The sequence below is a fragment of the Bacillus daqingensis genome (assembly GCF_042654445.1).
Lineage (GTDB): Bacteria > Bacillota > Bacilli > Bacillales > Salisediminibacteriaceae > Alkalicoccus > Alkalicoccus luteus.
Genome location: NZ_JBHSGK010000003.1, coordinates 330365 through 561050 on the forward strand (window position 1 = coordinate 330365; position 230686 = coordinate 561050).

At 46.9% G+C, this 230686-nt stretch carries 228 protein-coding genes, 1 tRNA gene, 1 other RNA gene, 1 pseudogene and 1 riboswitch (2 of these 232 cut by a window edge); of the genes and pseudogenes, 199 read left to right on the forward strand and 32 right to left on the reverse strand.

Annotated features, from left to right (window positions below):
* From carB to ACFO4L_RS02980, 10 genes are all read left to right on the forward strand, one after another.
* Positions 1-144 carry the end of a carbamoyl-phosphate synthase large subunit gene (carB, locus tag ACFO4L_RS02935; RefSeq protein ID WP_377908155.1) on the forward strand. It extends 3048 nt beyond the left edge of the window, so 144 of the gene's 3192 nt are visible here — the last part of the coding sequence; its start codon lies beyond the left edge, outside the window; it ends in the stop codon at positions 142-144.
* A complete protein-coding gene (locus ACFO4L_RS02940; RefSeq protein ID WP_377908157.1) occupies positions 141-884 on the forward strand; it encodes a dihydroorotate dehydrogenase electron transfer subunit in 744 nt (247 codons plus the stop codon). The genes carB and ACFO4L_RS02940 overlap by 4 nt, the downstream gene beginning before the upstream one ends.
* Entirely contained in the window at positions 881-1813 is a 933-nt protein-coding gene (locus ACFO4L_RS02945; RefSeq protein ID WP_377908158.1) for a dihydroorotate dehydrogenase, read from the forward strand. The genes ACFO4L_RS02940 and ACFO4L_RS02945 overlap by 4 nt, the downstream gene beginning before the upstream one ends.
* Entirely contained in the window at positions 1792-2505 is a 714-nt protein-coding gene (pyrF, locus tag ACFO4L_RS02950; RefSeq protein ID WP_377908159.1) for an orotidine-5'-phosphate decarboxylase, read from the forward strand. Before ACFO4L_RS02945 ends, pyrF begins: the two co-directional genes overlap by 22 nt.
* Positions 2492-3127 (forward strand): orotate phosphoribosyltransferase, encoded by a 636-nt coding sequence (gene pyrE / locus ACFO4L_RS02955; protein WP_377908160.1) that lies wholly within the window; start codon positions 2492-2494, stop codon positions 3125-3127. The genes pyrF and pyrE overlap by 14 nt, the downstream gene beginning before the upstream one ends.
* Positions 3128-3132: 5 nt before the next feature.
* Entirely contained in the window at positions 3133-3762 is a 630-nt protein-coding gene (locus ACFO4L_RS02960) for a class I SAM-dependent methyltransferase (protein WP_377908161.1), read from the forward strand.
* 253 nt (positions 3763-4015) lie between these two features.
* On the forward strand, positions 4016-4327 hold the full coding sequence (locus ACFO4L_RS02965; protein ID WP_377908163.1) for a hypothetical protein: 312 nt from the start codon (positions 4016-4018) through the stop codon (positions 4325-4327).
* Positions 4328-4410: 83 nt separating this feature from the next.
* A complete protein-coding gene (locus ACFO4L_RS02970; protein ID WP_377908165.1) occupies positions 4411-5751 on the forward strand; it encodes a Na+/H+ antiporter family protein in 1341 nt (446 codons plus the stop codon).
* Between the two features lie 251 nt (positions 5752-6002).
* A complete protein-coding gene (locus ACFO4L_RS02975) occupies positions 6003-7754 on the forward strand; it encodes an ABC transporter ATP-binding protein (RefSeq protein ID WP_377908166.1) in 1752 nt (583 codons plus the stop codon).
* A gap of 15 nt (positions 7755-7769) precedes the next feature.
* Positions 7770-9587 carry an ABC transporter ATP-binding protein gene (locus ACFO4L_RS02980; RefSeq protein ID WP_377908167.1) on the forward strand — a complete coding sequence of 606 codons (1818 nt, stop codon included), beginning with the start codon at positions 7770-7772 and terminating at the stop codon, positions 9585-9587.
* 81 nt (positions 9588-9668) lie between these two features.
* On the opposite strand, the gene ACFO4L_RS02985 is transcribed toward ACFO4L_RS02980, so the two are convergent.
* Together ACFO4L_RS02985 and ACFO4L_RS02990 are read right to left on the reverse strand one after the other, a co-directional pair.
* Positions 9669-10397 (reverse strand): DUF3891 family protein, encoded by a 729-nt coding sequence (locus ACFO4L_RS02985; RefSeq protein WP_377908168.1) that lies wholly within the window; start codon positions 10395-10397, stop codon positions 9669-9671.
* 4 nt (positions 10398-10401) lie between these two features.
* Positions 10402-12120, reverse strand: coding sequence for an Rqc2 family fibronectin-binding protein (locus ACFO4L_RS02990; protein ID WP_377908170.1), 1719 nt, complete (start codon positions 12118-12120; stop codon positions 10402-10404).
* Between the two features lie 126 nt (positions 12121-12246).
* On the opposite strand from ACFO4L_RS02990, the gene ACFO4L_RS02995 reads away from it, so the two are divergent.
* The 14 genes from ACFO4L_RS02995 (at position 12247) to ACFO4L_RS03060 (ending at position 26043) form a co-directional block, all read left to right on the forward strand.
* Complete coding sequence (locus ACFO4L_RS02995; protein ID WP_377908171.1) at positions 12247-13122, forward strand: YicC/YloC family endoribonuclease; 876 nt, start codon at positions 12247-12249, stop codon at positions 13120-13122.
* 19 nt (positions 13123-13141) lie between these two features.
* Complete coding sequence (gene remA / locus ACFO4L_RS03000; RefSeq protein ID WP_168004695.1) at positions 13142-13405, forward strand: extracellular matrix/biofilm regulator RemA; 264 nt, start codon at positions 13142-13144, stop codon at positions 13403-13405.
* Positions 13406-13470: 65 nt separating this feature from the next.
* Positions 13471-14082: a guanylate kinase gene (gene gmk, locus ACFO4L_RS03005; protein WP_377908172.1), complete on the forward strand. Its 612-nt coding sequence runs from the start codon at positions 13471-13473 to the stop codon at positions 14080-14082.
* A gap of 9 nt (positions 14083-14091) precedes the next feature.
* Positions 14092-14316 (forward strand): DNA-directed RNA polymerase subunit omega, encoded by a 225-nt coding sequence (gene rpoZ / locus ACFO4L_RS03010; protein ID WP_168004693.1) that lies wholly within the window; start codon positions 14092-14094, stop codon positions 14314-14316.
* Between the two features lie 191 nt (positions 14317-14507).
* The gene (coaBC, locus tag ACFO4L_RS03015) at positions 14508-15722 is read left to right on the forward strand and encodes a bifunctional phosphopantothenoylcysteine decarboxylase/phosphopantothenate--cysteine ligase CoaBC (protein WP_377908173.1); all 1215 of its coding nucleotides are present in this window, start codon (positions 14508-14510) and stop codon (positions 15720-15722) included.
* Positions 15712-18105: a primosomal protein N' gene (gene priA, locus ACFO4L_RS03020; RefSeq protein WP_377908174.1), complete on the forward strand. Its 2394-nt coding sequence runs from the start codon at positions 15712-15714 to the stop codon at positions 18103-18105. The genes coaBC and priA overlap by 11 nt, the downstream gene beginning before the upstream one ends.
* A gap of 22 nt (positions 18106-18127) precedes the next feature.
* Positions 18128-19081: a methionyl-tRNA formyltransferase gene (gene fmt / locus ACFO4L_RS03025; protein WP_377908175.1), complete on the forward strand. Its 954-nt coding sequence runs from the start codon at positions 18128-18130 to the stop codon at positions 19079-19081.
* Positions 19074-20423 carry a 16S rRNA (cytosine(967)-C(5))-methyltransferase RsmB gene (rsmB, locus tag ACFO4L_RS03030; RefSeq protein WP_377908176.1) on the forward strand — a complete coding sequence of 450 codons (1350 nt, stop codon included), beginning with the start codon at positions 19074-19076 and terminating at the stop codon, positions 20421-20423. The genes fmt and rsmB overlap by 8 nt, the downstream gene beginning before the upstream one ends.
* A gap of 2 nt (positions 20424-20425) precedes the next feature.
* Complete coding sequence (locus tag ACFO4L_RS03035; RefSeq protein WP_377908177.1) at positions 20426-21175, forward strand: Stp1/IreP family PP2C-type Ser/Thr phosphatase; 750 nt, start codon at positions 20426-20428, stop codon at positions 21173-21175.
* Complete coding sequence (gene pknB / locus ACFO4L_RS03040; protein WP_377908178.1) at positions 21172-23127, forward strand: Stk1 family PASTA domain-containing Ser/Thr kinase; 1956 nt, start codon at positions 21172-21174, stop codon at positions 23125-23127. Before ACFO4L_RS03035 ends, pknB begins: the two co-directional genes overlap by 4 nt.
* Positions 23128-23147: 20 nt before the next feature.
* Positions 23148-24020 carry a ribosome small subunit-dependent GTPase A gene (rsgA, locus tag ACFO4L_RS03045; protein WP_377908179.1) on the forward strand — a complete coding sequence of 291 codons (873 nt, stop codon included), beginning with the start codon at positions 23148-23150 and terminating at the stop codon, positions 24018-24020.
* 2 nt (positions 24021-24022) lie between these two features.
* A complete protein-coding gene (gene rpe, locus ACFO4L_RS03050; protein WP_377908180.1) occupies positions 24023-24661 on the forward strand; it encodes a ribulose-phosphate 3-epimerase in 639 nt (212 codons plus the stop codon).
* A 22-nt stretch (positions 24662-24683) separates the two neighbouring features.
* Positions 24684-24788, forward strand: a riboswitch (TPP riboswitch).
* 74 nt (positions 24789-24862) lie between these two features.
* Positions 24863-25414, forward strand: a complete 552-nt coding sequence (thiT, locus tag ACFO4L_RS03055) for an energy-coupled thiamine transporter ThiT (protein WP_377908181.1) — start codon at positions 24863-24865, stop codon at positions 25412-25414.
* Positions 25411-26043 (forward strand): thiamine diphosphokinase, encoded by a 633-nt coding sequence (locus tag ACFO4L_RS03060; protein ID WP_377908182.1) that lies wholly within the window; start codon positions 25411-25413, stop codon positions 26041-26043. The genes thiT and ACFO4L_RS03060 overlap by 4 nt, the downstream gene beginning before the upstream one ends.
* Before the next feature lie 89 nt (positions 26044-26132).
* Here ACFO4L_RS03060 and rpmB read toward each other — a convergent pair whose 3' ends face one another.
* Positions 26133-26321 carry a 50S ribosomal protein L28 gene (rpmB, locus tag ACFO4L_RS03065; protein ID WP_168004682.1) on the reverse strand — a complete coding sequence of 63 codons (189 nt, stop codon included), beginning with the start codon at positions 26319-26321 and terminating at the stop codon, positions 26133-26135.
* 234 nt (positions 26322-26555) lie between these two features.
* On the opposite strand from rpmB, the gene ACFO4L_RS03070 reads away from it, so the two are divergent.
* The 13 genes from ACFO4L_RS03070 (at position 26556) to ACFO4L_RS03130 (ending at position 38091) form a co-directional block, all read left to right on the forward strand.
* Positions 26556-26915 carry an Asp23/Gls24 family envelope stress response protein gene (locus ACFO4L_RS03070; RefSeq protein WP_168004681.1) on the forward strand — a complete coding sequence of 120 codons (360 nt, stop codon included), beginning with the start codon at positions 26556-26558 and terminating at the stop codon, positions 26913-26915.
* A gap of 22 nt (positions 26916-26937) precedes the next feature.
* A complete protein-coding gene (locus ACFO4L_RS03075; protein WP_377908184.1) occupies positions 26938-28605 on the forward strand; it encodes a DAK2 domain-containing protein in 1668 nt (555 codons plus the stop codon).
* A 29-nt stretch (positions 28606-28634) separates the two neighbouring features.
* Positions 28635-29489, forward strand: coding sequence for a DegV family protein (locus tag ACFO4L_RS03080; RefSeq protein ID WP_377908185.1), 855 nt, complete (start codon positions 28635-28637; stop codon positions 29487-29489).
* Positions 29490-29648: 159 nt separating this feature from the next.
* Positions 29649-30311, forward strand: coding sequence for an L-serine ammonia-lyase, iron-sulfur-dependent subunit beta (sdaAB, locus tag ACFO4L_RS03085; protein WP_377908186.1), 663 nt, complete (start codon positions 29649-29651; stop codon positions 30309-30311).
* 11 nt (positions 30312-30322) lie between these two features.
* Positions 30323-31207, forward strand: a complete 885-nt coding sequence (gene sdaAA / locus ACFO4L_RS03090) for an L-serine ammonia-lyase, iron-sulfur-dependent, subunit alpha (protein ID WP_377908187.1) — start codon at positions 30323-30325, stop codon at positions 31205-31207.
* Complete coding sequence (gene recG, locus ACFO4L_RS03095) at positions 31204-33240, forward strand: ATP-dependent DNA helicase RecG (protein ID WP_377908188.1); 2037 nt, start codon at positions 31204-31206, stop codon at positions 33238-33240. The genes sdaAA and recG overlap by 4 nt, the downstream gene beginning before the upstream one ends.
* 81 nt (positions 33241-33321) lie before the next feature.
* Positions 33322-33897, forward strand: coding sequence for a transcription factor FapR (gene fapR, locus ACFO4L_RS03100; protein WP_377908189.1), 576 nt, complete (start codon positions 33322-33324; stop codon positions 33895-33897).
* Entirely contained in the window at positions 33894-34901 is a 1008-nt protein-coding gene (gene plsX / locus ACFO4L_RS03105) for a phosphate acyltransferase PlsX (RefSeq protein ID WP_377908190.1), read from the forward strand. The genes fapR and plsX overlap by 4 nt, the downstream gene beginning before the upstream one ends.
* The gene (gene fabD / locus ACFO4L_RS03110) at positions 34894-35841 is read left to right on the forward strand and encodes an ACP S-malonyltransferase (protein ID WP_377908191.1); all 948 of its coding nucleotides are present in this window, start codon (positions 34894-34896) and stop codon (positions 35839-35841) included. Before plsX ends, fabD begins: the two co-directional genes overlap by 8 nt.
* Positions 35838-36569: a 3-oxoacyl-[acyl-carrier-protein] reductase gene (gene fabG, locus ACFO4L_RS03115; RefSeq protein WP_377908192.1), complete on the forward strand. Its 732-nt coding sequence runs from the start codon at positions 35838-35840 to the stop codon at positions 36567-36569. The genes fabD and fabG overlap by 4 nt, the downstream gene beginning before the upstream one ends.
* 62 nt (positions 36570-36631) lie before the next feature.
* On the forward strand, positions 36632-36865 hold the full coding sequence (gene acpP, locus ACFO4L_RS03120) for an acyl carrier protein (protein WP_168004671.1): 234 nt from the start codon (positions 36632-36634) through the stop codon (positions 36863-36865).
* 84 nt (positions 36866-36949) lie between these two features.
* Complete coding sequence (gene rnc, locus ACFO4L_RS03125) at positions 36950-37726, forward strand: ribonuclease III (RefSeq protein WP_377908193.1); 777 nt, start codon at positions 36950-36952, stop codon at positions 37724-37726.
* Positions 37727-37824: 98 nt separating this feature from the next.
* Positions 37825-38091, forward strand: a complete 267-nt coding sequence (locus tag ACFO4L_RS03130) for a hypothetical protein (RefSeq protein WP_377908194.1) — start codon at positions 37825-37827, stop codon at positions 38089-38091.
* A gap of 69 nt (positions 38092-38160) precedes the next feature.
* Here the strand turns inward: ACFO4L_RS03130 and kapB are convergent, their stop codons facing one another.
* The gene (gene kapB, locus ACFO4L_RS03135; protein WP_377908195.1) at positions 38161-38544 is read right to left on the reverse strand and encodes a kinase-associated lipoprotein KapB; all 384 of its coding nucleotides are present in this window, start codon (positions 38542-38544) and stop codon (positions 38161-38163) included.
* A 15-nt stretch (positions 38545-38559) separates the two neighbouring features.
* Positions 38560-38787, reverse strand: a complete 228-nt coding sequence (locus tag ACFO4L_RS03140) for a DUF1128 domain-containing protein (protein WP_377908196.1) — start codon at positions 38785-38787, stop codon at positions 38560-38562.
* A gap of 153 nt (positions 38788-38940) precedes the next feature.
* Here ACFO4L_RS03140 and smc point away from each other — a divergent pair, with 153 nt between their 5' ends.
* From smc to glnA, 111 genes are all read left to right on the forward strand, one after another.
* Positions 38941-42531, forward strand: coding sequence for a chromosome segregation protein SMC (gene smc, locus ACFO4L_RS03145; protein WP_377908197.1), 3591 nt, complete (start codon positions 38941-38943; stop codon positions 42529-42531).
* Complete coding sequence (gene ftsY, locus ACFO4L_RS03150) at positions 42528-43523, forward strand: signal recognition particle-docking protein FtsY (protein ID WP_377908198.1); 996 nt, start codon at positions 42528-42530, stop codon at positions 43521-43523. Before smc ends, ftsY begins: the two co-directional genes overlap by 4 nt.
* Positions 43524-43592: 69 nt before the next feature.
* Positions 43593-43919 carry a putative DNA-binding protein gene (locus ACFO4L_RS03155; protein WP_377908199.1) on the forward strand — a complete coding sequence of 109 codons (327 nt, stop codon included), beginning with the start codon at positions 43593-43595 and terminating at the stop codon, positions 43917-43919.
* Between the two features lie 11 nt (positions 43920-43930).
* The gene (gene ffh, locus ACFO4L_RS03160; RefSeq protein WP_377908200.1) at positions 43931-45274 is read left to right on the forward strand and encodes a signal recognition particle protein; all 1344 of its coding nucleotides are present in this window, start codon (positions 43931-43933) and stop codon (positions 45272-45274) included.
* Positions 45275-45465: 191 nt separating this feature from the next.
* Entirely contained in the window at positions 45466-45738 is a 273-nt protein-coding gene (rpsP, locus tag ACFO4L_RS03165) for a 30S ribosomal protein S16 (RefSeq protein WP_377908201.1), read from the forward strand.
* Between the two features lie 22 nt (positions 45739-45760).
* Entirely contained in the window at positions 45761-45988 is a 228-nt protein-coding gene (locus ACFO4L_RS03170) for a KH domain-containing protein (RefSeq protein ID WP_377908202.1), read from the forward strand.
* Between the two features lie 77 nt (positions 45989-46065).
* Positions 46066-46488 (forward strand): YlqD family protein, encoded by a 423-nt coding sequence (locus tag ACFO4L_RS03175; RefSeq protein WP_377908203.1) that lies wholly within the window; start codon positions 46066-46068, stop codon positions 46486-46488.
* Positions 46481-46996 (forward strand): ribosome maturation factor RimM, encoded by a 516-nt coding sequence (gene rimM / locus ACFO4L_RS03180; protein WP_377908204.1) that lies wholly within the window; start codon positions 46481-46483, stop codon positions 46994-46996. The genes ACFO4L_RS03175 and rimM overlap by 8 nt, the downstream gene beginning before the upstream one ends.
* A 1-nt stretch (position 46997) precedes the next feature.
* Positions 46998-47726, forward strand: coding sequence for a tRNA (guanosine(37)-N1)-methyltransferase TrmD (trmD, locus tag ACFO4L_RS03185; RefSeq protein ID WP_377908205.1), 729 nt, complete (start codon positions 46998-47000; stop codon positions 47724-47726).
* A 127-nt stretch (positions 47727-47853) separates the two neighbouring features.
* A complete protein-coding gene (gene rplS, locus ACFO4L_RS03190; RefSeq protein ID WP_377908206.1) occupies positions 47854-48204 on the forward strand; it encodes a 50S ribosomal protein L19 in 351 nt (116 codons plus the stop codon).
* A gap of 223 nt (positions 48205-48427) precedes the next feature.
* Complete coding sequence (gene lepB, locus ACFO4L_RS03195) at positions 48428-48937, forward strand: signal peptidase I (RefSeq protein ID WP_377908207.1); 510 nt, start codon at positions 48428-48430, stop codon at positions 48935-48937.
* A 25-nt stretch (positions 48938-48962) separates the two neighbouring features.
* Positions 48963-49811 (forward strand): ribosome biogenesis GTPase YlqF, encoded by an 849-nt coding sequence (gene ylqF, locus ACFO4L_RS03200; protein ID WP_377908209.1) that lies wholly within the window; start codon positions 48963-48965, stop codon positions 49809-49811.
* A gap of 72 nt (positions 49812-49883) precedes the next feature.
* Positions 49884-50639 (forward strand): ribonuclease HII, encoded by a 756-nt coding sequence (locus ACFO4L_RS03205; RefSeq protein WP_377908210.1) that lies wholly within the window; start codon positions 49884-49886, stop codon positions 50637-50639.
* A 24-nt stretch (positions 50640-50663) separates the two neighbouring features.
* Positions 50664-52151 (forward strand): hypothetical protein, encoded by a 1488-nt coding sequence (locus tag ACFO4L_RS03210; protein ID WP_377908211.1) that lies wholly within the window; start codon positions 50664-50666, stop codon positions 52149-52151.
* Positions 52148-52450, forward strand: a complete 303-nt coding sequence (locus tag ACFO4L_RS03215) for an EscU/YscU/HrcU family type III secretion system export apparatus switch protein (protein ID WP_377908212.1) — start codon at positions 52148-52150, stop codon at positions 52448-52450. Before ACFO4L_RS03210 ends, ACFO4L_RS03215 begins: the two co-directional genes overlap by 4 nt.
* A gap of 137 nt (positions 52451-52587) precedes the next feature.
* Positions 52588-53757 carry an ADP-forming succinate--CoA ligase subunit beta gene (gene sucC / locus ACFO4L_RS03220; protein ID WP_377908213.1) on the forward strand — a complete coding sequence of 390 codons (1170 nt, stop codon included), beginning with the start codon at positions 52588-52590 and terminating at the stop codon, positions 53755-53757.
* Between the two features lie 3 nt (positions 53758-53760).
* On the forward strand, positions 53761-54672 hold the full coding sequence (sucD, locus tag ACFO4L_RS03225; RefSeq protein WP_377908214.1) for a succinate--CoA ligase subunit alpha: 912 nt from the start codon (positions 53761-53763) through the stop codon (positions 54670-54672).
* 103 nt (positions 54673-54775) lie between these two features.
* Positions 54776-55657 carry a DNA-processing protein DprA gene (gene dprA, locus ACFO4L_RS03230; RefSeq protein ID WP_377908215.1) on the forward strand — a complete coding sequence of 294 codons (882 nt, stop codon included), beginning with the start codon at positions 54776-54778 and terminating at the stop codon, positions 55655-55657.
* Between the two features lie 61 nt (positions 55658-55718).
* The gene (gene topA, locus ACFO4L_RS03235) at positions 55719-57788 is read left to right on the forward strand and encodes a type I DNA topoisomerase (protein ID WP_377908216.1); all 2070 of its coding nucleotides are present in this window, start codon (positions 55719-55721) and stop codon (positions 57786-57788) included.
* A 93-nt stretch (positions 57789-57881) separates the two neighbouring features.
* Positions 57882-59186 (forward strand): FADH(2)-oxidizing methylenetetrahydrofolate--tRNA-(uracil(54)-C(5))-methyltransferase TrmFO, encoded by a 1305-nt coding sequence (gene trmFO, locus ACFO4L_RS03240; protein ID WP_377908217.1) that lies wholly within the window; start codon positions 57882-57884, stop codon positions 59184-59186.
* An 82-nt stretch (positions 59187-59268) separates the two neighbouring features.
* On the forward strand, positions 59269-60150 hold the full coding sequence (gene xerC / locus ACFO4L_RS03245) for a tyrosine recombinase XerC (RefSeq protein ID WP_377908218.1): 882 nt from the start codon (positions 59269-59271) through the stop codon (positions 60148-60150).
* Positions 60151-60164: 14 nt separating this feature from the next.
* Positions 60165-60713: an ATP-dependent protease subunit HslV gene (hslV, locus tag ACFO4L_RS03250; RefSeq protein WP_377908220.1), complete on the forward strand. Its 549-nt coding sequence runs from the start codon at positions 60165-60167 to the stop codon at positions 60711-60713.
* 13 nt (positions 60714-60726) lie between these two features.
* Entirely contained in the window at positions 60727-62130 is a 1404-nt protein-coding gene (hslU, locus tag ACFO4L_RS03255; RefSeq protein ID WP_377908222.1) for an ATP-dependent protease ATPase subunit HslU, read from the forward strand.
* Between the two features lie 20 nt (positions 62131-62150).
* Positions 62151-62927: a GTP-sensing pleiotropic transcriptional regulator CodY gene (codY, locus tag ACFO4L_RS03260; RefSeq protein WP_377908223.1), complete on the forward strand. Its 777-nt coding sequence runs from the start codon at positions 62151-62153 to the stop codon at positions 62925-62927.
* A gap of 1051 nt (positions 62928-63978) precedes the next feature.
* Positions 63979-64341 carry a flagellar basal body rod protein FlgB gene (gene flgB, locus ACFO4L_RS03265; RefSeq protein ID WP_377908224.1) on the forward strand — a complete coding sequence of 121 codons (363 nt, stop codon included), beginning with the start codon at positions 63979-63981 and terminating at the stop codon, positions 64339-64341.
* A 7-nt stretch (positions 64342-64348) separates the two neighbouring features.
* Positions 64349-64792, forward strand: coding sequence for a flagellar basal body rod protein FlgC (gene flgC, locus ACFO4L_RS03270; RefSeq protein WP_377908225.1), 444 nt, complete (start codon positions 64349-64351; stop codon positions 64790-64792).
* Between the two features lie 20 nt (positions 64793-64812).
* Positions 64813-65121 (forward strand): flagellar hook-basal body complex protein FliE, encoded by a 309-nt coding sequence (fliE, locus tag ACFO4L_RS03275; protein ID WP_377908226.1) that lies wholly within the window; start codon positions 64813-64815, stop codon positions 65119-65121.
* A gap of 103 nt (positions 65122-65224) precedes the next feature.
* Positions 65225-66802: a flagellar basal-body MS-ring/collar protein FliF gene (gene fliF, locus ACFO4L_RS03280; RefSeq protein WP_377908227.1), complete on the forward strand. Its 1578-nt coding sequence runs from the start codon at positions 65225-65227 to the stop codon at positions 66800-66802.
* 15 nt (positions 66803-66817) lie between these two features.
* A complete protein-coding gene (fliG, locus tag ACFO4L_RS03285) occupies positions 66818-67828 on the forward strand; it encodes a flagellar motor switch protein FliG (protein WP_377908228.1) in 1011 nt (336 codons plus the stop codon).
* The gene (locus ACFO4L_RS03290) at positions 67821-68570 is read left to right on the forward strand and encodes a FliH/SctL family protein (protein WP_377908229.1); all 750 of its coding nucleotides are present in this window, start codon (positions 67821-67823) and stop codon (positions 68568-68570) included. Before fliG ends, ACFO4L_RS03290 begins: the two co-directional genes overlap by 8 nt.
* A complete protein-coding gene (gene fliI, locus ACFO4L_RS03295) occupies positions 68567-69892 on the forward strand; it encodes a flagellar protein export ATPase FliI (RefSeq protein WP_377908230.1) in 1326 nt (441 codons plus the stop codon). Before ACFO4L_RS03290 ends, fliI begins: the two co-directional genes overlap by 4 nt.
* Positions 69889-70332 carry a flagellar export protein FliJ gene (gene fliJ, locus ACFO4L_RS03300; protein ID WP_377908231.1) on the forward strand — a complete coding sequence of 148 codons (444 nt, stop codon included), beginning with the start codon at positions 69889-69891 and terminating at the stop codon, positions 70330-70332. Before fliI ends, fliJ begins: the two co-directional genes overlap by 4 nt.
* Positions 70333-70339: 7 nt before the next feature.
* Positions 70340-70876: a magnesium transporter MgtE N-terminal domain-containing protein gene (locus ACFO4L_RS03305; protein WP_377908232.1), complete on the forward strand. Its 537-nt coding sequence runs from the start codon at positions 70340-70342 to the stop codon at positions 70874-70876.
* A 32-nt stretch (positions 70877-70908) separates the two neighbouring features.
* Positions 70909-72147, forward strand: a complete 1239-nt coding sequence (locus ACFO4L_RS03310; protein ID WP_377908233.1) for a flagellar hook-length control protein FliK — start codon at positions 70909-70911, stop codon at positions 72145-72147.
* Entirely contained in the window at positions 72147-72593 is a 447-nt protein-coding gene (gene flgD, locus ACFO4L_RS03315; protein ID WP_377908234.1) for a flagellar hook assembly protein FlgD, read from the forward strand. The genes ACFO4L_RS03310 and flgD overlap by 1 nt, the downstream gene beginning before the upstream one ends.
* A gap of 12 nt (positions 72594-72605) precedes the next feature.
* Positions 72606-72968, forward strand: a complete 363-nt coding sequence (locus tag ACFO4L_RS03320) for a TIGR02530 family flagellar biosynthesis protein (RefSeq protein ID WP_377908235.1) — start codon at positions 72606-72608, stop codon at positions 72966-72968.
* A gap of 77 nt (positions 72969-73045) precedes the next feature.
* The gene (flgG, locus tag ACFO4L_RS03325) at positions 73046-73921 is read left to right on the forward strand and encodes a flagellar basal body rod protein FlgG (protein ID WP_377908236.1); all 876 of its coding nucleotides are present in this window, start codon (positions 73046-73048) and stop codon (positions 73919-73921) included.
* A 64-nt stretch (positions 73922-73985) separates the two neighbouring features.
* Complete coding sequence (locus tag ACFO4L_RS03330) at positions 73986-74219, forward strand: flagellar FlbD family protein (protein WP_377908237.1); 234 nt, start codon at positions 73986-73988, stop codon at positions 74217-74219.
* Positions 74206-74640: a flagellar basal body-associated protein FliL gene (gene fliL / locus ACFO4L_RS03335; protein WP_377908238.1), complete on the forward strand. Its 435-nt coding sequence runs from the start codon at positions 74206-74208 to the stop codon at positions 74638-74640. The genes ACFO4L_RS03330 and fliL overlap by 14 nt, the downstream gene beginning before the upstream one ends.
* A gap of 31 nt (positions 74641-74671) precedes the next feature.
* Entirely contained in the window at positions 74672-75664 is a 993-nt protein-coding gene (fliM, locus tag ACFO4L_RS03340) for a flagellar motor switch protein FliM (RefSeq protein ID WP_377908239.1), read from the forward strand.
* Positions 75657-76841 carry a flagellar motor switch phosphatase FliY gene (gene fliY, locus ACFO4L_RS03345; RefSeq protein ID WP_377908556.1) on the forward strand — a complete coding sequence of 395 codons (1185 nt, stop codon included), beginning with the start codon at positions 75657-75659 and terminating at the stop codon, positions 76839-76841. Before fliM ends, fliY begins: the two co-directional genes overlap by 8 nt.
* 19 nt (positions 76842-76860) lie before the next feature.
* Positions 76861-77223, forward strand: coding sequence for a response regulator (locus ACFO4L_RS03350; protein WP_377908240.1), 363 nt, complete (start codon positions 76861-76863; stop codon positions 77221-77223).
* A 17-nt stretch (positions 77224-77240) separates the two neighbouring features.
* A complete protein-coding gene (locus ACFO4L_RS03355; protein WP_377908241.1) occupies positions 77241-77894 on the forward strand; it encodes a flagellar biosynthetic protein FliO in 654 nt (217 codons plus the stop codon).
* A complete protein-coding gene (fliP, locus tag ACFO4L_RS03360) occupies positions 77891-78571 on the forward strand; it encodes a flagellar type III secretion system pore protein FliP (RefSeq protein WP_377908242.1) in 681 nt (226 codons plus the stop codon). The genes ACFO4L_RS03355 and fliP overlap by 4 nt, the downstream gene beginning before the upstream one ends.
* Before the next feature lie 11 nt (positions 78572-78582).
* Positions 78583-78852, forward strand: a complete 270-nt coding sequence (gene fliQ / locus ACFO4L_RS03365) for a flagellar biosynthesis protein FliQ (protein WP_168004625.1) — start codon at positions 78583-78585, stop codon at positions 78850-78852.
* 2 nt (positions 78853-78854) lie between these two features.
* Positions 78855-79628, forward strand: coding sequence for a flagellar biosynthetic protein FliR (gene fliR / locus ACFO4L_RS03370; RefSeq protein ID WP_377908243.1), 774 nt, complete (start codon positions 78855-78857; stop codon positions 79626-79628).
* A complete protein-coding gene (gene flhB / locus ACFO4L_RS03375; protein WP_377908244.1) occupies positions 79628-80707 on the forward strand; it encodes a flagellar biosynthesis protein FlhB in 1080 nt (359 codons plus the stop codon). Before fliR ends, flhB begins: the two co-directional genes overlap by 1 nt.
* Positions 80708-80731: 24 nt before the next feature.
* Positions 80732-82777, forward strand: a complete 2046-nt coding sequence (flhA, locus tag ACFO4L_RS03380) for a flagellar biosynthesis protein FlhA (RefSeq protein WP_377908245.1) — start codon at positions 80732-80734, stop codon at positions 82775-82777.
* Positions 82774-83844 carry a flagellar biosynthesis protein FlhF gene (locus ACFO4L_RS03385; RefSeq protein ID WP_377908246.1) on the forward strand — a complete coding sequence of 357 codons (1071 nt, stop codon included), beginning with the start codon at positions 82774-82776 and terminating at the stop codon, positions 83842-83844. Before flhA ends, ACFO4L_RS03385 begins: the two co-directional genes overlap by 4 nt.
* Complete coding sequence (locus ACFO4L_RS03390; RefSeq protein WP_377908247.1) at positions 83841-84707, forward strand: MinD/ParA family protein; 867 nt, start codon at positions 83841-83843, stop codon at positions 84705-84707. Before ACFO4L_RS03385 ends, ACFO4L_RS03390 begins: the two co-directional genes overlap by 4 nt.
* The gene (locus tag ACFO4L_RS03395; RefSeq protein ID WP_377908248.1) at positions 84704-85735 is read left to right on the forward strand and encodes a protein-glutamate methylesterase/protein-glutamine glutaminase; all 1032 of its coding nucleotides are present in this window, start codon (positions 84704-84706) and stop codon (positions 85733-85735) included. Before ACFO4L_RS03390 ends, ACFO4L_RS03395 begins: the two co-directional genes overlap by 4 nt.
* Positions 85736-85756: 21 nt before the next feature.
* Positions 85757-87718 (forward strand): chemotaxis protein CheW, encoded by a 1962-nt coding sequence (locus ACFO4L_RS03400; RefSeq protein WP_377908249.1) that lies wholly within the window; start codon positions 85757-85759, stop codon positions 87716-87718.
* A gap of 33 nt (positions 87719-87751) precedes the next feature.
* Entirely contained in the window at positions 87752-88234 is a 483-nt protein-coding gene (locus ACFO4L_RS03405) for a chemotaxis protein CheW (RefSeq protein ID WP_377908250.1), read from the forward strand.
* Positions 88224-88829 carry a chemotaxis protein CheC gene (locus ACFO4L_RS03410; protein ID WP_377908251.1) on the forward strand — a complete coding sequence of 202 codons (606 nt, stop codon included), beginning with the start codon at positions 88224-88226 and terminating at the stop codon, positions 88827-88829. The genes ACFO4L_RS03405 and ACFO4L_RS03410 overlap by 11 nt, the downstream gene beginning before the upstream one ends.
* A complete protein-coding gene (locus ACFO4L_RS03415; RefSeq protein ID WP_377908252.1) occupies positions 88822-89304 on the forward strand; it encodes a chemotaxis protein CheD in 483 nt (160 codons plus the stop codon). The genes ACFO4L_RS03410 and ACFO4L_RS03415 overlap by 8 nt, the downstream gene beginning before the upstream one ends.
* A complete protein-coding gene (locus ACFO4L_RS03420; protein WP_377908253.1) occupies positions 89301-89555 on the forward strand; it encodes a hypothetical protein in 255 nt (84 codons plus the stop codon). Before ACFO4L_RS03415 ends, ACFO4L_RS03420 begins: the two co-directional genes overlap by 4 nt.
* Positions 89552-90322, forward strand: a complete 771-nt coding sequence (locus tag ACFO4L_RS03425; RefSeq protein ID WP_377908254.1) for a FliA/WhiG family RNA polymerase sigma factor — start codon at positions 89552-89554, stop codon at positions 90320-90322. The genes ACFO4L_RS03420 and ACFO4L_RS03425 overlap by 4 nt, the downstream gene beginning before the upstream one ends.
* A 21-nt stretch (positions 90323-90343) precedes the next feature.
* On the forward strand, positions 90344-91678 hold the full coding sequence (locus tag ACFO4L_RS03430; protein ID WP_377908255.1) for a DUF342 domain-containing protein: 1335 nt from the start codon (positions 90344-90346) through the stop codon (positions 91676-91678).
* A gap of 17 nt (positions 91679-91695) precedes the next feature.
* The gene (locus ACFO4L_RS03435; RefSeq protein WP_377908256.1) at positions 91696-92127 is read left to right on the forward strand and encodes a DUF6115 domain-containing protein; all 432 of its coding nucleotides are present in this window, start codon (positions 91696-91698) and stop codon (positions 92125-92127) included.
* Between the two features lie 147 nt (positions 92128-92274).
* Positions 92275-92973: a 30S ribosomal protein S2 gene (rpsB, locus tag ACFO4L_RS03440; protein WP_168004611.1), complete on the forward strand. Its 699-nt coding sequence runs from the start codon at positions 92275-92277 to the stop codon at positions 92971-92973.
* Positions 92974-93059: 86 nt separating this feature from the next.
* Positions 93060-93941, forward strand: coding sequence for a translation elongation factor Ts (gene tsf, locus ACFO4L_RS03445; protein ID WP_377908257.1), 882 nt, complete (start codon positions 93060-93062; stop codon positions 93939-93941).
* A gap of 74 nt (positions 93942-94015) precedes the next feature.
* On the forward strand, positions 94016-94741 hold the full coding sequence (gene pyrH / locus ACFO4L_RS03450) for a UMP kinase (protein ID WP_377908258.1): 726 nt from the start codon (positions 94016-94018) through the stop codon (positions 94739-94741).
* Between the two features lies 1 nt (position 94742).
* Entirely contained in the window at positions 94743-95300 is a 558-nt protein-coding gene (gene frr / locus ACFO4L_RS03455) for a ribosome recycling factor (protein ID WP_377908259.1), read from the forward strand.
* A 398-nt stretch (positions 95301-95698) separates the two neighbouring features.
* Positions 95699-96463, forward strand: coding sequence for an isoprenyl transferase (locus tag ACFO4L_RS03460; protein ID WP_377908260.1), 765 nt, complete (start codon positions 95699-95701; stop codon positions 96461-96463).
* Between the two features lie 11 nt (positions 96464-96474).
* On the forward strand, positions 96475-97269 hold the full coding sequence (locus ACFO4L_RS03465; protein ID WP_377908261.1) for a phosphatidate cytidylyltransferase: 795 nt from the start codon (positions 96475-96477) through the stop codon (positions 97267-97269).
* A 95-nt stretch (positions 97270-97364) separates the two neighbouring features.
* Positions 97365-98516 (forward strand): 1-deoxy-D-xylulose-5-phosphate reductoisomerase, encoded by a 1152-nt coding sequence (dxr, locus tag ACFO4L_RS03470; RefSeq protein WP_377908262.1) that lies wholly within the window; start codon positions 97365-97367, stop codon positions 98514-98516.
* A 15-nt stretch (positions 98517-98531) separates the two neighbouring features.
* Positions 98532-99791: an RIP metalloprotease RseP gene (gene rseP / locus ACFO4L_RS03475; RefSeq protein ID WP_377908263.1), complete on the forward strand. Its 1260-nt coding sequence runs from the start codon at positions 98532-98534 to the stop codon at positions 99789-99791.
* A gap of 120 nt (positions 99792-99911) precedes the next feature.
* Positions 99912-101615, forward strand: a complete 1704-nt coding sequence (locus ACFO4L_RS03480; protein WP_377908264.1) for a proline--tRNA ligase — start codon at positions 99912-99914, stop codon at positions 101613-101615.
* A gap of 98 nt (positions 101616-101713) precedes the next feature.
* Positions 101714-106009 (forward strand): PolC-type DNA polymerase III, encoded by a 4296-nt coding sequence (locus ACFO4L_RS03485; RefSeq protein WP_377908558.1) that lies wholly within the window; start codon positions 101714-101716, stop codon positions 106007-106009.
* 189 nt (positions 106010-106198) lie between these two features.
* Positions 106199-106669, forward strand: coding sequence for a ribosome maturation factor RimP (gene rimP, locus ACFO4L_RS03490; RefSeq protein WP_377908265.1), 471 nt, complete (start codon positions 106199-106201; stop codon positions 106667-106669).
* 52 nt (positions 106670-106721) lie between these two features.
* Positions 106722-107852, forward strand: a complete 1131-nt coding sequence (gene nusA / locus ACFO4L_RS03495; protein ID WP_377908266.1) for a transcription termination factor NusA — start codon at positions 106722-106724, stop codon at positions 107850-107852.
* Positions 107853-107870: 18 nt separating this feature from the next.
* Positions 107871-108146: an RNase P modulator RnpM gene (gene rnpM / locus ACFO4L_RS03500; RefSeq protein WP_377908267.1), complete on the forward strand. Its 276-nt coding sequence runs from the start codon at positions 107871-107873 to the stop codon at positions 108144-108146.
* Entirely contained in the window at positions 108143-108460 is a 318-nt protein-coding gene (locus tag ACFO4L_RS03505) for a L7Ae/L30e/S12e/Gadd45 family ribosomal protein (RefSeq protein WP_377908268.1), read from the forward strand. The genes rnpM and ACFO4L_RS03505 overlap by 4 nt, the downstream gene beginning before the upstream one ends.
* An 18-nt stretch (positions 108461-108478) precedes the next feature.
* Positions 108479-110560 (forward strand): translation initiation factor IF-2, encoded by a 2082-nt coding sequence (gene infB, locus ACFO4L_RS03510; RefSeq protein ID WP_377908269.1) that lies wholly within the window; start codon positions 108479-108481, stop codon positions 110558-110560.
* Positions 110557-110835 carry a DUF503 domain-containing protein gene (locus ACFO4L_RS03515; RefSeq protein WP_377908270.1) on the forward strand — a complete coding sequence of 93 codons (279 nt, stop codon included), beginning with the start codon at positions 110557-110559 and terminating at the stop codon, positions 110833-110835. Before infB ends, ACFO4L_RS03515 begins: the two co-directional genes overlap by 4 nt.
* 25 nt (positions 110836-110860) lie before the next feature.
* Positions 110861-111208, forward strand: a complete 348-nt coding sequence (gene rbfA, locus ACFO4L_RS03520; RefSeq protein ID WP_377908271.1) for a 30S ribosome-binding factor RbfA — start codon at positions 110861-110863, stop codon at positions 111206-111208.
* A gap of 92 nt (positions 111209-111300) precedes the next feature.
* Complete coding sequence (gene truB, locus ACFO4L_RS03525; protein WP_377908272.1) at positions 111301-112224, forward strand: tRNA pseudouridine(55) synthase TruB; 924 nt, start codon at positions 111301-111303, stop codon at positions 112222-112224.
* Between the two features lie 5 nt (positions 112225-112229).
* Positions 112230-113171 (forward strand): bifunctional riboflavin kinase/FAD synthetase, encoded by a 942-nt coding sequence (locus tag ACFO4L_RS03530; RefSeq protein WP_377908273.1) that lies wholly within the window; start codon positions 112230-112232, stop codon positions 113169-113171.
* Positions 113172-113305: 134 nt separating this feature from the next.
* Complete coding sequence (gene rpsO, locus ACFO4L_RS03535) at positions 113306-113575, forward strand: 30S ribosomal protein S15 (protein WP_168004595.1); 270 nt, start codon at positions 113306-113308, stop codon at positions 113573-113575.
* Positions 113576-113753: 178 nt separating this feature from the next.
* Complete coding sequence (gene pnp, locus ACFO4L_RS03540; RefSeq protein ID WP_377908276.1) at positions 113754-115844, forward strand: polyribonucleotide nucleotidyltransferase; 2091 nt, start codon at positions 113754-113756, stop codon at positions 115842-115844.
* An 81-nt stretch (positions 115845-115925) separates the two neighbouring features.
* Entirely contained in the window at positions 115926-117182 is a 1257-nt protein-coding gene (locus tag ACFO4L_RS03545) for a M16 family metallopeptidase (protein WP_377908277.1), read from the forward strand.
* A gap of 112 nt (positions 117183-117294) precedes the next feature.
* Complete coding sequence (locus ACFO4L_RS03550) at positions 117295-118341, forward strand: aspartate-semialdehyde dehydrogenase (protein ID WP_377908279.1); 1047 nt, start codon at positions 117295-117297, stop codon at positions 118339-118341.
* A gap of 139 nt (positions 118342-118480) precedes the next feature.
* Complete coding sequence (dapG, locus tag ACFO4L_RS03555; protein WP_377908280.1) at positions 118481-119689, forward strand: aspartate kinase; 1209 nt, start codon at positions 118481-118483, stop codon at positions 119687-119689.
* A gap of 26 nt (positions 119690-119715) precedes the next feature.
* Positions 119716-120609, forward strand: a complete 894-nt coding sequence (gene dapA, locus ACFO4L_RS03560; RefSeq protein ID WP_377908281.1) for a 4-hydroxy-tetrahydrodipicolinate synthase — start codon at positions 119716-119718, stop codon at positions 120607-120609.
* A 425-nt stretch (positions 120610-121034) separates the two neighbouring features.
* Positions 121035-122705, forward strand: a complete 1671-nt coding sequence (locus ACFO4L_RS03565; RefSeq protein ID WP_377908282.1) for a ribonuclease J — start codon at positions 121035-121037, stop codon at positions 122703-122705.
* An 88-nt stretch (positions 122706-122793) separates the two neighbouring features.
* Positions 122794-125100: a DNA translocase FtsK gene (locus ACFO4L_RS03570; protein ID WP_377908283.1), complete on the forward strand. Its 2307-nt coding sequence runs from the start codon at positions 122794-122796 to the stop codon at positions 125098-125100.
* Positions 125101-125141: 41 nt separating this feature from the next.
* On the forward strand, positions 125142-125864 hold the full coding sequence (locus ACFO4L_RS03575) for a GntR family transcriptional regulator (RefSeq protein ID WP_377908284.1): 723 nt from the start codon (positions 125142-125144) through the stop codon (positions 125862-125864).
* A gap of 13 nt (positions 125865-125877) precedes the next feature.
* On the forward strand, positions 125878-127137 hold the full coding sequence (gene yfmF / locus ACFO4L_RS03580) for an EF-P 5-aminopentanol modification-associated protein YfmF (protein ID WP_377908285.1): 1260 nt from the start codon (positions 125878-125880) through the stop codon (positions 127135-127137).
* Positions 127138-127141: 4 nt separating this feature from the next.
* Positions 127142-128443 carry an EF-P 5-aminopentanol modification-associated protein YfmH gene (gene yfmH, locus ACFO4L_RS03585; protein WP_377908286.1) on the forward strand — a complete coding sequence of 434 codons (1302 nt, stop codon included), beginning with the start codon at positions 127142-127144 and terminating at the stop codon, positions 128441-128443.
* A complete protein-coding gene (gene ymfI, locus ACFO4L_RS03590; RefSeq protein ID WP_377908287.1) occupies positions 128440-129153 on the forward strand; it encodes an elongation factor P 5-aminopentanone reductase in 714 nt (237 codons plus the stop codon). Before yfmH ends, ymfI begins: the two co-directional genes overlap by 4 nt.
* 108 nt (positions 129154-129261) lie before the next feature.
* Complete coding sequence (locus tag ACFO4L_RS03595; RefSeq protein ID WP_168004584.1) at positions 129262-130026, forward strand: DUF3388 domain-containing protein; 765 nt, start codon at positions 129262-129264, stop codon at positions 130024-130026.
* A gap of 44 nt (positions 130027-130070) precedes the next feature.
* Complete coding sequence (locus ACFO4L_RS03600; protein ID WP_377908288.1) at positions 130071-130994, forward strand: helix-turn-helix domain-containing protein; 924 nt, start codon at positions 130071-130073, stop codon at positions 130992-130994.
* Positions 130995-131126: 132 nt separating this feature from the next.
* Positions 131127-131705, forward strand: a complete 579-nt coding sequence (pgsA, locus tag ACFO4L_RS03605; RefSeq protein WP_377908289.1) for a CDP-diacylglycerol--glycerol-3-phosphate 3-phosphatidyltransferase — start codon at positions 131127-131129, stop codon at positions 131703-131705.
* A 12-nt stretch (positions 131706-131717) separates the two neighbouring features.
* Positions 131718-132962 carry a competence/damage-inducible protein A gene (locus ACFO4L_RS03610; protein WP_377908290.1) on the forward strand — a complete coding sequence of 415 codons (1245 nt, stop codon included), beginning with the start codon at positions 131718-131720 and terminating at the stop codon, positions 132960-132962.
* Positions 132963-132965: 3 nt separating this feature from the next.
* Positions 132966-134558 carry a DEAD/DEAH box helicase gene (locus ACFO4L_RS03615; RefSeq protein ID WP_377908291.1) on the forward strand — a complete coding sequence of 531 codons (1593 nt, stop codon included), beginning with the start codon at positions 132966-132968 and terminating at the stop codon, positions 134556-134558.
* Positions 134559-134704: 146 nt separating this feature from the next.
* The gene (recA, locus tag ACFO4L_RS03620; protein WP_377908292.1) at positions 134705-135754 is read left to right on the forward strand and encodes a recombinase RecA; all 1050 of its coding nucleotides are present in this window, start codon (positions 134705-134707) and stop codon (positions 135752-135754) included.
* A 639-nt stretch (positions 135755-136393) separates the two neighbouring features.
* Positions 136394-137953: a ribonuclease Y gene (gene rny / locus ACFO4L_RS03625; RefSeq protein ID WP_377908293.1), complete on the forward strand. Its 1560-nt coding sequence runs from the start codon at positions 136394-136396 to the stop codon at positions 137951-137953.
* A 101-nt stretch (positions 137954-138054) separates the two neighbouring features.
* Entirely contained in the window at positions 138055-138849 is a 795-nt protein-coding gene (locus tag ACFO4L_RS03630; RefSeq protein ID WP_377908294.1) for a TIGR00282 family metallophosphoesterase, read from the forward strand.
* A 199-nt stretch (positions 138850-139048) separates the two neighbouring features.
* Positions 139049-139309, forward strand: coding sequence for a stage V sporulation protein S (locus ACFO4L_RS03635; RefSeq protein ID WP_168004577.1), 261 nt, complete (start codon positions 139049-139051; stop codon positions 139307-139309).
* A gap of 270 nt (positions 139310-139579) precedes the next feature.
* On the forward strand, positions 139580-140620 hold the full coding sequence (tdh, locus tag ACFO4L_RS03640; RefSeq protein ID WP_377908295.1) for an L-threonine 3-dehydrogenase: 1041 nt from the start codon (positions 139580-139582) through the stop codon (positions 140618-140620).
* A 23-nt stretch (positions 140621-140643) separates the two neighbouring features.
* Positions 140644-141822: a glycine C-acetyltransferase gene (locus ACFO4L_RS03645; RefSeq protein ID WP_377908296.1), complete on the forward strand. Its 1179-nt coding sequence runs from the start codon at positions 140644-140646 to the stop codon at positions 141820-141822.
* A 359-nt stretch (positions 141823-142181) separates the two neighbouring features.
* Complete coding sequence (gene miaB, locus ACFO4L_RS03650) at positions 142182-143690, forward strand: tRNA (N6-isopentenyl adenosine(37)-C2)-methylthiotransferase MiaB (protein ID WP_377908297.1); 1509 nt, start codon at positions 142182-142184, stop codon at positions 143688-143690.
* Complete coding sequence (locus ACFO4L_RS03655) at positions 143690-144109, forward strand: YlbF/YmcA family competence regulator (RefSeq protein WP_377908299.1); 420 nt, start codon at positions 143690-143692, stop codon at positions 144107-144109. Before miaB ends, ACFO4L_RS03655 begins: the two co-directional genes overlap by 1 nt.
* A gap of 81 nt (positions 144110-144190) precedes the next feature.
* Complete coding sequence (gene mutS / locus ACFO4L_RS03660; RefSeq protein ID WP_377908300.1) at positions 144191-146755, forward strand: DNA mismatch repair protein MutS; 2565 nt, start codon at positions 144191-144193, stop codon at positions 146753-146755.
* Complete coding sequence (gene mutL / locus ACFO4L_RS03665; protein WP_377908301.1) at positions 146715-148559, forward strand: DNA mismatch repair endonuclease MutL; 1845 nt, start codon at positions 146715-146717, stop codon at positions 148557-148559. Before mutS ends, mutL begins: the two co-directional genes overlap by 41 nt.
* A complete protein-coding gene (locus ACFO4L_RS03670) occupies positions 148559-149338 on the forward strand; it encodes a class I SAM-dependent methyltransferase (RefSeq protein WP_377908302.1) in 780 nt (259 codons plus the stop codon). The genes mutL and ACFO4L_RS03670 overlap by 1 nt, the downstream gene beginning before the upstream one ends.
* Positions 149335-150279 carry a tRNA (adenosine(37)-N6)-dimethylallyltransferase MiaA gene (gene miaA / locus ACFO4L_RS03675; protein WP_377908303.1) on the forward strand — a complete coding sequence of 315 codons (945 nt, stop codon included), beginning with the start codon at positions 149335-149337 and terminating at the stop codon, positions 150277-150279. The genes ACFO4L_RS03670 and miaA overlap by 4 nt, the downstream gene beginning before the upstream one ends.
* Positions 150280-150304: 25 nt before the next feature.
* Positions 150305-150550 carry an RNA chaperone Hfq gene (hfq, locus tag ACFO4L_RS03680; protein ID WP_377908304.1) on the forward strand — a complete coding sequence of 82 codons (246 nt, stop codon included), beginning with the start codon at positions 150305-150307 and terminating at the stop codon, positions 150548-150550.
* Positions 150551-150619: 69 nt separating this feature from the next.
* Entirely contained in the window at positions 150620-151891 is a 1272-nt protein-coding gene (gene hflX, locus ACFO4L_RS03685; protein WP_377908305.1) for a GTPase HflX, read from the forward strand.
* A 39-nt stretch (positions 151892-151930) separates the two neighbouring features.
* Positions 151931-153175 carry a methionine gamma-lyase family protein gene (locus tag ACFO4L_RS03690; RefSeq protein ID WP_377908559.1) on the forward strand — a complete coding sequence of 415 codons (1245 nt, stop codon included), beginning with the start codon at positions 151931-151933 and terminating at the stop codon, positions 153173-153175.
* Between the two features lie 199 nt (positions 153176-153374).
* The gene (gene glnA, locus ACFO4L_RS03695) at positions 153375-154718 is read left to right on the forward strand and encodes a type I glutamate--ammonia ligase (RefSeq protein WP_377908306.1); all 1344 of its coding nucleotides are present in this window, start codon (positions 153375-153377) and stop codon (positions 154716-154718) included.
* 119 nt (positions 154719-154837) lie between these two features.
* Here the strand turns inward: glnA and lexA are convergent, their stop codons facing one another.
* Positions 154838-155458: a transcriptional repressor LexA gene (lexA, locus tag ACFO4L_RS03700; protein ID WP_377908307.1), complete on the reverse strand. Its 621-nt coding sequence runs from the start codon at positions 155456-155458 to the stop codon at positions 154838-154840.
* Positions 155459-155644: 186 nt separating this feature from the next.
* Here lexA and yneA point away from each other — a divergent pair, with 186 nt between their 5' ends.
* The 7 genes from yneA (at position 155645) to ACFO4L_RS03735 (ending at position 161268) form a co-directional block, all read left to right on the forward strand.
* On the forward strand, positions 155645-155944 hold the full coding sequence (gene yneA / locus ACFO4L_RS03705) for a cell division suppressor protein YneA (RefSeq protein ID WP_377908308.1): 300 nt from the start codon (positions 155645-155647) through the stop codon (positions 155942-155944).
* Positions 155941-156609 (forward strand): YneB family resolvase-like protein, encoded by a 669-nt coding sequence (locus ACFO4L_RS03710; RefSeq protein WP_377908309.1) that lies wholly within the window; start codon positions 155941-155943, stop codon positions 156607-156609. The genes yneA and ACFO4L_RS03710 overlap by 4 nt, the downstream gene beginning before the upstream one ends.
* Before the next feature lie 37 nt (positions 156610-156646).
* Positions 156647-156883 (forward strand): DUF896 domain-containing protein, encoded by a 237-nt coding sequence (locus ACFO4L_RS03715; protein WP_377908310.1) that lies wholly within the window; start codon positions 156647-156649, stop codon positions 156881-156883.
* Between the two features lie 222 nt (positions 156884-157105).
* A complete protein-coding gene (gene tkt, locus ACFO4L_RS03720) occupies positions 157106-159103 on the forward strand; it encodes a transketolase (RefSeq protein WP_377908561.1) in 1998 nt (665 codons plus the stop codon).
* A gap of 150 nt (positions 159104-159253) precedes the next feature.
* Complete coding sequence (locus ACFO4L_RS03725; protein ID WP_147802274.1) at positions 159254-159475, forward strand: YneF family protein; 222 nt, start codon at positions 159254-159256, stop codon at positions 159473-159475.
* Between the two features lie 113 nt (positions 159476-159588).
* Positions 159589-160662, forward strand: coding sequence for a tRNA 2-selenouridine(34) synthase MnmH (gene mnmH, locus ACFO4L_RS03730; RefSeq protein WP_377908311.1), 1074 nt, complete (start codon positions 159589-159591; stop codon positions 160660-160662).
* 96 nt (positions 160663-160758) lie between these two features.
* Complete coding sequence (locus ACFO4L_RS03735) at positions 160759-161268, forward strand: CcdC family protein (RefSeq protein WP_377908313.1); 510 nt, start codon at positions 160759-160761, stop codon at positions 161266-161268.
* Positions 161269-161329: 61 nt separating this feature from the next.
* Here ACFO4L_RS03735 and ACFO4L_RS03740 read toward each other — a convergent pair whose 3' ends face one another.
* Both ACFO4L_RS03740 and ACFO4L_RS03745 read right to left on the reverse strand, forming a co-directional pair.
* Complete coding sequence (locus ACFO4L_RS03740; RefSeq protein WP_377908562.1) at positions 161330-161773, reverse strand: DUF2621 domain-containing protein; 444 nt, start codon at positions 161771-161773, stop codon at positions 161330-161332.
* A gap of 55 nt (positions 161774-161828) precedes the next feature.
* Positions 161829-161925: transfer RNA gene (locus tag ACFO4L_RS03745), tRNA-Sec, on the reverse strand.
* Positions 161926-162031: 106 nt separating this feature from the next.
* Between ACFO4L_RS03745 and selB the strand changes: the two genes are divergently transcribed.
* The gene (selB, locus tag ACFO4L_RS03750) at positions 162032-163918 is read left to right on the forward strand and encodes a selenocysteine-specific translation elongation factor (RefSeq protein WP_377908314.1); all 1887 of its coding nucleotides are present in this window, start codon (positions 162032-162034) and stop codon (positions 163916-163918) included.
* A gap of 98 nt (positions 163919-164016) precedes the next feature.
* Here selB and selD read toward each other — a convergent pair whose 3' ends face one another.
* Positions 164017-165072, reverse strand: coding sequence for a selenide, water dikinase SelD (selD, locus tag ACFO4L_RS03755; protein WP_377908315.1), 1056 nt, complete (start codon positions 165070-165072; stop codon positions 164017-164019).
* A gap of 155 nt (positions 165073-165227) precedes the next feature.
* Here selD and ACFO4L_RS03760 point away from each other — a divergent pair.
* The 4 genes and pseudogenes from ACFO4L_RS03760 to ACFO4L_RS03775 form a co-directional block, all read left to right on the forward strand.
* Positions 165228-165419 (forward strand): annotated as a pseudogene (locus ACFO4L_RS03760) (Rdx family protein); the annotation flags it as partial.
* Between the two features lie 106 nt (positions 165420-165525).
* Positions 165526-166923 carry an L-seryl-tRNA(Sec) selenium transferase gene (gene selA, locus ACFO4L_RS03765; protein ID WP_377908316.1) on the forward strand — a complete coding sequence of 466 codons (1398 nt, stop codon included), beginning with the start codon at positions 165526-165528 and terminating at the stop codon, positions 166921-166923.
* A gap of 127 nt (positions 166924-167050) precedes the next feature.
* Entirely contained in the window at positions 167051-169771 is a 2721-nt protein-coding gene (gene acnA, locus ACFO4L_RS03770) for an aconitate hydratase AcnA (protein ID WP_377908317.1), read from the forward strand.
* A gap of 716 nt (positions 169772-170487) precedes the next feature.
* Positions 170488-170994, forward strand: coding sequence for a VanZ family protein (locus tag ACFO4L_RS03775; RefSeq protein ID WP_377908318.1), 507 nt, complete (start codon positions 170488-170490; stop codon positions 170992-170994).
* Here ACFO4L_RS03775 and ACFO4L_RS03780 read toward each other — a convergent pair.
* Positions 170890-171564, reverse strand: coding sequence for a TVP38/TMEM64 family protein (locus ACFO4L_RS03780; protein WP_377908319.1), 675 nt, complete (start codon positions 171562-171564; stop codon positions 170890-170892). The genes ACFO4L_RS03775 and ACFO4L_RS03780 overlap by 105 nt on opposite strands.
* Before the next feature lie 91 nt (positions 171565-171655).
* Between ACFO4L_RS03780 and ACFO4L_RS03785 the strand changes: the two genes are divergently transcribed.
* From ACFO4L_RS03785 to ACFO4L_RS03825, 9 genes are all read left to right on the forward strand, one after another.
* Positions 171656-173917 (forward strand): AAA family ATPase, encoded by a 2262-nt coding sequence (locus tag ACFO4L_RS03785; protein ID WP_377908563.1) that lies wholly within the window; start codon positions 171656-171658, stop codon positions 173915-173917.
* Positions 173914-174342, forward strand: a complete 429-nt coding sequence (locus ACFO4L_RS03790) for an acyl-CoA thioesterase (protein WP_377908320.1) — start codon at positions 173914-173916, stop codon at positions 174340-174342. The genes ACFO4L_RS03785 and ACFO4L_RS03790 overlap by 4 nt, the downstream gene beginning before the upstream one ends.
* 57 nt (positions 174343-174399) lie before the next feature.
* Positions 174400-174729, forward strand: coding sequence for a hypothetical protein (locus ACFO4L_RS03795; protein ID WP_377908321.1), 330 nt, complete (start codon positions 174400-174402; stop codon positions 174727-174729).
* A gap of 1 nt (position 174730) precedes the next feature.
* The gene (nadE, locus tag ACFO4L_RS03800; RefSeq protein WP_377908322.1) at positions 174731-175561 is read left to right on the forward strand and encodes an ammonia-dependent NAD(+) synthetase; all 831 of its coding nucleotides are present in this window, start codon (positions 174731-174733) and stop codon (positions 175559-175561) included.
* The gene (locus ACFO4L_RS03805) at positions 175558-176418 is read left to right on the forward strand and encodes a PHP domain-containing protein (protein WP_377908323.1); all 861 of its coding nucleotides are present in this window, start codon (positions 175558-175560) and stop codon (positions 176416-176418) included. The genes nadE and ACFO4L_RS03805 overlap by 4 nt, the downstream gene beginning before the upstream one ends.
* The gene (locus ACFO4L_RS03810) at positions 176415-177620 is read left to right on the forward strand and encodes an EAL-associated domain-containing protein (protein WP_377908324.1); all 1206 of its coding nucleotides are present in this window, start codon (positions 176415-176417) and stop codon (positions 177618-177620) included. Before ACFO4L_RS03805 ends, ACFO4L_RS03810 begins: the two co-directional genes overlap by 4 nt.
* Before the next feature lie 228 nt (positions 177621-177848).
* Entirely contained in the window at positions 177849-178997 is a 1149-nt protein-coding gene (locus tag ACFO4L_RS03815) for an MFS transporter (RefSeq protein ID WP_377908326.1), read from the forward strand.
* A 75-nt stretch (positions 178998-179072) separates the two neighbouring features.
* Positions 179073-179741 carry a TVP38/TMEM64 family protein gene (locus ACFO4L_RS03820; RefSeq protein ID WP_377908327.1) on the forward strand — a complete coding sequence of 223 codons (669 nt, stop codon included), beginning with the start codon at positions 179073-179075 and terminating at the stop codon, positions 179739-179741.
* On the forward strand, positions 179738-180562 hold the full coding sequence (locus tag ACFO4L_RS03825) for a hypothetical protein (protein ID WP_377908328.1): 825 nt from the start codon (positions 179738-179740) through the stop codon (positions 180560-180562). Before ACFO4L_RS03820 ends, ACFO4L_RS03825 begins: the two co-directional genes overlap by 4 nt.
* Here the strand turns inward: ACFO4L_RS03825 and ACFO4L_RS03830 are convergent.
* Positions 180513-181286, reverse strand: a complete 774-nt coding sequence (locus ACFO4L_RS03830) for a hypothetical protein (RefSeq protein ID WP_377908329.1) — start codon at positions 181284-181286, stop codon at positions 180513-180515. The two genes, ACFO4L_RS03825 and ACFO4L_RS03830, sit on opposite strands and share 50 nt — an antisense overlap.
* Before the next feature lie 99 nt (positions 181287-181385).
* On the opposite strand from ACFO4L_RS03830, the gene ACFO4L_RS03835 reads away from it, so the two are divergent.
* From ACFO4L_RS03835 to ACFO4L_RS03845, 3 genes are read left to right on the forward strand one after another with little or no spacing between them, the layout of a single operon-like run.
* Complete coding sequence (locus ACFO4L_RS03835; RefSeq protein ID WP_377908330.1) at positions 181386-181898, forward strand: YwpF-like family protein; 513 nt, start codon at positions 181386-181388, stop codon at positions 181896-181898.
* A complete protein-coding gene (locus ACFO4L_RS03840) occupies positions 181895-182749 on the forward strand; it encodes an amidohydrolase family protein (protein ID WP_377908331.1) in 855 nt (284 codons plus the stop codon). Before ACFO4L_RS03835 ends, ACFO4L_RS03840 begins: the two co-directional genes overlap by 4 nt.
* A gap of 60 nt (positions 182750-182809) precedes the next feature.
* Positions 182810-183580 (forward strand): peptidylprolyl isomerase, encoded by a 771-nt coding sequence (locus ACFO4L_RS03845; protein ID WP_377908332.1) that lies wholly within the window; start codon positions 182810-182812, stop codon positions 183578-183580.
* Positions 183581-183634: 54 nt separating this feature from the next.
* Here the strand turns inward: ACFO4L_RS03845 and ACFO4L_RS03850 are convergent, their stop codons facing one another.
* The gene (locus ACFO4L_RS03850; protein ID WP_377908333.1) at positions 183635-183820 is read right to left on the reverse strand and encodes a hypothetical protein; all 186 of its coding nucleotides are present in this window, start codon (positions 183818-183820) and stop codon (positions 183635-183637) included.
* 180 nt (positions 183821-184000) lie between these two features.
* Between ACFO4L_RS03850 and ACFO4L_RS03855 the strand changes: the two genes are divergently transcribed.
* From ACFO4L_RS03855 to moaA, 18 genes are all read left to right on the forward strand, one after another.
* Positions 184001-184879: a chemotaxis protein gene (locus ACFO4L_RS03855; RefSeq protein WP_377908334.1), complete on the forward strand. Its 879-nt coding sequence runs from the start codon at positions 184001-184003 to the stop codon at positions 184877-184879.
* 282 nt (positions 184880-185161) lie between these two features.
* A complete protein-coding gene (gene yhfH, locus ACFO4L_RS03860) occupies positions 185162-185302 on the forward strand; it encodes a protein YhfH (RefSeq protein WP_377908564.1) in 141 nt (46 codons plus the stop codon).
* 199 nt (positions 185303-185501) lie between these two features.
* Positions 185502-186086: an HD domain-containing protein gene (locus tag ACFO4L_RS03865; protein WP_377908335.1), complete on the forward strand. Its 585-nt coding sequence runs from the start codon at positions 185502-185504 to the stop codon at positions 186084-186086.
* Between the two features lie 89 nt (positions 186087-186175).
* Positions 186176-186712, forward strand: a complete 537-nt coding sequence (locus tag ACFO4L_RS03870) for a type 1 glutamine amidotransferase domain-containing protein (RefSeq protein ID WP_377908336.1) — start codon at positions 186176-186178, stop codon at positions 186710-186712.
* 2 nt (positions 186713-186714) lie between these two features.
* A complete protein-coding gene (locus ACFO4L_RS03875; RefSeq protein WP_377908337.1) occupies positions 186715-187623 on the forward strand; it encodes an alpha/beta hydrolase in 909 nt (302 codons plus the stop codon).
* Positions 187624-187733: 110 nt separating this feature from the next.
* On the forward strand, positions 187734-188417 hold the full coding sequence (locus tag ACFO4L_RS03880; RefSeq protein ID WP_377908338.1) for a cobalamin B12-binding domain-containing protein: 684 nt from the start codon (positions 187734-187736) through the stop codon (positions 188415-188417).
* Positions 188386-189180 (forward strand): STAS domain-containing protein, encoded by a 795-nt coding sequence (locus ACFO4L_RS03885; protein ID WP_377908339.1) that lies wholly within the window; start codon positions 188386-188388, stop codon positions 189178-189180. The genes ACFO4L_RS03880 and ACFO4L_RS03885 overlap by 32 nt, the downstream gene beginning before the upstream one ends.
* A 64-nt stretch (positions 189181-189244) precedes the next feature.
* Positions 189245-189793, forward strand: coding sequence for a polysaccharide deacetylase family protein (locus ACFO4L_RS03890; RefSeq protein ID WP_377908565.1), 549 nt, complete (start codon positions 189245-189247; stop codon positions 189791-189793).
* A 139-nt stretch (positions 189794-189932) separates the two neighbouring features.
* Positions 189933-192209, forward strand: coding sequence for a DEAD/DEAH box helicase (locus ACFO4L_RS03895; protein WP_377908566.1), 2277 nt, complete (start codon positions 189933-189935; stop codon positions 192207-192209).
* Positions 192206-193384 carry a ribonuclease H-like domain-containing protein gene (locus ACFO4L_RS03900; protein ID WP_377908340.1) on the forward strand — a complete coding sequence of 393 codons (1179 nt, stop codon included), beginning with the start codon at positions 192206-192208 and terminating at the stop codon, positions 193382-193384. The genes ACFO4L_RS03895 and ACFO4L_RS03900 overlap by 4 nt, the downstream gene beginning before the upstream one ends.
* 12 nt (positions 193385-193396) lie before the next feature.
* Complete coding sequence (locus tag ACFO4L_RS03905; RefSeq protein WP_377908342.1) at positions 193397-195310, forward strand: DUF294 nucleotidyltransferase-like domain-containing protein; 1914 nt, start codon at positions 193397-193399, stop codon at positions 195308-195310.
* A 2-nt stretch (positions 195311-195312) separates the two neighbouring features.
* A complete protein-coding gene (locus ACFO4L_RS03910) occupies positions 195313-196047 on the forward strand; it encodes a 3'-5' exonuclease (protein ID WP_377908343.1) in 735 nt (244 codons plus the stop codon).
* Between the two features lie 220 nt (positions 196048-196267).
* Positions 196268-196825, forward strand: coding sequence for an SLOG family protein (locus ACFO4L_RS03915; RefSeq protein ID WP_377908345.1), 558 nt, complete (start codon positions 196268-196270; stop codon positions 196823-196825).
* Positions 196826-196879: 54 nt separating this feature from the next.
* A complete protein-coding gene (gpsB, locus tag ACFO4L_RS03920; protein ID WP_377908347.1) occupies positions 196880-197188 on the forward strand; it encodes a cell division regulator GpsB in 309 nt (102 codons plus the stop codon).
* A gap of 2 nt (positions 197189-197190) precedes the next feature.
* Entirely contained in the window at positions 197191-197574 is a 384-nt protein-coding gene (locus ACFO4L_RS03925; protein ID WP_377908348.1) for a reverse transcriptase-like protein, read from the forward strand.
* A 65-nt stretch (positions 197575-197639) separates the two neighbouring features.
* An RNA gene (gene rnpB, locus ACFO4L_RS03930) (RNase P RNA component class B) lies at positions 197640-198024 on the forward strand.
* 93 nt (positions 198025-198117) lie between these two features.
* Positions 198118-199251 (forward strand): THUMP domain-containing class I SAM-dependent RNA methyltransferase, encoded by a 1134-nt coding sequence (locus ACFO4L_RS03935; RefSeq protein ID WP_377908349.1) that lies wholly within the window; start codon positions 198118-198120, stop codon positions 199249-199251.
* 65 nt (positions 199252-199316) lie between these two features.
* Positions 199317-200315: a GTP 3',8-cyclase MoaA gene (moaA, locus tag ACFO4L_RS03940; RefSeq protein ID WP_377908350.1), complete on the forward strand. Its 999-nt coding sequence runs from the start codon at positions 199317-199319 to the stop codon at positions 200313-200315.
* Between the two features lie 47 nt (positions 200316-200362).
* Here the strand turns inward: moaA and ACFO4L_RS03945 are convergent, their stop codons facing one another.
* Positions 200363-200680: a hypothetical protein gene (locus ACFO4L_RS03945; RefSeq protein ID WP_377908351.1), complete on the reverse strand. Its 318-nt coding sequence runs from the start codon at positions 200678-200680 to the stop codon at positions 200363-200365.
* Between the two features lie 159 nt (positions 200681-200839).
* Between ACFO4L_RS03945 and ACFO4L_RS03950 the strand changes: the two genes are divergently transcribed.
* The 7 genes from ACFO4L_RS03950 (at position 200840) to ACFO4L_RS03980 (ending at position 209875) form a co-directional block, all read left to right on the forward strand.
* Positions 200840-201784 carry an ABC transporter ATP-binding protein gene (locus ACFO4L_RS03950; protein WP_377908353.1) on the forward strand — a complete coding sequence of 315 codons (945 nt, stop codon included), beginning with the start codon at positions 200840-200842 and terminating at the stop codon, positions 201782-201784.
* Positions 201781-203340: an ABC transporter permease/substrate-binding protein gene (locus tag ACFO4L_RS03955; protein ID WP_377908355.1), complete on the forward strand. Its 1560-nt coding sequence runs from the start codon at positions 201781-201783 to the stop codon at positions 203338-203340. Before ACFO4L_RS03950 ends, ACFO4L_RS03955 begins: the two co-directional genes overlap by 4 nt.
* 56 nt (positions 203341-203396) lie before the next feature.
* Complete coding sequence (locus ACFO4L_RS03960) at positions 203397-203819, forward strand: universal stress protein (protein ID WP_377908357.1); 423 nt, start codon at positions 203397-203399, stop codon at positions 203817-203819.
* Positions 203820-203830: 11 nt separating this feature from the next.
* Entirely contained in the window at positions 203831-204238 is a 408-nt protein-coding gene (locus ACFO4L_RS03965) for a CoA-binding protein (protein ID WP_377908359.1), read from the forward strand.
* Between the two features lie 301 nt (positions 204239-204539).
* On the forward strand, positions 204540-206504 hold the full coding sequence (gene parE / locus ACFO4L_RS03970) for a DNA topoisomerase IV subunit B (protein WP_377908361.1): 1965 nt from the start codon (positions 204540-204542) through the stop codon (positions 206502-206504).
* 2 nt (positions 206505-206506) lie between these two features.
* Positions 206507-208924 carry a DNA topoisomerase IV subunit A gene (gene parC, locus ACFO4L_RS03975; RefSeq protein ID WP_377908363.1) on the forward strand — a complete coding sequence of 806 codons (2418 nt, stop codon included), beginning with the start codon at positions 206507-206509 and terminating at the stop codon, positions 208922-208924.
* Positions 208925-209068: 144 nt separating this feature from the next.
* Entirely contained in the window at positions 209069-209875 is an 807-nt protein-coding gene (locus ACFO4L_RS03980; protein WP_377908365.1) for a tyrosine-type recombinase/integrase, read from the forward strand.
* 144 nt (positions 209876-210019) lie between these two features.
* On the opposite strand, the gene ACFO4L_RS03985 is transcribed toward ACFO4L_RS03980, so the two are convergent.
* The 9 genes from ACFO4L_RS03985 to ACFO4L_RS04025 all read right to left on the reverse strand — a co-directional run bounded on the left by ACFO4L_RS03985 (position 210020) and on the right by ACFO4L_RS04025 (position 218309).
* Positions 210020-210508 carry a flavin reductase family protein gene (locus tag ACFO4L_RS03985; RefSeq protein ID WP_377908367.1) on the reverse strand — a complete coding sequence of 163 codons (489 nt, stop codon included), beginning with the start codon at positions 210506-210508 and terminating at the stop codon, positions 210020-210022.
* 78 nt (positions 210509-210586) lie between these two features.
* Positions 210587-211558 carry a glycosyltransferase family 4 protein gene (locus tag ACFO4L_RS03990; protein ID WP_377908369.1) on the reverse strand — a complete coding sequence of 324 codons (972 nt, stop codon included), beginning with the start codon at positions 211556-211558 and terminating at the stop codon, positions 210587-210589.
* A 56-nt stretch (positions 211559-211614) separates the two neighbouring features.
* Complete coding sequence (locus ACFO4L_RS03995) at positions 211615-212010, reverse strand: DUF2203 domain-containing protein (protein WP_377908371.1); 396 nt, start codon at positions 212008-212010, stop codon at positions 211615-211617.
* An 18-nt stretch (positions 212011-212028) separates the two neighbouring features.
* A complete protein-coding gene (locus ACFO4L_RS04000; RefSeq protein WP_377908373.1) occupies positions 212029-212451 on the reverse strand; it encodes a DUF2231 domain-containing protein in 423 nt (140 codons plus the stop codon).
* 79 nt (positions 212452-212530) lie between these two features.
* Entirely contained in the window at positions 212531-212953 is a 423-nt protein-coding gene (locus ACFO4L_RS04005; protein WP_377908375.1) for a DUF4395 family protein, read from the reverse strand.
* A complete protein-coding gene (locus ACFO4L_RS04010; protein WP_377908377.1) occupies positions 212950-213690 on the reverse strand; it encodes a Cof-type HAD-IIB family hydrolase in 741 nt (246 codons plus the stop codon). Before ACFO4L_RS04010 ends, ACFO4L_RS04005 begins: the two co-directional genes overlap by 4 nt.
* A 20-nt stretch (positions 213691-213710) precedes the next feature.
* Entirely contained in the window at positions 213711-213929 is a 219-nt protein-coding gene (locus tag ACFO4L_RS04015; RefSeq protein ID WP_377908379.1) for a hypothetical protein, read from the reverse strand.
* The gene (locus ACFO4L_RS04020; protein WP_377908567.1) at positions 213926-217471 is read right to left on the reverse strand and encodes a dynamin family protein; all 3546 of its coding nucleotides are present in this window, start codon (positions 217469-217471) and stop codon (positions 213926-213928) included. Before ACFO4L_RS04020 ends, ACFO4L_RS04015 begins: the two co-directional genes overlap by 4 nt.
* 34 nt (positions 217472-217505) lie before the next feature.
* Positions 217506-218309 (reverse strand): SDR family NAD(P)-dependent oxidoreductase, encoded by an 804-nt coding sequence (locus ACFO4L_RS04025; RefSeq protein WP_377908380.1) that lies wholly within the window; start codon positions 218307-218309, stop codon positions 217506-217508.
* A gap of 62 nt (positions 218310-218371) precedes the next feature.
* Between ACFO4L_RS04025 and ACFO4L_RS04030 the strand changes: the two genes are divergently transcribed.
* A complete protein-coding gene (locus ACFO4L_RS04030; protein WP_377908382.1) occupies positions 218372-219730 on the forward strand; it encodes a hypothetical protein in 1359 nt (452 codons plus the stop codon).
* 48 nt (positions 219731-219778) lie between these two features.
* Here ACFO4L_RS04030 and ACFO4L_RS04035 read toward each other — a convergent pair whose 3' ends face one another.
* The 9 genes from ACFO4L_RS04035 to ACFO4L_RS04075 all read right to left on the reverse strand — a co-directional run bounded on the left by ACFO4L_RS04035 (position 219779) and on the right by ACFO4L_RS04075 (position 229189).
* Positions 219779-219982, reverse strand: coding sequence for a KOW motif-containing protein (locus ACFO4L_RS04035; protein WP_377908383.1), 204 nt, complete (start codon positions 219980-219982; stop codon positions 219779-219781).
* 72 nt (positions 219983-220054) lie between these two features.
* On the reverse strand, positions 220055-220354 hold the full coding sequence (locus tag ACFO4L_RS04040) for a pepsin/retropepsin-like aspartic protease family protein (RefSeq protein ID WP_377908384.1): 300 nt from the start codon (positions 220352-220354) through the stop codon (positions 220055-220057).
* 104 nt (positions 220355-220458) lie between these two features.
* Entirely contained in the window at positions 220459-222603 is a 2145-nt protein-coding gene (locus ACFO4L_RS04045; RefSeq protein WP_377908385.1) for a type IA DNA topoisomerase, read from the reverse strand.
* Positions 222604-222663: 60 nt separating this feature from the next.
* A complete protein-coding gene (locus ACFO4L_RS04050; RefSeq protein WP_377908386.1) occupies positions 222664-223521 on the reverse strand; it encodes a CvfB family protein in 858 nt (285 codons plus the stop codon).
* Between the two features lie 105 nt (positions 223522-223626).
* Complete coding sequence (gene ilvA, locus ACFO4L_RS04055) at positions 223627-224886, reverse strand: threonine ammonia-lyase IlvA (RefSeq protein WP_377908388.1); 1260 nt, start codon at positions 224884-224886, stop codon at positions 223627-223629.
* Positions 224887-225152: 266 nt separating this feature from the next.
* Positions 225153-225866: an exonuclease domain-containing protein gene (locus ACFO4L_RS04060; protein WP_377908390.1), complete on the reverse strand. Its 714-nt coding sequence runs from the start codon at positions 225864-225866 to the stop codon at positions 225153-225155.
* Positions 225863-226813 carry a DUF294 nucleotidyltransferase-like domain-containing protein gene (locus tag ACFO4L_RS04065; RefSeq protein ID WP_377908391.1) on the reverse strand — a complete coding sequence of 317 codons (951 nt, stop codon included), beginning with the start codon at positions 226811-226813 and terminating at the stop codon, positions 225863-225865. Before ACFO4L_RS04065 ends, ACFO4L_RS04060 begins: the two co-directional genes overlap by 4 nt.
* Entirely contained in the window at positions 226813-228090 is a 1278-nt protein-coding gene (locus ACFO4L_RS04070) for an ammonium transporter (protein ID WP_377908392.1), read from the reverse strand. The genes ACFO4L_RS04065 and ACFO4L_RS04070 overlap by 1 nt, the downstream gene beginning before the upstream one ends.
* A gap of 193 nt (positions 228091-228283) precedes the next feature.
* Complete coding sequence (locus ACFO4L_RS04075) at positions 228284-229189, reverse strand: DMT family transporter (protein ID WP_377908394.1); 906 nt, start codon at positions 229187-229189, stop codon at positions 228284-228286.
* Positions 229190-229295: 106 nt separating this feature from the next.
* Between ACFO4L_RS04075 and ACFO4L_RS04080 the strand changes: the two genes are divergently transcribed.
* Positions 229296-230354 (forward strand): acyltransferase family protein, encoded by a 1059-nt coding sequence (locus ACFO4L_RS04080; RefSeq protein ID WP_377908395.1) that lies wholly within the window; start codon positions 229296-229298, stop codon positions 230352-230354.
* 59 nt (positions 230355-230413) lie between these two features.
* Here ACFO4L_RS04080 and ACFO4L_RS04085 read toward each other — a convergent pair whose 3' ends face one another.
* Positions 230414-230686, reverse strand: partial view of a serine hydrolase domain-containing protein gene (locus ACFO4L_RS04085; protein ID WP_377908396.1) — the end only. It continues 732 nt past the right edge of the window; 273 of the gene's 1005 nt are visible here — the last part of the coding sequence; its start codon lies off the right edge, out of view; the stop codon is at positions 230414-230416.

Below are 230686 nucleotides of genomic sequence, written 5' to 3' on the forward strand. Positions count from 1 at the left end.
GGTTTCCGGATCCGTCGGGAGGCAGTGGAACGAGGCATTGTCTGTAATACGTCGCTCGATACGACAAAAGCAGTACTGCAAGTGATTGAGTCGATGCACTTCAGTACCATTCCGGTAAGGGAGAAGCAGGCGGTGACTGTATGATCAAAGAAAAACTGAAGTTAGTGGAGAAGGAAGAAGTCGCAAAAAATGTCTACAAATTCACCATGGAAGGTTCTCAGATTCCGTCTCAATGCACACCAGGCCGATTTCTGCACGTGCAGGCAGGGGATGGGAGAGCGATGCTGCTAAGAAGACCTATCAGCATAAGCGCTGCTGATGAACGAACGGTTGTCATTATCTTTCGAGCGTCCGGGGCAGGGACAGAAGCAATTGCCTCCGTAAGGATCGGGGATACGATTGATGTGTTTGGCCCTCTCGGCCAGGGATTTCCCATGCTTGAGGATGGTACAGCTCTGCTGATAGGCGGCGGGGTAGGAGTACCGCCGCTCTATTTCCTTGCGGAAGAGCTGGTAAAAAACGGTGTCAGCGTAAAAGCAGTTATTGGCTTCCGGTCAGCTGAAGATGTGTTTCTTGAAAAAGAGCTTCGCCACCTGGGCGAAGTAGAAGTAACAACGGAAAACGGCTCATACGGCACAAAAGGATACGTCACTGATGCTGCACTACTCAAATCAGCGTTTACCACCTTTTATGCGTGCGGCCCGAAAGCAATGCTGCGTCCGCTTCAAGATACGATGGATGCTCCTGGCTACGTCTCTCTTGAAGAACGAATGGGATGCGGAATCGGGGCCTGCTTTGCCTGCGTATGCGATAAAAAGGAAGGCGGCTACGTGAAAATATGCAGCGATGGCCCTGTGTTTGAGAAAGGAGTGGTTCAGCTGTGAGCAGATTAAAAACGGTGCTGCCGGGTTTGGATATGAAAAATCCAGTGATGCCGGCTTCAGGTTGTTTTGCGTTCGGCGCGGAATTTGCTGATTTGTACGATCTGTCACTGCTTGGAGCCGCTGCGGTAAAAGCAGCAACACCAGAGCCCAGGCGCGGCAATCCGGTTCCAAGAGTAGCTGAGACAGACAGCGGGATGCTCAATGCAATCGGGCTTCAGAATCCAGGTGCCAAAGCGATCAAGGCGGATCATCTCAACCATTGCGGACAAGCCGGGATTCCCGTACTGGCTAACATTGCAGGCACCTCCATCGACGATTACTGCGAAGCAGCAAGTGTGATGGCGGATGCCCCGGAAGTTGGGGCGCTGGAGCTTAATATTTCCTGTCCAAATGTGAAAGAAGGCGGCATTCAATTTGGTAATGATCCGGAGCTCGCTGCCGAAGTAACGCGGGCTGTCTGCAACATCTCCAACAAGCCCGTTTATGTAAAGCTTTCTCCGAATACCGGGGACATCTCAGCGATTGCGAAATCCGTCGAGAAAGCTGGCGCTTCAGGTCTCAGTATGATCAACACATTGATAGGCATGCGCCTGGATACGGAAACGGGAAAGCCAATATTAGCAAATAAAACCGGAGGACTTTCCGGACCGGCAGTCAAGCCTGTAGCAATTCGAATGATTTATGAAGTAAGCCAGCAAACGGACCTCCCAATTATCGGGATGGGCGGAATTTCATCGGTTGAAGATATTATTGACTTTTTCAGTGCGGGGGCATCTGCTGTCGCTGTGGGAACAGCTAATTTTCAAAACCCGTTCATCTGTCCGGAGTTGATTGAGCAATTGGATGAATGGCTTGCAAGACGGCAAATAGCGCATGTTTCTGATTTAACAGGAAGGAGTTGGAAATCTTGCGGCGTCCCATCATTGTAGCACTGGATGTTGAAAATAAAGCAAAAGCATCGATGCTCCTGGAGCAGCTCGGGGGCGATGTCTATGTCAAAATCGGCATGGAGTTGTTTTATAAGGAAGGCCTTTCTTTTGTTGAATCTGTTAAACAGCGCGGACATGGAGTATTTCTGGATGTCAAAATGCATGACATTCCCGAAACTGTCAAGCGGGCGATGACGATTGTCGCTGCTTCCGGAATTGATCTTGTTAATGTCCATGCACTCGGCGGAAGACGCATGATGGAAGCAGCCCGGGAAGGCATCGAAATTGGTTCAGGCTCTCCCGGCCGTCCTGCACTGATTGCTGTGACCCAGCTGACGAGTACTTCTGATGCGCAAGTTGTTGCGGAACAAGGCGTGACGTCCGGATTAGCGCATTCGGTTGAACAGCTTGCTCTCCTTACGAAGCAGAGCGGGTTGGATGGGGTCGTGTGCTCCGTTCATGAAACAAAACAGATTAAACACGTTTGCGGCAGTGATTTTCTTTGTGTCACACCTGGAATCCGCTCGGCTCAAACAGCAGAGCACGATCAGGTGCGGACCGCGACTCCCGCTGATGCTGCAGCAGCAGGAGCAGATGCGATTGTGTGCGGCCGGCAAATTACGAGAAGCAGCAATCCTTATAAAGCGTATCAAGCAATTCAAAAGGAGTGGTTAAGCAATGAACCAGTATAAGGCAGCGGAATTGCTGCTTGATATAGAAGCTGTTGTCCTATCACCTGAGCACCCGTTTACATGGAGCTCCGGACTGCAATCCCCTATCTATTGTGATAACCGTTTACTGATGAGTTATCCGGATGCCCGTAAACAAGTAGCAGAATGGTTCTCCGCAAAAGCTCGTGAGCTCGGTGCGGATATAATTGCAGGCACTGCAACAGCAGGAATTCCACATGCTGCCTGGGCTGCTGATCTGGCCGGACTGCCCATGATTTATGTACGGAGTTCACCAAAATCACACGGGCGGAAAAATAAAATAGAAGGAAATCTTCCGCAGGGAGCGAAAGTATTGATTGTTGAAGATTTACTTTCAACAGGAGGATCTGCCTTTAAAGCAGCGGAGGCTGTTGAAGAAGAAGGCGGCATTCCGGTTGGCATTGCAGCCATTTTTACATACGAACTGCATATTCTTCAGCGGCAAATTGAAAAACGTTCTTTTCCCGTAGAGGCATTAACGTCTTTTCCGATTCTGCTTGATACCGCAAAAAGCCGGAAAGTTATCTCCGGCCAAGAGGCAGATCAGTTAGCGAACTGGAATACAGATCCTGCAGGATGGAGCGATGCTTTTACAAGGAGTTGAGCGGCGTGAGAAGATTTACTGCAGCAGATTTTGACAATAAAACCGATTTTTTTGATCAAATGGCAGCTTCATCCTGGTTTATTCAGCTTCAACATGAGGCCAGCCGGAATTTATCAGGAACGAACCTTCTCGATGCCGGCTGCGGAACAGGAAGACTTGCCGCAAGGCTTCAGCAGTTTGAAAACAGAGTGGGTGTTGATCTTTCCACAGAGATGGTCAGAGAAGCATCTGAGCTTCACAGCAAAGAAGCTGGACTGACATTTGTAACAGCAGACGTGGAGGCGCTCCCGTTTCCGGATTATCACTTTGATGCCGTCATCAGCACTTGCGTATTGTTTCTGCTCCCTGATCCAGAACGCGCTTTAGCAGAATTATACCGGGTACATACAAAAGGGGGAGAACTGCGCTTGTTAAACCCTTCTCCTGCATTTTCCTTCGCGCGGGCGGAAAAAGATGCTCATCATTTGCCTGCACAAGAACGAAACGGCCTGCTTCAGTGGGGGCGCATAGCTGAACGGCGGCATCGATTTACTGAGCTTGAACTGAAGCATCGACTTGCTGCTGCTGGCTACCGGGAAGCAGAGGTCTCTTTATCCACGTGCGGGCGTGCAACGATTGCTGCTGCCATTAAATAAAGCTGAGAGGAAGGTGACAAGTGCTGCCGTTTCTAGGTTTTCTCTTATGGCTTTATAATCCCTGGTCCATCTTATTCACGTATTCAAAGCAGACAGACCCAGCACCGGCTCTTCTAGTCAAAAGAAGGGCTGGTGCTGATTTTCTATCGTCATGCTGTCACAAGACAGCTTCCAAGGAAGGTGTTGAATCGGCGTTTTGATTCTCATGATCAGGGTACGGTCAGCATAGGAGATGAGGATAGGGGGAGATGAATTGTTTCACGAACCGCTTTCGACTGGCAGCTGGCTGTTAGTTGTTACTGTAACTGCTGCGGTGGTATGCTTTTCTATTTGGAAGGGTCTTCAGCTGAATCGATACGTTGCCGCCGGATCCGTTGTAATCGCAGCAGCGTTAATCCCACTGGTTTCTATATTGGAGCTGATGACATACAGCTATCCGGCGCCCGAGCTACCGCAGCTTGTTGAGAGGCTGATGCAGGCAGAACCACTTGCAGGGACGGTCCTGCTGCTGCATCTGTATGTGTTCTTAGTTCCGGTTTATCTTATTTTGAAGACAAAGCATTGATTTTCTGCGGCCTCCATGATATTCTCATGAAGGCTTTTTTACATTAGTGATTTATCACGATAAAGACAGGAGCGTACCGTTTTATGAATGCAGTTATCATTGCCGTATTAGTCATGATCGTTCTCAGCCTATCCCGTGTTCACGTAGTTGTGGCTCTTCTCCTCGGGGCGGCAGCCGGTGGAATCACAGCCGGAATGGGGATAAGTGAGACAATCCAAGTGTTCTCAGATGGACTGGGGACAAATGCGCAAATCGCGTTAAGCTACGGACTTCTTGGAGCATTTGCAGCAGGTATCACGTTTACGGGTATTCCTGATAAGCTCGTAGCTGGAGCAGTAAAGCTGCTGGGAAGGCGCGGTGAGGCAAGGAAAACGACACTTGTGAAAGTACTGCTTCTTTTCACTACAGCACTGATCGCCTGCTTTTCCCAGAATCTTGTACCGGTTCACATTGCGTTTATCCCGCTTCTCATCCCGCCTTTGCTGAAGGTATTTAATGAACTTTTGCTTGACCGGCGGGCAGCAGCCACTGCTTTAACGTTTGGATTAAAAGCTCCCTATATTCTGCTTCCGGCAGGATACGGCCTGATTTTCCACCAGACAATAGCAGAAAACATGGAAGCGAGCGGAATGGCGATTGACCTCGCTGACATTCCCGTCGCTATGGCACTCCCTGTAGCCGGAATGGTGGCAGGACTCGCAGTTGCCATCTTAGTGACGTACCGCAAAAATCGCTCCTATGAAAACAGAGATATTGCAGAAGTCGGCTCTGACAGGGAAGCACCGCCTTACGGAACAGCAGTGGGAACGCTCGCTGTGCTCGCCGTACTGGCTGCTCAAATCTGGTCAGATTCCATGATTTTTGGTGTCTTTGCAGGGTTGGCACTGTTGTATCTGTACTTTGGAGTGCTGCACGTTTTAAAAAAATTCACGCTTCAGGAAGCGGACGGCCTAATTACAAGCGGAATGAAAATGCTCGCCTTCATTGGGTTTGTTATGATCACAGCTGGAGGATTTGCAGAAGTGATACGGGAGAGCGGCCACGTAGAGCTTCTTGTTGCATCTGCAGAAGACTGGTTTGATGGCAGGCAGGCTCTGGCTGCGCTCGTTATGCTGCTGATTGGTCTTTTTATCACAATGGGAATCGGGTCCTCTTTTGCTACTGTGCCTATTTTGGCAGCCATTTTCGTGCCGCTTGCCGCATCACTCGGATTTTCACCGCTGGCAGTTATTGCCCTGATCGGAACCGCTGGTGCGCTTGGAGACGCAGGAAGTCCGGCCTCTGACAGTACGCTTGGGCCGACAGCCGGGCTGAATGCAGACGGCCAGCATAATCATATCTGGGATACCGTTGTTCCGACCTTCCTGCACTTCAATATTCCGCTGCTCCTGTTTGGCTGGGCGGCAGTGATGATGTTTATGTAAGAAGCAACTGTTCAGAGCTCGATGCTCTGGACAGTTTTTTCGATTTAAAGACTGGTAACAAGACGAAACACGAGGCAGATTCGTATTATTTCCGCGCATGTAAGAGTATAATCCAGTGAAAAGGTGAAAATATTCAGAAATCACCTGATCATTCCGGTTGAAAGCCATATCCGGCTGAAAACAGCGCTGGATTATTATTTCGGAAACCGATATATTAGAAGAACTGCCATTGATCGGAAGGAGGAATTGTTATGGATACATTTAAGAAATTAAAACAGTTTTACTGGCCGTTTAAACGTTATTTTTTCTGGTCGATCGTTCTGCTGCTTGCCGTAACGGGCTTTACCGTAGCCTATCCGGTCATTCTGCAAATCACAATAGACTATATTGTGCTTGATCAGAACTACGGCTGGATTCCATATGTAGCCGTAGGTTTTTTTGTGATTACACTTCTGAAAGGGATCGCTGTCTACTTCCATCAGTATCTCGGAGACTTGTTTGGAATCCGTGCGGTTTTTGAGCTGCGGAATGCACTGTATGAGAAGCTTCAATATTTGCCCTTCCGCTATTATGATAACGCCAGGACGGGTGACCTGATGTCGCGTCTGACAGCGGATGTTGAAGGTTTTCGCTTTTTTCTTTCCTTCGGATTTGCTCAGCTGATTAACCTGGTAATGCTCGTTGGACTAAGTTTGGGCATTATGTTTTTTTACAGCCCTTCGCTTGCAGTCGTTACGCTGGCGGCGATGCCGTTTTTGATCGTTACTGTCTATCGGTTTGATAAAAAGGTTCACCCTGCCTTTACAGATATTCGGAAATCCTTTGCTGGGCTGACAACAAAGGTTCAAGAAAACATCAGCGGGATGACGACTGTAAAATCCCTGTCTAAGGAAAATTATGAGATGGGCAGGTTCGAACATAAAAACACAGATTATAAGGATAAGTACATCTATACGTCAAATATCTGGGCCTCTTACTTTCCGTTTATGGAGTTAATTGGACATATATGTGTCGTCGTGCTCCTCGGCTATGGTGGTTTCCTCGTCATCAATGGGGATATCCAGCCGGGGGTTCTAGTTGCCTTTTTCAGCTTAATCTGGTTTATTATTAATCCGTTAATGAACCTCGGTTTTATTGTAAACACCTTTTCCCAGGCTAAAGCCTCCGGAGAGCGGCTGCTGCAGGTGCTTGAGCAGCCGGAGGAAATCATGGATAAACCGGGTGCTGTTTCAAAAGACCGTCTGGACGGAAGAGTAGAGTTTAAAAACGTGCGGCACCGCTATGATGAAGAGGAAGATCTGGCCCTCGAGGACGTCAGCTTTAAAGCCGAGCCTGGAATGACGATCGGACTTATAGGTGCGACAGGTTCAGGTAAAACGTCTATTACGCAGTTGATCACCCGGTTTTATGAACCAGATGAGGGAGAAGTGCTGATAGATGGCAGACCGCTCGCAGACTACACGCTGAGGACGATCCGGAGCAGCACGGGTGTTGTTCTTCAGGAGTCATTTTTGTTTTCTTCCTCTGTTAAAGACAATATCTCATACGGTAATCCAGGAGCTGGTATGGAGCAGATCATAGATGCTGCGAAACGTGCAGATGCACATGAATTTATCATGCAGCTGCCTGAAGGGTATGATACCGTGCTCGGCGAACGGGGCGGCGGATTATCAGGCGGTCAGAAGCAGCGTATCGCAATTGCCAGAGCCATTTGTGTCGACCCGAGCATCCTGATTTTGGACGATGCGACAAGTGCCGTTGACATGGAAACGGAAGCGAAGATTCAGAAGGCGTTTCAGGAAGTTATGAAGGGACGAACAACGTTCATCATTGCTCATCGAATTTCTTCTCTCATGCATGCCGACGAAATTCTTGTGTTGGACAACGGTCGAATAATGGAGCGCGGTAATCACGATGAACTGATGCAGCAGCATGGGGCATACCGCCGCATATTCGATCTGCAGTATAAAGACAAGCACACATTTATGCAGGAAGCCAAATAAACAGGGGGTGAGGCTATGAGTAACAAGCAGGAAAGCCGCACGCTGAAACGATTTCATTATTCGACGGATCAGGCGATTGAAAAGCCTTTTAATTGGAAGCAAATGACGAGACTGCTTCAATATATGAAACCATATGCTAAAACCATTCTTCCAATCGCTGTATTCGGGATGCTGCTGTCCACAGCTGTAAGGCTGCTGGCACCGGTTCTAATCGGGAGCTATGCACTTGATCACATCATCGAATTTGGTGATATGAACTTTCTTTTTATCATGGTTGGGGTGATCGCCGGACTGTATGTCATTTCCTGGATAGGAAACCTGCTCCGGATCAAATACATGAACAAGCTTGGCCAATACATCATCTTTGACCTGCGGACGGCGTTGTTTAACCATATCCAGCGGCTCTCGCATCGTTTTTTTGATCAGCGTTCCGCAGGCTCCATCCTCGTAAGGATCACAAACGATGTCAACAGTCTGCAGGATCTGTTTACGAATGGCGTTATTAATTTGCTGATGGACATTATCATGCTTGTAGGGATTATTGCGCTACTCTTTTATATCAGCCCGGAACTGACGCTTGCGATCATGATTGTTCTGCCGATCATGTTCTTTATTTCGACGAGGCTGCGCAGAAATATCCGGCGCTCCTGGCAGGATGTCCGTCTGAAGCAGTCGATGCTTAATTCACACTTAAATGAAAGTATTCAAGGAATTCGCGTGACACAATCTTATACACAAGAAAAGCCGAACATCGGTTTTTTCAACAAGATTAACGGTCAAAACTATGAATCCTGGAGAAATGCTACTCAAAAAAGTGCGATGTTCCGGCCGTTCGTGGAAATGAGCGGCGCAATTGGTACCGCAGTTCTGCTTTGGTACGGCGTTTATCTCATTCAAACAGGCGGTCTGACCATTGGAGAATTCTTTACCTTTTCTCTTTTCCTCGGTATGTTTTGGGAGCCGATTTCCAGACTTGGACAGGTGTATAACCAGCTGCTGGTCGGGATGGCTTCTTCAGAGCGTATTTTTGAATTTCTGGACGAACTTCCGTCCGTTCCTGAACAGGAGAATGCCGTTGAACTCGGGCAGGTTGAAGGACATATTGAGTTTGATAACGTTGAATTTGCTTACGACAGTAAGCGTAAGGCGCTGCAGTCCATTAACCTTGAGATGAGAGCCGGACAGACCATTGCTCTCGTTGGTCATACGGGAAGCGGGAAAACGACCATCGTCAACTTGATCAGCCGATTTTATGACCCGACATCCGGCTCAGTAAAAATAGATGGACACGATTTACGTGATGTGAGCCTGGACAGTCTTCGAAAACAGGTGAGTATCGTTCTGCAAGATACGTTTATTTTTTCCGGCACCATCATTGATAACATTCGATTCGGAAAACCGGATGCCACAGATGAGGAATGTAAACGCGCTGCTCAAACGGTTGGAGCGGATAAATTTATCCAGCAGCTTGCAAACGGCTATGAAACGGAAGTAGAAGAACGGGGCAACATTTTGTCGGTAGGCGAAAGGCAGCTGATTTCCTTTGCCCGTGCACTGCTTGCAGATCCACAAATATTAATTCTTGACGAAGCAACGGCTTCTATTGATACGGAAACCGAACAGATGATCCAGCGTGCACTTGAAAAACTGCTGCATGGAAGAACAGCTGTTATGATCGCGCACCGCTTATCAACCATTCGGGAAGCTGATCATATTTTCGTATTGGAACAAGGGCAAATATTAGAACAGGGCAGCCACGATGAGTTAATCGATCAGCGCGGCGAATATTATGCGCTGGTCAAATCGCAGTTTGCCGCACTTGATGCAGGCTGATCGGCCGGTATACACTGAAAAACCTCCGGAGCTTTTATAGCCCGGAGGTTTTGCATGTTTTTCATTTATTAAAATAAGAACCTAGGTTATAGTTATCTTCAACGGAATCGGTCTGGTGTTTTGGAACGTTTTGAGCAGGCCGTGACACTTGCAGTCCTCCACCTTCAGTCTGCGGGCCTCAAGCTGAAAGGCAATGTTCTTGTAAAACGGCGAAGGAGTGCACGACAGGTTCCCATCCTTCCACTCTGCTTGAAAAGGCAGACCGTTTGTAAAAGGAAGTTCTTCAGACGTGTGAAATCCGCTTTCTTCCTGACGGTACGTTCCCGATTGATTCGGCCGCATACATACGAACAAGGAGAGACTGTCGGTGAATTGGAGAAGTTTCAGCAGCACGTCTACTTCGGCTTCCGGTACCGTCTTTGCTAATCTGGCTTGCCGGACCTGCTCCTGTTTTAAGAAACGCTTTTCACCGCCAGTACGCCCTTTGACAAGGGAGCAGTAATGCAGACTTTGCAGCAAAGCAGAGGCAGGATCCTCTGTCTCTGATGCCTCAATACCCTGTTCATAAAATACCATCTTCATATCAGCTGGAAAATCGAGAAAGGAGTACGGCTTGTCCGCGCGGTCATTCCAAAGCGGTTCTGCATCTGGGAGCTTCCAGGAACGATCGTGGCCTCTCACAGCTGCTGTGAGAAGCTCCGGCATGGATGTCAATCCAGGTTGAAATGCTGCAGCCATGGCTGCTGACAAGCGGGCATGCTCATGCTGCTCGATCAGCCAGAAGTGGTCGAGCTGATGGGTGACAATCATCTCGCTACCCCCTTTGGTTTTGCTTTAAAGAGCGGATTTTATGTTCGTCCGGTGTCACGAACAGTGTTGTTTGCTGGTCGTAGGTGACAAAGCCAGGCTTCGCTCCATTGGGTTTTTTTACGTGCCGTATTTTAGTGAAGTCCACTGGTACATTGCCCGACATTCTGCTTTTACTGTGCCAGGCAGCAATTTCTGCTGCTTCCTGCAGCGTTGTTTCATCAGGAGCGGTGCTGCGAATCAGTACGTGTGACCCGGGGATGTCTTTCGTATGAAGCCAAATTTCATCCTGGCGCCCAAGCCGCATTGTCACGTACTCATTTTGTTTATTGTTCTTGCCGACAAAAATTTCCGTGCCTGCAGAAGACATATACCGGTCTGGAACCGGTTTAGCAGCTTTTTTCTTTTTCTTTTTCGACGGCTTTGCTTTTACGTATCCCTCATCCATAAGCTCTTCCCGAATATCTTCAATATCCTGTGTATCGGCTGTTTCAAGCTGCTGCAGAAGTCTTGAAAGGTACTCCATATCGACTTCCGCTTTCTTAATCTCCTGTTCGACATATACAGCAGAGTTTTTAAGCTTATGATATTGTTTAAAGTATTTTTGAGCGTTTTCAGACGGGGTGAGGCGCTCTGATAAAGGAATCGTTAGTTCAGATTGATTTTCATCATAATAATCAATGACTGTAGCCTCTTTATCTCCAGGTTTAACCGCATGCATATTCGCTGTCAGCAGTTCACCCAGCTTTTGCTTATGGTCTGCTTTATCTGCATCTTTCAGTGCTCTTTTCAATTTTTTAATTTTGGATGCGCTGCGCTCGTACTCGTTTTTCAGCAGCCTCTCTAGGTCGTGCGCCTGCTGCCGAACTCTGTCCCGCTCTGCTTTCCCTTCGTAAAAGCGGTCGAGCATGCTGTGAACATTATCAAACGTTTCAGCCTCGCCCTGCAGGTGGTGAAGGGCAATAACGTGAAAGTAGGCTTTGCCATTGACTTGAGTTATAGCAGGCGTATACGTGCCGGTTCTGACATCTCCCATGATCCCCTCAAACGATTCACTCAGCGAGCGGCTGTTAACGAATCCGGCACGGTGCAGTATTTCATCAATAATAAGCGGAGAGAGCCCGCTGAAAAGCTGCAGCAGCTGCTGATTCATTTTTCCTTGATTAAAATCAACCTGCCGGATAAGCTCTTCGGTGCTGATATCCAGCGGATTTCGTTTATCCATGTAAGGTGGATCCATGTACTCATGTCCGGGCAGGACGGTTCTGTATTGAGAGATCGATGGCGGAACATGCTTCATGCTTTCGATAATTTTTCCGGTATCCTCATCGATGAATATTAAGTTACTGTGGCGCCCCATAAGCTCGAGCACAAGCTTTTTTTTTGAAACATCTCCCAGCTCGTTTCTGCCGGTAAAAGAAAATGTGATGATCCGTTCCATACCCTGCTGTTCTGCAGAGTCCAGTACAGCCCCCTCTAAATGCTTACGAAGCACCATACAAAAGAGAGGCGGCTCCGCAGGGTTTTGAAATTTAACATTTGTCAGCTGAAAACGGGCAAAGCTCGGATTCACTGAAATAAACAACGGGTGGTTTTTCCCATTTGCTCGAATCGTGATGATTAAATCATGCGGGTGTGGCTGGTGTATTTTTACGACCCTGCCGCTGACTAACGTATCAGCGACAGACTGCGTTACGGCTCGGGTAACGATTCCGTCGAATGCCATGGCTGTTTCACTCCTCTAAGATAACTACGGCTCATTATAGCAGATGCGGTCCGGCGAGGGAATTTACGCGACAGACTTGTCCTGTTATTGGAAATTGTTTAGAATGTAGAAGTGGATGTGATAGCAATGCTAAGAAGTATGACAGGATTTGGCCGTTCGGAAGGATCAGTTCAAGAAAGCCGCCTTACAGTCGAAATTAAGACGGTAAATCACCGTTTCCGAGATGTATCGGCGAAGCTTCCCAAAGGCTGGGGAGTGCTTGAACCAGCATTTCGTGCGAAGCTGAAGGACATTATCATCCGCGGCCGCGTAGAAATACATGTGCACGTTACTTCACCGGAGCAGGGCGGCAAGCTGATCCTGGACCGAGAACGGCTGAAGCAGTATGCAGATGTATTATCTGAGATTAATCATATTCTCGATACCAGTCTGAGTGTGGAAGCTTCTGCTCTTCTGTTTCAGGCAGGTGTTATCAGCGAGTCGGAATCACTGCCTGAGGTTCACGTCATGACAGAAGCAGTATTACCGGTATTTCAAGAAGCACTGCAGCAAGCAGTGGAGATGAGAGTAACCGAAGGAACTGCATTGCAGAAGGATCTTCTCAACAGCCTGGGTGCTCTCGAACAACGGAGAACAGAGATGGAGCAAGCATTTCTGGAAAATCGTGAGGGCATCTACCATACGTTGAAGCACAAACTGCTGACATTTGCTGATGGAGCAGGTGTCGATGAGCAGCGCGTTATCCAAGAAGCAGCGATGCTGGCCGAAAAGGCTGACATTTCGGAAGAACTCTCGAGATTGACAAGTCACATCAGCCAATTTCGCGCGACTTGCAGCGGCGGCTCTCCGTCTGGCAGAAGGCTCGAGTTTATACTCCAGGAAATGAACCGGGAGACAAATACGATTGGATCTAAGTCAAGTTCGGAATTCGTCAGCCGGCAAGTAGTCGAAATGAAAGATCTTTTGGAAAAAATGCGGGAGCAGGTGCAGAACGCAGAATAAATCAGAAGGCGGTGCCAGAATGGATATTAAACTGATCAACATCGGATTTGGAAATATTGTATCGGCAAACAGAATTATTTCGATTGTAAGTCCGGAATCAGCCCCAATTAAACGGATTATTTCAGATGCCAGAGAACGGAATATGCTCGTAGATGCTACATACGGTCGACGCACAAGAGCAGTGATCATCGCGGACAGCGACCATGTGATCTTATCAGCTGTTCAGCCTGAGACGGTAGCGCAGCGAGTCATCACCAGCAAGGAAGACGCGACTGAAGAATAGGGCGTGGCATCAAGCTTGCGCACATGCTATACTAAAGAAATCATGGATTCAGTTGGAGGCGAAGAATGAAGCGAGAAAAAGGTCTGCTGATCGTACTGTCCGGCCCTTCCGGTGTTGGGAAAGGGACCGTCTGCGGTGCGCTGAGGCAGCATGACACGGATATAAAATACTCTGTTTCCGCCACTACACGCTCACCGCGTGAAGGGGAACAGGATGGAATTAATTATTTTTTTAAATCAAAAGAAGAATTTGAGCAGATGATCGAAGAAGGCGACATGCTTGAATATGCCAGATATGTTGATAACTACTATGGTACGCCCAGGGCATATGTGACGGAAATGATTGAAAAAGGTCACGACGTGATCCTTGAGATTGAAGTACAGGGCGCTCTTCAAGTAAAAGAAAGCTTCCCGGAAGGTGTTTTTATCTTCCTGATGCCGCCAAGCCTTAATGAGCTTCGCAGCCGGATCGAAGGCCGTGGAACAGAAACAGGCGATCTTATCGAAAGCCGGATGACAGTGGCGCGCGATGAAATCGAGCTTATGGATAAGTACGATTATGTCGTGGAAAATGATGAGGTAGAGCTTGCTGTCGAGCGAATCAAATCCATCGTGACGGCTGAAAATTGTAAAAAAGACCGGCTGATCCATCAGTACAAACAACTAGCGGAGGAGTGAATCAACAGTATGCTGCAGCCATCAATTGATTCGTTACAAACTAAAATTAATTCAAAATACACCCTTGTGACCGTTTCTGCGGCCCGGGCCCGCGAATTACGCGATTTTCCGGATAAGTTCAGCAGACCGCAAGGCTCAAAATCGGTAAACTTTGTCGGAAAGGCACTGGAAGAGATTGAAGCAGAAAGTTTAACGTATGAGCTGAATGATGACGATGTCCACGAAACGATCTGAGTTCCCAGATCGTTTCTTTTTTTGGTTGATGCCATACGAGCGTTCTGGTTTTTCACCTTACAGCAGGGGGCCTTGTCAGCACAGCCATCAGCGTGAATATACATCGGTTAATCATGCATGACTGATGCTTGATAAGGTATACTAAGAACAGAAAACACGAGGATGGATGAAAGAGAAGGGGGCTGCATGCGATGAATGATAAAAAGCGAGTACTACTGGCAGTTTCAGGTGGGATTGCAGCATTTAAAGCGGCTGCTTTGACATCACGGCTCGTCCAGGCAGATTATGAAGTGAAAGTCATGATGACAAAAAATGCGCTGAATTTTGTCGGGGAGGTAACGTTTCAGGCATTATCGCGTAATCCAGTTTATACGGACACGTTCATCGAGCCGGATCCGGAAAAGATTGCGCACATCGATGTAGCAGACTGGGCTGATGTGGTCTTCATCGCACCAGCTTCTGCTGATCTTATTGCACGGCTTGCCAACGGCATGGCAGATGACATGGTTTCTACCACGATTATGGCGTCTACTGCACCAGCCTACATCGCTCCCGCAATGAACGTACATATGTATGCCAACCCTGCGGTACAGCGTAATATGCAGCAGCTCGAGCAAGACGGCTATCAGTTTGTAGAGCCGGACGAAGGATATTTAGCATGCGGTTATACAGGAAAGGGAAGAATGGCAGAGCCAGAAGATCTGCATGCCATGATCGATCACCACTTCACTCGTGCTGCACATCCCGAATGGAATGGAAAACGAGTGCTTGTTACTGCAGGGCCAACTCAGGAAGTAATCGACCCAGTCAGATTTTTATCCAACCGGTCTTCCGGAAAAATGGGGTTTGCCTTGGCTGCTGAAGCTGCAGCTCGTGGAGCAGCCGTTACGCTCGTTGCCGGACCAGTGACACTAGCTACTCCTCATGGGGTTAACCGGATTGATGTACAGTCAGCAGAAGAAATGTATCGGGCTGTGATGAATCGGGCCGAGGCAATGGATGTTGTTATCAAAGCAGCCGCTGTATCTGACTATAAGCCTGCTGAAGCTCTGACAGAAAAAATGAAAAAATCAGTGGACGGTGAAGTGCTTCACATGGTACGAACGGTAGATATACTGGCTGAACTTGGCTCCTTAGAGAAGAAGCCGGTCCTGGTCGGTTTTGCTGCTGAATCGGAAAACATCGAAGCCTATGCGAGAGAAAAGCTGCAGAAGAAAAATATTGATGCGGTATGTGCAAATTCTGTTGTGGCAGAAGGCAGCGGTTTTCAGGTGGATACGAACTCACTGGATCTCTTTTTTCGTAACGGGCAAAAAGCACACATTCCGCTTATGTCTAAGTCAGATGCGGCCAAACATATTCTGAATCATATCCCTCAACTGTGGAAGAGCCGCTATGATCGCTGAAGTGATTGTCGATGTCCCGGCTCAGGCAGTTGATCGTACATTTGATTACGCTGTACCGGAAAATATGCGGCAGACGGCTGCTCCCGGCTGCAGGGTTCATGTGCCATTCGGTCCTAGGCCGGTCCAAGGATTTATTACGAAACTGAAAGAATCCTCTGACATACCGCCATCCAGGCTCCGCGACGTTCAAAAACTGATCGATTTGACGCCGGTTTTAACCGAAGAATTGATGAAGACAGCTGATCGGTTATGTCAGGAGACCCTCTCTTTAAAGGCTTCTGTACTGAAGGCGATGCTGCCTCAGGCTATGCGGGCAGTGTACCGCAAAAAAGTTATCGCGGTCACAGCCGCAGGGGAACGTCATTTTTCAAGCCTCCTGCCGATCGAGGACTGGGATACCTGGCAGCAGCATGCTCCGGCTGCCGAGCGCTCCCAGCTTTTGGCCGCAGTGAAAAAGGGGGACCTGACAGTTGAACCGCAGGTGAGCACAAAAGAAGCCTCAAAAAAACAGTTTGTTTATGAAGCAGCTGCCGGCGTGTCGCCTGCATTGATCGCCGAGATGGCCTCAAAGGCTCCTAAACAGGCGGACGTTCTCAGACAGCTGCTGAAAGCAGACAAAGCATTGCCGACGTCGATGCTGGGGTCTGATGGTGCAAGGGGGGCAGCAGAAGCGCTTGTCAAAAAGCAGCTTGTTTTGAAACGGCAGGAAATCGTAGAAAGGGACCCGTTTGCCGGAAGGGATGTGCAGCCGGATGAGGCGCTTCTCTTATTTGATGATCAGAAGCAGGCTCTCGATAAAATTGGCGCGTCTGTTCAAGAAGCCTTTCACCGGGTATTTATGATTCGTGGCGTAACTGGAAGCGGAAAAACAGAAGTGTACCTGCAGGCGATTGAACGTGTACTTCAAAAAGGAAAGGAAGCAGTCGTTCTTGTTCCGGAAATTTCCCTGACGCCGCAGATGGTGCACAGGTTCAGGGCAAGATTCGGTTCGCTCGTGGCAGTCATGCATTCGGCGCTTTCCAAAGGTGAAAAGTACGATGAGTGGCGGAAAATTCGCGAAGGCAGAGTGAAGGTCGTCGTAGGAGCCAGATCTGCTGTATTCGCCCCGTTTAAAAATATTGGAATTATTATTATAGATGAAGAACACGAAAGCAGCTACAAACAGGAAGAAGCTCCTCGTTATCATGCTCGTCAGGCTGCGATTATCCGCGCAGAGCATTTTTCGTGTCCGGTCGTGCTCGGTAGTGCGACACCTTCGTTGGAAAGCTATGCACGAGCTGAAAAAGGGGTATATGAGCTGCTCACGATGGAAAACCGCGTGAATGAACAAGTCATGCCTTTCGTACACGTAGTCGATATGCGAGCGCAGCTGAAGGAGGGCAATCGTTCCATGTTCTCCCGCCCACTGCTCGATGCTATTAAAAGCCGCATGGAAAAAGGGGAGCAGACGGTCCTTATGCTTAATCGCAGAGGCTATTCATCCTTTATTATGTGCCGCGACTGCGGGTATGTGCCGCAGTGCCGGCACTGCGATATATCGTTAACCTATCATCGGAGCTCCCATTCGCTTCAGTGTCATTACTGTGGTTATCTGGAGACACTTCCTTCAAGCTGTCCTGAGTGTGAAAGCGACCAAATTCGTTTTTTCGGAACCGGGACACAAAAGGTGGAGGAAGAGCTTTATCAGGTCCTGCCAGGAGTAAAGGTAATTCGGATGGACGTCGATACAACAACTCGCAAAGGATCTCATGAACGGCTGCTGGAGTCGTTTGGCAAGGGAGAGGCGGACATACTTCTTGGCACGCAGATGATTGCAAAAGGACTCGATTTTCCAAATATTACGCTCGCAGGCGTACTTGCAGCAGATTCCATGCTGCATTTACCTGACTTTCGCTCTGCAGAGCGGACCTTTCAGCTGTTAACTCAGCTTGCCGGGAGAGCAGGACGTCATGAAAAACTGGGAGAAGTTTTTATACAGACATATTCACCGGATCATTACAGTATCTCTGATGTAATTAAGCATGATTTTATCGGTTTTTATGAAAAAGAGATGTATTTAAGAAGAGTCGGCGGCTATCCGCCTTACTATTTTCTGACGATGGTACATGTTTCTCACACGGACTTAAATCAGGCAGTAGCGGCCACTGAAAAAATCGGGGCATTTTTGAGAAATTCCCTGTCGCAACAAGCAAAAATTCTGGGACCTGTGGCTTCACCCATTCCTCGTATTAAAGATCGTTACCGGTATCAGTGCATGATCAAATACAAGCGCGAGCCGGACCTTTCGAACGTGTTGAAAAGCATGCTTCGTGCATGGCAGAAAGAGACAGCCGGAACCGATCTGCAGCTGTCCATAGATACGAATCCATACATGATGATGTAAGAAAAAGAGCTAGGAGGCATTTATGAAACGAGCAGTGTTTATGGGAACCCCGGATTTCTCGGTGCCCGTACTGGAAAAGATTTTGGCAGAGGGCTACGATGTCCCGTTAGTCGTCACGCAGCCGGACCGGCCGCGCGGCAGAAAAAAAGAATTGATTCCTTCCCCTGTAAAGCAGGCAGCGCAAGCACATGGAATACCTGTCTGGCAGCCGGAAAAGCTGACCGATGGGATCGCTCCTATAGAAGAGGCAGAGCCTGATATCATTATTACAGCTGCATTCGGCCAGCTGCTTCCAGCGAATGTATTGGAGCTGCCTCCATTTGGATGCGTGAACGTTCATGCATCTCTGCTTCCGGACTACCGCGGGGGAGCGCCGATTCACCAGGCCGTTATCGATGGAAAAAAAGAGACTGGCATTACGATTATGTATATGGCTGAAAAGCTGGATGCCGGTGATATTATCGTGCAGGGAGCCATTCCGATCCACGCAGACGACACCGCAGGGACCATGCACGATAAGCTCAGCCTGGAAGGAGCAGATTTGTTGATAAAAGCGCTGCATCAGATTGAAAAAGGAGCTGCGGAGAGAATTCCGCAGGACCATGAAAGTGCAACGTTTGCTCCTAACATTACGAGAGAGATGGAAAAAATAAACTGGCATAAGCCGGCTGAAGCTGTTCGAAATCAAATTAGAGGACTTGTCCCCTGGCCTGTCGGTTATTCGGTCATTGAAGGAATCCGGTTGAAGCTGTGGGAAGCAGCAGTCACCGATCACCAGACTGACGCTGCTCCAGGAACCATATTGACGTGTGAAGATGGTGTATTAGAGACTGCGTGCGGAGAGGGAACGGTGATTCGTCTGATCCATGTGCAGCCTGCAGGCGGAAAGCCTATGACTGCCGACACCTTTTTAAACGGCAAAGGCAGGAAGCTAAAGCGCGGACATCGTTTTGAAAGCGGTGCTGCCAATGGCTGAGGCATCAGTACGTGAAGCTGCACTTGATGCACTGCTCCGGATAGAAAAAAATCAAGCGTACAGCAACCTGCTGCTGGATGAGGTTCTGAAAAAACATCAGCTTTCAAGCCGTGACAGCGGACTGCTTACTCAAATTGTATATGGAACACTTCAGCATCAGCGCCTGCTTGATCATACGCTGGCAGCCTATTCAAACCGGCCGCCGGATGAACTGGCAGGCTGGGTGCGCCAGCTGCTGCTGCTAAGCTTATTTCAATTGAAGTATTTAGACCGTGTGCCGGATCATGCGGTTGTGAACGAAGCCGTTAATCTGGCAGCTAAACGAGGTCATAAAGGAATTTCAGGAATGGTCAACGGAATATTGCGAGCAGTCATCCGGAAAGGATTTGCAGCGGTTGAAGCAGAAGATACTGTAACGAGAACCGCGATTGAAACGTCGCACCCGGATTGGATGATAAGCAGGTGGACAAGGCAGTACGGAGCAGAAACAGCTGCAGACATTGCGGTGCATAACAATGTTCCTCCCGTAACCTCTATCAGAGTAAACGCCATGCTGATATCTCCGGAGGAGGTCCGCTCTTTATTAGAGGAGGAAGGATTAACCGTGAGGGACAGTCCGATCTTTAAGACGGCCTTTCGGGTGAGCGGAGGAAGTGCTGCTGCCACAGAAGCTTTTAAAAAAGGGTTTATCAGCATTCAGGACGAAGGATCAATGATAGCGGTTCAGGCGCTTGATCCTGAAGCTGAAGATATCATTTTAGATGCGTGTGCTGCACCTGGTGGAAAAGCGTGTATGATTGCAGAACGATTAAACAACTCTGGACGCGTCACTGCCAGAGACCTTCACACTCATAAAGTGAAGCTGATTGAGTCGCAGGCAGCAAGACTGAAGCTCACCAATCTGCTGGCCGAAACAGGCGACGCCCGCAGCATGGAAGAGGAAGCTGTTTATGATAAAATTCTGGTGGATGCACCTTGCAGCGGGCTTGGAGTTATCCGCAGAAAGCCAGATATGAAATGGTCGAAGCAGGAGGCCGATATTGAAAGGCTGTCTCGTTTACAAAAGGACATTCTCGATAAAGCCTGGCGCGCTTTAAAACCTGGTGGGCGGATGGTTTACAGCACTTGTACCATTGATGAAGCAGAAAATGAAGCCCAGCTGCAGTCCTTTTTAGAAAAACATAGGGATGCAGAGCCGGACGAAACGATGAAGTCCAGGCTTCCCGAAAACGTGCAGCAGCTGATGACGACTGAATCTTCTCTGCAGCTGATTCCTGGAAAAATTGGAACAGACGGATTCTTTATTTGCAGTTTGACGAAATCGAAAAGGCAGGAGAGATGAACGTGATTTACAGCATTCACTCGGATACTGGAAGAGTACGGAGTCATAATGAAGATTCTGTATTGTTTCATGAACGTTCAGGCTGGTTTCTTACGGTAGTAGCAGATGGAATGGGAGGCCACCAGGCTGGTGATGTTGCCAGCCGCATGGCCTGCAACCGGATGCTTGATCAGTTTAAATTAGCCGCAGATGAACTGGATATAGAGACGATCGAGGAATGGCTTCGGAAAACAGTGAGCCGGATCAATTCCGATTTATTTACGTATCAGCAGGAACACCCTGACTGCAGAGGGATGGGAACGACGTTAACCGCTGCAGTAGGAAATGGAGAAGACGTTTTTTACATAAATGTCGGTGACTCAAGGCTGTACCTGCTAAAAGAACATGAGATAACCCAGATCACGAAGGACCAGTCCCTGGTCGGTGAACTCGTCCGTCAGGGAGAGCTGACAGAAGCAGAAGCGGAAGTACATCCTCGCAGAAATGTGCTGCTGCAGGCGCTAGGCACCGAGATCGATGTTTCCGGTGAAATTGGATCGGTACGGTGGAGACCTCAGGAGATCCTCTTGCTGTGTACGGACGGATTGACGAACAAGCTGGCTGATTCGGCGATTAAAGCTATTGTGTATGAAGCAGCAAGTATGGAAGATGCTGGCGAAAGGTTAATTGCATCGGCGAACGACAGAGGCGGCGAAGATAATATTACAGCTGCACTCATCCGTTTCTCTGATCAGGACGGCGGTGCCGTATGATCGGCCGCAGGATTAATGAAAGGTACAAGCTGATCCGTCCAATCGGCGGAGGTGGAATGGCAGATGTATATCTTGCAAAAGATTTAATCCTCGACCGCCACGTAGCAGTGAAAATGCTTAAAAGCCAATTCTCTAAAAACGAAGAATTTATTCGCAGGTTTCACCGCGAGGCTGAAGCCGCAACCAGCTTGTCACACGAGAATATCGTGTCGATCTACGATGTAGGGGAAGAGAATGATTTGTACTACATCGTCATGGAATATGTAGAGGGTCAGACGCTAAAAGAGTATATTCAATCCAGCGGCGTACTCTCGGTAGAAGAAACAGTGCGAATTTTAAAGCAAATCTCGGAAGCCGTGAAGCACGCTCATGATAATCACATTGTCCATCGGGATGTAAAACCGCAGAATATTTTAATGAGCGTAAACGGTCAGGCTAAAGTTACTGATTTTGGTATTGCAAGAGCAATCAGCGAGGCAACCATCACGCATACGAACTCGATCCTGGGCTCTGTTCACTATTTGTCGCCTGAACAAGCCAGGGGCGGACAGGTCACCTATAAATCAGATCTGTACTCACTCGGTATTATTGCGTACGAGATGCTTACCGGGAGCGTTCCGTTCAAAGGGGATACGGCAGTTACCATCGCGTTAAAGCATTTACAGGAACCACTTCCGGAGCTTCGCACAACTGCTGTTCCAAACAGCGTAAAAAATATGATCACCCGTCTTACAGCTAAAAAGCCGATCGACCGCTTTAACAGTGCCGGGGCGCTGCTGGAGGATTTAAGAACTGTTCTGGACAGCTCCAGACGCTCCGAGCGGCTGCTTGAATGGACGGCAGAGAATGATGAAGAAACAAAAAAAATGCCCGCTGTTTTCCCCGAGGGACGAGGCAGTGATCCGGAAACCATTGTTCATACTAAAACTAGTTCGGGAGGAGAAGGAGAAAAAGTTTCCTCAAAGCCGAACCGAAAGAAAAAGTGGATACTGCCAGTGCTAATAGCCGTGCTGCTGACGCTCAGCGCGTTTATATGGCTTCCCGGTTTGCTGCATGTTGATGAAATAGCCGTACCGGAGGTCTCCGGCCAGCATGCAGACGCGGCTGCTGAACAGCTCGAAAACCTTGATTTGGAAGTGGAGCGCGCGTACCGTGAAAGCACAGATACAGCTGATAATCACGTCATCAGTGTACAGCCGGATGAGGGAACGACTGTTAAAGTCGGCTCGACTGTGAGACTCGTAATCAGCGAAAATGACGCTTCCATGGAAGTTCCTGATGTTACAGGCCTCTCAGAGGAAGAAGCAGAGTCACAGCTTGAGGCATTTGACAACGTGTCTGTGTCGTATGAAACGGTCTCAGAGCAGGAAGGCGGCATTGTGTTGGATCAGGAGCCTTCCGCCGGACAAACCGTAATGCCTTCAGAAACGACGGTCATGCTTACGGTAGCAGAACGAGAAGTGGTTTCGATCGGTAATTTGTTCGGAATGACGGAAGAGGAAGTGGAAGAATCGTTCGAAGGAGTCCCTTATGTAACGGTCAGGTTTACCGAAGAGTATGACGAATCAATGAGTGAGGGACGAGTGATCGAACAGGATCCGCCGCGGGGGACAGAGATTTCGGAGTCAACTACTGTGATGGTTACACTTTCCGGAGGTCCGGAACCAGGCCCGGCAGTCGCTTCAGCAGAAGTCCCTTTTTCGGTTCAAGTGCCGGAAAATGATAACGGACGATCCTATCAGATTGAGATTCAGGTGATTGATGATGAGAACGAGACGCCTGTTGAAGTTATTAACGAAGAGATAACGGCCTCCACTGAATTTGACGTTCCCATGACCGTTGAAGAAGGCTCCACCGGATACTTGATCCTGTATGTGAATGGGGAAGAGTTTGATGCTTCGCCATATGAATATTCGTATGAGGAAGTGCAGTCCTACAGTCCGGATGAATAAAATCGATTTGTGAGGTGACTATGGCAAAAGGACGTATTATTAAAGCGCTCAGCGGATTTTATTACGTAGAGTCGGAGGGACAAACGGTACAATGCCGCGCACGAGGAAACTTTCGCAAGAAAAACATTACGCCGCTCGTAGGAGATATGGTTGAATTTGAAGCAGAAAACCCGACTGATGGATATATTCTAGCGGTCGAGGCACGAACGAGTGAACTGTTCAGGCCTCCAATCGCAAATATTGATCAGGCTATTCTCGTTTTTTCAGCTAAAGAGCCTGATTTTAGCCCGCTGCTGCTTGATAAGTTTTTGGTCCATACCGAAGCAGCAGAGCTGGAGTCAGTTATCTGCGTCTCAAAAGCAGATCTTGGGTTGGATAAAGCAGAGCCTTATCTGCCTGCATACGAGCAGGCCGGCTACCGTGTTATTATCACGTCCTCTGAACTTTCCGGCCAGGTAGAGGAGCTGCTGCCAGTTCTGTCAGGACGGCTTTCCGTTTTTGCCGGGCAGTCAGGGGTTGGAAAATCATCCATTCTTAACGCGCTTAAACCAGAATTGAATCTGGAAACTGCAGCTATTTCAAAGAGTCTGAACCGCGGCAAGCATACGACTCGTCATGTTGAACTGATTCATATGCCCAATCAGGGATTTGTTGCCGATACACCCGGGTTCAGTTCACTTGATTTCCGCCATGTCGAAACGGAGACGCTAAGTGCCATGTATCCAGAAATGGCAGCACGGATCAATGACTGCAAGTTCAGAGGATGCACCCATTTAAATGAACCCGGGTGTGCGGTAAAGCAGGCTGTTGATACGGGAGACATTGCAGCTTTCCGCTATCATAGTTATCAGCAGTTTTATGAAGAAATAGCCAATAGAAAACGGAGGTACTGACAATGACTGAGAAGATTGCGCCATCGATTCTGGCTGCAGACTTTGCTGCGCTTGGGTCCGAAATAAAGGAAGCCGAAGCAGCAGGAGCCGACTACATTCATATTGATGTAATGGACGGCCGTTTCGTTCCGAATATTACGATTGGACCGCTGATCGTTGAAGCGGTTCGTCCGCATACGAGTCTGCCGCTTGATGTGCATTTGATGATTGAAAACCCGGAAAGGTACGTTGATGCTTTTGCTGACGCGGGGGCGGATATTATCAGCGTGCATGCTGAAGCATGTCCACATTTACACCGGACGATTCAGCAAATTAAGGGACGAGGGGTAAAAGCGGGCGCTGTTTTAAATCCAGGCAGTCCGTTGAGTATGGTAGAGGAAGTCATGGACGAGCTCGATCTTCTGCTGTTGATGACCGTGAATCCAGGCTTTGGAGGTCAGACTTTCATACCATCTGTGCTGGATAAAATGAAGCGAGCAAGTGAGATAAAACCAGCGGCTATGGAAATAGAGGTAGACGGAGGGGTCAACGCAGATACTGCAAAGCTTTGCCGGGAAGCAGGTGCAGATGTATTAGTAGCAGGGTCTGCATTTTTTCAAGCGTCGGACAGAAAACAAGCGATGAAATCCCTTCGTTCCTGAACGGATTAGTTTAACTGAATGATAAAACCGCATGGGGAGCCTTGTAACGGCTGAGAGGGTGCAGAGCAGCACCGACCCAGTGAACCTGTAAGTTAATGCTTGCGCAGGGATGTGGGATCGATCAGAAGCCAGATGCTTCTGAGTTGGCCGTATCCTGAGGATGCGGCCTTTCTGCGCTGCAAAAATGAAAGGGTGACGCACGTGCGTTCAACTAAAATAGTTATAATGATTGAAACAGCTTTTATGGCTGCGCTAGCGCTGATTTTAAGCTTTATTACACTATTTACGATGCCGTTTGGAGGATCTGTGAACCTAGCTATGCTGCCAATAATTCTGTTGTCGTTCCGAAGAGGTCCGGCTGCAGGAATCGCGTGTGGCATTGTGTTCGGACTGCTGAACTTAATGACTGGACCTTATGTCGTCCATTGGTCTCAGGCGATCCTGGAGTATCCTGTAGCTTTTGGACTTGTTGGTACGGCTGCCTTTTTCAGTGCCTGGTTTGGAGGGAGGAGAGTGATTGGGGCAGTGATTGCTGGAATTGCTCTTGCAGTGGCTCTCCGATTTGCTGCTCATTTTAGTGCAGGTGTTATCTGGTTTGGAGAGTTTGCTCCTGAAGGTACCCCGGTCGCCTTGTATTCGTTTCTCTATAATTTAGGGTATTTAGGGCCATCTCTTCTTTTAATTTTGATCGTGACCATCTTTTTATTAAAAAAAGGCGGCAGAATTTTGCAGCCTGAGGGAAGATCAGTATGAATCCTGTTATCATTGCCGGGGGCAGCCCTGAGCTGACCGAAAGGCATCTGTCCCGGCTGGTTCGTTTTTATCCGGAAGCTGATGTTATTGGAGTTGACCGAGGGGCAGCGTGTGCAGCTGCCTGCGGCATCCGCATGGTACGAGCTGTTGGAGACTTTGACAGTGTGACGCCCGAACAAAAGATGCAGATTGCAGAACTGGCTGAACAGATCGAGGGTCATCCTCCAGCGAAAAACTGGACAGATCTGGAGCTTGCGCTGCAGCGAGCAGAGGGAATGCCGCTGATTATAACCGGAGTGGGCGGAGGAAGATTGGATCATACACTGTCTGCCTTGTTTTTGCTGGAAGCCTCGCCAGAGCAAACCGTAATCGAGGAAGAGCACTACTCGGTGCAGCTCCTTCGTCCGGGCACGCATCAGCTTCGAACACGCGGCCATAAGTTTGTATCGCTGATCCCGCTTGGGCAAAACGTAACGGGTGTAACGACGTCAGGGCTGCTGTATCCGCTCCAACAGGCTACGCTTTATCGGCATCGATCGCTCAGCGTCAGCAATGAATGGACGCACCGTGAAGCGAAGGTGTCGTTTAACGACGGGCTTCTTTACTTCATCGAATCAGGCGATGCATGAGGCCGGCAGTCAATTTTCCCGTTCAAGCATGAGCTGGACAAATGAAAAAAGCTTCCGTCCCATTTCGGGGCGGAAGCTTTTTTTAGCGATTATACGCGCTGTACTTTGCCTGATTTTAGAGCGCGGGCGGATACGTAAACGCGCTTTGGCTTGCCGTCCACCATGATGCGGACTTTTTGCACGTTAGCACCCCAGCGACGCTTTGTAGCGTTCAATGCGTGGGATCGTTTATTGCCTGTAGACGGCCCTCGGCCGGTAATAACACATCTGCGTGACATATGCATTCCCTCCTTCATTTCACTAGCATCGATCATACCTGAATATTGTAGCATTGTACATTTTTTAATTCAAGCAGTAATTTCAAGTAATGAACCTTGACAGATGATATCGCATTTTTGGAGCTTTTGTGCTATTCTCTTAGACGGGTGCACGAACTATGCAAGCTGTCATGCGTATAGTAAAATGACGATAGCTGAAAAGCCAAATACCCCCATTGAGGAGGACTACCTTCTATGACGATTGAAATGAATACGAAATACGGAAATATTGATGTTTCAAGAGAAGTTGTCGCTGTTATCGCAGGCGGTGCGGCAGTGGACTGCTACGGCATTGTCGGAATGGCTTCCCAGAAGCAGCTGAAAGATGGCATTACGGATCTTCTTGGTAAAGAAAATCTGGCGAGAGGTGTTGTCATCCGGGAAGAAGGCGAACAGATCCACATTGATATGTATATTATCGTCAGCTATGGAACGAAAATTTCCGAAGTAGCGCATAATGTTCAGCAAAAAGTAAAATACCAGCTGAGCCAGATGCTCGGGTTGAAAGTTAGTTCGGTCAATATTTTTGTTTCCGGAGTCAGAGTTACGAATTAGTTTTATGTCAGGAGGAACATACGTGGCAATGAATACAATTAACGGAAAAAAACTTGCTGCCATGATGCAGGAGGGTGCCGCCAATCTGTCTGCCAATTCGCAGCGGATTGACGCACTAAACGTATTCCCTGTTCCGGACGGCGATACAGGGACGAATATGAATCTAACCATCACATCCGGAATTCAGGAAGTGAAGAACAACGATCAGAACCATGCGGGAAGCGTCGCAGCCAGCTTTGCAAAAGGCCTCCTTATGGGGGCGAGAGGGAACTCGGGCGTTATTCTGTCCCAGCTTTTCAGAGGCTTTTCAAAAGCGGTCGAAAAGAAAGAAACACTGGCTCCTAAGGATCTTGCTGACGCATTTGATAAGGGCGTGGAAACGGCCTACAAAGCCGTCATGAAGCCGGTTGAAGGTACGATTTTAACTGTTGCGAAAGATGCAGCAGCAGCAGGAAGAGAAAGCGCCGGCCAAGATGATTGTCTCGAGCTGATGAAGCAGGTTCTTCAAAAAGCTGAAGAGTCTCTGGAGCGGACGCCCGACCTGCTTCCGGTGTTAAAGGAAGTTGGAGTCGTTGATTCCGGCGGCCAAGGATTGGTTACCATATACGAAGGCTTTGCAGCTGCAATGGAAGGCCGGTCGATTGCTCCAGCTGAGGAAACACCTTCACTGGAAGAATTGGTCAAATTTGAGCATCATCAGTCTGCTCAGAGTCATATGGCTACCGAAGATATTGAATTTGGCTACTGTACTGAGGTTATGGTTAAATTTGCAGATGAGCAATTGAAAGATCATCCGTATGATGAAGAAGCATTCAGAGAAAAGCTGAGCGAGTACGGCGATTCCCTGCTTGTCGTATCGGATGAGGATTTACTGAAAATACATATCCACGCGGAATACCCGGGGGATGTGATCACGGAAGCTCAGCGTTTTGGCTCGTTAGTGAATATTAAAGTCGAAAACATGCGGGAACAGCATTCATCCCTGCTGGAAGCAGATAAAGCTCCTGAACCTCCGAAAAAACAAGCTGGTCCTTCAAAGTATGCCGTCATTACCGTCGGGATGGGTTCAGGCATTACGGAACTGTTTGAGGGGCTCGGCTGCAGCAAAGTCATTGAAGGCGGACAAACGATGAATCCGTCTACTGAAGATTTTATTAAGGCAATTGAGGAAGTAAATGCCGAGAACGTGATTCTTCTGCCTAATAACAGCAATATCATCATGGCTGCAGAGCAGGCTGCGGACGTAGCTGAGATCGATGTGGCGGTTGTTCCTAGTAAATCAGTCCCGCAAGGTCTCGCAGCAATGCTCTCATTTAACGAAGAGCAAAGTCTTGACGACAATGTTTCTGGTATGAAAGAGTCTCTGCAGACCGTTAAAACCGGAGAAGTAACTTATGCAGTGCGTGATACGAGTCTGAATGGGGTATCCATTAAAAAAGGGGACTTCATGGGTATTACTGGCAAAGATATTATTTCTAACGGCGAAACAGTTTCCGATGTCTCTAAAGAGCTGCTGGCGAAGCTAATTGATGAGGAAAGCGAGATTGTAACCATTATCTTCGGGGAAGACCGGTCAGAAGAAGAGGCTGAAGAACTATCCGCTTATATTGAGGAGCAGTTTCCAGAAGTGGAAGTGGAGATACATGCGGGCAGACAGCCGCTTTATTCTTACATTATTTCAGTTGAATAACCATTCGTAATAAAGGGGGCGGCATGATCATGGCAGCAGTAAAAATTGTAACTGATTCTACAGCTGATATTCCGAAAGAATGGACGGATAAACTGAACATTGAAGTAGTACCGTTGAAAGTCCACTTCGGCGAAGATTCGTTTGAGGACGGGGTGACGCTTACGTCAGATGAATTCTATGAGAAACTGGCTGATGCGGATAAAATTCCGACTACCTCTCAGCCTACACCGGCTCAGTTTGAAGCGATTTACAACGACTTGCTGCAAAACGGTGATACAGTCATTTCGATTCATCTATCTGCAAAGCTGAGTGGTACATTTCAAGCTGCTTCCATTGCGAAAGATACGATAGAAGCGTCAGACCGGCTGCATGTAATTGATTCAAAGCGTGCTTCTTATGCGATCGGGCTGATCGTCGTTGAAGCTGCAGAGCTTGCAGCAGCAGGTGCAGATGAGAAGGAGATTCTCGCCAGAATCGACACACTTGTAGAAGAAACAACGGTGTTTTTTATGGTGGACACGCTCGAATACCTGCAAAAAAATGGCCGGATTGGAAAAGCTTCTGCGTTAATGGGCTCCCTTTTAAAGATAAAGCCGATCCTGTCGCTTACGGAAGAAGGAGAAGTATTCCCTTTCGAAAAAGTGCGCGGCTCTAAAAAGGCCGGCCAGCGAATCAGAGCGGAATTTTTGAGGCGATTTAACGGAAAGCCGCTCCATGTCGGTATCTCCCACGCGTTGGCTGAGGATGAGGCAAACGCATTCATGGATTCCATGAAAGAGCAGTTTGACGTTCAGCAGGAGGTCATCACCTCGATCGGTCCTGTAATCGGCACGCATGTTGGGCCGGGTACGATCTCCATCAGTGCTGCACCTGTGAAACGATAGTGATGGATGAAGCGCTTGATAAATCTTCACGGCATATGCTGTGAAGATTTCTTCTGTGTGAAGGGAACCGCCGTTTACGAATGACCTGGGATATGAGATGATATATTAGGAAAATAATAAGACGATAGCGCTTTCAATCGAAGCGGGAGGTAGATTAATATGAAATACCGGAGTGTGTTTGAAATCATCGGCCCTGTCATGATCGGGCCTTCCAGCTCTCATACTGCTGGGGCTGCGAGAATCGGACTCGTTGCAAGGCAGCTGTTCGGAAAAGCGCCTGAAGAGGCAGATTTTCATCTTTACGGATCATTTGCAAAAACGTATCAGGGGCACGGTACAGATGTAGCACTTCTCGGAGGCGTATTAGGATTTGATACAAGCGACGAACGAATAAAAGATGCCTACCGGGAAGCAGAAAAAGCAGGCATACGATCCCGTTTCATCGAAGAAGATGAGGTCAGCCACCATCCGAATACAGTTAAAGTCGTCCTTCGTTCCGGGGACTATGAAATGTCGCTTGCTGGCATTTCAATCGGGGGAGGAAAAGTGGAAATAAAAGAATTAAATGGATTTGAACTCCGCTTAAGCGGAAATCATCCGGCCATACTTGTCGTGCACGATGATCGGTTCGGTGTAGTGGCAGGTGTCGCCTCTATCCTGGCTGCCCGGCAGCTTAATATCGGCCACATGGAAGTGTCACGAAAAGAACAGGGGAAAGATGCACTTATGGTGATAGAAGTTGATCAAAATGTAACGGCACGCACTCTGGGTGAATTAAAGAAAGTTGAGCACGTGCGGCAGGTTACAAAGATTCACGAGTAGGAGGGAAGACCATGTTTCGAAATGCAGAAGAACTCGTTTCACTGGCTGATAAAGAACAAATTCAGATTTCAGAAGTAATGATTCGTCAGGAGATGCAAGTACACGATCGATCTCGGGAAGATATTTTTGCTCAGATGGAACGGAACCTGGATGTCATGGAGCGTGCGGTCAACCGGGGCATTACGGAAAGCGTACGATCCGTTTCTGGATTGACAGGAGGGGATGGAAAGAAGCTCCATGAATACATGATGCTTCATGATACACTGTCCGGTCATTTGACGCTGGATGCTGTTGCGAAAGCTATGTCAACAAATGAAGTAAATGCAGCAATGGGAACGATTTGTGCGACCCCGACTGCAGGAGCAGCAGGGGTGGTTCCCGGAACGCTGTTTGCTGTAAAGGATAAGTTGAATCCAACCCGAGAACAAATGGTCCGCTACTTATTCGTGAGCGGTGCATTCGGATTCGTGATTGCGAACAACGCTTCAATTTCAGGGGCTGCGGGAGGTTGCCAGGCTGAAGTCGGATCCGCGACAGGTATGGCTGCAGCTGCCATTGTGGAAATGGCCGGAGGCACTCCCCGCCAGTCTCAGCAGGCGATGGCAATTGCATTGAAGAACATGCTCGGGCTTGTGTGTGACCCGGTTGCAGGACTTGTAGAAGTTCCATGCGTAAAGCGTAATGCATTCGGGGCGTCACACGCCCTGGTAGCGGCAGATCTCGCTTTAGCGGGGATTGAGAGCAAAATCCCATGTGATGAAGTGATTGACGCCATGTATCGAATCGGGCAGAATATGCCTACTGCACTGAAGGAAACCGGTGAAGGCGGACTAGCGGGAACGCCGACCGGCCGTCGCCTGCGCGATGAGATTTTTGGAGAGAAACAAAAAGCGTGAATGTTCTGGAGCAGCCTGTAACATCTCTGAAAGGGATTGGAGGAAGAGCTGAAGAACAGCTTGCCCAGCTGAACATAGCTACAGTCGAGGATTTGTTATTTTACTTTCCGTTTCGCTATGATGATTTCTCAATTCGGCGGGCTGACGAGGTACAGCATGAAGAACGTGTGACGCTCCAAGGCACCGTTCACAGTGAGCCTGAGCTGCGCTTTTACGGTCGAAAAAAATCGAGGCTTACGCTGCGAATTTTATCAGACGGCGTGTTAGTGCAGGCTGTTTTCTTTAATCAGCCGTTTTTAAAGCGGCAGATTTCTCCAGGCGATCACGTTATCTACCATGGGAAATTTGATAAACACCGCCTTGCTGTGCAGGGGGCAATCATCAAAAGCGGGGCAGCGGAAGGGGCATTTGAGCCTGTTTATTCATTAAAAGGTGACATAAAGCTTGCATCCTTACGGAAATGGATTGCCGCCGCATATGAACTTTATCAGCAGGACATACCCGAAATTCTTCCGGAGCAGGCGATGGAAAAGTACCGGCTGATGCCGCGTCCGGAAGCGTGTAAATCGCTGCATTTTCCGGAAGATATGGATGAGTTTAAACAAGCTAAGCGCAGGATGGTATATGAGGAGCTGCTTCTATTTCAGTTAAAAATGCAGTTATTCCGCCGTAAAGCGCGCGAATCTTCTGAAGGAACAGCTAAGGAATGGCCGGAGGGAGCTGTTTCTGCATTTGTTGACTCCCTTCCATTTCCGCTGACGGGTGCACAGCAGCGCGTTCTGGATGAAATACTTACGGATATGCAGTCTCCTTTCAGAATGAACCGGCTTTTACAGGGGGATGTTGGCTCCGGTAAAACGATTGTAGCCGCAGCTGCGCTGCTTGCAGCGGTTCGTTCTGGCAGCCAGGGAGCTCTGATGGTCCCGACAGAAATCCTTGCTGAACAGCACTATGAATCGCTCACGAAGCTTTACGAGGGCACGGGGATTCGTGTGGGCCATTTATCCGGGTCATCCAGAACAGCGGAAAAACGTACGATTCTGGAGCAATTGAAAGATGGAACGATTGATGTCGTTACCGGGACTCATGCACTGATTCAGGAAACTGTTGATTTTAAACACCTCGGGCTCGTTATCACAGATGAACAGCACCGATTCGGCGTGCAGCAGCGACGGGTGCTTCGGGAAAAAGGATTGAATCCGGATGTGCTTTTTATGACAGCTACTCCGATTCCAAGAACCCTGGCTATTACTGCATTCGGTGATATGGATGTTTCGACAATTGATGAAATGCCGGCTGGCCGAAAGCAGATTGAAACATACTGGGCAAAGCCGGAGACACTGCCTAGAGTGATGCAGTTTATCCAAAAAGAAGTCGCTAAGGGGAGGCAGACGTACGTGATTTGTCCGTTGATTGAAGAATCAGAAGTGCTGGATGTGCAAAACGCCATTGATCTGCACGCCCGTTTTCAGGCGGCGCTTCCAGATTTGACAACGGGTCTGATGCACGGCAGACTGCCCTCGCAGGAAAAAGAAGAGGTAATGCAGGCGTTTGCTTCCGGAAAGATTGACATTCTGGTCTCCACCACCGTTGTCGAAGTCGGCGTAAACGTCCCGAATGCCTCGGTTATGGTCATCTACGATGCAAACCGTTTCGGGCTTGCCCAGCTTCATCAGCTTCGCGGCAGAGTAGGCAGAGGAAGCGAACAGTCTTATTGTATTCTGCTTGCAGACCCAAAGTCAGAGTCCGGCAGAGAGCGAATGGCGATAATGACAGAGACAACAGATGGTTTTGAACTGTCGAGACGTGATCTGGAAATGCGCGGACCTGGAGATTTTTTCGGTTATAAGCAAAGCGGTCTGCCGCAGCTGAAGGTAGCAGATATCGTAGAGGATTACCGTGCTCTTGAGGCAGCACGTGACGATGCGGCTAAGCTGGTGCAGTCAGAAGCATTTTGGAAGCGAGACGAGTATCTCCCGCTGCGGGAAGCTCTCGCCAGACAAGCTGGTGATCTTTCTCAACGGATAGACTGACACCTTCCTGTTGAAATGGGAAGGTGTTAGCTATATACTACAATTAGTACCTAGTCCTAGTAGTGCAGAGGAGATGGCCGAATGAAATGGACGAAAAAGCTGCGGCAGCCGAAGCTCCAGCAGTATATCGAAGAAGATCCGTTTATCACAGATGATGAGCTTGCTAAAAAATTTGAAGTAAGTGTCCAAACCATCCGTCTGGACAGACTGGAGCTTAGTATTCCTGAAGTTAGAGAGAGAATTAAGGGAGTAGCTAGAAAACAGTATGACCCGGTGAAGGCACTTGCCGAAGAAGAGATTATTGGTGAAATTGTGGATCTTGAACTGGACAGCTATGCCATTTCGATTCTCGATATTAAACAGGAGCATGTCTTTACAAGACAAAATATAGCGAGAGGCCACCATTTATTTGCGCAGGCTAATTCGCTTGCCGTTGCGGTCATCAACGATGAACTCGCGCTGACGGCAGATGCATCCGTATCGTTTACGAGACAGGTTCAAGCTGGAGAACGAGTAATTGCTAAAGCGAGGGTAGCAGATATCCGGGGCTCGCGAACGATCGTGAACGTCGAAAGCTTCGTTGGCCAGCATCCCGTATTTAAAGGAGAATTTCATATGTTCAGGAGTGACAGACCTGAAAAGGAGGAGCAGTTATGAGACTGGCAGTAGATGTCATGGGTGGTGATAACGCCCCGGACGCTGTACTGGAAGGGTGTCGTACGGCCCTGAATACATATGCTGATCTGCACGTTTTGCTGATCGGCGACGAAAAACGTATCAACGGTATGGAATCATTTGGCGACAGAGTGACCGTTCTTCACACAGATTCAGTCATTGATAATGATGACGCACCAGTGCGTGCAGTGAGAAGAAAAAAAGATTCATCTATGGTAACCGCAGTTCGAAAAGTGAAAGAAGGCGAAGCAGACGCATGTATTTCAGCAGGGAATACCGGCGCATTGATGACTGCGGGACTGCTGCACGTAGGGCGCATTAAAGGGATTGACCGGCCTGCCCTTTCGCCGATGCTGCCGACGATTGACGGCGGCGGATTTCTGCTGCTTGATGTAGGCGCAAATATGGAAGCAAAGCCTGAACATTTACTGCAGTATGCGGTAATGGGCGATATTTACATGAAGCAGGTGCGGGGGGTGAAACGTCCGCGAATTGGGCTTTTGAATGTCGGTTCTGAGGAAGGAAAAGGCACGGAGCTTGCAAAAGCAGCATTCACGATGATGCAGGATGCCCCGTTTGACTTTGTCGGAAATGTGGAATCCCGTGAACTCTTGGATGGTGCTGCAGACGTCGTAGTATGCGATGGCTTTTCGGGGAACCTCGTGCTCAAATCAATTGAAGGAACAGCGATCTCATTATTCTCAATCCTGAAACAGGAATTGACATCATCATTTAAAAATAAGCTTGCAGCAGCCGTCCTGAAGCCTGCATTTAAACGTGTGAAAAATAAGATGGATTATTCCGAGTATGGCGGTGCCGGCCTCTTCGGACTAAATGCACCTGTTGTTAAAGCGCACGGCTCTTCAGACGCCCGAGCGTTTTTCAGCGCTGTGAAACAAGCGAAACAAATGCATGATGAAAAGGTGACGAATCGGATTAAAGACGTCATGACCGACATTTCAGCAAAGGAGGAATACCATGACTAAAACAGCAGTATTGTTTCCAGGTCAAGGGTCACAGCAGACTGGAATGGGAAAAGAGCTGTTTGACACCTATAAAGAAGCGGAGGCAGTTTTTCGACTTGCAGATGAATCGCTGAATGAAGCATTTTCCGATTCCATCTTTACCGGATCGGAAGCGTTCTTAAAGCAGACAGAAAATACGCAGCCTGCCCTTTATGCTGTAGGTACGGCAGTGTGGGAAGTTCTGAAAAACCGCGGCGTTCAGGCGGATTATGCTGCAGGGCACAGTCTCGGAGAATATACTGCTTTAACGGCATCCGGCATGCTTTCCTTTTCTGAAGGGATTCAGGCTGTACGTCGACGAGGACAGCTGATGGAAGCAGCTGTGCCGTCAGGAGAAGGGGCGATGGCTGCGATTCTCGGTCTGGAGCGGGAACCGCTCTCTGCTGTACTGGAGCAGGCCTCTGAAGAAGCTGGTGTCGTAGAGGCGGCAAATTTTAATTCTCCTGGTCAAATCGTTATTTCAGGCCGGGCGGAAGGTGTCGCGCGCGCGGTTGAACTAGCGAAAGCGGCAGGAGCAAGGCGGGCGATTGAACTTCCTGTCAGCGGACCGTTTCATTCCAGCCTGATGAAGCCGGCAGCAGAAGAAATGAAAAAAGTGCTTGCTCATCTCCATCTTGGAGAAGCGGATATAACTGTGATTGCGAACGTAACGGCAGAGCCTGTCTCACGTGAAGCAGCAGGTCAGCTTCTCGAGCAGCAGATTTATTCGCCGGTAAAGTGGGAGGATACGATAAAGTATTTACTGAACGAAGGGGTAACAACTTTTATTGAAGCTGGTCCAGGCAAAGTGCTGTGCGGACTTGTGAAAAAGATGGATCGCCGGGCTGCGGCGATACCGGTGTACGATAAGGAAACGCTTGAGAAAGCTGTTTCACAGCTGGGAGGAGAGGATCAGTCATGAACGCACTCGTAACAGGAGGTTCCAGAGGCATCGGCCGTGCCGTTTGTCTGGAGCTGGCTGAAGCAGGTATGAACGTAGCCGTCAATTATTCAGGTAATCAAGAAAAAGCAGAACAGACGGCTGAAGAATGCCGTGCAAAAGGGGTCGAAGCACTAATCATTCAGGCGGATGTCGGGAACAGTGATTCTGCCCAAGAGATGGTAAAAACAGTTATAGACTCCTTCGGGTCGGTGGATGTACTCGTTAATAATGCAGGCATTACCCGGGATAATCTGTTAATGCGAATGAAAGAATCTGAATTTGATGAAGTCATCTCAACGAATTTAAAAGGTGTATTCAATTGTTCAAAAGCTGTAACACGCCCTATGATGAAGCAGCGGAGTGGAAGAATTATTAATATCTCCTCCGTTGTCGGAGCACTAGGGAATGCGGGGCAGGCCAATTATGCTGCATCGAAAGCCGGGGTCATTGGGTTCACTAAATCAATGGCGAGAGAGCTTGCTAATCGGAATATCCTGGTCAACGCTGTTGCACCTGGTTTTATTTCAACTGAAATGACAGATGAACTTACTGATGAACAAAAAGAAGCTCTTCAAGAGCAAATTCCGCTTGGAAGACTTGGGGCTGGCGCTGATATTGCAAAAGTGGTTCGTTTTTTAACTTCAGACAGTTCTGCGTATATGACAGGACAGACGCTGCACGTTGACGGCGGAATGTACATGCCTTGAGCTTGAAAACTGCTAGTATTTGAGACTGCTTTATCCTATAATAGCGGAAGGAGGTGAAACACATGGCAACAAAGCAGGAACGCATTGCAAAAATCGTCTCTGAGCGACTTGGAGTAGATGAATCCGAAGTAAAGCGGGAAGCTACGTTCAAGGATGATCTCGGTGCAGATTCTCTAGATGTAGTTGAACTGGTTATGGAACTAGAAGATGAATTTGATCTCGAAATCTCTGATGAAGATGCAGAGAAGATTGAGACAGTTGGAGATGTTGTAGACTACATAGAGAGTCACAAATAAGATATGCCGGGCGGCCGGTCCGGCCGTCCGGGTCATCTCTTCAGCATCTCTGTACCGACAATTGAGACTGGTGGAGGTTTTCTCATGCAGCAATCAAGAAAGATTTACAGGCGCGGCATGAAGCGTCACGGTAAAAAATTGCAAATGACAAAAGCACAAAAAGCCAAATACAAACAGTTTTTGGATGATATAGGTGCAACCTATCAGAAAGAAGATTTGTTTATTCAGGCATTCACTCATTCGTCCTATGTTAACGAGCATCGGATTCGTCCTCATGATGACAATGAGCGGCTTGAGTTCCTCGGCGATGCTGTTTTGGAATTGGCCATCTCCCAATATTTGTTCAAGCTCTTCGAACACATGAGCGAAGGCGAGATGACCAAACTCAGAGCTGCCATCGTATGCGAGCCATCCCTTGCGAAAAATGCGGAAGAATTGAAGTTCGGCGATTACGTGCTTCTCGGCAAGGGAGAGGAAATGACCGGTGGAAGAGAGCGGCCAGCTTTGCTTGCGGATGTCTTTGAAGCGTTCATCGGAGCGCTCTACCTAGATTCCGGAATGGATGCTGTCTATGCCTTTTTGGAGGATTATGTGTATCCAAAAATTCATGACGGCGAATTTTCACACATGATGGATTTTAAAAGTCAGCTGCAGGAACTGATTCAGCGAGAGAATCAGGGGCAGGTCGTATATCGCATCGTGCAAGAAAAAGGTCCGGCCCACTCGCGCGAGTTCGTTTCAGAGGTTTTATTGGATGAAGATCCGCTCGGACGAGGAAGCGGACGTTCAAAAAAAGAGGCAGAGCAAATGGCGGCGCAAAAAGCGCTTGAAAAATTAAATGAAGATGAAAAACAGGGTTAAAAAGTCTTTCAATTTACATGTTTAATCGTTTGATTTTCTCTCTACTTAAAGTAGCCTGCCGTGGCCTGGCCTTCAGCTATTTCTCAGGGTGACCCAGTATGAAGGGAAAAGAGGCACGGGAGGATGGTGCGGCTTCCACGGGCACGCTGGACACATCGGGAAGGTTCTATCCGTATGAAAGCCAATCGCGCAGGCATAACCAGGCACGTGAAACGCACTGCCAGCTGCCGGCATCGAAGGACTTCGGCTCAGAACGTGGCGAAGATCCAGCGCTTCCAATGGAAGATGGGAAAGCCGAGACCGTTGCTACCGGTAAGCGAGTCTCCGCAGATACAGGCAGATGCAACGTGATTCACCTGAAATGACGTTATCAACACTCTGAAAAGAGCTTCGCGGGCTTATCCGCGAAGCTCTTTTTCTGTACAGGTATGAAACTATGGTTTTAAGCGGTAGTCCCGCTGCAGGCTCCGCAGTGCTTGCAGCGAGGCATCTGCAAATGGACTGTGCTCGTTTACGAGCCCTTCCTCAAACAGTTCAACGGCACGAATAAGGGATTCGTTATAGTCTGGTACATCGCCGCTGTAAGGCTTGAGGTGGGTGTCCGGAATGTTTGCTTTTTCATTAAATGCAAGCGCCTTTCGTTCCTGAAACAAAGCAACGTCGGTTTGACCCGGCTGATGAAGATCACCTTGCACCGGATGGCGCAGAACAGCGAGGATCTGAACAACAGACGTTGGTTTAGCCGGAGTAGGATCGATCAGCTTGCCGATATACCGGCCTGTTTTATACGTGCACGTTACCAGCTCTCCCGTTTCCATTCCAGTCACCTCCTGCTATGCTTTGTTCCTCATTGCACCAAGTTCACTAACGATGGCATCCATTTCGTTCACGCTGAAAGACGGCTTCGCCATCACCATTTGATGAATCTCTTTAATTTCTTCATACTGGTCAGCTGCGTAAAATTCCGACTTCATCGCACCAGCATTAACAATTTGCAGCTTCGTTTTTATATCATCGATCATTTTCTCAATTTCTTGTTTTCGCGCTTCTTTTTCTTCCACTATTATCATCCTTTCCAATTCATATACTGTTTATGATAACATGCCCGCACGATGGATACACTCGTTTTTAAAGGGGTTGTTAATAATACAGCCGAACTGTGATAAAATAGGCTGGTTAGAACGATTATTTTACTAGAAACAGAGGTGAGTGGCATGTTCCTGAAGCGGCTTGAACTGTCGGGCTTTAAATCGTTTGCGAAGGCTGTATCAGTAGAGTTCGAAAACGGCGTGACCGCAGTTGTCGGACCTAACGGCAGCGGGAAAAGCAATATATCAGACAGTGTCAGGTGGGTGCTGGGTGAACAATCCGCCCGTAATCTGCGCGGTGCCAAAATGGAAGACATCATTTTTTCAGGCAGCGAGGGAAGAGCCGCCCAGAACATGGCGGAAGTCACGCTCGTATTAAATAATGAGAAAAAGCAGCTGTCCGTTGATTATACCGAAGTTGCCGTCACTAGAAGAGTTTTTCGCTCTGGAGACAGTGAATACTTAATGAACGGCCAGCCGTGCCGATTGAAGGATATTATTGAGCTTTTTATGGATTCCGGTATCGGCAGAGAATCATTTTCTATTATCGGCCAGGGACGGGTGGAAGAAATCTTAAGCTCAAAATCGGAAGACCGCCGCGCGATATTCGAAGAAGCTGCCGGCGTTCGTAAATATAAACAGCGCAAACAGCAGGCTGCTAAAAAGCTTCATGATACGGAGGACAATCTTAGCAGAGTCAGAGACATTCTGTATGAAATTGAATCCAGACTGGAACCATTAAAAGAACAGGCTTCCGTGGCAGAGGAATTTCTGGGGCTTAAGGATGATCTTCGCCAAGTGGAGACAGGCGTGCTTGTTGAAGAGATAAAAGAGCGGCACGAGAAATGGTCAATGGCCGGTGAAAAGCTGCAGGAGCTTGAGTCGCAGCATCAACGTGCTGCCAGTGCGCTGAAAGGGCAGCAAAAGGAAAAAGACCGGCGCCGCAAGCTGCTTGAAAATGCAGAAACAAAGCTGGACGACGTGCAGAACCAGCTGCTGCTTGCAAGTGAAGAAGCAGAAAAGCAGGAAGGTCTTCGTGAGCTGTGGAACGAACGAAAAAAGCACTATTCGGAAAATAGAACGCAATACCGTAAAGAGCTGGAACAGCTTCAGGCAGAGCGGGAAGCGCTCGAATCTGAACGAAGCCGTGCGCAGTCTGTTTTGGAAGAAGCGGTTAAAAAAGCAGAGGAGGCAGACGAAGAGCTGCAGCGTTTATTAACGCGTTTGTCAGCGGCAACCGGAGATAAAGAATCCGTGTTGGAAGATTGGAAAAGCGAGTATTTTGAGTTGTTAAATCATAAGACAAGTGCCGCCAACGATCTCAAATTTATACAGGACCAGCTGGAGCGGTCAGAACGTGTAGCAGCATCAAAAACGGAGGCTTATGAGAAGCGGCAGGCGGAGCTCGATGAACTGATTGACGCATTTCAGACAGCAGAAAATAATTGGAATCAGCAGGTCCAGCAAAAGAAAGACCTTCAGAAATCCTGGAAAGAAACGAATTTGCAGTACGATGAACTTCGCAAGTCGTATGAAAAAAAAGAGACCTTTTATTATGAAGCACTCCATCGGCTGCATCAGCTGGATGCTAAATTGGAATCCATGAAAACGATGCAGCAGGAATACAGCGGGTTCTTTCACGGTGTTAAAGAATTACTGAAGGACAAGGATCATCGTTTTCCAGGTATTGCGGGGGCCGTGGCCGAGCTCATTCACGTTCCGGAATCACATACTACAGCACTGGAAACAGCACTTGGCGCAGCTCAGCAGCATGTCGTGACGAACGATGAGTCTGCGGCTCAGAAAGCGATTGGCTATTTGAGAAAGCATAAGCTCGGCCGCGCCACATTTCTTCCGCTCACGACGATAAAGCCGCGAACAATTGGTGCAGCAGACCGCAAGAAACTAAATCAAGTAGAAGGCTGCCTCGGAACGGCTGCAGAAGCGGTAACTTCCGATAAGGCGCACGAACGTGTCGTAGAGCATCTTCTTGGAAATGTGATCCTGACGGAGACGCTGGACCAGGCAAAGCTTGCGGCAGCGGCTGTTCAGCACCGCTATCGAGTCGTCACGCTGGAAGGCGACATCGTTAATGCAGGTGGCTCAATGACAGGTGGAAGCCGTCAGACCAAGCAGGCTTCTCTATTAGGGCGCAGACAGGAGATCGATAAGCTGCAGGCTCAGAAGGATAAGCTGCAGCAGCAGACAGATAAAGCCGAAACACAGCTCGCTGAAACGAAACGTGCAGGGAGCAGGCTGAACGACCAATTGGCGGAAACTCGGAAAAAAGCAGAAGCAGTTACAGAAGCAGAAGCTGCGGCACGCAGCGCCTATGAAGAATTGACTTTGAAAAAGCAGCACGAAGAAGAACGTACAGAGCAGCTCCGCTTCGAGCTGGAGGAAATGAAGCGTGAGTTTGCCGCTGCTACTGCGAAAAAACAGGAAAAGCAGTCTTTATTGAATGAAGCAGAGCGGAAGCTTGCACAAGCAGATAAGCAAATCTCTGAATTAACCGAAGCCCGTGAAGAGGATCGGACCCGCGAAGAGGAGCTGCGTGAACGTATCTCCGAATTAAAAGCAGTGAAAGCTGCCGTCCAGGAGCAGGTTCGCAGTGCTCGGGAGAATAATGAGCGAATTCAGGCAGCAGTTCAGAAGCTGACGAGAGAAATTATAGAAAAAGATGAAGCGAACAGCCTGCTTGAAGCAGAACTCAGTGAATCGGCACTTGATTCGTCCAGTATAGAGGAGAATCTGAAAGAAAGCAGAGCCGAGCGGAAGCGTCTGCAGCGCGAGCTGGCAAATCTTAAAGAAACGAGAAAGCAGCTTGCTGACGAAGTTGAGGAGCTGGATGAAGCTTGTTCGAGAGCACGAAACCAGCTCACATACTGCAGCGAGCAAAAACATTCTGTAGAATTAGAGAAAGGGCGCCTGGATGTCGAGCTGGATACAAGGCTGGAAAAACTTCAGCAGGAGTATGAGCTGACGTTTGAGGCAGCGGAGGCCGAACTCCCTCTGCAGGAGCCGATTGAAGATGCTGTCCGTAAGGTGAAGCTGCTAAAAATGAGCATGGAAGAGCTTGGCCCTGTAAACATCGGAGCTATTGATGAATATGGGGAAGTGAAAGAACGCTTTGAATTCCTAAGCGGTCAGCAGATGGATTTGGAAGAAGCAAAAGCTTCTCTGGAAGCGATAATTAAGGAAATGGACACCGAAATGACAACGAGGTTTATGGATGCTTTCACAGAAATTCAAACCCATTTTAAAGATGTATTCCGGTCGTTATTCGGCGGCGGCAGGGCATCTTTGGAGCTCACAAACGGGGATGACCTGCTCCATACAGGCGTAGATATTACGGCTCAGCCCCCAGGTAAAAAGCTGCAGCATCTTGCGCTTCTTTCGGGAGGAGAGCGTGCACTTACAGCTATCGCGCTGCTGTTTGCCATTCTTCGCGCCAGACCAGTGCCGTTCTGCGTCCTGGATGAAGTAGAAGCAGCCCTTGATGAAGCTAATGTGCACCGATTTGCTTCTTACTTGAAAGAATTCAGTCGTGATACTCAGTTTATCGTGGTGACGCACCGGAAGGGCACGATGGAGGAAGCGGACGCTCTCTACGGCATCACCATGCAAGAGTCCGGCGTCTCTGATATCGTGTCGGTCCGCTTGGAGGAAAGCAGAGAGCTTGTCGAGGCGGGAGCATTGAAGGAGGAAAATAAATGAGTTTTTTTAAGAAGTTAAAGGATAAATTGTCAAACCAGACGGAACAAGTAACGGATAAGTTCCGGGACGGGCTGACGAAAACGCGTGAATCGTTCGTAGGCGCAATGAATGAGCTTATGATGGATTACAGAACCGTGGATGAAGAATTCTTCGAAGAGCTCGAGGATATTCTGATCGCTTCTGATGTCGGCGTGAACACAGTCATGGAGCTTGTAGACGAACTGCGGGATGAGGCATTAAGACAAAACATAAAAAAATCAATTGACCTGCAGCCGCTGATTTCCGAAAAGCTTTCGGAGCTGCTCGTCCGTGATGATCAGGAAACAAAGCTGAACATGCAGGACGACAGCCTGACCGTCATATTATTCGTCGGCGTAAACGGCGTTGGTAAAACGACTACGATCGGGAAAATGGCTCAAAAATTTAAAGACGAAGGCCGCCGTGTCATGCTTGCAGCCGGTGATACCTTTCGAGCAGGTGCGATTGAACAGCTGGAAGTTTGGGGAGAGCGTGCAGGTGTCGAGGTTGTGAAGCAGCAGGCAGGCTCTGATCCGGCAGCTGTCATGTATGATGCGATCCAGTCTGCTAAATCCAGAAAGGCAGATGTTCTTTTGTGTGATACAGCGGGCCGCCTGCAAAATAAAGTGAATCTCATGAAAGAGCTGGAGAAAGTAAAGCGTGTGTTGACGAGGGAAATTCCGGATGCTCCTCATGAGGTTCTCCTCGTTCTGGACGCTACGACCGGGCAAAATGCGATGACGCAGGCGAAGATGTTCGGAGAGGCGACGGATGTTTCTGGAATTGTTCTGACGAAGCTTGATGGAACAGCGAAAGGCGGAATCGTCCTCGCCATACGGAACGAGCTGGATATTCCGGTTAAATTCGTTGGACTGGGCGAAAAGGTAGAAGATTTGCACGAGTTTGATCCGGATCAATATGTTCACGGTTTGTTCGCAGATGTCATTGAACGTGAAGAGCAGGAGAGTTCCTGATTGACAGCGAAAGAAGTGTCAAGTAGCATTAATGTGTAAAGGTCCAGTCCTTAACAAGGTGGTGCAGACATGATTGATAAAACGATCCGCATGAATTATCTATATGATTTCTATCATGCACTGTTAACTGAAAAACAGAATCAGTATATGTCCATGTACTATCTGGATGACTGGTCTCTTGGTGAAATTGCAGAACATTTTTCCATCAGCAGACAGGCAGTCTACGATAATATCCGCCGGACAGAACTGCTGCTGGAAGAATATGAAGAGAAGCTGCAGCTTCTTGAAAAATATGAAGAACGGCGCTCGAAGCTGAACGAGCTGAGGGATCTGCTCGAGGACAGCAGCGATACGAAATTGAAGCAGCTGCTCGCAGGCCTTGAAAAAATTGAGTAGGAGGCGCTGAAATGGCATTTGAAGGATTAGCCGAACGTCTGCAGGGCTCCATGAAGAAGATTAAAGGCAAAGGAAAAGTGTCGGAGCAGGACGTTAAAGATATGATGCGGGAAGTCCGGCTTGCTCTTCTGGAGGCGGACGTTAACTTTAAAGTAGTAAAGCAATTTATTAAAGACGTCAAGGAACGTGCTGTCGGTCAGGAAGTAATGGACAGTTTGACGCCGGGTCAGCAGGTCATAAAAGTAGTAAATGAAGAGCTGACAGCGCTTATGGGCGGAGAGCAGAGCAAATTGAATACGTCCCAAAAGCCGCCGACAGTCGTGATGATGGTCGGTCTTCAAGGGGCGGGTAAAACGACGACAACCGGAAAGCTCGCGCTTCACCTGCGGAAAAAGCATAATCGCAAGCCGCTGATGGCAGCGGCCGATATCTACCGGCCGGCCGCTATTAAGCAGTTGGAAACACTAGGGAAGCAGCTCGATATGCCTGTTTTTTCAATGGGCGATCAGGTCAGTCCGGTTGAGATTGCTGAAAAGGCCGTGGAGCAGGCGAAAGAAGACCATCACGATTATGTGCTGATTGATACAGCAGGACGTCTGCACGTAGACGAAGATTTAATGGGAGAGCTTGATCAAATTAAAGCTGCCGTCAAGCCGGATGAAGTGCTGCTAGTCGTTGACTCCATGACTGGACAGGACGCGGTGAACGTTGCAGAAAGCTTTAACGAGCGCCTCGGAATTACCGGTATCGTTATGACGAAACTGGACGGGGATACACGAGGCGGGGCGGCTATATCAGTAAAAGCCGTAACAGGCAAGCCGATTAAATTTGCTGGTATGGGTGAAAAATCGGATGCGCTTGAACCATTCCACCCTGAACGGATGGCATCTCGTATTCTCGGTATGGGCGATATGCTCAGTCTTATTGAAAAAGCACAGACAAATGTGGATGAAGAAAAAGCAAAAGAGCTTGAACGCAAAATGCGGTCAAATGATTTAACTTTTGATGACTTTCTCGATCAGTTAGCCCAGGTAAAAGACATGGGGCCGATCGATGAGCTATTGCAAATGATGCCCGGAGCAGGAAAAATGAAGGGAATGAAAAACCTTCAGGTAGATGATAAGCAGATAGCGCATATTGAAGCGATTGTCAAAAGTATGACGAAAGAAGAGCGTGATAATCCGGCTGTGCTGAATGGAAGCCGCAAACGTCGTATTGCAAAAGGCAGCGGCCGCAACATCCAGGAAGTCAATCGTCTGATCAAGCAGTTTGATGAAATGAAGAAGATGATGAAACAGATGACAGGCATGTCTAAAGGGAAGAAAAAAGGCGGATTTAAAATGCCGTTTATGTAGGTGCCGTCTTTTCATTCGGGCTGCCGAATAATCGTGGAATAGCTCGATTTTATAGTCGGACAAAACAGGCTGAGCCCTGATTTTGCGGGAATGAAAGTACTGTAAAGATTTTTTCCTTTACTAGGGTTGCCACCCGGGCCTGAATATGCTAATATAATTAATCGTGTAAGACATTTTTGGAGGTGAAACACATGGCAGTTAAAATTCGTCTGAAACGAATGGGAGCAAAAAAATCTCCGTTCTACCGCGTAGTTGTTGCGGATTCCCGCGCACCACGTGATGGACGTTTTATTGAAGAAATCGGCGTATATAATCCGCTTAAGAACCCTGTGGAGTTCAGCGTGGATGAAGAAAAGGCTGTAAAATGGATGATGGACGGCGCTAAGCCATCCGACACTGTTCGCAACCTTTTCTCCAGCAAAGGCCTGATGCAGCGTCTTCACGAAGCAAAAAACAACAAATAAAAAAACAGGCGGTGGATGACTGTTGAAAGAACTGGTTGAAACAATCGCAAAAGCGCTGGTTGATCACCCTGATGACGTCCGTGTAACCGAAGAAGATAAAGGTCATTCCCTTTTTATCCGCCTGGAGGTTCACGCGGACGATATGGGAAAAGTGATCGGCAGACACGGCAGAATTGCCAAAGCTGTCCGTTCGGTTGTATTTGCAGCCGGAGCCGGAAGCAAAAAGCGTGTTCAGCTGGATATCGGTTAATGAGCGGGTGCTTCGGCATCTGCTCTTTTTTTCACTCTTAAAACCATGTATACTTAATTGGGAATGACTATGAGGAGGTGCTCCATTTGGAGATCATCAAAAAAGTGGTAGTAAAGCAGATTTTAACAGAGGACAGCAGAACAAAGCTGCAGGAACAGTTTCTGTCCCGACAGTACAAGCTGAACAATGAATTAAAGCAGCTGGAATTTGTTCTACATAAGAAAATGAAGGAAAACAACGATCCAAAGTATCAAAAGTCGCTTCAGGAAAGCTTTAATAAAGAAGTTGCTAAGCGTAAGGAACGAATCCGTCAGATTGAGCTGAAGCTCGGTCAGCTTGAAGAACTGGAAATTGGAGCGGAGCTTCGGGAAGGCACGATCCAGATGATTGAGGAAGTTGCAGAGGGTGACAACTGGGATGAAATCATGAAAGGCACAGAAATCGTCGTTAAAGACGGTGTTGTTCATGAACTCCGCCACGGAGGCATGGAAGATGACTGATTGGCTTAACGTCGGGAAAATCGTGAATACTCACGGTATCCGCGGCGAAGTGCGGGTTATCTCCCGCACTGATTTTCCGGAGCGGCGTTACCGGACCGGTGCAGTCTTAACTGCATTCGGTTCGTCTGGCGCTCCGGTTTCTCTCACCGTTACCAGCTGGAGGCAGCATAAAAATTTTGATCTGCTTACCTTCGAGGAAATCAGCGGAGTTACAGAAGCAGAGGCGTTAAAAGAAAGCCTGCTCAAGATTGAGAAAACAGCGCTTGAAGAAGATGAACTGGATGATGGTGAATTTTACTATCATGAGATCATCGGCATGGAGGCGGTTGATGAAGCAGGCCATTCCGTTGGCACAGTTAAAGAAATCCTTCAGCCCGGTGCAAATGATGTATGGGTTCTTGATACCGATAAAGGAGAGCTTCTGCTGCCTTATATAGAGGATGTCGTCTTACGTGTCAATCAGCGTGAGGGCGTCATTACCGTCCGGATCCCTGAAGGGCTGGAATAGCATGAAAATATCCATCTTAACATTGTTTCCGGAAATGTTCGAGGGATTGTTTCAGCACTCCATTTTGAAAAATGCTCAGGAAAAAGGAATCGTTTCCTATAACGTGGTTGATTTCCGGACGTTCAGCAAGGATAAGCATCAACGTGTAGACGACTATCCGTATGGAGGAGGAGGCGGTATGGTTCTTACTCCACAGCCCCTTTTTGATGCTGTTGAACATACCACAGACCGATCCAAAGCCAGAGTGATTCTGCTTTGTCCCCAAGGTGAGCGGTTTACGCAGGCGAAAGCTGAAGAGCTCGCTAAGGAAGAAGAGCTGGTCCTGCTGTGCGGCCACTATGAAGGGTACGATGAACGGATCAGACAGGAGCTTGTAACAGATGAGATTTCGATCGGGGATTATGTCCTGACCGGAGGTGAAATCGGTGCTATGGCGCTTGCAGACAGTGTAACCAGATTGCTTCCGGGAGCGCTTGGCAATGATACGTCTGCCGTGACGGATTCCTTCAGCACCGGTCTGCTTGAATACCCGCACTATACCCGTCCAGCTGATTTTAATGGCATGAAGGTTCCCGATGTGCTCCTGTCCGGCCATCATGCCAAGATCGAAGCGTGGAGAAGAGAACAATCGCTGCGACGAACATGGGAGCGCCGTCCGGATCTTTTGGAAAAAGCGTCGTTGTCAGAGGCAGAACGGAAACTCATTCATTCGTGGGAAGAAAATCAATGAATCAAGGAAACTGCCTTGTCATCATGAATCTGCTGTGATATGATGTTTTTTGTGGCTAAAAGGCCAGATCAAGATATTCCGCTGTTGCACCAGACAAGAGTATCTGTAGGGAAGGAGGCGGACAATAATGGAACAACTCATTCGTGATATTACGAAAGAACAGCTGAAATCCGACATCCCTGAATTTCGTGCAGGTGATACTGTGCGTGTTCACGCAAAGGTTGTCGAGGGTTCCCGTGAGCGAATCCAGGTATTCGAAGGTGTCGTCATCAAGCGCCGCGGTTCTGGAATCAGCTCTACGTTTACCGTTCGTAAAGTATCTTACAATGTTGGCGTTGAGCGTACTTTCCCAGTACACTCTCCACGTATCGACAAGCTCGAAGTGAAGCGCTACGGTAAGGTACGTCGTGCGAAGCTTTACTATCTGCGTTCTCTTCGCGGAAAAGCAGCTCGTATTCCAGAGCGTTCTATGCGTTAAAGTGGAAATGGAAGCCGTCCCGGTCTGCCGGGGCGGTTTTTTTATTGGATGTGCAACGTGAGGTGAGACGGAGGCGTAAAGGCCAGCGTATCTGTGATATCGCTTTCTGTTCAGGACGAGCGGCCGGTTGAAATACAGAAGAGATGTCATCCACACGATGCAATCTGCTGCGGCGTCCTGTACACTATAAGTACATTCGGAAAAGCAGAGGGAGGAGAGCGCAATGTATCCTGAAGAACAGTGGAGATGGTTCTCAGCAGTCATGTTGAGCATACTCATTTTAGTATCAGTACGGCTGTTTGTCTTCTCCCCCGCTGTTGTAGATGGTGACTCGATGGAACCCTCGCTGAGACACGAGAATAGAATGCTGATCAGTCATATCGGCTACGTGTTTGACGAACCGGAACGGTTTGATATTGTCGTGTTTACGTCGAACGACGAGAGACACTATGTGAAGCGCGTAATAGGGCTTCCGGGTGACACCCTGTGGTATGACGATGGCAGGCTGATGGTAAACGGCATACCGGTAGCTGAACCATTTTTGACAGGTGAAAAGCCTGCAGTACCTTCTGAAGAGCGGTTAACGGTCCCGGATGAACACGTATACGTGCTAGGAGATAATCGGCTGAACAGCTACGACAGCCGCCATATAGGACCAGTACCGGTTAACCAAATATCCGGAAAAGCAGAGTTGATTTTCTGGCCTCCAACAAATGCCGGTTTATTAAACTAAGTGTGATGCAAAGGAGAGGACACGTTTGAAAATACAATGGTATCCGGGACATATGGCGAAAGCGAAACGCCAGGTAACGGAAAAACTGAAAATGATCGATGTCGTGATGGAAATTGTGGACGCCCGTATTCCGATGTCTTCACGAAACCCGATGATTGAAGAAGTAACAGAAAATAAGCCGAGATTAATGCTGTTAAACAAAGCTGACTTGGCTGATCCCCAAATTACGAAAGAGTGGGAAGCCTATTTTGAAAAAGAGAACGTAAAGCCATTGACAATAGATGCCCAGCATGGCAAAGGAATGAAACAAATACCGGCCGAAGTGCAAAAGCTCGCAGCGCCTCTATATGAGCGGTGGGAGCGTAAAGGTATCAATCCTCGTCCGCTTCGCTCGCTGATTGTTGGTATACCGAATGTGGGTAAATCGACCGTTATTAATAAACTGGCTGGAAAGAAAATCGCTAATATTGGCGATAAACCAGGCGTAACGAAGAAACAACAGTGGATTAAAATGGGAAGTACGCTTGAGTTGTTGGATACACCAGGAATTCTTTGGCCAAAGTTCGAAGATGAAGCCGTCGGCTACAGACTGGCGCTGACTGGCGCGGTGAAAGAAGAGATATTTGACTTTCAGGATGCTGTATTATTCTTTTTAACGTTTATGGCTGCTGAATATCCGCAGCTGTTGAAAAGCCGCTACAACCTGGAGGAGATTCCAGACGATAAAGTTCAGCTTTTTGACGACATCGGCAGACGACGGGGCTGTCTGATATCGGGCGGGCACGTTGACTATGACCGGACAGCGGAAATTATCTTTCGTGATTTTCGACAAGGATTGTTTGGCCCAGTCACGCTTGAAAAACCTATATATTAACCATAATTTTATTATGTAAACATAAGGGCGATCAATGTATCGTCCTTTTCATGGTGAGAGGGAGGGTACCTGATGGCGACGATCAAAGCGATAAAACAGATCCTGCAGCAGTCAACGGATGAAAAAGCTGCAGCTCCATTCAGGCAGGACGGCCGCAGAGGTGTTCAGGCGGAGCTGAGAAAATTTGACAGAAAGCTTAGGCAGGAGCAGCAGTATCAGGAGTTATGGCAGGAAATGACCCGCTATGAGCGTGATTTGCGTGACTATTGTTCCATTGCAGGAATTGATGAAGTTGGCAGAGGTCCTCTAGCGGGAGGCGTGACAGCAGCAGCAGTCATATTGCCGAATGAAGCTTATTTGCCAGGGCTAAATGATTCCAAGAAAATACCGAAACTAAAAAGAGAGCAGCTCTTTGAAGACATTCTGGCTTGTGCATCAGTAGGTGTAGGCAGCTGTACGCCAAAAGAAATCGATACATACAATATCTACGAGGCGTCTAAAATAGCGATGGTTCGTGCGCTGGAACGACTGCCGGTTCAGCCTGACTACCTGTTAATAGATGCGATGGAGCTGCCGGTTTCTATCAATCAAAAAAACCTAACGAAAGGCGATACGAAATCCGTTTCGATTGCAGCTGCTTCTATTGTTGCTAAAGTAACGCGGGACAGAGAAATGGCCGAACTGGACCGGATTTACCCGGGTTACGGATTTCAAGCCAATGCAGGGTATGGCACGAGTGAACATTTACAGGCGCTCGACCGGCTTGGACCAACGCCGTATCATCGGCAGAGCTTTGCACCGGTACGGAACAGGAATCGCTTATCATAACGAGATAAACAGAGGGGTGTAGCCGTGGATATGCTTCATATACTGCAGAATCGAATCTCAGCAGAATCGGGATGGACGTCTGCTTTTCGCCTGGAGCCCGGCAGTATTATTGCTGGCAGGGTGACCGCGATTTATCCCGGGAATACAGCTAAGCTGCTTGTAAACGGTACGATGATGACTGCCGCACTGAAAACGGGGGTAGAAAAAAACCGTCACTATTGGTTTCGTGTTGAGACTTCTGATTCTATTCCCATTTTAAAAATCGTCCGCGAGAGCGGTACACAAGCGCAGCCGGAGAAAATGCTTCCACAGTTAAACATGGCAGCATCTAAACCTAATATCGAAACAGTACGGATGCTTCACAGGCAGGGATTTCCTTTGACAGGCAGTCACATTGAAGCTGTCACGAACATCAAAGCCCGAGAAACCATTCCGCCGGTGAAATTGGAAGAAGCACTGTCGCTCCTTCATGCGAGAGGCGCCGCTGTGAGGCAGGATACGATTCAATCAGCACTTGCGTTATCGGACACCGACAAGCTTGGTGCCATGCTTCGCACCTCCGCAGAAGCTGTTCCGCCCGGCAGAGAAGGCGAATTTCCCTTTTTGCGTGCTGCTGCTTCCCGGACCCTCGTATCTCATCCTGCGATGGTGGAGCGATTCGTTAATGAATCGCTCGTACAGGAGGGAAGAAACAGAGAGCTTCTGTTACATGTGCTGTTTGGAAAAGACAAGCCAAATGCTGCTGCATGGCCGGCTGCAGTCAGGGAGATCGTGCACGCGACCGCTCAAATGAAAGGGGTGGAACATGCATCAGGAGCAGTGCAGATTAAGCTGACAGAGCGCACGCTTCCGCTCTTCTCTGCCCGATCAGAAATTCCGCAGATCCGCAGTGATATGCAGGCAGCAGCGCTCATTCAGTCTTCTTTATCGAGAAGTCTTCTGCTCGAGCATGCGCTGTTATTCCCTAAAAAAGAGCCAGGAACTGGCGTGCAGCCCGGAAGTTCAATAGAGTTAGGAAGAATCAGACTGGAGCTTAGCCTGCTGCAAGCAGCTGTTCCACAAGCAGCTGGAACCGCAGAGGCAGCGGCCCGTATTCTTTCAGGATTACAGCTTGTTTCCCAGGAGCAGCTGCAGGTGCCAAGCATGATGAGTGCGATCCAATTTCCAATTGATCAAACAGGCCTTCACATTCAATGGTCCGGTAGACGAACACATGACGGCTCTCTTGATCAAAACCACTGCCGGATGCTGTTTTATTTACAGATGGAGCATTTTGGTGAAATAACCGTCGACGTGCAAATTCAAAACCGCATCGTATCTATTGCCGTTTACAGCCGTCATCCGGAGCCGGCTGATCTGAAAGAGCATTGGTATAAGAAGCTGGCAGCTGCTATGCAGGAAAAACAATACAGCCTTTCAGGTGTCGCATGGAGGCAGGAAACAGATCAACAGATAAAGACGCCATCCGCAAAAGCTGTGCTCCATACTGGAAAGGTGGACGTACGCATATGAAGCACCACGTTAGAAAAAAAGCAGCTGCACTCGCGTATGATCTGGCAAAAAGCCCCGCCCCTTCAGTTAAAGCAAAAGGGGCGGGGCTGCGTGCGGAGGAGATCATTCAGCGTGCAGAAGAGAGCGGTGTTCCGCTGTACCGGGATCCGTCGATGGCAGAAGTACTCTCACAGCTGGAATTAAATCAGGAGATACCGGGTGAACTATATGATGCTGCTGAGGAGATTTTTCTATATATATACAGGCTCGATCAGGAAGAAAAAGTCCGCAGACTCGCTGGTAAAAAGCCCGGTCCATAAAAATTTAGAGTTTTTTTATCGTTATCGGTGTATAAACCAGGCAATCTATTGTAAAATGATGATTGTGTGAAAAGCCTCTCATTCAGAAAAGGCTCACATTAATTCAAGCACCAACGACTCAATTGAGGAGGATGGCTATGAATATCCATGAGTATCAAGGTAAAGAAATTTTACGTGACTATGGTGTGGCTGTCCCTAACGGTAAAGTTGCTTATACGCGCCAGGAGGCCGTTGACGCAGCAAAATCTTTAGGAACAGATGTAACCGTTGTCAAAGCGCAGATTCACGCCGGAGGAAGAGGTAAAGCCGGTGGTGTAAAAGTAGCTAAGAACCTGGACGAAGTCCGTACATATGCTGAAGAGATTCTCGGCAAGGTTCTCGTTACCCATCAGACTGGACCGGAAGGAAAAGAAGTGAAACGGCTTCTGATCGAAGAGGGCTGCGATATTAAGGACGAGTACTACGTCGGGCTTGTTGTGGACCGCGACACGTCCCGTATCGTTATGATGGGATCTGAGGAAGGCGGAACAGAAATTGAAGAAGTAGCCGCTGAAACGCCGGAGAAGATTTTTAAAGAAGTAATTGACCCGGTTACTGGTCTCATGCCTTATCAGGCACGCAGACTTGCATTTAATATGAATATTCCGAAAGAGCTGGTCGGTAAGACGGTTAAGTTCATGCTTGGACTATATAAGGCATTTGAAGAAAAGGATTGCTCTATTGCAGAGATTAATCCGCTCGTGACAACCGGGGACGGCAATGTCATGGCGCTTGATGCAAAAATGAACTTCGATTCCAACGCCCTCTATCGTCAAAAAGACGTGTTGGAGCTTCGTGATCTGGATGAAGAGGACGAAAAAGAGATTGAAGCGTCCAAATATGACCTGAGTTATATCTCACTCGACGGCAACATCGGCTGCATGGTCAACGGTGCCGGACTCGCAATGGCAACGATGGATATCATTAAACATTACAGCGGCGATCCTGCCAACTTCCTTGATGTTGGGGGCGGAGCGACAGCTGAAAAAGTAACTGAAGCATTTAAGATTATTCTATCCGATAAAAGCGTAAAAGGCATTTATGTTAATATTTTCGGCGGAATCATGAAGTGTGACGTTATTGCAGAAGGCATTGTGGAAGCGACGAAACAGATGGGTCTCGAGCTGCCGCTTGTTGTGCGTCTTGAAGGAACAAATGTGGAACTCGGCAAAAAAATTCTGGACGAATCCGGTCTCAACATCACATCTGCTGACTCAATGGCAGACGGTGCACAAAAGATCGTCCAGGCAGTTGGAAAGGCGGGTTAATACATGAGTATTTTACTGAATAAAGATACCAAAGTTATCGTGCAGGGAATCACCGGTGCTACCGGCCTCTTCCATACAAAGCAGGCTATTGAGTATGGTACTCAGATCGTCGGCGGTGTTACACCGGGTAAAGGCGGCACAGAGATCGAAGGAGTTCCAGTATTCAATACGGTGGAAGAAGCGATCGCGGAGACGAAGGCAAATGCTTCCGTCATCTACGTTCCGCCTCCGTTTGCTGCTGATGCGATTATGGAAGCTGCAGATGCAGGAATCGAGCTTGTCATCACGATTACGGAAGGTATTCCTGTCGTTGATATGATAAAAGTAAAGCGGTTCCTTGAAGATAAAGAGACACGTCTGATCGGACCAAACTGCCCGGGGGTTATCACACCGGAAGAATGTAAAATCGGTATTATGCCAGGCTACATTCATAAAAAGGGCCACGTCGGAGTTGTTTCACGATCCGGTACTTTAACGTATGAAGCTGTACATCAGCTTTCTACAGAAGGAATCGGCCAGTCGACGGCAGTAGGAATCGGAGGCGATCCGGTAAACGGAACAAACTTTATTGATGTGCTGAAGCTCTTCAATGAAGATCCTGACACTTACGCTGTCATCATGATTGGTGAAATCGGCGGTACGGCAGAAGAAGAGGCAGCCGAGTGGATTAAAGAAAACATGACGAAGCCTGTAGTTGGGTTTATCGGCGGGAAAACAGCTCCTCCAGGAAAGCGTATGGGACATGCCGGCGCAATTATTTCCGGAGGAAAAGGAACGGCGGATGAAAAGATCAGCACATTAAACAATGCTGGTGTGAAAGTAGCGGAAACACCGGCTGTAATGGGTGAAACACTCATTGAAGTTCTGAAAGAAAATAACATTTATGATAAGTGTGTCACGCACGCGGTAAATTAAGCCGCATCCGATTTTTTTGAGGCGTGGAAAGGGATTTTTCCCTTTCCACGTCTTTTTTTTGCAGAGACAGCTGTTTCTGATATTAATAAGAGGAGATGAATATATGAAACGAAATCAGCTTATCGCCCTTCATGAGGCAGCCCGCGGCAACAGCAGATTGGTGCATGCTGTATTAGAGGCAGACAGCGAGCTGAAGTGCCTTCATAAGGCGTCTGGTCCATTAAGCTCTCAATGGTCGTTATCGGTGCAAAAAACCGTGTGGCAGGCCCGTAAGACACTTCTAAGAGGGATTGAGTATCCGGCAGCAGATGTTCAGGCGTTGACACTTGCAGATGATGATTATCCTGCTCAGCTCCGCACGATTAGCTGCCCGCCTGCTGTTCTTTACTACAGAGGAGACATTTCAATAGTACAAACCCGTCTTCAGCTTGCTGTAGTAGGCTCCAGAAAACCTGGTCACTATGCAGTCGCAGCATTAAATCGGCTGATCCCCAATGGTGTACCGGCTCAAACAGTAATCATAAGCGGACTGGCAGGTGGAATTGACGGACTCGCACACCGCCTCGCATTAAAAGAAGGGTTCCGTACCGCTGCCGTTTTGGGGCATGGCCACCGTACCTGCTACCCCGCTGAAAACCGACAGCTGAAAGAACGGTTGGAACAGGATGAGCTCGTCATCAGTGAGTATCCTCCAAATATAAAGCCTGAACGATGGATGTTTCCTGAACGAAATCGGATTATAAGCGGGCTGGCCGATGCGGTGCTTGTCGTCAGTGCAGCTGGCAGAAGCGGCTCCCTTATTACAGCGGAAACAGCGCTTGAACAAGGCAGAGAAGTACTGGCAGTGCCGGGTTCTCCTGGAGAAGCTGCAGTGGAAGGGTGTAATGAGCTGATTCGGGACGGGGCTGGTCTTATCAGCAAACCAATTCATTTGTCAGAAGAGCTCGAAGCCTGTCTCAGACGGAAAAGTTGTTTGACAAATTGAGATAGAGTGTTTAATAATAGGGGAGATTCTTCAAAGTTGTAACAAGGGAGGAAAACTGTATATGTCCGATTACCTCGTAATCGTCGAATCTCCCGCTAAAGCGAAAACAATTGGAAAATATTTAGGGAAAAAATATGTCGTTAAAGCATCGATGGGGCACGTCATCGATTTACCTAAAAGTCAAATGGGTGTAGACGTAGAAGATAACTACTCTCCTAAGTATATTACGATCCGCGGGAAAGGTCCGATTTTAAAAGAATTAAAACAAGCCGCTAAAAAAGCGAAGAAAATCTATCTTGCTGCCGACCCCGATAGAGAGGGCGAAGCAATAGCGTGGCATTTAGCGGACAGCTTAAACATCGATAAAGATTCGAAATGCCGTGTGGTCTTTAATGAGATAACCAAGCAGGCCATTAAGGACTCATTTAAGCATCCGCGTGAAATCAACTTGAATTTAGTAGATGCTCAGCAGGCTAGACGAGTTCTGGACCGTCTGGTCGGCTATAATATCAGTCCGCTTCTTTGGAAAAAAGTGAAGAAAGGACTTAGTGCCGGCAGGGTTCAGTCTGTAGCGGTTAAAATGATCATTGACCGGGAAAATGAAATTATCGCTTTTGAGCCTGAAGAGTATTGGTCTATAACGGCTGAACTGGAGAAAGACGGCCGCCAATTTGAAGCTAAATTTACTCATGTGGACGGTGAAAAAACAGAACTTACTAGTGAAGCAGAAGTAAATAAAGTGCTGGAGCAGATGGATGGAAATAAGCTGAAGGTGGAAAAAGTGACGAAGCGCGAGCGCAAGCGCAATCCAGTTGTGCCATTCACGACGTCTTCTCTTCAGCAGGAAGCAGCAAGGAAGCTGAATTTTCGTGCGAAAAAGACGATGATGCTTGCTCAGCAGCTTTATGAAGGGATCGATATAGGAAAAAGCGGGACAACCGGTCTAATCACATACATGCGAACGGATTCCACACGTATTTCGGATACGGCAAAAGCTGAAACGAAAGCCTATATCGAATCCCATTATGGTAACGAGTATTTAGGAAAAGAACGAGAACAAAAGCAGTCGTCCAATTCCCAGGATGCCCACGAAGCTGTGCGGCCTACTTCAGCCGATCTTGATCCAAAAGCAGTGAAGCAGTATTTGTCGAGAGATCAATACCGGCTTTACAAGCTGATCTGGGAGAGGCTCGTTGCCAGCCAGATGGCACCTGCTGTAATGGATACGATGGCAGTTGATCTGGAAAACAACGGTATCCGCTTTCGGGCAAACGGCTCAAAAATGAAGTTTCCTGGTTTTATGAAGGTGTATATTGAGGGAAACGATGATGGAAAAGAAGAAAAAGACAGGCTTCTTCCGGATCTTGAGGAAGGGGAAACGACCGAAGCGCAAGGAATAGTACCGAATCAGCACTTCACTCAGCCGCCGCCGAGATACACAGAAGCGAGGCTTGTCCGCACGCTTGAAGAGCTGGGAATCGGGCGTCCGTCAACGTATGCACCGACGCTTGATACGATTCAGCGGAGAGGATACGTAGCTCTGGAAGACAAACGGTTTGTTCCGACAGAGCTTGGTACGATCGTACTCGAATTAATTGAAGAGTTCTTCCCGGAGATTTTGAACGTAGAATTCACTGCTTCGATGGAATCAAACCTGGATGCGGTTGAAGAAGGCAAAAACTCCTGGGTAGGAATCATTGATGACTTTTATCAAGGTTTCGAAAAACGGTTGAAGACCGCTGAAGAAGAAATGAAGGAAGTTGAAATAAAAGATGAGCCTGCCGGTGAAGACTGTGAGAAGTGCGGAAATGAAATGGTTTATAAAATGGGACGCTACGGAAAATTCATGGCGTGCTCTAATTTTCCGGAATGCCGTAACACAAAGGCGATTGTGAAGGAAATCGGCGTAGACTGTCCAAAATGTGAAAAGGGACAGGTCGTAGAGCGAAAAAGTAAAAAAAGGCGTATTTTTTACGGCTGTGATCAGTATCCGGACTGCGACTTTATATCTTGGGACAAACCGATTGCAAGACCTTGTCCGAAGTGTGAAAGCATGCTCGTGGAAAAGAAATCGAAAAAAGGCACGCACGTCACTTGTTCATCGTGCGATTACGAAGAAGAACGAAACTGAGCGAGGCGGCTAATGCCGCGTGTTCTCACGGAAGCTGTCTGGGCATTCTCAGGCGGCTTTCTGCTGTGACGAACGGGAAAGGAGTAAATACCAATGAATCAATCAGTTAATGTAGTGGGAGCAGGTCTGGCCGGCAGCGAAGCGGCATGGCAGCTTGCTGAGAGAGGGATCCACGTTCATTTATTCGAAATGCGGCCTGTCAGGCAGACCGCGGCACATCATACGGATAAATTTGCTGAACTTGTTTGCAGTAACTCTCTGCGGGGAAACAGTTTGACAAACGCTGTAGGAGTTTTAAAGGAAGAAATGCGTCAGCTGAATTCCGTTATCATCCGAGCTGCAGACGAATGCGCTGTTCCTGCAGGCGGAGCACTGGCGGTAGACCGCCATGAATTTGCGGCTAAAGTGACGAGCTTAGTAAAAGAGCATAAAAATGTTACGGTGCACACAGAAGAGGTGGAAGATCTGCTGGAGGGGCCGACAATTGTAGCAACTGGTCCACTTACATCAGAAAGCCTCGCAGCTAAATTAAAAGAGCTGACCGGTGAAGAATATCTGTATTTTTATGACGCAGCAGCTCCAATTATTGAGGTGGACTCGATTGACCGGGATAAAGTATATCTGAAATCCCGATATGATAAAGGGGAAGCAGCTTACTTAAACTGTCCTATGACGGAAGAGGAATTTAACCAGTTTTATGATGCACTCATAGCAGCGGAAACGGTACCGTTAAAAGAATTTGAGAAAAAAATGTTCTTCGAAGGATGTATGCCGGTAGAAGTTATGGCAGGCAGAGGACGTAAAACACTGCTTTACGGGCCGATGAAACCAGTGGGACTGGAGCTGCCTGAAAGCGGCAAACGGCCATATGCAGTCGTCCAGCTGCGGCAGGATAACGCGTCCGGCACTCTCTATAACATCGTCGGGTTTCAAACGCATATGAAATGGGGGCCTCAAAAAGAGGTGATTCGTATGATTCCTGGACTGGAGAACGCGGACATCGTGCGCTACGGGGTCATGCACCGTAATACGTTTGTTAATTCTCCTAACCTTTTGCGTACGACGTACCAATATAAAGACCGCAGCGACTTATTTTTTGCGGGTCAGATGACTGGTGTGGAAGGCTATGTGGAATCTGCTGCTTCCGGCCTTACAGCTGGCATCAATGCCGCAAGACTCTTGCATGATCAGGAACCGGTAACATTCCCTGAAGAGACAATGATCGGAGCAATGGCTCATTATATTACAAGTGCTAATCCTGATAATTTTCAGCCGATAAACGTTAACTTCGGACTGGTCCCTCCTTTTGAAAAACGAATCAAAGGCAAGCAGGAGCGCTATGAAAAGTACGCTGAACGAGCACTGGACTCCATTCAGAATTTTGTGAAAAAAATGTAAACATAATTGAAAGAGCTACTAAGGTGTGATACTATTTAGTAGCTCTAATTGTGTGGATAAAGTCCGGACTGGAAGGGATATTATGGATATTGAAATGAGTTCCTTCATTGATTATTTAAAAATGGAAAAGCGGTCTTCGCCTCATACGGTTCATGCGTATCAGCGTGACTTGGAGGAGTACCGTTCGTTTTTACATGGCCGCTATATGAAAACGATAGAGGACGCAGGAACGACTGAACTCAGAGGATTTTTAACCGAGCTTTATGCACACGGCACCTCGAGAAGGACGGTATCGCGAAAGCTGTCTTCACTCAGGGCTTTTTACCGTTACCTGCACCGGGAAGACGTAAATGCTGAAAATCCGGCAGCGCTGCTGTCAGCTCCTAAACAAGGCCGGAAACTGCCGGTCTTTTTCTATGAGGAAGAACTGAAGGCGCTTTTTCATGCGCTTCCGGCTCACACAGCTCTCGATATGCGCAACTTTGCCCTGCTTGAACTACTGTATGCGACAGGTATTCGTGTAGGGGAATGTGTAAAAGCGGATATTGCCGATTACGATAGAGATCTTGGTACCCTCCTCGTTCACGGAAAAGGCGGCAAAGAGCGGTATGTTCCGGTTGGGAGCTATGCCCAGGATGCACTGGAAATCTATCTGAATCAGGGAAGAGCTGAGCTCTCCCCAACTTGCGAAGCGATTTTCTTAAATTACCGCGGGAGCAGGCTGAGTGCCAGGGGGATTCAAAAAATGCTGCTCAAGCTGTCAGAAGATGCTTCTGTAAGCAGCAGAATCAGTCCCCATGTAATCAGGCATTCATTTGCTACACATTTGCTTAATGCAGGAGCAGATCTGCGGACCGTGCAGGAACTGCTTGGGCATGAGGGTCTGGCTGCGACGCAAATTTATACGCACGTTTCAAAGGACAGGCTGCGAACCGTTTACAATCAAAGCCATCCGAGAGCATAGAAAAGAGGGTTCACATGGAAAAAATCAAAGGGACAACTATATTTGCTGTTAAGCATAACGGCGGCTGTGCGATGGCCGGGGATGGCCAGGTGACATTTGGCAATGCCGTCGTCATGAAGCATTCCGCAAAAAAAGTCCGCAGGCTTTACCGCGGTAAGGTGACAGCTGGATTTGCAGGCTCTGTAGCGGATGCATTTACCTTATATGAAAAATTTGAAACAAAGCTTGAAGAATTCGGCGGTAACCTGCAGCGGGCTGCAGTTGAGCTTGCCAAAGAGTGGCGCAGTGATCGCGTGCTGCGAAGGTTGGAAGCAATGCTCATCGTAATGGATAAAGAAAGTCTTTATCTTATTGCCGGGACGGGCGAAGTGATTGAGCCTGATGACGGAATCACTGCTATCGGTTCCGGCGGTAACTACGCGCTTGCTGCAGGCAGAGCACTGAAAATGCATGCTCCGCATCTGACCGCCGCTGAAATAGCAGAAGCTGCGCTTCGAACGGCAGCTGACTTGTGCGTATATACAAATGACCATATCATTGTTGAAGAAGTGAGCAGTCATTGAAGGAGGTAACCCAGTGGAACGTGATCTAACCCCTGCTGATATAGTTGAACAGCTCGATCAGACTATTGTTGGTCAAAAGGCAGCAAAACGATCGGTCGCAGTAGCTTTGCGCAATAGATACCGCCGCAGCAAGCTCCCTCAGGAAGTACGCGAGGAAGTAACACCGAAAAACATTTTAATGATCGGTCCGACTGGTGTCGGGAAAACCGAAATAGCCAGACGTTTGGCTAAGCTTGCGAATGCTCCTTTCATGAAAGTAGAAGCGACGAAATTTACGGAAGTTGGCTATGTCGGCCGAGATGTCGAATCGATGATACGTGATCTGGTCGAAGCATCAGTGCGTCTCGTGAAGGAAGAAAAAACAGCGGCAGTCGGCAGCAAGGCAGATAAAGCTGCTGAGCGAAAGCTTGTAGAACTTCTGCATCCTCACAAAAAAAAGAAGAAAGCGCCATCCTATCGGAATCCTCTTGAAATGTTTTTTCAGGGTAATGAGGAAGACGATGCTGAAGAAGATGAACAGCCTGCCGCAAAGGACGAGTCCTATCGAGAAATCCGCAGACGAATTCAGGATCAGCTCGCGCAGGGAAAGCTTGAAGACGAAGAAGTGACAGTTTTTGTGGAAGAGCAGAGCCGGGGTCCAGCCGATATGTTTCAAGGCGGAATGGATCAGATGGGAATGAACATGCAGGAAATGTTCAGCAGCATGATGCCAAAGCAAAAAAAAGAAGCCGTGATGACAGTCCGTGAAGCGAGACCGGTTTTGCGCGAACAGGAAGCCCAAAAAATGATCAACATGGAAGAAGTCACTCGTGAAGCTGTAATGCGTGCAGAACAGCTCGGGATCGTTTTTATAGACGAAATTGATAAAGTAGCAGGAAAAGGGCAGCAGTCAGCTGATGTCTCCAGAGAGGGCGTCCAGCGTGACATTCTTCCGGTCATCGAGGGATCCACAGTCATGACGAAATACGGGCCTGTTAAAACGGATCATATGCTCTTTATTGGTGCCGGTGCATTCCACTTCTCGAAACCGTCTGATTTAATTCCGGAGCTGCAGGGTAGACTTCCTATAAGAGTGGAACTGACATCGCTTGGAACGGAAGACTTTGTTCGTATATTAACGGAACCAAAACATGCTCTGCTGAAGCAGTATACCGCTATGCTTGAAGTAGAAGGAATTCAGCTCAGCTTTGATGATGCAGCAGTCCTCAAAATCGCAGAAGCTGCTGCCGAAGTGAATGCCAATACAGAAAACATTGGAGCACGCCGGCTGCACACGATTTTAGAGCGTTTATTAGAGGATCTTCTCTTCGAAGCTCCAGAAATCACGATGCAGGAAATACGCATCACAGCCGATTATGTAGATGATAAGCTTTCCGCAGTAGCGCGCAATACAGATGTCAGTCACTATATTTTATAATTTATTGGAGGCAGATACAGATGGATTTACTATCTAAAACGAGAAAACTAAACGACCTGCTGCAAAAAAGCGGCGGTCAGGCTGTAAATTTTAAAGATATGGCAGTAACACTTCGCGATGTGATTGAAGCAAACGTGTTTATCGTAAGCCGACGCGGTAAACTGCTAGGCTATGCCATTAAGCAGGAAATTGAAAACCAGCGGATGAAATCGATGCTTGAGGAGCGTCAGTTTCCAGAAGGCTATACTAGCGGCTTGTTCAATATTGAAGAAACGTCTTCTAATTTAGATATTGAATCGGATTATACAGCTTTTCCTGTCGAGAACAAAGACCTGTTTAAAAACGGGCTCACAACAATTGTTCCTATCCAGGGAGGCGGGCAGCGGCTTGGTACGCTGATTCTTGCGAGATTGGATGAATCTTTTGATAATGATGATCTGCTTCTTGCAGAGTACGCATCAACTGTTGTTGGGATGGAAATTCTGCATGAGAAACAGGAAGAAATAGAGCAGGAGGCACGCAGTAAAGCTGTCGTGCAGATGGCAATCAGCTCATTGTCTTACAGCGAGCTCGAGGCTGTCGATCACATTTTTCAGGAATTAGATGGAAATGAAGGCCTTCTCGTGGCTTCAAAAATCGCGGACCGCGTAGGCATCACTCGTTCAGTAATCGTAAATGCCCTGCGTAAGCTGGAAAGCGCTGGAGTTATAGAATCCAGATCACTTGGCATGAAAGGTACCTATATTAAAGTACTGAACGATAAGTTTCTCGTAGAACTGCAAAAGCACAAAAATTAATAATGCATAGACATACTGAGAACAGAAATGCACTTGCGCATTTCTGTTTTTTTGTGCATAACTACTATACTTCATAGGGCAGGTTGTGAAACAAAAGAATAAACAGCAGTGCCTGTGTAACTTTAATCGGAGGAAGAGCCGTTTAGACTGTAGCGGAGATTAAGCGTGCCTTGTTAGCTGCCTGCCGGTCTGTTAGAAAAGTCAAGCAGCTTATATATTTATTCAAATGATTTTATTTTCCCCCTGCTTACCGAGCCTGCCGTGAGCTGGCCTTCAGCTATTTCTCAAGAGGACCCTTTTCTGCAGGGAGAATGTCGCGGGAAGCAGGCGCGGCTTCGCTCGGACACAGGCTTCTCACGAGAAGCCTTCAAAAGCCAGTCCGGCTCCGCTCTTGCGTTGATGCCGTTCGCAGATCTGAACGGCACGGCATCTTCAGACTTCACGGACACGACGGACACCCCTGTTCAATTTGAAACGTCTCATTGGGAAGGTTCTATCCTGTTTGGAAGCTGATCGTGCCTTTATAACCAGGCACATGAAACGGACTGCCAGCTGCCGACATAGAAGGACCTCTTCATAGAACGAGGCGAAGATCCGGCGGACAGCAGGAGGGAAAGCTGATCACGTTCCCTCCGGAAAGTGAGTGTCCGCAGATACAGGCAATTTAACGATATTCACTCAAACAGACTTTATCCATAGTCTGACCCGCAAGAATGTATGTGTGCGAGCTATTCGTCATCAATTATACATGGCAGATGCATTAGTCCAATCGTCTCTCTTTTTACATGTTTTCATAGATTCACATAAAATTAACACCTGTTTTGCAAGTAATGTGCTATTGTTCGAAAAGAGAATAAAAAATTCGACAAAATATTTCTTGTCTTTTAGTCTTATTTTAATAGGGACTTTTGCATTTACTTGTTGCAAATTGATAATTACCTTGGACAAAAGGCTTACATTTTAATACTATTAGAGTAGTTTAATCTCGCATTAAGGTCATAAAGGAGGATATTAACGCATGAATCTCTTACATAATGACAGGATGACTTTGATGGAAAATGCATTAAATGCTTCAGTTCTTCGTCAGAAAACGACAGCTTCTAATATCGCGAATGCGGACACACCTGGATATAAAGCACAAAAAACGGTATTTCAGCATGCCCTGGATGAAGAGGAGACGAAACTGTCTGCAAGAAGAACGTCTGACTACCATGTTCACTTTAGTGAACATTCAAATGGTCAAGCATATGTATCGGAAAGCCGAGGCACCACTTACAACCATAATGGGAATAATGTGGATATCGACAAAGAAATGAGCAGCATGGCAGAAAATCAAATTTATTATCATTCCCTGATTGAGCGGATGAACAGTCAGTTTAATTCGATTCGAACGGCGATTGGGAAAGGGAGGTAGCTAATCCATGTTTAATGGGATGAATGTCAGTGCGTCAGCGTTAACAGCTCAGCGTTTAAGAATGGACGTCACGTCAGCCAATATGGCTAACGCTGATTCGACACGTGGAAGAATGGTCGACGGAGAGTGGGAGCCCTACAGACGGAAGCTTGTTCATATGCAGTCCCAGCAAAATCAGGACTTCAGGGCGCATATGCAGCGTGCCGGGGCCGGCAGTGAGCCTGCAGGAGTCACAATCAGCTCAATTGGCGAAGACATGACACCGTTTAAAGAAATGTATCAGCCGGATCATCCCGATGCTGATGAAGACGGGTATGTACAGCTGCCAAATGTGGATCCGTTAAAGGAAATGATTGATCTAATGGGGGCATCAAGATCGTACGAAGCGAATATTACAGCATTTGACGCGCATAAAAGCATGTTGATGCGTGCGCTGGAGATTGGAAGATAAATAAAAAGGGGATTGAAAGCATGGCTATTGAATCAATTGGTAATCAAACGTCAATTATGGCGAACCCGGGCTATCGAAACGCACTGGAAACAACGCCTGCTCAAGCAAGCAGTTCTTTTTCTGCATGGCTTAATGATGCTGTAGGAAGCCTTAATGAGACCCGTACAGCCTCAGAAAACATGACGACAGCGATGGCGCGCGGTGAAGATGTTGATCTTCATCAAGTAATGATTGCAGGCCAAAAAGCGTCTGTCGCACTGGAGACAACTGTTGAAGTTCGTAATAAAGCGATCGAGGCGTATCAGGAAATAATGCGAATGCAGGTTTAACTAACTTACTATGTATATCGTCTGGTTTCCCGGACTTTAAAGAGTTTAAACGTGGAAAGATTAATTGCACCAGTTGACGAGCGTCGGTGAAGTGGGAGGAAGCATGAAAGAGCAGCTATCACAGACCGGAACGCGATTCAAAGAGTTCTGGCAAACGCGAACAAAAAATCAAAAAAGCTTAATGATCGGTACACTGATTCTGATCGTTATAATAGCCGCTGCTATCTCATGGGCGGGCTCACGAACACACTATGTGCCGCTTTACACGAACATGACGATGCAGGAAGCAGGGGAAGTAAAGGCAACACTTGACGGCCGCGGAATTGCAAACGAAGTTTCAGCTGACGGGACAGTCGTATCAGTGCCTGACCGGATGGTAGATGATCTGAAAGTGTCCCTTGCAGCAGAAGGAATACCGCGAACCGGACGAATCGATTACAGCACCTTCAGTGAGAATATGGGTTTTGGAACGACAGAAAATGAATTTCAGCTGCTCGAACGTGCTGCTCTGCAAACGTCGCTAGAGGATTTGATTCGAAATATTGACGGGATAAGTCAGGCGCAGGTCATGATAACGATGCCAGAAGAAAGCCCTTGGCTGGCTGAAGAGGATGGTGCTTCTACAGCTTCCGTGATGGTCAATGTGCAGCCGGGTGCTTCACTTGATGAAGCCCAAATTCGCTCCCTCTATCACCTTGTGTCACAGAGTGTGCCCAATTTGGCTGTCGAAGATGTCGTTATTACCGATCAAATGTCCAGGCATTTGGAGTTTGATTCGCAGGATGGGAGCAGTACAGGTACAGCTTATGAGCAGAATCGGGCCGTACAGCGGGATATCGAACGTGACATACAGCGGGAACTGCAGCAGATGCTCGCGACCATTATGGGGCCGAATAAAGCGGTCGTATCGGTTTCTACCGATATTGATTTCACTCAGGAGAACAGGCAGGAAGAGCTTGTCGAGCCTGTTGATGAAGACCTGAACGAAGGAATTGCTATCAGTGTTGAACGAATCACAGATATTTATGAAGGACTCGACCCAGAGGACGGCGGGGTACCAGGTACAGATGAAGACGATGTGCCAGGCTTTCCCGGCTTTGCCGGGGGAGGCGCTTATGGTGATTCTGAACGGATAGAAGAAAGAATCAATAACGAGGTGAACCGGATCTCGAGAGATATTGTTGAAAGTCCTTATAAAATAAGGGATCTTGGCATCCAGGTTATGGTGGAACCACCGGACCCTGAAGACATGAACTCGCTGCCGCAGGCACAATTGAACGATATTCAGGCGCTCGTCAGTCAAATTATCCGCACGTCGGTGGACAGCGAGATGACTGCTGAATGGGATGAACTGGATATTGAAGAACGAGTTTTAGTATCGGCAATGCCGTTTCATGGAGCACCCGAAATGGAAGAGCCGGGCGGAGGCCTTTCGCTTTGGATGATCGTTTCGGTACTGCTTGTTCTGATTGTTGCACTGCTTATTTTTCTTCTTGTTCGTAAAAGCAGAGACACAGATGACGTGGAAGAAACAGGTTTTATTCAGGAGGAATATGAGCTTCCGCCTCTGGAAGAGCGTGAAGATGAATCGACGACTCGAAGAAAACAGCTGGAAAAACTGGCCAGAGAGAAACCGGATCAATTTTCGAAGCTGATCAGAAGCTGGCTGTCGGAAGATTAAAAGGAGGAGCGTATCATGGCAAAGCGAAAAGAATTGACCGGCCGTCAAAAAGCGGCCATCCTCCTCATCTCAATGGGTCCGGACGTTTCAGCTCAGGTGTATAAACATTTATCTGAAGAAGAGATTGAAAAATTAACGCTGGAAATCGCCGGTGTGAGACGAGTGGAGCAGGAGCAAAAAGATGAGATTCTGGATCAGTTCCATAAGCTGGCAGTCGCACAGGAATATATTTCGCAGGGCGGTATCGGGTATGCAAAGGATGTGCTGGAAAAAGCGCTCGGCGGTGAAGAAGCCGATGCTATAATCAGCAGGCTGACGTCTACTTTGCAAGTACGTCCGTTTGACTTTGCAAGAAAAACGGATTCGATGCAAATTTTCAACTTTATTCAAAATGAACATCCTCAGACAATCGCCCTGGTACTCTCATACTTGGACAGTGAGCAGTCTGGACAAATTCTGTCTGCGCTGCCGCAAGAGCTGCAGGCGGATGTTGCTAAACGAATTGCGATTATGGACAGCACATCACCTGAGATTATTCATGAGGTTGAATCCATTCTTGAGAAAAAGCTGTCTTCGACAGTCACACAGGACTTTACGGAAGCAGGCGGAATTGAATCTGTAGTAGAAGTGCTGAACAGCGTGGACCGAAGCACAGAACGGACTATTTTAGATGCGTTGGAAATACAGGATCCAGAGCTCGCAGAAGAAATTAAAAAGCGTATGTTTGTATTTGAAGATATTGTCACTCTCGATAATCGTTCGATTCAGCGCGTTATCAGGGACGTGGAAAACAACGATTTACAGCTTGCTCTGAAAGTGGCTAGCGAGGAAGTGAAGAACATTGTTTTTACAAACATGTCGCAGCGAATGTCCGAAACATTCCAGGAAGAAATGGAATTTATGGGACCCGTCAGACTGCGTGATGTGGAAGAAGCGCAGACACGAATTGTCGGTACAATCAGGAGACTGGAGGAATCTGGTGAAATAGTCATAGCCCGCGGCGGAGGAGATGATATCATTGTCTAGCATTATTCGGAAATCCGGACTTCCAAGCTCCTCTGTTAAAATCATTCGCCCCTTTGAAATGTCGGCAGCTGAAGAAGCTGCCGCTTCTCTGGAAGCTCCTGAAAAAGCCGAAAGAGAGATCGTTCAGGAACAGATGCAAGATATTTATTTACAGCAGGAAGAGCTCAACAGCCAAAAGCGCGAAGTCAATGAGCGTTTGTCGTATTTGGAATCCGAGATGAAGGAAAAGGCGCAGCAAATGTATGAAGAGGCAGAGAGAGAAGGCTTCCATGCAGGATTTGAGGAAGGCAGTGCGCAAGCAGCTCAGAATTGGAAAGAGCAGATCGCTGATGCTGCATCCATCGTAGAACTTGCTTTCACGGAACGAATGCATCAGCTGGAAGAATCGCAAACGGATGTCTTAAAACTTGCTTTTCATCTTGCAGAGAAAATAATCGGCTGTGAGCTGAAGGAACGTAGCTTTTATGTTGACATGACAAAGGCAGTGTTAAAAAGCAGAAGCTGGACAGAAACTGTTACCGTTTATGCTTCTCAAGCAGATTATGCGCTCATCTGTTCTCAGCGAAATGAACTGGAGGAAGCAGCCGGGCCTGCAGCGGAGCTTATATTGCTTCCGGATCCGGATCTGGATGCCGGTGGTCTCGCGATTGAAACAGAGACTTCCCGCATTGATGCAGGGGCAGACGTGCAGTTGAACGAACTGAAGAAAAAACTATTTGCAAGCAGAGCGGCCATCACATGAGCAGCCACATCGCCAGCCTGATGCAAATCGTCGATCGCAGCTCTTCGTTTGTCGAATACGGAAAAGTTCGCCAGGTAATCGGATTGATGATCGAGTCCGCCGGCCCCGTAGCTTCTATCGGTGATGTTTGCTTTATCTCTACTTCTGCAGGTCAGAAAATTCCAGCTGAAGTTGTGGGGTTCCGGAAAGGAAGTCTCCTGCTGATGCCATACGATAGAGTAACGTCCGTTGCACCAGGAAATCTAGTGAAAAATAGCGGCAGCCCGTGGAAGGTTCCTGTAGGAACAGGACTTATCGGCACCGTCCTGGACGGGCTGGGCAGACCGCTGGAAAAAGGAGATCCGATATTTGGATTAACAAATATTTCGACGGATAATAACCCCCCTTCTCCTTTATCAAGGCCGAGAATTGAACAGGTTCTCCCGATAGGTGTAAAAGTGATTGATTCACTTTTTACGATTGGAAAAGGTCAGCGGCTTGGTATTTTCGCTGGAAGCGGCGTTGGCAAAAGTACGCTGCTCTCCATGATAGCGAAACATTCAGATGCAGATATTAACGTAATTGCACTGATCGGGGAACGGGGGCGGGAAGTCAAGGATTTTATCGAACGGGATCTGGGACTGGAAGGTATGAGCAGGACGATCGTGGTAGCAGCAACCTCAGATCAGCCGGCGCTGATGCGTGTAAAGGGAGCTATGACCGCTACCGCAGTTGCTGAATACTTTCGAAACAGAGGCATGCACGTTAATTTAATGATGGATAGCGTAACGAGAGTAGCAATGGCGCAGCGGGAAATAGGCCTGGCAGCTGGTGAGCCACCGGCAACCAAGGGATATACACCGTCCGTATTTGCTATGTTACCTAGACTTCTTGAACGAAGCGGGACAAGTAAAAACGGCTCTATAACAGCCTTCTATACGGTTTTAGTTGATGGAGATGACTTCAACGAACCAATTGCAGACACGGTCCGCGGAATCTTGGATGGCCATATCGTTCTCGACAGAGAACTCGCAAACCGCGGACATTTTCCGGCTGTGAACGTTCTGCAAAGCATCAGCCGGGTGATGAACGAGTTATGTACTCCGGACCATTTGCGCACCGCAGAGGAATTCAGGCATCTGCTGGCTGTATATAAAGAGCATGAGGATCTCATCTCAATCGGAGCCTATAAAAAAGGTGCTAATTCGCATGTAGACCGGGCCCTCAAGCTTTACCCGGATTTGATGGAGGCTGTCAAACAGCAGGCGGATGAGCATTTGTCCTTTCCTGAAGCAGTTGAAGCCCTAACTGAAGTCGTTTACAAAGGAGCTGCACAAACTTGACGTTTACGTTCTCACTTCGAAAAGTGCAGGAAATAAAAGAAAACGAACGAGCTGATGCGGCGGCTGCATTTGCAAGAGCAGCTGATCACTTTGAGGAATGCGGCAGCCGTTTGTTTGAGTCACTAAAAAGAAAAGAAGTATTAACGGACAAACAAAATGTCTCTTTGACAGGGGGGATCAGGGCGGAAGACCTCGTTCAGTTTCGTCAGGAAATGGATTACCTGGAGAAAATGATAGCCACGCTGCAGCGCGAAACACAGCATGCGCGCCGCCACATGCAGGAAAAAGAAAAGGTTCTGCAGCAGCTGTCGCAGGACGTTCGAAAATTCGATGTGCTGTTTAAAAAAGAATTAGACCGGTTTCAATTGGAAGAAAAACGGCTTGAGCGGCTTAACATGGATGAAATATCAATGCGCCAGTTTTCACGAAAGATGAGTTGATCAAACGATGCCCGCTGTTAAAGAAAAAAAACAGAGCAAACTGCAGCTGATTTTTATGGTAGTGATTATTCCTGTCTTGTTTGCCGTTATGCTGGCAGGAGTAGTCATGTACTATCTCGGTTTTCAACCAGTTCAATATGCTGCTGATTTTACCGCTTCTTTGTTCAGTGAAGAAGAAGTCGATGAAGAAGAGGAAGCAGTGTTGCACCATGAGAATCAGGAACTGCAGCGACGTATTGAGGAATTGGAATTAGAGCTGGAAGAAGCGCTTGCTGCTGCTGAAGAGGAAGAGCCCGAATTCGAAGAAGAGGAAGATGAAGAGGAAGATGAAGATTCCAGTCAGGCCCTTGAAGAACTGGAGGATATGATTCGTACGCTTCAACTTATGACTGCTTCGAGAGCAGCGGCGATCATGGAAGAAATGACGCTTGAAGAGGCAGTAACGTATTTTAGGGGGATGCAGGTGACAAGCAGGGCCGAGATCCTCTCCAGAATGGAGGAAGATCAGGCGGCAGCGATCATCAATGCACTGTCGAGCGAATAATCAGTGATCTGATACCGAAAGGAGGTGAAAAAATGCTCATACAGCTTATGCGAACAGTAATGACAGAAACGCCGATTCATTCTAAAGACGATGCATCATCTGAGCACGCTTTTATGGACTTGCTTCAGCTTGCGGAAGAAAATACGGGCGAGCCAGTAGAGGAGCTGATGTCAGAAGAGTTACTGGATGAAGCTGATGTTCCACTCCTGATGCTGCCGAGAGAGGCGCAAACAGTAATCAGGGAATTGTTGGAGAGGCTGCAGGAGGAACAAGGTGTTTTTACCATTGATGCAATATCCGGAGAACTGATTTTAGAGCAGCCTGTTGATGGAGAACAAAGAAAACAGCCTGTCGACACGGAGAATCAAACGCTCCTGCACCAAATCGAACAGCTGATCAGCGGTGAAGTCGATTCGTTGGACCTGGTAAAGCTTGAACGAGTGGCAGCTGAAGTACTCTACAGTGCTATAAAGGACTCAGCAGCTCTGGAGCTGTTCGCAGAAGAAGTAACCAAGTGGATCGATATGCAGGATGCCACTGGTGAGCTGAAGGAAGTCAACCAGCTGCTGACAGTGAAAGAAGCTGAAGCTCTTTTAGTACTGATTCAATCAGAATTGAAACAACACGAACCTGTCAGAGCGCCCGAACAGGCATTTATTTTTAGACGGCCAGGAGAACAGACAGCAGCTCGACCTGTTCTTGAAGAACCGCTTCCGGTGATGAAACAAAAAGCCCCTGTGAAACCCGTCAAATCAGAGGCGTTCTTACATCATAAGCCGCTCCCGGATATCCGTGTTCAAACGTTTGTCCCGCTTTCCATGCAGGCAGCCGTTACGGAAAGCACCGGGAGGCAGGAGACGATGATCAAGCAATTTGAAACGCTGGTGAAACGACTGCAAGTACAGCAGATGCAAAACGGAGCGCAGCAACTTACAATCCGTTTGCATCCACAAAGCCTCGGCAGACTGGAAGTTACACTGCAGCAGGTAAATGGTGTCATGCAAGCCAGAATCATGACATTTACCTCGCAGGCCAGAGAAGTGATGGAGCAGACTGTGCATCAGCTTAAACAAGCCTTTCAACAGCAGAATTTACAGTTGGACCGCATTGATATTCAACAGTCTGTACAGCAATGGAAAGAACATCAGGAGTCTAAACGCCAACAGCAGGAGCCAAACCTTGAAGCTGCTCAGGAAGATGAAGAGGAGCAGGATACAGATTTGGATTTCAGCGAGCTGATGGCATCCTTATTAGAGGAGGTGAATGACTAATGCTTCAATCGGCAGGAACAAGTCCTCAACCTGTATTCTACGAAGATTTAGTTAAACAGAAAAAGAACCAGGCGCCGCAGCAGGATTTAGACCGAGATGCATTTCTTAAGATTCTTTTGACGCAGCTTCAAAATCAGGACCCAATGAATCCAATGGAAGATAAAGAGTTTATTGCTCAAATGGCCCAGTTTTCGACACTGGAGCAAATGACGAACTTGAACGAAACAATGAGAAAAATGTTTGAAAGCCAGCAGCAGAATGGTTTTGTTTCGCACAGCGATTTGATCGGTCGGGAAATTACGTATGAAATGGAAGACGAAGAAGGCCGCAAATCAGAAAAAACAGGAATAGTAGATTCCGTTTTATTTAAAGATGGGCGAGCGATGCTTGCAGTCGGAGAGGAAAAGATACCGACCTCCAGCCTTCGATCTGTTAATCAAATGTAAAGGAGAGGGACAATGACCAAGATCATGCCCCATCATCTCCAGTTTCCGCCGCCTGGAGCATTGAACAAACCGGAGCAAAACGGCAGAGCCGACTTCAAAGCAGCTCTACAGTCTGCAGAATCAGGTATTCAGCTGAGTAAACACGCAGCAAAACGAATGCAGGAAAGAGATATATCCATTTCTTCGGATACTTGGAGAACGATGGATCAGAAACTGTCCGAAGCAGAACAAAAAGGAGTAACCGACTCCGTTGTTATAACGGCTGACGCTGCACTGGTTGTTAATACGGCCAGTAAGACAGTCATCACTGCAGTCGAACGCGGCGAGAGCAACGGAAGTATTTTCAGTAATATTAACGGCACCATCATTTTATAGTCGGCTGGACCTTCGGGAAGCCGATGCGCTGCTGACTGACAGATGCAGCGCCTACATTCGAAAGGGGATAGCATACGATGCTTCGATCATTATATTCCGGTATTGGCGGGATGGGGAACTTCCAAAACAAGCTGGACGTTATCGGAAACAACATTTCAAACGTTAACACACACGGATTTAAAAAAGGACGGACGACTTTTAACGACCTCGTCAGTCAGCAGATGCAGGGGGCCGGTGCTGCCGGTGCTCAACGAGGCGGAACAAACCCGCAGCAGATTGGCCTTGGCGGCGGCATGTCAACAATCGATACGGTTAATACGCAAGGCTCCCTTCAAACCACCGGCCGCGATCTTGATCTGGCGATTTCCGGTGACGGCTACTTTGTCGTTCAGGACGGCGATCAGATGATGTACACCCGCGCCGGCAACTTTTACCTGGATTCAACCGGAACATTAGTGAACGGTGACGGGCTAAGCGTAATGGGTGTCGGTCCAGGAAATGACGCTGATGCCTTCGGGGAGGGAGCGCTTGGTCCACTGACTATTCAAGCAGGTGCAGCAGCTGGTGATATAGGAGCTGATATCGATGATGCGGAGGCAACGCTGCAAAGCTTCAGTATCGCACCGTCTGGAGAAATTAACGGAGTATTTTCAAATGGTCAGTCTGCTGTACTCGGGCGTATCTCCATGGCAAACTTTGCTAATCCGGGTGGACTGAATAAGGCAGGCAACAATACGTACGCCGTCACGGCGAACTCTGGTGATCCGCAGTTTGGCACGCCTGGTACTCAGGGGCGCGGCGAATTAGTCGGTGCTTCTCTTGAAATGTCGAACGTCGATCTTTCCGAGGAATTTGCCGAAATGATTATTGCTCAACGTGGATTTCAGGCGAATACACGAATGATTACAACATCAGATGAAATCCTTCAGGAGCTCGTTAATCTGAAGCGTTAAATATAACTAACGGCGAACCGGGCAGCAGTTCTGCTGCTCCGTCGTCTTAATTGGAGGTGGCTGAGTGATTGAACTGACCCGTTTAAACAGCCAGCCATTTATGCTGAACGCCCTGTTCATTGAACAAATTCAGTCTTTTCCAGATACAACGATCACCCTGATTAACGGAAAAAAACTGGTCGTTTTAGAAACAGAGCAGCAGATGGCTGAAAAAATAAAGAGATTTTATCAAGAAGTCGGACTGGCTGGAACAGCAGCCGGACTCGTGTTGGAAGGGGAAAAAAATGCTTCAGAATAGGCTGCTGAACGTGACGCTTATGGTGCTGGCTGCTATGACCCTGATCGGTATCATTACATTCTTTTTATACACACAATTTTTCGAAACGAGCGTCGAGGGAGAAGAAGAACCGAAAGTTGAGGAAATTGTAAGCAGGTCGCTTGAAACGGAAGAGATTACGACAAATCTGTACTCAAATCAGATTATTCGTTCATCGTTCGTTCTGCAGGCAGACAGTGAAGATGCAAAAGCAGAGCTCGAAATGAGACAGTTTCAAGTAGAAAACATTATTATCGGACAGCTTTCCGACAGGTCTGTAGATGATTTTCGCGGATCTGAAGGAATTCGTAACTTAGAAGCCAGCATTCGGGAAGAATTAAATCAATTGATGACAGAAGGCAATGTCGTAGAAGTTTATATGAATCAGAAAGTGATTCAATAAACCGGTTTTACAATAAGGCGAGGTGTTTGGCATGGCAGATGTGCTCTCACAAAGTGAGATCGACGCTCTTCTCTCTTCGTTATCTACTGGAGAAGTAGACGCAGACGAGCTGAAAAAAGAAGAAACAGAAAAGAAAATAAAAGTCTACGACTTTAAGCGGGCGCTCCGTTTTTCAAAAGACCAGGTCAGGTCGATAACGCGCATTCACGAAAATTTCGCCAGGCTGCTGACCACCCAGCTTTCCGCTCACCTAAGAACGTACGTTTCGATCTCGGTAGCTTCTGTCGATCAGCTCCCTTACGAAGAGTTTATCCGGTCGGTTCCGAAGATGACGATTTTAAACGTGTTTGAACCATTTCCGCTTGATGGACGCTTCGTAATGGAGATGAACCCAAACATTGCCTACGCAATGCTCGACCGCATGCTCGGCGGACGAGGAGAACCATATAACAAGGTTGAAAATCTGACGGAAATAGAAATTAAAATCATGACCCAGCTGTTTCAGCGTATGCTGGAGGTTTTCCGCGAGGCCTGGCTCTCAGTGGAAGAGTTCGATCCTGTGATGGAGGACGTGGAGGTCAATCCTCAATTTCTTCAACTGGTTTCTCCAAATGAAACGGTTGTCGTTATTTCATTTTCAACCGCAATTGGAGAAGCATCCGGGATGATCAATATTTGCCTTCCGCACGTAGTCATTGAATCAATCCTTCCGAGATTGTCGATTCATCTATGGATGCAGGAGAAGCAAAAGGAGCGTAATGAAGAAGAGCTGCAATCATTGGAGTGGCATGTGAAAGGCTCCCAGGTCCCCTTCATCGTCGAGCTGGGCAGGACCGATGTCACCATTGAGGAGTTTTTATCGCTCGGCGGCGGCGACATGATCGAACTAAATCAAAAATACGATAGACCGCTTACGGCCAGAGTTGGCGAAGAATCCAAATTTAAAGTGCAGCCAGGTAAAATGAAACAATCACTTGCTGTACAGGTCACGGAAGTACTGGAGGGACTGGATAATGATGAATGACGATATGCTTTCACAAGACGAAATAAATGAATTGTTGAACGGCCTGGATGAAGAGGAACCCGATCCGGCACCTGAGCCTGAAGCCGAAAAGAATCCACCAAAAGAAGCAGGGCTCGATGCGATAGAAGAGGATGCGCTGGGCGAAATCGGCAACATAGCATTTGGAAGTTCGGCTACTGCACTGTCTACGCTACTTAATCAGAAGGTCGACATTACAACTCCAAAAGTACAGATGGTTGCCCGTGAATCGCTGCAGCAGGAATTCCCAAAACCGCACGTTGCTGTATCTGTCGAGTACACGGAAGGGTTTGAAGGCGTGAACCTTCTCGTAATTAAAACGAAGGATGCTGCAATCATTGCAGACCTGATGATGGGCAATGATGGGATGAACGTAGAAGAACAGCTCGGCGAAATGGAAATGAGTGCCGTACAGGAAGCGATGAATCAGATGATGGGTTCAGCCTCCACCTCCATGTCGACGATATTCAATCAAAAAGTAGATATATCGCCACCGGGCATTTCTATCATGGATCTGCAGGAGGATCCGGATGGCGCGGAGCTTCCGGATGACGATCAGCTCGTACAAATATCATTTGATTTAAAAATCGGAACACTCATCGATTCGAAAATTATGCAGCTGTTTACCCTGTCGTTTGCAAAAAACATGGTGCAAAAGCTGATGAACCCTGCTGCACAGGATATCCCGGATGAGGTACTGGAAACGGTAACGGAGGATCAGCCGGCAGCTGCCGCTGAACCTGAAAAAGAAAGCAGGACGCCTGCGGAGAGCGCGCGCTTAAATGAACCCAACCATCAGCCTCAGCATGTCGGTACAAGGCATCCGCAGCGGGAAGCAGATATTCATGAAGCAGCCTTTACAGATTTTTCAGGTCCGCAGTTAAGCGATCAGGAAACAAGAAATCTGGAAATGCTGATGGAAATACCGCTTGAAGTTACGGTTGAGCTGGGCAGAACGAAGCGCTCCATCAAAGATATTTTGGAGTTCTCAAAAGGATCGATAGTTGAACTGGACAAGCTGGCCGGAGAACCGGTAGATATTTTAGTGAATCAGCGCCTGATTGCAAAAGGGGAAGTCGTCGTCATCGATGAAAACTTCGGTGTGCGCGTACTGGATATTGTCAGCAAAGAAGACCGAATGAAAAATTTACGCGGATAGCGGATGAGGAGAATGGACAATGGGAAAAAAAGTACTCGTAGTAGATGATGCGGCATTTATGCGGATGATGATTAAGGACATTTTAGAGAAGAATGGATTTGTGATAGCGGGTGAAGCAGCTGATGGGGCACAGGCTCTTGAATTGTACAAGGAGCTTTCGCCAGATCTCGTGACGATGGACATTACGATGCCGGAGATGGATGGAATTTCTTCATTGAAAGAAATAAAAAAGCATGACCCGGATGCGAATGTGATTATGTGCTCTGCGATGGGACAGCAGGCAATGGTAATCGATGCGATCCAGGCAGGTGCGAGAGATTTTATCGTAAAGCCGTTTCAGGCAGACCGGGTGCTCGAAGCCATTAATAAATCGGTTGGGTAATACAGGGGGCGTGTAACGTGCGGGTACTATTCTTAATCAGCATCATCCTGCTCTTTCCTGCTACCGCTTGGGCGGAGTCGGAATACGGTGAGCAAGAGCAAAGCGTGCTTGAAGGACTCCAAAACGGGAGTACGGAAAATGAAAGCGGAGATCCTCAGGGAGAGGAAAGCTGGGATGAGGTAGAAACGCCTCTTCCTGTTAACGGTGACAATCAAGGAAGCGGCATGTTTATGATGACGCTGCAGCTCTTTGGCGGATTGGCTGCAGTGCTGGCGCTGCTTTATTTTGTCTTAAAGCTGGTTAACAAAAAAGCGAAAAATTTCAGCAGCACACGCGGACTTGTCAATGCAGGAGGGGTCGGCATCGGGACAAATAAATCCGTACAGCTTGTAAAAGCAGGCGACCGGCTCCTTGTACTGGGAGTGGGAGACACCGTCACGCTGTTAAAAGAAATTACGGATGCGGAAGAAATCGAAAAACTGCTGGCTGATGAGCGTTCGGATTTTTCGGTTTCGAAGCAAGCAGTGGCAGGCTGGTTTTCGAGAAAAAAAGAGAATCCATATGCTGCGGACAGCGGAGAGCAGTTCCCTTCTTTTCTTTCCAAAGAGCTCGATCGCGTAAAGCAGTCTCACAGTAAAGTGAAAGAGGCGCTGGAGGCTCGTAAAAAATGATGACAGCATTTATTGAAATACCAGCTCTGGATATTTTCAGCCAGGACGGTGAGAATCTAACGTCCACCGTGCAGCTGCTTTTGTTACTGACGGTTCTGTCTATCGCACCGGCGATCTTAATATTAATGACGAGTTTTACGAGAATCGTTATTGTGCTGTCATTTGTCCGTTCCGGACTCGCAACACAGCAGATGCCGCCAAACCAAGTCATCGTCGGACTGGCTCTTTTTCTTACATTTTTTGTGATGGCTCCGGTCTTTTCGGAAGTAAATGAGAATGCCCTGCAGCCGATGTTTGATGGAGAGCTCACTCAGGAGGAAGCTTTCGAAGAGGCTGCAGCACCTATGAAGCAGTTCATGGCCGAACATACGCGAGAAAAGGATTTGGCGCTGTTTATGGGATATGCCGGGGAAGAGCGACCGGAAACGCTGGATGATATTCCGTTAACGGCTCTGGTACCTGCGTTTGCCATCAGCGAATTGAAAACGGCTTTTCAAATCGGGTTTATGATCTTTGTTCCCTTTCTCGTCATCGATATGGTCGTCGCAAGTGTACTCATGTCAATGGGGATGATGATGCTTCCGCCTGTGATGATCGCACTGCCGTTTAAAGTATTACTCTTTGTAATGGTCGACGGCTGGCATTTAATTGTACGATCGCTATTATACAGCTTTTAGGAGGTTTACGCATGAGTCAGGAAATGGTGCTCGGCTGGGCAGAACAAGGCGTGTTCGTCACGCTCCTTATAGCAGCACCGCTGCTGCTGACGGCGCTCGCGATAGGACTCGGGGTCAGTATTTTTCAGGCAACGACTCAAATACAGGAACAAACGCTGGCTTTCATTCCGAAAATTGCAGGGGTCATGATCGCACTGATTGTGTTTGGACCGTGGATGCTGACGCAGCTGCTTACATTTGCTGAATCAATTTTCAGCAACCTGCATCAGTTTATCGGATAGCCATGGAGTGGTTGGAATGGTTTCCGGCATTTCTGCTGATTCTTGTCAGAATGTCAGCCTTTATGATGACGCTTCCGTTTTTCTCCTATCAAACAGTCCCGGGTCAACTGAAAATAGGCGTCGCTGTATGTATGTCATGGATTATATTCTTTACAGAAGATTGGCCGGTTCTGGAAATAGACTACAGTTATTTTTTACTCGTCTTAAAGGAAGCGCTTGTCGGTCTCACAATCGGGCTAGTCGCAGTCATTTTGTTGTATGCAGTACAGATAGCTGGTGGATTAATTGACCTTAAACTCGGATTTTTAATTGCAAATGTGGTGGATCCTCAAACCGGAACCCAGTCGCCGCTGCTAGGAAGCTACTTGTATACATTTGCACTGCTGTTTATTTTAGCAGTAGACGGCCATCACCTGATGATTGACGGAGCCTACTTCAGCTATCAATATATTCCGCTTGATCAGCCATTTTTGCCGTTCGGAGATGAAAGACTTATCGATTTTATTATCGTCACATTCAGCACAATGTTTATTATCGCGTTTCAAATGTCGATGCCTGTTGTGGGATCCATTTTTCTAGTTGATGTCGCACTCGGCATGATTGCACGTACCGTGCCGCAGGTGAACGTTTTTGTTGTTGGGCTTCCACTTAAAATATTTCTGGGACTGATCGTGCTGATGCTGACGATGGCACCGTTTTTGATGCTCGTCCAGCATCTGGTTGATACGACGATAGAAACGATGCGTACACTTATGCAGATATACGGAGGCGTCTAATGCACCTGCAGCTGGATCTTCAACATTTTGCACAAGAAAAAACCGAGAAAGCGACGCCTAAGAAAAGGCTGGAATCAAGGAATAAAGGACAGGTTGCGAAAAGCACGGATGTGAATACGGCATTTATTCTTATGCTGGTATTTTTGCTTTTCTGGCTCATGGGAAGCTACATTACACAGGAACTCATGGCGATGCTCCGCTTTACGTTTACGGATTTCATGCTGATGGAGCTTACAGAAGAAAATCTGCATATGCTCATGCTCGAATTTTCTTTTCAGGCGTTTTTAATCACGGCACCGGTTATGCTGGCAGCCGGAGCAGCCGGTGTCGCGGCAAATCTCTTGCAGGTAGGCGTGCTGTTTGCGCCGGAAGCAATAAAAATGAAGCTTGAAAAAATTGATCCGATTAAAGGGTTTAAGCGAATTTTTTCAATCCGGGCACTCGTTGAATTTTTAAAATCCATGATGAAAATTCTGCTCGTTGGAATTGTTACTGGAGGTGTCATGTACTTTTTTATTGATGACCTGCTCCGGCTCGGATTGTATTCCATACGGGATGGCATGATGTTGATAGGCAGGCTGATCGTGATTATGGGCCTGGCGGTAGCGTTTCTGCTGATCTTTCTGGCGATCCTCGACTATATGTATCAGAAATACGATTTTGAAAAAAACATCCGCATGTCAAAGCAGGATGTCAAGGATGAGTATAAAAAAACAGAGGGTGATCCGCTCATCAAATCAAAAATTAAAGAGAAACAGCGTCAGATGGCGATGAGCCGAATGATGCAGGAGGTACCGAAAGCGGATGTTGTTATTACGAACCCGACGCACTATGCAATTGCGCTGAAATATGATGAGAACGCCATGGAGGCACCTGTCATAACCGCAAAAGGGGTTGACTATATCGCGCTGAAAATAAAGAACACGGCCAGACAGCATGAAGTTGTCATGGTGGAGAACAGACCGCTTGCGAGAGCTCTGTATGCAGAGGCTGAAATCGGAGATCAGGTACCGGAAGATCTTTTTAAAGCCGTAGCAGAGGTATTAGCCTATGTGTATCGCATTCAGCAGAAAATCTGAGCGGAGTGAAGGAGATTACACGTCATGCCATTAAAAGATCTAAGCATATTGTTGACTGTTATTTTAATAGTGATCATGCTGATCATTCCGCTTCCAACAGTCATTATTGATTTTCTGATTATTATCAATATCACCTTCGCTCTGCTGATTATTCTCGTATCGATGAATACAAGAGAGCCGCTGCAGTTTTCAATTTTTCCAACGCTGCTGCTGTTAGTCACGTTGTTCAGACTGGGGTTGAACGTTTCCACCACCCGGGCAATTCTCGGTAACCAGGGAGACGCCGGAAACGTGATCGAAACATTCGGACAGTTTGTTGTCGGCGGTAACGCCTTAGTCGGCTTTGTTGTATTCGTCATTCTTGTCGTCATTCAATTCATCGTTATCACAAAAGGAGCGGAGCGTGTCTCAGAAGTAGGGGCGCGATTCACCCTGGATGCGATGCCTGGAAAACAGATGAGTATCGATGCTGATTTGAATGCAGGTATGATTTCTGACATAGAAGCAAAGGAACGCAGGCAAAAAATTGAACGAGAAGCTGATTTTTACGGCTCGATGGATGGAGCCAGTAAATTTGTAAAAGGAGATGCGATCGCAGGAATCGTGATCGTCATCATTAACATTATTTTCGGACTGGTAATCGGCATGCTGCAGGAGGGGCTTGCCCTTGCAGAGGCTGCCAACAAATATACACTGCTGACAGTCGGAGACGGCCTTGTCAGTCAAATACCTGCGCTGCTTATTTCCACAGCTACCGGGATCGTCGTCACAAGAGCAGCTTCCGAAGGCAACCTCGGTCATGACGTAACGACGCAGCTGTTTGCTTATCCAAAAATGCTTTACGTAGCAGGTGCAACAATTGCGGCGCTAGGTATCTTCACACCGATTGACCTGCTCGTCACGACCTCTATTGCAGCTGTACTCGGGATAGGCGGCTTTATGCTCGTCCGGTCGCAGCTGGCAGAAGAAATGTGGAAGGATCCTGACGACAGTCCACCGCCGGAAACAGAGGAAGATCTTACCTCACCAGAAAGTGTCGTAAATTTATTGCAGGTAGATCCAGTGGAATTTGAATTTGGCTACGGCCTGATTCCGCTTGCAGATACAAACCAGGGCGGCGATCTTCTGGACAGAGTAGTCATGATAAGGCGTCAGCTGGCGGTAGAAATGGGAATGGTCGTTCCGGTGATCCGGATTCGAGATAACATTCAGCTTCAGCCTAACGAATATGTTATTAAGATTAAGGGCAGTGAACTGGCACGTGGAGAGCTGCTGCTTGACCATTATATGGCGATGAGTCCTGGAATAGATGATGAGCAAATTACAGGAATTGATACAATAGAACCTGCATTTGGACTACCGGCCCTGTGGATTTCTGAGGACATGAAAGAACCCGCTGAACTATCAGGCTACACGGTGGTTGACCCTCCTTCGGTTGTCTCCACTCATCTGACAGAAGTTATCAGAAAGCACGCCCATGAGCTGCTCGGCCGCCAGGAAACAAAGCAGTTGATAGACCATATGAATGAAAGCTATCCAACACTCGTAGAAGATGTGACGCCGACACCGCTTTCTACGGGAGAGGTACAAAAGGTGCTGAAAAAACTGCTGCAGGAAAAAGTGTCAATCCGAAACTTGCCTGTCATCTTTGAAGCTCTTGCAGACTACTGCAGAATGACGAAGGATACAGATGTTCTGACAGAGTATGTGAGGCAGGCCCTGTCCAGACAGCTTTCGGCTCAATACGCATCAGAAGGAGAGCCGCTATTTGTCATGACGGTTAGCGGCTCAGTTGAAAAAATGGTCGCAGATGCCGTGCAGCAGACGGAACACGGGGCTTTCTTAAACCTTGATCCGGAAAATGCGCAAAAGCTCGTAGAAGCCGTGATGCAAGAGTCAGAAAAAATGCAGGAAATGGGGCGTGCACCTGTTATTCTCTGTTCACCAGCTGTCCGAATGTATATTAGACATCTGATTGAGCGGTATCTTCCGCAAGTACCTGTACTTTCCTACAACGAACTGGAGCCCGATATTGAAGTGCAGAGCACAGGGGTGGTGAATGTGAAATGAGAGTAAAGAAATATACAGCTCCTTCCATGGGAGAAGCAATGGCGAGAGTGAAGCAGGACCTGGGGATACACGCCGTGATTCTGCATTCAAGAAAACGGAAAACGGGAGGCATATTTGGTCTCTTAGCCAAAACAATTGTTGAAGTGACAGCTGCTCATGATCCTGATCCAGGAGTAGGAAAGCCGCAAAAAACGGTGAACCAAGTGAACCGATTGAAAATGGAAGCGCCTGCCAATGCACCGGATGAGAGTATCAGCGCAGGAGAAATGAAAATATCCTCGCCGGATGCGATAGGCAGCTGGCTGCAACGGTTACAAAAAGCAGGTCTCGGTGAAGCAGAGACAGAAAAGATAAAGGATAAACTGTTTCGAGTCTGGTACTCCGCTGATGCTGAGCCGGGAGCTAAAGCATTAGAGTCAGCTGTGAAAGAAGCTGTTTCAGAACTGATTCCTACGCCTGTTCCGGCTGTAGAAGCACGATTTGTGCAGGTATTCGGTCCAACTGGGGTTGGCAAAACGACGACATTAGCTAAACTGGCTGCCAAAACTGTTCTCCAAGATAAAAAAAGGGCTGCTTTTATTACGGCTGACACATATCGGATAGCGGCAGTAGAACAGTTAAAAACCTATGCAGAGCTTCTTGAAATTCCAGTTGGAGTAGCATACTCAGCTGAAGACATTCAGCGGTTTCGAAATCAGTTCAGCGACTATGATCATGTATTTATCGATACCGCCGGTCGAAATTACCGTAACACACATTATGTAAACCAACTTCAGGACATTCTCGGTGACGATTCCGATTCGGAACGGCACTTAGTGCTTTCAGCCACTTCGAAGCTGGAGGATATGGAAGCGGTCGTTTCGCAATTTGCCCATGCCCAGCCGGATTCGCTTATTTTAACGAAATTTGATGAAACAGTGACTGCAGGGGCAGCAATCAGCATCGCCTGTTCAGCTGGTATTCCGGTGAGTGTGATGACGACCGGACAGAATGTCCCGGATGATCTGCTTTCAGCGGACAGAGACAGGCTTACAGATCGGCTGCTGGACTGGAGGAACGAAACGTGAATGATCAGGCGTATATGCTTAGAGAAAGAATGCGGATGCAGCGTCAATCCACTGCGAAGCCGGTCAGAACTACGGCGATCTGCAGTGGAAAAGGTGGAGTCGGAAAATCGAATATGTCAGTGAATCTCGGCTTAGAGTACGTTAATCGAGGTGAAAAAGTTCTTTTGATGGACTTGGATATTGGCATGGCTAACGTACACCTCCTTTTAGGAACTGAAGCGAAAGGAAGTATTGTGAAAATGCTTGATGACGAGCTTGCCATTCAAGAGGTCATTTCCTGTCACGATTCAGGTCTCCATTTTATCAGCGGAGGAAGTGCGCTTAAAAAACTTTTTTCGCTTGATGAAGCCAAACAGCATCGTTTTAATCAGCAGCTTGAAAAACTCGAAGGAATGTACGACCGGTTCATTTTCGACCTCGGAGCTGGAATTACGTTCGAAAGCCTGCAGTTTTTGAAGGCAGCTGATGATGTGCTGCTCGTTACGACGCCGGAGCCCACCTCTGTAACGGACGCGTATGCTGTCCTGAAATTTATCAGTCAGCTTGAAGAAGCAAGACCGGTTTCCATTCTTGTCAACAGAGCGTCAACTGAAAAAGAAGGAAAACGAACAGCAGACAGTCTCCGTCATGCCGCTTTGAAGTTTCTGGCTTTTCCTGTGGCCTTTGCAGGCAGTATTCCGGATGACGCAGCAGTAGCAAAAGCAGTGAAAACCCAGCTCCCTTTCATCCTTCATGCACCTGCGACCAAAGCTTCCAAAGCAGTTAAGCAGGCAGCAGATACGTTAGCGGGTGAAAAGAAGCAGACGTCCTCCTCTTTCACCGAGCGGTTGAAGACGTTCTTTCTGAGGGGGGAACGACCGTGACGCATCATAGAGTATTAGTAGTCGATGATTCGGCCTTTATGAGAAAGGTGATTTCGGACGCGATCGAACTACTGGCTGATTTTACGGTCTGCGGGCGGGCGCGAAACGGGAGAGAAGCAATAATTCAAGCTCGTCTCCTGAAGCCTGATATCATTACGCTTGATGTTGAAATGCCGATTATGACTGGTCTCGAAGCGCTTCCTGAGTTGTTGAAAACAGCTCCGGTTAACGTCATTATGGTCTCCAGCCTGACAAGCTCCGGAACGGAAGAAACGATGAAAGCACTGTCTGCCGGCGCTGTCGATTTTATCGCTAAACCAGACAATGGAATCTCTTCAGTGGATCGTCTTTCTGAAGAGTTAGCGTGTAAGCTTCGGGCTGCAGCGGAAGCACAGTATCGTCCAGTCTCACTTTCTGCACCAGTGAAACGAGTTCCAAACGTTCAAAGCTCCGGGACTTCTGAACGAGCTGTCGTTATCGGCACCTCCACAGGAGGACCAAAAGCACTGCAAATGGTGCTGCCGCTGCTCCCGAAAGACCTGCCTTGTCCTGTTTTCATCGTTCAGCACATGCCTGCAGGCTTCACTGCTTCTCTCAGCAAACGGTTAAATAATCTGTCAGCAATTACTGTGAAAGAAGCAGAATCTGGTGAAATTGCTAAAAATGGTGTTGCGTATATTGCTCCGGGAGGATACCATTTAACTATGATTAGAAAAGGGACTAATGTATCATTACAATTAGATCAGGAAAAACCTGTACATGGACATCGTCCAGCAGTTGATGTGTTGTTCACTTCCGCAGCTAAGGCGCAATTTGAGCATGTCACGGCCGTTATTTTAACTGGCATGGGAAAAGATGGGGCCGAAGGATTGAAGCAAATTGCTTCTCACAGTCCTTATACATGTCTCTCTGAATCAGAAGCATCATGCATTGTTTATGGTATGCCGCGTGCAGCTGAGTCTACAGGACTAGTAACAGCCGTTCATCATTTGCATGAGATGGCTGCTGAGATTGTCAGACGATGCTGAATTATATGGAGGGCTGAAAAAATGGATAAAAATCAATATTTAGATATGTTCATCGATGAGAGCACAGAACACCTGCAGGCGATAAATGACAACTTGCTGCGACTTGAAAAGAACCCTCAGGACTTAACCATTATCGACGAAGTTTTCCGGTCTGCTCACACGTTAAAAGGAATGGCTGCAACGATGGGCTTTGAAGACCTTACAAATTTAACACATCACATGGAGAATGTACTGGACGGAATCCGTAATGAGAAAATTGAAGCTGGTTCAAACGTTCTTGATATTGTGTTTGATTCGGTAGATGACCTGGAGCAAATGGTTACAGATGTTGCAACGGGCGGGGAAGGTCGCAGGGACGTGAGTGCGATTGTAGGGCGGCTCGGCCGGCTCGAGCAGAAACAGCCTGAAGCTGTGCCGGAATTTGAAACACTCACATTTGATGAATATGAAACCGCTGTCGTCGAACAAGGCAGAGAGCAGGGATTTATCCCTTATCAAGTATTCATCAGTCTTTCGGAAAATGTCGTTTTAAAAGCCGCAAGGGTTTTTATGGTATTTGAAGCTTTGGAAAAACACGGCGAAGTAATCAAATCCATTCCCGCAGCTGAACAGCTTGAGGAAGAGGCTTTTGATTTTGATTTTCAGGCAGTGGTGCTTTCTGCACATACCGCTGAGGAAATTCAATCCGCTGTACTAAAAGTTTCAGAGGTAGCTTCCGTCATCTGTGCGGAGGCCGAGATGCAGAAACCGGTGATTCAGGAGAGGGTTCCGGAGACGGAAGAAAATGACTCCGCAGATGAAGAACGCTCAGCAGATCCGGTTAAACAAGCACCAGCTGGAAAAACGATCCGTGTGAATATCGACCGGCTTGACAGTCTTATGAACTTATTTGAAGAACTCGTTATTGACCGGGGACGGCTGGAGCAGATAGCCAAAGATCTTGGGAGCAGCGATTTGACCGAAACAGTCGAGCATATGACCCGAATTTCAGGAGACCTTCAAAGCATTATATTAAATATGCGCATGGTGCCTGTGGAGCAGGTTTTCAACCGTTTTCCACGAATGATCCGAGGCTTGTCCAAAGAATTAGGAAAGCAAGTGGAGCTCGTCATATCAGGTGCGGAAACGGAGCTCGACCGAACAGTGATCGATGAGATCGGGGACCCGCTCGTTCACTTGCTTCGAAATTCCATTGACCACGGTATTGAATCTCCTTCTGAACGTGAAGCAGCTGGAAAACCGGCTGCCGGTACCGTCCGACTTCATGCTTATCATAGTGGGAATCATGTTTTCATTGAAGTTTCAGATGACGGGGCTGGCATTCATAAGCAAAAAGTACTTCAAAAAGCGATTACAGGAGGGGTTGTTTCCGAGGAAGCGGCAAATCAGCTGACAGACAAACAAATTTACGAGCTGCTTTTCTCAAGCGGTCTCAGCACCGCAGAAAAGCTGTCGGATATATCAGGAAGAGGCGTTGGACTGGACGTTGTCAAAAACAAAATCGAAACGCTGGGAGGCACGGTAGCAATCGATTCAACGCTCGGAGAGGGCACGGTGTTTTCTGTTCAGCTTCCGCTTACGCTTTCCATCATATCTGTGATGCTCGTAGAAGTTCAGCATGAAAAGTATGCTGTGCCGCTTTCTTCCATTATCGAAACAGCGATCATTAAACGCGAGGACATCTGGAGCGTGCAGCAGCAGAAGGTGATAGATTTTCGAGGGCATGTGGTGCCGCTGCTTGATTTGACGGAGTTCTTTCAGGTGCCGGTTACCGAAGAAAAAACGGAAGAATTGTCTGTCATCATTGTGCGCAAGGGAGATAAAATGGCGGCCCTGGTCGTCCACCGGTTTATTGGTCAACAGGAAATCGTCCTGAAATCACTAGGTGACTATCTGAAAAACACAAAGGCGGTTTCCGGAGCTACTATTTTAGGAGACGGTCAGGTTGCATTAATTATTGATTGTAATGCGTTGATTCAATAGAACTGCACATGCGAAAAACGAGGAGGAAAGAGTATGGAAAGTACAGCCGCAGGAAACATTAAATTGATTGTCTTTCAGCTGCAGGATGAAGAGTACGGCGCCGAAGTAGAAAAAGTTCGCTCTATTGAACGTATGCAGCACGTCACACGCGTGCCGGGAACACCCGATTTTGTAGAGGGTGTCATGAATCTAAGAGGGGTCGTTACCCCGATCATTGATCTTAGAAGACGATTTAACATGGCAGATAGAGAAACGACAGATGCGACTCGCATTATCATTGTTCAGGTCGGCGAAATGGAAGTCGGACTTATCGTTGATGCTGCTAATGATGTCATAGATATTGAGCGGGACAGTATGGAAGCAGCTCCCGAATCATCCGGCACCGCTGATGATACATGCATCCGCGGTGTGATAAAGCTGGAAAATCGGCTGTTAATCCTGCTTCACCTTGAAAAAGTGCTCGATGAGGAGGCATTGCTCATGATTGAGAATATGGAGGAACACCGTGAATTATGAGATTGGAGCTGAGGAGCTTGACTTCCTGAAAGAAGCAGGAAATATAGGGGCCGGGCATGCTGCAACTGCTCTTTCAACCCTCACGGGGCGGCGAATGGATATGCGTGTGCCCTCAGCTGCGATCCTGCCTTTTGAAGACATTGTTCTGGATGATGAGGAGGAAGCCGCTTCAGCCGTTCTCTTTCAACTTTCGGGTGCATTGAACGGGTGGATGGTCTTTATGCTTCCCGATTCTCAGGCAGAGCGCCTTGCCCGGCAGATGACAGGATATGCCGCACCGGATTCTCCGGCGCTGCTGCAGTCAGCGTTTGCAGAGGCGGGCAATATTGTCTGCGGAGCGTACATCAGCGCTGTAAGTGATCTCACAGGTAAAGTGCTTAATCTTTCCCCTCCACAGCAGGCGGCTGATCTGAAAAGTGTGCTCATTGCAGAAGCACTCAGCGCGGTGGCCCCGGAAGCAGACGCTGCTTTGCTGATTGATGCATGCTTGACTGATGACAGTGAGAGCGGCGGCATGGAAGGAAGCCTTTTGATTGTTCCGGAACCAGACTCTCTGGTCGCATTGTTTCCACCAGCAGGACAATCAGATGAGTGAGATTATCAAAGTCGGCATGGCAGATATGAAGAGCGCTCAACCAGGAGAAAAGCTTCGAACGACCGGATTAGGTTCCTGCGTCGGACTCATCCTGTACGATCAAAAGAGCCGTATGGCTGTTATGGCACACATTATGCTTCCGGACTCACGAAATGTGTCAGCTCCACTTAATCGTGCCAAATTTGCCGATACCGCCGTAGAAGACATGCTCCGTTACTTTCAAACTAGAGGGGTTCCGTCTGGCAGGCTGCTCGCTAAGCTCGCCGGAGGTGCTCAAATGTTTTCTTTTTCCGACTCGGATACGTTTCGAATCGGTCCGCGTAATACAGAAGCAGTGAAGCGGCTTTTAGCAGACGCATCTATTCGAATTATGTTTGAAGATACCGGTGGTAATAGTGGAAGAACGATCGAATTTAATCCGGCTGACGGGAGTCTGGAAATTCGTACCGTGCATAAAGGAGTGGTGACAGCATGATTCGCTTTGCCGTAACTGGAGCAGCCGCAGCTGCCTTGCTAACGTTTATCGCCTCTTTTCCGGTAAACAGTATAGCTGTCTCCGGGTTCCGAAGCGCGCTGGGCGGCGTTTGTGGAATGGTGGCTGGAATTGTACTGTTCTATATCATGAACGCTGTAATGATGCCGTTGAAACAGCATCCGGAAGATACTGCTGACCATGTTGCCGAAGCCGCTGAAGAGGAAAGTTTTCAGGAGGAGGATGCTGAATGAACAGCCGTCAAATAGCCGAACCGCTGCACCAGTATTGGGAGGATTGGCAGGTGAATCGGTCAGATCATGCTGGAAGTTCTCTTATTGAAGCATATATGCCGCTCGTAGATTATCACGTTCAGCGGGTACGGATCCATCTCCCGCGTTCTGTAAGAGAAGAAGAGCTTAGAAGCCATGGACTTATCGGATTGTATGATGCTCTGGAAAAGTTTGATACATCACGTGATCTCAAGTTTGACACGTATGCTTCCTTTCGAATCCGCGGAGCGATCATTGACGGACTTCGTCAGGAGGACTGGCTCCCGCGCTCTGTCAGAGAAAAAGCCAAAAAGATTGACCAGGCTGCCGACAGGCTTGAGCAGCAGCTCGGCCGGGCAGCAACGGCTGATGAGATCAGCAGGGAAACCGGCTACGAAACATCTGATATCACAAAAACATTAAATGACAGCTTCATTTCTCATTTCCTGTCGATTGATGAAAAGGCAGGAGATGATGACAGCGATGATTCATTTGTTCAGACGCTTGCTGATAAAACGGCTAAAACGCCGGATGAGGCACTGGCTCACAAAGGACTGCTCCAGGAGCTCGTCCAGGCTGTAGGAAAGCTTAACGAAAAAGAGCAGACGGTTGTTTCGCTGTTCTACGCAGAAGAGCTGACGCTTACAGAAATCGGCAACATTATGAATTTGTCAACCTCACGCATCTCTCAGATTCATTCAAAGTGTATGAAAAAACTTCAGCAGTTTTTAACTGACGAGAATAACTAATTTCTTAAGGAGTGATGATGAATGGAAGAGTTGGAAGGGGCGGCGATCATCATATCTGCCGGAGAAATGGAGGCTGTCATCCGGCCGGGACCCGATGGAATACCTCCGGGAGTCCCGGTTGCTGCTATGGAAGAGATGCTGCAAATGAGCGGAGTGGCGTTTGGTATTTCTGCCGAGGTGCTCCAGCAGATTCACACAAACGGCTGCGGGACGGAAGTAACAGTAGCAACTGGGCTGCCTCCTGTTAAAGGAAAGGATGCGTATATGCGGCTGCCCGAACAGAAAATTCAGGATCACGAACAGGCAGGCCAGGTTAACCTTCGTCATGTCACCGATATTTGGATGGCATCAAAAGACGACGAGGTTGGTGAAAAAGTAAAAGCAGAACTTGGAAAGCCAGGCACTACGGTGACTGGAAATACGGTTGAACCTGCTCCAGGTAAAGATTTCAAACTGAGGCCAGGTAAAAATACGGTTTTATCTGATGACGGTTTAAAGGTTATCGCTGCTGCAGATGGTCAAATTTCAGTCGACCGCAGACTCGTTCACATTAACCCCGTCTTTGAGGTTAATGGCGACCTGGACATGAGTACAGGCAATATTTCGTTTAATGGAAATATAGTGATACACGGAAGCGTTCCATCCGGCTATCGGCTGGAAGCTGAAGGAGATATCTATATCCATGGTGCTGTTGAAGCTGCTTATATAAAAAGCGGCGGATCAGTATATGTGAAATACGGCGTAAATGGAGCAGGGAACGGAACAGTATGCGCCGATAAAGATGTAGAAGCTTCGTTTCTTAATGAAGCAGATGTTACGGCACTAGGTTCGGTCTACATAAAGAAAGAAGTCCTTCACAGCCGAGTCGAAGCCGGTGCCTTCTTTACCTGTACAAAAGGTGCAGGTCTTGTATCCGGAGGGACGGTTTCTGCAGGGACTGAAGCATCTATGAATGTGCTCGGCAACAGGCTTTATACGAAAACGGATGTATATTGCGGTGTCAGTGCCCGGGTGAGTGCTCAAAAGAAACGGTATGATGAACAGCTCGCTGAGAATAGAAAAAAGTTAAAGCAGCTTGTCCTCATTCGTAACACAGGCGCTGCCCCGGCTGAGAGAGTAGCGGCTGCGATGCGGGAATCTGCCCAGCTCATCAGACTTGCGGAAGACCGCCTTGAGGCGTTGGATCATGAATCCGACAGCGGGGCGATCCTCGTATATAAAACGGTGTATCCGAACGTTACCTTTCATGCAGGGAAATACAGCAGGACGGTACAATCAGAATCAGGAGGCATGCATGTGTCTCTTCGTGATGGGGAATTAAGCAGCGACTATATTCGTCACCCGGTGCCGGGATGATGAGGGGGGAGTAAGAGATGACCTTATTATTGCTGACCAGCCTGCTGCTTCATCTAGTGACGTTTTATGCTGTGATCATTTTATTCAGGCGCCAGGAAGCAGAGCCGACTCAGGATATGGATAAAAAAATGCGGCAGATGGAAGACATTCTGGCTGCTTATACAGAAGAAATGAAAGCCAGTAATGAGCGGCTTCTGCAAGAAATACAAGGAACAGCGGCTGCTGAAATAAGTCAAAATCAGAAAGTTGCAGATGCAGAGGAAGTACAGCGCTCCTATACTCCTCCACTGCCGCAGGAGCAGGATGAAACGTTCCAGCTCTCCGACCGTGCAAAAGTCCTGCAGCTGTATGCTGCAGGAAAAAAACCGGAACAGATTGCCGAGGAGCTGCAGATGGGAACCGGAGAAGTAGAATTGCTCATCCGTTTTCATCTGCAGTTGGAAAATTGATGATTGTCATCAGTGCTGATATATGATATATTTCTCTTTGGTGTTAATTACACACGGTCCGGATGTGGAGGGCGTTGCTGGAGACAGTCCCCTTTGCAAATGAACAGGCCGGAGGTTTAAAAAAACAATTACAGGAGGTGAGTGAATATGGCAGTGATCTCCATGAAGCAGCTGCTGGAGGCCGGAGTACATTTCGGACACCAGACACGCCGCTGGAATCCTAAAATGGATCGCTACATTTTCACAGAACGAAACGGTATTTACATCATTGATCTTCAAAAGACAGTGAAGAAAGTTGAAGAAGCATTTAATTTTGTACGTGATGTTGCAGCGCAGGGCGGAACCGTATTGTTTGTCGGTACGAAGAAGCAGGCGCAGGACTCTGTTAAAGAAGAAGCAGAGCGTGCAGGAATGTACTATATTAATCAGCGCTGGCTCGGCGGAACGCTCACTAACTTTGAGACGATCCGCAAGCGGATTTCCCGTCTGAAGCAGCTTGAGCAGATGCAGGAAGACGGCACTTTTGATGTCCTTCCGAAAAAAGAAGTTGTTATTCTCAACAAGGAAATGGACCGTCTCGAAAAATTCCTCGGCGGAATTAAAGAGATGAATAAGCTTCCGGACGCACTGTTCATCATCGATCCTCGTAAAGAGCGAATCGCTGTTGCAGAAGCGCATAAACTTGAAATCCCTATCGTCGGTATCGTTGATACGAACTGTGATCCTGATGAGATTGACTACGTCATTCCGGGTAACGATGACGCGATCCGTGCGGTCCGTCTTCTTACTGCAAAGATGGCAGATGCAATCATTGAGGCAAATCAGGGAGAAGAAACTACAGCGTAAGCAGGAAAAGGGTGATAGAGGGGCTGACCCTTTATCACCCTTTTTGTAAGAAAGGCTTCACTTTATCACATAAGGAGGATTTTAAAATGGCAATTTCAGCTAAAATGGTGAAAGAACTTCGTGAAAAAACAGGTGCAGGCATGATGGACTGCAAAAAAGCTCTGTCTGAAACAGATGGTGACATGGAAAAAGCAGTGGATTTCCTCCGTGAGAAAGGCATTGCAAAAGCTGCCAAAAAAGCTGACCGAGTTGCAGCGGAAGGGCTTGCTCATATCGTAAAAGAGGGCAACCGCGCTGTAATTGTAGAAATCAACTCAGAGACGGACTTTGTTTCTAAAAACGATGGCTTTATCAATATGGTCGATACAGTTGCGAAGCACATTTTGACTAACAGCCCTGCAGATGTTGAAGAAGCACTTGCTCAGGAATTTGCTGGTGAACAGGATACACTTCAGGATTTTATTAATAACCAGATCGCAACAATTGGAGAGAAGATTTCCCTCCGTCGTTTTGAAATTGTTGAGCTGGGCGATAATGAGCATGCAGGTGCGTACATTCATATGGGCGGACGCATTGGAGTACTCGCAGTTGTTGAAGGCGCAGATGAGGAAACAGCTAAAGACGTAGCGATGCATATTGCTGCAATCAATCCGAAGTATGTCAGCCGCGATGCTGTATCTGAAGAAGAAGTAGACCGCGAGCGCGATGTACTGAAGCAGCAGGCTCTGAATGAAGGCAAGCCTGAAAACATTGTCGAAAAAATGGTAGAAGGCCGTCTTGGCAAGTTTTTCGAAGAGATCTGCTTAAACGAGCAGGCATTCGTAAAAGACAGCGACCAAAAAGTAGGCAAGTATGTCGAATCCAAAGGTGGTTCTGTGAAGACATTCTTCCGCTACGAAGTTGGAGAAGGTATGGAGAAGCGTGAAGACAACTTCGCAGAAGAAGTTATGTCTCAGGTGAAAAAGTAAGCACATGTTAAAAAGGGACACCCCCGGTGTCCCTTTTTCCTGAATGGGGAGAATCTACATCTTTGGAGGGACTTATGGAGCAGTCAAGCTATAAGCGAATTGTACTTAAACTTAGCGGAGAAGCATTGGCGGGAGAGCAGGGATTCGGAATAGATCCGGACATGATTCAGTCCATCGCAGATCAAATTCGGGAAATTCATGAACTTGATGTCGAAATAGCTATCATCGTAGGCGGCGGCAACATTTGGAGAGGAATGGCCGGAAGTGCTAAAGGAATGGACCGGGCTACAGCCGACTATATGGGTATGCTGGCTACAGTCATGAATTCACTCGCTCTGCAGGACAGTCTGGAAAATATCGGCGTCCAAACGCGTGTACAGTCATCTATTGAAATGAGGCAGGTGGCGGAGCCTTATATCCGTCGTCGTGCGATTCGTCATCTTGAGAAAAAGCGCGTGGTTATTTTTGCAGCGGGTACAGGAAATCCGTATTTCTCAACGGATACGACTGCCGCGCTGCGTGCAGCTGAAATTGAAGCCGATGTGATCCTGATGGCTAAAAACAACGTAGACGGTGTTTATAATTCAGATCCTTCCACAGATGAAAATGCTAAAAAATACGAGCAGCTTACTTACTTGGATATTTTAAAGGATGGCCTTGGAGTCATGGATTCTACTGCTTCATCCTTGTGCATGGATAACGATATTCCGCTTATTGTCTTTTCCATCGCTGAAAAAGGAAATATCCGTCGAGCCGTAACAGGCGAAGATATTGGAACAATTATTAGGGGGAATGTCTGATATGTCAATGCAGGTTATTAAAGATTCAAAAGAACGTATGGATAAATCAGTAGAAGCGTTCAGCCGTGAGCTTTCCACTATTCGTGCAGGAAGAGCAAACCCGTCATTGCTTGATAAAGTTCAGGTGGAATACTACGGTGCATTGACGCCGTTAAACCAGCTGGCAACAGTATCCGTGCCGGAAGGGCGCTTGCTGCTGATTACACCATTCGATAAAACTTCCATTCAGAATATCGAAAAGGGAATTCAGAAAGCAGATCTGGGACTGTCTCCAAATAACGACGGCAACGTAATTCGCATTAACATTCCAGCACTTACGGATGAGCGCCGGAAAGAATTGATCAAAATAATCGGCCGTTATGCGGAAGAAGCAAAAGTAGCAGTTCGCAACATCCGCCGGGATGGTAATGATGAATTGAAGAAAGAGCAGAAGGATGGCGTATTGACAGAAGATGAGCTGAAGCGTGAGCAGGATGAAGTGCAGAAGCTCACGGACAGCACGATTAAAACGATTGATGAGTATGCCAAAAACAAAGAAAACGAAGTTAAGGAAGTGTAAGTTGCAAGCTGCCCGCCAATCAGGCGTGCAGCTTTTTTTCATTTCAGCGAAAAGGATCCATTTTCAGCTGAATGCAGCTTCCTTTGACACTGCCGGGCCGCCGGCAGTGTCAAAGACAATTCCATGTAATGAAGGCGAGGAGGGAGCTCGTTAAAACGAGCATATGTAATATAAAACAACGATTTTTTCTCCTAAGGTTACTAAATGAGAGCAGTCAACAGTCTTTCCTTGCTCTAAGAGAAAGAAAACATGTTGGAATTGGACCAGCGTTGTTTATGCTTATGCTGTTATCATCAGGAATAGGAAAAAATCTGTTTCCTTATTATAACGGGGTGACAAACATGATAGAATAGTAGAGGAGCTTTTTAGACAACTAGAACCAGTTGGAGGCAGAGGCCATGTTAAATAAATTAGCAAGAAAAATGAAAAGCGATCCGGTAGAGCAGACGCTCCCTGATCAGGATGCCCCTGTCCCAGCCCATATAGCTATCATTATGGATGGAAACGGACGCTGGGCAAAGCAGAGGGGATTGCCGCGCATTGCCGGTCACCGGGAAGGCATGAATGTCATACGGACCATCGTTCGTTCTGCAAATAAGATCGGTGTAGACACATTAACACTTTATGCGTTTTCTACAGAGAATTGGAAGAGACCAAAAACAGAAGTAGATTTTTTGATGAGGCTTCCGGAGCGATTCTTAAGCATGGAACTCCCTGTTTTGATGGAGGAAAACGTGATTGTCCGTATTACCGGCTCGAAAGAGAGGCTGCCTGAGTATACGCGCCGGGCTGTTGAAGAAGCTGTCACGAAAACAGCTGACAATACAGGTCTTATTTTAAACTTTGCGTTAAACTATGGTGCACGCAATGAGATTATGGAAGCATTTGAGCATATTTATGAAGACGTGGAGAAAGGGCATTTACGAAAAGAAGATATCAGTGAATCCGTCGTGTCAGATTATTTGATGACAAATGGATTAACGGAGCCTGACCTCCTCATTCGAACGAGCGGTGAAATTCGGTTGAGTAACTTCATGCTTTGGCAGCTTGCATACTCAGAGTTTTGGTTTACCGAAGTACTCTGGCCGGATTTCAAAGAGCAGCATCTGCTGGAAGCCGTACAGTCTTATCAGAACAGGCAGCGCCGCTACGGCGGTGTTTAGAGGAGGATACTATGAAGCAGCGCATTATTACAGGAGTCATAGCCGGCGCTGGCTTTCTGGGGTTAATTTACATTGGGGGAGCCGCGTTTATCATACTAGTTACCGCGCTTGCGCTCATCGGCATGAGAGAGCTGCTGAAAATGAAGCAGATTCAGCCATTCTCATTTAAAGGGGCAGTAGGCTTTATTTTGCTGCTGCTGCTTGTTGTGCCGGATGTGCTTCTTGTGCAGCTGCCGTGGGAAGTAGACAGACTTGAGCTATTTTTGCTGCTTGTTATTTGTCTGCTCGCTTTAACGGTGCTATCTAAAAATAAATTTACTTTTGATGAAGCTGGATTCACCGTGCTGGCATCCGTTTATGTCGGATTTGGTTTTTATTATTTCATGTACGCTCGGTTTCTGGATAATGGAATGGAGTTACTTTTCTTCATCCTGATTCTCGTATGGGCTACAGATTCCGGAGCCTATTTTGCGGGTCGAGCTTTCGGTAAAACGAAGCTGTGGCCGGAAATTAGTCCGAAAAAAACGATTGAAGGGTCGCTTGGCGGTATTGCACTGGCGCTTACGGCGGGGATGATCTATTATTATTTTATTCCTGTGTATCCAAACGTATGGACAGCGGTAGCTGGTATTGTGGTTGTTTCCACGGCAGGACAGCTCGGTGATCTCGTAGAATCAGCATTTAAGCGGCATTACGCAGTGAAGGATTCCGGACAGGTACTTCCAGGTCATGGAGGTATTTTGGACAGGTTTGACAGCTTGATTTTTGTCATGCCGGTGCTTTACTTGTTTGGATTGCTAGGCTGATTGCATGCAATAGACGGGCAGGCCCGGGACTGTTAAGATGACGGTACCGGTTAGCCGCTAACAACGGCATATTAAGAATTTGGAGGCAGTCACATATGAAGCACGTACATCTGCTTGGAGCTACCGGCTCCATTGGGGTACAGACGCTGGATATTATTAGAAACAATCCGGAGCATTTTAAACTGGAAAGCTTATCTTTTGGAAAAAATACAGAGGCGGCCGCAGAAGCGGCGAATGAATTTCGTCCGGCAGTGATTGGTGCGGGATCTCATGAAGCTGCTCAAAAGCTCAAACCGCTGCTTACTTACAAACCGGAAGTAATTCCGGGAGAGGAGGGACTTTCAGCCTGTGCGAATGCGGGCAGCAAGGGTGACGTTCTGGTAAACGCAGTGATGGGGCGAGTTGGATTGGAACCGACGCTTGCCGCTATGCGGGCTGGTAAAACGATCGCCATTGCGAATAAAGAAACGCTCGTAACAGCTGGTCACCTCGTTAAAAAACTTCAGGGAGAGACAGGCGTTGAGCTGCTTCCGGTTGATAGTGAGCATTCAGCGATTTATCAATGCCTGCACGGCAGAAAGCAGGACGTTAAAAGCCTTATTTTAACTGCCAGCGGAGGCAGTTTTCGGGACAAATCCCGGGAGGAGCTTAAGGGTGTAACGGTTGACGAAGCATTGAATCATCCAAATTGGAGCATGGGCGCAAAAATTACAATTGATTCGGCGACCATGATGAACAAAGGGCTGGAAGTGATAGAAGCGCACTGGCTTTTTAATATGCCCTATGAAAAAATCGATGTTCTGATTCATACAGAAAGCATTGTTCATTCGATGGTGGAGTATGTGGACGGCAGCGTAATGGCACATCTTGGCACACCTGATATGCGCGTTCCGATTCAATATGCCCTAACTTGTCCGGAACGGATGCCGATACAGGGCAGCCGGCCATTAAAGCTTTGGGAAGCAGGAACGCTTCATTTTAGTCAGCTTGATCTAAACCGGTATAAAGCGTTTAAGCTGGCTCTGGAAGCCGGCAAGGCGGGAGGCTCTATGCCGACCGTACTCAACGCGGCAAATGAAGCAGCTGTTGACATGTTTTTAAATAGAAAGATTACGTTTTTAGAAATTGATGAGCTCGTTGAACAGGCACTCGAACGGCATTCGCGAGTGACCGAGCCTGATTTGCAAGAAATTATTGATATTGACAGGGAGACGCGCATTCGAACTGCTGCGCAGGCCTCCGGATAAAGGAAGTGTAAGCAAATGAACACCTTATTAGCGGTAATCGTTATTTTCGGTCTGCTTGTCTTCATTCATGAATGGGGACACCTGGTTGTGGCGAAGCGAGCCGGCATTTTATGCCGTGAGTTTGCAATTGGGTTTGGACCGAAACTTTTCAGCTTCGACCGCAACGAAACTACGTATACGATCAGGCTTCTTCCGCTAGGCGGGTTTGTCAGAATGGCAGGAGAAGATCCAGAACTTGTGCAAATAAAGCCCGGCTATGAAGTCGGGTTACTATTTAATGATGAAGGTCTCGTTAAGAAACTTATCATTAATAATAAATCCAAGCATCCAGACTGCAGAGTGATGCAGGTGGAACAGATTGATATGGAGCATGATCTGTTTGTACGTGGATACGTTGAAGAAGAGGAAGATCCTGTTACGTACAGCCTCGACCGGAAGGCTCAATATGTATATGATGAGAAGGCGACACAAATAGCTCCATACGATCGTCAATTCTCCTCGAAAACGGTATCTCAGCGCGCCGCTGCTATTTTTGCCGGACCGCTGATGAACTTCGTTCTTGCAGTATTCCTGCTGATTATTTACGCTGCTATTGCCGGCCTGCCAGTCAATGAGCCGGTAGTTGGAGGGCTTTCAGAAGAAGGACCTGCGGAAGAAGCGGGTCTCGAAGAAGGTGACGTCATTCAGACGATCGATGGAACAGCGGTCAGCACTTGGGAGGATATGACTGGGATCATCCAGGAAGCACCGAATGAAACAATGGATTTCACCGTAGCTCGAAACGGCGAAACTTTCGACGTCACGATGACAACGGAAATTCGGGAAATTCCTGAAGCGGATGATATTGGCGTGATCGGGGTGCTTGCACCAACGGAACGAACGCTGACCGGTGCGCTTGCTTTTGGGTTTACTCAAACATATGAATATACGAAATTAATCATCGAAGCACTTGGCCTGCTGGTCACCGGCCAATTTAGTTTGGATGCACTTGCAGGGCCTGTCGGAATTTATAACTACACTGGTGAAGTGGCGGCGATGGGAGTACTCGTATTAATTCAGTGGGCTGCCATTTTAAGTGTCAATTTAGGTATCATCAACCTACTGCCCTTGCCGGCTCTCGATGGGGGCAGGCTGATGTTTATCGGACTGGAAGCAGTTAGAGGTAAGCCGATAGACCCTCAAAAAGAAGGTTTTGTTCACTTGGTCGGATTCGCACTGCTGATGCTGCTAGTTATAGCAGTAACCTGGAACGACATCAATCGAATCTTTTCCTGAGTCTCAGCAGGCTGAATAATAGCTTGAACCGTTTAAACGCATAAATAAATGAAGCAGATTTAATCCGGGCCGGCTTACACAGCCGGTTTGGAAAATACATAGCTGATCGAGGTGTCATAGATGAGACAAACAACGTTCTTAGTTCCAACGCTTCGCGACAATCCCAGCGGCGCTGATGCAGTCAGCCACCAGCTGATGCTGAGAGCCGGAATGATCCGGCAAAGCTCAGCCGGCGTTTATTCATTTCTGCCGTTAGGATGGCGGGTTCTGCGTAAGGTGGAGCAGATTGTACGTGAAGAAATGGACCGCGCCGGTGCACAGGAAATGATTATGCCGGCGATCCAGCCGGCTGAACTTTGGAAAGAATCTGGAAGGTGGGAAGATTACGGACCGGAGCTAATGAGGTTTAAAGACAGGCACCAGCGCGAATTCGCACTTGGCCCGACGCATGAAGAAGTGATCACATCCATCATTCGCGACGATGTGCGTTCTTACAAAGAGCTGCCGATGACGCTCTATCAAATTCAAAATAAATTTCGTGACGAACGCAGACCCCGTTTTGGTGTTTTACGCGGAAGAGAGTTCCTGATGAAAGACGCGTACTCCTTTGACCGAGATTTCGACGGTTTGGATAAGAGCTATCAAAGTATGTATGAAGCGTATACGAATGTTTTTACGCGTCTTGGACTTAACTTCAGAGCTGTTATTGCTGACTCTGGCGCGATGGGCGGTAAAGACACACATGAGTTTATGGTATTAACGAACATTGGCGAAGATACCATTGCTTATTCAGATGGTTCTGATTTCGCTGCCAATATTGAAATTGCTCCTTGCGCGAATGATTACACTCAGCAGAGCGGTGAAGCAGAAGATCTAAGTGAAGTGGAGACCCCTGGACAGAAAACGATTGAGAGCGTCGGACATTATCTTGATTTGCCAGCAGAGCGGTGCATCAAGGCAGTCTTTTATGAAGTAGATGAAGAGCTTGTGATGGTGCTCGTGCGCGGCGATCACGAATCAAACGATATCAAACTCAAGCATGTGCTGGATGCCGGTAAAGTAGAGGCGGCTTCTGAGGAATTGATTCGTTCAGCAGGTAAAACGGTTCCTGGCTCAGCAGGTCCTGTCGGTATTGAAGGCGAACTGCGAATCGTTGCTGATCACGCTGTGCAATACATGGTCAATGCATGTACTGGAGCGAACAAAGAGGACGTTCACTATATCAATGTGAATCCGGGCAGGGATTTTACACCTGATCGGTATGAAGATCTCCGCGTTATTAAAGAAGGGGATCCTTCTCCGGACGGGAATGGAACGATTCGGTTCAAAGAAGGCATTGAAGTTGGCCACGTGTTTAAGCTTGGTACCAAATACAGTGAAGCGCTTGGCGCTACTTATTTAAATCAGGAGGGTAAAGCAAAGCCGATAGTAATGGGTTCATACGGCATTGGAGTTTCACGTACAGTCGCAGCAGTAATTGAGGAGAATCATGACGAGAATGGAATTGTCTGGCCAACAGCTTGTGCACCTTTCGATGTACATCTGATCGCAATAAACAGTAAAAAAGAGGAGCAGCGGGACTTGGCAGACCGGCTTTATGACCAGTTCCGTCAGTCCGGCCTGGACACCCTCTACGATGACCGGGCAGAACGTGCCGGGGTGAAGTTTAAGGATGCGGATCTTATTGGTATTCCGCTGCGAGTACAAGTTGGCAAACGAGCAGAGGAAGGGTATGTGGAATTAAAGCAGCGAGCAGACGGGCAAGCTGAGGAACTGCATGTCGATCAGCTGGCATCCCGCCTGAACGAACTAATGGACATGTAGCCGAGTAAAGGCTAATAGGAGGGGGCTGTCCGCCCAGACTGCGGACAGCTCCCTTATCTATCGCATTTTTCAATTAGAAAGGAGTGACCGCTTTGAGCATGGAAGATGAACAGCGGAAAGAGCGGTTCAAGCTGCTGATGAAACAGGTTCAGATGCCAGAGGAATTTATGCAGGCTTACGCTGATCAAGCTTCGATCGGCAAGCTGGAAATTCATCAAAAAAACCGTCAGTGGCATTTGTATTTAAATGTGCCGCACGTAATGCCTTTTCCTGCCTACGAGCTGCTAAAAAGCCGGGTTGTGAATGGGCTGTCGCATATAGCTGATGTACACATGTATATTCGAACAAGTGACCAGACAGGTGCAGAACGTCACTTTGCCTCGTATTGGCCGTACTTCCTCGAGCGTTTGAAGCATGCAACGAACGGATTAATAAAGCGGCTTGAATCACAGACACCTGATATCGACCATAATAAAATCGTTGTAGATGTCCTTAATGATACTGAAGCAGAGCTCATGAATCGAAGGGTCAGAGAGCCGCTGCAGGGTCTCCTGCGTGAATGCGGATTTCCAGAATGGGGCTTCACTTCCCGTGTGAAAGGCGATACAGAAGAAATTCAAAAATTCGAAGAGCAAAAGCAGGAAGAGGATCATCACAAGGTCGTTGAAGCGATGCTTGAGAAAAAGAAGCAGGAATCCAGAGCGAAGGAAATTCAGGAGACAGAGCGGGTTGCGGTTGGAACAGCCATCAAGGACGAAATTACGCCTCTGGAACGAATTATTGAAGAAGAGCGTCGCATTGCGGTAGAGGGTTACGTCTTTCACGCAGAAACAAAAGAATTAAAGAGCGGGCGCGTGCTTTTAACCTTTAAAATCACGGATTATACCGATTCAATGCTGATCAAAGTATTCTCAAATGATAAAGAAGACATTCCTAAACTGGAAGCTGTTAAAGAAGGCATGTGGATGCGTGCCCGAGGTCCGGTACAGTACGATACGTTCATTCGGGATCTGACAATGATGGCGCGTGATTTTCATGAAATCCGCAGGGAGCCTCCTCAGGACAGGGCTGCTGATAACGAGAAGCGCGTAGAGCTTCACCTTCATACGACAATGAGTCAGATGGATGCTGTCGCATCTGCAAGTGACTACGTGAAGCGAGCTGCTTCATGGGGAATGCCTGCTGTCGCAGTCACTGATCACGCGGTTGCGCAGTCCTTTCCGGAAGCGTATGCTACAGGCAGCAAGCATGATATAAAAATACTGTACGGAGTAGAAATTAATCTCGTCGATGATGGCGTCCCAATTGCCTATAATCCGGAGCCGCGCGACTTGAAAGAAGAAACGTATATTGTGTTTGATGTGGAAACAACCGGTCTGTCAGCCGTTTATAATACGATTATTGAGTTGGCGGCCGTTAAGATCCAAAATGGGGAGGTTATCGATAAGTTTGAATCTTTTGCCGATCCAGGTGAGAAACTAAGCGCGACAATCATTGAACTGACCGGTATAACAGATGATATGCTTGAAGGGCAGCCTGCGATTGACGAAGTTCTGGTTTCCTTTAGAGAATGGTGCGGCAGTGACACGCTCGTTGCCCATAACGCAAGTTTTGATATCGGCTTCTTAAACGCCGGCTATCAAAAAGCCGGCCTGGATAAAGTGAAGAATCCTGTAATTGATACACTCGAATTAGGACGCATGCTCTATCCGCACTTTAAAAACTATCGGTTAAACACGCTTTGTAAAAAGTTCAATATAGAGCTTGTCTCTCACCACCGAGCGATTTATGATGCAGAAGCCACTGCTCATCTGCTCTGGAAAATGGTTAAAGATGCCTTGGAGAAAGACATCACATCATTAGCTGATTTGAACGAACAGGGATCTCCAGAAGACTATAAAAAACAGCGTCCTTATCACTGTACGATATATGCACAAACAAAAGACGGGTTGAAAAACCTGTATAAGCTCGTTTCGTATTCACATATCGATTATTTTTACCGGGTGCCGAGAGTACCAAGGTCAGTATTGCAGAAAAACCGCGAGGGAATTCTTGTCGGCTCGGGGTGCGATAAAGGGGAAGTGTTCGATTCATTAATGCAGAAGGGCCTTGAAGAAACAAAAAATACAGCTGAGTTTTACGACTTTTTAGAAGTCCAGCCACCTGGAAATTACCGTCATCTGGTCGAACGTGAAATTGTTCGCGATGAACTCGAACTGAAAGATATTTTGAAGCAGGTCGTGAAGCTTGGAGAAGAAACAGGACTACCGGTCTGTGCGACAGGCAATGCACATTATTTAAATAAAGAAGATGCTGTTTATCGAAAAGTGCTGATTGCTTCTCAAGGAGGAGCGAATCCGCTGAACAGACAAACCCTTCCCGAAGTGCATTTTCGGTCGACTGATGATATGCTGGCTGAGTTTTCGTTTCTGCCAGAAGAGAAGGCTAAGGAAATTGTCGTTACGAATACGCAGGCTTTTGCGGATCGTATCGATGAGATAAAACCGATTCCGGACGACTTATTTACACCGCATATAGAGGGTGCCGATGACGAGATGCGTCAGCTATGCTATGACCGCGCAAAATCGATCTACGGTGACGACCTGCCTCAACTAGTCGTGGATCGCCTGGAAAAAGAGCTTACGAGCATTATTTCAAACGGCTTCTCGGTCATCTATCTTATTTCACAAAAGCTCGTTAAGAAATCACTCGACGATGGGTATCTTGTTGGTTCGCGGGGATCAGTCGGCTCCAGTTTTGTCGCCACTATGACCGAAATAACGGAAGTAAATCCGCTTCCTCCGCATTATGTTTGCCCTTCATGCAAGCATTCCTATTTCTTTAATGATGGCAGTGTTGGATCCGGATTCGACTTGCCAGATAAACCGTGTGAAAAGTGTGGAACCGCTTATGATAAAGACGGGCACGACATTCCGTTTGAAACCTTCCTCGGCTTTAAAGGAGATAAAGTACCGGATATTGATTTGAACTTTTCCGGTGACTATCAGCCGGTAGCGCACAACTATACAAAAGCTCTGTTTGGTGAAGAGTACGTTTACCGCGCCGGAACAATCGGTACGGTAGCAGAAAAAACAGCATACGGTTATGTGAGAGGATATGAAAGCGATGAAGAGCTTCAGCTGAGAGGCGCAGAGATTGACCGGCTCGTGCAAGGCTGCACAGGTGTCAAGCGGACGACAGGCCAGCACCCCGGCGGTATCATTGTTGTTCCGGACCATTTAGATATTTACGACTTTTCTCCAATCCAGTTTCCGGCAGATGACCGGGAGTCTGAATGGAAAACAACTCATTTTGATTTTCACTCTATTCATGACAATCTGCTTAAACTCGATATTCTAGGACACGATGATCCAACCGTTATACGAATGCTGCAGGATTTGAGCGGGATGGATCCTAAAAAGATTCCGGTCGATGATCCTGAGGTATTCAAGTTGTTCAGCGGCACTGAATCGTTAGGAGTAACACCGGATCAAATCCTCTGTAAAACTGGAACATACGGTATTCCCGAATTTGGAACCCGGTTTGTCAGGCAGATGCTTGAAGAAACGAACCCGTCCACCTTTAGTGAGCTGGTTCAGATTTCGGGGCTTTCTCACGGGGCGGACGTGTGGCTCAATAATGCCGCGGACCTAATTGCAGCTGGAACGTGTCAGCTTAAGGACGTAATAGGCTGCCGGGACGATATTATGGTGTATCTCATGTATAAAGGACTTGATCATCCTCTTGCTTTTAAAATAATGGAATTTGTACGAAAAGGACGCGGCCTTGAAGAGGAATGGATCGAAGAAATGAAAAAGCACGGTGTACCAGACTGGTATATCGGCTCGTGTCTGAAGATCAAATATATGTTCCCAAAGGCTCACGCAGCTGCTTATGTATTGATGGCTGTCAGAATTGCATATTTTAAAGTCCATCAGCCGATGATGTTTTATGCAGCCTACTTTACTGTACGCGCTGATGATTTTGATTTGGATACGATGATTAATGGGTCAGCGTCGATCCGAAAAAAAATCGAGGAGATCCACGGTAAAGGACTAGATGCGTCACCGAAAGAGAAGAGCCTGGTAACCGTACTGGAACTCTCGCTTGAAATGTGTGAACGCGGATTCAGCTTTCAAAAAGTGGATTTGTACCGGTCTAAAGCAACTGAATTCCAAGTGGATGGTGATAAGCTCCTTCCGCCATTTAATGCGATCAACGGTGTAGGAACGAATGCTGCTATCGCTGTAGAAAAAGCCAGAGAGGATGGCGAATTCCTCTCGAAAGAAAATTTGCGGGAACGCAGCCGGATTACGAAGAGCGTACTGGAGAGATTGGATGAGCACGGATGTCTTGAAGGGCTTCCGGATTCCAATCAGCTGTCTCTCTTTTAACCTTCTGCTCGTTTGCAGTCTGATAACCGCTGTGGTATATTAAATACAGACATCGGGATACGAACGTAGGAAAGAGTGGGGCATCCCCACTCTTTCTTTTGCGGTAAATGGACATTGTGAAAAGCAGCTGAGCTCAGCTGCAGACCAAAAAACTTGTTCAATACAGAAGATAGATGAGGAGGTTTGCCTATGTCCCGTACTATTCAGCAGGCAGTTGAGCAGCTTGCAGCTCCAATTTTGGAAGAGCTGGAACTAGAATTGGTAGATGTTGAGTTTCAAAAAGAAGGAAAGAACTGGTTTTTGCGAGTTTTCATCGATTCCGATCATGGAGTCGACTTAGACGACTGTACGAAAGTCAGCGAACGGCTCAGTGAATCACTGGACATTGAAGACCCGATTGAACAGGCGTATTATCTGGAAGTTTCTTCGCCTGGGGCTGAACGTCCACTAAAGAAAAAGCAGGATATCGAAAAAGCTGTTGGAAAGAATGTACATGTTACAACGTACGCTCCAGTAGAAGGAGATAAGGTGTTTGAAGGTGAGCTTCAGCATTTTGAAAATGATACGCTTCATATTGCAGTAAAGCAAAAGCACAAAATAGTTGTCAAGAAGGTGCCTTACGCGCAAGTAGCAAAAGCGCGGCTTGCTGTCATTTTGTAACCATACAGACGGCAAGGCCGCTGTTAAATTTGGAAAGGGGGATTAAAGCTCCATGAACAGTGAATTTATGGAAGCCCTTGCGACCATTGAGAAAGATAAGGGAATTGATAAAGAGGTGATTTTGGAAGCGATTGAACAGGCATTGATCACCGGCTATAAGCGAAATTTTAATTCTGCGCAAAACGTGCGTGTAGATATCGACCGTGATTCCGGTTCGATTCGGGTTTTTGCCCGGAAGCAGGTTGTAGAAGAGGTGTTTGACGCACGGCTCGAGATTTCGCTGGAAGAAGCGCATTCCATTAATCCGCTTTATGAGGTGGACGATGTCGTAGAAATTGAGGTAACACCGCGCGATTTCGGACGAATTGCCGCCCAGACGGCTAAACAGGTCGTAACCCAGCGCGTGCGTGAAGCCGAGAGAGGCATCATTTACTCTGATTTCATCGACCGCGAGGAAGATATCATGACCGGAATCGTGCAGCGTCAGGATCACCGTTTCATTTATGTGGATCTTGGAAAAGTGGAAGCACTCATGCCTTTAAGCGAACAGATGCCGACTGAGAGCTACAAGCACAATGATCGGATCAAAGCATATATTACGAAGGTTGAAAAAACGACAAAAGGTCCTCAAATTATGATCTCCCGCACGCATCCAGGATTACTAAAACGACTTTTTGAGTTGGAAGTTCCTGAAATTTATGATGGCGCCGTAGAAGTAAAATCGGTTTCCCGTGAAGCAGGCGAACGTTCCAAGATCTCCGTTCATGCGGAGAACGAAGACATTGATCCGGTAGGCTCTTGCGTAGGGCCCAGAGGACAGCGTGTCCAAACAATTGTCGATGAACTGCGCGGCGAAAAGATTGATATAGTCCGCTGGTCTGAAGACCCGAAGGTATACGTAGCTAACGCCCTCAGCCCGTCAAAAGTCGTAAAGGTAACGGTGAATGAAGAAGAAAAAATGACGCAAGTAATCGTTCCGGACTACCAGCTCTCTTTAGCAATTGGAAAACGCGGTCAGAATGCCAGGCTTGCTGCCAAGCTGACCGGATGGAAAATCGACATTAAAAGTGAGTCGGAAGCTGAAGAGCTCGGGCTTCTTGACGAAGATGCTGAACCAGTTCAAGAGTCAGAGTCGGAAGAGGAACACGACAGTGTAGCCGACTGGCTCAATGAAGATAACTAAGCTGGAGGGGATTTAACCATGCGCAAGAAAAAAACACCCCTGCGAAAGTGCGTTGTCACTCAGGAAATGAAACCTAAAAAAGAGCTGATTCGTGTCGTGCGAACTCCAGAAGGGGAAGTTGTTTTGGATCCGACTTCTAAAAAGTCCGGCCGGGGAGCTTATGTGTCCAGCGATTTGGATATCATTAATCAGGCGGAGAAAAAGCAGGTATTGGACCGGCATTTAAAAGCATCCGTTCCGGCTTCTCTGTACGAGGAAATGCGCCGGCTTCACTTGCGGGAGCAGCTGCTGTGATCAGTCAAAAGCAGCTGAATCTTCTCGGACTTATGCAGCGCGCAGGCAAGTTAACCACGGGGGAAGAGCTCGTTGTTAAAGCTGTTCAGGCCAAAAAAGCATCAGCGGTAGTGCTCGCTGAAGATGCAGGAGATGCGGTGAAGAAAAAGATAACGGATAAATGCCGTTTTTATCATGTACCGATTGTACAGGCCGGGTTGAGAGAAGATCTCGGAGCTGCAGTCGGAAAAGAAATGAGGGTGACGCTGGCCATTATGGATGAGGGTTTTGCCAAAGCATTTTTAAAGCTCTCTGACGGTCAGGAGTTGTCCTGATATATAGGAGGTACGTTTATGAGCAAAATGAGGATTTATGAATATGCTAAACAAAAGAACGTTACCAGTAAAGAGATCATTACTAAACTGGGGAAAATGGGCATTGAGGTCAACAACCACATGAGCGTGATTACTCAGGATACAATAGATAAGCTGGAAGGAAAAAACGAGAAAAAAGTATCTTCCAAACCTAAGAGAAGTGGTGAGAATGCACCCGTGAAACAAAAAAACAACAGTAAACCAAACGCGAACAAAAAACCTGGACAGAAAAATAACCGGAGCCAGCAAAACAGCCGGGGCGGCGGCAGAAAAGGCGGACCGAAGCCTCAGAAGCAGAAGCCGGCAATGCCTGCATCTATCACGTACGAGCTTCCAATTACGATTGCTGAATTTGCAGGCAAGCTGAATAAAGAGCCGTCTGAAATTATCAAGAAGTTAATGGGTCTTGGTACTATGGCAACGATTAACCAGGAACTTGATAATACGACAATTGAGCTTCTCGGTGAGGAATTTGGCGTGGAAGTAGAAGAAAAAATTGTCGTGGATGAAGCTGAATTTGAGAATATGATTCAAGAAGATGCACCGGAAGATCTTCAGGAGCGGTCTCCTGTCGTTACAATCATGGGTCACGTCGACCATGGTAAAACAACACTCCTGGACAGCATCCGCCACACGAAAGTGACAGCCGGTGAAGCTGGAGGTATCACTCAGCATATCGGTGCCTATCAAGTAGAAGAAAACGGCAAGAAGATTACGTTCCTCGACACTCCAGGTCACGCAGCCTTTACAACTATGCGTGCACGAGGTGCTCAGGCAACGGATATTACAATACTTGTCGTTGCAGCTGATGACGGCGTGATGCCTCAGACAGTCGAAGCGATCAATCATGCTAAAGCAGCTGATGTACCGATTATCGTAGCTGTGAACAAAATTGATAAAGAAGGATCCAACCCGGACCGCGTCATGCAGGAACTCACTGAACACGGTCTCGTTGCAGAAGCATGGGGCGGTGAAACGATTTTCGTCAACGTTTCGGCTATTCAGGGTGAAGGAATCGATGAACTGCTTGAAATGATTCTTCTGGTCAGTGAAGTAGGCGAACTGAAGGCAAACCCGAATAAAGAAGCAAACGGCACAGTTGTCGAAGCGGAGCTTGACCGCGGTCGTGGTCCTGTTGCAACATTGCTCGTGCAAGGCGGAACGCTCCGTGTTGGAGACGCTATTGTCGTCGGGAATACGTACGGAAAAGTCCGTGCAATGGTGAACGATATCGGACGCCGGGTTAAAGAAGCAGGACCTTCCATGCCGGTTGAGATCACCGGTCTGAACGATGTTCCACAGGCTGGAGATCAGTTTAAAGTCTTTAAAGATGAAAAGAAGGCGCGTCAAATTGGGGAAACCCGTTCCATGCGTGAGAAGGTTGCCAGCCGGAAACAAAATTCCACTGTGAGCCTGGATGATTTGTTTGATCAAATCCAGCAAGGTGAAATCAAAGATATCAATATTATTGTCAAAGCAGACGTTCAAGGTTCGGCAGAGGCAATGAAAGGTTCCCTTGAAAAAATAGAGGTCGAAGGCGTTAAAGTAAATATCATTCATACTGGTGTCGGTGCGATTGCAGAATCGGATATCATTCTTGCTTCCGCTTCAAACGCTATTGTGATTGGTTTTAACGTTCGCCCGGACGTAAACGCTAAGCGCACAGCTGATGCGGAAAACGTGGATATTCGCCTGCACCGCGTCATTTACGCTGCAATTGAAGAAGTTGAAGCGGCGATGAAAGGCATGCTTGACCCTGAATACGAAGAAAAAGTCATCGGTCAGGCTGAAGTTCGACAAGTCTTTAAAGTTTCGCGTATCGGTTCAATCGCAGGTTCGTATGTGACAGAAGGAAAGATCACACGCGATTCTACCGTGCGTCTGATTCGCGACGGTGTCGTCATTCATGAGGGATCCCTGCAGGACTTGAAGCGTTTCAAGGATGATGTTAAAGAAGTAGCGAAAAACTACGAGTGCGGTATTACCCTTGACGGTTTTAATGATGTGAAGGAAGGCGACATCATTGAAGCCTATATCATGGAGGAAATTAAACGCACATGATCGGAGCAGTCACGATAGAAGCTCTGCTTTACGATCCGCAGTCATTGAAAGAAAAGCGGGCTGTGACGAAAAGCTGTGCGGATTACATCCGCAGAAAGTTTAACGCGGCCTTTGCCGAAACGGAGCATCAGGATGTTTGGCAGCGCGTAAAATGGGTAGCAGTATCTGTAAGCAGCAACAGAGCAGTCGTGGAAAAAGAGCTTCAGCGGGTGTTGCATTACCTGGATTCCCGTCCTGAACTCGAGATTTCCTCTGTTACCTGGGAATGGCTGTAATTTAGAAAGTCAGGAGTGGTTATTGATGGGTAACGTTCGCGCGAATCGAGTAGCTGAACAGCTGAAAAAAGAAATCTCTGATATTATTCAGCGAGAGCTGAAAGACCCACGTATCGGTTTCATCACGGTGACCGACGTGGAAATTACAGGAGATCTTCAGCAGGCGACCGTCTTCGTTACTGTATATGGAGAAGAAGAGGAGCGCAGAAAAACGCTGGACGCTCTTGAAAAAGGCAAAGGCTTCATTCGTTCAGAAGCTGGAAAGCGAGTGCAGCTTCGTAAAACTCCTGAAATATCGTTTGAATTTGATGAAAGCATTGAACGGGGCAACAGGATTGAAACCCTGCTTAAACAAATGAAAGAAAGAGAATAGCAGAACGCCCCGAAGGGTATATTCCATCTACAGGAGGGGATATACCCTTCCTTTACTTACATAGATTAAATCAGAGCCGGAGGAGATCAACGATGAGTGACGTACACGGGATTGTTCCGCTGTGGAAACCTGCGGGAATGACATCCTTTGAAGCTGTAAAACGAATCAGGCGTATTTACGGAACAAAAAAAGCAGGACATACAGGTACACTCGACCCAGAAGTAGAAGGCGTTCTCCCGGTCTGCCTAGGACGCGCCACGAAGCTCGTGGAGTATTTAACCGGTGTCTCTAAGCAGTATGAGGGGGAAGTCACTCTCGGTTTTTCTACAGATACAGAGGACAGTCATGGGGTCGTCACAGAGCAGACTCCTGTTACGGTAAAGCCTGCCGAAGATGAAGCAGATCGAGTTTTGGCGGAGCTGACAGGTGTGATCAGCCAACAGGTGCCAATGTATTCAGCCGTAAAAGTCAAAGGAAAAAGACTTTATGAATATGCTCGTGAAGGACTGGAAGTAGAGCGGCCGGTCCGTGACATTACTATTTATCATCTCAATCGGACCTCTGAAGTAAAGAAGGCGGCACAAACAGCTTCTTTTACGTTCAGCTGTTTGTGCAGCAAAGGCACCTATATTCGAACGCTCTCAGTCGATATTGGCCGGAAATTAGGATATGCAGCTCATATGTCCGCGCTGACAAGAACCGCCTCTGGCAGTATTTCGGGCAGCCATTGTGTGACATTCGACCAGCTGGAAACGTCAGAAAATCCAGAACGTTATCTCGTATCTATGGAAGAGGCAACCTCTCATTTTCCCTCGATCACAGTATCTGAAGAAATGGAAAAGAAAGTACTTCAAGGTGCCATTCTGCCTCTCCCTGAAGATTTCACTAATGAAGCAACGTTTGCTGCGCTTCACGGAAGCGGCGGTCGGCTTCTGGCCTTATACAAACGAGATGAAAAACGGGAAGGCAGCATGAAACCAGAAAAAATGATCAGAACTGCTGATCAGCCGAGGTGATAGTGATGGAAATAATAGAACTCGAACATCCGATTCAGCCTCAGAAGCTGGAGGCGTCTGCCTGTGCGTTTGGTTTTTTCGACGGGGTGCACCGCGGTCACCAGCAGGTAATTCAAGCTGCCTGCAAAACAGCAGATGAAAAAGGACTGAAAAAAGCGGTAATGACCTTTTATCCGCACCCGAAAGAAGTATTACGTGGCGAAGAGGCGGAATATTTAACAACACTGGAACAAAAAGTTGCCCGCTTGCGAGATGAAGGCATTGATTACTTGTTCCTGGTAACATTCAGCCCTGAATTTGCAGCATTGACGCCTCAGCAATTTGTGGACGAATATGTTATTGGTCTCCAAATTAAACATGTGACAGCAGGCTTTGATTATTCGTTTGGGCATAAAGGAAAAGGAACAATGGATACATTTCCGTTTCACAGCCGGGGAAAAGTCAGTTCGGAAACAGTTGACGCTTATCTCGAAGATGAACAAAAAATCAGTTCGACTGCTGTGCGTAATTGTCTGCATGAAGGGGACGTGGAAACAGCTGCATTGCTGCTCGGAAGGCGCTATGAAATAAGAGGCTTAATCGTACACGGTGCTAAGCGTGGACGCACGATCGGTTTTCCTACAGCAAATGTTGCAATTCCTGAGAAGCAGCTGGCGCCGGCGAATGGGGTGTATTCGGTAAAAGCGGAGGTAGACGGAACGATTTATAATGGAGTTGCAAATATCGGTATTAACCCGACGTTTACATCAAATGGGGACCGCACACTTGAAGTGCACTTGTTTGAGTTCGATGGGGATATTTACGGTAAAGAGTGTTACGTCTCGTTTTTGAAACGCATCAGGGCAGAAAAGAAATTCGGATCCGCTGAAGAGTTGAAGCAGCAAATTGCTGCTGATGCAGAAGAGGCACGTCAGCATATGCACCTTACATCAGAACGAAATTCTTAATATTTCAGGCTCTGCTCTTGCAACAAGCGGGCAAGTCATGTATATTAAATGAGTCGAACCACAGCGCGGCGCTTCGATTCACCGACGTACGCTGGGCTGCAGGCGATTAAAAAAGTTTCAGGAGGTGGATTTGGATGGCATTGACTCAAGAGCGTAAAAATGAGCTTATTACTGAGTATAAGACACATGAAAACGACACCGGTTCCCCAGAGGTTCAGGTAGCTATCCTTACAGAACAGATCAACACACTTAACGAGCATCTTCGTACCCACAAGAAGGATCATCATTCCCGTCGTGGACTGCTGAAGATGGTTGGTCAGCGCCGTAACCTTCTTACGTATCTTCGTAAGAAAGACGTTACCCGCTACCGTGCTTTGGTTGATAAGCTTGGTCTTCGTCGATAAGACGGTCAGAGCGGGAGTCTCTCCCGCTCTTTTTTATTGTGCTTTTAGCGGTACTGTCAGCTTTTCACGGTGCTGATTATTTGATATGATGAATGAGGAATTAAAGGACGCAGACGTTTTACTTATACATACACTGATGATGAAACCTGCATCATGCAGGCGGGAGGAGATTTATAATATGGCCACAGAAAAGAAAGTGTTTAAAACAGAATGGGCCGGCCGTGAGCTGACTGTAGAATACGGCCAGTTTGCCAAGCAGGCGAACGGTGCAGTGATGGTCCGGTACGGGGATACAACCGTGCTGTCTACAGCTACTGCTTCAAAGGAACCTAAGGATCTGCCTTTTTTTCCGCTGACTGTTAATTATGAAGAAAGACTTTATTCAGCCGGTAAAATTCCAGGCGGCTTCATTAAACGGGAAGGACGCCCGAGTGATCATGCGGTTTTGACTTCAAGATTGATTGACCGTCCAATCCGTCCGCTGTTTCCAGACGGCTTTCGTAACGATGTTCAAGTGATCAGCATTGTTATGAGTAATGACCAGAATTGTTCTCCGGAGATGGCTGCAATGGTAGGCTCGAGCCTGGCGTTGTCTGTTTCAGATATTCCATTTGCCGGACCGATTGCAGGTGTTACTGTCGGACGCGTAGAAGGTGAATTCCTCATTAATCCGACGACCGACCAAATGGAGCAGAGCGACATCAATTTGATCGTAGCCGGTACAAAAGATGCAATTAATATGGTGGAAGCTGGCGCTGATGAGGTTTCAGAGGATGTCATGCTGGATGCCATTTTATTCGGCCATGAAGAAATCAAACGACTTGTTGCTTTTCAGGAAGAAATTGCACAGGAAGTGGCACGAACTAAGATGGATGTAAAGCTGTTGAAGCATGACGAGGAACTCGTGGAACAAGTTCGTAAAGCATCCGGAAACCTGATTGAAAAGGCAGCAACCGTAGTCGATAAGCAGGAACGCGATACCGCTGTGAAAAACGCATATGATGATATTCTGGAGCAGTTTGCACCGGAAGATGATGGAGAAGACCGCACCGGGGAAGTAAAGCAGATTTTGGATATGCTGTTAAAAGAGACGGTGCGCAGGCTCATAACGGAAAAAGGAATTCGTCCGGACGGCCGTAAAGTTGATGAAATTCGTCCACTCGCTTCAGAAATTGATATACTGCAGCGAACGCACGGTTCCGGTCTGTTTACCCGTGGTCAGACGCAGGCACTCAGCGTGTGTACACTGGGGGCTCTGGGTGACGTCCAGGTGCTGGACGGACTAGGAATTGAAGAATCGAAACGCTTTATGCACCATTATAACTTTCCTCTCTTCAGCGTAGGGGAAACAGGGCCAATACGTGGACCGGGCCGGCGGGAAATTGGCCATGGTGCTCTTGGAGAGCGTGCATTGGAGAAGGTAATTCCATCTGAGAAAGAATTCCCATACACGATCCGCCTGGTGTCAGAAGTTCTGGAGTCCAATGGATCTACCTCACAGGCTAGTATATGCGCCAGCACACTTGCTATGATGGCAGCTGGAGTGCCGATCAAAGCACCGGTAGCCGGTATTGCAATGGGACTTGTTAAACATGAAGATTCCGTACAGGTCCTGACCGATATTCAAGGCATGGAAGATGCACTTGGGGATATGGACTTTAAAGTAGCCGGTACAAAGGACGGGGTAACCGCTCTGCAAATGGATATTAAGATCGATGGAATCGACAAACAGGTGCTTCAGGAAGCATTAGCGCAAGCGCAGCAGGGACGTATGAAAATCCTTGAAAATATGATGGAGGCAATCTCCGCTCCGCGCACCGACTTAAGTGAATACGCACCTAAGATTATGATGATGTCGATTAATCCGAATAAAATCCGGGATGTTATTGGACCAAGCGGAAAAACAATTAATCAGATTATCGACGAAACAGGTGTGAAGATTGATATCGAGCAGGACGGTACCGTTTATATTGCTTCGACGGATGCGGCTGCCAATGAAAAAGCGAAAAAGACAATTGAAGACCTTGTCCGCGATGTAGAAGTCGGACAAACGTACCTCGGTAAAGTAAAACGCATTGAGAAGTTCGGTGCCTTTGTGGAACTCTTCAAAGGGAAAGACGGACTTGTGCATATTTCTCAGCTTGCACATGAGCGCGTCAATAAAGTCGAGGATATTCTGGAGCTTGGTGATGAAGTAATGGTAAAAGTCACTGAGATCGACAATCAAGGAAGAGTAAACCTCTCCCGTAAAGCAATGCTGGATAAATAATTAGCTATAGCCGGGCCGGCCCGCTGGGAGCACAGCTTCCGGCGGGCTTTCGGTTATTACAAGGCTGGAGGAATGGTTGGAATGGAAAAACGGACGCTTTCGAACAATGTGAGGCTGGTCCTGGAACGGGACACATCTATCCGGTCGGTCTCGGCTGGAATTTGGTTGAGCACTGGTTCCAGGTTCGAACAGCCTGAAGAAAACGGCTCTGCCCACTTCATTGAACATATGCTTTTCAAAGGTACAAAGCATAAATCTGCCTCTGAAATTGCTGAAGCTTTCGATGCAATGGGTGGATACGTAAACGCGATGACGTCCAAAGAATATACAGCATATTATGCAAAGATTTTGGACACCCACGCCAGCAGTGCTGTGGCCCTCTTAACAGAAATGTTTTTTGAGAGCCGCTTTGATGCTGATGAAATGGAGAAAGAAAAGCAGGTCGTACTTGAAGAGATTCATATGTATGACGACACGCCGGACGATCTCGTGCATGAAATGCTGGCCGAGGCTGCATATGGCAATCACCCAATTGCAGCACCGATCCTCGGCACAGAAGAAACACTCGCTTCTTTTAATGAAAGCCGGCTCAGAGATTTCATGAGACGCCATTACGGCGGAGAGCGGCTTGTTATTTCAATTGCAGGTAACTTTACGGAAGAGCTTGTGGAACAGGTTACAGAAGCGTTTACTAATTCAGCACATCATGGAGAGCCGCTCACGCTTGAGAAGCCGCAGTTTCAGGGGAATGTCTTAACCAAAAAGAAAAAGACCGAGCAGGCACATCTTTGTTTTGGCTATGAAGGTGTTTCCCTTACCGACGATGCTATTTACAGCGCTGTGCTGTTAAATAACGTGCTGGGCGGTAACATGAGCAGCAGGCTGTTTCAGGAAATCCGGGAAGAGCGAGGGCTCGCCTATGCCGTTTATTCCATGCACGAGGCATTTCGGGATACTGGTCTTCTTACCATCTATGCAGGAACGCATGAAAAGCATTTAAATGAAACAGTCGATATCATTAAGCGGGTTACCAATGATGTTAAGGAAAATGGGCTGACTGAAAAAGAGCTGGCGAATGCTAAGGAACAACTTAAAGGTAATTTGCTGCTAAGCTTGGAAAGCTCCAGCAGCCGCATGAACCGAAATGCTAAAAATGAGTTGTTTCTTGGCAGAAGCCTGCCGATCGACGAAATGGTACAGGCTATTGATGCTGTCTCAATGCAGACAATTCAAAGGACAGCTCGCTTGATACTGCACGATAATCCGGCTGTCTCCCTTGTTAGTACAGCGGGCTCCCTGCCCGACTCCTTGCGAAATCGTACAGCTGTTGAGTGCTGACAGCTTCTGACGCCTGTTCATGCTGTCTCATCCACTGTATTCACGTGTGCAGAGTCTAATAAGGACTGCTAAACTATTAGAGTGTTCTGATTAAATTGACGGAGGGGTTCATATGTCTCAACAAACATTTAACGTAGCAGTAGTAGGTGCAACAGGAGCAGTTGGGGAACAGATGCTCAAAACGCTCGACCGGCTCGATTTTCCGGTCAACGAATTAAAACTTCTATCATCCAGCCGCTCAGCTGGAAAAATAAAAACATTCCGCGGATCTGAAATTACGATTGAAGAAGCAAAGCCTGAATCGTTTGAAGGCATTCAGCTTGCTCTTTTCTCAGCCGGCGGTTCCGTTTCAAAGGCGCTGGCGCATGAAGCCGTTAAGCGCGGAGCAATTGTAGTGGATAACACCAGCGCATTTCGAATGGATGAAAATGTGCCGCTGGTGGTTCCGGAAGTAAACGAACATGCACTTGAGGCACATAATGGCATTATCGCCAACCCGAACTGCTCTACTATTCAAATGGTAGCAGCCCTAGAGCCTGTCCGCAGGGCTTTCGGAATGAATAAGCTTGTTGTTTCAACCTATCAGGCAGTATCTGGTGCAGGTGCTGATGCCGTGGATGAAATGTACGAACAATCGAGACAGATTCTTGATGGGGAAGAAATAGACCCAAAGGTACTGCCCGTTTCCGGAGATAAGAAGCATTATCAGATTGCGTTCAATGCGGTTCCGCAAATTGATGTGTTTACAGATAACGGATTCACTTTCGAAGAAATGAAAATGATCAACGAAACGAAAAAGATTATGGAAGAGCCGTCTATGCACGTCGCTGCTACATGCGTGAGACTGCCGGTTGAAACGGGTCATTCGGAGTCGGTTTATATTGAAACCGAGCAAGAAGGATTAACCGTTGAAAAATTGAAAGAATTGATGCAGGAAGCTCCCGGGATCACGCTTCAGGATGACCCATCTACTCAGCTTTATCCGCTTGCCGCTGATTCGAAAGGTAAAGACGACATTTTTGTTGGACGAATCAGGCAGGACCTTGATAATCCTAAAGGCTTCCACTTATGGATTGTAGCGGATAATCTGTTGAAGGGTGCAGCTCTGAACTCTGTTCAAATTGCTTTTTCTTTAATTCAAAAAGGGCTGCTTAAATAAACTGTTTGCAATCCCGGCCTCAACAGGCCGGGATTATTTTTGTTTAACTCGGTGAACAAACGATAAAAGGCGTACGTTTTTGACTTCCCTTCTTGTAGCTGGCGGAAAGCAGGATTATAATAGGGATGGTGATGCAGACATGAAACTAATCGTTCAAAAATTCGGCGGTTCTTCTTTACAGACTGAAGCAAAGCGAAATCAGTGTGCAGAACACATTTTAACCGCACTGCAAGATGGATTTAAAGTAGTCGCAGTAGTATCTGCTATTGGAAGAAGTGGAGATCCCTACGCAACGGATACACTGCTGAAATTGGCAGGAGGTAATACACCTGCTGTATCAGCTAAAGAATTGGATATGCTTATGGCATGCGGCGAGACAATATCGTCAGTCGCTTTTTCAGCTTTGTTGCAGCATAAAGGTGTAAAAGCTGGAGCCATGTCGGGAGCCGAAGCAGGCTTTCGAACGAATGAAGTTTACGGAGATGCGCGTATAACGGAAATGCAGACTGCCGCGCTGGAAGGTGCTTTAAAGGATAAGGACGTTATTGTTGTAACAGGATTTCAGGGAATGACTCCGAAGGGAACGACAGCAACGCTTGGCAGAGGCGGATCAGATACCTCTGCTACGGCGCTGGGTGCAGCTTTAAAGGCTGAAATGGTTGATATTTTTACGGATGTTGCAGGTATTATGACCGCTGACCCTCGAATAGCCGGAAATGCGAAACCACTCAAGGCTGTTACATATGCCGAAGTGAGCAACATGGCGTACCAAGGCGCAAAGGTGATTCATCCGAGAGCAGTAGAAATTGCGATGCAGGCAGAAATACCGCTTCGCATCAGGGCATTCTCCGAGGATGGACCAGGCACGATTATTCGGTCAACGATTGACGGAGCGGCTGGACAGGACGTAAAAGAAAGACCAATAACAGCGGTGACACATAAAGATAACGTCTGTCAGATAAAAGCTGCAGGGCCTAATCCTAAAGCAGACGTATTTACTGCGATGGCTGAAGCTGGAATATCTGTTGACTTTATTTCGATCCACCCTGAATTTGCGACTTTCACGATTCCGTCCGAAAAACGTACTGAGGCTCTTGACTCTTTACAAGATCTCCCTCATGACGTAACATGGACGGACCAATGTGCGAAGGTCGCGGTTGTCGGAGGAGGCATGAGCGGTGTTCCCGGCATTGCAGCCAAAATAGTGACAGCACTTGAGCAGCAGGGCATTCATGTGCTTCAGTCAGCAGATTCCCACACGACCATTTGGGTGCTTGTAAGCAGTCCGCAGCTGCGCAATGCGGTTAATGTACTTCATGACAGTTTTTTAACGGACAACAACGCTTAGCGCAGGTTGAATGAGGAGGATGACAGATGAAACTAGGAAATGTCGTAACAGCGATGATTACACCATTTAATCAGCAAGGTGCTATTGATTTTGATCAGCTCGGACCTCTCGTAGATTTGTTGATTGAGCGAGGTACAGAAGCGGTCATCAGTGGAGGAACGACGGGAGAATCTGCCACACTCAGCATGAAAGAAAAAGCTGAGCTTTACCGTGAAACCGTCAGAGCGGCAAACGGCCGCATTCCGGTTATTGCAGGAACAGGGATGAATGACACCCGTGCGACAGCTGAATTGTCGATTCAGGCTGAAAAAGACGGGGCAGATGGAATCATGCTGGTAGCGCCTTATTATAATAAACCGTCTCAGCAGGGGATGTATGAGCATTTTAAAACCATTGCTGAAAAAGTATCAATTCCGGTCATGGTTTATAACGTGCCTGGCAGAACAATGGTGAATCTCCTGCCCGAAACTGTCATCGCATTATCCGAGGTTCCAAACATTACAGCAGTTAAAGAGGCAAGCGGCAATCTTGACCAGCTGACAGCTCTCGTAGCAGGAACGCCGGATCATTTTGCCGTTTATTCCGGTGATGACAGTTTGACGCTTCCTTCTGTTGCCGTTGGAGCAGACGGCATTGTTTCGGTATCGAGCCACATCATCGGCCGTGAAATGCAGGAGATGATTGCTCATTACAGAGAAGGCAGACCGGATCAGGCGGCCTCGATGCATCAGAAGCTCGTTCCGTTTATGAGAGCGATGTTTATCGCACCAAGCCCGTCCCCGTTAAAAACGGCGTTAAATATGCAAGGATTTGACACAGGCGGAGTTCGGCTTCCGTTAGTAGCACTCGATGAAACAGAAAGAGCTCTCGTGCAGCGTGCCTTGAATGATGTATCCAGCATGAGCAGATTTTCCAGCTGACGCTCTTCGAATATTAATCCGTCAAGAAGCTGAGCTTGTATCGATTTCGGTACAGGCTCTTTTCTATTGATCTTTCTGTGCTCCTTCCGGCATGTAGAAAAGAAGATCTAGGTATACGTACAAATGAATGCGAAGAAAGATCGAGTATACGTGTCATATACGTTAGGACAGCTCATGAAACTGGAAGTCCAGCTTGTGAACCTGCGCCTCGTTCATGTATACTTATAAAAGAGGTTCAGATCGGCTTGGTCAGCAGAGTAAAAAATGAGTGTGGAAACAGTGCATGTCCAGAGAACGTCTGAGGAGACAGACGTTCTTTCTGGTGGACCGGTAATCATTTTTGATGCGTGTTAAAACGCCTGCTGTCGCATTTACTGAATAATGAACATCTACACAGTTGAACTTTTGATACAGGAGGAATTAATTTGGCAAATCAACAGACCGACAAAATTAAAATCTTTGCCCTGGGAGGGCTGGGAGAATCCGGCAAAAATCTCTACGTGGTGGAGCTGGATGAAAATATCTTTATTCTTGATGCAGGCTGTATGCATCCGGAAGACGACATGCTTGGTGTCGATATCGTCATTCCAGATATGTCATATCTTATAGAGAACAAGGATCGGGTTCAGGCTCTTATTCTTTCTCATGGTCACGAAGAGCATATTGGAGCTGCAGCATATCTGCTGCGCGAAATCAAAGTTCCGGTTTACGGTTCCAAGTTTACGCTTGCACTTCTTAAAGATGAGTGCGACGAAATAAAGCTTAAAAAGAAGCCAAAGTTTCATGAAGTACACGCTGACTCCAAGGTCCGCATTGCAAAAACACCAGTGAGTTTCTTCCGAACGAATCATAGTATTCCGGATTCACTCGGAATTGTCATTCATACTTCTCAGGGACCGATTCTCTACACTGGAGACTTTAAATTTGATCAGAATCCTGTTGATGGACAAACTATGGACATCGATAAACTTACAGAAATTGGGTCGAAGGGTGTTCTCTGTCTGCTGTCTGACAGTTCTGCTGCTGAAGTACCAGGCTATACCCCATCTGAGTCAATCGTAGCCGAAGGGCTTAAAGATGCTTTTCACGAAGCACCGCAGGCATTGATTGTTGCCGTTTATGCCACACATCTGCATCGAATCCAGCAGGTTATCGACGCTGCAGCTCAAAAAGAACGCAACGTAGCGGTCGTTGGAAAAGCAATTGAGCGGGCTGTAGATCTTGGACTTGAACTCGGATATCTGACCGATGACGAAGACGTGCTTATTTCGAAAAAAGAAATCAAGTCACTCGACAGAGATGCGCTGGTTGTTCTGACAACAGGAACACAGGGAGAGCCAATGAGCGATCTGATGAAGATGGGCAAAGGTTCTCATCCGCTGTTTAAGATTCAAAATAAGGACAGAATGATTATGTCTTCTATGCCAAAACCCGGCAATGAGAAGCTCGTTTCTCAAATGATTGATTTAATTTCCCGTACAGGCGCAGATGTTGTATACGGAAAAACAAAGAAAATACATGTAAACGGGCATGCCAGCCAGGAAGAACTGAAGCTGATGTTAAACGTTGTAAAGCCTCAACACTTTATTCCTGTAAGCGGTGAATATCGAATGCAGTATGCCCACCAAAAGCTTGCAGCTTCTGTTCATGTAGATCCTGATAACATCTACCTTTTGGAAAAAGGAGAAACGGTGGAATTTCAAAAGCGGAAGGGCAAGCGTGGACCTAAAGTCCCTTCCGGTCATGTCTTGATTGATGGTCTCGGTGTTGGAGATGTAGGTAACATTGTACTTCGGGACAGAAGACTTCTTTCTAAAGATGGGATTCTGGTAGTAGTCGTGACGCTTAATAAAAAACATAATGAAATTCTGTCAGGTCCGGATATTATTTCCAGAGGATTTGTTTACGTGCGCGAATCTGAAGCATTAATTAATGAAGCAGAATCACTCGTAAAAAAATCTCTGGGAGAAGCAATGGAGCAGAATCAAACGGAGTGGTCCCAGCTGAAAAGCCATGTTCGGGATCAGCTGAGCCGCTATTTGTACGAAAAAACAAAGCGCCGACCGATGATTATGCCAATTATTATGGAAGCCTAATGAATGTCGACAGTGTCTCCCTGCAGGTACCTGCATTGCGGGGGCACTGTTTGTTTTAACAGCAGGATAGCAGGAAGGTCGGATACATATGGCAACGAAAAAAAGAAAGAAAAAACCTACGAAAAGAGAGCAGCAGTGGAAACGCCTGCTCAAGTTTGAAGGAGCCGGCGTTCTCTTAGCTGTCACTGCGGTCCTGATCCTGTTTCAGCTGGGATGGATCGGCGAAACGGGCCAAAACATGTTTAGGTTTGTTACAGGAAGCCTTTACTGGCTTCCTGCTGCAGCTTTATTTTTGCTTGGACTTTTCCTCATGTGGAAACGAGCATTTCCGGTTCTTTTATCCAGAACAGCCTCTGGGGTCCTTTTAGCAACAGTGGGAATCGTCAGTTTGCTGCAGCTGCCGTTTCGCCGACGCTACACAGATGGCGTGCAGAATGGGATTGAGCTCCAATCCGCATCTTTTGGAGAAATCGAAGGATTTCATGGCGGAGTTGCTGGAGTAGTGATTTTTGAAAGTGCTGCTGTACTCGCTGCCGCTCCCGGGGCTATCATGCTTGCGATGGTACTCGTTGCAGCAGGGGCAGTAGTAGCAAGCCGTAAATCAATTATCGACATCATGAAATGGAGCGCAGAAAAACAAAAGCCGGCTGCTGTACGCATAGGCAAAAAAATAAAGCAGCTCTTTGCTTCTGTCTCGGCCTCCTTAAAACGGAAATTTCGAGAGCGTAAGTCAAAGAATAACCCGGCTGCTGAAGCGGAAGACTATGCTGCCGAAGATGAGAAACCGGTAGAGCTTTCTGCAGAACCGCATCAGTCAGAGGAAAAGGAACCGCTTATTTATGATTTTACAGCTACTGCATATGAAGAACCTCTTCAGCAGGACGAGAAAAAGGAAATAGAGCCGGCAGAATCAGTGCCTGAGGAAACTAAACAGCAGGGGCTCGTTGTTCAGGAAAGCGAAAATGTAGATTATAAGCTTCCGTCTGTTAACCTGCTCGCTCCCCCTTCCAAACAAACCCAGTCAAAGGAGCATTCTCAGCTTTCAAAAAACGCCCGAAAACTGGAAGAAACGCTCGCAAGTTTCGGCGTTTCGGCAAAGGTGACTAAGGTACATCTTGGACCGGCAGTCACTAAATATGAAGTATATCCGTCCACGGGGGTTAAAGTAAGCCGGATAGTAAATCTCTCTGATGACCTTGCATTAGCACTTGCTGCAAAGGACATTCGAATGGAGGCGCCCATCCCGGGAAAGTCTGCTATTGGGATTGAAGTTCCGAATCAGGATGTAGCACTCGTTACATTTCGGGAGGTAATTGACTCGCAGCAGATGAAAACGGAGTCTAATCCACTTGCCATAGCACTTGGCAGAAATATATCCGGAGAAGCTGTTGCCGCTCATTTAAATAAAATGCCGCATCTGCTCGTTGCCGGTGCAACTGGGAGCGGAAAAAGTGTATGTATTAACGGTATCATTGTCAGCATCCTGCTACGAAGTAAGCCGCATGAAGTGAAATTAATGATGATTGATCCGAAAATGGTGGAACTCAATGTTTATAACGGGATCCCTCATCTGCTGTCACCAGTTGTAACAGAACCGAAGAAAGCAGCACAGGCGCTTAAAAAGGTCGTTAATGAGATGGAAAGAAGATATGAATTGTTTGCGGCGACCGGTACGCGTAATATAGAAGGGTATAACCAGCACATTCACCGAGAAAATGAAACGCGAGAGGAGCCTTATTCTCCGCTCCCATATATCGTCGTGCTTGTCGATGAACTCGCTGACTTGATGATGGTTGCTTCAAGTGACGTGGAGGATGCCATAACCCGTCTTGCTCAAATGGCGCGGGCAGCGGGGATCCACTTGATCATTGCAACGCAGCGTCCTTCTGTCGATGTCATTACCGGGGTCATTAAAGCGAATATTCCCTCCAGAATTGCTTTCGGCGTCTCGAGCTCAACAGACTCCAGAACGATTCTTGATGGAGCGGGAGCGGAAAAGCTGCTCGGAAAAGGAGATATGCTCTTTATGCCTGTAGGGTCCGGGAAGCCGGTCCGTATACAAGGGGCGTTTCTAAGTGACGAAGAAGTGGAAAAGGTAGTAAGGCACTGTATTGAACAACAGCAGGCTCAATACGCGGAAGATATGATTCCAGATGACGAACCGGAAACAACTGGTGCTGAATCTGACGATGCATTGTTCCCAGACGCTGTTGCGCTGGTAACAGAAATGCAGACAGCTTCTGTATCGATGCTGCAGCGGCGTTTTCGAGTCGGGTATGCTCGTGCTGCGAGGCTGATCGATGAAATGGAACAGCAGGGTATAGTAGGTCCTTACGAAGGAAGTAAGCCCCGTGAGGTGTTGGCGGCCAGACGGGAAGACGACCATAGTAATTAACGAGGGAGAAGCGTCAAAACTAATGGCAGGAGGCATCTACGTTGATAAAATCCGATTCAAGACCGCTTTATCTGCAGGTAATCGATAAAATAAAAGAGGATATTGAAAAAGGCCGTTACAAAGCCGGAGAAAGACTGCCCTCTGAGTTCGAGCTCTCCAGGCAGCTGGGTGTCAGCCGGGCGACGCTGCGTGAAGCGCTTCGCATGCTGGAAGATGAAAGTGTCGTTGTCCGGCGTCATGGGGTTGGAACGTTCATTCATACGAAGCCGCTTTTTTCATCGGGAATCGAAGAGCTGTTTAGTGTCACCGATATGATTCGCCGCGGCGGGAGGGAGCCAGGAACTAATTTTCTCTCGTCTGGGTTTGTAGAAGCGACACCAGAAGACAAGGAACATTTTCACGAGGAAGATCTTCAGCAGGTAATGAAGATTGAGCGGCTTCGGACAGCGGATGGAGATCCGGTAGTATACTGTCTTGATAAGCTTCCGGAAAACCTGCTCCCGGATCCGGTATCGCGAGGAGATGAGTCCATCTTCAATCAACTGGAACAAAATGGAATTACAATAGCTTATGCCATGACGGATCTGGAGCCGCTCGGATATCATGAACACGTCTCCGAGCTCCTCCAGTGTGACCCTGAAACAGCGTTACTTGTCTTAAAGCAAATGCATTATGATGATCAGGAGCGCGCTGTGCTTTATTCGGTGAACTATTTTCGTGCCGATAAATTTAAATTTCACGTATTACGAAAACGGGTATTTTAGGAGGCGGACGATTATGCCAGAAGCAAATAAAACAAAGCCGGTGCGTACAACGGTTATACCGAGCAGAACGTTTAAAACTACGACCTTTGTGCTGCACTTGCGCACACCGCTCCAAAAAGAGTATTTAACAGAAAAAGCGCTGCTGCCTTCAGTGCTGGAACGTGGGAGCAGACATTTTCCGTCTCGGGAAATTATTCAAGCAGCATTAGAGGAAATGTACGGTGCACATCTTACAGCGGATGCAGTCAAAAAGGGTGAGCATCATATTTTATCATTTAAGCTGGAGGTAGCGAACGAGAAGTTTTTAAATGAAGCAGTGCCGTTGACAGAGCGTGCGGTTCAAATGCTCGCTTCCGTAGCCCTTTATCCAAACTTGAATGAAAAGGGGGCGTTCCCCGACACTCCAGTTCAGGAAGAAAAACGGAATCACGCTCAAAAGCTTGCAGGCGTTAAAGATGACAAAATGCGTTATGCCAACAAACGTCTCGCTGAAGTGATGTGTGAAGGAGAACCTTATTCTCTGCCTGTGCTCGGCTATGAGCAGCAGCTTGAAGCGATTACAGGTAAATCGCTTGCCGAAGCGCATCAGGCGCTCTTAAAAGACAGCAGCATTGATTTATACGTTGTAGGCGATGTTCGGGAGCAGGAAATTATACAGTATGTGGAGCAGTATATGCAGTTCAGCAGCAGGCCGCTGGCACCTTTGCAAACTGAATTTAAAAAGCCTGAAAAAGTGCGCGAAGTAAAAGAAACTGATGAAATCAGCCAGGCCAAACTTCATCTTGGTTTCCGAACGCCGGTTGTTTTCGGCAGCAAACGCTATTTTGCCTTGCAGGTTATGAACAGTCTGTTTGGCGGTGCTCCACATTCCAAGCTTTTTACAAATGTAAGGGAAAAAGAAAGCCTGGCATATTATGCAGCCTCCAGAGTGGAAAGTCATAAAGGTTTAGTAATTGTAATGGCAGGTATAGAAACAGCTCAGTACGATAAAGCATTGTCGATCATCTTGCAGCAGCTTGATGACTTAAAGAACGGGGAGTTTTCTGAGGAGGATGTAGCTAAGTCAAAGGCCGTGCTGCGGAATCAGCTGCTGGAAACGATGGATTCTCCGCGCGGCAGAGTTGAGCTTGAATATCACGGTGCGCTGATTGGTGAGGATTGGGATGCAGGCAGCTGGATCACCGAAATTGATAAAGTTCAGTCAGCAGACGTAAAAGCTGCGGCGGCCTCCCTTGAGCTTGATACGATATACTTCTTGCACGGGAAAGGGTGACAAAATGGAAAAAATCAGCTTTGATCAGCTTCAGGAACAGCTTTATTATGAAAAACTGGATAACGGGCTTGACGTATTTCTGCTGCCTAAATCCGGGTTTCATAAAACGTATGCTACGCTAACAGCCAATTACGGTTCTATTGATAATCATTTTATTGCTGGTGATGGCAGTGAAAAAACTGTTCCGGATGGAATTGCCCATTTTCTGGAGCATAAAATGTTTGAAAGTGAAGAAGGTGATGTCTTTCAAGAGTTTTCTGCACAGGGAGCATCTGCGAATGCATTCACAAGCTTCACGCGAACGGCTTATTTATTTTCTGCGACTGCAAACGTAGAGAAAAATCTGACGACCCTTCTCGATTTTGTTCAAAAGCCTTATTTTACAGATGAGTCTGTAGAAAAGGAAAAGGGGATCATCGAACAGGAAATTAAAATGTACGAAGACAATCCGGATTGGCAAAATTTTTTCGGTCTCTTAAAAGGCATGTACCAGCGTCACCCCGTACAAATCGATATAGCTGGAACCGTAGACTCGATTCATCAAATTACAAAAGATGATTTATACACGTGCTACGAGAGCTTTTACCACCCATCGAATATGGCCCTCTTTGTAGTAGGAAATTTGGAACCGAAGAAAATGATGACGCTCATTCGCAGTAATCAGTCGGCTAAGCGATTTGCTAAAGCAAACCCGCCACAGAGAATCCTTCCGGACGAACCGAATGAAGTTAATGAGGCAGAAGCTGTTATTCCACTGTCCGTGCAGACGCCAAGATGTTTAATTGGGATTAAACAGCCTTCAACGGGGCTCGAAGGCAGAGACCTGCTGCAGCATGAGCTGGGTATGCAGCTCATGCTGGAGCTTGCATTTGGCGGAAGTTCACCGGCTTATCAGCGGATGTATGCAGAAGGGCTGATCAACGAAAGCTTCAGTTTTGATTACACGTCTGAGAAAGAATTTGGTTTTCTCGCTGCTGGCGGAGAAACGTCAAGACCGGATGATCTCGTTCAGGCATTAAAGCATGAACTTTCTGTTCTGAAACAAAACGGGGTGGAAGCAGCTCATTTTGAGCGATTGAAAAAAAAGAAAATTGGCTTTTTTCTGCGTGCCCTAAATTCACCCGAGTACATTGCCAACCAATTTACCAGGTATTATTTTAATGGGATGAATCTTTTCGAGGTCGTTCCAGTTCTGGAATCTCTTCAACTCAGCTACATTGAGAAACTGTTGGAGTCTACACTGGAATTCGATAACCAGATGACCGTGTCTAAAGTGATTCCTGCAGGCGAGGAAGCAGCCGGGTGAATCGTCCGACAGCCTTTATAACAGGTGCATCTGGAGCTATTGGCAGAGCGTGCGCAGCAGCATTAGCCCCTCAGTTCCGGCTGCTTCTGCATTGTCATGCAAACAAAGACCTGCTCGAGCAAACGGCTGAGAAGCTCTCTGCTGTTACCAAAGTAGCTGTTTATCAGCATGATCTGTCAATCGATAAGGATTTGCCGCCATTCCCGGCTGACCATATTCACGTATTTTTGCACTGTGCCGGATATTCATCACCCGCTCTGTTTCAGGATACTGATGCATCTGATTGGACAGCTGCGTTTAACGTAGCATGTAAAAGCCCCGTCTTGTTCTTGAAGCAGATAACCCCTCACATGATTAAACGGCGGGAGGGAAAGATCATTTTTATCAGCTCCATTTGGGGTGAAACGGGTGCAGCAATGGAAACGGTTTATTCCACGGTGAAAGCAGCACAGCATGGACTGGTAAAATCACTCGGCAAAGAGCTTGCAGCAAGCAATATCCAAGTAAATGCTGTAGCTCCAGGTGCTGTAGATACAGCTATGCTGTCGGTTTATACGGAAGAAGAAAAGCAAATGATTCAGGAAGAAATTCCGGCCGACAGACTCGGAAGACCCGAAGAAATAGCACAAGCAGTAAAATTTCTGGCCTCTGAACAGTCATCCTACATGAACGGTCAGATTATTCACGTCAATGGCGGGTGGCATACGTAAAGTTGGTGCCGTATATGGAAATAACTACTTTTCAACAGCGTTTCAATCGATTATGATGAAATTAGCCTGGAATGCTCGTCAGTACTCCTTGTGAAGGGGGAATACCGGATGGAAAGAAAAGAATGGTACCTGGAATATCAAATTCACGAAAATCGTCCCGGGCTGCTTGGAGAAATAGCCTCTCTGCTTGGTATGCTGAGCATTAATATTTTAACCATTAACGGGGTTGAACATAGAAGAAGAGGCATGCTTATTCTCAGCAAAAGTGACGAGGCGATCAAGCGGCTGACATTTATTTTGGAAACGATGGATATTATCACTTTACGGAAAATAAGAGAACCAAAGCTGCGGGACAGGCTTGCCGTGCGGCATGGGCGCTATATTGAACGGGATGAAGACGAGAAGAAGGTATTCCGGTTTGTACGGGACGAGCTCGGGATTCTCGTAGACTTTATGGCAGAATTGTTTATGAAAGAAGGACACCGGCTTATCGGTATACGCGGGATGCCGAGAGTAGGAAAAACGGAATCAGTGGTCGCTGCAAGTGTGTGTGCGAACAGGAAATGGTCTTTCTTATCGTCCACTATGCTGAAGCAAACGATGCGGAGCCAGCTTGCCGATGATGAAATGCTGGAAGATAATATATATATCATCGATGGAATCGTGTCAACGATGAGAGGCTCTGAACGCCACCGTATGCTCGTGTCGGAAATGATGCGTCTCCCAGCCACGAAAGTTGTAGAGCATCCTGACATCTTTGTAAGGACAACTGAATACACGCTTGATGATTTTGACTACATCATTGAGCTGAGAAGTGATGAGAATCAAGTCATTTCCTATGAACAGGTTGAACAGGATTATTCCTCTTTTTAAATGAAAGAGGAGGGTATATTAAATGAAGTTAGTAGGTGTGTACCGTGTCAGAACTAGGAACAAGACTGCAGTCTGCTAGACTCGAAAAAGGATATTCTCTTGACGAGCTTCAGCAGCTTACAAAGATTCAAAAGCGGTATTTGGAAGCAATTGAAGAAGGCGATTTTTCCAAAATGCCTGGAGAGTTTTATTCGCGGGCTTTCGTGAAGAGCTATTCAGAAGCGGTTGGGCTTGATCCGAACAAAATATTTGAAGAGCACGAGTCTGAGCTCCCTAAACCGAAACGAAGCGAAGTACAGGAACTTCCTCCAAGAACCGCCCGGACGAGAGCCTCCTCCTCATCAGGTACGAAGAAATCAGCCTTCTCTTCACTTGTGCCGACGCTTCTCGCTATTTTATTTATTGGTGCAGTTGGTTTCGCAGTATGGCTTTTTAATCAGGATAACGAAGCAGCCCCGGTCGATCCTGAATCAGAGCAAGCTGTAAATGTGGATGACAGCATACCTGAAAATGAAGAAAATGCTGCTGAAAATGAGAATAGCGAAGCTAATGAGAACAATGAAACGGATCCTGCTGAAAACAACGGAAACAATGGAAACAATGGAAACAACAATGTCGACAATGATGGACTCAACGAGCCTGAGGATTCAGATGCAGGCTCGGAGCTGGCATTTGAGGGGTCTGAGGGAAACAGCTATACGTATACGCTTCAAGCCGACGAGTTTGACGTCGAACTGAGCTTCTCAGGTCCGAGCTGGATCCAGATTCTCGACGAAGAAGGAGAAGAGCTTTATCAGCAAGAGCATGCCGATGGAGATTCGGAAAGCTTTGACTTCAGCGACCATGAGGAAATCATGTTTAACATGGGAAGTACGGTAACAGCTGAGCTTCTGATTAACGGAGAAGAATTGATTTATGAATCAGAAGATCACCATCAGAGAATCATCATTCAACAGGATAATTCATAGGCGGAAAGGTCCGGCTCCGGTAGCGTCCGGACGGACTTTTTCCTCTTTTATGATAGATTCGCAAATACTTCCATTGTCTGTTAAGATGAGTAAGGCTCATAGTCGTTCAGGTCGTGGAACAGGAGGATCGTAATGAATATACCTAATAGAATCACTATTTCACGCATTTTTCTTATTCCTGTTTTTATGATATTTCTGCTGATAGATTTTGGCTGGGGAACGTTTATGCTTCTGGGAGCTGAAATTCCAGTTTCCCATTTTCTGGCTGCGCTCGTTTTTATTGTTGCAGCGGCTACAGATTGGCTGGACGGATTTTATGCGAGAAAATACAATTTAGTAACGAATATGGGCAAGTTTCTGGATCCGCTGGCTGACAAACTGCTGATCACAGCCGCCTTTGTCGGATTAACAGGAATGGATATGTTTCCTGCTTGGGCTGCTGTTGTTATTTTGAGCAGAGAGTTTGCTGTAACTGGACTTCGGCTGGTCGCTTCCGGATCCGGCGAAGTAATCGCTGCAAGCATATGGGGGAAGTGGAAAACGGTCAGTCAGATTGTTGCTGCTTCCGCCGTGCTGCTTCATAATGTTCTTTTTGAATTAGCAGGCATACCGTTCGACACGATCATGATTTATACTGCTGTTGTATTGACTGTTTTTTCAGGTGTGGACTACTTCGTGAAGAACAAACACGTTTTAACGTCTTCGGATTAGGAGGATATCACTATGAATGCAGAAATAATTGCAGTCGGGACCGAGCTTTTGCTCGGACAAATTGATGATACGAACGCAACGTTTTTATCCAGACAATTATCTGAGGCCGGGATCAATGTCTACTTCCGCCAGACCGCAGGTGATAATGAGGAACGCTTGAAAAATGTCATTCAAACGGCTGCCGAGAGGTCTGATATTATCATTTTGACCGGCGGGCTTGGGCCAACAAGAGACGATTTAACGAGAGATGCACTCTCTGCGTTTACTGGACTCCCGCTTAAAGAGGATGAGGAATCACTCGATAAGCTGAAATCGTTTTTTGAGGCCCGTGGCCGGGGTGTTTCGGAGTCCAATAAAAAGCAGGCGCTGTCCCTCAAAGGCGCTGATGTCCTCCCAAATGATGAAGGGCTCGCCTGCGGTTCGTTCTTAGAGCATCAGGGAAAGCAGTTTCTGCTGCTTCCCGGACCTCCGAGAGAGTTAAAAACAATGTTTATGCGGTATGCGCTGCCAAAGCTGCGTAACGGAATGGAAGATCAGCAAATTCAGTCAGATGTTTTACGTTTTTACGAAATTGGAGAATCTCAATTAACCGAAAAATTGGATGATCTGATCACCAACCAAACAAATCCAACGATTGCACCTCTTGCTTCTGACGGTGAAGTAGCACTTCGTTTGACTGTGCGCGGCCCTTCCAAAGAAACAAACGAAGAAATGCTTCGCGAGCTAAAGGAGAAGATATTCGCAAGAGTCGGAAATTATTGCTACGGCGAAGGCGACAGCCAGATTGAGCAGGTCACAGCTGAACTTCTGCGTGAACTAGAAAAAAGTATTAGTGCAGCCGAAAGCCTTACAGGCGGGCTGTTTGCAAATACAATGACCTCCTTTTCCGGAGCATCTATGATTTTCCCCGGCGGAATCGTATGTTATAGTAATGAAGCCAAGATGCAGACGCTCGGGATATCAGAAACACTTCTTGAAGAACACGGAGCAGTCAGCGCAGAATGCGCCGAGGCGATGGCGGACGGATGCCGTCGCGTATTTAGCTCTGACTACGGAATCAGCTTTACAGGTGCGGCAGGGCCTGATCCTCTCGAAGGATATGAACCTGGACAGATGTTTATTGGCATAGCGACCCCTGACAAAACGGTTTCACACTTTGTAAATATCGGGGGCAGCAGAAACAGAATTCGTACGTACGCGGTGAAACAAGGTCTTTATTTATTGTTTCAAGAGTTACGAAATAAAAAAGGTGGATGAATAATGGTAATGAAGTTCGATGAATTTGAAATTAGCTCAAGTTTAAAAAAAGCAACAAAAGAGATGGGATTTGAAGCACCGTCTCCAATTCAGGAAAAAGTAATTCCAGTAATTTTGGGAGGGCGCGACGTAATTGGTCAAGCTCAGACTGGTACTGGAAAAACTGCAGCATTCGGGATCCCGCTTATTAACGATATTAATGCCAAGCAAAAGCATGTACAGGCACTTATCTTAACGCCGACAAGAGAACTGGCGATTCAAGTTGCCGGTGAATTCCAAAAGCTTTCTAAATTCAACAAAGTTCAGACGCTGCCGGTATACGGTGGACAGTCTATTGGTCATCAGATTAAATCGCTCAAGCGGGGTGTCCAGGTTGTTGTTGGAACTCCAGGACGAGTTCTTGACCACATTAACCGCGGTACGCTGAAGCTTGACCGCTTAAGCAAGCTGGTCCTCGACGAAGCGGATGAAATGCTGGATATGGGATTTATTGATGATATTGAAAAGATTCTTCAAAATGCGAATACGGAGCGCCAGAGTCTGCTCTTCTCAGCGACGATGCCTCCGGCAATCCGCAAGCTTTCCTCACGCTATATGAATAATCCTGAACACATTACGATTGATAAGGGCGAAATGACCGCTCCATTAATCGAACAGGTTTATTACAAAGTTCTTGATAAAAACAAGCTTGATTCGCTTTGCCGAATTATCGACAGCGAGACGCCTGAGCTTGGAATTATCTTTTGCCGTACAAAAAAAGGTGTGGCCGAACTTACGGAATCTCTGCAGGCAAGAGGATATGCTGCCGACGGACTTCACGGAGATCTCACGCAGTCCCAGCGTGACGTCGTTATGAGAAAGTTCCGCAAAGGTACAATTGAATTCCTGATTGCAACGGACGTTGCTGCCAGAGGAATCGATGTTCAAAACGTGTCGCACGTTATTAACTTTGATATTCCTCAGGATCCGGAAAGCTACGTTCATCGTATTGGCCGGACTGGTCGTGCAGGTAAGGAAGGAATTGCCATTACTCTTGTGACGCCTAGAGAAATGAAACATCTTCGTTCCATCGAACGAGAAATCAAATCGCAAATTCCTGCGAAGGGCATTCCGTCCATTGAAGAAGTAGTGGAAAAGCAGCAAGCCGCATGGAAGCATCAAATTGTAGAACTGATTGAGGATAATGAGCAGGATGACGCGCTTTATGCTGAACTGGTTGCAGAACTTCTGAGCGAATATCCTGCCGATAAAGTTGTCAGCTCTCTCATGAAGCTTGCGTTTTACAGCCACGATGAGAAAACAACTTCAGCAGGTTACGATTTTGGGGAAACTGGAGCCCAGAAAGGCATGACGCGGTTTTTCATCAACGTTGGCCGTAATGTCGATATGACACCTAAAAAACTGGTAGACGATGTTTCCAGACTCGTTGGGATCAGCCCGAAAGTAATCGGAAAAATTGACATTTTTGAGAACTTCACATTTATGGAAGTTCCTCAGGAGTCCGCTCCTTTTGTATACGAAGGCCTGAAATATGCCCGCGTCGGCGGTGCAAAAATCAATTTGGAGCCGGCAAAGCCGCGCCCGAGCCGAAAGTAAATTAATTCTATTGGCCGCCCCGTTTTCATTTGACGGGGCGGCCTGATTTCTATATACTGATAAGTAGCGAACGGGTGTTTGCAGTACGCCGGCCGGAGCAGTTCTGCCGGACGTTTGAATAGACCACTCAAAGGAGAGATGTTCACGTGTCAGATCGTAAACAGGCGCTTGATATGGCGCTTAAGCAAATTGAAAAGCAGTTCGGTAAAGGGTCCATTATGAAACTAGGAGAGCAGACGGACCGCCGTGTTTCCACTATTTCCAGCGGAACGCTCGCACTGGATATTGCCCTCGGAGTCGGCGGGTATCCGCGAGGCCGAGTGATTGAAGTATATGGCCCGGAATCGTCTGGTAAAACAACGGTAGCGCTGCATGCAATTGCGGAAGTGCAGCGGAATGGCGGTCAGGCTGCTTTTATTGATGCAGAACACGCGCTTGATCCGGTTTATGCTCAGAAGCTGGGTGTTAATATTGATGAACTGCTGCTGTCACAGCCTGATACAGGGGAACAGGCTCTCGAAATCGCAGAGGCGCTTGTTCGAAGCGGCGCTGTCGATATGATCGTAGTCGATTCCGTAGCAGCACTTGTACCAAAAGCAGAGATAGAGGGCGAAATGGGAGACAGTCACGTCGGTCTGCAGGCACGTCTTATGTCTCAGGCGCTTCGTAAGCTTTCTGGTGCTGTATCCAAGTCGAACACAATTGCTATGTTTATTAACCAGATCCGTGAAAAAGTCGGGGTTATGTTCGGAAATCCTGAAACAACGCCAGGCGGACGCGCCCTGAAGTTCTACTCCTCTGTGCGCCTTGAAGTACGACGGGCAGAAACCTTGAAACAGGGCAATGAGATGATTGGTAATAAGACGAAAATTAAAGTAGTTAAAAATAAAGTAGCTCCTCCTTTCCGTACAGCTGAAGTGGACATTATGTACGGGGAAGGTATTTCACGGGAAGGATCATTAATCGATATCGCCTCTGAACTTGATATTATTCAAAAGAGCGGCGCATGGTATTCGTATAACGAGGAGCGTATGGGACAAGGCCGCGAAAATGCGAAGCAGTATCTTAAAGAAAATGATGATGTCATGCAGGAAATTGACAGAAAGATTCGTGAACATCATGGGTTGCTGGAACCAATCGAAGTGCCGGCTCCTGAAGATCCAGAGGAGCAGGAAGATACGCTTGATTTGAAATAAAACACTGTTGATAAACTGAGCTTTATAAGAGAACCGCTGTAAACACGCAGCGGTTCTCTTTCTGTACACAGAGTCAATGAATCAGATCGAATCATGCTTATGTGATGATACACTGTATCACTCATGAACCAGTTCGGCTATTTCGACTCACCATCAAGTTGAATATAGCAGCTGCAGACGGCAGCTTCCTGAAGCTGAATGTATCAATCACTAACCAGTTTTGGAAGGAATCAAACGGTTAAAAAAGGAATTAGCCCTATCTACTAAGCGAATGAACTGACGGGAGAATGGAGCAGCAGATAACTGCGAAGGTAAATAAAGAACGTCTATTTTTGCCCCGTCTATCGATCTCGGTTGAAAGATGCTGTTATTTCAGCAACAGAAGAAAACGTAAAGTAAAACAGTTGAATCAATCCACTGAAAAAAGTGCTCAAACTCGCTTCGCAGCAGCGTTTCCTCACTTTTCCAAAGCTTGACAGGACTAAGAATGAAGCATACAATTAACGAGTACACGTTTTTGCAAAGCGTCGGAATCCATTTTACCTGGATTTTTTGTGAAATCGTGCTACTACCCTATAATTTGTTTTATTTGATGAAACAGTACTACTACAGAAATAGCTGTGAGGAGGTGAGTCAAGCGTGACTACGACACAAATCCTCATTTTGCTATTCACTGCAGTAACCGTGTTCTTTGTTGGATATTTTGTGCGTAAATCTATTGCTGAAGCGAAAATTTCCAGTGCGGAAATGCTAGCGAAACAGACGATAGATGATGCGAAACGGGAGGCGGAAGCCAGCCGTAAAGAAGCTGTCCTGGAAGCAAAAGACGAAGCACATAAAATTCGTCTGGAAGCTGAACAGGAACTGCGCGACCGTCGGAACGACGTTCAAAAGCAGGAAAACCGTCTCGTCCAGAAAGAAGAAGTTCTGGATCGCAGAAGTGAATCTGTAGACAAAAAAGAACAGTCTTTGGAAGTACGGGAGCAGCAGCTGTCGGAGCGACAGCAAGAAGTCGACGACATGAATAGCAAAGTCGAGGAGCTTGTTAACAGGCAGCAGCAGGAGCTCGAACGTATATCCGGATTTACGAAGGATGAAGCCCGTGACATTATTATGGAAACAATGGAGAATGAGCTGACTCATGAGAAAGCCGTTCTTGTTAAAGACTACATGACGAGAGCAAAAGAAGAAGCGGACAAAAACGCCCGTGAAATTCTCTCGCTTGCTGTACAGCGATGCGCCGCAGATCATGTAGCGGAAACTACTGTTTCCGTCGTCAATCTTCCAAACGATGAGATGAAGGGACGGATTATCGGCAGGGAAGGCCGTAACATCCGTGCTTTAGAAACATTGACCGGGATTGATTTGATCATTGATGATACACCGGAAGCTGTCATTTTATCCGGATTTGATCCGATCAGAAGGGAAATTGCCAAAGCCTCTCTGGAAAAGCTGGTCCAGGACGGCAGAATTCATCCCGCCCGTATCGAAGAAACCGTTGAAAAATCACGTCGCGAAGTAGATGAGATGATTCGGGAATACGGTGAACAGACGACATTTGAAATGGGAATTCATAATCTACATCCGGATCTTATTAAAATACTCGGGCGTCTTAAATTCCGTACGAGCTATGGTCAGAATGTACTGAAGCATTCTGTAGAAGTAGCTCATTTAAGCGGAATTATGGCTGCAGAATTGGGAGAAGATGTACAGCTTGCCCGACGTGCCGGCCTGCTGCATGATCTTGGTAAAGCCATTGATCATGAAGTGGAAGGAAGCCACGTAGAAATCGGAGTGGAGCTCGGTACAAAGTACAAGGAACATCCGGTCGTTATTAACAGTATTGCCTCTCACCACGGTGATACAGAAGCCACTTCCGTTATTGCGACTCTCGTCGCAGCTGCGGATGCACTTTCGGCGGCACGTCCGGGAGCCAGACGTGAAACGCTTGAAACTTACATTAAACGACTGGAAAAGCTCGAAGAAATTTCAGAGTCGTTTGATGGTGTTGAAAAAACCTATGCTATTCAAGCTGGACGCGAAATTCGAATTATGGTCAGACCGGATACTATCTCTGATGAAGATTCTTACCGGCTGGCGAGAGACATTACGAAGCGTATTGAAGACGAGCTTGACTATCCGGGTCACATTAAAGTTACCGTGATTCGAGAAACAAGAGCGGTTGAATATGCAAAGTAGTAAAAATAGACCGACCGCGGAGCACCGCTCTGTATGGCGGTCTTTTTTTCTTGGATGATAATAAAGCTGCACGTTCATGCCGTCAGCAGAGGAGGAAGAGGATGAAAATATTATTTATCGGCGATATCGTCGGGTCTCCCGGCAGAGAAATGCTTGGTGAATACTTGCCGAAGCTTAAGGCGAAGTACCGTCCAGATCATACGATTGTTAACGCTGAAAATGCAGCACACGGAAAAGGGATTACAAAAAAGATTTATCATGAATTGCTTCAAGCTGGAGCAGACTTACTTACAATGGGTAATCACACGTGGGACAAAAAGGATATTTTTGAGTTTATTGAAGAAGCAGATTATCTTGTCCGACCGGCCAATTTTCCTTCCGGGACACCAGGAAGCGGATTAAAAGTGATCGGGAAAGGTAAAAATAAGGCTGTTGTGATCAATTTGCAGGGGACTACTTTTCTCCCGCCCCTTGATAATCCCTTCCACGCAGCAGATCGGCTTATTGAAGAAGCAAAACAACACGCTCCTGTCATATTTATTGATTTCCACGCAGAAGCCACGAGTGAAAAACAGGCGCTTGCCTGGTATCTTGATGGCAGATGTACAGCTGTGATCGGTACGCATACGCATGTACCTACTAACGACAGCCGTATATTACCGGGAGGTACAGCATTTCAAGCTGATGCAGGTATGACAGGACCCTATGATGGCATATTAGGTATGAAGCGGGAAGCGGTTCTAAACCGATTTTTGACGCAGCTGCCTGCCCGGTTTGAGGTGGAAGAAGGAAAAACGCAGCTAAACGGTGTTTTCATAGAAGCAGACCAGGCTGGCGGAAAAGCGACGTCTATCAAACCAATTCAAATAAATGATGATAAGCCTTTTTTTGATTAGAGAGCCGAAGGCAGTGAAACGATGCATCAAACCTAATAAGGTTATCATATACAGCGGGACGAAGCAGAAGCCATTTAAATAGAGGTTTAGCAACGGGGCAGAAAGTGGTACATGATTAGAAAGATATAAAGCTTCAGTCTCCAACCAGCTAATTTGAGCCGTACTAAATAACGTTTACTATTTAAAAGGAGGTCCCTACATGGAAATTTTAAAAGTTTCTGCTAAATCTAATCCTAATTCCGTTGCAGGCGCACTTGCAGGCGTCATTCGTGAACGGGGGACTGCTGAAATACAGGCGATCGGAGCAGGCGCTCTCAACCAGTCAATTAAAGCAGTGGCAATCGCAAGAGGTTTTGTGGCGCCAAGCGGCATCGATTTAATATGCGTCCCAGCCTTTACGGATATCACGATTGATGGTGATGAACGAACGGCAATAAAGTTGATTGTCGAGCCACGATAATACGCGCAGTTCCACCCGGACAGATGCCATGTCCGGGTTTTCTTATGTAAAAAACCTAGTATAAGATCGCTGTTCGAAAAAAGAGCAGTGAAACAGGATCTTGATTAAAGGTACGTTTGAAGCATCATCGAAGCGGTATTTTCTTTGTTCCTTTTCACTGGTTAACGCGGTTGTCCATGATTTGAAAAGACTGTCCTCATATAGCAGACTGTACGCTTGTGAGACACATTATTTCATGGTACGATAAAGCAAGATGTGAGGAGGGACGTTATGACAAAAACAATGAAAGCGGTTGTGAAACAGGATAAAGCTCGAGGTGCTGTTTTAAAAGAGGTACCTGTACCTTCATGTGGAGCACAGGATGTATTAATTAAAGTGAGAGCAACCTCTATTTGCGGAACAGACGTACATATTTACGAATGGGATGAGTGGTCAGCCAGCCGGGTCAAGCCACCTTATATTTTTGGTCATGAATTCTCTGGAGAAGTCGTGGAAACAGGAAGCCTTGTAAAAAGTGTTCAGGTTGGGGATCATGTGTCTGCTGAAACCCATATTGTCTGCGGGAGGTGCCCGCAGTGCATGAGCGGGAATGCTCACATTTGCGAGAAGACGGAGATTATTGGGGTAGACCGGGATGGCTGCTTTGCCGAATATGTAGTATTGCCGGAAGAAAATATTTGGCAAAACGAGAAGTCTCTCCCTTGGGACAAAGCCAGTATTCAAGAACCGATGGGAAACGCCGTTCACACAGTGCTTGCGGGCGAAACAGCTGGTAAAACAGCTGCTGTGATTGGATGCGGACCTATTGGATTGATGGCTTGTGCTGTTGCAAAAGCAGCTGGAGCAGCAGAAGTATTTGCAATAGATCTCAATCCGTACCGGCTTGGATTAGCACAGTCACAAGGTGCAGATTTTACGATAAATCCGCTAGAGCAGGATCCGGTTCACTATATTAAGAAGATGACTGGCGGCAGAGGAGTCGACATCGTATGTGAAATGAGCGGTCATCCAGTGGCGATGAATCAGGGTTTTAAAATGGCTACCAATGGCGGTAGAATTTCTATCTTGAGCTTACCCGTCAGACCTGTAGAGATTGACATTACCAATGACATTGTATTCAAGGGATTAACGGTGCAGGGGATTACCGGAAGAAAAATGTTTCAAACGTGGCAGCAGACGGCCGGTCTGCTTCGTTCCGGAAAGATGGATGCCGCTTCGATCATTACCCACCGTTTCCCACTCGAAGACTTTGAAAAAGGCTTTGATCTCATGCTGCAAGGAAAATGTGGTAAAGTCGTATTACACCCGTAGAATAGAAAAGGAGTGCTTTAATGATGAAAGGCTTTGAACATATTGAACGAGAACTGCAAGATATGAAAGATGCTGGAACATTTCGTGAACTTGTACCAATTGAATCGGATCAGGCTGAAAAAGTAACGATCGATGGGCGCGAATTGATCCAGCTTTCTTCAAACAATTATTTAGGTCTCACCACCCACCCCAGATTGAAGCTGGCAGCCGTTAAAGCGGTTGAAAAATATGGCGCCGGAACCGGGTCTGTCAGAACGATTGCCGGAACTTTTAACATGCACAACGACTTTGAAGAGAAGCTTGCAGAATTTAAGCATACGGAAGCAACACTCGTTCTGCAATCCGGTTTTACGGCCAATCAGGCTGTGCTTGCTTCGATCCTGTCTAAAGAGGATGTCGTTATCTCCGATGAATTGAATCATGCCTCGATTATTGATGGAATCCGCCTGACGAAAGCAGACCGCAAAATATATAAGCACGTTGACATGAAGAGTCTGGAAGAAGCCCTGCAGGCTTCAAGTGACTATAGAAGCCGGCTTGTTGTGACAGATGGAGTATTTTCTATGGACGGCAACATTGCACCACTGCCAAAAATCGTCGAACTTTGTGAAAAATATGACGCGATGATCATGGTAGATGATGCCCATGCAAGTGGCGTTTTAGGCCGTAATGGACGAGGTACTGTTGACCACTTTGATCTAAACGGCCGTGTTCACATTCAGGTTGGAACGCTTAGTAAAGCTGTCGGTGTACTCGGAGGCTATATTGCCAGTACGCAGGCTGTAAGAGATTATTTGATTCAAAAAGGGCGACCGTTCCTGTTCAGCACGTCCCATCCCCCTGCTGTCACAGCAGCTTGCAGTGAAGCTATTGACGTTTTGATTGAAGAGCCGGAGCTGATTGAAAAGCTATGGGATAATACGAATTACTTGAAAAAAGGTTTGAAGAAATTAGGCTTTGATATTGGACTAAGCGAAACCCCAATTACACCTGTGATGGTCGGCGACGAGCGCAGGTCTCATGAATTCTCAGATAAACTTCGCGAGTACGGAGTTTTCGCTCAAGGAATTGCTTTTCCAACAGTAGCAAAAGGCCAGGCCCGAGTGAGAACCATCGTAACAGCTGAGCACAGCCGAAGCACACTGGATGAAGCGCTGAAAGCTTTTAAAAAGGCAGGCAAAGAACTCGGTATCATTAAGTAACAGGCTGTCAGTGTATTATCTTTCACTACAGCAGACATGTTTAATGGTGAATAACGTATCATGATCCGCAGACGCTTAAACGAATTCGGCTTTCTGGTCTGCTGTTTGCAATGGCTTCTATACGGTGCTTTTGAATGCTGGATAGGTCACACGCAGGTTAAAGAGGATACTGGTACTTTTATTTGACTAAATAGAAACACAGGTTCACCTATTGAGAGGCCCTGCCATCGTGCCGGGTCCTTTTTGTCTTGTGATCGATTACACAATGGTAAAACCTGAGTGAAAGGCTTGTCCTTCATTCGACAACCGTTTATAATTATAGGTTGACAGTCTACTTAAATAAAGGAGCTATGCATCCTATGAATGAAGAACAAAAAAAGAAACAACTGGGCCAGGAAAAAGATTATTCCCAGTATTTTCAAACCACATACCGTCCGCCGGATTTGAAGCAGGCGAAAAAGCGTGGAAAAGAAAATGTTGAAATACATTATGACTTTGAAGTGCCGGACTCCATGCAGGGAATCGGATCGGGTAAGAAGTTTCTTATCCGTACTTACGGATGCCAGATGAATGAGCATGATTCGGAAAATATGGCCGGAATACTTATGAATATGGGCTTTCAATCAACGGCTTCTGTAGATGAAGCAGACGTCATTTTAATCAATACATGTGCCATCCGGGAAAATGCTGAAAATAAGGTATTTGGAGAGATTGGGCACCTGAAAAGTTTGAAGCGTGATAACCCAGGGCTGATTATAGGTGTATGCGGCTGTATGTCTCAGGAAGAATCCGTAGTAAACCGTATCCTTGAAAAGCACCAGCAGATAGACTTAATTTTTGGCACGCATAATATACACCGACTCCCGCAGCTTATCGAACAAGCGGTCATGAGCAAGGAAATGGTCATTGAAGTATGGTCAAAAGAAGGCGACATTATTGAGAACATGCCCAGAGCGCGTAAAGGTAAAATTCAGGGCTGGGTGAACATTATGTACGGCTGTGATAAATTCTGTACGTACTGTATCGTGCCTTATACACGAGGAAAAGAGCGGAGCAGACGACCGGAAGACATCATTGAAGAAGTCCGGCACTTAGCCAGAAATGGTTATAAAGAGATTACGCTGCTTGGACAAAATGTTAATGCTTACGGAAAAGACTTAGCAGATCTTGACTATGGCTTAGGGGATTTGATGGATGAAATTCGTAAAATCGATATCCCGAGGGTGAGATTCACCACCAGTCATCCGCGAGATTTTGATGATCATTTAATCGACGTCCTTTCTAAAGGCGGGAACTTGGTTGAGCATATTCATCTGCCCGTACAAAGTGGAAGCAATGCTGTTTTAAAGCTGATGGCACGGAAATATACTCGTGAATCGTACGTTGAGCTGGCTCAAAAAATTAAAGCCGCTATTCCTCATGCTTCATTTACAACAGATATTATCGTTGGATTTCCAAACGAAACGGAGGAGCAATTCGAAGAGACGCTGTCTCTTGTTGAAGAAATGGAGTACGACAGCGCTTTTACGTATATCTATTCTCCAAGAGATGGAACACCGGCTGCGAAGATGCAGGATAATGTTCCGCATGATGTGAAGCGCCAGCGTCTCGCCCGTCTGAATGAACTGGTTAACAGATTATCAGCTGAGAAAAACAAAGCTTGCGAAGGCCAGGTCATGGAAGTACTGGTTGAGGGAGAAAGCAAAAAGAATCCGGATGTACTAAGCGGAAGAACACGTACGAACAAGCTCGTTAACTTTAAAGGTCCAAAAGAATGGATCGGCCGGCTTGTGGACGTTCAAATTACAGAAGCAAAAACCTGGTCCCTAAACGGAGAGGCAGCTGCTTTGGCAGAGGTGAATAATTGATGAGTAACTACACAAAGAAAGACATCATGAATGAGGCGCGAAATCTGGCAGAGAAGATTTCGGAAACCGAGGAAGTGGATTTCTTCAAGCGTGCGGAACTGCAAATCAACGACCACCTGCGCGTTCAGGAAATTATCGCTAAAATTAAATCCCTGCAAAAAGAAGCGGTTAACCTAAAGCATTACGATAAAACAGAAGCCCTGAAGGCAACAGACGAAAAAATAGATGCTCTTCAGGATGAACTTGATAACATTCCACTCGTACAGGAGTTCAAGCAGTCCCAAATGGAAGTGAATGAACTTTTGCAAATGGTGAGTAATACAATCTCTAATACAGTCACGCAGAAAATTATTGAATCTACCGGCGGAGACGTTTTGAAAGGCACAACGACGAAAAGTCCCTTCTCAGACGGGTGCTGATCCGCTGCTGACTGCTGTTCAGCCTCTAAGGGGGCATGAACAGCAGTTTTTATATCACGATACATACGGAAGGTTGATAGTATGGTACAGACAACTCCGATGATGAAGCAGTACTTAGCTATAAAAGAAAAGCACGCGGATGCATTTTTATTTTTCCGTCTCGGAGATTTTTATGAGCTTTTCTTCGAGGATGCGGACCTGGCAGCAAAAGAACTGGAAATTACATTGACAAAAAGAGGGAAAGGTGAGGAAGCCGTACCAATGTGCGGAGTTCCGCACCATTCGGCAGAACAGTACATTAATACGCTCGTATCAAAAGGATATAAAGTTGCTCTTTGTGAACAAACAGAGGATCCTCAAACGGCAAAGGGTGTCGTTCGACGTGAAGTTGTGCAGATTATCACTCCTGGCACGATTATGGGGAATGGTCTTCAAGATGCCCGCAATCAGTATGTCGCCGCTATGACTGGAGAGGCCGCAGCGTATTCCGTATTTGCAGCAGATTTAACAACGGGTGAAGCCTATGCATGCAGAGCTGGAACTGTCACCAGAGCGGTTGAAGAGCTGCTTTCGTACAGTCCAAAAGAGGTTATTCTGTTAGAAGGAAGCTCTCTTTCCGAAATAATAAATGAGCGCACTGAGGCATTTATTACACATTTGCCGGCGCCAGCTGACACGGCTGATGAGGCAGCGGAGCTACCGGAAGACTTGCAGGCAGGAGCTTCCCTGCTGACCTCCTACCTGTATCAGACCGCAAAAAGGAGCCTTGAACACCTGCAGAGATTTGCAGAATATACGCCGTCCCGATACTTACAAATCGATCATTACTCGAAACGTAATTTGGAAATTACAGAAACGATGAGAGACAGAAGCAAGGCGGGCTCATTGTTCGGTGTGCTCGATTATACGCAGACTGCTATGGGGACACGCAGGCTGAAGCGGTGGCTCGAAAAGCCGTTGTACAGTCAGTCGGATGCTGAAGAGAGACATCTGCTTACAGAAAAGCTTTTGGATCGGTTTCTGGAGCGTGATCAAATCAGAGAACTGCTCAAGCACGTGTACGATTTGGAACGATTAAGCGGCAGGATCTCATTTGGTACAGTAAACGGCCGTGAACTGCTGCAGCTGAAAAAATCGTTGCAGCAGCTGCAGCCGCTTGCAAGTGTCCTCACCTCGCTTGAGTGCGGGCCAGCTTCCAGGCTGGCTGCTGAAATGGTTCCGCCGGATGAGCTGATTGAACTGCTCGAATCGAGCATTTCGGAAACGGCGCCGGTTTCCATTACGGAAGGCAGCGTCATAAAGGATGGATACGATCAGCAGCTGGATCAATACAGAGACGCTATGACAAACGGCCGAAGCTGGATCGCCTCGCTCGAAGCAAAGGAGAGGCAGGCCACAGGCATTAAGTCACTAAAAATCGGCTTTAATAAAGTATTTGGGTATTATATAGAAGTTTCGAAAGCTAATATAAATCATTTACCAGAAGGCCGGTACGAACGTAAACAGACGCTTTCAAACGCCGAGCGTTATGTCACACCTGAATTAAAAGAAAAAGAAAAAGTGATTCTTGAAGCGGAGGACAAAAGCGGGCGACTGGAATATGAGCTGTTTACAGCTATTCGGGATCATGTTAAAACATTCATTCCCCAGTTGCAGTCTGCCGCTTTGTCAGTAAGTTCCCTGGACGTGCTTCAAAGTTTTGCTGAAGCAGCTGAACAGCATCACTATGTAAAGCCTGTGTTTAACCAGAAAAAAAACATCTCACTTTCAAGGTCGAGACACCCGGTGGTTGAATCTGTAATTGATGCCGGTGCTTATATCGAAAATGATTTTCAACTAACCTCTGAGCAGGATATGCTGCTGATTACGGGGCCGAATATGGCTGGTAAAAGTACGTACATGCGTCAGCTGGCATTGATTGTCATTATGGCTCAAGCAGGTTCTTTTGTTCCGGCTGATCAGGCAGAGCTTCCTTTATTCGATCACATATTTACTCGAATCGGCGCAGCGGATGATCTTGCCTCCGGGCAGAGTACATTTATGGTAGAAATGAATGAAACGAGGCGTGCAGTCGATGAAGCGACGTCTCGAAGCTTGATATTGCTCGATGAAATCGGAAGAGGGACATCGACTTACGACGGAATGGCACTCGCTCAGTCCGTTATCGAGTACATTCACAATCGAATCGGGGCAGTCACGCTTTTCTCTACTCATTACCACGAGCTTACAGTGCTTGCTGAGAAATTGAGCCGTCTAGAAAATGTCCATGCAACTGCTCGTGAAGATAACGGGGTGCTGACATTTCTGCACCGCATTCAGCAAGGTCCTGCCGATAAAAGTTATGGAATTCACGTAGCGCGACTTGCCGGGCTGCCGGATGAACTGATTCGAAGAGCAGATGATATATTACGGACCTTTGAAAAACGAAATCGTAAACGTACGAAGGAAACGCAGCAGGTGGAGCAGCTTTCACTGTTTCCGGAAGCGGAAACCGAACACCCCGTGCTGGAAGAGCTGAAAAAGGTCGATCTCCTTCACATGACACCGATCGAAGCGGTAACGTATTTAGACAAGCTGCAGCGTCAAATAAAGGGGGAGGATGAGAATGAAGCGCATTCAGAAGCTGGACAGCCTGCTCGCAGATAAAATTGCAGCGGGTGAAGTTGTAGAACGACCTGCTTCTATCGTGAAAGAGCTAGTAGAAAATGCTATTGATGCTTCTGCAGCTTCCATCCGCGTGGAAGCAGACGAAGGAGGCATCAGCCGTCTGCGGGTCATGGATGATGGACAAGGCATCTCACGCGAGGATCGTGAGACCGCGTTTGAACGCCATGCAACAAGTAAAATTCAATCGGACAGAGATTTATTTCGAATCCGCTCGCTGGGTTTTCGCGGGGAAGCTCTTCCAAGTATCGCCTCTGTTTCTGAACTGCAGATGACAACGTCAGATGAAGGAGAAGATGGGGAAACTTTGCTGTATCGCGATGGTATCCTGAAGGAACGAAAGCCCGCTGCACCGCGCAGAGGAACGGATATTACAGTTCAGAAGCTTTTTCACCGCACTCCCGCCCGATTGAAGCATTTGAAGAGTGTTTTGACAGAAGCAGGGCATATCTCCGATGTCATCAACCGAATGGCATTGGCTCATCCCGAAACGAGATTTGAGCTTTTTCATAATGGGAAAAAGCAATTTTCAACACCAGGCGATGGAAAATTATTAAACGTCATGAGACATGTATACGGCTCACGGACAGCTGTGTCGATGAAAGAGTTTCACGCATCGAATGCTGATTTTGAAATAAAGGGCTGCGCAGCCCTCCCGGAGCATGCTAGAGCCGGCAGGTCTTATATTACCGTCATTATGAATGGCAGATTTGTAAAAAGTCAGGTAGTCGTCCGTGCCATATTGGAAGGGTATAAATCACTCCTGCCTATCGGACGCTATCCTATTATTTGTGTGCATATTACACTGGATCCTTCACTAATCGATGTAAATGTTCATCCGTCGAAGCTTGAAGTAAGGCTTAGTAAAGAAACAGAGCTAGCCCATTTTATGAAGCAGGAAATAGTGAAACTGTGGCAAAAAACTGATTTAATCCCTACCGTCACACATGCTGCACATTCGATGCGAAAACAGCAGTCGGAAGCGATACCGCTTTCTTTTTATCCAGAAGAAACTGCTAAATCAGATGCTGTGCGCGAGCCGCCGAGAGAGGCATCTTCTTCTAAAACGACTGAGTCAACAACCGATTTTGACGAGATGTCCGGTCCATCCCCTGAATCGAACTCTTCAGAAAAAGAGGAGCGCGCAGAACATGCTCAAAAGGACGGTAAGTTCCTTGAACCGCAAGACTTCCCTGAGCCCTCAGTTCCATCGCTGGAGGTCGTTGGTCAGTTACACGGAACGTATATTATCGGTCAAAATGAAACCGGCATGTACTTGGTCGACCAGCACGCAGCTCAGGAACGGATCAACTATGAGTATTACTTAAAAAAACTCGCTTCACCCGCAAGAGAACTGAAAACATTGCTGGTTCCGATTACAATTGATTTAGCCGCGCGGGAAGCTGCGGCTGTGAACGAATATCATACCCAGCTTGAAGAATCGGGTATCTATTTGGAACCGTTTGGAACTTCATCTTACCTTGTTCGGGAATGTCCCACTTGGTTTCCCAAAGGCGGCGAAGAAAGAGCGGTCTATGAGCTGATTGATTACGTGACAAAATCAGGTAAAATTGATCTTTCCATTTTTCGAAATGACGCAGCAGCACTGCTTGCTTGTAAAGCATCCATTAAAGCTAACCACAGTCTTCCTCACACGCAGATGCAAGGGCTGCTGGAGCAATGGAGAAAATGTGAAGCCCCTTATACATGTCCGCATGGCCGCCCGGTGATGATTCATTTCTCCACATATGAAATAGAAAAAATGTTTAAGCGGGTGATGAACTGATGGACATCCCCGTTGTAACAACCGGCAGAAAAAACGCTGAACGGTACCGGCCGTACGCGGAGGATTTTGCACATCGATACGGGTTGGAATTCTGTGAAAGGCACGGCTCTTTTTCCAACACCGTGCGTGCACGTCCGGCATTTCTTGCTGGGGGCGGCAGCCTTCGTCTCTATGCAGCGGAAAATACACGGCCGCTGACCTTCCATCCGAGTTCAGCTCATTTAAGAGTGCACGATCAGCAAAACGGCAGCTTGGACCCATTGATTCGTCTTATGCCCGAAATAAGCGGTGCCGACGTTCTTGACTGTACATTTGGTATGGGCAGCGACAGTTTGCTGATGGCATGGAATGGCGCTAACATAACGGCGCTTGAAAGCAGCTGGCCGATTTATATTTTAATGCATGAAAGTATTGACATGGCTGAGAAGCTGGATGCTCCATTTAACGACGCAGCAAAACGAATCAAGCTCATAAATGCTCGTGCCGAAGCATTTCTAAAGACGTGTGAAGATAATCAGTTTGACTATGTTTATCTGGATCCTATGTTTGACAAACCGGTGTCTTCATCCGCGGCAATCGACCCGCTGCGGGAATTTGCTGATCATGGGGAGCCGGACCTTCACTTTATAAAAGAGGCGGAACGGGTCGCAGCCAGCAGACTCATTCTCAAAGATCATTATACAAGCAGTCGTTTTGATCAATTGGGCTTCAAGCGGCTTTACCGGAAGCACGCCTCATTTCACTACGGCTATATAGATTGCGGGGATGAGTTAAAGTGAAAAAAGAAACACTGATTATTATAGCGGGACCGACAGCTTCAGGAAAAACAGAGCTTGCGTTAAAAGCTGCGGCGGAAGTTGATGGCGAGATTATAAGCGGAGATTCGATGCAGATCTATCGAGGTCTGAACGTTGGAACAGCAAAACCGACTGAAAAAGAGCTGCTGCAAATTCCTCATCACCTGATCGATGTTGTGCCTATGTGCGGATCATTTTCGGCAGCCGATTTTCAACAGGGGGCAGCAGACGCGATTCGAGATATTCGCAGCAGAGGTAAAACGCCAATTCTATGCGGAGGAACAGGACTTTATATTCAGAGTCTGCTTTACGGCTATCAGTTTTCTTCCGCCGATTCTGACCCCGAAGTCAGAAAGAAGCTTGAAGATCAAGCTCATAAATACGGTGGGGCCGCTCTATATAAAGAATTGAAAGAAACGGACCCTGCTGGAGCAGAAACAGTGCATCCTCATAATGTAAAGCGAGTCATTCGAATGCTTGAAATTAATGCAGTAACGGGAGCGCCCGTATCCAGCATAGAAGAAATTGCAAAGGAGAGTCCTTACCGCTTTTTACTTTGCGGCCTCGCTCATGATCGCGAGGTTTTATACGACCGGATCAACAGACGTGTTGAGCTGATGGCTGCATCCGGTCTTATAGAGGAAGCTGAAAAGCTTTATGCGGAATGCGGAATGAATGCGCAGGCTTCCCAGGCCATCGGTTATAAAGAGCTGTTCCCTTATATTCGCGGTGAACAGGAGTTGGATGCTTGCCTCAATCAGCTGAAGCAGAATACGCGCAGATTCGCAAAGCGGCAGCTTACTTGGTTTCGGAATAAGCTGCCAGTAACGTGGTTTGATTTGAGCGGGGACAGGGAAGAAAGAGAAAAAGCGGTTATCGGTGAGATCTCCCGTTTTGCCGGTCCGCCAAGACAATCATTCTGATTTATTCAGGAGGGGGAAGAGCAATATGAAACAGCAGCCAGTTAATATTCAGGACCAGTTTCTTAATCAACTGCGTAAAGAAAGCATTCCGGTTACCGTTTTCCTGCTGAACGGCTTTCAGCTGCGTGGACTTGTTAAAAGCTTTGATAACTTCACCGTTATACTCGACACAGATGGAAAACAGCAGCTCGTTTATAAACACGCCATTTCTACTTTTTCCCCTCAAAGGAACGTCCAGTTTAATCAGGATAAACCTGCTCCCTCGTCTTAATGAAGAGAGCCCGGATGAATGGTTCATGCCGGGTTTTTTTCTGCAGGTCAGCTTTAAAGGAGGCGGAGAATGACAAGTCATTACGAAACGGTCATATTAACAGGTGTACGTAAGCAGCAGCAAAGTGAACAATCATTCGACTACCGGATGGATGAGCTTTCGGCTCTGACAGAAACTGCAGGGGGAAAACCGGTGGCCAGGGTCATTCAGACGTTAAAGGCACCTCGTGCAGCAACATACATAGGTCCAGGAAAAGTGGAGGAGCTTTCAGCAGCAGCCGAAGAGCATGAAGCCGGGCTCATCATCTTCAATGATGAACTTTCGCCAACGCAGCTGCGAAACCTGACTGCAGCTCTGCCAGCTGCAGTCATTGATCGAACGCAGTTGATTTTGGATATATTTGCTCAAAGGGCCAATTCCAGAGAAGGTCAGCTGCAAGTTGAACTTGCACAGTTAAGCTATACGCTGCCGAGGCTGCGAGGCCAGGGAACGTCCCTTTCGCGACTTGGAGGCGGAATTGGAACACGTGGGCCTGGTGAAACGAAGCTCGAGACCGACCAGCGCCATATACGAAGCCGGATGGCCGAGCTTAGACGCAGGCTGAATGAAGTGACAAGCCACCGTTCGCGCTACAGGGAAAACCGGAAAGAAAAAGAGGTCTTTCAAATCGCCCTGGTAGGCTACACGAATGCCGGTAAATCGACGTTGCTTGAACAGTTGGCAAAAAGCGAAACGTTTATAGAGGATAAGCTGTTTGCGACACTGGACCCGCTGTCGAGAAAAGTCAAGCTGCCTTCAGGATTTCAGTTCTTATTAACCGATACAGTTGGTTTTATTCAACAACTGCCGACAACGCTCATAGCCGCATTCCGATCAACTCTTGAAGAAGTGAAGGAAGCGGACTTTCTCCTGCATATTGTAGACGCTTCTCACGCAGATGCTGACAACCATGAAGCTTCGGTACATTCGCTGTTAGACGAGCTTGGCGCTGGGACTGTACCTGCAATGACGGTTTATAACAAAAAAGATCTAATAAAAGGACATCATGTTCCGTCAGCAGGTTCCGGAAACTCAATTGCAGTCAGCGCAAAGGATCCCCATGATATTGCGCTTCTGTTTCAAAAACTTGAGCAGCAGCTGAAGGCACAATTTCTTCCTTACGTCGTCCGCTTTGCAGCTTCGGAAGGTAAATTTCTGCATCGATTAAAACAGGAAACAATTGTTACGAATGAAACTTTCAATGAAACGACCGATGAATATGAATTTTCTGGCTACGCACCTGCCGAGACGGCTATAGCCAATGAAGTGATGAGAAAGAGGAGGGAAAAGCCGGAGACTTAACCGGCTGTTATTATGATGGAACGATCTACGATTACTGCTATGAGTGAAGCTGTCCACCGCAGCTTGTTGGAACGGTTTTTCACAATAGGTAAAACGGTAGAAACAAATCAAAAGCGAGTGTTAAATGCATTCCGAAAAGCGGAGGTGTCTGATTTTCATTTTGCGCCGTCTACAGGATATGGGTATGACGACGCGGGAAGAGATAAGCTCGAAGAAATATATGCCGATGTATTTACTACTGAATCAGCACTTGTCAGAAGCCAGTTTGTCTCTGGTACTCATGCGATCAGCACCGCTTTATTCGGCGTGCTGCGGCCTGGTGATGAACTGCTTTATATCACGGGCCGCCCCTATGACACGCTTGAGGAGGTGATTGGATTAAAAGGAGAAGCTGGGGGCGGTTCTCTTAAGGATTACAATATATCGTACAGAGAAATTGAGTTAACAAACGGCAGCATTGATGTTAATGAAGTGTTAAGGCAGATAACTGACCGAACAAAAGTGATCGGAATCCAGCGTTCCAGAGGGTATGGAGATCGTCCTTCCATAAAAATAAAAGAGATGGAGCAGGTCATTCGATCGCTAAAAGCCGTTTATCCGGATGTAATTGTGTTTGTAGATAATTGTTACGGTGAATTTGTGGAAGATAAAGAACCGGGCCACGCAGGTGCTGACTTAATCGCTGGTTCGCTGATCAAAAATCCGGGGGGAGGCTTAGCGCTTACCGGAGGTTATATTTGCGGGAGGGATGAGTTGCTGAAGAAGTGTGCAAATCGCCTTGCAGCTCCCGGAATTGGAGCAGAAGGGGGCGCGACGACAGGAGTCCTGCATGGTATGTTTCAAGGCTTTTTCCTTGCTCCTCATGTTGTTGGCGAAGCACTCAAAGGAGCTGTATTCACGGCAGCTCTTCTCGAAAAAGCAGGGATGACCGTCGACCCGAAAGCTTGTGAAGCGCGCACAGATTTAATACAGTCTGTTCATTTTAACTCTGCCGAAGAAATGACGGCCTTCTGCCAAACAATTCAACAGTATTCCCCAGTAGATGCGCATGTCACCCCACAGCCTTCTCCAATGCCGGGATACAGCGACGATGTCATTATGGCAGCCGGTGCATTTGTTCAAGGCGCAAGTATTGAGCTTTCAGCTGACGGGCCGCTGCGACCGCCTTACCGAGCATATGTCCAGGGCGGGCTCACGTTTGAACATGTAAAAACAGCAGTAACGGAAGCGGCCGCTGCAGCTGTGTCAAATGGAATAAGCAGAGAACACGAGAAAAACAGATGAAGATGGATTATAGGTGAGATAAAAGGCGATGATTTCAGTCAAAAGCACATGAACCACGATTTTGATTGTCAGAAAATTTCCCTGTTAGATTATCTGACAATCACCTTTTCATCACTCGTAAAGTTCGGTAGGATACAACTATCGCAGTTTTCAGAATTACCTGAAGCTGTTCAGATTATCGAAGGAGGAGAATATAAACATGAGCAATACGACTAAAAAAGACATAATGAAAATGGCTGAGGAGGAAAACGTTAAGTTTATCCGACTACAGTTCACTGATTTGCTGGGAATCATCAAGAACGTTGAAATCCCGGTGGACCAGCTTCCAAAAGCGCTCGACAATCTGATGATGTTTGATGGATCCTCCATCGAAGGTTTCGTTCGAATTGAAGAATCCGATATGTATCTTCATCCGGACCTTGAAACGTGGGTTGTATTCCCTTGGACTCCCGAAAAAGGAAAAGTGGCTCGTCTGATTTGTGACGTTCACAACCCGGATAAAGACCGCACGCCGTTTGCCGGTGATCCACGCGGAATTCTTAAAAAAGTACTTAAAGAAGCAGAAGATCTCGGATTCTCCGACTTCAATATTGGACCTGAGCCGGAATTCTTCCTGTTTAAAAATGATGAAAACGGAGAGCCGACTCTTGAACTTAATGATAAAGGCGGATATTTTGACCTTGCGCCTACAGACCTTGGGGAGAACTGCCGACGCGACATCGTGCTTGAACTGGAGGATATGGGCTTTGAAATTGAAGCTTCCCACCACGAGGTAGCACCTGGTCAGCATGAGATTGACTTCAAATACGCGGATGCTGTTACAACAGCTGATAATATCCAGACGTTTAAGCTCGTTGTTAAAACAATTGCGCGTAAACACGGATTGCATGCTACATTCATGCCAAAGCCGCTTTTCGGTGTGAATGGTAATGGAATGCATGCAAACATGTCTCTTTTCCGCAGTGAAAAAGATAATGCATTCTATGATGAGTCAACAGAAACTGGCATGAGTGAAACAGCTATGCAATTCCTGGCTGGTATTCTTAAGCATGCAGATGCTTTTACTGCCATTACGAATCCAACCGTTAACTCCTACAAACGACTCGTACCAGGTTATGAAGCACCTTGCTACATCGCATGGTCCATGCGTAACCGTTCACCGCTCGTGCGTATTCCTTCTTCACGTGGTCTTTCCACACGTATCGAGGTACGCAGCGTAGACCCTGCAGCTAATCCGTATCTGGCAATGGCAGCACTTCTGGCAGCAGGCCTTGACGGGGTGCGCAAGAAGCTTACTCCGCCAGAAGAAACAAACCGCAATATCTATGCGATGGATGCACAGGAGCGTGAAGCAGAAGGCATCCAGGCGCTTCCTGCATCACTGAAAGAAGCGATTGAAGCATTGGCAAAAAACGAGACGATTACGAAATCACTCGGAAGCCATGCTCTGGAACACTTCATTGAAGCGAAAGAAATTGAGTGGGATATGTTTGCCACCCAGGTTCACCCTTGGGAGCGCGAGCAGTACATCCAGACGTATTAAGAATAGCGAAGAGCTGTCCGCATCCGGACAGCTCTTCTTTTGTGAATTTAGCCGCATAAAACAGCAGCGCCTCCTGATTGTTCAGGAGGCGCTGCTGTACAGTCATCGGTTATTCCCGTTTAATGAAGCGTGCGGAACACCCCGACAACCTTACCGAGAATTTGAACGTAATCTAAGATGATCGGCTCGAGAGAAGCGTTTTCCGGCTGAAGGCGGAAATAATCCTTCTCTTTAAAAAAACGTTTGACAGTAGCTTCGTTTTCATCGGTCATGGCTACGACAATATCTCCATTATCCGCATGGGCCTGCTGGCGTACAACGACGTAATCACCGTCGAATATACCGGCTTCGATCATGGAATCACCAGAAATCTCCAGAATAAACGATTCTTCATCCTGTGCGAGACTAGCCGGAAGTGGAACATACTCTTCAACATTTTCAATCGCGGTTATCGGCTGCCCGGCCGTTACCTTACCAATTACAGGAACAGAGATGGACGGGGTATGCGCAATAGACTGGTCACCCTCCTGACCAATAACTTCAATCGCTCTCGGCTTTGTAGGATCGCGACGAATAAAGCCTTTTTTTTCTAATCTGGAAAGATGGCCGTGAACGGTCGAGCTGGAAGCGAGACCGACTGCTTCACCAATCTCTCTGACGGACGGAGGATAGCCTTTATCCTTGACCTCATCCCGGATAAAATCGAGGATCGCCTGCTGCCGGGTGGATAATTTCGTCATGTAAACACCTCATTATTTTAGGTTAGAAACATTCGAGCTTATATTTCCTTATGGAAAAGTATAGCATGAGAACAAAGGTTTCGCAAACGTTCGTTCTATTTTAATGTTGACACGAACGTTCGTTCCTTGTAAGCTGTTTATAGAATGTACGAACAAATATTCCTGCGAACAAAGGGGCGAACAGTTATGATCAGGCATTGGAACATCACAGGACCAGTAACATCACTACTTGCAGCAGCTGCTATTTTCTCAGCAGCCGGGGTAACCGGAGAAGATCATCCTGTTATGCCGGCCGACGGCGAACACGTGGTGAAGGAAGGTGAATCACTTTGGACTGTAGCTGATTCTATGTCTGAAGAGCTGGACATGAAGCTGGAAGAAACCGTATACTGGCTGAAGCAGGAAAATGAGCTGGACAATGAAACAATTTATCCTGGACAATCATTAACCGTACCAGGCGAGTGGATTGGAGTGGCATCAGAGTGAATGCTTTTATATACTGCCGCGTAAGCACTGAAAAAGAAACACAGCAAAGTTCGTTGGCACGGCAGGAAGAAGAGCTGGCGGCAGCTGCAAAAGAATGGGGAATGAATACGGTACAAATTGAACGGGAGGAAGCGAGCGGTTATGACGTCGACAGGCCTGGGATTCTCACGATCCTGGAGGGAATGAAAGAAACTGAAGATGCTTGTTTGCTTATTCAGGATGAAACCCGGCTTGGACGAGGGAATGCCAGGATGGCTCTACTGCACCAGCTTCGTAAATATGACTGCACTGTTTATTCCATTAAGGATAATGGGAAGCTGCAAGTTTCAGAGACTGATTCAATGGTATTGGAAATTGTATCGCTTGTCGAAGAATATCAGCGCAAGCTTCAAAATGCGAAGATCAAGCGCGGGATGAAGAAGGCGGTTGATGGCGGCTACAAACCTCACAATAATTTGGAACGGCATCGCCTCGGCGGCCGTAAAAAAATGGAGGTCCCGGTAGAGGAAATCGTCCGGCTTCGTCACAACGGAATGACGTTTCATGAGATTGCAGTCATGATGCGTGGGCTTGGATTTACGGTTTCCAAAGCTACTGCTCACAGAAGGTACCGGGAATACGTGAATGAGAGCAGACTGCTTGAAAACGATTCTGTGAACCGGTAAAATGAACCTATTATTTATAATTGGAGGCATGTTACAGGTGATCAGTAAAGAAAAACTCGACCGGATTAACCTATTAGCTAAAAAAGCTAAGGCAGACGGTTTATCTATCAAAGAACAAAAAGAACAAAAAGAGCTGCGCCAGGAATATTTAAAAAACGTTCGCAGCAGTTTTCGTAATCAACTGAGCTCTGTTAAAGTGGTTGATGAAGAAGGAAATGATGTAACGCCGGAAAAGCTGAAAGCGGAAAAACGGAACAACAATATTATTCATTAGCAGATAAACCATTCTTTTAAAGGAATGGTTTTTTATCAGTCTATTTGTTCATTGAATGAACAAATAGACTGAACCCGCGCCTGTCAACGATACGCCAGTCTGCAGACGTACGTACAATTGTGTGCAAAGTTTCGTTTTCTGGTTGTCTAACCGGTGCGAAACATATATCATAAAACGAGTAAGGTAAATTAAAACGCAAAGTGAGGGTGTTAATTCATGACAATGACCACTTCCGTTGATCAACTGTCGATTAATACGATCCGTACCCTATCAATTGACAGCATTGAAAAAGCTAATTCCGGACATCCGGGTATGCCAATGGGCTCTGCACCGATGGCGTACAAGTTATTCACTGAATTTATGCAGCACAACCCGGCGAATCCTGACTGGTTTAACCGGGACAGATTCATCCTGTCAGCAGGTCATGGATCCATGCTGCTTTACAGCCTGCTGCACCTGCACGGCTATGATGTAACGCTTGATGATTTGAAGAACTTCCGACAGTTCAACAGCCGTACTCCTGGCCACCCTGAATATAAGCACACCCCCGGCGTTGAGGCAACTACTGGACCGCTTGGACAGGGAATTGCGATGGCTACGGGCTTTGCGATGGCTGAAGCGCACCTTAGCGCAGTGTATAACAAGCCTGGATACGACCTGATCGACCACTATACGTACACGATCTGTGGAGATGGTGATCTAATGGAAGGGGTTTCGGCTGAATCGGCCTCTCTCGCTGGACACCTGAAACTCGGTAAACTGATTGTTCTTTACGATTCCAACGACATCTCACTGGATGGCGATCTGCACCAGTCATTCTCTGAAAGCGTAGCTGACCGGTACCGTGCGTATGGATGGCATGTATTGTACGTAGAGGATGGCAATGACCTTGAAGCAATCACAAAAGCTGTTGAAGAAGCGAAAGCGGATGATCGTCCATCGATGATTGAAGTAAAGACAGTTATCGGGTACGGGTCTCCGAACAAGAGCGGGAAGTCGGCTTCCCACGGTGCTCCGCTTGGAGAAGAAGAAGCTGCAGCTGCTAAAAAAGCGTACAACTGGGAATATAAAGAACCGTTCTATATTCCTGACGAAGTAAAAGCGCATTACAACAGTCAGAAAGAAAAAGGACAGCAGCAGGAAGAGGCGTGGAACAATCTTTTCGCGTCTTATAAAGAAGAATATCCCGAGCTCGGCGCACAGCTCGAACGAGCGATTCACAACGAGCTTCCGGAAGACTGGGATGCAGATATCCCTGTATATGAGGAAGGCGATAAATCCGCTACAAGAGCATCCGGGGGCGAAGTGCTAAATGCCATTGCCGGCCGGGTACCTAATCTGTTTGGAGGGTCTGCAGACCTTGCATCATCCAATAAAACGATGCTGAATGGTGAAGAAGACTTTAGCCGCAACAACTACGCAGGACGAAACATCTGGTTCGGCGTAAGAGAATTTGCAATGGCGGCTGCCGTTAATGGCATGGCTCTTCACGGGGGAGTTAAACCTTACGGCGCTACATTCTTCGTCTTTTCTGATTACCTGCGACCGGCAGTCCGGCTTGCAGCCTTGATGAAAATTCCGTCTACGTTTGTCTTTACACATGACAGTATCGCTGTTGGGGAAGACGGTCCAACTCACGAACCGGTTGAACAGCTTCCATCTCTCCGTGCGATGCCAGGGCTTTCCCTTATTCGACCTGCTGACGGCAATGAGACAGCTGCGGCCTGGAGACTTGCTGTTGAATCTAAGGATCATCCGACCGCACTCGTGCTGACTCGACAAGGCCTGCCAGTGCTGCCAGGGTCAAAGGATTCAGCTTTGGAAGGTGTTAAAAAAGGCGCGTATGTAATTAGCGAAGCAAATGGACGTCCAGACGGCCTGCTGCTCGCCTCAGGTTCAGAAGTGTCACTAGCAGTGGATGCACAGTCTGCGCTTGAAAAAGAAGGCATTTTTGTATCAGTTGTATCTGTTCCAAGCTGGGACCGCTTTGACAAGCAGTCAGATGCGTATAAAGAATCTGTACTGCCATCCGATGTGAAGGCTCGACTGGCTATTGAAGTAGCTTCTCCGCTTGGATGGGAGCGTTATACTGGTTCAGAAGGGTCTGTGCTCGGGATTGAAACATTTGGTGCCTCAGCACCAGGTGATCAGATTATGAAGGAGTATGGATTCCATACAGACAACGTTGTAAACCGATTTAAACAGCTTTTAAACAAATAAGTGCCGTGTTCCAGATGGTCTGAGTTGAATCAGACCATCTGTTTTTTAGCTGATAAATAGCGAATCCTGTCCAAAAGCTTCTTTGCAAATGGACTGCTCTCATGTATACTAATGGAGGTTAGGAATTGTGAGTAGAAGGAGGGTCAGGCGATGCAGCTGTGGCTTGCGATATTGTTAATTGTCATCGCTTTACTGGCAGGAATTGCACTTGGTTTTTTCATCGCGAGAAAATATATGATGAATTATATGAAGAAGAATCCGCCGATTAATGAAAAAATGCTGCGAGTGATGATGATGCAGATGGGCATGAATCCGTCTCAAAAGAAAATTAATCAAATGATGAAAGCAATGAACAACGCGAACGATAAATAAAGCGATTTGTTCTGCTGAACGTGCATTTGAAACCCGGAAGAAGGGTGGCTGTTCGAGCTGATCGAACAGCTTTTTTCATATCCGGGGATACTGAAAGAGCAGGTGAACAAACGATGAGTACCCTTGAACTTCCCTCCATACAGGTAACAAAAATGCTGGAGAAAAACCTGCCAGTTGTTGATGTCCGCTCACCGGGAGAATTTGCACATTTTTCATATCCGGGAAGCATTAACCTTCCTCTCTTTACGGACGAGGAGCGCGTTGAAGTCGGCACTACGTATAAGCAGGTGGACCCCGAGCGTGCAAAAGATATCGGAATTACACATTTTGCTGAAAAGCTTCCGGAATATTACCAGACGATAAAAGAACTGACGGAAAACGGAGCAAAACCAGTCGTTATAGCCTGTGCAAGAGGCGGGATGCGAAGCGGAAGTTTTGTCTCCCTGTTTGCCTCATTGAAGCTGCCGGTTCTCCAGCTGGAAGGCGGAATACGCTCAATCAGAAGATATGTGCAGGTCGAACTGGAGCGATTGTCCACTTTGCCATGGAAGGCAATTGTAATTGGAGGTTATACCGGCACTAGAAAAACGGTTTGGCTGGAAGAGCTTCAAAAAAAGTCATGGCCCGTATTAAATCTGGAAGGCCTCGCTAGTCACCGAGGTTCGATATTCGGTCACATTGGATTAGAAAAACGGTCTCAAAAGCAGTTTGAATGGCTGCTTATGAAAGAACTGCAGAATCTTGAGCATTTCCCTTATATGATTATGGAAGCAGAGAGCAAACGGATCGGACCTATTGTTCTGCCGGAATGGCTTCAGCAAATAAAAGAAAAAGGCGCATATGTAGAGCTGCATGATTCCATGAAAAACCGTGTTGCGTATCTGCTGAAGGAATATAAGCCAACAGAAAACGCGGAATCGTTTAAACAGGCATTGGATCGCTTGAAAAAAAGACTCAAGCCTTATTCGCTTGAAGTTATCGAAGCTGCCGAGCAAAAAGATGACTACGCTGCCATTTTTGAAGAATTACTGACCTCTTATTATGATCCTCGATATTCACATAAGCAGCAGGAGTATACCGAGAACGAGAGGATCTATCCTGTGCATATAGAAGACATGACGCAGGAGCAAATTCTCCAGGCGATCAGCGAAGCGGTTGAAGAGCAGGCTGATCAACTGAAAACATAGCAGGCAGGTTATTGTCCCATTACTGTTTATTCAGGGAAGCATCTGGCTCGCTGAATATGCTATACTGAACGCGGGAGTGCGATAGGGGGGAGCGCTATGTATGCAGTGCTGTTTGCAGTAGCTGCCTTTCTGATGGCTTGTGCCGCTGTAGTAATTCGTATGAGAGCCATGAAAAAACCTGCGTCGGTAAAGAAAATTTTAATACCGCCCGCAGCGATGTCTACCGGCTTTCTTATGTTTTTATATCCGCCGGTTCAGCAGATCACCTGGCTGGAGGCAGCTGAAGCGTTTACAGTAGGATTGCTATTTTCTATTATTCTAATTAAAACATCGTCATTTGAAATTCGACATGGAGATGTCTACATGAAACGATCCAAGTGGTTTCCAGTTATTCTAATGGGACTGCTGGGAGTACGACTTGTTGTCAAGCTTGCACTTGGTATTTACTTTTCATATGAAGTGCTTGCGGGAATGTTTTTCCTTCTCGCGTTTGGAATGCTGCTGCCTTGGAGAATTGCTATGTATGTGAAATTCCGGCGTGTCCAAAAAGATTTTCTCGGCCGGCAGGAAAAAGAACCGCTGCAGGAACCAGCCGGCTCAGCCTGAATATCCAATTACTAAAGCAGAAAGCCGCCGGATCGTTTTGATCCGGCGGCTTTCTGCTTTTTTACACAGCTGATGACGTCCCTCGTTCAGGAGATTGCCTGAAATATTTTTCATAAGGTGCAGCATCAATATTTTTTTCCTTCAATTTCTTTCTTAGAAATTTATGATCCCGTTTAGGCGTCGCAGCAATATAACCTTTTATAATAAGTTCCTGTGATAAATAGTCAGCCTTTTCTTCAAGCGCAAACTGGCCAATTTTACCGGCAATTTTCTGTTTGGCGATATCACGAAATAATTCAGGGACGGGTTCAGTTAATTCATTTAAGAGCGCTTTTTTATCGTCGGTCCACAAATGAAGCGTTTTATCAATATAGTAGTCCTGCCAATCCAAAATGGATTTACCATCTTTTTTTGGCATTTTCTTCAAAAATTTGCGGAACATAAAATATCCGCCGATCGCAACTAGTACAAATACGAGTATCGACCAAAGCAGGATAAACCACATAAATATATCTTCCAACGGAGCGTCACCTGCTTTCTTTTCAATCTAATGCAGATGTTGGCGGGACCGTGTGGGAATCGAACCCACCGGAGACGGCACGCGCCTCCCAAAAGGCTTTGAAGGCCCAGGTAAGCACCAGCTACACAGCCGGCCCCATGTAATACTGCGTCGTAGACAATTATACTCGAAAAGCACAATAGGATGCAAATATGCTTCCTGAAATGCTATGATGCATGCAGGAAAACGAAAGTGGTGAGGCAGATGACAAAGTTTATTACATTTGGTATGGCAGGTCACATCGATCATGGAAAAACAACGTTAACGAAAGCATTAACCCACGTAGATACCGATAGATTAAGTGAAGAAAAGGAACGGATGATATCCATCGAACCTGGCTATGCCCCCTGGACGATCGCTGAAGGTGTCCGGGCTGCAATCATTGATGTCCCCGGGCACGAGCGGTTTATCCGGCAAATGATTGCAGGCGTAGCTGGTATTGATGCCGTTATGCTTACGGTTGCGGCAGATGAGGGAGTTATGCCTCAAACGAGGGAGCATTTAATCATTCTGGAACTGCTGGGGATTGATTTAGGCATTATTGTCATTACAAAATCCTCAAAAGCGGATGACGAGATGCTTGAACTGGTTGAAGAAGATATCCGTGAAGCTTGTGCCGGAACATTTTTAGAAGGGGCGGAACTGGTCGTGACGGATGCAGTTAGAGGAGAAGGGCTGGATGCTTTGAGAGAGTCAGCACAGCGCACTGCTTTACGTGCACAGCTCCGGACAGAGGGAGGAATATTCCGAATGCCGGTTGACCAATCCTTTTCTGTAACCGGTCACGGCACGGTCGTGAGAGGAACGATCCATTCAGGAACGGTGACTGAAGGAGATGTCCTTTACCTTCTTCCAAACAAAAAAGAAACACGAGTGAAGCAGATTCAGTCATTCGGCACGAAACTGCCTGCAGCACACGCCGGAGACAGGGCCGCATTGAATCTTCATGGCATAAGCACAGATGAGGCCGGCAGAGGTACGGTGCTTGTTTCTGAAATAACTCCTCCCACTAAACGGCTGGACATCTGGATGAGACCGGGAAGGTTGTTTCAATACCCGTTAAAACAACGGCAAACAATTAAATTTTTCACGGGGACTACGGAAGTAACCGGCAGGATTGTTTATTTTGACCGGAATAAGCTGGAGCCTGGAACAGAGGGAACGGTCTATTGCCAGCTTGAACTTGATACGGAAGCAGCCGTCTGGAAAGGAAGCCGCTTTATTTTGAGACGGGCAACTCCTCCGGAAACAATAGGCGGAGGTGAAGTGATTGATCCTGCAGCCTCTAAGTACCGCTTTGGAGATAAAACAGTTGCACTTTTAGCAGAGAAAGCAAAAGGAACGCCAGCAGAGCGTCTCGAGCTCTTTTTAAATCAATCCGGTCCTTCTGAAAGAAAAGCTGTCAAAGAAAAGGGGGCGTTCACTGAAGAAGAGATAAACGAGGCGCTGAATGAAGAGCTTGTTAAAGAAACAGGGAAATGGCTCTATACAAAACATCATTTGGAACGAACTGTTCGTGCTGTTACTGCTCAGCTGCAAGAGTTTCACGAAGCTTATCCAATGAGGCGGGGAAAAGATATTGCAGAGACTGCTGGTTCTTCTCCATATGCCAAACAAATATCGGAGGCGCTGATTCGCATAGGGACGTCCGAAGACAATTATCGTATTGATGGAAGGTTTATTTCTGCAATAACTCATCAGGCTCACTATCCGAAAGAGTGGGAAAAAAGAATGCAGCAGGTGGAGTCTGCGCTAGCTGAAGCAGAGCTGATGCCGGAAACATTCTCGACGATAAGTGCAAAAGCAGGTATCCCAGAAAAATGGATGACAGAGTTAAAGCATTTTTTGATCAATCAAGATATTGCTGTTGAAGCGGCCGACGATCTGTTATTTCATTATTCCGCCGTAAAAACCGCTGCAGGGCGGCTTTATGACAAATATCCGCAAACGTTAACCCTGCAGGATGCGAAGGCAGCATTAGGAATCACGAGAAAATACCTCGTCCCACTGCTGGAATCGTTTGACCGGCAGGGATGGACGAGGCGAAAGGAAGGAGATCGGATCTGGTCCGACCCGTCATCTTTTGTCTGAACTGCTTACACGCAAACCGCTTAACTTAAAAGTCGTCGAAAGAATCATAGAGCCGTCCAAAGCGGACGGCTCTATATTGATAGTACGCAGAGGCTGCCTTATTTGTGGATGTGAACCGTTTTTTCGGATGGTTCCGTCACATATCCCACAATGACAGCAGGAAATTTAGAATCTTTCATATCCTCGATGTAAGCTGCAGCTTCTTCTTTATTCATCGTGATCATCAGTCCGCCGGACGTTATGGCATCTGCAGCAGCAGCTTTCTCGTGCGGTTCCATTGCAGGGCTGTACTGTGTTTCATTTTCCAGCCATTTAATGTTTTCTTTTGTCCCGCCAGGAATGGTTCCTGCTTTAGCGTGTCTTGATGTACCTGGCAGAAACGGTATTTTCATAAAGTCAAAGTGGAAACTGACGCCGCTTCCTTCCGCCATTTCATATCCATGGCCGATCAAACCGAACCCTGTCACATCTGTGACAGCGGTTGGCTGGTAAGCAGCCAGCTTTTCGGCAGCTTCTTTATTGAGCCAAGCCATTGTTTCCTGAACTTGATCAATCTCTTGTTCGGAAGCTTTGCCGAACTTAACGGCAGTTGTTAAAATGCCGGCACCTAACGGCTTCGTTAGCACAATTGCATCACCAGGCTTAGAACCTACGTTACGGAAAATACGGTCAGGATGCACCGTTCCCGTGCAGCTCAATCCGAATTTTGGTTCAGGATCATCGATTGAATGTCCACCTGCAATGACAGCTCCCGATTCTTTCACTTTATCAGATGCACCTTTTAAAATGGCTGCTAAAATGGAAGGGTCAAGTTTTTTAATCGGAAATCCGACGATATTCAGTACGGTGACCGGTGTTCCGCCCATCGCATATACGTCACTCAGTGCGTTTGCCGCTGAAATTTGTCCAAACATATAAGGATCGTCAACGATTGGAGTGAAGTAGTCCACCGTTTGCACTAGAGCAGTATCATCGGTAAGCTGATAAACGCCGGCATCATCTTTTGTATCGATTCCTACCAGCAACTTTTCATTACCATTATCTTTAGGCAAATGACGCAGAACCTGCGTCAGGTCCTCAGGACCAATTTTGCACCCTCAACCAGCTTTCTTTGTCATTTGCGTTAAACGTTTTTCATTATGAAATATAGTCATTTCAAGTCCTCCTCTCCTTTACGTACGTTCTCATTATAACGCTGCAATTGACCAGGATAAAGCAATACACTAGAATAACATGTAAAGAAGGATGTCAGGGGGGCTGATGGATGAGAATCCGAATTGAATTCTGTATGCAGTGAAACTATGCGCCAAAGGCTGCGAGTTTCGCGGCAGAACTATTTAATGAATTGAGGCGGGAAATTGATCAAGTAGAGCTCATTCCGTCATCAGGCGGGGCGTTTGAAGTGTTTACAGATGATGTGAAAATCTATTCAAAGCTGGAGTCGGGACGGTTTCCGGAAGCTTCGGAGGTAATAGTAAAACTAAAAAGCAAACAGGAGTGATTGAAATGGCTAAATTGTTGCTTAAACTGCTGGTTATTGCAGGGGCCAGTATATATTCTTACGGTGTCTATCAGGATGAGAAGAAGAGGAAAGAGCTGAACGAGGCGTGAATGAAGAACGAGCACAGCTGCTGCGTTTACTGCCTTCTGTGAATCGACTGCTAGAAGAGCCGGAAGTGCGTCAGCTTGAACAGGGCGGTATGACAAGAGCCTATGTAACGGAACTTGTTCAAGAGGCAGTAACCAAAACGAGAACCTCTATCTTACAGGGTGAAAAAATGCCGTCAGATAAAAAAACGTTACTTGATGATATTAAGCTTAAACTTATTAAGGCACAGCGGAAGCATCCGTTCAGTTTAAGAAGAGTTATTAACGGAACGGGCACAGTGCTTCATACAAACCTTGGACGTGCTAGATTAAGTCAAGCTGCTTTGGCACATATGATGGAGGCGGCAGGGTTCTACTCGACCCTTGAATATGATTTGGAGAACGGGAAAAGAGGTTCCCGCGGCACTCACGTTGAAGAATTAATCTGTAAAGCAACCGGAGCAGAGGCGGCCGTGGCAGTGAATAACAATGCAGCGGCTGTTTTTTTTGTACTTAAAGCACTCGCGGCTCCAGGGGACGTCCTTGTATCGCGCGGAGAATTAGTCGAAATTGGCGGCTCTTTCAGAGTGTCATCGATTATGGAAATGAGCGGAGTTCACTTAAAAGAAGTAGGTACTACAAACAAAACACATCTCAGCGACTATCTGGAAGCCGTGACGGAAGCTACATCTATGATCATGAAGGTGCACACAAGCAATTTTGCTATAAAGGGTTTTACAGCATCTGTAGCTCCAGTTGAATTAAAAGAGGCTGTTCCAGACAGCGTGATTATTTATGACGATCTGGGAAGCGGTTCACTCTATGATTTTCAGCAGCATAATATTGGACAGGAGCCGCTTATCCGGACAGCTGTTAAAAATGCGGACATTGTAAGTTTTAGCGGAGACAAGCTTCTTGGAGGTCCTCAGGCAGGCATAATTGCCGGGAAAAAGAAATGCATTGATCAGCTGCGCCGCCATCAGCTGGCCAGAGTGCTGCGTCTTGATAAGGCTACACTGGCAGCGCTTGAGGCTACATTATTTGAATACAGTTACGGAAGTCCAGCCGAACACATTCCGGTAGTCCGGGATATTTTAGCGACATCTGAAGACGTAAAGAAACGCATTGTGTCTTTCCTGGAGGATCAAGCATTTCAAACGTTAGAGCTTGATATCGTTCCTGTGACATCTAAAATAGGCGGAGGGACGATGCCTGTTACGGAAATTCCTTCTTTCGCCTTGTCCATCAAAAATCCGTTATTGGAGACAAATGAGCTGGAACGAAAATTGAGAGAAGCTGAGATCCCTGTAGTAGGAAGAATAAGCCAGGAGCACTATCTGCTGGATTTCAGAACAATTGCAAAAGAAGACTTCATCCAGTTGGCAGCCGCACTCCAGAATCTCGATGCGGAAAAGTAAGCACATGACCTTGCATTGTATTCGTTTTCACTTCATAATAATGGATGACTGGGTTCACACCAGTGTTTTCAGGATTTAGACAATTTTGAAAATGTATTATATGATTATCTCAGAGGAGGGAATACATATGTCATCAGAAAAAACGCTTTACAATTCGAAAAAATCATTTGAAGTAAACGGGAAAACATACCATTACTATGATCTGGATTCCATTACAGAAGCTGGTATTGGGAATGTAAAAAAACTTCCTTATTCCGTCCGGGTTCTGCTCGAATCTGTACTCCGTCAATATGATGGAAGAGTCATTAAGGAAGAGCACGTTGAAAACCTCGCTAATTGGGGAACGGACAAAGTTAAAAATGTCGATGTTCCGTTTAAGCCATCCAGAGTTATTCTTCAAGACTTTACAGGCGTTCCAGCGGTTGTCGATCTGGCGTCTCTTCGTAAAGCAATGTCTGATCTTGGTGGAGATCCGAAAGAAATCAATCCTGCCATTCCAGTAGACCTCGTTGTTGACCACTCGGTACAGGTCGACCACTTCGGTTCCGCAAATTCTCTGCGAAAAAACATGGAGCTTGAGTTTGAAAGAAACCTTGAGCGTTATAAATTTTTAAACTGGGCTCAGAAATCTCTTGATAATTACCGTGCTGTGCCTCCTGCAACCGGAATCGTGCACCAGGTAAACCTTGAGTATCTGGCGAACGTCGTGCAGGAAAATGAGAATGCGAACGGGGAGACAATCGCATTTCCTGACTCGCTTGTTGGAACTGACAGCCACACTACGATGATTAACGGTCTTGGTGTTTTAGGCTGGGGTGTTGGAGGCATTGAAGCCGAAGCAGGCATGCTTCAGCAGCCTTCCTATTTCCCGGTACCGGAAGTGATCGGTGTGAACCTGACCGGTGCGATGCCGGAAGGAGCTACGGCCACCGACCTTGCTCTCAAAGTAACGCAGGCACTCCGTGAAAAGAATGTAGTAGGTAAATTTGTAGAATTTTACGGACCTGGTCTGGCAGATATGACGCTTGCCGACCGCGCGACTATCTCCAATATGGCTCCAGAATACGGTGCTACCTGCGGATTCTTCCCAGTAGATGATGAAACGCTCAACTACCTGCGCTTTACAGGCAGAAGCGAAGAACTCGTCAATCTTGTTGAAACGTATACAAAAGCAAACGGGATGTTCTATACGCCGGGCGGCGAAGATCCGGAATTTACGGATGTATTGGAAATTGATCTTGGTGCTATCCAGCCAAACCTTTCTGGTCCAAAACGACCTCAGGATCTGATCAGACTTGCTGATATGAAAAAAGAGTGGCAGCAGGCTCTTACTGCACCTGTCAGCAACAAAGGCTTTGGTCTTTCACCTGAAGAGATCAGCAAGCAGGCTGAGGTTACACATCCAAATGGCAAGAAGTCCGTTTTAGGGACCGGCTCTATCACGATCGCTGCAATCACAAGCTGTACCAATACATCAAACCCGCACGTTATGCTTGGAGCAGGTCTGCTCGCTAAAAAAGCTGTCGAAAAAGGACTTGATGTACCTGAATATGTAAAAACAAGTCTGGCGCCTGGATCAAAAGTAGTTACGGGGTATCTTGAAAATGCAGGATTGATGGAATACTTGGATCAACTCGGATTCAATCTTGTCGGTTATGGATGTACGACTTGTATCGGTAACAGCGGACCACTACCTGAAGAAATTGAAAAAGGCATTGCGGATGAAGATCTGACTGTTGCCTCCGTCCTGAGTGGTAACCGAAATTTTGAAGGCAGAATCCATCCGCTGGTAAAAGCAAACTATCTTGCTTCTCCGCCGCTTGTAGTAGCGTATGCTCTCGCAGGCACAGTAGATATTGATTTCTATAACGAGCCTTTAGCTACGAATGCAAACGGAGAAGAGGTCTACTTCAAAGACATCTGGCCTTCAAACGAAGAGATTCAGAATGCTATGGAGCAAGCAGTTGATCCAAAACTCTTTAAGCAGGAATACGCACACGTATTTGATAGCAATGAGCAGTGGAACAAGCTTGATACACCAGATGGTGATCTCTATCAATTTGATGATGAGTCTACGTATATTCAGAACCCGCCGTTCTTCGAAAACCTGTCTCCAGAACCTGAGGACGTGAAGGAATTGACTGGACTTCGACCGGTTGCGAAGCTCGGTGATTCTGTTACGACTGATCACATTTCACCTGCAGGTGCTATTGCAAAAAACAGCCCGGCTGGAAAGTTTTTAATGGAAAAAGGGCTGAAGCCTTCCCAGTTTAACTCTTATGGTTCCCGACGAGGAAATCATGAAGTGATGATGAGAGGTACATTTGCCAACATACGTATTAAAAACCAGCTTGCTCCTGGTACAGAAGGCGGGTATACAACGCATTGGCCTACAGGTGAAGTGATGCCTATCTATGACGCGTGCATGAAGTATCGCGAAGAAGGTACAGGCCTCGTTGTTCTTGCTGGTAATGATTACGGTATGGGAAGCTCCCGTGACTGGGCAGCAAAGGGTACGAACCTGCTCGGTATTAAGACTGTTATTGCACAGAGCTTCGAGCGGATTCACCGAAGCAACCTCGTTCTGATGGGCGTACTGCCGCTTCAATTTAAGCAGGGCGAAAGCGCAGATTCACTTGGTCTAAAAGGGACTGAGCACATCGATGTGCACATCACGAATGACATTCAGCCTCGTGATATGATAAATGTTACGGCGACTGACAAAGAGAGCGGAAAAGTAACAGAATTTGAAGTTCTTGCTCGCTTCGACAGTGAAGTGGAGATTGACTACTACCGTCACGGAGGCATTCTCCAGATGGTACTGCGCAACACACTTCAGCATAACTAAAACAGAAAGGTAAAGCAGCCGGATAATGCCGGTAACATGAGAGGCCCTCCATCTGGAGGGCCTCTTCAAGCTGTTGAAAAAGTCTTTCAACTTACATGTTTATTCATTTAGTTGAATTCTCTTTTGCTTACCTTGCCTGGCGTGGTCTGGCCTTCAGCTATTTCTCAGGGTGACCCCTTCCTGCAGGGATAATGGCGCGGGAGGATGGCGCGGCTTTACTCGGACACAGGCTTCTCACAAGAAGCCTTCAAAAGCCGGTCCGGCTCCGCTCGTGCGTTGATGCTGTTCGCATATTTGTACAGCACTGCATCTTCAGACTGTCTTAATCGTCCCTGGTGAACTGGAATCACTAAAGTATTCGAGATATGTCGCAAAAGGGGCATTTCAGTATAAGAAGCTCTTCGCATATAATAAATGCGTTAAATGAAGAAGCTGACGTTAACAGAAGCTGAATCTGCTTATCGACCATATACGAAGCTGCCGTCGGCCACGCTGGCTGCCTGACTGCCTATTGACTCATTCTTCAAAATAACGCAGGTCTTAAATTATGCACCTGTTGAAGATGATGCCGGCAGTCCGACGAGGTTCTTTCTGATCATCTGCGAGACGACAGCATGCACTTGATGAGCTTATTCAAGCGGTGCAGCACCTTGTTTCTTGTCAAACACCTGGATGTTATCCATAATAGGAGGGGAACGTGCATGGAGGTATGATCGATGAATAAAAAACGCTTGAAGCGGGTGCGCCCGCTTCTCTTATTTACATTTACAGCTTACATAAGCATTCTTTTTTATATTGTATTCCTGGCATGGAATCACGGCTCATCATTCGGTTTACAGGGCCCGGGAGGACGCAACTATAATCTGGAGCCTTTTTTAAGTATTTACCGGATTGCAGTATACAGTGAAAACTGGCTGGATCCGCTAATTATCCTCGGAGGAAACGTTCTTCTCTTCCTTCCGTTCGGCTTGCTTTTCCCGGCTTTGCTGAACCGTGGAAAGCTTTTACGAAAAGTGGGCTTCATCAAAACAGCAGCCGCAGCTGCTGTTCTTTCGACATTTATTGAAACGGTTCAATACCTGTTTACCTACCGGGTTGCGAATGTGGATGATGTTATCTTAAATACGGTCGGCGGGGCTGTCGGGTATGTGGTTTACGCCGCTTTGAGGCATTTTTTCGGCCGGACGGATCCATCGCCGGTAAATGACGTAAACGATCGCTAAAAAGATGATATAAATAACTGCCATATATAGAAGTTCAATTGGATTTGTTACAATTGAATGACCAATCATCGCGAACAAAATCATAGCCGGTATTTTACCGATAGCAGAGGCGATGGAATAGATAAAAAACGAAATCCTGCTTATTCCGCCGTAAGCGTTCAGAATAATCGAAGGGATCACTGGTATCATTCGCAGAACTGTGAGCACCATGAACGCATTTTTTTCGAACATAAGGGTGATCTTGTCGCTGTATTTGCTTTTGGCAATCAGCTTTCTTCCACCAGCCTGAAACCCGCCGTAGCGGACCATCATAAAAAAAATAATTGAGGCTGCAGTTGAGCCAAACCAAACGATAAGCGCTCCAGCAGGCCCGTAAGCCGCTCCGATCACGCCTCCAACGATTGGATATGGAATAACGGGGAATAATGACATGAATACGGCAATCACCGTTACAGGGATTATGGAAGAAGCATCAGCTTGTTCAATCCAAAGGAGCAGATCGTTACGGTAAATCCAAAGTAATAGTACAGCACCCGCTGTCAGCGCGATCATAAGCCATTTTTGACGCATTTTCTTTCCTCCTTCAGGTTCTCATACAGTATAATCCATTCTTTAAACCTCGTAAAACGATACACAGAAAGGTGGACATCACGTGAATCAAATGGAACAGCTCGAACAGCTTCAGCATCAGCCTCTGGAGCTGTTAAACGAAAATCAAATTATCCGTATATTATCATCTCTTCCAACCGATGATCCTGCGCAAGAAGAATGGAAGGCTTTAGCTGCTGCTGCCCGGTATATTCGTAAACAAACGATGGATGACCGGGCAGATGCCTACTTAAATGATGTATTCGAGCATGGAGAGCCATCAGAAAATGCGTGCATCACCGTGCAAAAATTACTCTACCGTGTGTTTGAGCAGGATTGGTTTGCCGGAGGATTTCCCAAAATAAGAGAAACTGATCACGCGCAGGGAAAGAAGAAATCAGCAGAAAAAATGAAGCATCAGTTAGAACAGGCTAGAAAAACATTAAACATGTTCCAGTCGTATCAGCTGAAAGCAGAAAAGGTTTGTTCAATCGATCATGACAGCGAGGAAGCTGCAACGGTTACTATCATTACCGGCTTACTGGATAAGATGCCGAAAGCCGTAAAAGAGGCGTATGATGCGGCTGAAGCTTACAGCTCATCAATCAGCGGCATTTATGCCTCTAAAAGCGCTAAAAATGAGCTGGATCAAAAGCTTCACGAGGTTATGAAACTGGCTGATGCATGGAACAGCCAGTATGAAGATCATCAGAACGATCAGCCGGATGCACTTGTGAAACTCGAAGCAATGACCGGTCTCAATTCAGTTAAAAACCGAGTGAAACAGCTGTTTTTCTATCTGCAGTTTGAACAGGAACGGGAGCGAACTGGCCGCTACAGCAGTAACACAAGAAGTCTGCACATGATTCTGACCGGGAATCCCGGCACTGGAAAAACGACTGTTGCCCGGCTGCTTGCCAGCATCTATCATCAGCTTGGCATGCTCCCGAAAGAATCGGTTGTCGAGGCAGATCGATCCCGGCTCGTCGGGGCATTTGTAGGGCAGACAGAAGAAAAAACGAGAGCGGTCATTGAGCAGGCTTCAGGAGGTGTTTTGTTTATTGATGAAGCACATACGCTCTTTCGTCAGGACAGCTCCGGGTCAGACTACGGCCAAACAGCTGTAGATACACTTGTTGCAGCGATGACGAGTGAAGAGTTTGCGGGTACATTTGCAGTTATTCTCGCCGGATACGAAGATGACATGCGAGGTTTTCTGGAGGCTAATCCTGGACTTCGCAGCCGTTTTCCGCAGCAGAATTTTATTCACCTGCCTGATTACAGCATGGAAGAGCTAATTGAAATAGCTGAAAAAGCTGCGCTGGACAATGACTTTATCTTGCACGAGGACACTTATCCGATCATTCGTCAGCGTCTTGAAGAAGAAATGGTTGACGAAAGTTTTGGAAATGCGAGGACTGCGGAGGAAATCATTCGACAGGCAGTTTTCACTCAGGGGGCGGAAGCTGCTGAGCAGCAAGCTTTTACAGAAGATAATTTGGCAGTTCTGCAGCCGGCCTCTTTTCGTAAGTCAACTGAAGCCATCAATCAGGAACCCCAGGCTGAATTAGAAAACTTAATCGGTCTGAATGAGGTGAAGCGTGAAGTAATGACACTGGCCTCTTTTGCACAGGTACAGCAGCGCAGAAGAGATGAAGGCTATATTCCTGTCCCAGTAGAGCTTCATTCGTTATTTACCGGTCCGCCTGGAACTGGTAAGACAACTGTCGCCTCTCTTTTTTCGCAAATACTGGGAGAGCTTGGCTTTCTTAAGCGCGGACATTTAATCACTGCAGGCCGGGCCGATCTGGTGGCTGGTTATTCGGGACAAACGGCATTGAAAACAAAAAAAATAATTAAAAAAGCTCTCGGAGGAGTATTGTTTATTGATGAAGCCTACTCGCTTTATCGTCCGGGTGACGATTTCGGCAGAGAAGCTGTCGATACACTTGTAGAAGAAATGACTAAGCATGGTGAAAACCTGGTCGTTATTTTGGCAGGGTATGAAGAGCCGCTGCAAAAGCTTCTTCAATCAAATCCTGGTCTTACTTCCCGATTTAAAAAACAAATTCAGTTCCCTCCATACAGGACGGATGAGCTTCATCGAATCTTGCTGCATCACGTCTCAAAGTTCGGGTATGAGGTAAGCAACGAAACGGCAGAACAGCTTCGCGAGGCATTAAACGGGAAAACATTCTCAGGGAACGCAAGGGATATGAAAGATGCAGTCAGTGAAGCCGTACAGCAGCACGCTGCTGCTTATCTGCAGAATGAATCACGCAGTATCAATGAGCTTATGATGGCCGATTTCACCAGACTGAAGGAGGAAGCATGATGATAAATGAAACGGAGATTCCTGTGCGCTACGCAGAAACCGATCAAATGGGTGTCGTCTACCACGCAAACTATTTCATATGGTGCGAAGTAGGACGTACAGCTCTGATGGCCCAGCTTGGCATTCCTTACCATGATATGGAAGAAGAGGGCATACTCGCCCCGGTGACTTCCATTGAGGCGTCTTATAAAGCGCCCGCAAAATTCGGAGATACGGTAACGGTGCAGACGAGAGTCGCGAGTTATAACGGACTGCGTGTTACATACAGCTACGAAATCAGTGCTGGAGAAAGGCTTTGTATGACCGGTAAGAGTGAACATGTGCTGGTTGATGCTGATCGCTTTCGTCCGCGAAGCATGAAGAAAAAATATCCCCATTGGCATCAGGTGTATGAAAAAGCGGTTCAGTCCTTTTCACACCCATAAAAGCTCGTGGTATGATAGACGCATGGGAGAAGGATTTAGGAAAGGGATGAGGAACGAATGGCTTTCGGGGTCACCAAACAAGAGCTGGCTGCATGGAAGCGATCCGTCCGCTCCGGCAACGTAGCCTTTCTGACACACTTCTGGTATGACAAACGCTTTCCACAGTATAATACCGTTACGAAGGCAGCCTGTTCGGACAGAGGCCGGCTGATTGAATGGGGATTGACTTATGGACTGCATGAGACGTGGATTCATGAAGACAGGCTTTATCCGCATTTTGATTTAATTGGAGCCGATGAATTCCGTATATTAGAACAAGAGGGAGAGCTTGAAAAACTGCTGAAGCTCCGGATGAGAGCAGGCAGTAACCATGAAAGGATGAGGTAGCATGCATAATCTTCAAAAAGAAATCATTCACGAGCTTCAAGTAAAGCCTGAAATTGATGTGCAAGAAGAGATCCGTTCACGAGTAAATTTTTTAAAAGCATATTTGAAGAAGTCCGGAATGAAAGGTTACACGCTCGGAATTTCCGGCGGGCAGGATTCCTCCCTGCTCGGTAAATTGATTCAAGCTGCAGTTAATGAACTTAATGAAGAAGAAGAACATGCGGATTTTACATTCCTTGCTGTACGGCTTCCTTACGGTGTTCAGCAGGATGAAGAAGATGCTGAACAGGCACTCGAATTTATTGCACCATCTAAGACAGTGACAGTAAATATAAAAGAAGCAGTCGATGCTTCTGTAAATGCATTTAAAGCAGCTACAGATGAAAATATTTCCGATTTTATCCGAGGCAACACGAAAGCTAGAGAACGTATGAAGGTGCAGTATGATCTGGGAGCCCACTATCAGTGCCTCGTAGCTGGTACTGATCATGCAGCTGAAGCAGTAACTGGCTTTTATACGAAGTTTGGTGATGGCGCATGCGATGTTGCACCGCTTTTCGGGCTTACTAAGCGCCAAGGCGCGCTGCTGTTAAAAGAACTGGGGGCGCCGGAAAGACTATACACAAAAGCACCTACAGCAGACTTGGAAAGTGACAGACCGCTCCTCTCAGACGAAGAAGCACTGGGCATTACCTATAAACAGATCGACGATTATCTGGAGGGCAAAGAAATTGAGCCGGAAGCCAGAGAAAACCTTGAACAGCGCTACCTTCAGACGGAGCACAAGCGGCAGCTGCCTGTGACGGTTCACGATTACTGGTGGCAGGGGTGACAGGCAGCGCCGATTTTCACTGTCACTCCACTTGTTCAGACGGCTTCTTAAGTCCTGAAGAACTTGTTATCAAGCAGTGGCAGGCCGGAGTGACTATCATGTCTCTAACGGATCATGATACTACAGAGGGCTTAGAAAAGGCACGAATGACATGCAGAGAAAAAGGCATTACCTTTATTAACGGTATAGAGCTTTCTGCTTCATTTAATGGCGTAAGCGTCGACATTCTTGGATACGGTTTTGATGAAACCAGCACGATACTTCAGACCTATCTTAAACGAATGCGCGATGACAGAACGGATCGGATGGAGAGAATGCTGGAGCTGTGCCGTAAGCAAGGGGCATCCTTAACGAAAGAAAATGTCCTCCAGTTCGTCACAGGGTCTGTTCCAGCACGCCCTCATTTAGCCAAAGCACTGGTACACTATGGGTTCGCCCACTCCATTCAAGATGCATTTAGTCGCTATGTCGGCTCCTCGGCGCCCTGTTACGTGCCGAAGCGGGAAGAAGTTCATCCGCTCGAGGCAGCGTCCCTGATTCAAGAAGCAGGAGGTTTTTCTGTTATCGCTCATCCTGTATATTACGGCTTGGACCCCGCAGTCAGCGAATGGCTTCGGGACTGCCGGCTGGACGGCATTGAAATTTACCATCGTGATCATCATGCTGAAGACATAGTTCGTTATCAAAAAATGGCGGAAGAAGCAGAAACCGATTCCCGGCTCCTTTTAAAAACAGGCGGGACGGATTATCACCACGAATCTTTCGGCAGACCAGGAGAATCTCTAGGAGCTTCGCCGCTTCCATATAAAGAAGCAGTCCGAATTCTCACTTTTGTTGAAGGGGGCCTCAGTCAATGAATGAAGATGATATTCGACAACATTATAATTCAATCGATGCGGCGCTTAAACCGATAATCGGTGCTGAAAAATACCGAATTGCCGGATATGAAGTGATTGGATGCATGCATAAAAATGGGGAAACCATTCCGTTAAAAGCCTTCTTCACTTCCGCTGATAATGATATCTCGCTAAAATGGGAACTGGATAAGCAGCTGTACAGGCTTGCCGCTGAAAAGCTTTTAAATGAGCAGGAAGCAGTAAAGCTGTTTATGAATATGCTGCCGGAAGTTTTTACTGAATTGGATGCCATTGAAGATTTGATGGAGCTGCTGCAGGAATTCCAAGGGTGGGGGCTTGAGGCAAGTCAGTTTGTCGTGGAAATAAACTCAGCCGGGCTCGAGGGGCGTCTTGATGAATTAAGTCACTCGATATTGTACTTAAAGGCCTCCGGCTACGAAGTCAGTCTTGATAACATAAAAATTGCGGATACACATTTGGAGCAGTTTGCTAAGTTAGAACCTAATATTATAAAAATAGATGTTTCCGATTTAAAAACGTCCAGTTCCTACACTACGTACAGTGAAATACTTGATACGCTCTCCTATTTTGCGAGAAAAATTGGCGCATCGCTTCATTTTAAAGGGATCGAAGACGCAGAGCAGTTTCATGTTGCGTGGAGATATGGCGGCTATTATTATCAGGGAGAATACTTTGGAAGGGAAGTACAAGAGGTACTGAATAGCAGCGTTTTCGAGCAAACCGTTCGAGCTGACATTCACAGCTTTATTGACCGCCACAGCCGCAGGCTGAAACATGAACGGGAATTCGTTAAGCGGATGGATGATAACCTGCGTCAGCTCGTTCAAACAAAAGATTCTGAAAAAATGATGAGAGATGCGGCAAGCACGTTCCATAAGGAAGCCTTTCGAATGTACATCTGTGATGAGTACGGTTACCAGCTGTCCGCTAACTGGACGAAGCGTTCCGGAGAATGGAAAAAGGATGACCAGGCAAAGGGGAAGAATTGGAGCTGGAGAGTCTATTTTCTCGATCATATGTCACGAATGGCATTCAACCGCAATGGCATGCTGTCAGATAAATACAGAGACATTGAGACAAATGAGCTGATTCTTACGTATTCGCATCCGCTTCACAGTGACCACTTTTTATTTATTGATGTAGATCCGTTATTTTTGTATGAACAAAATTGGTTCATGTAAGCAAGCGGTTATCACGTGATAAAGATGTGGATGAAAGAATCAAGCTGAGGATGAAACATTTACTTCAAAGTATATAATCAAATCGCTCTTTTTCTGCAAAAAAAGCAGATTTATGATGAGATGACGACACCGAATGGACAAGACTGAAGCCCGTTATGATGACTAAACATACGGGCTTTTTCAATGTTAACGCTGTTCCCTAGTCGGAAACAGCTGAAAGGAACAGCAATGAATGCGATTCATAATTTAAAGGGCACACTTTTGTTTTTTCACGCGTCAATGACGATCATTATCAGCTATCTGCCAGTCTATTTTCAATCGATGGGCTTATCCCCGTCTGAAATAGGTACGTTAATGGCCGTAGGACCTGCAGCTGCTATTGCTGCACAGCCCTTCTGGGGTTTTATGAGTGATAAATGGAAAACAGTTCGTCTGATTCTCCTGATTTGTTTGGCAGGAGCCGCTTTTGTAGGAGCAGTCATGTTTCAGCTTGAGCAGTTTTTGCTGCTGATTCCAGCCGTTTACTTGTTTTTCTCGTTTTTATCTCCAGCCGGAGGTCTGGGGGACAGCCTCGCTCAAAAAAAAGCAATAGAAACCGGAATATCGTTTGGGAGCATCCGAATGTGGGGCTCTATTGGATTTGCTACTGCTTCACTTGGCGGTGGGTATGTCCTCAGCTATACGGGTATTCAATCGATCTATTATGTGTTTTTGCTGTTTATTACTGGAGCGTTTCTGTTGGCATTCCGCTCACCGGACAGCGTGCCAGCTTCTAAAAAAGCATCACTGAAAGATGCCTTTAAACTGCTCGGACGCAGGGAACTCCTGCTATTTTTAGCATTTATCCTCTCCATCAGTTTAACTCACAGGATGAATGACACCTTTATCGGACTTTATATGGTAGAGCTGGGCGGAAACGAGGCACTTATCGGCTGGGCCTGGTTTATTGGTGTCTCAGCGGAAGCAGCAATGTTTGCAGGAAGTGTGTATTGGATGAGGCGATATCAGCCCCTTACACTGATCTCTATCGCCGCTGCGGTTTATACCGTTCGATGGGCGCTGTTGGCCGCTGCACAGGACCCTTATATGATACTGCTTATTCAGCCGACACATGGTATCGCATTTGCCATGCTTTATTTAACAGCTATTCAGTATGTAGGAAAGCTGGCGCCGAAAGAATTGATGTCGACAGCACATTTACTTTTAATTTCTGTATTTTTTGGAGTATCCGGCGTAATTGGTTCTTCGGTTGGGGGAACTGTTATTGAAGCAGCTGACGTACGGTTCTTATACGTGCTTATGGCGATCATGGCCGCTGCCGGTTTTATTGGATCGCTGCTTTACAGAAAGCATCAAGCTGAGCCTCAAGAGTCGTGAAACCGTTTCGGTTCGATTATACTGGGTATAAGACGTCGGATATGTATTCAATATTTGTTAAAAGGAGGGGGGCAGATGAGTATAGGCAAATGGATATATGCTGCAGTCATTACAGCACTTTTTCTGCTAATGTACGTTCAATGGGATACGATATCTCTATTGCGAAATGAAGAGCTGGATGAAATTATCATGATGGCGGAAGCGAATCGGTATTATTTTTTGTTGTTAACCATTCCGCTCATTATTGTTCAGCAATTGTTTACCCTCTTCCCAGTTATCGTGATTATTGCTGTGCATTTTCTTCTTTTTCCTGTTCCCGAAGCCTTTTTTTACAGCCTGACCGGCACAGCTGCCGGTTCCATGCTCTGCTTCTCAGTTGTGCATGAATTTGGCGGGAGGTATTATGAGCGTTTCTGGCGAAATAATAGGAGCAGGTTTGCCCGCGCAGAGAGACTGATACAATCGTATTCCTTTTACGGCATTGTTTTGCTGAGAAGCCTCCCTTTTATGCCAAGTAACCTTATTTCTGCAGCGGCTGCGGTTTCCCGAATATCGAAGAGAACTTATTTTTTCTCAACGCTTGTGGGGAATGTATCAATGGTCTGGATGCTGTCGCTGCTGTCAGCTCCTGTCTGGATTGGAAACACTGACATGTTTGTATTTTACCTTATTGGTTATGTGCTGTTTGCAGCTGGTTTTGTTGTCTTGTTTTTTATAGACCGGAGAAAGGAGCAATTCGTATGATCCTGATTTACGCAGCAGTAAGTCTTATGGTAGCCATCAGTCCTGTTATCGTGCTCTACCGAGCCAAACAACAGCTTCGTCCGGGTCCGCGTATTACCCCGGCTATGTACGTGCAGGCTTATAAAAAAACCCATTCAGCACGTGCATTAATGGACATGCTCAGCTATTTGCAAAAGCGGCAGTGGATTGTACCGGTTCAGCTTGGAACGGGCGCTGTCCTTCTACAATCTTCTCGTCCGAAACAGGGAATGGCACACGAAACGTTTTTGTTGAAGTGGCTTTTTTCTTACGCGACAGATGGCCGCTTGTCGCCGGATGACATCCGCTTTCAATTGGCAGATGAATCGCGTCGTGGTGAATTTAGTCTTCAACTGGAACGGTACGAGGAACTAATCAAAGAGGACCTTGTTAGAGAAGGTTATGCAGTCGATCATACGATGATTCTAGGCACCTTTATAGCATCCGTAGGAATTCTTGCAGCGGGAAGCGGCGTGCTACTGTTTGTTGAGCCTGTCGCAGCAATTATCCCGGCAGCCGGTGCTGTGTACAGCTTCTATCAACTATCACAGTTTCCTTGGACACATCACCGCGATAAGATGGCAGTGCAATCCCGGCAGCAGTTATCGCGAGCCGGCCTCCCATTTTTGTTTCAGGACCCTGGTGAATTTAAATTAGAGAGGAGTATTGTTCCTGTTTATGCGGCCGGCTCAGGAGCAATTGCGGCCGGAAGTTTTCAACTGGATGAATTCCGGCCGGTTTTAGAAAATGCTCTTAGTTCGGAGTTGATGAGTGACGCGGATCCCGTCGGAAACGACGGCTGAGTCTGTATCTTTTTTCAGCGAACTGCTTCATAACGAATTGATGAAGCGGAGCCTGGATGAGTTTGTAAAGCATCCACGGCATGGCTGGTTGGAAGTGAGTGATTGCTGCATATGTTAAACCAGGCTTCAAATCCGATCTCATAAACCAAAGACGGGCTTTGGAGCGGTTGTCTCTGTGAGAAAGCAGTCCGCCTTTTACGATCCATGCATCAACTTCTGGGGAGAACGGGGTTGGATCATGCTCCAAGTGAAGCATTGTTTTCCCAAACATTTTTATGAGAACTGTGTTTTCGTGCTGCTTCGTTAGAATAAACGAGTGAAAAAGCTTCGGTAAAAACGTAAAGTAGCTTCTCGATAAATACGATGCAGGAGTTTTTGTTTTCTCAAACCACGTCTGCACGGAAGTAACGTGCTTTTTTGCAGCTTTTTCTTTCGGTAAGCTTGCAGAAGCTACTTGAACATCAGTGCCGTACGGTTCAGCTGCATGAAGAAACAGCTCATACAGGAAAGCTGTTCGACTGACGCTGGTGCCTTGTTGAAACGCATCGTTAGTCGATATGTTTAAGTGAAGCACGACGACATTGTAATGCGAGCATACGTGCGTTAATGATGCAGGGGTCAGCCTTAATGACTGCGGGTCCTGGTTGATGCGCACAATATAATGATCGCCCGGCTTCGCTTGTTGTATGTTGTTATCAAAGTAAATATCCGCTTTCCTTAACATGAATATCACTCCTTTAACCTGGCAGACTGTAAAAAGCTGCTGGCTTCGTTACAAGACCGGCAAGCAAAAACTATTTTCTTCATAAGGACGGTGTTTTGTATGAAAACATTCCGGCTTTGTTCCATGACTATTTTATTTGAAAATCCTCCGGAGGAAGGCGAAACCGTTAAGGGCCGGCACATCCCGCTAGTCGATGGATTGATTATAAATAAAGAAGAGGCTGACAAAAACTGGCTGCTTGAGGCCGTAACAGATGTGAGTCTGCAATCGTTTTTCGAAGGCTATCGTTTAGATAAGACACGATTTATGGCGGAAGTAACCATTACCAAAAAAACAAATGATCCTGCCACTGTGTACTGTATGATCCGTGATGTGTTTAAACTGAATGACAGCATTGTAGTTCATATAGAAGGTAAAATTGTTGCAAAGAAAGAAGATCTTTCTGATATGCTGCTTCGCACACTTCTGGACGAAGGATACGCTGGTGAAGAGCTGTACAATGAATTTAGAAAACGTAAGAAGGATCGCGGGCGCTCCATACAAGGTGTGCTCACCAATGCTTACGAGCAGGCGAGGCTGGAGGATGAAAAAACCGGAGAAGACCGGTTGTGAAAATCATCGATGCCCACATTCATCTTTCGTACATTGATCGTTTTCTGAAAACAGCGAAGACGATCTCACACGTTCACTATTCGATCGAAGGGCTGGAATCAGAAATGCAGGAGGCTGGTATCTCTGCAGCCATCGGTATGGGGCTGGAAGAGCTGGAAGGCGGCGATGGGTTTCCCGATCCAGATGCCGCAACCCCGATGCGATTAAATATGCTGAGCCGTCCTTTGCCGAACGTCTATTCCTGTGCCGGAGTGAACCCGCACCGCATGACACCGTCTGAAATAAAGCGACTCGAAAAAGAACTCCTGAATCCTCAAACAGTCGGCATTAAACTTTATTTAGGGTATTATTACGTGGATCCGATGGATAGCAGGTATCGCATGATTTATGAACTTGCTGAAAAGTACCGGGTACCTGTCGTTTTTCACACAGGAGATACGTATTCTGAAAAAGGACTGTTGAAATATGCACATCCGATTGCTATAGATGAAGTCGCCGTCAGGCATCCAAACGTTACATTTATTTTAGCTCACTTTGGAGACCCGTGGATGCTGGATGGGGCACAAGTAGTTTATAAAAATCGAAACGTTTATGCAGATTTATCCGGTCTTATCGTTGGGGATGAAAAAGAGCTCACGAGAATTGTACAAACCCCGCATTTTTTCGACCACTTTAAGCATGCACTTGCATTTGCTGACAGCTACGACAAGCTGCTGTTTGGCTCAGACTGGCCTCTTGTACCTATGAAACCATACATTTCATTTATTAAATCTATGATCCCGAAGGAACATCATGAAAAAGTGTTTTATGCTAATGCAAAAAAAGTCTTTACGAAAATGAAGTCTGTATAAAACCGCTTGTCTTTCCTGCACCCTCCCAGTAAAATAAGACGTTGAAGGGAGAGATGCTGGATGAAACGTACAGTGGGATTATTAAGTTTAAGTATTTTTTTAACTGCGTGCGGAGGCGCGGATAACAATAATACAGAGAATAATGAGATCAATGAATCGAACAGCAATGAGGAGACCGCTTCAGAAGCTGAGGAAGCGGAAGAAGAGGAAGAGGAAAACCTTGAAGAAGCATCCATTGAAATGCCACAAATGGATGGTGATCTGGCAGACCATCCTCGTGCTGTTCTGGAAACATCATTGGGAGATATAGAAATAGTCTTTTTCCCGGAGCAGGCGCCTTTGGCAGTTGAGAACTTTTTCACCCTTGCCGAGGATGATTATTATGACGGGATCATTTTTCATCGGGTAATTGAAGACTTTATGATTCAGGGAGGAGATCCTACCGGTACTGGTACAGGTGGGGAAAGTGCCTTTGGAGAGCCATTTGAAGACGAATTTGATGAATCGCTTGCCCATTTTCAAGGGGCAGTATCCATGGCTAACAGCGGACCTAACACGAATGGCAGCCAGTTCTTCATTGTTCATGCTGACCAAGATCAACTTTCAGAGGAAATGTTTGAAGGCAGCGGTTTTTCTGAAGAACGAGTTCAATACTATCTTGAAGCAGGCGGCACACCCCATTTAGATGGAGGTCACACCGTGTTTGGTCATGTAGTATCCGGGATGGATACAGTAGATGAGATCGCATCTGTAGAGACAGAAGGGGCAGATATGCCGCAAGAAGATGTCATTATCGAAAATGTGGAAATACTTGAACCTTTTGAAGGCTAATCTTAAAACCCGGACTGTCTAAGCGGCAGTCCGGGTTTATCCGTATGTACAGTTTTATTTTGCGTTGTCTCTGAGCATATAAAATATAAACAGAACAATAGCTCCTACACCGACGATCGTAAAAATAATTTCCGTAAATCCTGTTCCGCCCTCCCCGTTTTCTTCTGCGAATACGGTTACAGCAGGAAGAAGCATGAGAATGAATAATGTAAGGCTAAATGGAAAAAGTTTACTGAGCATGAATGCCTACCTCCAATTTTTTCTCGAGTCTGTACTATTATAAAATGAAATGGGTTCCAAATCAAACGTCATTTTCCAAACTGCAGCTGAAGTACTGCGTATAAAGTTTAAAATGTGAGATGATTCTTCCGATATAAACTCTGAGACAACTAGATGTTCAGTATATCGAAGGAGGATGTTATGACACAATCTAATATACTTTTAGAAAGCGGAACGAATGAGCTGGAAATAATTGTATTTAAGGCGGCAGGAGCTCTGTATGGTATAAATGTTATGAAAGTCAGGGAGATACTTCAGCCGGAACAAGTTACGCCGCTTCCGCACAGCCATCCGGATTGTGAAGGTATTGCGGATATACGAGGAGAAATTATCCCCGTCATCAATCTTGAACAGGTGCTTGGAAACCACCAACATGATAAATCAGAAAGTAAATTTATTATTGCAGAGTTAAATAATCGAAAGGCCGCATTCCGAGTAACGACTGTATCCCGCATTCACCGGGTATCGTGGGAACAGATTGAAAGTCCGGATAAACTTGAATCCGGTGATAAACAAATGACTGCGGGAATTATTCAACTGAACGAAAAACTGATTCTTATGCTCGATTATGAGCGTATCGTTCATGACATTCTCCCTTCAACAGGCTTTATCGGAGCACCAGACAATTTAGCAGCAGAGGCGAGCGCAGACGCTTCGATTTTAATAGCGGAGGATTCTCCGATGCTGCAGCGGCTTTTGAAAGATACGTTATCAAGCGCAGGATTCAGCCGCCTTACAATCGCTTCTTCAGGCAAAAAAGCATGGGACCTCCTGGAGGAAGACAGCAGCCGATTCCAGCTGCTGATCACAGATATAGAAATGCCGGAAATGGATGGACACTATTTGACAAAAAAGGTGAAGGAGCATGGGGAACTGCCGGTTATTATTTTTTCTTCCCTGATTTCAACAGATTTGTTTCATAAAGGTGAAGCAGTCGGAGCAGATGCACAGATCAGTAAACCGGAAATAAATCAGTTGATCGGAGCTGTAAATGATCTGCTGGTTATAGAGAAGGTGTGATCCTCTTCGCTCATATAAAACCAATACCATTTTTGATGTCCGCAGAAGCCTTATAAATAGGCTTCTGCTTTTTTTTAATGGAGCTGACACAGATTGACGTTCAGAAAACAACTGTTTTGTAACAGTTCAATAAGGGAGAACGGCTTAAATAAGCCGTCAGGGTTGGAATCGTAAAAACATACACTTATTTTTAAAAAATGTTATATAAAAGGGGTTGATTTTTAAATTCTGTTATAATACAATACAAATAACATAAATTATTGGAGGGATTACCTTATGATGATGTCCAGCGTTGAGTTTTTCAGAAACCTGCCCCCGAAGCAATGTACAAAGTGTGGAAACCAGCTGGATGAGATGCACGAGTCTTACGTTCAGCAGTGCGATGAGTGTGACCAGGAGATGACGTTTGCTCGAGCACGATAAGGCTTTATCATTTATACCCGTGAAAAGCTTCCGGCATGCCGGGAGCTTTTTTTGTTTACAGCAGAACTAACTCTGGTACAATTTACAAAATACCAATGTTTTATCGAATGAACGGATACATTCACGTTGTAACTGGAAAATTATTAAGTGGAAATGCTGACAGCAATTTATTTACATAAAACGATGCAGGAGTTGACTAATGCCTTACACGAACAGTCTAATTGACGCAGCCTGGCATACAGCTGATACGTATTTTAAGCACGATGCAAGCGGACATGATATTGAACATACGAAACGTGTGCATCATGCAGCAATGAAAATATGCTTGGAAGAAGACGGCTTACCTCAGAAGACAGAATTGATTGCGATCCTGCACGATGTTGGTGATCACAAATTAGACGTTGATTCCGGCATGGAAGCTTTCTCCAAGTTAACGGCGCAATTCCCTACTATCACCGATTTATTAAACGAGGTCCAGTCGGAATGTGCACGAATTTCATTCTCGAAAGGCGGTAAACCTCAAACAATTGAAGGACGAATTGTACAGGATGCGGACCGCCTGGACAGCATCGGTGCGATTGGGATAGCCAGGTGCTTCATGTTTGCCGGAGATCGAGGCCACCGGTTAACTGGAGATGGACAAAGTGCGGTTCAGCACTTTTACGACAAATTACTGAAAATAAAAGACACGCTTCATACAAGAACCGCCATAAAAGAGGCTGAGCGTCGGCATGATTTCCTTGTTCGGTTTTTAGACGAACTTTATCAGGATATGCAACTTTAACTTTCCTTAATAAAGATGCGGACGTTAGTTCCGCTGCAAACCAGGGTAAGGAAAATGAGAAAACGTATTTATAAAGGGAGGAAAAACAAGTGGTATTAAAAGAGACTAAAATTCTAACCGTGATAGAAGATGACTTTGAAGATTCCGAATTAATTTATCCGCATTACAGGTTGCAGGAGGAAGGTGTAATCTGCCACATCGCAGGTAAAGAAGCAGAAAAGACGTATATCGGAAAAAACGGGGTTCCGGTTCAGTCTGACTTTTCTTTTGAGCAGATTCAAATCGAAGAGTATGATGGAATACTGGTTCCAGGAGGATGGGCGCCTGATAAATTACGACGTTATGAGGATGTACTGGATATGGTTACGTTTATGAATAACCATAACCGTCTCATCGGTCAAATTTGCCATGCAGGCTGGGTACTCATTTCAGCAGATATTCTTCGTGGTAAAAAAGTAACGAGTACACCGGGAATTAAGCATGACATGATGAACGCAGGTGCTGAATGGGTAAATGAAGAAATTGTAGTTGACGGTCACTTGGTTTCCAGCAGGCGCCCCCCGGATTTACCGGCATACGGAAAAGCACTCGTCGACAAGCTGAAAGAACTGAAGGGGTCTACCTGAGCGTGTACGACGGCAGCAGTATTGCACAGAAAAATCTTAGTTTGAAAGAGGAATGTCCGCATCGTCATCATCCGGCGCTTTTAGCTTATTTAGACTATTATCAGCTGCCGGCTGATGATATGTATTACCGATGCGGGTATACCCCGGGAAAGCATCCGGTTTTCATGCAGGTGTTTGGAGTGCACTCCAACCCTGCAATTTTCGTCGTACACGGATTTTTGGATCACACTGGCGGGTTGTCAAGAGTTATTAACTGGCTTGTAGCGACTGGCTACTGTGTAATTGCGATAGATCTGCCTGGACACGGTCAGTCAGCAGGCCATCGCGGAACAATAAAGACGTTTGATGATTATATTGAAGCGGTTCAGCTTGCAACTGTTTGTTCTGGAGATATAGGCATATATCCAGCAGCAGGCATTGGACACAGTACCGGTGCTTCTATCCTGATGCAGGCAGCTCAATCGCAAAAAAATCAGCTGGGCCGCCTCGTACTGGCTGCACCGCTGTATTTCCCGTTTAATTACAAAGCGGCCAGGCGGGCACTGAAGGTCCTGCCTGAATGGAACGGCCGTCAGAAAAGGCGATTTAAAAAAAATTCAGGTGATCGGGTTTACAATCAATTTATTAAACGAGATCCGCTTCAAGGCAGGTGGATTTATAACAGCTGGCTGCAGGCTCTTGCTGCCTGGCATGGTGACATGGATAACATGCCGGTTTATCAGGATGACGTCCTGATTTTACAGGGTATGAGAGATACCACAGTTGATTGGAGAACAAATATGCGTTTTTTTAAGCAGAAAATACAAAAACCGGATATTGTCCTGCTCCAAAACGGCCGTCACCAGCTGCTAAATGAGTCTGCCTCCCTTGATACTCACATCCGGAAACTAATACATGACTTTTTAAAATAACCTTCGTACACGTCCAGTAGAATCGGGTGCTGTTGTATGATAGACTTATAAAACATCAGTTGCATCATGCGGCTGCATGACTATTATCCAACAAGGAGGGAGACCCCCTCATGAATAATAAAACACAAGCATTTACAGAGGCTCTGCTGGACGGTGATCATGGGGCTGCATTTTCGATCGTCCGTGATGTTCGAAGAGAAAACGGCCGCCTCGCCTTGTTTCAAGATCTTATTACACCTAGCATGTATACAATCGGCTACAAATGGGAGCAAGGGGATATCACGGTGGCGGAGGAACACCTTGCCACTGGGGTGTGTGATTTTGTATTAACCCAGCTGGAATATGAGCTTGTCAGTCAGTCGAAGCAGATAGACGCGGATCCAAAGGCCTTGTTTTTCTCAATGGAGAACGAGAAGCACTACCTTGGATTAAAAATGGTGTCTATTCTGTTCCGGGAACGCGGATGGAATGTTAAATTTCTGCAGTCCGACCTGCCCGTGGAGCTGGCTTTAGAAGAAGCGTCGAGATGGAACCCGTCGGTGATTGGTCTTTCGTTTTCCTTGAGTTACCGGGCTGAGGAGCTCAGCAGGTACCTAGAAGGTTTTCATAAGCAGTCCAACGGGGCAGATATTCTTGTAGGCGGGAGACTCGTTTCGAAATTCGACTTTTCAGCAATTGCAGCAAAAACGACGTTTTTAAAAGATTTACATGAGCTTACGGCGTGGTTTAAGACTACTGAGAGAACTGGACGGGATGAAGCGAATGAACAATCTAATACCACTTCCGTTATTTAAGTTGAATAAGCAGTTAGCCGTACTTGAGATGCAGGATCCGTCCCGCTTTTTTTCGAAAAAACCGGCTTATTTTGATGCATTGGCTGATGAAGGCAGCCTTAAAAAGTGCCGCTATTTATTTGAAGCATCGATTGAACGGTCGGAGCTGAACTTAGTGACAGATACAGGCATTCGTTTATTTGAACTTTTTATTTCAAAAATAGAGGAAGGCTGGAGCGTGCTTCTGGTGCCTGCTTCGAACAACTATCTGCAGGTCGCTGACAAACTTGAAAAGCTTCAGAGCAGACTGACAGAAACAAATTTTGAACTTTTCGAAAAGAGTGAGAGCCTGTCGAAAGCAGTTAAACGGTCTAACAAATTGTCCGGTCCTTTTATTGAGCTTACTGAAAATCTTGGTATAGTGCCGCTCTTTGGTGACTTATCATCAGAAAAGCTGGAGGCTATACAGGCAAATGTATTAAGCCGCACTTATCTCGCGCAGCCGGAGCGTCTGTTAATTGATTTTACAGGGGTAGGCATCATTGATCGCTCTTCAGTAGGAAAACTTCGTGACTTTTTGTTGATTTTGGAACAGCTCGGTATTTCGACAGTAGTCATTGGACTGCATCCTGCTCATGCAAGAACAATCCTTCCTTACAGGAGGGAGCTGAATTTCGAAGTCGAGCGTTCAGCTAAAGAAGCGGTGCGTCAATGGCTTCAAGTTGAAGATGGAAAGGAGCTCTCTCAGGATGAAGCAGAATCAAAGTCCATGAATCGTCTCTGATGGAGTTGAGGTCAACTTCAAAGCGGAAAAAGGGTGGAGCACCCTTCCAGGGAATACCGGCTGTATCTTGCTTACGTTCGACGATGGTCCAGGCAGGCAGACAGAAGAGATCGTTTCCATTTTGAATCATTATCATGTGAAGGCACTTTTTTTCTGGCAGGGGCATCTTCTGCATCATAAGCGTCCATTTGATAAGGTACTCCAATCCGGCCACGTAATTGGAACACACGCCCATCATCATATTGATCTGACCAAACAGCACCCTGACCGCGTGCGCTACCAATTACGTACTGGAAAGCGGGAGCTTGAGAACCTGACAGGACAATCTGTCACTTATTTTAGGCCGCCATATGGAAAATTGAACCGAACTGTTCGTGACGCTGCTGAGGAATTAAAGTTGGAAACGATCCTTTGGAACACGTCCTCTTATGATTGGGATCCGCAGATGAACGCTGAGTTGATCATAGAAAGAGCATCAGCAGCAAAACCAAATTCCATCATCCTGCTTCACGAAAAGAAAGTAACCGTTCAAGCGCTGCCGGGTATAATTGAAGCGCTGCGCGCGAACGGCCAGCAGCTGCTCAACAGATCAGACCAGCTTCCTTTTTTCTGACAGACCCGTTCCTTCATGGATCGGGTCTGTTTTGTTCGAAAGGCTGCTGTTGCAGTCCAAACGTATATTCGGTTACACTGAAGAAAATCGAGTGTTGACGTCCGTTCTTTTATTACGGAGGAAAGGAACCGTTAAGATGATGTTTCGTAAAAATCTCCAGGATCTGCTCGCTGAGCTGAAGCTGGATCCTCAAGTAGAGTATTGGCATACGATGGAAGAAACAGAAGCGAAGTACAGCTCGTTTCCAGATCAGCTGCCACAGCACCTGATAGATGGGCTGCACCGTCGCGGAGTTACGTCTCTTTACAGTCACCAGCGAACGGCATATGATACTGCTGCCAACAAAGAAAATGTCGTAGCCGTTACGCCGACTGCTTCGGGAAAAACACTCTGCTATAATTTACCGGTCCTACAGCGTTTCCATGTGAATCCGTCGGCGAGAGCGCTATATATATTCCCGACAAAAGCGCTTGCTCAAGATCAGATGACTGAATTAAACGAACTCGCAGATGAATTGGAAAATGGATTAAACTGCTATACGTATGACGGTGATACACCGACCGGACTTCGGCAAAAGGTGCGAAAAGCAGGGCATGTCGTCATCACAAATCCGGATATGCTTCACGCTGCGGTGCTGCCTCATCATACAAAGTGGATCTCACTATTTGAGAATCTTGAAACAATCGTCATTGATGAACTGCATACGTACCGGGGAGTATTCGGTTCACACGTCGCGAACGTGATAAGAAGATTGAAACGAATTTGTGCTTATTACGGGAGCAATCCGACATTCATCTGTACATCTGCAACAATAGCTAATCCTGTAGAGCTTGCGCAAGAATTAACAGGTTCGCCTTTCCGTCTCGTAGATGACAACGGCGCCCCGCGCGGGAGAAAGCATATTATTTTTTATAATCCGCCGATCATACATGAACAGTTTCATATACGGAAGAGTGCTACGAAAGTCGTTAATGATCTGGCGTCAGAATTTTTGAAGAATCAGGTGCAGACAATCGTCTTCGCAAGAAGCAGAGTTCGTGTTGAAATTATTTTGAGCCGCCTCCAGCATTTAATTAAGGACGATCTGTTAAAACAGTCGATCAGAGGATATCGCGGCGGCTATCTTCCAAGTCAGCGAAGGGAAATTGAAAAAGGTCTAAGGAGCGGCGAAACGATTGGGGTTGTTTCAACAAATGCGCTCGAACTAGGTGTGGATATCGGGCAGCTGCAAGTGTGTATTATGACTGGCTATCCGGGATCGATTGCTTCTTCCTGGCAGCAGGCAGGCCGGGCGGGCCGGCGACAGGGAGAGTCGGTTGTGATCATGGTGGCTGGCGCATCCCCGCTCGATCAATATGTGTTCCAAAATCCGGACTACTTTTTTGATCATACGCCCGAGACGGCGCGAATCAATAAGAATAACCTCATCATTCTTTCTGATCATATAAAATGTGCTGCCTATGAGCTGCCGTTTAAAGAAGGGGAAGGGTTTGATGATGTTACGCCTGAAGATACCGCTGAATTACTGGACTATTTGACGGAAATGCGCGTCCTCCATCATCGTCATGTTACGTGGCATTGGATGAGTGATGCATTTCCGGCTCATGAGATCAGCCTCCGTTCCGCTGCTCAGGAAAACGTTGTGATCATTGACCGTACGAAAAAAGGCACACCGCAAGTAATTGGCGAGATGGATACGTTTAGTGCCATGACGCTTTTGCACGATGAAGCGGTATACCTCCATGAGGGGGTACAGCATCAGGTAGAACTTCTCGATTGGGATGAGAAAAAAGCATACGTCCGGGAAGTAGAAGTCGATTATTTCACTGACGCCAACTTAGCCGTAAAGCTTACCGTCCTCGACATAGATGAGAACCGGGATACCGGAATATGTTCCATGCAGTATGGAGATGTTATGGTAACTGCGATGGCAACAATTTTCAAAAAAATAAAGCTTGATACGTATGAGAATATTGGGTCGGGTCCGATCCATCTGCCGGAGCTGGAGCTTCATACAAACGGATTTATGCTGGAGTTTGAACCGGAATTTTTCGATGATTTAAACGACGAAGAAATCGAGCAGCTGCTGATAGGATTTTGTCATGCCCTATCTCACGTTGCAGCCGTTCATGTTATGTGTGATAAACGCGATATACATGCCGTTCCGGAAGTAAAAGCTGTTCATTCAGGAAGACCGGTCGTTTATCTGTATGATAGCTATCCTGGCGGCATCGGTCTTGCTCAGAAGATTTTCCAGCAGGCAGAGCACGTTTTGTCGAAAACGGCTGATTATGTGGATCACTGTCCGTGCAGTCATGGTTGCCCTGCTTGTACGGGAACACAGGGAATGGAAGACTGGAATGTCAAAAAGCGCCTGGCAGACGTAATGTGGAAGCTGATGGAGGGACTGGAATGAAGCTAAAACATAAGCTGAAGCGTATGAAGAGCGGAATAGAAGACAGAGCCGACCAACATCGGCCGGTGAGACCGGATCAGGAAACGGATTTCTCATCCATCGGATTTTATCCGTTCTATCTGGACGGGGAGGTGTCGTATCGGCGAAAGCGGGAGTATCCGGTATCAGAATCTCTCGTTACTCGCATGAAGACAGTGCACCGCAGATGGCAGGAGCTGCATCACCATGCTCATCCGCTTCGTTTTCACGATCAGCCGGAAAGCCTGCTGTTTTTCGATACTGAAACCACTGGACTGGCCTCTGGCGCGGGCACAAAAATTTTCTTAATCGGATATGCCCGTCTTGTCGATCACACGCTGGAAGTCACGCAGCATTTATTGACTGGGCCTGAGCATGAACAGGCCTTTTTAGCAGGTTTTTTAGACGATTTTTCTGCTTCAGATACCATTGTCTCTTATAATGGAAAGTCATTTGACTGGCCGCAAGTAAAATCAAGGCATGCTTTTTTGCGAGACAGGCTACCATTACTCCCTGAAGCCGGTCATATTGATCTGCTGCACGCTGCAAGAAGATTTTGGAAAGATCGCCTGCCATCCTGCAGATTATCAATCATCGAAGAACATATTTTACAGCAAAAGCGAACAAACGATACGCCGGGAAGTCTCGCTCCACTGCTTTATTTTGATTATTTGGAAAAGGGAGATCCCACGCAGCTCGCAGGAGTTGTCGACCACCACGATCATGATGTGCGGGTTCTGGCGGAGCTGTATGTGCTTCTCGCAGAAAAAGTGCTCTTTCCAAAAAGAGCTGCCGATGCGAAAGAACTTTCTGTAAGCGCTCGCTGGTGGGATCATTTGAAGCATCCGGAGCAAGCAGCTCCATTCTGGCACAAAGTTCCGGCTATTCATCTGCCTGCTGAAGAACTGCTTCCAAAGGTGAAGCATTTGCAGCGAATGAAGCAGTATGAGGAGGCTTCAGCACTTATTCGAAGCTTTCCAAGTCCTTCAGCCGTGCACTATGAAGAGCTGGCGAAGATCGAAGAAAGACGATTGAAAAATACGAAAGCTGCATACGAAGCGGTGCAAAAAGGCCTGCAGCTGAACCCGGAGCCTGTTATTACTGCCAAACTGTTGAAGCGGCGTCAAAGGATCGAACGCAGCGGTGCATCGTATTAGAAGGGAGCGCGTATGAATCAATCTTTAAATGAACAAACGATGATGATGAGACGATCATTTCCATTCGATTTGCTGTCAGACGAGCAGTTTCAGCGGATAGCAGACAGAACGGTCAGAAGCTCCTTTGAGGTAAATGAATTTCTTTTTCGCGAAGACGAGGAAGAAATTGAAATTCATTTTTTGTTAAGCGGACTCGCGAAAAATATACTGCACCGGGAAGACGGGAAAGATATCTCGGTTCGGTTTTATTATCCAGGTGACTTAATTGGGGTCATGATTCTGCTCGCAGGCGGAAGCATGAATTTCTCCGTAAAGGCATTGGAAACGTGTGACACGATTAAAATCAGGCGTGAAGTTTTGCTGGAATTGATGGGAGAAAACGAAACATTTAGTGAAGTCATATTGTCTAACATTGGGGACAGGATGAAATCACTTTACGATGAAATAAAGAAAGAACGAAGCGCAGGAGACCGGGAAAATATTGGACTTTTCCGCACAAGGGTGAATGCCATCATGGAGCGGCCGCTGACATGCAGACGGGAGCTGGCGCTTGATGAAGCCGCCACACTGCTTGCCTCGCATCATGCGGCAGGGCTGATTGTGACAAACCGCAGCGGCGAAATTGAAGGCGTGTTAACGCAGCAGAGGGTGATTCGTGGGCTGCTCCACGGGGCACGCGAGGAAGAAGTTTCACGCTGGATGGACGACCAGCCGGTTACCATTCAAGAGGATGCTTTTTCTTATGAAGTATTAACTTTCTTTAAGGATGATTATGTCGATATCGTTCCGGTAATGCGGGGAGAGACGCCGGCAGGTATGCTTACGGCAGAATCATTTTTGCAGCTGCAGGATTCACACTATCTGCATTTATCCTATACGCTTCAGCATGCGAAAACCATCCGTGATGCGGCCTCTGTCTCACCCAACCATCACCGCTCGTTTATCGAATTTACAGAAGCGCTGCTTGAGGAGCGGACGCATCCGACAGAAGTGGCTGAATTTATTTCCAGCTACAACGACCAAATACATCGGAGAATGATTCAGCTCTGTCTGCAGCAAATGAAAAAAGAAGGGTACGGAAGCCCGCCGGTTGAATTCTGTTTTATCGTTATGGGAAGCCAGGGACGAAAAGAACAAGCATTCAGCAGTGATCAGGATAACGGTCTTATCCTGGATAATTACAAACATTTAGATAATTGGCGGGAAGTAGAGGATTACTTTCATCGGTTTGCCGGCAAAGTAAATCAGGCGCTCGTTGAAGCTGGATTTCCTGAATGCCCTGGCGGCATCATGGCCAGAGAACGGCGTTGGTGCAGGGAAATAGATGAGTGGAAGCGCGAAGTTTACCGCTGGGCAAAGGAGAGCGATGCGGAAGAAGTTCGTGATTTTACCATTTTTATCGATTACCGACCGGTGTACGGAGATTTTACGCTTGCAGAATCGCTGCGTGATGAAATTACCGAGCGAATACAAAAGGCAGGCCTGCTTCACGCTTACTTAATGAAGGATACGATCCGCTTTCGAGTTCCTGTAAATACGTTCGGAAGGCTGACGCTTAAAGGCAAACAAAAGACAATCGATTTAAAAAAATCGGCGCTGATGCAGATCGTGAATGGTGTGCGAATCTTTGCAATCCGGTACGGGATTAAAGAGGCGGGAACTTCCGCAAGACTCGATCAGCTGGAAAAACTGGAAGTCTTTCATCCGCGCGACGTAAAGAATGCTCGCTTGGCAATGGATGTGCTGTTGTACCACCGTCTTCGCAGAAATATTTTCCAACTCAAGCATGACAGACCACTGTCTAATGAATTGTCTCCGATGGAGCTGGAAAAAGAAGATCGGCGCCAGTTGAAGGAAGCGCTCATTGTAGCGAAACGGATGCAGCAGATGAGTGAATTAAGTTTTCAGCGCAGCAGGGGGATTTAGCCATGACATGGTTTCACGCCCTGCGCTCGACCGCAGCTTCCGTCAAGCCGTTTTTAAAACACCGGAACGATTGGGCGCGTGCAAATCCTGAGACAATGCAGGAAGCAAAAAACAGCGTGATCCGCTTTAATCAGGTGCTGCCGGATTTCACGACCACCCCTTCCAGCGCTGATATTGTCGTGTTTGACGTGGAAACTACAGGGTTTTATCCATTTCTTGGAGATGACATCATTTCCATTGGAGCTGTGCCGATCCGCCAGCCAAATCATCAGTTTTATGAACTTGTGCAGACTGCCCGAACAATTCCAAAGTCGATCACGGGGCTAACGGGTATCGATAACGAGCAGATAAAGACAAACGGAATGGTATTCCCGGAAATGCTTATTAAGTTCCTTCGATTCTCGCAGGGAAGTTTTTTATCTGCACATCCAGCAAGCTTTGATGTCCGGTTTTTGCAGGTGCTTTGCAGACGTTGGAGGCTCCCGGTTTTAAGGCCTTATGTACTTGACTCTTTTCATGCAGCCCGGCTGCTTTATCCTGATGCAGATGCCAGTCTCGACGGCCTCATTCAGCACTTTCATATGCCTGTAATCAGGCGTCACCATGCACTTAATGATGCGGTGATTACCGCAGAGGTTCTTGAAAAGCTGCTTGATCAGGCAGAAGTGAAAGGGTGTAATTCCATTGGGACACTCGTGCATGAATCCATGATAAAGAAAAAGAGGCGGCGCAGGTAAGTACAGTATTGCTTTTCTGCTTATTATTGGCTAACATATATAGTGGTTAACAAGCAGCAGGGAGAGAAGAGTATGCCGAAAGTATTAGTAGCGATGTTTTTTGCGGTGATTTGTGGCACAGTCGTATTTTTTCAGTAATGCATGAGCTGTTTCGTAGAATTCTGATTCTTCGGAGCAGCTTTTCATTTACTCGCTGTACCAGCTGGAAATGGAGGTAAAGATGGCAGTATCTATGGCAATCAGCGGCTATAAGCCTCACGAAATCGGCGTTTTCAATGAACGTCACGAGCAGCTGCCATTCTTAAAAAAGGCGCTGCGCAGAAAGATAGAAGCTGCAGTAGATGAATACGGCGTGGAATGGGTCGTGATAAGCGGTCAGGCAGGAGTTGAACTCTGGGCAGGCGAAGCCGTCATCGACATGAAGAGAGACGGATTTCATATTCAGCTTGCTGTGCTAGCTCCGTTTCAGCAGCAGGAGGAGCGCTATCAGGAAGCGGTAAAAGAGCTGTATCAGACTGTCTGGCAAGAAAGTGATTATCAGGCCTGGATTACAGAGCGACCTTATGAGTCTCCGGCACAATTAAAACAAAAGAACCAGTTTATTGTAGCGAAGACAGACTTAATGCTGCTTTTATACGACAAAGAAAAGCCCGGCACGCCTTCGTTCTATCTTGAAGCAGCAGAGGCAAGACAGGAGCAGGATGGATATCCGGTTATTTATATCACCCCTGACGACATTGAAGATGCTGTTCGGGACGAGCTGGATGACTGGAATTGACAGAAAGCAGGATGTCTGAAAAAATGAGAGTATTACGGTAATGAGGTGACCTATATGGAGCGAAAAAACAAGCTGACTAAAAACGATATTTATGAAAAAGAATTTAAAACCAGCATGAGAGGCTATAATCAGGACGAAGTGGATCAGTTTCTCGATGAAATCATCAAGGACTATGAAGCGTTTGAGACACATATTCAACAGCTGGAGAAAGACCTGGAGGAAGCGAAATATGCCCAGCCGGCTCGAACTGAATCCCGTGTTCAGTCCAAGCCGCAGCCTGCTGCTGGAAATACAAACTACGATATTTTACGCCGGCTTTCCAATCTTGAAAAACACGTTTTTGGGAGCAAGCTGAACGAATAATGATGGCGGAAGTTTATATCGATGCAGCAACAGCCGGGAATCCTGGACCATCAGGAGCCGGAATTTATATTAAAGCCGGAAAAGAGCACTACCGTTATGCTGTGCCGTTGCCGGTGATGAGCAATCATGAAGCGGAGTTTCATGCGTGTCTGGAAGCAATCAAACGTTGCACGGAGCTTGATGTATCCATTCTTTCGATTCGCTCGGACTCTAAAATCCTGGTCGATTCGCTCGAAAAAAACTATGCAAAGAATCCATCATTTAACTCGCTTTTAAAAGCAATTGATGCCAGCTCCAAACAATTTGACCATGTTTTCGTTAAATGGATTCCTTCAAGTAAAAACGGGGAGGCAGATGCACTGGCCCGAAAAGCGCTTAGAGCGTGATGCAGTATCTATACAGGGGCATTAATTTGTGATATGATTAGTTTCGTTGTTTTCAACGTCCATCTGTGTTCAGGTGATCGCTGTTTCTTAACAGGAACAGAGGAAAGTCCATGCTCGCACAGCCTGAGACGGCTGTAGTGTCCGCGCCTGGCGAAACCATAAGCCAGGGCAGCCTGTTTAAGGCTGACGGCAGAAGGAATGCCTACGTCTGTTTCAGATACGGCAGAAACTTCTTGAAAGTGCCACAGTGACGAAGCTCTTTTGGAAACGAAAGAGGTGGAACGAGGTAAACCCCGCGAGTGAGAAACCCAAAATTTGGTAGGGGCACTTCTGTGAAGGAATCAAACGGATCAGAAGGCGCTGCTTCTGGCAGTGCAGACAGATGATTACCACACCGGTACGAGGGTGACTCCCGTTTGCAGTACGGTGTACAGAACATGGCTTACAGAACACAGATGGTGTCTTTACGGAATGTCAGCCTCCACGTGCATACAGCGTGGAGGCTTTTTTCAAATGATAACTACAGATCGGGAGAGGAAAAGCATGACTACTTACACACTGCTTGCAACGACAACGATGGGATTGGAATCCCTCGCTGCTAAAGAATTAAAGAAGCTTGGTTTTACAGATTTATCGATTGAAAACGGGAGGGTGCGCTTTGAAACAGACGCCCTTGGGATTGCCAGAGCAAATCTTTGGCTGAGAACTGCTGACAGAATCAAGCTCTTAGTAGGCGAATTTGAAGCACGATCCTTTGAAGAACTTTTTGAAAAGACTAAAGCACTGCCGTGGCAGAATTTTATCAGCAAGGATTCTGAATTTCCAGTACTTGGACGTAGTGTCAAATCGGATTTATTCAGCATTTCAGACTGTCAGGCAATCGCGAAAAAAGCCATTGTCGAAAAGCTGAAGCAGGTGTATCCAATTGAGTGGTTTGAGGAAACTGGCCCAATGACCCGCGTGGAGGTTGCGCTCCATAAAAATACGGCTCAGCTAACGCTTGATACGAGCGGAGAAGGGTTGAACCGCCGGGGCTACCGGACCCGTCATAACCAGGCACCGCTTAAAGAGACGCTTGCTGCGGCCTTAATTCAACTTGCAAACTGGTATCCGGACATTCCGTTCCATGATCCCTTTACCGGCTCCGGGACTCTTCCAATTGAGGCAGCCATGATCGCTCAAAATATTGCCCCGGGAGTGAACCGAAGCTTTGCATTCTCTGAATGGGAATGGTATGACGGCGCGCTATATGAGCGGGCGCTCGAAGAAGCAGAAGATTTGGCTGACTACGACGCGAAATTTGAGATTATCGGTTCTGATATCGATCATAAAATGGTCGAACTGGCTCGATACAATGCGACAGAAGCCGGCTTCTTTGACCAAATTTATATCAAACAGATGAGCTTCCGCGACTTTTCACCGAAGAGTGAGAAAGGTGTGCTGATTGGCAACCCTCCGTACGGCGAACGAATGCAGGATCTGCCATACGTTGAGAACCTGTACCGTGAATTGGGTGCTATTATGAGCAAATACCCTCACTGGAGTGCGTATATTCTCGCAACACATGAAAAATTTGAAGAGCTTTATGGAAAAAAAGCGACGAAACGCCGCAAGCTTTACAACGGCAGCTTGAAAACACAATATTACCAATATTGGGGAGAGAGACTGCCTAAATAAGGAGGAATCCGTTTACAACCTTACGGGCTGCCCTTTATAATTGGCGCAGAAGGAGGCTGAGGCCGATGCTGACAGATAAGCGGAACAGACCACTCCGGGATTTGAGAATTTCTGTTACCGATCAATGCAATCTCAGGTGCCGGTATTGTATGCCTAAAGAAATATTTGATGATCATTTTCCATTTCTCGGCCAAGACCAACTCCTGACGTTCGATGAAATTGTGAAAATTGTACATGCATGCCGGACGACTGCTGATTTAAAAAAACTTCGCATCACTGGCGGGGAGCCGCTTTTACGAAAAAATTTGACTCAATTAATTGAGCGGCTGCGGACGGAAACATCAATAGATGATATCGCGATGACGACGAACGGTATTTTGCTCCCCAAAAAAGCACATGCATTAAAAGAGGCCGGTCTATCCCGGGTGTCTGTCAGCCTGGACTCGCTTGATGACAGTCGTTTTCAGGCGATTACAGGCCGTACCCTTAAAGTTGCACACGTGCTTAATGGAATCAATGCCGCCCGGGAAGCGGGTCTGCCAGTTAAACTAAACATGGTAGTAAAAAAAGGAATGAACGAAGAAGACATTCTTCCAATGGTTGAACGATTTAAAGGCACTGGAATAATTGTCCGCTTTATCGAATATATGGACGTTGGAAATGCAAACGGCTGGAAGCTGGATCACGTGCTGTCGAAAGCAGAAATCGTGGATAAAATTCACAATGTTTATCCGCTTGAAGAGGCACCGGCTAACAGCACAGGCGAAACAGCCTCCCGCTTCCGATTTAGAGACGGAAGCGGTGAGATAGGTGTTATTTCGTCGGTATCAGATGCCTTTTGTGCCTCCTGCAACAGAGCAAGACTTACCGCTGATGGACAGTTCATTACCTGTCTATTTGCCTCAAAAGGGCATGATTTGAAAGAACTTCTGAGAAACGGAAGCGAATCAATAGAAGATGCTGTTGCGAAAATTTGGACCGGAAGGCAAGACCAGTATTCTGAAGACCGGCTGGAGCACACAGCATCTCGTAAAAAAGTAGAAATGCACCGAGTCGGCGGATAAGCTGCCTGGAGCGACGAAAAAAACCTTCCAAGAGGAAGGTTTTTTTGTTAGGTTGCTTCATGCCCAGGATAATCCATGCCGCCGCGTCCACTGCGGCGAAAAACTATCTCTCCTATATCGTGATCAAACGATACGTCAACGCCTCTGAAATACCACATATCCTCATCGGTCACAAAAAAATGAATGCCACTCTGGTCGACTTGGATGCCGGGAAGGCTTGGTCTGCCTTTTTCAACTCCCGCAGAGAAACCTCCTGAACCAACGCCGCCGACTCTTGCAAACAGTCTGACGGTTTCACCATCTGCAAGCTGCATCTCTTTTTTGTAGAATTGGGCTGCTTCTTTAGAAACTGTAAAAGTACTCATAGCTTATCACCTGCCTGTATTGTCTCACCCGTTCAGCCAGGAATCAAGCTGTAAGCTGTTTAGTTCAGGTCAAAAAAAGGAATAGAATGACATCCTGTGCCAGTTATACATAGCCGCAGGACCTCCAGGCACAAATAAAGCAGAACAGGGGCTGAACGAATGATCGAATTTAATCAAGTTTCAAAGTCGTTTCCGGATGGGACACAAGCAGTTTCCGGGAGCAGCTTTACTGTGGAAAAAGGGGAATTTTTCGTTTTAATCGGTCCAAGCGGATGCGGAAAAACAACCACGATGAAAATGATCAACCGGCTGATTGATGCCACAGACGGAACGATATCCATTAACGGCAGTGATATTCGCTCAAAAAATATTCATAAGCTTCGCTGGGAAATCGGATACGTGCTTCAGCAGATTGCACTTTTTCCCCATATGACAATTGCCGAAAACATTGCGATCGTCCCTGAGCTGAAAAGCTGGTCAAAAGACACGATATCCAGCCGGATCGATGACCTGCTGCATATGGTTGGACTTGATCCTGAGACGTATCGTGACCGAATGCCTGCTGAGCTGTCAGGCGGTCAACAGCAGCGGATCGGAGTCGTACGCGCACTGGCTGGCGATCCGGATATTCTCCTCATGGACGAACCGTTCAGTGCGCTTGATCCTATCTCGCGCAGCCAGCTTCAGCAGGATATTGCCAAGCTTCAGCAGGAAATTCAAAAAACGATTGTGTTTGTTACTCATGATATGGAGGAAGCCCTGCAGCTCGGTGACCGGATTGCGGTGATGAGAGAAGGTAAAATCGTTCAGATTGCTTCGCCCGGGGAACTGATCGCCAATCCCGCTGATGAGTTTGTCTCATCCTTCATCGGCAAAAAGACGTCTCCTTGGGATATGGCGCTTGAAGCGATCACCGCTAAACCAGGGGGAGCAGGTCCATCCATCTCAAACCAGAAAACAGTTCGGGAAGCATTTCAGCTGATGCGTTCGAAGCAGGCATCTTCTCTAACGCTCGATCAATTGGATCAGCATGTGACCCTGGAACAGCTGACAAGCTTTGTGCAGCAGTTTACAGACCACGGGAGAGGGGATGACGGAATATGACAGCTATCGAAGCGTTTTTTCAGCTGCTTCAAGACCGCTCCGACCTGCTGACTACCGCCCTATGGCAGCACATTGAAATGTCACTTATCTCTTTGCTTATTGCCGTCTTTATCGCGGTACCGCTCGGGATTTTTCTCGCCATGTACAAAAAAGGGGCAGAGCCTGTTATTGGCACGACGGCGGTTATTCAGACCATACCCAGTCTTGCACTGCTCGGGTTTCTTATTCCGTTTGTCGGAATTGGGACAACGCCGGCGATTATTGCTCTTTCTGCTTATGCCCTGATGCCGATTTTGCGGAACACGTATACGGGCGTAAAAGGGGTAGACCCGGCGCTTGCGGAAGCTGCGAGGGGAATGGGAATGACCTATCAGCAGCAATTGATGAAGGTGCAGCTGCCACTTGCCATGCCTACCATTATGGCAGGGATCCGTACGGGCATGGTGTTGATCGTCGGAACGGCAACACTCGCAGCATTAGTCGGGGCCGGCGGGCTCGGGGATTTAATTATGACAGGGTTGAACAGAAGCAATAATTATTATATTTTGATGGGCGCCATTCCTGCTGCTCTGCTTGCTCTTTTATTTGATGCCGTACTAAGAGTAACGGAGAAGCGTGCAAGCGGGTCATCCATCCGCCCGATATTCGCTGTGGTAGCAGCAGCTATTCTCGTCGTAGCCGTTCCAAACGTCTATCAGGCATTTGATGGGCGCGGAACGCAAGCAGAGCAAATCACGCTAGCTGGAAAATTAGGAGCAGAACCGGAAATCATTATAAACATGTACAAGCTGCTAATCGAGGAAGAAACCGACTATGAAGTGGTGCTTGAAGAAGGATTAGGACAGACGGACATCGTGTTTCAGGCACTTTTAAATGAGGATATTGATGGATACTTTGAATTTACAGGTACTGCCATTACAAATCTGCTGAACGAAGAACCGGTTTCCAACGATGAGGAGGAAGCTTTTGTTCAAGCGAGAGACGGCATGTTCAATGAATACGGGCTCGTCTTCCTGGAGCCAATGGCCTATCAGAACACGTATGCGTTAGCTGTAACAGAGGAACTTCAGGCGGAAACGGGAGTCGAAACGATTTCGGATCTGACCGAATTTGAGGATGAGCTGACAGCAGCATTTACGTTTGAATTTTTTGATCGGGCAACAGACGGCTATCCCGGTATCCAGGAGGCTTATGGTCTGGATATAGCCGACGTTCAGACGATGGATCCAGGTCTTCGATCTGAGGCTCTTGTAGCCGGAGATGTCGATGTTATTGATGCGTATTCAACTGACAGCTACATGATTCGGTACAATCTAGTAGCTTTAGAAGACGATGAGAATGTTTTCCCTCCTTTTAACGGAGCGCCGCTGTTACGAGAGGATGTGCTTCTCGACTACCCGGAGCTGGAACCGATATTAAACCAGCTTGGAGGAATGATTACGGAAGAAGAAATGATGGAGATGAATTACGAGGTTGACGAAAACGATGCGGATGCTCGCGTAGTCGCAGAAAATTATTTGATCGAGGCAGGGTTACTGCCGGCTGATGGTGAATAAGTATTAAAGAGAGTAACGAATTTGCCGGTGTCCGGCATATGAAGGGGGAACTCAATATGTTTAAGCACATTCTGCTTGCAGGAGACGGTTCCAAACACGCAATGAGAGCCTGTGAAAAGGCAGCCTACATTGCCTCGCGTATAGAGGGAGCTCATATTACACTCATTCACGTCGTAGACGATCTCCCGACTCGAACAGATGTGATGGATGAAGAAATGCGTCCCAGAGATATACCTTCACACCGAAAAAAAAGAATCGAATCAATGGAACATTACTTGCAGGGCAAAGAAGTGCCTTACGATGTCAAGCACATCTTTGGTGAGCCGGGTCCCGCGATCGTTCGAGAAGCGAACGAACATAAAGCGGATCTTGTTATTATTGGAAGCAGAGGCTTAAATCAGTTTCAGCAGATGGTGCTCGGAAGCGTTTCGCATAAGGTGGCAAAACGGGCAGAATGCCCTGTTATGATTGTTAAATAGGAGGATTATACATGCTGAATCAGGAACAAAAGCGGGAGCTGTTAGAAAAGGCAAAGGTTATTGCCGTAGTTGGACTTTCAGATAAACCGCACAGAACATCTTATCAAGTATCTGAAGCGATGCAAAAAGCAGGCTATAAAATCATTCCTGTTAATCCGACGATAGAGAATGCGCTGGGAGAACGTGCATTGACCTCGATCAAAGAGCTCCCTGCGGATGTCGATTTAGTAAACGTCTTTCGCCGCAGTGAATATTTACCGGAGCTGGCAGACGAATTTTTGCAGACATCTATCCCTGTATTCTGGGCCCAGTTGGGTGTTTTTGATCGTAAAACAGCTGAAAAGCTTGAAGAAAACGGAAAACAAGTTGTCATGGATTCCTGTATAAAAGTTGACCATGCTCTATTGGTCAAAAAGTAATATTGAGAATGTGTGTTCGCAATACCGTTTAACCGTCATATCTGCACCTCTTAATCGATAGATAGACAATCCCAATAATAAGCCTGGAGCGGGTAAAATGTCCTGTTTCAGGTTTTTTCCCGTTTCAGCCACGTAAAAGTGGCTGATAGATCCGCAGAATTTTTCTTGAAAATGCGTACATACGTTTGACAAGTGTTATGCCTTTGCGCTAATAATAGATACAGAGAAAGCCGTGATACGGAATGGAAAGTGTGGTAAAGTAAGACAGGCACAAGGACCTGCAGGAAAGGGGTTACGATCAGTGGCTAAACAGACGTTTGATTATAATGATGAAGCAATACAGGTGTTGGAGGGGCTTGAGGCCGTCAGAAAAAGACCAGGTATGTATATCGGCAGCACCGATCACCGCGGACTTCACCATTTAATATTTGAAATAGTAGATAACTCCGTTGACGAGATATTAGCGGGATATGGAGATAAAATCGAAGTGACGCTTCATAAAGATGATTCTGTGACGATTCAGGATAATGGACGAGGGTATCCAACCGGTATGCATGCCATGGGTAAACCGACTCCGGAAGTGATTTTAACGGTGCTTCATGCCGGCGGGAAATTCGGTCAAGGAGGCTACAAAACGAGCGGAGGTCTCCATGGTGTCGGAGCCTCGGTAGTAAATGCGCTTTCTTCAAAGCTCAAAGTTGTCATTCATCGGGACGGAGCTGTTTACGAACAGACCTTCCATAACGGAGGTAAGCCGGCAGAGACTCTGAGAAAAACAGGAGCGTCTAAAAAAACCGGCACAATCTTAACATTTAAACCGGATGAGGCAATCTTTCAACAGCGCAGTTTTCATTATGATACGGTCGCAGAGCGTCTTCGTGAAGCAGCTTTTCTTTTGAAAGGGATCGAATTGACGCTTCACGATGAGCGAAGCGGTGAAAAAGAGTCGTTTTTATACGAGACCGGTCTTGAAGCATTCGTTGACTATTTAAACGAAGGGAAGGAGACCCTTCACCACGTCGTGTCGATGGAAGGCACGCAGGATGAAATTGAGGTTGACTTTGCTTTTCAGTATAATGACGCTTACACCGAAAACATTCTTTCATTCGTCAACAATGTGAGAACGAAAGACGGCGGTACACACGAACTCGGTGTTAAGACGGCAGTCACGAGAACGGTTAATGAACATGCGAGAAAACTTGCTCTGTTAAAAGAGAAAGACAAAAACTTGGACGGAAGTGACATTCGCGAAGGATTTACGGGAGTTCTATCGGTCCGCGTGCCGGAGCACCTGCTTCAATTTGAAGGACAGACGAAGAGCAAGCTCGGCACTTCACAGGCACGTACAGCAGTTGATCAGGTAATCACGTCGCGGCTGATGTACTACTTGGAAGAAAATCCGGAATTCAGTAACGCTCTAATACGTAAAGCTGTACGAGCGTCCCAGGCCAGAGAAGCTGCACGAAAAGCACGTGAAGAAGCAAGAAGCGGGAAAAAGAACAAGCGGAAAGATGCTATGCTTTCAGGGAAACTGACTCCGGCACAGAGTAAAAATGCGGCTAAAAATGAACTGTATCTGGTAGAGGGTGATTCTGCCGGAGGCTCGGCCAAGCAGGGACGAGACCGCAAATTTCAAGCCGTCCTGCCTTTACGGGGAAAAGTAATCAACACTGAAAAAGCGAAGCTTGCGGACATCATGAAAAATGAAGAGATCCGCACTATTATTTATGCGGTTGGCGGAGACGTGGGCGCTGATTTTGATGTTACCAGCATTAATTATGACAAAATTGTGATCATGACCGATGCTGATACAGACGGTGCTCATATTCAGGTGCTTCTGCTTACGTTCTTTTACCGGTACATGCGGCCGCTGATCGAACAGGGCAAAGTATATATTGCACTGCCTCCTCTTTATAAGGTTAGCCGAGGTTCCGGCAAAAAAGAGAAAGTTGAATATGCATGGAATGAAGAAGGCCTTCAGGAGGCAATGAAGCTTGTCGGTAAGGGCTATACGGTTCAACGATACAAGGGGCTCGGTGAAATGGATGCGACTCAGCTGTGGGAAACGACGATGGATCCGGATACACGCACGCTCGTGCGTGTGACGCTGGATGACATTGCGCGCGCTGAGAAGCATGTATCGACCTTAATGGGAGATAAAGTCGAACCGCGAAGAAACTGGATTGAAAAACATGTTGCTTTCGGACTCGACGAAGAAAGCAACATTTTGGAAAATGATAGTCTGCATGTAACTGAGGAGGATTAGTTTTGGCTGAGAAAGAGCGATACCTCGACCTTCCGCTTGAGGAAGTACTCGGAGACAGATTTGGTAGATACAGCAAATATATCATTCAGGACAGGGCGCTTCCAGACGCTAGAGACGGACTTAAGCCCGTACAGCGTAGAATTCTTTACGCTATGTATGCAGATCGGAATACGTCAGACAAACCTTTTAGAAAGTCTGCAAAGACAGTAGGAAATGTGATTGGTAATTATCATCCACACGGAGATTCTTCTGTGTATGAAGCGATGATCCGTCAGAGCCAGCATTGGAAAATGCGAATGCCACTCGTGGAAATGCACGGAAATAACGGTTCTGTAGACGGCGATCCTCCTGCTGCTATGCGTTATACAGAAGCCAGAATGGCGAAACTTTCGGAGACGATGTTACACGATATTCACAAACAAACAGTTGATTTCATGCCGAACTTCGATGATTCGCAGGAAGAACCTGTTGTGTTACCGGCTCCGTTTCCAAATTTAATTGTAAATGGATCTACAGGTATTTCAAGCGGCTATGCAACCGATATTCCGCCGCATAATCTTGGTGAAGTTGTGGATGCTGCAATTATGCTGATTGACCGGCCGGATGCATCGATCGATAAGTTGATGGAGGCGATAAAAGGCCCTGATTTCCCTACAGGGGGGATCATTCAAGGCGTAGAAGGTATTAAACAGGCCTATGAAACAGGTCGCGGGAAAGTAGTTGTGCGAGGCCGGGCTGAGATTGAATCACTTCGAGGCTCCAGAGAACAAATTGTTATAACAGAAATTCCGTTTGAGATTAATAAAGCATCGCTCGTTAAGAAGATGGATGAGCTTCGCATTGACAAAAAGGTTGAAGGCATTGCGGAAGTGCGGGATGAAACAGACCGTACTGGCATGCGCATCGTCGTTGAATTGAAAAAGGATGCCGATGCAAAAGGTGTACTGCATTATTTGTATAAAGCGACAGATCTGCAGACGCAGTTCAACTTTAATATGGTGGCGATTGCAGATAAAACGCCAAGGCTTATGAGCTTAAAAACGCTCCTCGAAGCATACCTTGTCCACCAAAAACACGTTATTGTCCGGAGAACCAATCATGATCTGCAAAAGGCAAAGGAACGTGCACATGTGCTCGAGGGTCTTATCAAGGCAGTTTCTATTCTGGACGAAGTCATTGCAGTCATTCGGTCGGCCAACGACAAACAGGATGCCCGCCGCAAGCTTCAGGATGCCTTTAGCTTTTCGGAAGCGCAGTCTGAAGCCATTGTTATGCTCCAGCTTTACAGGTTGACGAATACGGACATCACAACGCTTGAAAAAGAAGCGCAGCAGCTTCGAAAAAATATCACTGCGTGGGAAGCGCTGCTCGATTCAGATAAAAAGCTGTCAGCAGAAATGAAAAAAGAACTGCGCAGCATAAAAAAAGAATTTGACGATGAGCGCCGAACAGACGTAGAGGCTCAAATCGAAGAAATTAAAATTGATATGGAAGTGCTTGTGCCTCCTGAAGATGTGCAAATCTCTGTATCGAAAGAGGGTTATTTAAAGCGGTCAAGCATACGCAGCTTTTCGGCCTCTAACGGAGAACCACCGTCAATGAAAGAATCAGACAGACTGCTTTTCAGCGGAGAAGTAAATACACAGGATACGTTGCTTCTGTTCACAAAAAGCGGCTCATATGCCTATCTTCCTGTTCACAAGCTTCCTGAAATGAAATGGAAAGACGCTGGCCAGCATTTGGCTAACGTTATTACTATCGACAGCCAGGACAGTATTGTAGCCGTGAGTGTGGTAAAGCAAATTAAAGAAGCAACAGGTTTTTATACGTTTGTTACGAAGAACGGTCTTATTAAGCGAACTCCAGTAAAAGAGTATGAAGCACAGCGTCATTCTAAGTCGCTGATGGCTGTTAAAGTAAAAAAAGACGATGAGCTTGTTCAGGTTTTAGAGACAGATGGGAGTACCGCTGTTACTATTGTGACACATCAGGGCTACAGCCTGTCCTTTCCTGAAAATGAAGTAAATCCAACTGGACAGCGTACAAGCGGAATGAAGGCGATCAATCTAAAAGAAGACGATACCGTTGCAGGGGTGAGCTCAAGTGACGGCAGCAGCTCATTGCTGATTGTGACAAGCCGCGGTGCTGTCAAACGAATGGCTTGGACAGTATTAGAAACCGGCTCGAGGGCGTCCCGAGGTGTGCGAGTCTTAAAGGAATTGAAAAAGAATCCACACAGGGTTGTGTATACTGCATCAGTCAACGGAACGGAAACGATAGTGATCCAGACAAAAGACGGAGCAGTCGTAGAGCACGACGTAGGCAAAATAAGAACGAGCGATCGCTATACCAATGGAAGTTTCATTGTAGATGTAGGCGCAAACAATGGCATTAACGACGTCTGGATATATCAAAAGTAGACCGGATAGGGGGAGGTAATAGAAGCTGCCTTCCCGTACTATCCATTGCTGATGAAATTTATTATCGTATAATAGTATACAGTAATATACCACTGTAAATATTTAATAAGCGATTAATCAAATTAATAAAAGGGAGGTTGAAATATGCCGTTTGGATACAGTGTTCATTTACAGAAAAAAGGGTACAAAACGATTACAATTGATGAGCATGTACGCTATTTAACTTATTTTTTCGCTTTCATCGATGCCAAATATAAGCGAAAAAAAGAGTTAGTAGAGATAACTCCGGCTGATATTAAAGACTTTTTACGCTCCAGAACTGACAGCAAGCCTCAGACGATTAATAAAATCATCAGTATAATGAAACGTTTCTTTGATTACGCATGGCATGAAGGAAAAGTAGCCGTTGATCCTGCACAAAAAATTGCTTATGTACCAATAGAAAAAAACTATCAAGACATTTTAACCTATGATCAGCTTTTAACAATGGAGGCTGCTTACTTAGCATCTGATGAACCGTTAAAGCGGAAATGCATATGTATTCTTACAGCAGCTGGATTAAGACCTGATGAATTTGCTATCAAGATGGATGAGATTATTACTGAAGCAGATAAAGTTAAGATATACGTCAGCAAGCCGTCACATGAACGAATTTTAACATTCGCAAATGAACGGGCTGACACATTGAACAAGTTTATAGAAACAAGACAAAGCTTTATATATTTATTGTCATCAACGGACCGCAGCGGCAAAGAGAAACCATTGCAGCGCATGACGCTTACAATAAACCTCCGAAAAATATCTGAGTACTTTCAAATGGAAACTCCGTTAACCACGAATGCTGTCCGAAAAGCGAAAGCACATTATTTACTTGAAATGATGACATATGAAGATGCGGCAGATGAACTTGGAATTGATAAGATCAGTTTAATGAAGCTGACAGCTGATTAAAATTTTATTCCGTCTCAATTTCTTAAGTATTCTTTAGTTTTGATACAAAATTTTAATTATTCCTTATTGGTTCGCATAATTTATATTATGTAAACTAGAATTAGATTTATAAGAGAGGGCAGTTTTGATCCCGCCCTCTCTGCTTTACTTTTCGTAAAATGCTTCGGGAATAGCTCCGAACGTGCGCTGATGATACAATAATGGCTTTTTGCCGGAATCTGCCGCTTCTTCTACTTTGCCGATTAATATCGTGTGATCACCAGCATCAATGGTTTGAAATACGCTGCATTCCAGCAGTCCGCTGTATCCAGCTATAACAGGCAGATCTCTGGATGATGTTTCCCAGTTTATCTGACTGAACCGGTCGGTACCTTTCGTTGCAAACAGCATACATACATCACCTTGATCAGCTGCTAAGGTGTGAACCGCGAAGCCTTTTTGATGAACAAACTCATCGTGTGTCGATACATTTTTATCAATCGCCCATGAAATAAGCATCGGATCCATTGACACAGATGTAAATGAATTAACCGTAAGTCCTATTGGTTCTTTTTCAGCAGTTGTTGCAGTGACGACCGTTACGCCGGTCGGATAATTTCCCATAATACTTCTAAATGTTGTCTGGTCTGCCATGATTGTCACTCCATTTCCGTCTCAATTTCTTTTTACCTACGTTTATACTTTATCATGATCCTTCATCGATTGCGAAGATCACGCAAGAGTGTTATACCATCTGGTGATCGTTCGCTGTTCAGCAGCAGGATCGTGTCTCGTCCGGGCTGTTTTTAAAGCGGCTGCTGAAAGTGCCTCATAAATATCTTTGTCCTGCAGGCTGATCAATGACCGTATGAATGACGGCTGATCCTGAAATACAAATCCATTATATCCGTGCCGAATGACGCCTTTATTGCCATCGATATCAGAAACTAAAGCAGGTCGCCCCGCTGCCATTGCCTCCAAAAGTGCAGAAGACTGCCCTTCACTTAGAGAGTAATTAATGACAGCATGATGAGAGTCGTACAATTCCTTCATATCCGACTGATCAACCGGCGGCATAACGGTCAGCCAGTCGAATTCGGCTTCCAGTTGATCAAGTTTGGTCTTTTCGTCTGTTTCCAATACTGGCCCTACTACTGTAAGAGTAAGCCCGTGTATCACCTCTCTTGCTTCTGCAACAGCTGTAACTGCTTCAGGGATTTGTTTGATACGTCTGATTCCCGCCGGGATCAATAAGTTAAACGGCGGAGGTGCTGACGCTGAGGATACGTCCACATAAGGGACCGATTGAGGCAGCACTTCTGTCTTGGCTTGAAACTCTTTAGGGATTTTCTGTTTCATATACTCGTCAAATACATGAATAAGCGATGCCCGCTGCAACACTTCTTTTACAATGAAGCGCCGGTCAGGATCGTTCAAATCGTTGTTAATATCCGTTCCCGTGATCGTAATAATGAAAGGGGTATCTATCGGAAGTGCTTGCAGGACCGGGTAAAATTTATATGCGTGAAATCCATGAACAAGCGCTGGCGCTTTGCTTTCTTTCTTGTCTATTTCCTCAGTGCTGTCCAGCTTCGTCACGCTGAAACCCGCTGATGCAGCAGCTTTTCCGATACGGTCTGCTGTTACTTTGTTCCCCCGCTGTACGTTGAGATGTGGAGCGGCGATCCATAACTGTCGTTTCAACTCGTCATTCCTCCATGCGAAAGACGCTGCAGTATATGCAGCGTCAGGCTAATTTACTATAAGGGACGTCTTCCCTCGTATCCATCCTTCGGATAATGATAAAAAGCAATACGGTCTTCGCCCTCTTTCCAGCAGAGCAAAATTTCTTTTTTCCCTTTAAACGACGGGAAATCTACGAGACCTGGTTCAATTCCCTTCAGCTGTGCCCCGCTGTTTTGAATATTTGATACGTGGAGCTGTGCCTGCATTTCAATAAACTCAAGCTGACATTCCAATTTAAACAAATAGCCGGTTTGAGTCGTGACGTGCTCCGTTTTATTATCTTTTATCGAATGATACACGTTCCATTTCTCATCAAACTCATCCTGAATCGATTTAAGCTGTTCGATTTCGCGCTTTATCATAGGAATTAGTCTGTTTGCCTGTTCGACGGTAAAATATTTTTTAGCCATTCCGGCACCTCCTGGTGTTTATATCCCGTCATACATCATACGTCCTGCATAGTGACCAGTCAGGAAAACGAGTACAGCGCCGACTACTGCCAGCAGGGCGAGCCCCCACCGAATATACGTGCTATCTTTGATAATATTGAATGCAATCCCGATATTAAGAATAATATAGGCAATCAGCGAGTACAGTGCGTACTGTTGATGAAGTCCTAAAAATTCTCCGACGGAATCACCGTAAATCTGGATAGCCGTTCCGACAGCAGCTTCACCGGACTGGTAGGAAATAATGCCACCAATTGTCCCGATCGTTACCACCCAGAGAGCTGCCCGGTCGTAAAACCACGGACGCCAGAGTGACAGCAGGACAAACAGGGTGCCTACGACCCATAACGCTACTGGAACATGTACAATAGCAGGATGTAATGGTTCAGGAATAATATACAAAACAACCACCTCTTAAACGTTGTGTTTAATCATTGTTCATGTTTTGTATATTCCCTATCTTGTGAGAAATAAAACATAATCAGGAAGCTTGTTTCCGCTGATGACGCCACATCATCCATTTAAAACGTATTTTGCATCCAATACAGTATCCACATAATGCAGCAGCTGATGCAGCTGTTACCATTAAAGCCGCGATCATCGCCCATACAGGGAGCCCCGCTGCGTACAAGATGGCAGACAAGCTAAGGAGGGTCAGCGCAATCGATTGATTGAACAGCATCTGAGCCTTTTCTTCCTCCGCCCATTTTTTTCTGGCACCGGCAATCTTCATAACTGGTTTAGCCAGCGGATTCCAGCGGAGCAGAACGATCGAGGCTGCCGGCAGTAATGCCGCAGCCAAATAGTAAGGATGGATAACGGCGCCTGCAAACGAACCAGCTGCAATGACTGCCTGCGTTGCTCGAACCACCGGCAGCGGGATGCCTTTCGACTGTTTCGTCATGAGATCACACCGTACTGTTTGAACGCCTGTACAATACCATCTTCATCATTAGTGCCGGTAATAAAGTCAGCATGCTCTTTCACTTCATCCTGGGCATTTCCCATTGCAATTCCTGCTCCGGCACGCTGAATCATTTTAATATCATTTAAACTGTCCCCGCACGCCATTACTTGAGCTATGTCCAAATTCTTGCGTTTTAAAACCTGTTCAATCGCATTTGCTTTATGAACACCTGCTGCATTTACTTCAATATTTAACGGATGAGAGTTGCTGATCTCCAATCCATCGTAGCGGTTTAACTCCTTTAAGATCGCTTCACGAACCTGAAAATCATCAAGATCATAGCCGAATTTAAGCCATTCTTCAGAGCCAATGTTTTCAGGCATTTCGCGCTTCCACACCTTTGACGTAGACGCCGCCCAATGCCTCGCATTATACGTTTGCTTCAACTCCCACATCACTTCAACAAGATCTGCTTTTAATGGTCTTCGGTCGACAAGCTCAGGTCCGGGAAACAGCCAGATCTCACTGCCGTTGCCTGTAATGATGTATTCATTCAGACCGAGTGATTTTGCATGATCCTCTGCTGCCGGCAGCGACCGGCCAGTGGCGATCATAACGTCAACGCCTTTTCGCGATGCCTCAACTATCGCAGACCTGGTTTTTTCTGATACGTGATCCTGACTGTTCAACAAGGTGCCATCCATATCGAGAACGGCAAGTTTAATCTCGGTCATATCCTCATCCATCTCCTTTTTTACCAATAAAAAAAGTACAGCACTACACCTGCGATAGCTGGTATAAAACCAAGGGCATAAAGCCCGATCAGCAAACCAAAATGCAGCTTTTGCTTCTTACGGTTATCATAGCCTTCATCTTCCGGATTTTTCGCGACTTGAATAGTCCAGACCAGCGCGATAATACAAATAATCAAAGCTGGAATAACATAGATCATCATATTTTCGGATGCACTCATATGAAGCTTCCTTTCTCTTCAGGAGCCGGCAGCTTCGCGAGCTTTCGTTCCAACACTATCAGCTGATTCGGATCGCTCAGCAGTTCCAGCCGTTCTTTCTCTTCATATAGCTGTTGCGCTACCGTATTACGGCACTGACTTGACAGCTCTTCCAGCCGTGAAGAAAGCTCCTTTTTTGCCTGCTGTTCCTGGCTGCTGAGAACGAGGGTTACGTTTTCTTCTGCTTCTTTCAGCAACGCCTCTTTCAGCTCTTTCGATTTATTTTGTTCGAAAAAATCGCGCTTTGATTTCACATATTTTTTATATGCTTCAGCATCGTCGACGAGCTGGATCGCAGGGAGTGCGGTATCAATCTGAACGGAAACCGGCGGCTGCTCGATTGAGATCCCTTCCAGTCGCGCCTTTAATTCCGCTTCATATTCCTCAAACCATCTTCTGACGATACGCTGAACCGCATAATCGAGCCTCACAGCAGCGGCCGTCCATTCCTGCCGCAGAAATTCTCTTCCGGAGGCTGCCCAGTGGCTGACAGCTTCTGTGAGTTCCTGTTGCAGCTCACGCTTGGATTCAGCCTGAAGTACAGAGACATTGACCGCTTCTCCGTAATAATCATTGAGCACGTACTGCATTCGTTTTCGCAAATAAAGAGCCAGCTGCTCCAGTTCTTTATTCGCATCACGGATCATGTACTGAAACGATTCGTGCTTTATCTCGTCAAGAGCAGCATTTACTTTTTCAGCGCGGCGGGAAGAGAGCAAAGTACGTTCCGGACTCTTCATAAGCCGGACGTATTCCGTCATTTCCTGTTCTGCTTCCCGAACTCGATCGTGCATCACGTCGACCGCAATCTGTCTGAGCTGTGCGATAATCTGATCATAGAAGTGAGCTTCAAACTGAGCAAACGAGTCATCTTCCAGCGAGCGGTCAAAAGCGCCGCGCGAGGAAACGCTGTATAGCACAGGGGCAGAAAAGCCTCCGCGTCTCAGCTGTGACACGACATGCTCTTCTACTTCACTGAGCTCGGCTTCGTCACGAGCCAGGTCGGACGCATTTAAAACAAAGTACATTTTATTGTCGGTAAACGATTGATTGATGCTGCTGAGCTGCTGTAAAAAGTACTCATCCGATTTAGAAAACGCATGGTTGTAATACGTAAGATAAAATATTGCGTCCGAGCGCTTTAATTGGTCATAAGCTACGTTCGTATGACGTCCATGTATCGAATTAACGCCCGGCGTATCCGTGAGAGTAATGCCCGCTTCTGTAAGTCTGCATGAATAGTATATCTGAATTTCTTTAATGAGGCATGCGGTCTGCTCAACCGCGGTATACGGCGCCAGGCTGTCTGTTTTTTCAACCTTTACAGTTCCTAGCAGATTCCCCTGTTCTCTTATTGCCGTCTGCAGAATTAATAAATAGTCTGCTGCTGTTTTTCTGCTCTTCGACAAATTCCCGAGAGAGCGGGCATTCCATTTAGGCAGTGAATCAATGTCCAGCTCCAGCTGCAGTGACTGAGCTACTGATTTTATTTCATCTGAAAGCTCCGTTCGATTTTTAAAAATAATCTCAGCAGCTCCATGCTGGTGATCGCCCTCCGGCTTCCGGACGGTATTTACTGTTGCTGTCGTTGGATGAGGGGAAACGGGCATGACAGCTTCCCCCAGCAGTGCATTTGCGAAGCTGGATTTGCCTGCGCTGAATGCTCCGAACAACGAAACGGTATACTCAGCTTTCGTCACCGCGTCTGCAGCCCTCAAAATCCGTTTTGCTGCGCGAGCCGTAATGACGGAATCAGTAAGCTCTTCTGCCCACTCCCGGGTGCGTTCTGCTTCTTGAACAGGCTGCTGCGTAAAGAGCCGTTCTTCGCTGAAGGAGACAGTCTGGCGCTTCGCACCCTCCGGCTTCACAGACAAATCAACGTCTTTCCAAATATCCTGATCATCTTTTGGTATCTCAGCTGAGGCTGTATCTGCAATCAAATCCCGCAACGGCTTTACAGCTCCAGAGCGCGGCTTATGAACTTTTGCCTGCTCAAGCAGCTCCATCTCCTTATCGTTGATAGATAAAATTTGCTGATGAAGCGACTCAATGGTTGAAAACTGATTCATCTTTTCAGCAAGGATGCGGCTTTCCTCTGCCATCTTTTCTTCCAATCCCTCAATGTAAAGCTGAAGCAGCTTGTCCGCCTGTCTTCTAACAGAAGAAACGATTTCGCTGTTCATTTGCTTGGAGAGGGTATACAAATATTCGCGGTTCACTGATTTAGACGTAACTTTATCTGCAATAAATGAAGGTTCAATCGTTATATCCAGCTTGTTCATTTCCTCAAGAAAGGTATCCTTATTTTGCAGGCTTCGCACTGGCACATTTCGGAAATAATCCTCGATGTAATAAAGCAGCTGGGACTTTAAATTGTCATTGATTTCAATGGTAAGCTGCCGCAGGCGGTTCTCTTGTTCTTCCTTCGTTTTTTTAGAACTGAACAGCAGTCCAACCTTAAAACCCGACTGTCTCGATTCTACGTAATTCTCTAATAGCTCCATTGTGTGATAAGGAAGCAGATGGACATTTTCATATAAACGTTTTAATGCATCTTCGTACTTTTCGGTTACATCGTCCGCAAAATGATCAAGCCTATCTTTTTCGAGCGCAAGGCTTTCTAATTCGAGTACATTTTCCTTCGTATAGCCTTTTTCCGCTGCCTGTTCATAAACTGCCTCACGCGCTTCCTCCATATCGTGGCGAATTCTCTCGGAAAGCGATTCGTAGAAGCCTTTTCGTAAAGCTGCCTCAGCGGAATCCGAAAACGAGCTGCTTTGTTGAAAAACGTTAAACAGCTTGGCACGCAGCTCGTCAAATTGGTTCAGCGGATGATCATGCACCTTCATTGACGTAAAATAAATAGCAGTCGGCTGAATATGCCAAAGCCGCAGCGTTTCTTCCACCTGTTCCAGAAATGCATTTGAGGACAGCTCCGCTTCATGATGTTTATCGACCTGATTGATCACCATAATCACCGGTTTAGCTGCCTGTGAGAGCTGCTTTAAAAAGTGCAAGTTCGTTTCTGATTGAACGTGGTTATAGTCCATGACGTAACAGACAGCGTCGGTTGAATAAAGCTGCTCCATCGTAACTGACGCATGAGTGGGGTCTGTGGAATCCACGCCCGGCGTATCCACGATTACCCCGTTCTCAGACAAAAAGGAAATGGGCGCTTTAATGCGGATATGCTCAATTCGTTTGCCGTCTCTGCCCCATTCTCCAATTTTATCCCACGGCAGCTCTTGGTTAAAACGCTTCAGTACGGCACCGTCAGGACCCGCAAGCTCAAGCGCAGTCTCGCCTTTCGCGATTTTGATAATATTTGCACTCGTTGGAATCGGACTCGTCGGCAGCACCTCGGCACCGAGCAGCCCATTAAGCAGCGTCGATTTACCTGCAGAAAAATGTCCACAGAACGCCAGCTCGAATATGCCGTTTTGCTGCTTGCTTTCTATTTTTTTCAGACGTTCCCGTTCCAGGTCCGTCAGTTCAAGCGTCATTTGTTCCAAAGCCTGTCACTCCCTCCATCGTGTTTCATCGGAACATCCGGGTCATCATCCGGGTGATATTGTCTTCGCCAAGCAGTTTGTTCAGCACAAAGAGAAAAATTGATTTGCGTCCGCATATGTACAGCGGCTTCGGATTCGTATGCCGGCCTATGTTCATTATACACGTCAAAAGCCCTGACTTCTCCGGACTTTTGCGAATTTCTGAGGCGTTAGCCGACAGTTTTTGTTCGAGTTTTCTGTAGGGACCTTTCAAGAGGGTCGCTTTGTCGACGCCTTTTTGCCATATACGTGAATGCATGCTGTCCAATTCAACGTAGACCGAGGCAATTTGCTGAGGCGATAATTCAATATGGAGGCTTCTGCTCATCCCGTAAAGAGCCGCTTTAGAGGCACCGTAAGCAGAGAGACCCGGGAATGCTGTCCTGCCGCTGATACTGCCGATATGAACGATCGCTGATGGGGAGGCTTCTCTGAGCAGCGGCAGCATTGTGCTCGACAACGCTGCCGCTGCCGTTACGTTCACGCGAAACTGATGCTCGAATCGATCCTCGCTGATTGACTCGAGGACACCTCCTTCACAGATGCCTGCATTGTGAATCAGCATATCCAATTTTCCTCTCTGCTCTTGAAGTGTATGAAACCAAGCTTGCCTGTCTGTTGAATGGGTCACATCTCCAATAAGTACCGTCACTCCGCAGGCTTTCAAGTCAGCTTGCTGGGCGGCGTTTCGAACGGTTGCATAGACGTCGTTTTCTTCAGCAAGCTTCATGGCCGCAAACCGCCCTAATCCGGACGAACAGCCGGTGATAAGGATCGTTCTGCCCTTCATAACGCATCTTCTCCTTTCACATGCTAAAATAGGTATCAGTCTATACGGAAAGGACTATCACTATGCCGGACATCGTACATAAATTAACAGGACCTGCTGCTTATTTGATGGTCCTGCTTTACTTAATCGACAGCGTGACTCCCCTCGAGATGTACGTCTTGTACGGGATTCTTGCGGCGCTGCTGCTTTTAATCAGCATGCTTTATATTTCGCTCCCTGCCCGCATCATCATCAGTCTGCTGCTGATAACCGGAGCGGTCCTTCACGTTCAGCTGTCTCTTCCATTCACTGTTTGGATCGAAAGCTTCTCGGCTAATGTTAACATTCTTGGACTCTTTTTGTTCGTACCTATCATAGGCTGGTACATGAGCTATACCGGATATTTGGAAGATTTAAAGCAAGTCATCGTCAAACGAGCACGGGAAAAAGGGTCAAAACCGTATCGGACCAGTTTTTTCCTGATGCTGACAACCGGCATGCTGCTTAACTTTGGAGCAATCTCTTTGATCAGGCAGATTGCTGATGAAAGCTTCCAGTCTTTTCATCCCAAAAAACTGACAGTTCACTTAATGAGAGGGTTCGCAGCGTGCATGCTTTGGTCACCCTATTTTGTCAATATCGGCCTTGTGCTGTCCATTTTTCACGTGTCATGGTTTTCTATTGGCTGGGCTGGATTGAGTCTCGCGGTGATTTACAGCATATCTGCTGGTCTCTTCTTAAAAACGTTGCGCTTTACCCATGATCCTCCTTCCGTAAATGATGCAGAATCAGGACGAAAAGCAAGCCTTCTGCCTTTGCTGCGCTTTGCGGCAATTTTTGTCACCTTATCGCTAACCTGGTATGGACTTGCGGAACAGTCAATGATTGCCATTGTCAGCTGGCTGGGACTGCTCGTTCCGATGATCTATGCAAGCCTGAAAGGAGAACTTTCTGGTTTTTTCCGCGAATCAGCCGGTTACATAAGCAGTGCCTTTTCCAGGTTGAAAAATGAAATCGCAGTGTTTATTGCAGCCGGCTTCTTTGGAACCGCGCTGTCGTTCACTGAGACAGGAGCAGTTGTCACAGAAGTTCTCCTCGATCTGACCGGAGGATCTGTTCTGCTGCTGAGCTTTATGATCATGGCAGCTACTGCGGTGCTCGCCATGATCGGAATCCATCCCGTCGTGATTATTATCGGCGTGGGCGGATCTCTCAACTATGAAGCAGCAGGGATGAGCGCTGAATATGCAGCGATGCTGCTCGTGCTGAGCTGGACATGCGCTACCCAAATTTCTCCGTTCTCAGGTCAAATGCTGATGACAGCGAGATTGATCGGTGTGCGCCCAATCGAGCTGTCAAGACAGAATGCTCTATTTGTCACAGCAAGCGCCATCGCCTCCGGATTTTTGCTCTACTCATTTCACGCATTCAATCTTCTGTAACCGAAAAAGGCTGTCTCATCGATTGATGTGAGACAGCCTTTTTACCGTTTACGCTTTTTCCACGAGCTCATACTCTGAATGACGCAGGACGGTTCTTGGCTTCGTTCCGTCTGCACCTCGCTTTTCCAGCTCAATCGAAATTGAATTGGTATAGGGAGAGATCACTTTTGCAAGTTCTCCTTTATATTCACCTGCAGTAACAAGCACCTGGTCGCCTGACTGCACTAATACTTCCTGCTGTTCTTCCGACATTCCGCTTTCCCCTTTCCTTTTTGACAGTAATCATTGCAAATAATACCTTCTATCCAGGCATAAATCAACCGTTTACGTTCTGGAGCTCGAAATCGTCATCGCATCAAAATTCAGCTTCGCACCGGTCTTTGAAAGAAAATCCAATCCGATGATTCCGTCTGCTTCCATCGGCTGCAGTTCAGCCCTGTAGCCGCTGACTTTCAACGGGCCGATGCTGAAAGCTTCCAGCACAGGATTATCAGTAAGGGACTCATTGAGAACGGTTTTTGCGGAACCGGTATCGATCATGACATGAATAGTGCGATACTCGCCTTCTATTTTCAGACGGGCTTCGGTGTAAATTCTTCCGCCTTCCAATGTCAGATGTTTCATGGTGTCATCCTTTCTATCAAAACGTAATAAACCTTTTCCAGTTTCTATTAAATCAGAAACGAGCTTCTATTTCACCTATTAATGTGCCGGAAATGCAAATCCGTTTATTTTTGAGTATCCGGCACTGTATCAAACTGGATTTTCTGCTGTTTGTTGTTCCACGTCAAACGGGCCTGAAAGGTCGTTTCTCCTCGCTTAAATCCTTTGATCAAGTCCGTGCTCCCGGAACTGAGCAGCTTTTTAATCTGTGCTCTAGGGATAGATTTCTGAAGAATGGTTTTGGAGATCGTAAACGTACAGTTGCTTTTTTTAAAGTTTGAACAGCCGACAAATGCGCCGTAATCAAGGGCGGCTCCGCCGCAGAGCGGGCATGCACCAGCTCCGGCCGGTTTTTTAGCTGTTTTTTTAGCAGTCCGCTTTGAGCCTGCTTTTGGAAAGGGATGACGTTCCGCCTGTTTCGGCACCGTCTCAACAAGGTGGCGTACAAAAGCAGTCACCTGCTCAATGAAATAGGCAGACCCTTTTTCAGCTGCGCCAATTTCTTTTAATCGTTTTTCCCACTTTGCTGTCATTTCGGGTGAGGCAAGAAGCGTTCCAGCTACCGCAGCGGCCAGCGCCCGCCCCTTATCGTCGACATACACATTATTTTGACTGACGTGAATATAGCCCCGCTGCTTCAACGTCTGAATGATCCCTGCTCTCGTGGCCTCTGTGCCGATTCCCTCAGTCTCCTTTAAAACAGACGCGTCTTCTGCGCTCAGCAGTTTCCCGCATGTTTTCATTAACGTGATCAAATCACCTTCTGTGTAGCGTTTAGGGGGCTGCGTCTGTTTTTCAACTGTTTCTACGCTCTCAACCTGTACCTCTTCGTTTTTCTGGAGCGGCGGGCCGCTGCGATCCTGCGATTTCACAGGCAGCACCTTGCGCCAGCCTTCATCGATAATCGTTTCAAAGCTGGAAGCATATACAGCTTGACTGGAAACGGTCGTCTCCACTTTCTTGGTGTCAGAAAGCCGTGGCGGATAGTGCGCAGCCAGCACCCGCTTCACGATCATATCGTAGAGCTTGCGTTCATCAGGAGAAAGCTTATCGGGCCCTGGCACTTCTTCTGTCGGGATAATGGCGTAGTGATCCGTAACCTTTTCCGGTTTAACACAGCGCTTGTTCGACCGCAGGCTTTTTAACGGAAGCGGGAAATAAGCTGCATAGTTTGATTGTTGTTCCAGCTGAACGGCAGCTTTTTTAACGGTTTCCGCTTCTTCTGCAGGCAAATAGGGAGAATCCGTCCGCGGATAAGAAATATGACCTTTCGTATACAGCCGCTGAGCTGTATCCAGCGTCTTTTTAGGTGCAAATTTAAATGCCTTATTTGCCTCAGCCTGCAGTGAGGAAAGCGTATAAAGGAGAGGATGGGGGATACGCTTCTGTTTTTCTTCAAGCTTGGTTACTCTGCCAGTTGCTCCACGATCTGCAGAAGCTTCTGTCTCAGCTTGCTGTTGGTTTGAAAATGCATAGCTTCCATCCTTCGTTTTCAAGCGGCCCCGGTACGAACCTGCGGCTGCCTGAAAACACGCTTCCACTTCCCAGTACGTTTCCTGCTGAAACGATTCCATTTCTTTCTCACGCTCGTCTATCATACAAAGGACAGGCGTCTGCACCCTTCCAAGTGAGAATACGTCCGTCGAACCGGACTGTTGGAACAGCAGCGTATACAGCCTCGAGGCGTTCATTCCGACAAGCCAGTCCGCATAGGCTCTGCTGACAGCTTCTTCATACAGCGGATAGGTTTCCTGGTCATCCGTCAGCTGCTTAAACGCCTGACGGACAGCTCCTGGAGTGAGTGACTGCACCCAAAGCCGTTTCAACGGTTTTTTTACACTAATTTGATCAAGAATGAGACGGATGATCGCTTCCCCCTCCCGTTCTGCATCTCCTGCATGAATAATCAGCGAGATATCAGACCGGCGCACAAATCGTTCAATTACTCGAAATTCTTTAAAGCGTTTCACTTTGTATTCGAATCTCTCCGGAATCATAGGAAGCGTCTGAAGCGACCACCGCTTCCAGTCGCTTCGGTATCCGTCCGGCGGAATCGGTTCGACCAAATGACCCAGAGCCCATACGACAGCTGCCCCCTCCGGAAATTCCGGAGAGGGTGGCAAGAGCAGATGGTCCTTCTGACGAACCGGCTTAAATGGTGCAGCGAGTTTGGAAGCCTGATCCGGCTTCTCTGCAATAATTAAATACATAGGCGCCTCCCGAACGTACGTTTGACATTAGTATACCGATGAACGGGGGCATGCGCAAGGTTACGAATCCGATCGTTTTTCAGTAAGTCCGGGAGTCTGAGTAATCCGCTCTTCTTTCATCAGTTTACCAAGACCGCGTTTAAATGCCGCTTTACTCATCCCAAAAGCAGCTTCAATTTCTGCCGGAGTCGATTTATCGGTGAACGGCATTTGACCGCCCCGCTGTTCCAGGATCTCCATTATTTTTTCAGCATCCTTTGCCTGAGCAGCGGTGCGTTCATCACGAAGCGTTACATTAATTGTGCCATCTTCTTTAACGTCGATGACGCGAGCTTCTAAAAGCTGGCCTAAACGAGGGGCAAACACAAGCTGGCTGTCATGAATAAATGCCCGCACACCTTCCTCTGTCACCATTGCACAGCCTGCTTCTTTGATGGAATACACGTGCCCCTTTACCGTTGTACCGTACCATTTACGGTCTGCTTTATCACGCTCAGCATCGATCACTGCTTCATAGACAGGCAGCGCTTTTAAGCGTCCTTTACGGTCGTGTCCGAGACAGACAAACAGCTTATCCCCTTTTGCCGGCCAGCGCGTTTTATCTTCCGGGAGATCATCCTTTGATACGAGAATGTCTTTTTCAAGCCCGATGTGCACAAATACGCCGGCATCGATCGCTGATACGACGTAAGCCCAGTCATAGGCTTCTGTCGTAATCGTTGGGATATTCATCGTGGCCTGCAGTTTGCCCGCCTTCGTTTCGTAAACAAAAATGCGTACTTCTTTACCTACCGGTCCTGTAATTTCTGCTTCAGGAAGCAAAAATTCCTGACCCCCCGCTGACACGAATACCCCTTGTTTCGTATGCCGGACAAATTCCGCGTTATGGACGGATCCGGATATCGGTTGCTGATTCATAATTGGCCTCCTGTAAAGTCTGATTGCTGCGTGAACGCAAAAAGAAAAGAGCCAAATTTCGCGAACTAGCGTCGCAGAAGCACCGGCTCTTTCCTGACGTTCCAATTAAATAAGCAGATTAAACAGATCTTCATCTTTATTGATTTCTATATAAGCAAACCCTTTTTTGTCCATTCTGTCAATAAGTGAACTGTAATCTTCCCGATATTTTAATTCAATTCCACACAATACCGGTCCTTTATCACGATTATTCTTCTTCGTGTATTCAAACCGGGTGATATCATCAGTCGGCCCGAGCACATCAATAAGAAATTCGCGAAGAGCACCGGCTCGCTGCGGGAAGTTGACGATAAAATAATGCTTGAGCCCCTGATGGATCATCGAACGCTCTTTCACTTCCTGCATACGGTCAATGTCGTTGTTACCGCCGCTGACGACACATACAACGGCCTTGCCCCGGATTTCATCACGATACTCGTCCAGTGCCGCGATAGAAAGGGCGCCGGCAGGCTCTGCTACGATCGCATTCTCGTTGTATAGATTGAGCATGGTAGAACAAACATGACCTTCCTCTACCAGCGAAATACGGTCTACAATCCGCTTCGAGATATCGTACGTAATCGAACCGACTGTTTTGACAGCTGCACCGTCCACAAATTTGTTGATTTTAGCGAGCGACGTAACCGCTCCTCGTTCCAGCGACGTCTTCATACCGGGAGCACCGGCAGGCTCTACGCCAATAATTTTAGTAGAAGGGGAAATCTCTTTAAAGTAGGTGCCGACACCTGAAACGAGACCTCCTCCGCCGATTCCCATAAATACGTGGGAAACTGGAACGTCAATGTCTTCTAAAATTTCCATTCCTACCGTGCCTTGGCCTGCGATGGTCCGGACGTCGTCGAATGGATGGATAAATGTCATATCCTCTTCCTGTCTGAGCTGATCTGCGGCGGCATATGCATCGTCGAACGTATCACCTGTGAGCACAACATCCACAAACGGCTCGCCGAAAAACTCGACTCTCGACACTTTTTGACGTGGCGTTGTAGACGGCATAAAAATTTTCCCACGCACGCCGAGTGCTTTACAGGAGTATGCGACACCCTGCGCGTGGTTACCCGCACTTGCACAAACGACTCCCCGCTGCAGCTCCTGCTCGGATAGTCCCTGCATTAAATTGTAGGCACCGCGCAGTTTAAACGACCGGACGACTTGGAGATCTTCCCGTTTCAGATAAACATCTGCTTCATATTTATCAGAAAGAATAGCATCCCGCTGAAGAGGCGTTTTCACCACTACATCCTTCAACGCTTGATGCGCCACCAAAATATCTTTCACCTGCACGCTCTGTTCGGTCTTTTCCATGGCAGAAGCTCCTCTTCGTTCAAAATATTATGACTAATCTTATCACAGGAAGCCGCTGGAGAAAACAGCGTTGCTGTAACTATTTCAATCAATCGCATATGTAAGCGCTCTCTGCTTGAATACTCTCCTTTACCTTTGCAAAATATGAAGAAAACGGAAGACGTCCGACCCGTTTTTCGATTAATATTGCGGGAAGCTGCTATGAAAGCAGCCGGTGTCCGAAATAATCGGAACACCGGCTGCCAAGTGAGCTGCTGGATACGTAATTAAGTTTTAGCTGCAGCTTCCTTATACATATCAGCTAATGTATAGATGCCGTTCTGCATACAGGATGAGCACGCCTCAGTCCAGATATCGGCCGCTGCTTTTGCATCTAGTAAAGCGTGATGCCGACCTTCAGGCACTACATCAAAGTAGCGGCAAAACTCCTCAAGTGTTACTGCGTGTTCAAGTTCATGGATATGCAGTACTGCGAATCTCGTATCGACGATACGCCTTGAAAGCTTCATTCGGTAAAGCTTCCATAGCGTATGATTTAAAAAGGCTTTCTCATGCGCTGAATGGTGCGCTACTAGCGTACTTTCCGCTGAAAACGACAGGAAATCCTTTACCACTTCCGCAGCTGGCGGTGCGTCTATCAGCTCCTGCTTGGTCAATCCAGTCAGTTTTAACACAGGCTCAGGCGGGTTTTCAGTAAAAATTGGTGAATAAAAGGAGGTTCGCTGCCCCTTTTCCACTCTGACCGCTCCAATAGACAGAATCTTGTCTCCTTTAGCTGGTGAAAAACCGGTCGTTTCCAGGTCTACTACAGTTACTGGCAGCTCCTGAAGCGGGATCGTCAGCTCTTTATGATCACGGCGGTCCCGCTCAAGCTGTCTCGCATAAGCCGCAGCTCCGGCGCTGCTTCCTCCCTTGTGATCATAGACAGCTCCACCAGCAAGTGCGCCGAGCGAACGTCTCCATCTGTCCAGCATGTTCATCCGTTATCACGCTTTCTGTAATACGCCGTTACGTTCCGATAGAGCCGCTTTCCTTCTTTCATAAACTGCTTTACTTTCTCTTTTTCTTCATTCTTTAAGCTTTTCATGTTAAGCAAATGAATCGTTTCGTACGAGTCTTCTTGCGCTACGTGCTGCTGGCGAAATGAAAGTGCCTCTTCAAAAACCCGCGCTGCGGCTTCACCGTTTAATGCTGGCGGCAGCGCACGCAGCCTGGCGGGCGTATGCTGCTCGTTTACTTTTTCAAACACCGCGCCTATACGGGCAGCGTGTACAAAAGGAAATAGAATCGATTCCTTATAATTGATATTCCCTTTGGAATCCGTTATAACTTGACCGAACATATTTCGACGCTTTTGCCGAAAGCTTGTGTTATCAATAATTCGATCCATCAGCTCAGGCCTGAAGCGAACAGAATCGGTAATGATCTGCTTCATTTTTTCAGCATGAGCCGATCCCGATAACGTCCTCGCGTCCATGAAAATCATTAAATACCGGACAGCCTCCCAATCGGGCTGATCCAGCCATGTCGACAGCTGCGCTTCCATAGAGGGCAGATTTTTGCACCAGAGCGGATTGCTGCTCATCACCTTGCCTTCGCAGTACGGATACCCCGCGTGATAGAGCGCTTCTGCTACGCGTTCACCAAGCTTCAAAAAAGCATCGCTATCGTTCTTTCCTTCATACAATATCCCGTGATCCTGATCGCTGAAGGCTGCCTGTTCGCCTCTCCCTGCACTGCCCATCACATAAAATGAGCACGGGGAAGGAAGCGGGCCATGATCGTCTTCGAATAGGCAAAGTTGTTCCTTAAACAGCTGCTCTATCCGTCGGTCGTGCCATACGTTTACTTCCTCCCAGGAAACGGAAGGATCCTGCAGGGAAATTCCCTGCAGGAACGGATTATTTGAAGCGGTTATTTGCTCCATCAGGCACCGTGCTTCTTCACGGTTTCTGATGCCTTCTCCATGTTCTCCGGATAACCGTAGCTGCCGTGCTCACTCATATCAAGACCCACAAGCTCTTCCTCTTCAGATACGCGCAGGCCGCCAAGCACCTTGTCCAGCACCTTCAAAATAATGAAAGCAACTGCAAATGCGTACAGTCCTGAAACAGCTACCCCTGTGAATTGAACACCAAGCTGAGTCAGACCACCACCGTAAAACAATCCCGGAAGGCCGCCGTTCATCGCCGCGAGATCAGGAGTGGCGAAAAATCCGGTTGAAAGAGTTCCCCAAATACCTGCAACACCGTGAACAGAAAGAGCAAAGATCGGATCATCAATTTTTGCTTTGTCAAAAAACACCATACTGAAATGTACAATCAAGCCGGCGATTACACCGATAATAACGGCGGCCCAAGGGGCGACAAATGCCGTTGAAGCAGTGATAGCCACGAGTCCGGCGAGCGCACCATTTAACATCGTCGGAATATCATTTCTTCCAGTCATCGCAGAAACGATAAACATTGCTGCAATCGCACCCGCTGCTGCTGCAAGCTGAGTTGTAAGCGCGACGTATCCGAAAAATGCACCATCCACGCCAAGCGTAGATCCGCCGTTAAATCCAAACCAGCCTACCCAGAGAATCAGCACACCAAGAGCTGTATACACCTGGTTGTGACCAGCAAGATTGTTGGATGTGCCGTCGCTGTTGAATTTCCCGATACGCGGCTTTAAGATAATCGTTGCTGCAAGTGCCGCCATAGCACCAGTTAAGTGCACGACTGTAGATCCAGCGAAGTCCTGTTTGCCAAGTCCCGCAAGCCACCCGTCTCCCCAGATCCAGTGCGCGACGACCGGGTAAATGAATGCGGAAAATGCGATAGCAAATAGAATATAAACAGATAATTTCGCACGTTCTGCAAATCCGCCAAATGCGATCGTCAGCGCGATGGCTGCAAATGCCAGCTGAAAGATAAAGTCAACAGATCCGGCAAGGCCATCTACGGTAGATTCAAAATCACCATAGAAGAAATCAGACATTCCGATAAACAAGTTGCCTTCCCCGTAAATAAAACCGTACCCGACTGCCCAGAAAACAAGTGATGCAATCCCCACTGTAAAAATCGTTTTACCGGCAATATGCCCGGCGTTTTTCATTCTCGTCGATCCGGCCTCGAGAAGTATGAATCCCCCCTGCATCAGCAGGACTAGAGCAAAGCATACGATAATCCATACATTATTCATGAGAAACAATTCGTCCATCCCATTCACACTCCCTGAGTTTATTTCTGTCAGCTAATGTGCCAACAGCTATGTACCTCAGTATAGCGCCGGAATTTTCTGACACAACGAAAATGTCAGATAATATAACATGGTATTTCACGGACATTTATAAGTGACAGACAAGGAAATGTACGGCCTCCAGTCGTGTAAGCGCTCTCTGTCTGCGATCACCTCAATTCGCATATTTATACTTTTTATACTGGTATTCTGCATACTCTGTTCCGAGTAATACTCCTATAACGATGAGCAAAAAGCTGGCACCCTGATAGACCGTAATCGTTTCTCCTAAAAAAAGCCAAGAGCCGCCCAACGCGAAAAATGGAACGAAATTGTTAAACACCGCCGTCTGGGAAGGGCCTATTTTTTGAATAGCCCGGTTAAATAAGATGTGACCGGCACCTGTAGCCAGCAGAGCAGAACTGAAAAACACGGTCCAGACAGCTGCAGTATGAGGTTGAAAAACTGTTTCTCCCCCTCCTGTTATAAAGCTGAGCCCGATCAGAACAATCGAACCTGCCAAGAGCATATACGCAGTCATCGCACCAGCCGGAAGAGATATCGATGCTTGTCGAATTAAAATGAAAGAGAATGCCTGGGAGATCATAGAAAGAAAGATCAGCAGGTCGCCGCCGGCTGCAGCACTCAATGCTTCGTTAGACGGAATAATGATCAGCATCACGCCTGAAAACCCTATAAGAATACCCACTATACGGAGAAGGTTCAGCCGCTCACGCAGCAGAACTGCTGCAAAAACAGCGGTAGTAACCGGGATGAGTCCGAGTATTAAGGAGGCATTGCCAGCAGTTGTATTTAGCAATCCCCACGCCAATAGAGAATGGTGCAGCACTTGACCAAATAAAGCCGCTGCTCCAATCAGAAGGATTTCTTTTCGATTCGGCTTCTTCAACTCTTTTAATACGTATAGAATAGCGAGCGCAGCAATTCCGGCCGCTCCAATTCTAACTCCTTGCATTTGAACAGGGTGCATGACGTCTACCAGGTATTTCACTGCTACGACATTCAACCCCCACACGATCATGACGAACATGAGTGTTGCGTAAACGGAAAAATGCTTCAATCTTCTTCCCTCCAGTTACGACCGGCAGAGACGGATGACGCTGCCGGAATAAATATGATATGTTATAAGCTGACACATGACGTTCGCAGGAAAGGGGCCCGCAGACATGATTAAGGAAATCTTCGTACTGCGGAGCATCGGTTGTTTAAGTATCGTTCTTCTTCACAGTATTTTCATAGGCATCGATTCCATGACAATCCGTGAAATGGGAGAACTTTCTGCCATTTTTTTTGATTCCATTCAAATGATTTTGTACTATGGTACGCCGATGTTCATTTTTATATCCGAGTTTTTAATTGCATATTCGTACCGGAACCGGGAGCTTCCGGATTATTTCCTGAAGAAACGGCTACGCTTCATCTTAATTCCATTCGTAGTGATGGGCATTTTTTATGCACTGCCTTTTTTCGCCCAAGGGATTCAGACAGGCTTTACAAAAGTCGCCTTGAATATCGTTGTCGGTGATTACCACGGCTACTTCATCCTAATTATTTTTCAATTTTATTTGGTCCATTATTTGCTTCACTCCAGACTGAAGCGATGGAAACCATCTATCGTGCTTCCAGTCGCCTTCGGTATTAACGCCGCTTATTTACTTTTTTTTAATTACTCTTCTCCGCCTGAAGGTCTTCTGTACGGCGAGTACATTTGGGAGCGATTTTACTGGGTGCCAATGTTTGGATGGGTGTTTTATTTTGCGGTAGGTTACTATGCCGGGATGCACTTTGAACGCTTTTCCGCTTTTATCCGCTCATGGCGGGTGCTGTTCATCATTGGACCTGTGTTAACGAGTGCGATGCTTTTATTTTTCTATCATTCGGGGATTCTCACCGTGCACAGCTCAAAAAGGACCGATATCTTGATTCATACGCTGATGTGCAGCTTCTTTCTGTTTTATATTACATCTACATTGAAAGCACTGCCGCCGTTCCTTGAATTTATCAGCCGCTATTCATTTGGCATTTATCTGCTTCACTATTTTTATATTTTTCTGCTTGATTTTCTATTTCAGCTGTACCCGCTGCCAATCGGCTTCTTTTACATTATCATTTTATTTATTTTCAGCCTGACAGCTTCCATCGCAACCATTATAATGATGAACAAATGGAAATACGGATACATGATCATTGGTCAAATCGGTGCTCCATATAAATCACCTCAATAAAAATCCCCTTCAGGCTGCACGTGCAGCCTGAAGGGATTTTTTCTTGCGCGTTCGTGCGTTTAAGACCGCCTGGCATCAAGCACGAGCTGAAGCAGCTGCAAACGCTGCAAGTCGTTGACCGTACTTCGTGTCAGCTGAAACGCCAATCTGTTGCTGTCGACCCTGTGCACAAAAACGAGATCCAGCTCTGGAATAATATCAATCGATTGGCCGTAGCGCCCCACTGCAGAGTACATGTTGTAATCGCTGTAAGGAGGAACAGAAGCCGTCCACCATAAATAGCCGTAGTCAAACACCGTATTGGAAGGTACTTCTTTTTGAACAGACGTGCT

Bases quoted from the DNA above. Each gene is read 5' to 3' on its own strand.
- ACFO4L_RS04050 (WP_377908386.1), bottom strand. From the start codon at position 223,521: ATGAATCAGCAACCGATATCCGGATCCGTCCATAACGCGGAATTTGTC.
- ilvA (WP_377908388.1), bottom strand. From the start codon at position 224,886: ATGGAAAAGACCGAACAGAGCGTGCAGGTGAAAGATATTTTGGTGGCG.
- ACFO4L_RS04070 (WP_377908392.1), bottom strand. From the start codon at position 228,090: ATGGACGAATTGTTTCTCATGAATAATGTATGGATTATCGTATGCTTT.
- ACFO4L_RS04035 (WP_377908383.1), bottom strand. From the start codon at position 219,982: ATGTCGGAAGAACAGCAGGAAGTATTAGTGCAGTCAGGCGACCAGGTG.
- fliR (WP_377908243.1), top strand. From the start codon at position 78,855: ATGGAGTGGTTGGAATGGTTTCCGGCATTTCTGCTGATTCTTGTCAGA.
- ACFO4L_RS03655 (WP_377908299.1), top strand. From the start codon at position 143,690: ATGAGTAACTACACAAAGAAAGACATCATGAATGAGGCGCGAAATCTG.
- fliE (WP_377908226.1), top strand. From the start codon at position 64,813: ATGGCTATTGAATCAATTGGTAATCAAACGTCAATTATGGCGAACCCG.
- dapA (WP_377908281.1), top strand. From the start codon at position 119,716: ATGAAACTAGGAAATGTCGTAACAGCGATGATTACACCATTTAATCAG.
- flhA (WP_377908245.1), top strand. From the start codon at position 80,732: ATGCCATTAAAAGATCTAAGCATATTGTTGACTGTTATTTTAATAGTG.
- trmFO (WP_377908217.1), top strand. From the start codon at position 57,882: ATGAATCAATCAGTTAATGTAGTGGGAGCAGGTCTGGCCGGCAGCGAA.
- nusA (WP_377908266.1), top strand. From the start codon at position 106,722: ATGAACAGTGAATTTATGGAAGCCCTTGCGACCATTGAGAAAGATAAG.
- flgG (WP_377908236.1), top strand. From the start codon at position 73,046: ATGCTTCGATCATTATATTCCGGTATTGGCGGGATGGGGAACTTCCAA.
- ACFO4L_RS04030 (WP_377908382.1), top strand. From the start codon at position 218,372: ATGCCGGACATCGTACATAAATTAACAGGACCTGCTGCTTATTTGATG.
- frr (WP_377908259.1), top strand. From the start codon at position 94,743: ATGTCAATGCAGGTTATTAAAGATTCAAAAGAACGTATGGATAAATCA.
- rpsO (WP_168004595.1), top strand. From the start codon at position 113,306: ATGGCATTGACTCAAGAGCGTAAAAATGAGCTTATTACTGAGTATAAG.
- ACFO4L_RS04080 (WP_377908395.1), top strand. From the start codon at position 229,296: ATGATTAAGGAAATCTTCGTACTGCGGAGCATCGGTTGTTTAAGTATC.
- ACFO4L_RS03530 (WP_377908273.1), top strand. From the start codon at position 112,230: ATGGAAATAATAGAACTCGAACATCCGATTCAGCCTCAGAAGCTGGAG.
- ACFO4L_RS03915 (WP_377908345.1), top strand. From the start codon at position 196,268: ATGGCAGTATCTATGGCAATCAGCGGCTATAAGCCTCACGAAATCGGC.
- sucD (WP_377908214.1), top strand. From the start codon at position 53,761: ATGAGTATTTTACTGAATAAAGATACCAAAGTTATCGTGCAGGGAATC.
- fliF (WP_377908227.1), top strand. From the start codon at position 65,225: ATGAAAGAGCAGCTATCACAGACCGGAACGCGATTCAAAGAGTTCTGG.
- ACFO4L_RS03635 (WP_168004577.1), top strand. From the start codon at position 139,049: ATGGAAATTTTAAAAGTTTCTGCTAAATCTAATCCTAATTCCGTTGCA.
- ACFO4L_RS03350 (WP_377908240.1), top strand. From the start codon at position 76,861: ATGGGAAAAAAAGTACTCGTAGTAGATGATGCGGCATTTATGCGGATG.
- ACFO4L_RS03215 (WP_377908212.1), top strand. From the start codon at position 52,148: ATGAAGCACCACGTTAGAAAAAAAGCAGCTGCACTCGCGTATGATCTG.
- rsgA (WP_377908179.1), top strand. From the start codon at position 23,148: ATGGCAAAAGGACGTATTATTAAAGCGCTCAGCGGATTTTATTACGTA.
- smc (WP_377908197.1), top strand. From the start codon at position 38,941: ATGTTCCTGAAGCGGCTTGAACTGTCGGGCTTTAAATCGTTTGCGAAG.
- mutL (WP_377908301.1), top strand. From the start codon at position 146,715: ATGAAGCGCATTCAGAAGCTGGACAGCCTGCTCGCAGATAAAATTGCA.
- hflX (WP_377908305.1), top strand. From the start codon at position 150,620: ATGACAAGTCATTACGAAACGGTCATATTAACAGGTGTACGTAAGCAG.
- tdh (WP_377908295.1), top strand. From the start codon at position 139,580: ATGACAAAAACAATGAAAGCGGTTGTGAAACAGGATAAAGCTCGAGGT.
- plsX (WP_377908190.1), top strand. From the start codon at position 33,894: ATGAGACTGGCAGTAGATGTCATGGGTGGTGATAACGCCCCGGACGCT.
- yneA (WP_377908308.1), top strand. From the start codon at position 155,645: ATGATCAGGCATTGGAACATCACAGGACCAGTAACATCACTACTTGCA.
- yhfH (WP_377908564.1), top strand. From the start codon at position 185,162: ATGTCCAGCGTTGAGTTTTTCAGAAACCTGCCCCCGAAGCAATGTACA.
- ACFO4L_RS03420 (WP_377908253.1), top strand. From the start codon at position 89,301: ATGATTCGCTTTGCCGTAACTGGAGCAGCCGCAGCTGCCTTGCTAACG.
- ACFO4L_RS03780 (WP_377908319.1), bottom strand. From the start codon at position 171,564: ATGCGTCAAAAATGGCTTATGATCGCGCTGACAGCGGGTGCTGTACTA.
- ACFO4L_RS03850 (WP_377908333.1), bottom strand. From the start codon at position 183,820: ATGCTCAGTAAACTTTTTCCATTTAGCCTTACATTATTCATTCTCATG.
- ACFO4L_RS03815 (WP_377908326.1), top strand. From the start codon at position 177,849: ATGAATGCGATTCATAATTTAAAGGGCACACTTTTGTTTTTTCACGCG.
- ACFO4L_RS03645 (WP_377908296.1), top strand. From the start codon at position 140,644: ATGAAAGGCTTTGAACATATTGAACGAGAACTGCAAGATATGAAAGAT.
- ACFO4L_RS03690 (WP_377908559.1), top strand. From the start codon at position 151,931: ATGAGTGAAGCTGTCCACCGCAGCTTGTTGGAACGGTTTTTCACAATA.
- flgC (WP_377908225.1), top strand. From the start codon at position 64,349: ATGTTTAATGGGATGAATGTCAGTGCGTCAGCGTTAACAGCTCAGCGT.
- ACFO4L_RS03900 (WP_377908340.1), top strand. From the start codon at position 192,206: ATGAAGCTAAAACATAAGCTGAAGCGTATGAAGAGCGGAATAGAAGAC.
- ACFO4L_RS03985 (WP_377908367.1), bottom strand. From the start codon at position 210,508: ATGGCAGACCAGACAACATTTAGAAGTATTATGGGAAATTATCCGACC.
- coaBC (WP_377908173.1), top strand. From the start codon at position 14,508: ATGAATGATAAAAAGCGAGTACTACTGGCAGTTTCAGGTGGGATTGCA.
- ACFO4L_RS03425 (WP_377908254.1), top strand. From the start codon at position 89,552: ATGAACAGCCGTCAAATAGCCGAACCGCTGCACCAGTATTGGGAGGAT.
- dapG (WP_377908280.1), top strand. From the start codon at position 118,481: ATGAAACTAATCGTTCAAAAATTCGGCGGTTCTTCTTTACAGACTGAA.
- ACFO4L_RS03785 (WP_377908563.1), top strand. From the start codon at position 171,656: ATGGAACAGCTCGAACAGCTTCAGCATCAGCCTCTGGAGCTGTTAAAC.
- ACFO4L_RS04005 (WP_377908375.1), bottom strand. From the start codon at position 212,953: ATGACGAAACAGTCGAAAGGCATCCCGCTGCCGGTGGTTCGAGCAACG.
- nadE (WP_377908322.1), top strand. From the start codon at position 174,731: ATGCATAATCTTCAAAAAGAAATCATTCACGAGCTTCAAGTAAAGCCT.
- ACFO4L_RS03865 (WP_377908335.1), top strand. From the start codon at position 185,502: ATGCCTTACACGAACAGTCTAATTGACGCAGCCTGGCATACAGCTGAT.
- pknB (WP_377908178.1), top strand. From the start codon at position 21,172: ATGATCGGCCGCAGGATTAATGAAAGGTACAAGCTGATCCGTCCAATC.
- ACFO4L_RS04010 (WP_377908377.1), bottom strand. From the start codon at position 213,690: ATGACCGAGATTAAACTTGCCGTTCTCGATATGGATGGCACCTTGTTG.
- fliP (WP_377908242.1), top strand. From the start codon at position 77,891: ATGATGACAGCATTTATTGAAATACCAGCTCTGGATATTTTCAGCCAG.
- xerC (WP_377908218.1), top strand. From the start codon at position 59,269: ATGGATATTGAAATGAGTTCCTTCATTGATTATTTAAAAATGGAAAAG.
- ACFO4L_RS03980 (WP_377908365.1), top strand. From the start codon at position 209,069: ATGCCGTTTGGATACAGTGTTCATTTACAGAAAAAAGGGTACAAAACG.
- ACFO4L_RS03735 (WP_377908313.1), top strand. From the start codon at position 160,759: ATGTATGCAGTGCTGTTTGCAGTAGCTGCCTTTCTGATGGCTTGTGCC.
- ACFO4L_RS03740 (WP_377908562.1), bottom strand. From the start codon at position 161,773: ATGTGGTTTATCCTGCTTTGGTCGATACTCGTATTTGTACTAGTTGCG.
- ftsY (WP_377908198.1), top strand. From the start codon at position 42,528: ATGAGTTTTTTTAAGAAGTTAAAGGATAAATTGTCAAACCAGACGGAA.
- tsf (WP_377908257.1), top strand. From the start codon at position 93,060: ATGGCAATTTCAGCTAAAATGGTGAAAGAACTTCGTGAAAAAACAGGT.
- pnp (WP_377908276.1), top strand. From the start codon at position 113,754: ATGGCCACAGAAAAGAAAGTGTTTAAAACAGAATGGGCCGGCCGTGAG.
- ACFO4L_RS03835 (WP_377908330.1), top strand. From the start codon at position 181,386: ATGAAAACATTCCGGCTTTGTTCCATGACTATTTTATTTGAAAATCCT.
- lexA (WP_377908307.1), bottom strand. From the start codon at position 155,458: ATGACGAAATTATCCACCCGGCAGCAGGCGATCCTCGATTTTATCCGG.
- ACFO4L_RS03570 (WP_377908283.1), top strand. From the start codon at position 122,794: ATGGCAACGAAAAAAAGAAAGAAAAAACCTACGAAAAGAGAGCAGCAG.
- ACFO4L_RS03630 (WP_377908294.1), top strand. From the start codon at position 138,055: ATGAAAATATTATTTATCGGCGATATCGTCGGGTCTCCCGGCAGAGAA.
- ACFO4L_RS03995 (WP_377908371.1), bottom strand. From the start codon at position 212,010: ATGGCTAAAAAATATTTTACCGTCGAACAGGCAAACAGACTAATTCCT.
- ACFO4L_RS02985 (WP_377908168.1), bottom strand. From the start codon at position 10,397: ATGATTGTCACCCATCAGCTCGACCACTTCTGGCTGATCGAGCAGCAT.
- ACFO4L_RS04015 (WP_377908379.1), bottom strand. From the start codon at position 213,929: ATGAGTGCATCCGAAAATATGATGATCTATGTTATTCCAGCTTTGATT.
- ACFO4L_RS03615 (WP_377908291.1), top strand. From the start codon at position 132,966: ATGGTAATGAAGTTCGATGAATTTGAAATTAGCTCAAGTTTAAAAAAA.
- ACFO4L_RS03775 (WP_377908318.1), top strand. From the start codon at position 170,488: ATGAATAAAAAACGCTTGAAGCGGGTGCGCCCGCTTCTCTTATTTACA.
- selB (WP_377908314.1), top strand. From the start codon at position 162,032: ATGACAAAGTTTATTACATTTGGTATGGCAGGTCACATCGATCATGGA.
- mnmH (WP_377908311.1), top strand. From the start codon at position 159,589: ATGAGTACCCTTGAACTTCCCTCCATACAGGTAACAAAAATGCTGGAG.
- ACFO4L_RS03080 (WP_377908185.1), top strand. From the start codon at position 28,635: ATGGCAGCAGTAAAAATTGTAACTGATTCTACAGCTGATATTCCGAAA.
- pyrH (WP_377908258.1), top strand. From the start codon at position 94,016: ATGGAGCAGTCAAGCTATAAGCGAATTGTACTTAAACTTAGCGGAGAA.
- moaA (WP_377908350.1), top strand. From the start codon at position 199,317: ATGCTGACAGATAAGCGGAACAGACCACTCCGGGATTTGAGAATTTCT.
- fliG (WP_377908228.1), top strand. From the start codon at position 66,818: ATGGCAAAGCGAAAAGAATTGACCGGCCGTCAAAAAGCGGCCATCCTC.
- codY (WP_377908223.1), top strand. From the start codon at position 62,151: ATGGATTTACTATCTAAAACGAGAAAACTAAACGACCTGCTGCAAAAA.
- ACFO4L_RS03385 (WP_377908246.1), top strand. From the start codon at position 82,774: ATGAGAGTAAAGAAATATACAGCTCCTTCCATGGGAGAAGCAATGGCG.
- yfmF (WP_377908285.1), top strand. From the start codon at position 125,878: ATGCCAGAAGCAAATAAAACAAAGCCGGTGCGTACAACGGTTATACCG.
- fliM (WP_377908239.1), top strand. From the start codon at position 74,672: ATGGCAGATGTGCTCTCACAAAGTGAGATCGACGCTCTTCTCTCTTCG.
- ACFO4L_RS03435 (WP_377908256.1), top strand. From the start codon at position 91,696: ATGACCTTATTATTGCTGACCAGCCTGCTGCTTCATCTAGTGACGTTT.
- pyrE (WP_377908160.1), top strand. From the start codon at position 2,492: ATGAACCAGTATAAGGCAGCGGAATTGCTGCTTGATATAGAAGCTGTT.
- ACFO4L_RS03060 (WP_377908182.1), top strand. From the start codon at position 25,411: ATGAATCCTGTTATCATTGCCGGGGGCAGCCCTGAGCTGACCGAAAGG.
- infB (WP_377908269.1), top strand. From the start codon at position 108,479: ATGAGCAAAATGAGGATTTATGAATATGCTAAACAAAAGAACGTTACC.
- kapB (WP_377908195.1), bottom strand. From the start codon at position 38,544: ATGGAAACGGGAGAGCTGGTAACGTGCACGTATAAAACAGGCCGGTAT.
- ACFO4L_RS03810 (WP_377908324.1), top strand. From the start codon at position 176,415: ATGAATGAAGATGATATTCGACAACATTATAATTCAATCGATGCGGCG.
- ACFO4L_RS04020 (WP_377908567.1), bottom strand. From the start codon at position 217,471: ATGACGCTTGAACTGACGGACCTGGAACGGGAACGTCTGAAAAAAATA.
- pgsA (WP_377908289.1), top strand. From the start codon at position 131,127: ATGAATATACCTAATAGAATCACTATTTCACGCATTTTTCTTATTCCT.
- ACFO4L_RS03950 (WP_377908353.1), top strand. From the start codon at position 200,840: ATGATCGAATTTAATCAAGTTTCAAAGTCGTTTCCGGATGGGACACAA.
- acpP (WP_168004671.1), top strand. From the start codon at position 36,632: ATGGCAACAAAGCAGGAACGCATTGCAAAAATCGTCTCTGAGCGACTT.
- ACFO4L_RS03595 (WP_168004584.1), top strand. From the start codon at position 129,262: ATGGAAAGAAAAGAATGGTACCTGGAATATCAAATTCACGAAAATCGT.
- ACFO4L_RS03070 (WP_168004681.1), top strand. From the start codon at position 26,556: ATGACGATTGAAATGAATACGAAATACGGAAATATTGATGTTTCAAGA.
- lepB (WP_377908207.1), top strand. From the start codon at position 48,428: ATGTATCCTGAAGAACAGTGGAGATGGTTCTCAGCAGTCATGTTGAGC.
- ACFO4L_RS03130 (WP_377908194.1), top strand. From the start codon at position 37,825: ATGAAGGGAAAAGAGGCACGGGAGGATGGTGCGGCTTCCACGGGCACG.
- fliY (WP_377908556.1), top strand. From the start codon at position 75,657: ATGAATGACGATATGCTTTCACAAGACGAAATAAATGAATTGTTGAAC.
- sdaAB (WP_377908186.1), top strand. From the start codon at position 29,649: ATGAAATACCGGAGTGTGTTTGAAATCATCGGCCCTGTCATGATCGGG.
- yfmH (WP_377908286.1), top strand. From the start codon at position 127,142: ATGGAAAAAATCAGCTTTGATCAGCTTCAGGAACAGCTTTATTATGAA.
- ACFO4L_RS03415 (WP_377908252.1), top strand. From the start codon at position 88,822: ATGAGTGAGATTATCAAAGTCGGCATGGCAGATATGAAGAGCGCTCAA.
- ACFO4L_RS03465 (WP_377908261.1), top strand. From the start codon at position 96,475: ATGAAGCAGCGCATTATTACAGGAGTCATAGCCGGCGCTGGCTTTCTG.
- ACFO4L_RS03885 (WP_377908339.1), top strand. From the start codon at position 188,386: ATGAACAATCTAATACCACTTCCGTTATTTAAGTTGAATAAGCAGTTA.
- rplS (WP_377908206.1), top strand. From the start codon at position 47,854: ATGGAACAACTCATTCGTGATATTACGAAAGAACAGCTGAAATCCGAC.
- rimM (WP_377908204.1), top strand. From the start codon at position 46,481: ATGACTGATTGGCTTAACGTCGGGAAAATCGTGAATACTCACGGTATC.
- ACFO4L_RS03845 (WP_377908332.1), top strand. From the start codon at position 182,810: ATGAAACGTACAGTGGGATTATTAAGTTTAAGTATTTTTTTAACTGCG.
- truB (WP_377908272.1), top strand. From the start codon at position 111,301: ATGAGTGACGTACACGGGATTGTTCCGCTGTGGAAACCTGCGGGAATG.
- ACFO4L_RS03725 (WP_147802274.1), top strand. From the start codon at position 159,254: ATGCAGCTGTGGCTTGCGATATTGTTAATTGTCATCGCTTTACTGGCA.
- ACFO4L_RS03855 (WP_377908334.1), top strand. From the start codon at position 184,001: ATGACACAATCTAATATACTTTTAGAAAGCGGAACGAATGAGCTGGAA.
- dxr (WP_377908262.1), top strand. From the start codon at position 97,365: ATGAAGCACGTACATCTGCTTGGAGCTACCGGCTCCATTGGGGTACAG.
- sdaAA (WP_377908187.1), top strand. From the start codon at position 30,323: ATGTTTCGAAATGCAGAAGAACTCGTTTCACTGGCTGATAAAGAACAA.
- ACFO4L_RS03910 (WP_377908343.1), top strand. From the start codon at position 195,313: ATGACATGGTTTCACGCCCTGCGCTCGACCGCAGCTTCCGTCAAGCCG.
- ACFO4L_RS04025 (WP_377908380.1), bottom strand. From the start codon at position 218,309: ATGAAGGGCAGAACGATCCTTATCACCGGCTGTTCGTCCGGATTAGGG.
- rpmB (WP_168004682.1), bottom strand. From the start codon at position 26,321: ATGTCACGCAGATGTGTTATTACCGGCCGAGGGCCGTCTACAGGCAAT.
- ACFO4L_RS04065 (WP_377908391.1), bottom strand. From the start codon at position 226,813: ATGGAGCAAATAACCGCTTCAAATAATCCGTTCCTGCAGGGAATTTCC.
- ACFO4L_RS03400 (WP_377908249.1), top strand. From the start codon at position 85,757: ATGGATAAAAATCAATATTTAGATATGTTCATCGATGAGAGCACAGAA.
- ACFO4L_RS03155 (WP_377908199.1), top strand. From the start codon at position 43,593: ATGATTGATAAAACGATCCGCATGAATTATCTATATGATTTCTATCAT.
- fliQ (WP_168004625.1), top strand. From the start codon at position 78,583: ATGAGTCAGGAAATGGTGCTCGGCTGGGCAGAACAAGGCGTGTTCGTC.
- ACFO4L_RS03670 (WP_377908302.1), top strand. From the start codon at position 148,559: ATGGACATCCCCGTTGTAACAACCGGCAGAAAAAACGCTGAACGGTAC.
- fabD (WP_377908191.1), top strand. From the start codon at position 34,894: ATGACTAAAACAGCAGTATTGTTTCCAGGTCAAGGGTCACAGCAGACT.
- hfq (WP_377908304.1), top strand. From the start codon at position 150,305: ATGAAACAGCAGCCAGTTAATATTCAGGACCAGTTTCTTAATCAACTG.
- ACFO4L_RS03880 (WP_377908338.1), top strand. From the start codon at position 187,734: ATGAATAATAAAACACAAGCATTTACAGAGGCTCTGCTGGACGGTGAT.
- rbfA (WP_377908271.1), top strand. From the start codon at position 110,861: ATGGGTAACGTTCGCGCGAATCGAGTAGCTGAACAGCTGAAAAAAGAA.
- ACFO4L_RS03790 (WP_377908320.1), top strand. From the start codon at position 173,914: ATGATGATAAATGAAACGGAGATTCCTGTGCGCTACGCAGAAACCGAT.
- ACFO4L_RS03965 (WP_377908359.1), top strand. From the start codon at position 203,831: ATGCTGAATCAGGAACAAAAGCGGGAGCTGTTAGAAAAGGCAAAGGTT.
- ACFO4L_RS03905 (WP_377908342.1), top strand. From the start codon at position 193,397: ATGAATCAATCTTTAAATGAACAAACGATGATGATGAGACGATCATTT.
- ACFO4L_RS03925 (WP_377908348.1), top strand. From the start codon at position 197,191: ATGGCGGAAGTTTATATCGATGCAGCAACAGCCGGGAATCCTGGACCA.
- ACFO4L_RS02975 (WP_377908166.1), top strand. From the start codon at position 6,003: ATGGATACATTTAAGAAATTAAAACAGTTTTACTGGCCGTTTAAACGT.
- mutS (WP_377908300.1), top strand. From the start codon at position 144,191: ATGGTACAGACAACTCCGATGATGAAGCAGTACTTAGCTATAAAAGAA.
- gmk (WP_377908172.1), top strand. From the start codon at position 13,471: ATGAAGCGAGAAAAAGGTCTGCTGATCGTACTGTCCGGCCCTTCCGGT.
- rsmB (WP_377908176.1), top strand. From the start codon at position 19,074: ATGGCTGAGGCATCAGTACGTGAAGCTGCACTTGATGCACTGCTCCGG.
- ACFO4L_RS03550 (WP_377908279.1), top strand. From the start codon at position 117,295: ATGTCTCAACAAACATTTAACGTAGCAGTAGTAGGTGCAACAGGAGCA.
- ACFO4L_RS03545 (WP_377908277.1), top strand. From the start codon at position 115,926: ATGGAAAAACGGACGCTTTCGAACAATGTGAGGCTGGTCCTGGAACGG.
- ACFO4L_RS03825 (WP_377908328.1), top strand. From the start codon at position 179,738: ATGATCCTGATTTACGCAGCAGTAAGTCTTATGGTAGCCATCAGTCCT.
- dprA (WP_377908215.1), top strand. From the start codon at position 54,776: ATGAAACGAAATCAGCTTATCGCCCTTCATGAGGCAGCCCGCGGCAAC.
- fmt (WP_377908175.1), top strand. From the start codon at position 18,128: ATGAAACGAGCAGTGTTTATGGGAACCCCGGATTTCTCGGTGCCCGTA.
- fapR (WP_377908189.1), top strand. From the start codon at position 33,322: ATGAAATGGACGAAAAAGCTGCGGCAGCCGAAGCTCCAGCAGTATATC.
- ACFO4L_RS03320 (WP_377908235.1), top strand. From the start codon at position 72,606: ATGACCAAGATCATGCCCCATCATCTCCAGTTTCCGCCGCCTGGAGCA.
- ACFO4L_RS03820 (WP_377908327.1), top strand. From the start codon at position 179,073: ATGAGTATAGGCAAATGGATATATGCTGCAGTCATTACAGCACTTTTT.
- ACFO4L_RS04040 (WP_377908384.1), bottom strand. From the start codon at position 220,354: ATGAAACATCTGACATTGGAAGGCGGAAGAATTTACACCGAAGCCCGT.
- fabG (WP_377908192.1), top strand. From the start codon at position 35,838: ATGAACGCACTCGTAACAGGAGGTTCCAGAGGCATCGGCCGTGCCGTT.
- ACFO4L_RS03955 (WP_377908355.1), top strand. From the start codon at position 201,781: ATGACAGCTATCGAAGCGTTTTTTCAGCTGCTTCAAGACCGCTCCGAC.
- ACFO4L_RS03485 (WP_377908558.1), top strand. From the start codon at position 101,714: ATGGAAGATGAACAGCGGAAAGAGCGGTTCAAGCTGCTGATGAAACAG.
- rpe (WP_377908180.1), top strand. From the start codon at position 24,023: ATGACTGAGAAGATTGCGCCATCGATTCTGGCTGCAGACTTTGCTGCG.
- ACFO4L_RS03430 (WP_377908255.1), top strand. From the start codon at position 90,344: ATGGAAGAGTTGGAAGGGGCGGCGATCATCATATCTGCCGGAGAAATG.
- ACFO4L_RS03895 (WP_377908566.1), top strand. From the start codon at position 189,933: ATGTTTCGTAAAAATCTCCAGGATCTGCTCGCTGAGCTGAAGCTGGAT.
- rseP (WP_377908263.1), top strand. From the start codon at position 98,532: ATGAACACCTTATTAGCGGTAATCGTTATTTTCGGTCTGCTTGTCTTC.
- fliI (WP_377908230.1), top strand. From the start codon at position 68,567: ATGAGCAGCCACATCGCCAGCCTGATGCAAATCGTCGATCGCAGCTCT.
- ACFO4L_RS03480 (WP_377908264.1), top strand. From the start codon at position 99,912: ATGAGACAAACAACGTTCTTAGTTCCAACGCTTCGCGACAATCCCAGC.
- acnA (WP_377908317.1), top strand. From the start codon at position 167,051: ATGTCATCAGAAAAAACGCTTTACAATTCGAAAAAATCATTTGAAGTA.
- rpoZ (WP_168004693.1), top strand. From the start codon at position 14,092: ATGCTGCAGCCATCAATTGATTCGTTACAAACTAAAATTAATTCAAAA.
- topA (WP_377908216.1), top strand. From the start codon at position 55,719: ATGTCCGATTACCTCGTAATCGTCGAATCTCCCGCTAAAGCGAAAACA.
- priA (WP_377908174.1), top strand. From the start codon at position 15,712: ATGATCGCTGAAGTGATTGTCGATGTCCCGGCTCAGGCAGTTGATCGT.
- ACFO4L_RS03830 (WP_377908329.1), bottom strand. From the start codon at position 181,286: ATGTTAAGGAAAGCGGATATTTACTTTGATAACAACATACAACAAGCG.
- ACFO4L_RS03935 (WP_377908349.1), top strand. From the start codon at position 198,118: ATGACTACTTACACACTGCTTGCAACGACAACGATGGGATTGGAATCC.
- ACFO4L_RS02980 (WP_377908167.1), top strand. From the start codon at position 7,770: ATGAGTAACAAGCAGGAAAGCCGCACGCTGAAACGATTTCATTATTCG.
- ACFO4L_RS03610 (WP_377908290.1), top strand. From the start codon at position 131,718: ATGAATGCAGAAATAATTGCAGTCGGGACCGAGCTTTTGCTCGGACAA.
- ACFO4L_RS03960 (WP_377908357.1), top strand. From the start codon at position 203,397: ATGTTTAAGCACATTCTGCTTGCAGGAGACGGTTCCAAACACGCAATG.
- sucC (WP_377908213.1), top strand. From the start codon at position 52,588: ATGAATATCCATGAGTATCAAGGTAAAGAAATTTTACGTGACTATGGT.
- ACFO4L_RS03205 (WP_377908210.1), top strand. From the start codon at position 49,884: ATGGCGACGATCAAAGCGATAAAACAGATCCTGCAGCAGTCAACGGAT.
- rnpM (WP_377908267.1), top strand. From the start codon at position 107,871: ATGCGCAAGAAAAAAACACCCCTGCGAAAGTGCGTTGTCACTCAGGAA.
- ACFO4L_RS04045 (WP_377908385.1), bottom strand. From the start codon at position 222,603: ATGTATTTAATTATTGCAGAGAAGCCGGATCAGGCTTCCAAACTCGCT.
- flgD (WP_377908234.1), top strand. From the start codon at position 72,147: ATGCTTCAATCGGCAGGAACAAGTCCTCAACCTGTATTCTACGAAGAT.
- ACFO4L_RS03310 (WP_377908233.1), top strand. From the start codon at position 70,909: ATGCTCATACAGCTTATGCGAACAGTAATGACAGAAACGCCGATTCAT.
- ACFO4L_RS04060 (WP_377908390.1), bottom strand. From the start codon at position 225,866: ATGAACATGCTGGACAGATGGAGACGTTCGCTCGGCGCACTTGCTGGT.
- ffh (WP_377908200.1), top strand. From the start codon at position 43,931: ATGGCATTTGAAGGATTAGCCGAACGTCTGCAGGGCTCCATGAAGAAG.
- trmD (WP_377908205.1), top strand. From the start codon at position 46,998: ATGAAAATATCCATCTTAACATTGTTTCCGGAAATGTTCGAGGGATTG.
- ACFO4L_RS03460 (WP_377908260.1), top strand. From the start codon at position 95,699: ATGTTAAATAAATTAGCAAGAAAAATGAAAAGCGATCCGGTAGAGCAG.
- ACFO4L_RS03405 (WP_377908250.1), top strand. From the start codon at position 87,752: ATGGAAAGTACAGCCGCAGGAAACATTAAATTGATTGTCTTTCAGCTG.
- flgB (WP_377908224.1), top strand. From the start codon at position 63,979: ATGGAAAATGCATTAAATGCTTCAGTTCTTCGTCAGAAAACGACAGCT.
- ACFO4L_RS02990 (WP_377908170.1), bottom strand. From the start codon at position 12,120: ATGGCATTCGACGGAATCGTTACCCGAGCCGTAACGCAGTCTGTCGCT.
- fliL (WP_377908238.1), top strand. From the start codon at position 74,206: ATGCTTCAGAATAGGCTGCTGAACGTGACGCTTATGGTGCTGGCTGCT.
- tkt (WP_377908561.1), top strand. From the start codon at position 157,106: ATGACCACTTCCGTTGATCAACTGTCGATTAATACGATCCGTACCCTA.
- rnc (WP_377908193.1), top strand. From the start codon at position 36,950: ATGCAGCAATCAAGAAAGATTTACAGGCGCGGCATGAAGCGTCACGGT.
- flhB (WP_377908244.1), top strand. From the start codon at position 79,628: ATGCACCTGCAGCTGGATCTTCAACATTTTGCACAAGAAAAAACCGAG.
- remA (WP_168004695.1), top strand. From the start codon at position 13,142: ATGGATATTAAACTGATCAACATCGGATTTGGAAATATTGTATCGGCA.
- hslV (WP_377908220.1), top strand. From the start codon at position 60,165: ATGGAAAAAATCAAAGGGACAACTATATTTGCTGTTAAGCATAACGGC.
- rpsB (WP_168004611.1), top strand. From the start codon at position 92,275: ATGGCAGTGATCTCCATGAAGCAGCTGCTGGAGGCCGGAGTACATTTC.
- glnA (WP_377908306.1), top strand. From the start codon at position 153,375: ATGAGCAATACGACTAAAAAAGACATAATGAAAATGGCTGAGGAGGAA.
- ACFO4L_RS03515 (WP_377908270.1), top strand. From the start codon at position 110,557: ATGATCGGAGCAGTCACGATAGAAGCTCTGCTTTACGATCCGCAGTCA.
- miaB (WP_377908297.1), top strand. From the start codon at position 142,182: ATGAATGAAGAACAAAAAAAGAAACAACTGGGCCAGGAAAAAGATTAT.
- gpsB (WP_377908347.1), top strand. From the start codon at position 196,880: ATGGAGCGAAAAAACAAGCTGACTAAAAACGATATTTATGAAAAAGAA.
- ACFO4L_RS02970 (WP_377908165.1), top strand. From the start codon at position 4,411: ATGAATGCAGTTATCATTGCCGTATTAGTCATGATCGTTCTCAGCCTA.
- ACFO4L_RS02940 (WP_377908157.1), top strand. From the start codon at position 141: ATGATCAAAGAAAAACTGAAGTTAGTGGAGAAGGAAGAAGTCGCAAAA.
- ACFO4L_RS03945 (WP_377908351.1), bottom strand. From the start codon at position 200,680: ATGAGTACTTTTACAGTTTCTAAAGAAGCAGCCCAATTCTACAAAAAA.
- ACFO4L_RS02995 (WP_377908171.1), top strand. From the start codon at position 12,247: ATGCTAAGAAGTATGACAGGATTTGGCCGTTCGGAAGGATCAGTTCAA.
- rpsP (WP_377908201.1), top strand. From the start codon at position 45,466: ATGGCAGTTAAAATTCGTCTGAAACGAATGGGAGCAAAAAAATCTCCG.
- ACFO4L_RS03795 (WP_377908321.1), top strand. From the start codon at position 174,400: ATGGCTTTCGGGGTCACCAAACAAGAGCTGGCTGCATGGAAGCGATCC.
- ACFO4L_RS03305 (WP_377908232.1), top strand. From the start codon at position 70,340: ATGCCCGCTGTTAAAGAAAAAAAACAGAGCAAACTGCAGCTGATTTTT.
- rimP (WP_377908265.1), top strand. From the start codon at position 106,199: ATGTCCCGTACTATTCAGCAGGCAGTTGAGCAGCTTGCAGCTCCAATT.